The organism is Streptomyces sp. NBC_00433 (genome assembly GCA_036015235.1).
In the GTDB taxonomy this organism is placed as follows: domain Bacteria; phylum Actinomycetota; class Actinomycetes; order Streptomycetales; family Streptomycetaceae; genus Actinacidiphila.
Map to the genome: position 1 here is coordinate 4,412,844 of CP107926.1, position 230,686 is coordinate 4,643,529.

A 230,686-nucleotide genomic window follows, 5' to 3' on the forward strand; every position below is an offset into this window, starting at 1 on the left:
GACATCCTCCGCCATGCCGCCTAGCGATTCCGTGATCAGGGACCGCAGCGCCGTAATCGTCTCCTCGTCGCTGCGCCAGCCGTTCATCGGGCCCGAGGAACTGCCCTCGTAGAGAGCGGATACGTCAGCAACCACGTTAGGTAGATCCTCCACCACACTGTCATCGGGCGACGCCGATACCCCCGCATCCACGTCGATCTCCTGCGAAGCCGCTGCACAAAGATCGATGTCAGGCCGTGTACGTCCGATGCGCTCGGCAAGTGCCCGACGGATCACCTGCTCCTTTTCCGCGTCTGCCGAGCCGGGAACGATGAACAGGCAGGTTCGCTTGGTGTCGACCACGAGCGCAGCGCAGACTTTCTCGACAAGATCCTTCTCGATGACCTCCACCTTAAGTGCCCCCAGCAGAACATCCACCGGCAGCAGCCAGGCGTCGTACGTCCGCAGAGGCTCCACCCCAGGTACGGAGTTGCCGTCGATCGCGGGCTCACCATCATGAGAGTCGCCCACGCCTGCTCGACGGGAATTGTCCACCATGATCTTTCCTTTCGCCGTGTTTTGAGAGCAATCACCAGTCTTCACGTGGGGAAGACAGAGACGACGTAAAGTTCAAAAGCGTTAATCGCTCCCCGGTTCCACAGTCAGACTCGCGGCGACTAGAAGTAGCTGTCGCACCCAGGGCGCAGTTCTGCTGGGATGCATGGGCAGGTGCGCGACGGCCAACCCGTCCACCGTGCCGGAGCCGCTCACTGGGACTGACGATCCACCGACCAGCACAACCGGGACGGCAACACCACAGCCGCCCGCACACAGGCGCGTTCCGCCCAAGGCAGATAACGGACCGTGCGACGCTGATTCGGTAGGCCCACCCACTTCACAGAACATCAGTTCGACATGAAAGATGGGGCCATCGCGTGCCAGTTCGGCACGTCGCTCGTTGACAGCGCAGCGGAAGTAGACGGATCGGGCAGGCTGTTGGCCCTTGCCGATTCGCGCCGGGAGGGGCACCAATGGGCGATCGCAGCACAATCGAGTGGACTGAAGCAACGTGGAATCCCACCACAGGGTGCGACCGCACGTCCCCGGGCTGCGACAACTGCTACGCCATGGTGTTATCGCGGCGCCTGAAGGCAATGGGAGTGGCGAAGTACCAGGTCGACGGGGACCCCAGGACATCGGGCCCCGGCTTCGGCCTCACCTTGCACCAGGACGCGCTGGACGTCCCCCGGCAGTGGAAGGCGCCACGGACTGTGTTCGTGAACTCCATGAGCGACCTGTTCCACGCGAGGGTTCCGGTGGAATTCGTACGCCAGGTGTTCCAGGTGATCGCCGAGACGCCTCAGCACACCTACCAGTTGCTGACTAAGCGGGCACGACGGCTTCGACGAGTGGCGGATCAACTCGACTGGCCTTCCAACCTGTGGATGGGCGTCTCGGTCGAGAACGCTGATCACTTGGACCGGGTGGAGGACCTGCGGCAGGTACCCGCCGCGGTCCGCTTCTTGTCGTGCGAGCCGCTACTCGGGCCGCTAAGCGGATTGCGCCTCGACGGCATCGGCTGGGTCATCGCCGGCGGTGAGTCCGGACCCGGCCACCGACCTGTGCGCGAAGAGTGGCTCACCGAGATCCGCGACGTCTGCAACGACTCCGACGTGCCGTTCTTCTTCAAGCAATGGGGGGGCCGCACACCCAAGTCGGGTGGCCGCGAACTCGCCGGGACGATATGGGATGAGATGCCACCACGTCGGCCCGCCACAGTGCGGTAAGAGCCAATCTGTTCCAGATACCGTACGCACTCTGGTGACAAGCAGCTGCAGCGTGTGACCCTCTCTCCAGTGGGCTCTACGGGAGTGGGGGGACGAACATGGCCGTTCCGAAGGAGACCGTCTGGGAGCGCGATCCGCACACCGCAGCCAAGCATGACTTACTCAAGCGGTACCTCGAAGCGTGGGCGCCGATCCTGTTGTCCCGTCACGATGTGATCACATACGCCGAAGGCTTCGCGGGTGCAGGAGTCTACAAGGGGGGCGAGCCGGGGTCCCCCGTGATCGCTTACGACGTATTCGCCGGCGCCCTGGCCAGGTTTCCGAAGCGTATGCGCATGCTCCTCATGGAAGAAGACCCGCGGCGGGTCCGTGAACTGGAGCGTCAGATAGCTCTGGCTCAGGCAGGGCGTACAAGCGGCATAACGGGCCGCTTGACCGCCGACATACACCTGGGTGACTTCCACCCTGCCCTCCTGCAGGAGTTACGGAGCGCAGGGGCGCTCGGGAAACCCCTCTTCGTCCTCCTGGACAGTTTCGGGGGCCCTGACATCCCCTACTCACTGCTGCAAGAGCTGGGGCGCCTTCCGGGGACCGAGGTGATGGTGACCTTCGAGCCCGGCTTCCTGACCCGGTTCGCCGAGAAGCATGACGGTTACCGTAGGAGTGGCGACGACGCCTTCGGCAGCTCGGACTGGCAAGCCGTCTTCCGGCAGCCCCCCGCGGAGAAGTTCCCGTTCCTACGCGAGCAGTACCGGGACACCCTCCGCCAAGCTGGCTTCTCGCACACCCTGTACTTCGAGATGGTCGACGAAGGTGGTCGGAAGCTCTACCTGATCTTCGGCACCGGGCACGAGCTGGGCCTGGAGAAGATGAAGGACGCGATGTGGAAGGTCGACACCTCCTACGGCGTTCGCTACCGCGATCCGAGGGACACACAGCAGCAGGCCCTGGAGCTGGAATTCGAACCAGACACGGCCCCGCTCCGGCGGATTCTGCACGAATACATCGCGGCATCTCCCGAAGGGCGGACGGTGCCGGAACTCCAACGGTTCACCCTCTTGGAGACAGTCTATCGACCCGCCCAGGTGATCACGCTCCTGCGCCAGATGCGTGACGACGGAATATTGACGGCGGAGCCCCGAGCCATCAACACCAAGGCGCGGGTGGCCATCGCAACGGCCCCAATCCGCACCAAGCCAACCACGAATCAGGACGCTCTCTGGTAGAGGCCCACCCGCACCACAGCCGCACCAGGCGCGACGGTACGGGACGGTCAGCCACGGTCAGCACTGGCACCCTCATCTCGGCCTGAGCGTTCGCCGCCTGCCGCCGCATGACCGGCGGTCTGGAGCAGAACGCGCCGATCGGGGCGAGGATGGGCGGCCCGCATGGTGGCGCAAACCACGGTGAGCGCGGCAAGTCGCCCGGTGTCCAGGCCGAGGCCCGCCCCGTGCGCGCGCAGCCACCGCACCGCGCCCTTGAGGTCGTGCACCTGCTGCGGGAACGCCGCGTGCGGTGCGAGGCGGTAGTCGACGGAGACCACGCTCACGCCGTACGCCGCGAGCGGTGCCAGGCGTGTGGCGCCGTCGTCTCGAACCGCTGCCACTTGGACTCCCTGGGCAGGCCCTGCCGAGCGGCCCGCCGGATTCCAGCGTCGGCCGGCGGAGCGGTGGCCTGCCATTCAGTCCTCACTGACGACAGCGGGAGCGGAGCAGGCGGCTGCATATCCGGTTCCCACAGAAGCGAGGTGCCACCGATGCGCTCCAACCCGGGCCTCGCGGCCGTGTACAGGTCCGCCGCCGTCTCGCACAGCTGCACGAAGCGCTCGCGAAGGTCCTCTCGCCCCTTGCGGAAGGCCACTTGGGACTTCTCCACAGCGTCCTTGTCCAGTGCGCGCCACCCGAAGTAGACGCCGCCGACGCCCGTCACCGCTCCCAGGATGCCCAAGCCTGTCTCCGCACCCACGCGCGCACCCCCGGTCGGCGTTCTGACAGTCGCGTAGCCCTACCTTTCCTCGCGCCGCCGCACTCAGCCTCCGGTCACGGACCAGGCGCAGCAATCCGGTTGCCGCCGCGACGTACAGGCACGGCACTGTCTGCAGATACTCGTCCGTATTCGGCACAGCGGCTGCTCACTCTCGGCAGCATGCTGGTGCTGAAGTTCACCGCAAGTTCGACCGCTAAGAAGCCGTGGCAAGGACAGTACGGCCGTCACCCTGCGCGCCCGTGCGTGAAGTGCTCAGCTGCGCGTGGCCCGGTCCGCCAGGAAGAGGGCCAGAGGGCCGGCGGGGAGCAGGAACCGACCGTGCGTTGCGGCGTGCAGGGCGTCGGGCATGGGCCACCAGGTGAGTTTGAAGTCCTGCTCGGTGGGCGTGAGCTGTTGCGGTCCGCAGGTGAGGTCGCGGGCTTCGTAGAGGTGGACGCGGGCGGGTGAGGAGACGGTGAGGGCGTACGAGCCGAGTGGTCGCCACCTTGTGGCGGTGATTCCGGACTCCTCGCGCAACTCGCGCCGCGCGCATTCCTCGGGCGTCTCGCCGGCTTCCCTCCGGCCGCCGGGGAGGAAGAGGTAGTCGCCCCTGTGGGCTGGGAAGTGGGCGCTGAGAAGAGCTACGAGGCCGTCGTGGTCGCGGGCTACGACGACGGCCGCGTCGCGGACGGCTGGGGCATCGCTCATACCGGCCGAGGCTAGTGGGCATCAGCGGACCATCGCGGCGAACGGCACGTTCATGACGACTGGGTGGGCGATGCCGCGGCCGTGGTAGCCGTCTTCGCCGTAGGCGTCGCCGTGGTCGGCGCACAGGATGATCAGCCAGCGCTTCTTCGCGGTGAGGGTGGTGATCAGGCGGGCGAGGTGGGCGTCGGCGTAGGCGAGGGCGGCCTGCTGGGAGGCGGCGGTGTCGCGGCTGTCGCCGAGGTAGTGGCCGTGGGGGACGTGGGTGGCCGAGACGTTGACGAACAGGTAGACGGGGCGGCCGTCGTGGCTTTCGGCGATCTCCAGGGCGTGGTCGACCTGGTGGCGGGTGGAGTCGGGTTCGGGTGAACAGAACTCGGGACGCCAGTGGTCCTCGTCGAACAGGTCGGGCAGGACCGAGCCGAGCGGGGTCTCGCGGGAGAAGTAGGTGACGCCGCCGACGCAGATGCTGCGGTAGCCGTGCTGGGCGAGGCCGGCCACCCGCGGCAAAACCCACACCCAGGCCCTCCTCCGCCTCGCACGCCACCACACCAGCGTCATCTACGCCATGCTCCGCGACGGAACCTTTGACACACCACGCCAGCCCCAGACAGTCACCACATGACCACCTCGAACTTGGCGAAAGACACAGAGGCACCCCGCAACCGCATCCACTGCCTGTAGCGCGTCGGCATCTGGTTCCCAGGGGGCCACACTCGTCCCACCGCACCCAGATTGGTCACTCTCACAGGACAGGTGCTGGCGATCGGTCTATTATCCAACATGCGGATCGTAGAGCCTAGCAATTTTGCACCCTATGGCTCACGACCGAGGGGTCGTAGAGTTCTTGATCAATTCTGGCCAGTCGAAGGGAATGCCCCCTATGGACAAGGTAGAACAGGACGACACCGTGGCAGTCTCAGCACCCGTCGTCCCGTCGCCGGAGATGGACAGCGTCGCCCTACAGCGTTTGATCGCGGAGGTCCGGACGAGCGAACCGGTGATGTCTGGTAATTACAACCGGACCTACAACCGCCACAACCGCTAGAGGTCTGTCCTGAATCGGGACATTGATACCGTACTGGTCAAGACGGCTAGTCGGTGCAACCTGGACTGCGCCTACTGTTACGTCTACAACCTCGGTGATGAGAGCTGGAAGAGCCAGCCTCGCCGCATGACGGATGCGGTGATGAGTGCTGTCATTGATCAGTTGGGCGCACTCAGCCGGTCGCAATCGCGCCCGCTGAGCGTAGTACTGCACGGGGGCGAACCGCTCCTGCTCGGCATCGGCGCCACCGAGCGTCTCATCGAAGGTCTCAAGTCGACCTTGCGAGCAGATGCTGGTCTACACATCCAGACCAACGGCGTGCTGTTAACCGACGAATTTATCGACCTCTTCGATCGCTACGACGTGGGAATCTCGATCAGCCTGGATGGTCCGGCCGAATTGCATGATCGGAATCGCAGAGACCGACAGGGCGAAGGTTCGCACGAGCGGGTAGTGGCTGGGGTTGCTCGACTCGTCGCACACCCAGCGCATGAACGGTTGTTCAGTGGATTGCTCGCGGTTGTCGATCCGACGTCAGACCCCATCGAGGTGTATGAGTTCCTGAAGGCCACCAGGGCGCCATCTTTTGACTTCCTCTATCGGGACGGAAACCACGACGTCCTTCCTCCGGGGAAGAGTCAGACAGACTCGACCGAATACGGCGACTGGATGGTGCGCCTACTCGACCACTATCTCGCTGATCTGACCCCACCGCGAATCCGCGTGCTCGATGACCTCATCCGCCTCATCCTTGGTGGCCGTGGTCGCAAGGAGGGTATCGGGCAAGACGAGTACGGCATTCTTGTGATCGACACCGACGGTCGTATCACTCGCAATGATACGCTGAAGGTCGCTTATCCCGGCGCTGATCGCTTTCAGCTTGAGCGTTCAATCGTCAATCGAGACCTCCTTGACCAACTAGCTGGCACGGAAATCGACGAGTACTTTGCCCTTCAGATTCCGACATCCCCGACCTGCAGAGCCTGTCCGGAGTTGACGGTATGCGGCGGAGGAATGCCTGCGCATCGCTGGTCTGCAAAAAACGGTTACTCTAACCCGACCATCTTCTGTAGCGACCAACTAAGACTGATCTCATCTATTAAGGTCCGCCTCTTCACCGTCGCTAAGGGAAATAACTGACAGGAGGAGCCGCCGTGACAACCAATTCTCGGCCTGGACAAGACTCATTGCAGCAATCCAGTACGGCGGTGTGGCCGCGGCCCGATCTGCATCGCCGCGAGATGGCCGCAACTCCCTTTCGATACGCGACGTTGACTAAGTGTTTCACGCCACAGATCGGTGAGCGTGTGCTCGAATGGTTTGAGCGCGACGCGCCGTGGATCGCGAAGCGGACTGAGTTCTACGAGCAGTACGAGCTCAGCTGCTGGGATAATGCATCGCCAGCAGCTTCCTACCTGACGAGATACGACATCCTTGATGCCGTCGGCACCGCGATGACAGAAATGTTCGGATGTGATTTCGAGTCTGACGTCAACGTCGTATGCCATAAGCTCGTGCGCGGACATCGAATCGGCATACACAACGACTACCTCGTCGGAGAAGAGACGCACCGACTGACCGTCCAGCTCAACCGCGGTCTGGCTGACACTGATGGCGGCTTTCTGATGCTCTTCAACTCTGGCGACCCCGCTGACTTTCACCGTGTGCTGCGTCCGGAACACCTGAGCGCACTTGCTTTTGAAATCTCACCCCATTCTTTTCACGCAGTGTCCGAGATGCACGGTGGAGCGCGATACACGGTCATTTACTCGCTTAGGGCTCGACGTGGCTAACTCCCTCAGCCTGCGCCTTGACAAGGAGGAACCGCTTTGGTTCCCCGGACTGGCGGTGGAACTCGTTGCGGACTTCGTATCGCGCAATCAAGTTCAGCTGATTCTCGCCGAACAATATGGGACGTCTCGTTGGCTGGCGGGCGATGCGAAACCTCCCGCCCCTGATGGTGGTGACATTCGGTTTGGTCCCCACCTATCGCATATTGAATATTTACCCGCCGAGACAGCAGCAGGATTTGAGGGTCTGAATTTCGCTGACAGCCGTGATCCACAGATCCATAAGCTGATCCAAGCGGCAGCTGACGTGCTCAAGCATGTTCCGAGTATGACTGAAAATGTCGGCCGGGTCGTGAAGGCGATCCATCCACTTCAGTCTCTGAAGGACCACGACGTCAGCCACAGCACACCCGAGCTGCCATTCTCAATCTTTATCTCGATACCGAAAAAGGACGAGCGGGATGCATTACTCAGAGTGACCGAGTCGATCATCCATGAGTCAATGCACCTTCAACTTACCTTTATAGACTCCATCGAGCCTCTAGCCGTAGATGATCGCGTAAGTGGTTACTCGCCATGGAAGGATGAATTTCGGCCGGTCACCGGACTTCTGCATGGCCTCTACGTCTTTGCCGTCATCCACCAGGCGCTCGGCATTCTGGCGGGCGTACGCAGCGAATGGAGCCAATACTGCCACAAGCGCAGCGCCGCGATCGAACATGAAATCGCCTCTCTCTCGGAGACGCCGGAAGGACTTTCTGAAATAGGCATTGATTTGTGGCGGCGTTGTCTTGAAATTATTACAGCTTGAGAAAGGCATCTCGGCGGGGCCATTGGATAATTCCGCTGGCTGCCGAATCGGGGAAACTGGTAACCCCCATTTCGCCTACGGCGGTTCGTTCCGCGCTCGGAGTTCGCGGCCATCTCCCGCACCGCGTGCGGCTTCTCCTTGGAGGCGTCCGGGGTCGACCATGAGGCCTCCGCCGGGCACGAGACGGACGACCCCTACGCCCGCTGACTACGCGCAGGGCCTGCTCGACACCAACATCGTCATCCTGCGCAAAAAATGGATCGACCCCGCGGAACTCCCCGCCGAACTGGCGATCACCGCCGTCACCCTGGCCGAACTCTCAGCAGGGCCGCACGCGGTGCGTCGGAAGGAGGACCAGGACGACTACGACGAGCAAGCGGAACGCGGCCGACGCCTCGACATCCTGCAACGCGCCGAGAACGAGTTCGACCCCATCCCCTTTCGACACCGAAGCCGCCGCCATCTGCGGCAGAGTCTGCGCCGCCGTCATCGGCGCCGGACGCAAACCCCGCCACCGCGTCGCCGACCTCACGATCGCCGCCATCGCATTCGCCGAAGACTCTCTCCCCCTCTCCACCACCAACTCCGACGACTACAAGGGCCTCGAAGGCCTCCTCACCGTCGTACCGGTCACACGACCCATCGTCCTCCACGACCGGTAAGTCGTACTCGTCGCACCACGACCGCACCACACACAGCGGTAACCTGCGGACAATAGCGGCCAGACACGAGCGCGCGGACGTAAGGCACCTGGTGGTACAGGGGTCATCTGACCAGCAGATACGCCGACAGAGCCCCTGTGATTCCCAAGCTCAGAGCGCGGGTTCGATTCCCGTCATCCGCTCCATTGCACAGCCCCAGGTCGAAGACCTGGGGCCTTTTTGTCGTCCGGGCGGGCCGATTGAAGAACCCGCACGACTCGCGCACCGCATCTGGCGGTCAATTGGCGCCATTCGTTTCTGGGCGTTCCGGTGGATTCCGCGTCCGGCGGTGTACGTGAGGCCCTGAGCCGGAGGGACGGGCGGCGAACGGGCGTGCGCCGAGGGCATGTTCGGGCATCCGCGTCCCGAGCGGTGATGACTCCGCTACCGGTGGTTGCTAGGTTCGTGACTGTCGTACTGCCGTGGGGGTGGGGCGGATGGGGTTCAGCTGGAAGGGTGCCGTCAACAAGGTCGGGGACGGGATCGAGCACGGCGTCGACAAGGTCAAGAAGAAGGCCGGCGAGATCATCGACGACGGCGCCCACATCGTCGGCGACGGCCTGGACCACGTCGGACTCGACGACGCAGCGGACTGGGTCGAGGACAAGGGCGACCACATCGCCGACGACCTCGGCGCCCACGTCGCCGAGCAGCAACTCGGCCAGACCGACCAGCCCGAGGAGTTGCTGCACGGGGACCCGGCCAAGATCCGCGAAGCGGTCCTGCACCTGGCCAGGCTCTCCCTGGCCTTCGACACCGGCCACACCGGCCTGGCCCATCTCGACCCCGGGGACTGGGACGGCGCGGGCGCGGAAGCCTTCCGGGCCAAGTTCACGGCCCAGCCCGCCAAATGGGCCCACGCCGCCACCGCCTGCGCCGAAGCCGGACTCGCCCTGGAGACCTACGCCGAAACCGTCGACTGGGCCAAAGGCCAGGCCAAGGAAGCCGTGCGGCTCTGGAAGCAGGGCGTCGCCGCCCGCAAAACGGCCGCCGACGCGTACAACGCGGCCGTGGACACCTACCACGATGACGTGAAGGCCTACAACGACAAGGTCGACGACGGCACAGACCCCGGCGCCAAACCCGTCGCACCGGCGGCGTTCACCGACCCCGGCGCGAAGGACAGGCAGGCCGCCAAGGACACTCTGGACGCGGCCCGCAAGCAGCGCGACAGCGCCGCCGCCACCGCCGAGGCCAAGGTCCGCACGGCCACCGAACTGGCGCCGAAGAAACCGGACTTCACCGGCCGGATGGAGAACGACCTCGGCGACGTCGGCAGAGCCGCACCCATCGCCGTCGAGCACTTCGCCGGCGGCCTGGTCCGCTCGGTGACCGACCTGGAGAAGTTCGTCCGCGGCCTGAACCCCACCGACCCCTACAACCTCACCCACCCCGCCCAATACCTGACCCACCTCAACGCCACCGCCGCCGGCCTGGTCGACATGACCGCCCACCCCGAACGACTCCCCGGCATCATCCTCGGCACCGGATGGGGCTCCGACGGCTCCGAAGCAAGCGGCCGACTCGTCGGCAACATCCTGCTGGCCATCGCCACCGACGGCGGCAGCGCCGCCGGCAAAACCGTCGCAGAGGACGCCGCCAAGAACGCAGCAAAAGACGCAGCAGAACAAGCCGTCAAGAACGGGGCCCGCGCCGCAGCCGAAGACCCCGCAAAGAGCGCCATCGAACAAGCCGCGAAGAAGTGCCTCTCGGACCCGATCGACGTCGCCACCGGCGACATGATCCTCACCCAGACCGACCTCACCCTCCCCGGCACCCTCCCCCTGGTCCTGCAACGCACCCACCTGTCGTCCTACCGGATCGGCCGCTTCTACGGACCCTCCTGGGCCTCCGCCCTCGACCAACGCCTCGAACTCGACGACCAGGGAGTCGCCTTCGTCGCCGACGACGGCTCGATCCTGCTCTACCCCGTCCCGCAGCCCGGCGTCCCCGCCTTCCCCTCCCACGGCCCCCGCTGGCCGCTGGAATGGGACGGCACACCCGGCTCTCCACTCCGCATCACCAAAACAGAAGCCGGCCACACCCTCCACTTCACCACCGTCCCAGGAGCGACAGCCACGCCCGGCGGCCCGATGCCGCTACCGCTCACCGAAGTCACCGACCGCAACGGCAACTCCTACGCGATCACCCACGACGACGACGGCGTCCCCATCGAGATCCACCACAGTGGCGGCTACCACCTCACCCTCAGCAGCGGCAACGGCCGCGTGACCGCCCTGCGACTACTCGACCCCGCCGCACCCGACTCGCCCGGCACCTTCGTGCGGGCATACGCCTACGACGAGTCCGGCCACCTCACCGCTGTCACCGACTCCACCGCCGTCCCCTACCGCTTCACCTACGACACCGCCGGCCGGATCACCTCCTGGACCGACCGCAACGACACCTCGTACCACTACACCTACGACCACCGGGGCCGCTGCGTCGCGACACGTGGCACCGAAGGGTTCCTGAACAGCACTTTCAGCTACAACGGCGCCAGCCGCACAACCACTTACACCAACTCGCTCGGCCACAGCAGCACTTACCGACACAGCGCTGCTTATCGACTCGTCTGTGAAACGGATCCCCTCGGCAACACGACCACCCAGCAGTGGGACCCGGCCAACCGGCATCTCATCGCCACGACGGATCCGCTGGGGCACACGACCCGCTACGCCTACGACGAGGTAGGCAACCTCACGGAACTGCTCCTGGCGGACGGCTCGGTCGCGCATGCTTCCTACGATTCCCTTCACCGGCCCACCGCGGTCGTCGAACCGGGTGGGGCGACCTGGCGGCACTCGTTCGACGAGCGAGGCAATCTCCTCGTCGCAACGGATCCCTTGGGCGCGGAAACCCGACACGCCTACAACGCGTCGGGGCACCTGCTCTCCACTACCGACGCCGTCGGCCACACTCGGACATTCGCCACCGACTCCGCCGGGCTGGTGGTCGCGATCACCGACGAGGCCGGGCATAGGTCTGTCATCCGGCGTGATCCGTTCGGACACGTCGTGGAGGTCGTCGATCCTCTCGGGCTCACCACCCGCACGAGTTGGACGCCCGAGGGCATGGTGGAGCGGCGCGAGCATGCCGACGGTTCCAGGGAATCGTGGACCTGGGATGCGGAAGGCAACCTGACCAGCCATACCGACCCCGCCGGCAATGTCACCCGCCACACGACCACCCACTTCGACCTGCCCGCTACACGGACGGATCCGGACGGCGTGACATACGCCTTCGCCTACGACTCTGAACTCCAACTGGTCGGCGTGACGAACCCCCAGGGGCTCACGTGGTCCTACCAGTACGACGAGGCGGGGCGCCTGGTCACGGAGACGGACTTCAACGGCCGTCGTCTGGCGTATTCCTACGACGCCTCGGGCAACCTGACGTCCCGAACCAACGGCGTGGGCGACGTGCTGCGCTTCGCACGCGACGCACTCGGCCGTGTCACCGAGCAACGTACGGACCTGGACGGCACCACCTACCAGTACAGCGTTTCCGGTCATCTGACAGGCAGCGTGAACCGCGACGCGGTGGTCGCCGTCGAGCGCGACGCCCGCGGCCGCGTACTCGCGGAGACGGTCAACGGCCGGACGGTCACCTTCTCGCGGGACGCACTCGGGCGTGTCACCTGTCGAACCACGCCGTCCGGGCTGACATCGCTGTGGACCTACGATCCGACAGGCCGACCCTCGGCGATCGCCGCCGGCACGGACTCCTTGACGTTCGCCTACGACGCAGCCGGCCGGGAGCGCGAGCGGCGCTTCAGCGAGAGCATCGGGCTCACGCAGTCCTGGGACCCCGTTCACCGCCTCACCGAGCAGACAATCCGGAGGCGTGGCGACGGAGACGACCGGCTCATCCACCGCACGTTCGCCCACCGCGCCGACGGCTACCTCACCGAGGTGAGCGACCTCTCTTCACGCACACGTCGGTTCGGACTCGACACTATGGGCCGGGTGACCGAGGTGCGTGCCCATGGTTGGAGCGAGACGTACGCCTACGACGCGGCCGGCAACGTCACTCACGCGACGGCACCCGCCCATGAGGCGGCTGGCGAACGCGCCGTCAGCGGCACCCTCGTACGCCGGGCCGGGCATACGACGTACGTACACGACGCGCAGGGTCGCCTGATCCGAAAAACCCGCAAACTGCTCAGCGGGCAACGCCGCACCTGGACGTACTCGTGGAATGCCGAGGACCGCCTCACCGAAGCAGTGACGCCGGACGGACGGCGCTGGCGCTACGCCTATGACCCGCTGGGACGCCGGATATCCAAGCACCGCCTGACCGAGGGCGGCTCGGCCGCCGACCGTACGGACTTCACCTGGGACGAGACCCGCCTGATCGAGCAGCGGGCGGCCGACGGCCAGGTGACCACGTGGGATTTCACCCCCGGCACCCACACTCCGCTCGCGCAGAGGAACCGCGGACCGGTCGGTTGGAGTGACAACGAGCCCTTGCGCGCCGTCATCACGCACCACTCGTCCACCAGCCGCAGCACGCGTTTCCATGCCGTGGTCACGGACTCCGTCGGTACGCCGACCGAACTGGTGACACCCGAGGGAGAAGTAGTCTGGAAGCGAAACCCGACTCACTGGGGCACATCGCTTCCAGTCGAAGCGGAGGTCACTCTCGTTGACTGCCCGCTCCGTTTCCCCGGGCAGTATGCGGACTCCGAAACGGGCCTCAACTACAACTATGCCCGCTACTACGATCCTGAGATCGCCAAGTACATCAGCGCGGACCCGCTCGGCCTTGAGCCGGCGGACAACCACCACGCCTACGTGCTCAATGCGCTGAACTGGTCCGACCCGCTCGGCCTCAATCCGAAGTGCGGGATAGACCTCTCGAACGCGACTCCGCACCAGGGGAGATTCCCGAAGTCCGCCAATCCCGATGAAATTCTGGTGCGCCGCAAACAGGATGGAAGCGTAACCGCGTACGCGGTCTACGGCAGAGATGGACTCCCGGTGAAGCGGGTAGATGTGGACCCGGACTCCGCACCGCACGGCGGCGTTCCGGCGCCCCATGTGCTTGAGACGCACAAGAACGTCAACCCGAGGACAGGACAGACGTTCCTGACATGGGATAAGATGCCACGGCCCGCCAGGCCTGACGAACTTCCGCAATAAGGAATGCCGCATGAACCCGATGAGAGACCCTCAGATCAGGGAATGGACGGAATCGACGGGTCACCGCGCCGACTACATCGACTTCCTTTCCCAATCCACTGGAATAGCTGAATGGATTGCCCTGTCGCGCGTGTTCCTGCCGGAATTCGTCGAGGTGGACGGGTGCGTCCTATGGGATCGATCATACGATCCCGAGAATTTCGGCACCTGGCGCTCCACACTGGACGGCGACGTCACGGCAATCGAAGCCACCCTGAATCAGCTCAAGCTGTATCTGTACGTCGACATCGCCGACGACGCCACCTCGCGCGCCAACGCGCTGTCCCTGGCTGAGGACATCGCAACAGTGTGGCGGATCCGTCTGACGACGACTTTTCCAAGAAGAAGCTTTTCTGTCCAGGCGATGGACACCGAGGACGGTCCAGTCGTGTCCTTCGTCAGCGAACGCCCCGGCAGCGCCGTTTCGTGAGGCCTTCCGCCCTACCCGGGCGGGGAGCAGGACAACCTCGGCAAGCGGGTCGACCTCGCGGGGGCCATCCCCGCACGGGCCGGGGAGCAGCCCGACTGAACGACACCGAGCCACTCCCGCACCAGCTCCAGCGGTACACCACGGAGAACCACAGCCAGGCGCGGACATCGAACGTAGACCCACCACTGGGCACAAGCGCCAGCTGACCTGCAGAGACGCCACCAGAAGCCCCTGTGATTCCCAAGCTCAGAGCGCGGGTTCGATTCCCGTCATCCGCTCCAAAAAGTAAATGCCACAGGCCGATTGCCTGGGGCATTTCGTCATCCAGAATTAGGCTCACCGCTTAAATGCGATCGCGAGCGCTCTGCTACGGGTTGAAATCCCAGGGATTGGTCACCATAGCGCCGGTGCGCTCCAGATGCTTGATATTGCGACTGGCAACGGTCCAGCCGTTGGCCAGCGCGGTGGCGGCGATCAGGGCGTCCGGCGGGTCGATGCTCGTGCCGGCGGCCTTCAGCGCCTTGTGGACAGCAAGGTAGGCCGCGGCCTCCCGTTCGCCGATCGGCGCGATGCGGTCCCGGTACTCCAGCCGAGCTGTGGCGAGGACTTGGGCATACCTGGCTTGCCGAGCCGGGTCCGGGGTGGCCTCCACGCCAGCTTCGATCTCGGCCACGGTGATGACACTCAGACAGCGATTGGGCCGCGCGGTCGAACGGAGCCAGGCCACGACACGAGGGTCGGGCCGAAGACGCGTCGTGAGTTCCGCGACGACGTTGGTGTCGAGCAGGTAGATCACCGATCGCCCGCCTGGTCGTCGTCGTAGGACCGTCCGCCGAACTCCAGCCCTTCGAAGGGCTGGGACAGCAGGAACTCCTCGAAGCCGTCAGTGGCCAGCCGCACCCATCGGCTCAGCATCTCCGGCAGCGCCTCAAGCTCAGTGTCCGCAAGCTCCGCGTCGAAGTGCCGGGCCTGGTCATCCGGGAGGGACTCCCGGATGTCGCGGATGGTCCGCAACGGATGCGCCGTCGCCGCAGACCTGGACGAGCGCGGAACGCCGCCAGGTGCAGTGGTCATCTTCTTCCCCCTTCGCCCCACGTAGGCTGCCGTCTCATACCAGGTTAAGGGCACCGGTCACCTCCACGGGCAAGGAGTCGGCGCCGAAGCCTCCCGAGCCGCGAGTCGCCGCACCACTACCGCACCAGTAGCAGCGGTACACCAAGGCCAACCAGAGTCAGCGCGGACCTGCCCTGCCCTCCCCGCGGGAACGGCGGCAGCCACGTGAGCTGGACGGACGCGAACCAAGTACCCGTGATTCCCAAGCTCAGAGCGCGGGTTTGATTCCCGTCATCCGCTCCATTGGTAAGCCCCAGGTCGGAGACCTGGGGCTTAATTCATTGAGGCTCGATTACCTCCCCGCCAATTCCCGGTGAAAGAAATTCCAACGCCTCCTCCTGCCGGAGTGCAGCGGCCCCGCCACCCAGATGTCTCCACGCCGCCGGCTGGAACGTCCGAGCCGCACGGGCGTGCCGGGGTGGTCAGGTGGCTTTGGGTCGCGAGCGCCCCGGCATTGCCGGCGTTGACTGCGGGTCTTGGCGCGTTCGCGGACTTGGACAGTCGGCCTCCTCCTGGTCGTGGACCCAACTCCGGACCTCGATGACGGCAGCCACCCGGCGGTCACAGCGCTCGTTTGCCCACCGACACCGCCCCCACGGACTCGTAGCACCGTGAGACACGACGCGCTACACTCGGGTCATGAAGACCATCACTCAGCGCGAGTTCCGCAACAACTCCGCGGCCGTCATGGACGCCGTCGAAGCCGGCGAGACTTACCACATCACCCGTAACGGCACCGAGGTCGCAGAGCTGCGCCCCCTTCACCGCAGACGTCGCCTGAGTGCCGAAGAACTGGTGGAGCGGCACCGCAGACTGCCGCGCGTCGACGCCGCCCGCATGCGACAGGAAGCGGACGAGTTCTTCGGGACCGAAGACCGTGCCGGCGACGACGACCCCTGGCAGCGCAGCCATGGCTGAGCGCCACCCGGCCGGTGTGCTCGACACCTGCACGTACATCGATCTGGACGTGCTCGACCCGGCGGACCTACCAGCGGTACCCGAACTCACCGCCATCACGATGGCCGAGTTGCAGCAGGGGGTCGCCATGGCCAAGGACGCTGCCGTCCGAGCCGCTCGCATGGAAAAACTGGGCGCGGCAGTCGCCGATTTCGACCCCCTCCCGTTCAACGGGGACGCAGCCGCCCGCTACGGCACGCTCGTCGCGCTTGCCATCGCCGCAGGCCGCGATCCACGCCCTCGGAGGATGGATCTCATGATCGCCGCCATCGCCTCCGTCCAGGGCCTCCCCCTGTTCACCCGCAACGCCGACGACTTCAAGGGGCTGGACAGCTCCCTGACCGTCGTCGCCGTCTGACGGACCCGCCCGCACCACTCGCAGCGGTACACGACGGTCAACCTCGGCCAGCGCTGGAGGCTGCGGCGCACCCGCTGGTCAGCCCGAAATCGCGCTGACCAGCACCTACTTCACGACGGCCCACGTGATTCCCAAGCTCAGAGCGCGGGTTCGATTCCCGTCATCCGCTCCATTGCACAGCCCCAGGTCAGCAGCCTGGGGCTTATCTGTTGTCTAGCCCAATTCAAGGACCGCGCACCACTTGCGCACCACATCGGGCGGTCAACTGGCGCCACGCGGCGTTCGAAATCGGAGTCTCGTCGAATGCTCATACGAGACAGTTCTCGAATTGCGAGACGGACTTCATGTGACGTGCACCACCAGCCTAAGCGCTCAGCAAACACGGACAGTTGGCCCTCTCGATTCGGTGACCGCGCCCTTCCATCAGCAAATTCCCTTATATACGCGGACAGTTGACCTTCCGGAAGTGCACGCGGACACCGCGGCGCCAGCCACGCAGTGTCGCGACGGAGGACGTTCGGGGGCCGGCACGGCTGCGTGTCGGCCGGCAGCACCCCGAAGCGCGCTCTACCGCGACGCGCTCCGCCGCCGGCCACCGCGTCAGCTGCGCACCGGCACTGGCGAGTCGGCCCATCTCCAGGCCCGGTGTCCCACCGGAGTCGACCCCCGGACCCCCGGAACGCAGCGCACGAGGCAGAACGCGACGCCACAAAACGGCGTGCTGGTCCGCGTCCCCATGGTCAACGGCTTTGCGCATGAATTACCGGAGGAGTTCATTCGAAACGGCTGCGGAATCCCGGCCCAGAGCATGCAATTCCGATCCCGCAAAAACAGTGGGTACATCCGCCCACCGAACGATCCAACCGGGGAGGCGAGGCGAGAGCCCGGTCCACCTCAGCGAGCGTGTCAGGCAAGTACGCCCTCCGACCAACCGTGTCGAAGGCAGGGTAGCTGCTCCACCGAGGCTGCTACGGGTTGAGATCCCAGGGATTGATCACCGCGGCGCCTGTGCGCTCAAGGTGCTTGATGTTGCGGGCTGGCCACGGTCCAGCCGTTGGCCGGCGCGGTGGCGGCGATGAGGGCGTCCGGCGGGTCGATGCTCGCGCCGGCGGCCTTCATCGCCTTGTGGACAGAGAGATAAGCCGCCGCCTCGGGCTCGCCGATCGGAGCGATGCGGTCCCGGTATTCCAGCCGGGCAGCCGCGAGGATCTCGGCGTACCGGGCTTGCCGTGCGGGTCCGGGGTCGCCGCTACGCCGGCTTCGATTTCAGCGATGGTGACGACGCTCAGGAAGCGGTCGGGCCGCGCGGTCGAACGCAGCCAGGCCACGACGCGGGGATCGGGCCGAAGTCTCGTGGTGAGCTCCGCGACGACGTTCGTATCGAGCAGGTAGATCACCGATCGCCTGCCTGATCATCGTCATAGGAGCACGCCCCGAAATCCAGTCCTTCGAAGGGCCTCGACAACAGGAAATCCTCGAAGCCGTCGGTCGCCAACCGGAGACAACGCGCACCCCATGGCCCCTCACCTCCGGTCTTTATCGGAGTCCCTGCCTCGCATCAGGCGGTCGGCGGGCGACACAGCGCTACGTGCCCGACACCGTGACGGTGCTGGTCCTGCTGCCGCTGGCGAGTTCCTGGGAGCGGTAGCGGTCGTCGTCGCGAGGCAGGTGCTCGACTGCGGCGAGGAAGTCGTGGAAGGCCCGGTCGGTGCGGGTGGTGTCGGCGGTGGCGTCGAGGTCCATGAGGAGACCGCGGATGACGGCGAGGACAAGCGTCGCCAGCTCCGGCCGGCCGATGCTGCGCAGGCCGTCCTCGAGCGGCCCGAGCCAATCGGTCGTGGCGGTGCGCCGGAAGTCGGGCCACAACCGCTGCACTGCGCTCTCGCGCAGCTGACTGAACATCCGCAGGTACGGCCGCCCGTCCGAGCCGGTGATCGAGGTCCAGGCGCGCTCCAGGGTGACGGTGTAGGGCTCGTCGGGTCGCACTCGCAGGAGGTCGCCGAACGTGTCGAGCTGACGTTGGCGCGCGTGCCCGAGGACGGCCCGCAACAGTGCGTCGCGGGTGCCGAAGTGATAGATCAGCATTCGGGCCGACGTGCCGGTGGCGGTCGCCAGCGGCTCAAGCCGGTCGGGGAGGCCGTGCGCGAGGGCGTAATCGGCGCAGGCGTCGAGCAGCCTGTTCTTGATGTGTGGCTGCGGTCGTCTGCCCATGGCGACATCTTTTCCCGTAACGACGGCTACGTCTACCGTTGATCGAAAGGCGGTCAAGGCAGACGTGGAGGTAGCGATGAGGGTCGTGTTCGTGCATGGGGCGTGCGTGCGGGACGGGTCGTGGTGGTGGCACCGCACCGCCGAGCTGCTGCAGGAGCGGGGGGTACTGAGCGTGGCCCCGGCGCTGCCGAGCTGCGGCGAGGCGGGCCTGCCCGGAGGCGCCGACGGTTCGGGGCTGCCCGAGGACGTCGCGGCGGTGCGGCAGGCGCTGCTGGACAGCGCCGAGCCGACCGTTGTGGTCGCCCACAGCTACGGCGGCATCGTCACTGCGGAAGCCGCCGCGGGCATCGGGTCGGTACGCCACCTGGTGATGGTCTCCAGTTACCTGCCCGAGGTCGGGCAGAGCCTGTCGGAGTTCGGGGACGGCAGCCCCGCCCCATTCCTCGACGTCGACCCCGGCGCCGGCACCTTCGGGGTTCGCCCCGAGCTGCTCGTGGACACATTCCTGCAGGACTGCGCCCCCGAGGTCCGGACGCAGGCGGCGGACCACCTGGCCCGGCAGAGCGCGAAAGTGATCGGGCAGCCAGTCGGGGCGGCCGCATGGCAGCAGGTGCCCTCGACCTACCTCGTCTGCGCCCAGGACCGGGGCACCCCGCCGCGCCTACAGCGCGAGTTCGCCCGCCGGGCCGGCAACGTGGTCGAACTCGACGCCGGCCACCACCCATTCCTGTCCCGGCCCGCCGCCGTCCGGGACCTGCTGATGAGCGTGTGACGGCAGCAACCGTCCGCCGAGAATCCAGTGCCGCCCCTCCAGTGCGCGCTGAAGGGCGCGTTCGGATGCCGTGGGGTCCTCCGCTACTTGCGCAAAGCCTCCAGGCCGGCAGCTCTCACCCCGCGTGTCGGCGGCAAGAAGAGCGGTGGCTTCGGGTGAGGTGACGATCCGACGCGCGGTCTCTTCCGGGTCCTCGACGTCAGCTCGTTCCTGCAGTACGCGCCAGCCGCACGGCGATTGAGGTCGAGTGGGAGGATCCGTCCCCGGCGTAGCCCAAGGAGTCCTGGACGAGTCGGACAACCTGCCAGTCGCCGACACCCGCCGCACGGCTGCGAACCTCTTCCAGCATCTGAACAAGGGCCTGCCCGCCCCGGCGATGGGTGCCACCATGGCATGTCAGCGCAGCCCGAGATCACCCAGCGCGACCTGCGCAACCGGTCCAAAGAGATCATGGACGCCGTCCAGGGCGGCCAGTCCTTCACCGTCACCCGCGACGGGCACCAGATCGGGGAGCTGATCCCGCTACGCAGGCGCCGGCGGTTCGTCCCGCGCTCGGAGTTCGCCGCCATGTCCCGCACCGCTCGGCATGCCCCCCCCCACCGGCTCCGCGCACGGACCCGGCCGCGAATCCGGTGAACCGCCTCGGTTTCGCCGGAGACGTCGAAGACCGCACACCGACATCCGCAGCCGTGATGTCCGGTCCTTGCGTCTCCGTTCTCCTCGCCGTCGGTCGGTGCCTGTCCCTCCGCCCAGCGTGATTCTCCGGTCGCCGGCACACAGAGGATCTTGCCGAACCGGCATGCAGACGGGCGCCGCCGTACGGATCAAAGAAGCGGGAGGAATACCTGGACATCCACGGGGAGACGGCCTGGCACCTAGGTGGGAGAGGCAGTAGCGTCCCGCGAGGTACACGTAGTTCCGACAAAAGTACGGTCCCGCACTGCTCGTTCGCTTCCCGAACGGGTCCCCCCTCGCTGGAGCCGCAATGTTGAGACAGTTACGTCGCCGATGGATCGGCCTGCTGCTCGCACTCCCGGTGCTCGTGACCGGCCCCCTGTCCCTCCCCGCCTCGTCTGCCGAGGCCCCGCTCTCCACAGAGTCGCGGGCCGTCGCCTCGGCGGTACCGCTGGAGGAGATCACCGCGACCACCACCCAGGTCGCCTCCGGCCTGCAACGCCCGACGGCCCTGGCCGCACCCGACGACGGCACAGGGCGGCTGTTCATCACCGAGAAGTTCGGAAGGGTTCGCGTCTACGACCCGGCCACCGGGCTCGCCTCCACCCCGCTGCTGGACATCACGTCCCAGGTGGACTCGTCGGACAACGAGCGCGGACTGCTCGGCATCGCCCTCCCCCCGGACTTCGTCCAGAGCCAGCAGCTCTACCTCGCCTTCACCGCGCTGCCCGACGGCGCGGTCACCCTGGCCCGCTACAGCCTCGCCGACGCGCGCCTCGAGGTCCTGCTGCAGCAGCCGCACGCCGACTACACCAACCACAACGGTGGCCAGCTCGCCTTCGGCCCCGACGGCAAGCTGTACTGGGGCATCGGCGACGGCGGTGGTGCCGGTGACCCCTTCGACAGCGGGCAGCGGACCGACATCCTGCTCGGCAAGATCCTCCGCCTCGACGTGAGCCGCAGGTGCGGTGCGCTCCCGTACTGCATCCCCGCGGACAACCCGTTCGCCGGTGTCGCCGGCGCCCGCGGCGAGATCTGGGTGTGGGGCGCCCGCAACCCCTGGCGGTTCTCCTTCGACCCCGCGGACGGGTCGATGTGGGTGGCTGACGTCGGCCAGGGCCTGTGGGAGGAGATCGACCACCTGACGCGCGACGAGCAGCCCGGAACCAACCTGGGCTGGTCGTGCTACGAGGGGCCGCAGGTCTTCGACGCGTCCCAGTGCTCGTCAGGTGCCCGCTACCGCGCCCAGGACTTCTACTACTCGCACTACAACGGCAGCTGCGCGGTCATCGGCGGCCAGGTCTACCGCGGCCGGCAGTTCGCTGACCTGGCCGGCGGCACGTACATCGCCACCGACTACTGCACGTCCACCATCTGGGCGCTGCGCCCCGACAGCAACGGCGTCCTCCGCCAGGCCGCGATAGGCCAGATGCCCACCCAGGTGACGGCGTTCGGGTCCACCCCGCAGGGCGAGCTCTACGTGGTCAACGACCTCCCCGGCGGCCTGCACCGGGTTTCGTTCGCGCACAAGACGCCGACCTGCCAGGTCGCCGTCACGACGAACGTCTGGGGCACCGGCATGGCCGTCTATCTCACCGTCACGAACAGGGGCACAACCCCGATCAACGGCTGGGCGCTGGAGTTCCCGCTGCCCTATGGGCAGGCTGTCATCTCGGACTGGAACACCACCCTGACCAACATCGGCGACCTTTACACTGCGTCCGACTCCGGATACAACTCGGCGATCCCGCCGGGCGGATCCATCACCCTGGGCTATTTGGCCTCCCACACGGACGACCGGTCCGCACCGGGCCGCTTCCTTCTCAACAAGGCGACCTGCGCCCGTACCGGAAGCTGAGGAGACAGGGAACCGGCTGACGTCGGTACCACGGCAAGCTGCCGTGGTACCGACGGCCGTTCCCCGCCAGTGCCGCCGAGCGAAAGGGCTCACTGGTCGCCGCGTCGGCGAACGCACGCCTACGCTCTACCGCCGGCACCGGGTCCATCCCCGCGGGCGCGGAGAGGGGTCATCCTCGGCCTCGGCGCCGGGTCCGTCCCCCAGGCATGGATCAGCGCCGAGGCCGCCCTGGGCGGCGAGCCGCCGCACCACTGCCGCACCGGATAGAGCCTCGCCGGCCGCCTCGTGACACTCGGCGCACACGCGTTCGTCGAGCCCGGCCGCGACCCCCCTCTGGCGTTCCAGCGGTGAGTGCTGGTGGATCAGGGCGGCCTTCTCCGAGGACCGGTCGACGCGGACCATGGCGTCCTTCAGGGTGCCGCCCGATACGAGGACTGCCTTAACGTCGGGATGAACAGCAACATCCAGGACACGCTTCACCTGCAAATCCAGAGAAAAATCCGATCCCCGTCGCCTGCGACCGGCTCGCGGCACGCAGTGCTACAAGGTGCTACCGTGGAGGAATGGCAGCTCAGCCCGAGATCACCCAGCGCGACCTGCGCAGCCGGTCCAAAGAGATCATGGACGCCGTCCAGGGCGGGCAGTCCTTCACCGTCACCCGCGACGGGCACCAGATCGGGGAGCTGATCCCGCTGCGCAGGCGCCGGCGGTTCGTGCCGCGAAGCGAGTTCGCCGCCATGTCCCGCACCGCGTCGGACGTCTCACTGGAGGCGTTCAGGGCCGACCAGGACGCCACGGCCGAGCAGGAGACGGACGACCCCTATGCCCGCTGAGTACGCGCAGGGCCTGCTCGACACCAACATCGTCATCCTGCGCAAATGGCTCGACCCCGCCGAGCTCCCCGCCGAAGTGGCGATCACTGCCATCACTCTCGCCGAACTTTCCGCAGGACCCCACGAGGTGCGCAGGAACGAGGAGCAGAACGACTACGACGAGCACGCCGAGCGTGGCCGCCGCCTCGACATCCTGCAACGCGCCGAGAACGAGTTCGACCCCATCCCCTTCGACACCGAAGCCGCCCGCATATACGGCAGAGTCTGCGCAGCGGTGATCGGCGCCGGACGCAAACCCCGCCGCCGCGTCGCCGACCTCATGATCGCCGCCATCGCCATCGCCGAGGAACTCCCCCTCTTCACGACCAATCCCGACGACTACAAGGGCCTCGACGGCCTCCTCACCGTCGTCCCCGTCACCCGGCCCACCGTCCTCCACGACCGGTGAGGTTTGCCCGCCGCACCACACACAGCGGTACAGGGCGGTCGACCACAGCCACCAGCAGCAGCCGTGGAGCGGGCACGCCAGCACCGCGCACGCCACCGGCCGGCGCGGACACCGACAGGGCCCCTGTGGTTCCCATGCTCAGAGGGCGGGTTCGATTCCCGTCATCCGCTTCACAGAAAAGGCCCAGGTCAATGATCCGGGCCATTGTTCTTCCCGGACCTGTTCGGTTGTCGCGTGCCCACCGCGTACCCGGTTCACCGGGTGCGGACCGGTCGGCGACCGCTCGCTCGTCGTCGACGGCTGCAGCGGCGATGGGGCTTCGCCAAGGCGATCGTGGCGGCTCGGACCGACGTTTGTTCCGAGCCGCCGCAACGGCGTATGTCAGACGACGGTGTTGTAGTGCAGCTGTGTGAGGGCGAAGTTTCCCGCCTCGCGGGGCGCAAAGGGGGTCTTCGCGTTCCCGGTGCCGCGGTAGCGCCAAGGGCTGCCGTCCCGGTCGATGGCGAGAAGGTCCGGCTTGCCGTCGACGTTGCTGTCGCCGATGCCGATCAGCTGCGTGTAGGTGTTCCAGCCGCCGCCGAGCCGGACGCGGTTGACGAACCCGCCCTTGCCCGTCCCGAGGTACAGCCACAGCACACCGGCGGCGTCGCGGGCCACCAGGTCACCGGCGGGGGCGCCCCCGACGTTCCCGACCGCGGTGATCTGGTTGTAGATGTTCCAGCCGCCTCCGATTCTGGTCCGGGTGGCGTACGGCGTGTTCCGGTTGCCGGTTCCCTTGTAGAGCCACAGGACCCCGTCCCTGTCGCGGGCCACGAGATCGGCCTTGCCGTCGCCGGAGAAGTCGCCCGTGCCCGTCAGTTGGGTGTAAGCGTTCCAGCCCCCACCGATCCGGGTGCGGTTGATGAATCCGCCCGTGCCCGTCCCCAGGTACAGCCAGAGCACACCGGCGGCGTCGCGGGCCACCAGGTCGCCCGCCGGGGCGCCCGCGACGTTCCCGACCGCGACGATGCGGTTGTAGATGTTCCAGCCGCCGCAGACCTTCACCGGATCGGTGCTTTGCAACTGTGGGTTCCACGGATTGTGGTAAGTGTCCTCCCGCCACAGCACACCGGCACTGTCGCGGCCCAGCAGGTCCGGCGACCCGTTGTCCGTGTAGTCGTGGGGCGCCGGCCCGCGCGCGACCTTGAAGGTGCCGCTCGCCTTCAGGTCCGGCCCGAGACCGTTGAACGGCTTCGCGGTGATCTGCCAGGTGTAGTCGCCGTTGGGCGCTGAACCGGAGTCGGTCCACCCGGTCCAGTCCAATCGCACCCGTCCGTCGTAGCCCATCCCTACCGGCTCGGTGGTGTTGTCCGAGGGGGACAGGTACGACGTGTCGGAGACTCCCGTGGCGGCGTTGCGGAGCGTCAGGACCACCTCCGCGTTGGCGCGCGACAGCTGCCATCTCGCCTTCCACGGCGCGGTGTCGAGCGCGGCCACCGCCGGGACGGCGGAACTCACCAAGGTGATACCCAGCGGCTGGCCGGTTCCGGCGACGAGCTCCGCCACGGGCGCGCCGTCCGCTCCGGCGGACACCCGGTAGACGCCTTCGCCATGAGCGAGTGTGCCGCCCATGACCAGCAGCGCGCCGTCAGGAGCGGTCGCGAGCGAGGTCGCGTGGTCCAGGATTTTGCGGCTGGTGCCCCCAGCGATCGGGACCGCTCTGAAGGAGAAGTCGTCGCTGGGCAGTCCTCCCTCCACCGTGGTTTGCGGACCGAACAGTGCCCAGTCCCCGACCATGCCCACCAGGGGGCTGAGGTTGTGCTGGTGCGTGTCGATCTGCGTGACCGCTCCGGTTTCCCTGTTCTCCAGGTGCAACTGTCCGGTGGCCGGCGGCGTGGGGCTGGTCAGGGTGGCGAGGTATGCCGGAGACAGCGCAGGGCGGCCCCAGGCGGAAGGGGCAAGGTGTGACGGTGTCGCCACGGCGGAGGTGAGGTCCACCACCGCGTAGTGGAGCTCGGTCTCCGCGCCCGCGGGAGCCTTGTAGGACAGAACCACGGAGCCGGGGGCCGAGGACTCCACGCGCACGTCTCGCGCGTCGGCCGGGATGCCGGTGACCGTCCGGTCTGTCTGCGCACCGTCCACGATGCCCAGCAAGTGCATTTGGGTGCAGTCGTCGCCGCCCGGCGCCGGCGACCAGGGGCAGGCCAGCACCGTCGACCCGACGGCCCCCACGAAATCGCGGAATCTACCCACGGTGACGAAGGAAGTCGCTCCGGTCGACATGTCGCGCAGCTTGACCCCGTGGTCGACGTCCGAGCCGAGCTCACCCTGCTCGGTCGCCAGCACATCGGACACCGAGCCGTGGGACATGGACAACCGGGGGTGCCAGGGGTCAGCACCCAAGCTGGTCGTCGAACCGTCGGCGTACCGGGTCCACAGCAGGTCGAACTGGGGGGTCGACGAAAGGACGCCCGTCGCACCGGCCATGACGACCTCGGAATACGGAGGCAGCGCGGCAGCACCGGCGAGCGGGGCCCCGGTCGGCGACTGCGCCGCTCCGCTCCCGACCCCGGTCGCGGAGTCCGCGACCGCAGGCAGCGCGAGGGGGCCGGCAATGACGGCGACGACGACGGCCACCGTCCCGGCGAGGACCTTGCGAGACAGGTTGCGGTACAGCACATGTCCTCCTGATGGGGCCGACGTGCGTGCGGACACAACGACCGAGGAGGGCAAGGCGGAACGGGACGGCGCCAGGAGGGCGAATCCTCCGGCGGCCCCCCACGTTCGAATTCTCGCGGATCTTAACAGCACGCACCGTCGCCGGTGGCCGGCATTTCACCCGATCTGTGGCGCCCGCTCATGCCTCGGCAAGCCAGCCACGAGCCCAAGACAGCCACGGCCTTCTGACAATCCGGACGGCGGACCAGCCGTGATCGGTTCTGCTGCCTGGCACCGGACCGTCCCCACCGCCTCGGAGCGCTGCGGGACGAACTCGGTGGCGACTTCACCGGCGGCGGGGTCGACGACGGCCGCACGATGGTGGCGGGCACAGGCCGGGCCAGGCCCCGGCTCTCGCATACACATCCACGCGGGCGCCAACCCGTCACGAGCTTCTTCCACCGCTCGCCGATGAGTTCCGGTGGGCCGGACAGTCCAAGTCGGCACACCTACAAAGGGAGAAGCCGATGGGCAAGACGCGCTTGCAGACGAATGTCGCCCGGCGCATGTTCGAGCTCCTGGAGCCGATCTGCCTGGTCACCTTCTGCGCCGATGAGTCCAACGAGGAACTGGCCGCACTCGGTCACCGCACCTATTGGGACGGATACTTCGCCAGCCGCGCCGCACCACTGGGACGGGCGCCGGCCCGAGTCGTGCACGCGGCCTTCTACAACTTCGCCGACGGGGAAGCCGCACGGCACATCCCCAGCACCTGGGAGACGATCCCGCCCGAGGCGTCTGTCGCCGCGCGGGAGCGGGGCAGCGCGGCTTCCCTACGGCGCATCCTCGGCGAGGAGCTGGCCGGCTCCCCGGGCCTGGTGCGCGCCGCGGACCTGACCACCAAGGCCGCGACGAGCGCCCCCACCGAAGGCCGGGTGATGTACGCCGGCATGCGCGCCCTTGAGGTACCCAGCGACCCCGTCGCCCGGCTGTGGCATTCCGCGACCATGCTGCGCGAGCACCGTGGCGACGGACACACCGCCGCTCTCGTCGTCTCCCGCATCGGCGGCACGGAGGCCCACGTGCTCTCCGCCCTGGAACAGGGCATCCACCCCCCGGAGTCGTTCGGACGCATCCACCACCTGCCGAAGGAGCGCCTGGCCGCGGTCATGGACGGTATGCGCGCACGCGGACTCATCGACTTCGACGGCCACTTCACCGCCGCCGGCCGCGCGACCAAGCAGCGCATCGAAACCCTCACCGACGAACTCGCCGCCCCGCCCTACGACGCACTGTCCCCCGGGGAACTCGACGAACTGATCACCGAGCTCGCCCCCATCACCGCGACCCTGGTGGCAGCAGGCTCGCAGTGACGCGCAGACATCGCCTATCACGCGGGTCGCCCCGCACCCGCCCGATCCACCCCCGCGGGCGCGGGGAGTAGGTGTTGGAACCCTCAGCGACGACCGCCGCCTTGTCCTCGGCCCGCCGGCCGGTCACCGGACCCAGGGAGTGCGGGCCCGTCTGGCGCGAGGGCGGCCGCCGGCCCGTCATGTCGGCTCGTCGGTGCCGTCGAGGAGGTCACCGGCCCGCACGGTCCGCTGGTAGAGGACGTGGTGCCGGGCGCGGGTGCGGGTGATCAGGCCGGCGCGGTGCAGGATGCCCAGGTGGTACGAGACCGTGCCGACCGCGAGGAAGTGGCGTTCGCTCAGCTCGGCCGTGCTGCGAGGGGATCCCAGGTCTGCCAGCAGACGGGCGCGCGTGACGCCGAGCAGCTTCTGCGCGGGCGGCGTGGTCGGGGTCCAGAGCCGGTCCTCGGGTCCACGGCGGGCCGGATAGGCGAGCATGGGCTGCCGGCGGGCCGGACCCGGCACCGCGTCGAGGGTCATCTGCAGGTCCGTGATGAAGACCGAGGGCGTCAGGACCACGTGGGTGGTCCCCGGAACGCTGCCGCGGAACCGGGTCATCAGGCGGACGTGGTCGTCCTGCCAGACGATCCGGGAGTGCAGGCCGGTGAGCATCGCGGACATGCCGTGCCGGGCGAGGGCCTGGGACCGGTAGGCGATGTCCGACTCCATGCGGGCCCGCAGCACCGCCCAGTGGGGACGGATCGCCGCCTGCCAGACCCGCTGGAGTTCCGCCGCCAGCCGTTCGGGCAGCGCCCTCTCGCCGCGCTCCAGCAGCTCCTTGACGATTCGGGGAGACGGGCGGCCGTGCACATTGAGCTCGGTGTTGCCCCGGGCCATGCCCTCCAGCTCCCAGCGCAGCCGCGCCGGGTCGGTGCTGACGAGTGTGTGCAGTTCGTCCTGGAGACCGGGCTCGAACATCTCCGGCTGCGGCTTGATGAAGTCGGGCAGATAGTCCCACGAGTCGCCGAACAGCGCGGCCAGCAGCGTGAGCCGGTGGTCGCGGAGCGTCTGCCGTAACAGGGCCTTCCACGCGCCTGCCGGGCGCGCGTCAGGACGCAGCAGGAACAGCGCCTCCACGGTGGTGTGCAGCGGCGAGAGCGCGAACCGCGTGTTCGCCAACGCCGCAGCGCCCATGTCGATCCGCAGCATTCCGATCCCCCGCCCTGCCGACCGGCCCCGCACGGCGGCCACCCGTGGGGACATTCGAACGTCATCGAATCATTCGAGCACCTGTACGACATTCGGCTTTGCTGGATCTCGACCGAAAACCCGGCGCCACGGTCGGAACCCGGGCGGCCGGGACCCCTCCCGCCATCCGGGCCGCCATCCGGGCCGCCATCCGGGGGGGATCGCCTGCGAGCGCTTCCCCGTGCCGGGAAGGGGAGCGCGCTGTTCGCACCGACCGTCCGGCATCCACATCGATGCAGTCCACAAAAGGAGAAACGCCCATGCGTGTTCGCAGGAAGGTCGCAGCAGCGGCCCTGGCCGGGGGCATCCTGGCCGGCGGGGTGGCCCTGGCCGCGCCCGCCAGTGCCATCAGCAAGGTGACGTGCCCGACACCGCCCACCCGCGCCTACGGGGTCGAGGTCTCGACCGACTACGGCTTCAACGCCTGCTACGCGGGTTCCGTCGGGGCGGCGACACTCAACGTCAGCCGGGTCTACTTGGCCTCGTCGCAGTGGAACTACGCCACGGTCTGGTTCGTCGGCGGCTACACCAAACTCGCGACGTACTCGTCGGTCAACTACAACGTGGTACTCGGCCACACAGTGACTGTGTACGAGGTCGACATCACCTGATCCCCTGCGGTGGCGGACGCCGAATCCAGCGGCGTCCGCCACCTTCGGCAACTAGACCACGAGCGGGGCTCGAATTGAGAAAAGCCGTCATATCATCAGCGATCTTGGTGTTCCTGGCCGCCCCGATCGCGGGGTGCGGCAGCGGACGGCCGGAGTCAGCACGGCTTCCCGCGCTGGGACCTGTACCCGCGATCACAGCGCTCGAACAGATTGCCCGGCCGATTGACCCCTACCTGCCGGCGGCTTCACAGGTGAAGGAACTTCATCAGGCCATCGACGCCGTGACGGCACGGTGCGTGAAGACCTACGGCCTGCCGTCCATCCCGACGATGTCGGCCGACTTCGAAGATGTGGCGCTGCAGAACAGAGCGCGCAATCAGCTCTACGGGTTCTTCGACCCCGGTGTGACGGCGACCAAGGGATACGACGTCGAGACCGTGATGTCAGGCCACCCCGTGCAACCGACCGAAGCGGACATCGCCGTGCTCAGCGGCCACAGTGGGACGGGAGCGGTGGTCACCACCTATGACGGCAAGCCGATTCCCGCCGGGGGCTGCCACCAGGTGGGCGTGGATGCCGTGGACGGCGATCCCCCGACTCCCGGATCGGGTGTCTCGCTCCCTGACGGTGGTCCCCCGGTTCCGATCGGCGATCCGCGCGTCGTGCGCGCGGACACCCGGTGGAGTGCGTGCATGAAAGCCGAGGGCTACTCCTATGCGAACCCGGCAGACGCCTACGCGGACGCGAAATGGCGTCCCGTCGGGAACACTCTGTCGCGCCCGGACGCGACCCGGAAGCGCGAAGAAAGAGCGACGGCGACCGCTGACATGGCATGTAAGCAGGAAACCGATTTCATGGGTGTTGCGATCGCGGTGCAGTCCGCCTACGACAGGCAATACATCGCGTCGCACTCCGCCGCTCTCAAGGCCTTCACCGAGCACCTTGACGACCGCGTGGAAAAGGCGGCCCAGATCATGGCGACAGACGGCACGGAAACCGGCTGAGAACAGTCGTGCGACGCCCTCTGCCACCACCCGACGCGACGGCCCGGTCTCATGCCGGATGCCGGGTGAGGAGCCCGCCCGCGGCGTCCCCGCCGATACCCGAGGGGGTGGACACCGCGCAGGCGCGGTTCTGGGGTCGCGTACGCCGTACCGCTGCCAGCCCGGATAGCGGGCCGCGGAGACGCTACGGGTGGCTCACTGCCGCGATGTCGGCGTCGAGTTCCCCGGCCAGTACCTGGTCGTGAGCCTCGTCGGCGATCTGCCGGGCCTGCGCGAACCGCCGCAGCGCCGCAGCGGTGACGCCCTCGGCGGCGCCGACCCGGCCGAGTCCTTGCAGTGCCCTGGCCTCGCCCCGCCGGTCGCGCAGCTGCCGGGTCAGCTCCAGGCTTCTGTCGAACGACCGCGCCGCCGCGCCCAGTTCGCCGCCGTCGAGCTGGGCCTGCGCGAGGCCGCGCCAGGCGTAGGCCTCGGCCCGCCGATCCCCGAGCCGTCGGAACTCCTCCAGCGCCTCCTCGAACAACGGCACCGCCTCGGCGACGCGCCCCTGGCCGCAACGGACGACCGCAAGGCTGCGCACGGCCTGGGCGGCGAGTCGGCCGTCCCCGGCGACCCGCAGCCGCTGGGCCGCGTCGCCCAGACGCTGTGCGGCCGCCTCCCACGCGCCCCGGTTCCGGTGGATGATGCCCTGCACCAGCATGACGGCGCCCACGCCGTGCTCGTCACCGGACGCCTCGTACCCGGCCAGCGCCCCTTCGTAGGCGACCAGCGCCTCGTCGGCCCGGCCCAGATCGCGGTACAGCGCCCCGGTGTCGAACAGCGTGATCGACTCGGCCCAGCGGTTGTGCGAGCGCCGGGCCGCGTCCAGGGCCAGTTCCACGGCCACCCCCCAGCCGTCCCAGGAGGCCAGCATCTCGAAGAAGGGCGCGGCGATGTGGGCCAGTTCCCATGTCGCGTCCCACAACTCCCGCTCGTGCGCGACCCGTACGCACGCCACGACGTTCTCCCGCTCGGCGATGAACCAGGCGATCGGGTCGCGCAGCAGCTCGTCGCGGTGCCCGGCCTCGACTCCGTGGCGCGGGTGGGCACCGGTCTTGCGCAGCTCGCCGGGCTGGAACCGGTCCTCCGCGACGGCTGCGAGAGAGACGTACGCGCCCAGGAGCCTTCCGACCGCCGCCGCGGCGTCCGGTTCGGGCTGCTCACGAGCCAACGCACGCAGCAGATCGTGGAGGCGGTAGCGGGCGGAGCCCGTCTCGTCGGGGCCGATCGCGTCGAGCAGCTGCGCGGCCACCAGCGCGTCGAGGTGGCGCTCGGCCTCGCGCAGCGGAACGTCCATGAGAGCACCGAGCGGCCAGGCCGCGAAGTCGCCTCCGGGGAAGAGGCCGAGCAGCCGGAACGCCCGCTGCTGCGCTTCCGGCAGGCCCCGATAGCTGATCATGAAGGTGGAGCGGACATCGAGATCCCCGATCCCGAGATGGTCGAGCCGGTGGCGCTCATCGGCGAGGCGGCCGGCGAGGTCGGTCAGGCGCAGGTCGGGCCGCTCGGCCAGGCGCGCACCCGCGATGCGCACGGCCAGCGGCAGGTACCCGCACAGCGCCGCCAACTGCCGTGCGGTCGGCGGATCGTCCGCCACCCGGTCCCTACCCGCGACCCGGCCCAGTAACTCGACCGCCTCGCCGGGCTCCAGCAGATCGAGCACGACGGTGTGAGCCCCTTCGATGCTGCGCAGCTCGACGCGGCTGGTGACGATCACCCCGGCGCCCGGCCCGCCGGGCAGCAGCGGGCGCACCTGCCGGGGCCCGTTGGCATTGTCGAGGACGATGAGCAGCCGGCGTCCGGCCGTCAGCGTACGGAAGAGCTGCTCGCGGTCGTACGGCGCGTCCGGGATCGCGCGCGGGTCCGTGCCCAGCGACCGCAGGAAGGTGCCGAGTACCTCGGCGGGTTCGGCGGGCAGCGGGTCGTAGCCGCGTAAGTTCGCGAACAGCTGCCCGTCCGGGTAGTCGGCGGCGAGGCGTTGCGCGGCCCGCACCACGAGCGTCGTCTTGCCCAGGCCCCCCTTGCCCGCGACGGCGACAAGCGGCCCGGACGACTGCCCCTGTCGGCGCAGCAGCGCACACAGCTCGTCGAGTTCGGCGGCGCGGCCCGTGAAGTCGGAGATGTCCCGCGGCAGTTCGCGCGGTACCGCACCCCGCGGCGCGGTGGGCGTCACGGTGGCGTCGGCCTGATACCAGGCAAACGCTCCGCCGCACAGCGCGGTCACTCCTGCGAACGCGTACTGCGCCGCGCCCACTTCGCCGAACACCTGCCAACCGGCGGCGACCGCGGCGAACGCCCCTGCGGCGCCCGCCAGTCCCCAAAGCCTGCGTGCCCCGCGAGAGTTCACGCCGCGCATGCTACCGAAGCCGTATCCGGAAACGCACGGGCAAGTCACGTCAAAGCAGTTCCTGTCGATCCGACGGCCCGCGGCCGCCGATCAGGACGCCCACTGTCGACGACTACTTGTGAGCCAGGAAGACGACGAACACGACAATGACCACGGCGACCATGCCCAGGAGTCTTCCGAGCTGCTCCGGCGGCTTCCGGTAGAACCAGTTTCCCGTCGGCCGGAATCTGGCGGACGGCTCCGTGCTCGCCTCCCACCAGCCGATGATCTCCTGGCAGTTCGCGTCGAAATCGGGGGCGGGGTACAGGGAACTGCGCTGCAGAGCGGGCAGCGTGCGGGTGCGCCCGTTGTCGAAGGTGACCTGGAGCGTGGAGAATCCGCCGAACTGGCCGGCCCCCTGGTGGACACCGACCCATCGGACCTCGTGCCAGGGGTGGGTACGGCCCCGGCCGAAGCCCGAGCAGATGGTGACTCCGGCCGGCCCGACCCTTGTCCAGCACCCGCGGAGCCGGATGAGGTTCAGCCCGGCGAACGCGAGGGTTCCGCCCACCAGCCACCCCGCGGCCGCGGCACCGAGTTGCGAGAAGGAAACGGCCGCTTCGACGATCAGCCCCACAGCCAGCAGGAAGATCCTCGACCACTGCGCGTTGCGGTACCGCTCCCTCCCCCGGAAAGTCAGTTCCTGCTCAGCACTCACGGTAAATCCCCCCGACCTCGCACCCACGACGGACTTCTGCACCGCCCGCCGTCGTCCGGCCCTGCTCCCCCGCGGGCAGAACCGGTGATCTTGTCCCTGGGTGCAATCATGGCACCAGCCATCTGGACGTACCTGTGCGGTACACGGCAGCTTCAGGAGCCGCAACGTTGCCGACTGCTGGTGCAACCGATCGGTGTCCGTGTGCGTCCGGCGTCCACGCCGTAGTCGAGGACGCCGGACCGTCGACCGGCGCGACGCGGGCCGCTTCGGCGCCGCCGTTGAAGACCTTTGCCACATCGTTGGCGCCGTGGGTGAGCGGGGCGGCGGTGAGGAAGGCGCCCACGATCTTGTGCCGCCGGCGGAGGCCGGCGCGCGACTCGCGCTCTCCTCCTGCGTCCTCGCCGTCCACGACCTCGGGGAAACAGTCGGCTTCTACCGTGGCGTTCTCGGATTCGAGGGACGCGACGACGTCGAGCGTGACGGGACGCGGTGGATGAGTGCCGGCTCGCCGTCCGCAGGGACGAGCAGTGGCCCGGCGCGATCGCGCCCGGGTGGCTCCCGGCCGCGCAGGGTCAGGTGTGGGTGGCGGCGTGGGTCACGAAGAGGTGGTGGAGGTCGCGGGCGGCGCGGGGGACCGGGCCGGACAGGCGGCGCTGGACGACCATCAGGACCTCGGTCGTGGTGTCGGCCAGCGGGCGGTACGTCAGTGCGCCGCTGCGTTCCAGCGGGTCGCCGATCACGCTGAAGTCCGGCAGGACGGTGGCGCCCAGCCCTTCGGCCACCATCAGCTTGCCCATCTCGGCGCCGTCGGTGGAGTACGAGAAGGACGGCGTCCGGCCGGCCAGCAGCCGGTGGACGTAGCGGTGCATGACGTAGCCGGCCCGCATCACGACGAGCGGTTCGGTCAGCAGGTCGTCGACGCCGACGGTGCGCAGCGCGGCCAGCGGGCTGTCCGGGCGGACGCAGACCACGGGGCGGCCGCGCAGCAGCTCGGTGGTGTGCAGTTCCGGCGGCAGGTCGTCGCCCTGGAGGTAGTTGACGAGGCCGAGGTCGAACCGGCCTTCCAGCAGGGCCCGGTGGATCTCGGCCTCCTGCGCCGCGACCACCTCGACCTGGGTGACCGGGTGCGCGGCGCGGAAGGCGCGGATCGCCGGTACGAGCAGTGGCACGGTGGCCGCGTTGACCGTGCCCAGCCGCACCGTACGGCTGGTCCGGTGCTGGTGGTCGGCCGCCTGCCGGAGCCGGTCGACCGCGTCCAGGACGTCGATGATGTGCGGCAGCAGTTCGCGGCCGTCGTCGCTGATCGTCGCGCCGGAGCGCCTGCGGTCCAGCAGGTCGACGCCCAGCTCGCGTTCCAGGTTGCGTACGGTCTCGCTCAACGCGGGCTGCGACAGGTGGAGTTCGTCCGCCGCGCGGCGCAGCGACCCGAGCCGGGTGACCGCTTCGATGTATTCGAGCTGCTCGATCCGCATCCCAGCGTCACCGTCCTGGCACCGTGCGGCACCGCCGCGCCGTTTGGTGGAAGGGAAACCCTACCAACCGTTCGTCAACGCCGTCTCGACCGGCGACCGGGCGGACGCCTACTGTGGCGGTCGGACGGATACCCGCGTCACTCGGCATGCCGGGACCGGTCCGTGACGGCGAGAGCGAGAGGGTGATCGAAATGCGCGGCATCCTCACCAAGCGGCTCCACATCGACCTCGCACGCGTTGCCAGCGCCTTCTGTTGTCGCTGACCGCCGCCCGCCGCCGTTGAGCGCGGCCCGCGGCCGTCGCCGTACCGACCCCGCTTCCCGATCTGCCCGCTGACGGGCCCGTACTGACGTGCCGTCAGACGTGTCAGGCGTGCCCTCGCACCCCTTCCCCTTCCGGCGTGCGGCGCGGCCCTGGTTCCGCACGCCGAAACCACCCATCACGGGAGTCCCGCATGCCCTCTTCCCCGCAGCCGTCCGAACTGCCGCCCGACCCGGCCCGGTTCGCGTACTGGGTGCCCAACGTCAGTGGCGGGCTGGTCACCAGCCGGATCGAGCAGCGCACCGACTGGAGCTACGAGTACAACCGCGAACTGGCCGTCCTCGCCGAGAACAACGGCTTCGAGTACGCGCTCAGCCAGGTCCGCTACATGGCCAGCTACGGCGCCGAATTCCAGCACGAGTCGACCAGTTTCAGCCTCGCCCTGCTCCTGGCCACCGAGCGGCTCAAGGTGATCGCCGCCGTCCACCCCGGCCTGTGGCACCCCGGGGTGCTGGCCAAGCTGGGCGCCACGGCCGACCACCTGTCCGGCGGGCGGTTCGCGGTCAACGTGGTCAGCGGCTGGTTCAAGGGCGAGTTCACCGCGCTGGGCGAGCCCTGGCTGGAGCACGACGAGCGCTACCGCCGCTCGGAGGAGTTCATCCGGGCGCTGCGGGCGATCTGGACCGAGGACCACGTGGAGCTGGCCGGCGACTTCTACCGGATCCGCGACTTCTCCCTCAAGCCCAAGCCGCTCAACACCGCGGAGCGCCCGCACCCGGAGATATTCCAGGGCGGCAACTCCACCGCCGCCCGCGCCATGGCCGGGCGGGTGTCCGACTGGTACTTCTCCAACGGCAAGGACTTCGACGGGGTCACCGAGCAGATCGACGACGTCCGGGCCGGGGCGCTCGCGGCCGGCCGCCGGGCGCCGAAGTTCGGCCTGAACGGCTTCCTCATCGCCCGGGACACCGAGGCCGAGGCGCGGGACACGCTGCGCGAGATCGTCGCCAAGGCCGACACCGAGGCGGTGGAGGGGTTCGGCGCGGCGGTCAAGCAGGCCGGCCAGTCCGCGGCGGACGGCAAGGGCATGTGGCAGGACTCCACCTTCGAAGACCTGGTCCAGTACAACGACGGCTTCCGTACGGGCCTGATCGGCACCCCGGAGCAGATCGCCGAGCGGATCGTCGCCTACCGGCGGCTCGGCGTGGACCTTTTCCTGCTCGGCTTCCTGCACTACCTGGAGGAGGTCGAATACTTCGGCAAGCACGTGCTGCCGCTCGTCCGCGAGATGGAGGCGGCACAGGCACCCGGAGAACCGGCCTCCCGCCCGTAGCCGCATCCCGTAGCCGTACCCGCTCGCGCAGCCGCACCGGCACCCGCACCGGCACCCCCACACGTCACGTTCACAGAGAGCGAGATCCCATGAGCACCGTCGCCCCGACCGAATGGCAGGAGCTGCCCGCCCCGAAGGACCCGCAGGGCTGGATCGGCCGCGCCGCCGAGGTGGCCGCCTTACTGGCCGCCGACGCCGCCGCCCGCGACAAGGCAGGGGCCACCCCTTACGCCGAGGTCCAACTGCTCAAGGACTCAGGCCTGGTCACGCTGCTCGGGCCGATCGAGCACGGCGGCGGCGGGCAGGACTGGCCGACCGCTTACCACGTCGTCCGCGAGGTCTCCCGGGCCGACGGCTCCATCGGCCAGCTGCTCGGCTACCACTACCTGTGGAACTGGGCGGCCAGGCTGGTCGGCACCCGCGAGCAGTGGGAGTACGTCGAGGCGGAGGCCGCACGGCAGAAGTGGTTCTTCGGCGGCGCGGTCAACCCGCGCGACAACGACGTGGTGGTCACCGAGGACGGCGACGACCTGGTGTACACCGGCCGCAAGTCCTTCTCGACCGGCAGCAAGGTCTCCGACGTCACCGTGCTCGAAGGCGTCCTGGACGGCACCGACCAGCACGTCTTCGCCATCGTCCCGTCCGACAGCGCCGGCCTGGTCTTCCACGACGACTGGGACAACATCGGCCAGCGGCTCACCGAGAGCGGCGGTGTGACCCTGAACGGCGTCCGCACACCGTGGTCCTCGGCGGCCGGCTACGTCGACAGGGAATTCCAGCCGCGGGTCTACAACACCCTCAACGTGCCCACCATCCAGCTGGTGTTCGTCAACTTCTACCTCGGCATCGCGGCCGGCGCCCTGGAGACCGCCGCGACCTACACCCGTACCAAGTCCCGCTCCTGGCTGCACGGCGGGTACGAGCACGCGGTCGACGAGCCCTACGTCGTGGACATCTACGGGGACCTGACCGCGAAGTTGTGGGCCGTCGAGGCGCTGGCCGACGCGGTGGCGCTGGAGGGGCAGCGGCTGCACGACGACCCCGACGCCGTCACGGCCGAGACGCGCGGCGACTTCGAGGTCCGGGTCGCGGCGGTCAAGGCCCGTGCCACGGAGGTCTCGTTGGAGATCGCCGGCAAGGTCTTCGAGGTCACCGGCGCGCGGGCCACGGCCTCCGCCGAGGGACTTGACCGCTTCTGGCGCAACGTCCGCACCCACACGCTGCACGACCCGGTCGCGTACAAGCGGCGCGAGGTGGGGCGCTGGGTCCTGACCGGCGAACTGCCCGAACCCACCTGGTATTCCTGAGCCGGCCGCCGGCCCGCCCGCACCGAGCGGGTGCGGGCGGACCGGCCAAGGCCCCCTCGGACCGGCCCGGGTCCCTTCCGACCGGCCCGGGTCCCCTCGGACCGGCGGGTCCCCTCGTATCCGGAACGCCCCGCACACCGGCGCAGGCACCCGACCGCACCTCCAGGCACAGAACCGACGAATCGAGGCAGCATGGCAAACGTCCTGTCCGTCTCCGGAAGTCCTTCGGCCACCTCCCGCACCGGCCGGCTGCTGCGCGGGCTCGACGCCACGCTCACCGCCGAGGGCCACACCGTCGTGCCGCTGGACGTGCGGACGCTGCCCGCCGACGCGCTGCTCGGCGCCCGCTTCGGGCACCCGGCCATCGTCCGGGCCACCGAGCTCTTCGCGGCGGCCGACGGCGTCGTGGTCGGCACCCCCGTCTACAAGGCGGCGTACTCCGGGCTGCTCAAGTGCCTCTTCGACCTGCTGCCGCAGTACGCGCTGGCCGGCAAGACGGTCCTGCCGCTGGCCACCGGCGGCTCGACCGCGCACGTGCTGGCCATCGACTACGCGCTGCGGCCGGTGCTGTCCGCGATGGGCGCCGCGCACATCGTCCAGGGCTGGTTCGTCCTGGACCGGCACATCACGGTCGGCGAGGACGGGACCGTGACGCTCGACCCGGCCGCCGCCGTACCGCTGCGGCAGGTCGTCACCCAGTTCTCGGCCGCCCTCGACTCCCAGGAGGCATCTCGTGACCGCACCGCCCCGGTCCTCAACTGACGTCCAGGCCGCAGCTTCCGGCGAGGCCCAGCGGCCCCGCGCCGGCGTGATCGCCGATGACGCGGAAGCGCTCGCCGTCGCCGCCGCGCTCGCCGCCGACTTCCGGACCGGGGCCTCCCGGCGGGACGCCGAACGCGAGCTACCGCACGCCGAGTTGGACCGGCTCACCGCCACCGGACTGCTGGCGGTCTCGGTGCCGGCGGCCTACGGCGGCGCGGACGTCAGCCTGGCCACGCTCGCCGAGGTCTTCCGGCTGCTGGCGACCGCCGACGGCAGCCTCGCGCAGATCCCGCAGAGCCACTTCGTGTACGTCAACGTGCTGCGCGCCCAGGGCACGCCGGCCCAGCAGAGCTTCTTCTACGGGGAGTTGCTGGCCGGCAAGCGCTTCGGCAATGCCCAGTCCGAGGCCGGCACCAAGCACGTCCAGGACATCCGCACCCGGCTGGAACCAGCCCCCGACGGCGCCGGATACGTCCTGACCGGGGTCAAGCACTACTCCACCGGCGCGCTGTTCGCCGACTGGATCCCGGTGCTGGCCCGCGCCGGGGACGAGGGCGCGCTGCACGTCGCCTTCGTGCCCGCCGACGCACCCGGCGTCACCGTGGTGGACGACTGGGAGGGAATGGGCCAGCGCACCACCGCCAGCGGAACGGTCCGGCTGGAGGGCGTCGAAGTGCCCGCGGACCGGGTGCTCCCGCATCACCTGACCTTCACCGGGCCGCAACTGCACGGCGCCGTGGCCCAGCTGCTGCACGCCGCCATCGACGCGGGGATCGCCGGCGGCGCGCTCGCCGAGGCCGTGGAATTCGTCCGCACCAAGAGCCGCCCGTGGTTCGAGAGCGGCTTCGAGACCGCGGCGGAGGACCCGCTGCTGATCCAGCGCGTCGGCGAACTCGCCCTCCAGGTGCGGGCGTCGGACGCGCTGCTGACCGCGGCGGCCCGCGCGGTGGACGCCGCCCGCGCCGACCTGACCGACGACAGCGCCGCCGAGGCGTCCATCGCGGTGGCGGCGGCCAAGGCCTTCGCGGCGACCGCCGCGGTGGAGGTGTCGGGCGCGCTGTTCGAGCTGGCCGGCACCCGCTCGGCGGCCGGCTCGCTGAATCTGAACCGCTACTGGCGGGACGCGCGCACCCACACGCTGCACGACCCGGCGCGGTGGAAGGTGCAGCACCTCGGCCGGTACGTGCTCAGCGGGATCCGCCCGCCGCGGCACGGGCTGCTCTAGGCCCGCGAAGGCGGCCCGCAGTCCACCCGGCGTCCGCGCCACCAGATGCCGCGCCTCGCCGCGCCGCGTACCCGAAACGGAGACCTCTCGTGACCCTGACCTTCCACTGGTTCCTGCCCACCTACGGTGACAGCCGCCGGGTCGTCGGCGGTGGCCACGGCACCCCGGCGGGCGCCGCGGGCGGCGACCGGCCGGCGACGCTCGGCTACCTCACCCAGATCGCCCGCGCCGCGGAGGACCTGGGCTTCGTCGGCGCGCTCACCCCGACGGGGGCGTGGTGCGAGGACGCCTGGCTGACCACGGCCATGCTCGCCCAGACCACCGAGCGGCTGAAGTTCCTGGTCGCCTTCCGCCCCGGCTCGGTCTCGCCGACGCTCGGCGCGCAGATGGCCGCGACCTTCCAGCGGCACTCCGGCGGGCGGCTGCTGCTCAACGTGGTCACCGGCGGCGAGAGCCACGAGCAGCGTGCCTACGGCGACTTCCTCGACAAGGACGCGCGCTACGCCCGCACCGGTGAGTTCCTGCACATCGTGCGGGAGTTGTGGGCGGGCCGCACGGTCGACCTGGCCGGCGAGCACCTGCGGGTGGAGGGGGCCAGGCTCAGCCGGGTGCCGGACCCGGTGCCGGAGGTCTACTTCGGCGGTTCCTCGCCGGCCGCCGGCGACGTCGCGGCGCGGTACAGCGACGTGTACCTCACCTGGGGCGAGCCGCCGGCCGCCGTCGCGGAGAAGATCAGCTGGATCCGGGCGCTGGCCGACAAGGCGGGCCGGCAGGTCAGGTTCGGCATCCGGCTGCACGTCATCCCGCGCGACACCGCCGCGCAGGCGTGGGCCGAGGCGGAGCGGCTGCTGGCCGGTTTCGACCCCGCCGCCATCGCCGCCGTCCAGGCGGGGCTGGCCCGCAGCGAGTCCGAGGGCCAGCGGCGGATGCTGGCGCTGCACGGCGGCAGCACGGCCGATCTGGAAATCTCGCCGAACCTGTGGGCCGGCATCGGCCTGGTCCGAGGCGGCGCCGGCACCGCGCTGGTCGGCAGCCACACCGAGGTCGCCGACCGGATCGCGGACTACCACGCCCTGGGCATCGACGAGTTCGTGCTGTCCGGTCACCCGCACGTGGAGGAGGCGTACTGGTTCGGCGAGGGCGTGCTCCCCCTGCTGCGCGCCCGCGGCCTGTGGACCCACCCCCTCGACACCGTCCCCGGCGCGCGGGACACCGCCCCCGCCGAGATCCCCTTCGCCGGCCGCACCTGAACGGCCCGCGGCCCGCGGGCTCCCCGGCCGGGAAGCGGCGAGCCGGTCAGCCGGTCAGCTCCCGGGTGATGGCGTCTTGCAGCCAGTCGCAGCCGGCTGTTCTTCGCCGGGCCTTCCCCGCTCGCCGACGCCGGGGCCCGTGAGCGTGCCCTGGACCGGGCGCGGGGCGCGGGGCACACTCCGGGAGGCCTTCGCCGAACGCCTGCCGGCGGACCCGCCCCCCGTCCCGACACGGGGCACGCGACGAGTGCCCACCCCGGCCCAAGGGCTGATCCCGGGTCCGCGACCCTTCCGGCCTTCACACGCGCCGCTTTCTGCGTCGCCTCCGCCATTCGCGCATACGGTCTAACCGAATGCCACGCTCTTCACTCTTCTGCCGCGTCCTGGTCCAACCCCCGCACTCGTTGATGACGGTGTGAACACGCCCCCTGGCCAATCGACTTCCGAGGATGCGGACCGCCTGTTCCCGGGCTCCGCTCCATCTCCGCAGACGTTCACTCCCGTGGACGGCGTGGAGGACTCGATGAGCGCTCGCCCTCGGGACTCGCACCACGGACGGCCCCACCATGTATGAATACGACACTTACAGGGTGTTGGACCCCGACTGGGTCGCTCCCCGGCCGGTGCAGTTGCCGGAGCCCTTTCCCGAAGCGCAGCCCGACGACACCGGAACGCAATGGGACATCGATGCCGAGTTCGAGTACCTGTTCCAGTCGCCGGTCCCGGCGGCGGCCCCGCCGCCCCAGGCGGCCCGGCCCGCCATGCCACGGGTCAACCACCGCCGCAGACGTCCGCGCGTCGTGCGGGTGCGGCGGTCGGCCGTCCTCGGGATGGCCATCGCGGGGGTCACCGCCGCGGTCACCGGCACGGTGAGCGTGCTCGGCGCGATGGTCGCCTACGCTCCGCTGCGCCAGCTGGCCACCCCGACCACCGAGGGCCTGGCCTCCTCGTGGCCGCTGCTGGTGTACGGCCCGTGGCTCGTCGGCAGCCTGTCCATCCTGAACGCCGCCGCGAACCGGCGTTCAGAGCGGGCGGGGTGGGCCGCGATGATCCTCTTCTCCGTGATCGCCACGGCTCTGTGCGTCGTCCACGCCCCGAGAACGGTCACCGCGAGCGCCGTCGCCGGCCTGCCCCCCTTCTCCGCGCTGGCCAGCTTCCTGCTCCTCTCCCGCCAGATCACCCTTCTTCGCCCCCGCCGGACGAAGCTCCCGCACCAGCGCAAACACTGACCCCGGCGAAAGACGGAAAGGTCGGCGTGCGCCTCAAGGAGAACGACCGGACGATGATTGAAAACCCGCGGACAGAAGGCTGGTTCGTCTGGGGCATGCACTCCACCGACCTTCCCGACGCCCCGGGCGTCCCCCTTCTGGTGGTGGAGCTCCCCGCAGTCAAGGAAATGATCGAGATGCTCGCGCAGGGATACGTCACCGGGCACGAACTCCACGAGGCGCTGGACGCCTTCGCCCAGCGGATCAGCCCGCCGGACTCCCCGAGCTACTACACCGAGAGGGAGACCACCGGCTACGACTGCCCGCACGCCTGCCCCGTGTGCGCCGACGCGAGAGCGGAGTTCGACGCGATCGCGACCGAGTCGTTCATGCACAAGGTGCGGCTCGCCGATCCGGACCGCTACCCCTACGCGGCAGGCAAGAACACCCTGCACCGGAGCGACTGCCCCCGGGTCGCGCGGTATGTCGGCCGGGCGGAACTGGTGGGTTCGGCATGGTCCCTCGCCTGCCTGCCCGCCTTCGCCCACCACGGGGTGTGCAGCACCACGTGGGCGGCCGGGATGAAGGTCATGACGGCGGAGGAGGCCACGGAATGGGTGAGGTGGCAGACCGACCCCCGCCAGGGCACCGGCTACAAACTCTGCTGCCACTGCCTGTCCCCCGTCCCCGGGCCCGCGGCCGACGAGGAGAGCACGTTCGAGGTCAACTACTGGCCCGCGGACAGCACGGCCACGTGGGGCTGAGTCCTCCGCGGAACACCGGCACGTCGCCCCCGGTCGCGCTGCTCAGGAGTCGTAGGGATTCCGCATCGCGTGGCGGCGCCGGGCAGCTGCGAGGACGTCCTGCGGGAAGCGGTCGCCGGCTACGTAGTGGCGGCCCTTGGTCCGGCCGACGGCAGCGAGGATGCCCGACCTGACGAGGCCCTGCATGTCCCGAGTGGCCTGCTGAGAGTTCAGCCCTTCGCTCTTTTCGTAGCGCGAGCGGCGCACGCGTCCGGCTATGGCCACTTCGTGCAGGGCGGCCGACTTCACGGAGCACCTTGTAGTAGTCCCAGGTGTTCCCGGGCATCCCCAGCCATTCCTCGATGGAGGAGAACGCGGGCGCGAGAACGTGCTGCCGGGCGATGACGAGGGTTTGCAGGCTGCGGGACGACTCACCACGGACGACCCCGTGGTGGCGGGCCGCACCGGGACGGGTGCCGGGATGCCTTGGCCCGGGGCGATACCGCGTGGAAGGCTGGCGCGATGCGCAAGGACCTCCTGGACTGGACTGCTGTCGCCGCTGAGAACTTCGCCTTCCCCACCGGGGTCGCGCCGCGGCTGATCGGCGACGAGTTGGCGGCGATGCTCGTCTCCCCCGACCCGCGGGTGCGCGACGAGCACGCCTACACGGCAGCCGCCGGCTGGATCCGCGCCGGGCATCTCGACGATGTGCTGGTCGCCATGGGCGACACCGCCGCCGAGCGCTTCACCCATCCCGAGGTCCAGGCACGCGCGTTCGCGCCGCTGGTGCTCAAGTGCGTGCTGGCCAGGGGCCAGAGGCTGCCGGGCGCCGTGCCGGAAGCGGTCGCGCTCCGCTGGTACGCCGGCTTCGCCGCCTGGTATCCGTACGAGGCCGACACCCGCGGCTGGGACGACACGACGGGCTGGCTGCACGCCGTCGCCCACGGCGCCGACGCGGCCGCGGCCTTCGCCGCCGCGCTGCCCGACCGCCGCACCGCCCTGCTGGAGCTGTGCGCACACCGCATGACGGCCCGGCCCACCGGCTACCGCTACGTCCAGTTCGAGGACGCGCGGCTGGCCGCGGCGATCACCCGCACCCTCCTCGCGCCCGGACTCACCGCCGAGCAGGCGACGGGCTGGCTCGACGTGGTGGCGGCCGCCTTCGCGGACGGCGGCCCCGGCGCCGTCCCGGCATGGGCCTTCAACACCTTCGCCACCCTGCAGTCCCTGCACCTCCACCTGAACCGCGGCCTGGCCGAGGGCGGTGTCCCGCCGCACGCCGCCGAAGTGACCGCCCGCGTCACCGAGATCCTCCGCCTGCCCTACCACTGGCTGGGCTGAGGCGGCGCCGCGACGACCTGCTCCAAATCGCAGCGCCCCGCCGTGGTCAGTCCAGGAGGCCTGGCCCGCACGGCGAAAGGCCCCGGGCGTGAGGCTCGGGGCCGGACGGTGTGCGAGGAGCCGTCAGTTGCGCGGCGTCCCGTAGTACGTACCGACCTGCTCGCGGTAGCCGGCGTCGTCCTCGGTGGCCCTGCTCCTGTCGAACTCGGGGGCGTTCTTGATGTCGTCCTTGGAGCGGGCGACCAGGATCCGCCGCTTCAGGACGTCCACCGAGGTGACCGTGCCCGCCGGGAGCAGGACGTGCTTGCCGAGGATCCAGATCCCGGTGTCCACGACGAGGTAGGAGGAGTCGACGGTGTCGGAATACTTGGAGACCCTGCCGATCCCGCCGTCGGTCGCCTCGACCTTGAAGCCGCTCAGGTCCGATCCCGCGCGGTGGCCGGCCGTCGCCTGGTAGGCCCACATCTTGTCAGTCACTGGGTGACCTCTCATAGCTTGGGTGCGTTGCTGGGAATCCCGTCTCAGGGATCGGTGAACGCCCCTCCGCCCGTGTCTGCCCCGAAAGCGGGGGTTCACACCGGCATGCCGCCGTATGCCGCCGTATGCCGCCGCGCTTCGGCGGCGGATCGGGACCGATGGTGTTATGTGGTGACGTGAACGTACAGCGGCGCCGGTTCCAGGAGATCCCGGTCGACCGGTCGGAGGGATTCGGGGAGCGCCTGCTGGGGGTGCTGCTCGACCGCGCCCACGAGATGCCGCCGGACCTCATCGCCCCGCTGGTCGCGGAGGAGGTGGCCAGGTTCGGCGGCCGCGACGTGTCCGTACTGCTCCAGGACTACGAGCAGTTGATGCTCATGCCGCTGCCCGGCCGGGGGCTCACGGTCGGGGCGCCGCAGCCCATCGGCGAATCCCCCGCGGGGGCGGCCTTCCTGGGGGCGCGGACCGTCGAGGTGCCGCAGGACGGCGGGACGAGGATGTTCCTGCCGCTGCTGGACGGCAGCGACCAGGTGGGGGTCATGGCCCTCACCCTGGACACGGTGGGTGACGACGACCGGCGGCTGCTGCGCCGGCTGGCCGGGCTGGTCGCCGACATGGTGGTCACCAAGGACAGCTACACCGACCTCTTCACCCTGGCCCGGCGGCGGGCCCCGATGAGCGTGGCCGCCGAGATCCAGTGGTCGCTGCTCCCGCCGCTGCGCATGGCCGTTCCCCAGGTGGAGATCGCCGGGATTCTGGAGCCCGCCTACGACGTGGCGGGCGACAGCTTCGACTACGCCCTGAACGGCGACGTCCTGCACCTCGCCATGATCGACGCGATGGGGCACGGGCTGAGCGCCGCCGTCATGGCCACCGCCGCCATCGGTGCCTACCGGCACTCCAGGAGGAGCGACGTCGGCCTGTCCGGGATCTACGCCTACATGGACGAGGTCATCGCCGAGCAGTTCGGGCCGGAGCAGTTCGTCACGGCCCAGATGATGCGGCTGAACGTGGCCACCGGCCACCTCCAGTGGGTCAACGCCGGCCACCCGTGGCCCCTGCTCATCCGCGGCGACGAGGTCGTCGGGGAGCTGGAGGGCAGTACGACCCTCCCGGTCGGATTCGGCGGCCAGGAACCCCTCGTCAGCGAGCGGACCCTGCGGCCCGGCGACCGCGTGCTGTGCTTCACCGACGGCCTCGTCGAGGAGCACTCCAGCGGGGGCGAGGAGTTCGGCCTCCCCCAGCTCATCGAGGTCATCTGCGACGTCGCGCGACGCCGGCCCGGCACCCGGGCCATGGTGCGCGACCTCTCACGCGCGCTGAAACGGGCCCGCGGCGGCGTCACCAGCGACGACGCGACGATCCTGCTCGTGGAATGGCGCGGCGGCACCGCGGACCACCTGACGGTGCTCGACTGACACCTGTCGGCTCTCGGCGCCGGCCCTGACCGAAGGTGGTACGTCCGGGCGGTGGCCGGATCGGCGCCGACGACCGTGGTGCCGGGGCGGCCGGCGAACCGCCCGTCGCCGGCGATGTGGTCCAGCCCGGCCTCCCCGGGAGCCCGGCAGGCGAAATCGATCCGCCCCGCGTCACCACCCACGACGTCCCCTTCTCCGTGCGCCGTCCCGCCGGACGGGATCCGGCGCGCGTCCCCGCTCCGGGCGGACCCGTCGAGCACGCACCGCGACCTTACGGCCGGTGTAGCGCGGGTGATATGGCGTCAGGGCGGTGCTAATGTCGCGCTCACCATGCTTCCGGGGGGGAGACTCACATGAATTCGCGTGCCCGCGCCGCGTCCAGAGCCTTGTTGGCCGGATGTGTCGCCCTTGCCGTCGCCACCGCCTTGTCGTCCGCGCCGGCGACGGCCGACAGTCCTGCCGCGTCGGGGCCTTCCGAGGTCGCCGTGATCCCGCCGAACGACACGATGGTTCCGGCCACCGACCGCGTGCTGGCCGCCGGGGTCAGCGGCTTCCTGCACCAGCGGCAGGGGGTGGCCGGCGTGGTGTGGACGGGCTATGCCACCGGCGCCGACCGTACGCTGCCGGCCCTGGCCGGGCTTCCGGGCGCGAGTTTCGTGTCGGCGGGCGGCGACGCCCTCTTCTGGCTGGACGTCAACGCGGGTGTGCTCCGGGTCGCGGCGCCCGACCACGACTCGCCGACCACTTACCCGATCCCCGCCGGGTGGACCGTCGCGGATCTGGCGGAGAACGGGACCAGGGCGCTGGCGTTCAAGCCGGTGAGCTCGGCGGGTCCCGGGCAGCTGGAGGTGCTGGACCTGGGGGCGGACGGCGGCGTCACCCCTGTGCCGGTCACCGGCCTGCCCGACGGCGCGCTGATCTCGGCCACCCCGACGAACGGCACGACGGACGGCGATCGGCACGGGATCGTGCAGTACCAGGCCCGCACGGGGGCGGCGACGCAGTACGCCCTGGTGGACCTCGACACCGGCGCGGCCGTCCCCGTACCGGGGATGAGCGGCGCCACGCGGGTGCTCCTCACGCCCTCGGACGTCGCCTGGGTGCTGCGCGACACCACGCACGTCGCGACGGTGGTCAAGATGCTGCCGCAGAGCGCCGTCCTGGACGGCTCCGCCGCCTCCATGACGCCCGCCTCGGTGACCATCCCCGACCTGGCGTCGTACACCTTCCTGCCGGTCGGCGACCACCTGCTGACCGTCGAGACGCAGTCCCTCGCCGCGCCGGCCCCCAAGCCCCTGGTCGACCACCCCTTCGGCGGCGGCGACGCGACGACCGTGATGGGTGCCGACCTCGGGGCGCCGGCCGCGGCCTCCGACGGCTCGGTGCTCTCCGTCGGCGGGGCGGACGCCACCGTGTCGGGGGTGCACCGCTACCAGGCCGCGGCGGGCGGCGCGCTGGCCGACACCACCGTGCTCGACCTGCCGCCCCTGCCGTCGACCAACGCGGGGCTCTCGCTGGCCAACGGATTCCTGCGGCACATCGAGAACATCCCGGCCGCCGGCGCCCAGCAGGCGCACCTGGCCCTGCACAACTACCCGATCGCAGCGGGCACGGACACCGGCTCGGGCCGCTTCGGCGGGTCGTACCCCGCGACCCTGCCGGCCACCGCGCTGCCCTGCGAGGCCGGCAAGAGCTGCGTGCGCACCGTCGACGGCAACTGGTACGGGACGTCCTTCCTGATGGCCGACGGGCCCGGCCCCGACAGCCGGATCCACAGCGAGATCGACGGCGCCACCAGCACGATGACCGTCCCGCTGCCCTTCGAGGGCGGGCGGATCGTGGACGCCTCGCTCGACTACCAGGTGGTCGAGAGCGCGACGACGCAGTACGTGGTCCAGACCGGCCAGCGGGAGGTCAGCGCGCGGGGACCGGTCACCGGCGCCGCCCTGTGGGACAACACCTTCTGGCAGGCGTCGACGACCGGGGCCGCGGGTACGGTCAACGCCTTCGACCTGACCTCCTACCCGACCAAGGCCGTCCGCAGCATCGCGACCGGGGTCGCGTGCCGCCCGACCGAACTCCAGGTCTCCCAGCACTGGCTCTACTGGTCCTGCGGGACCACCGGCCACGCGGGCGTCTACGACCTCGCCTCCGGGCGGAAGATCGCCGTGCCCCCGGGGCGGGCGCTGCTCGGCGACGGCTACCTGGTGCAGCACGACGCCGCCGCGGGCCGGCTGGTCATGACCGACTTCCACTCGGGCACGGCGGCAGCTCCCGTCAGGCTCGCCGACCTGCCCGACTCCGGGCTCACCGACGACCGCGGCATCACCTTCGCCGTCGACCGCCACGGCTCGGACGTCGCCTACGTCGCGGCCGACCGCACCGTGCACGTGCTCGCGCCCGGCGTGCCGGCCTCCCCGCTGACCGCGACCGCGCCGACCGGCCAGCAGCAGGTCTACCCGAGGTCCAGCAGCACGGGCGTCTTCAACGCCTACATCACCCTCGACCGTCCGGTGGACGGCTGGCAGCTGACCATCAGCGACGCCGCCACCGGCAAGACCGCCGCCACCTTCAACGGCGGCCCGGCGCACGAGATCGTGAGCGTGCAGTGGGGCGGCCACCTCGCAAGCGGCGCCCTGGCGCTGAGCGGCCCGTACAAGTGGAAGCTCACCGCGACCGCCGGCGGCGCCGCCACCGCCGTCCAGGGCGCGTCCGGCACGCTCGTGGTCTTCTGCGGGGCGCTGCGCTTCCGCAGCTACGACTGCGACGGCCAGCAGGCCATGCTCGGCGTCAGGCACGGCCCCTACGGCGGCTACGAAGGCCACTGGTGGGGCGCCACCGCGACGGGCGGCCTGGTCGACGGCGGATACACCGACGACTGGATTCCCGGCACGGGCCCGGGTGACACCTCCGCGCTGGTCCCCTTCGGCGACATCAACGGCGACGGCACGGGCGACCTGCTGGCGCGCGACCCGTCCGGTGTCCTCACCGCCTACCTCGGCTTGGGCCAGGCGTACTTCAACACCGGGGAAGCCGACGTCAAGCGCGTCCGCATCGGCGGCGGCTGGAACATCTACAACACGCTGCTGTCCACCGGCGACCTCAACGGGGACGGGCACGACGACCTCGTCGCCCGCGACGCCGCGGGAGTGCTGTGGTTCTACGCCGGCACCGGGAAGTCGTCCCTCACGTCCCGGGTGCGGATCGGCGGCGGCTGGAACACGTACACCAAGCTGGTCGCGACGGGCGACCTCACCGGTGACGGCGCCGGGGACCTGGTCGCCGTGGACGGCTCGGGTGTGATGTGGCGCTACAGCGGCAACAAGCAGGGCGGCTTCACGACCCGGGTGAAGATCGGCGCGGGCTGGACGATGTACAACACGATCGTCGGCTTCGGCGACCTGAGCCACGACGGCAACAACGACCTCGTCGCCCGTGACTCCGCGGGCCGCCTGTGGCGCTACGACGGCACGGCGTCGGGCGTCTTCAGCGGTGCCCGGGTGCAGATCGGCTCGGGCTTCAACTCCTACGTCGGCCTCTACTGACCGCGCCCCTGCCCGCCGCGCTCACCGCGTCAGCCCCAGGCCGGACGCCTGGGGCTGACGGCTAGTCACGACGGGCGCGGGCGCGCTGGGCGCGGCGCCTCATCGTGCGGCGTTCGTCCTCGCTGAGTCCGCCCCAGACACCGGAGTCCTGCCCGGTCTCCAGCGCCCACTCGCGGCACTCGCCCATGACGGGGCACCTGCGGCAGACGGTCTTGGCTTCCTCGATCTTCAGAAGCGCGGGGCCGGAATTGCCGACGGGGAAGAACAGCTCGGGGTCCTCGTCACGGCACGCGGCGCGGTTCTGCCAGTCGGGGGTCATCGTTCCTCCATCGCTCGATCGGCCTTTCGTCTCGGGCCCCGGGGGGCACGTCCTCAGCCGAACACGACGACGAGCGCGGCGGCGAAGACGATCAGAACCGCCGCGGACAGCAGGACGATGCGCCCCAGGGACATCGAGGCCGCGGCATGGTGCCCGGGGCGCCCGTCTCGTGCGTGCTTGTGCGGGTGGCCGACAGACGCGCCGGCAGCCCACGGGTGACTGCTCTGTGTGGTCATCCTGAAATGCGTCATGGTGACCTCCTGACCGCTGAACGGAAATCAAAGCGAAAGAATCCGCACCAACTCTCCCGCCCACGACGGCCGCCCCCGCCCGGAGTGCGGCCGGGGGCCCTTCGCCGGCCGGTCCGGCGGCGCGAACGCCGTGCTCAAAGGGGGTGCCGGGACGCCGTCGCCGCCGGACCGCCCGGCAAGGCCCGGGTCCGTACGGAAGTGCATAACCGTTGGCTATGACGGGGGTTCTTGGACAGGGAGGCGCTCGGGGCCGCACCATCGGACGCGTAGCGGATGCGGCGTCGGTTCGCGGACGCGGTGCGGACGAAGGGGAGATCGACTGTGCGGTACCGGCTGCTGGGCCAGACCGGGTTGCGTGTCTCGGAGTTGTTCCTGGGTGCGATGACCTTCGGTGAGCAGGGCGGCGTGGGGGCGCCGCCGGAGGAGTGCGGGCGCATGCTCGACGCGTACGCCGACGCCGGCGGGAATGTGGTCGACACGGCGATCAACTACCGGGGCGGGGAGAGCGAGGCCATCCTGGGGGAGCTGCTCGAAGGCCGCCGCGACCGCTTCGTGCTGGCCACGAAATACACCGTCTCCCGGGACGGCAGCGACCCGAACGCCGCGGGCAACCACCGCAAGAACCTCACCCTGTCGCTGGAGACGAGCCTGCGGCGGCTCCGCACCGACTACATCGACCTCTACTGGGTGCACCTGTGGGACCGGCACACCCCGGTCGAGGAGACGATGCGGGCCCTGGACGACGCCGTGCGCACCGGGAAGATCCTCTACGTGGGCATCTCCGACGCCCCCGCATGGGTCGTCTCCCGCGCCAACACCCTTGCCGAGTGGCGCGGTTGGACGCCCTTCGCGGGCCTCCAGGTCCCCTACAGCCTGCTCAACCGCGACAGCGAGCGCGAACTGCTGCCCATGGCCGAGGCGTTCGGGATGAGCGTGGCCGCCTGGGGGCCGCTGGCCGGCGGGGTGCTCTCGGGCAAGTTCACCCGGCCCGGCGGACCCGGCGGGGCCACCCGGGTCGCGCCCGAGTCGCTCGGCGAGCGCGAACTGGCCGCGGCGCGGGCCGTGCAGGAGGTCGCGGGCGAGCTGGGGGTCACCGCGTCGCAGGTGGCCATCGCCTGGACCCGCGCCCGGTCCCGTGCCGTCCACCCGATCATCGGCGCCCGGAGCGTGGAGCAGCTCAAGGACAACCTCGGCGCCCTCGACGTCGCGCTGCCCGCGGAGGCGGTCGAACGCCTGGAGGCGGCGGTGGACTTCACCGCGGGCTTCCCCACCGACTTCATCGACCAGACCGGCCCGTGGGTCTTCGGCGACGCGTCGGCGAGGGTCGACGGGAGGGCCTGACCTGAACGGGCCTTCCGGGGCCCGCCCGGCCGGGCGGGCCCCGTAGGGCGTCAGCGGGTCAGGATGGCGCCCGAGGCGAAGGAGTCGCCGTTGTCGCTGGAGACGTAGTGCCAGCCGCCGACGGTGAGGTGGCTGCCCGAGGCGGCCACGGCGGAGACGCCCAGCGGGAGTCGGGGGTCGTTCTCGGGCAGGCCGAGGGACTTCCAGCCCGCGGCGGGGGTCCAGGCGAGGCCGACCGCCGCGTCGTCGTTGCCGCCGACGACGGCGAGGCCGCCGTGCGGGCGCAGGGTCAGCGCCTGCAGGGCGAAGGTGCCCGCGGGCAGGGGCACCTGGGCCCACGAGGTGCCGTTCCAGTGGAGGGCAAGACCCGCGGGCCGCTGCTTGTCGGTGTCGCGGGACCATCCCACCGCCCACACGTCGTCGGGCGTGCGCGCGGCGATGTCGAAGAGGACCGAGGAGTCGGGGAAGGCGGGGGTCGCGGTCCGCGTCCACTGCTGCCCGTCCCAGTGCACGACGAGGGACTGGCCGCTGTCGTAGTCCGCGCCGACCACCCAGACGTCGTCCGGTGCGACCTCGTCGACCTGGTAGAGGCCCCAGTTGTCCGACCCCGGAATCCGCACGTTCCGCCACTTCTGCCCGTCCCAGTGCTGGACGACGGGGACTTGGGCCCAGGTGTCCTGCGCGTAGCCCTCGCCCACCGCCCAGGCGTCCTGTCCTGAGAGCGAACTCACCGACAGCAGGCTGGCGCTGACCGTGCCGGCGGGCAGCGTCCTGTCGGCCGTCAGCTTCCACGAGCCGGCGGCGTAGCGGCCGACCAGGACTCCCTGGGTGTCCGCTCCCTGGTCGCCGACGAAGAAGGCCGAGCCGTCGGAATTCGTGGCGATGTCGTTGATCCTGCTGTCCCACGCGCCGGCACCCTTGAGCGGCAACTGCCGCCAGGTGTCGCCCTTCGCGAGGTCGCGCTCGTAGAGCGTGGGGGTGAATCCGGTGGTCGCGTCGTCCGGGTCCGTCAGGACCTGAGCGCCGGCGGCCCAGGTGACCGACGGCGTCGGCTGCGCCACGCTCATCACCGAGACGGGGCCGGTGGACGTCTCCGCCCACGTACCGCTGCCCGCCGCCGCTGCCACGGCCGGGCCGCTCACGGCCAGCGTCACGGCTCCCGTGGCGGCGAGGATCTGCGCTGCCCTGCGTTGGAACGACACGTTGGAATCTCCCTTCGCGGAGGAGCGGTCCTCCTCCCTTCTCATCGACGCGGCACGCCCCCGGAGGCGTTACTTCCGGTCCGCGGGCAGCCGTCCGCGCGACTGCCGTACGTTCACAGGCGGGAGAGGACCGCGCGGGCCGCGACGCCGACGGCCTCGCGGGCCTCCTCGGAGTCGTCCCGCGTCTCGAAGCCGTGCTCCGCCGACGGCACGTCGACGACCCTGACGTCCACCCCCGCGGTGTGCGCGGCCGCCAGGAAGTCCCCCACCGTCGCGGCGAACTCGGGGCGCTCGCGGCCCACCCGGGTCAGCACGACCGGCAGCCGCCCCGCGCCGCGCACCGCCTCCGCGGGCCGGAAGCGCGGCCCCACCCCCCACCCCGGCAGCGGCGCAAGCAGCGGATACGACAGCGCGAGGCACCGCAGCCAGGGCGGCGGCGCCGCGAGCCAGTCCGCCGCGATCAGCCCGCCCACCGACAGGAACCACAGCGCCACCCGCTCGGCGTCGACCCGCGGGTGCGCCCGCACCAGCGCGACCGCGTCCCGTACGTCCCGCGCCGCCCGCTCGAAGTCGGACAGGCCGTGCAGCCGGTGGTCCACCGTGGCGCCGACCGCGCCGAGGTCCGCCAGGAGGCGGGCGTAGCCGACCAGGGCCGGCCAGTCGCGCGGTGTGGGCCGCGCCCCCTCGGGGACGGGCCCGCCGTGCACGAGCACCACCGCGGGGCCGGGCCCGTCCCCGTCGGGCAGGTGGAGGTCCACCCGGCCCACCCGCTCGCGCGGGCGCTCCGGCACGTCGATGAGGAACGGCCGCAGGTGCGCGGGCGGTTCGGCCGCCGACGGCCCGCGCGCGGCGGCCCCCTCGCCCGCCGCGGCGCGCAGCAGGACCCGGGCCGTCGCGTCCGGTTCCGACAGCATCGGCCAGTGCCCGGTGGCCATTTCCAGGTAACTCACGTGCGGGGCGGCGAGGTAGGCGAGCCGGGGGTCGCCGAGGGCGAGCGCCCTCTCGACCATCGCGAGGCTCGACCCGTTCGCGGCGCACAGCACGCCGGTCACCGGCACCGTGCCGGACGCGCCCGCGGAGCCGTTCAACCGCAGCGGCTGCGCCAGCGTCGCCCACGGCTGCGGCACGGCCTGCCGCACCAGGCGTTCCGCCCCTGCCGGGCCGAGCCCCTCGAAACTGCCGCGCCCGCGCCACCCCTCCTCCGACGGCGGCGCCGACACCCCTTCGGCTCCCGGCCCCCCGATCCGCCGCAGCGCCTCCTCGCGCAGGGCCTGCTCCGGTACGAGCGCGGCCGGCGGGTCCCCGTCCTGCGGCATCGGGGTGTCGACCAGGACGATCCGCGCGACCCGGTCCGGCAGCCGGTCCGCCGCGCCGACCACCGGGTGGACGCCGTAGCAGTGGCCGACCAGCACGACCTCGCGCGCGCCGGTCTCCCGCACCGCCCGCAGCACGTCCGCGATGTGCGACTCAAGGTCCGCGCCCGCGCCCCCTTCCCGTTCGCCCATGCCGCTGAGCGTCAGGCAGTACGCCTCCGCGCCCGCCTCCCGCAGCCGCCCGGCCACCTCCTGCCAGATCCATCCGCCGGTGTGCAGCCCCGGCACCAGGACGAACGCCGTACCAGCCGCCATCTCCGCCTCCTCCCACGCCCCGTCCGCGCCTTGCGCGCGCACGCCCGGACGGCGGTCCGCCGCCCGGTCCGCCGGTAACGTAGGAACTCCCCCTGAGGGAGGTTCAAGCCATGCCACCCGACCACCTGTGGAGCATCGGCGAGCTGGCCGAGCGCGGCGGCGTCAGCGTCAAGACCGTGCGGTTCTACTCCGACCGCGGCCTGCTGCCCGAGGCCCACCGCAGCGCGGGCGGGCACCGCAGATACGGCCCCGGGGCGCTGGACCGGCTGGGCACCATCCGGTCGCTGCGCGCGCTCGGACTCGGCGTCCCCGCCATCGCGCGCGTCCTGCGCGAGGACGGGGCGGACGGCGGCGTGCTGGACGCGGTCCCGGCCGGCGGCGCGCTGGAGGACGCCGTCGCGGGCCGCCTGCGCGAGGTCGGCTCGCGGCTGGCCGCGCTGCGCTGGCAGGAGACGGCGCTGCGGCTGCTGCACGACTGCGGCCCCGGGGAGCGGGCCGAGCGCCTGCGGCTGCTCGGCGCGGTGTGCGCGACCGCGGCGCCGCCCAGCACCGTCGCGATGGCGCGCTTCTGGCGGCGCTGGCTGCCCCCGCGGATGCCGCAGCGGATCGTCGTACGCGTCGTCGAGCTGGCCGTCCCGCAGCCCCCCGACGACCCGACGCCCGAGCAGGCACTCGCTTTCGCCCGGCTGCACGCCTTCGTCTCCGCCGACTGCACGGGCCGCACCGGCAGCGGCCAGCCCGCCGCCCACGGCCCGGACACGGGGCACCGGCCCGGCGTGCTCTACGAGGGCCTGGAGGAGGCCTACGAACTGGCGGCGCCCCATCTGCGCGCCGGCCGCCCCCCGCACGCGGGTGAGGCGCTCGACTGCTTCGTCGCGGCATACGCGACCTCCCAGCGGGTCCCCGACACGGCCGCCTTCCGCCGCGGCCTGGGCTCCGTCCTGGCGGCCGACCCCCGCATCGACCACTACTGGGACCTCGTCGCCCGCATCACCGGCCCCGCCCAGCCCACCCCGGGAGCCGCCCACACCTGGCTCACCACCGCTCTCGCGCCGCACTGACCCGGCGGCCGACCCGCCGCCCCGCCCCGCCGTCCGGTCCGCGAGACCCGATCCCGCCTGCCGAGGCACGACCTGCCGGGCGCACGGGCCCGTGAGACGGTGGAAGGAAGGCCCCGAGCGGCCGCGCGGTGACGCGTGCAGCGAAGCCGCGCCCAGGAGAGGACGACCTGAGCATGAGAGCACTGGAGACGATCGGCTTCTCACTGCTGGTGATCGGCATCTGCGTCGCCACCTTCGTGGTCCTGATGGGCGGCCCGCATTACTGGCGCAAGTAGGAGCGGGCCGAATTCCCTTCCCGGCGGCCCGTGGTGACCACCGGGGCGACGGCCTGACGGGACGGCGGGCCGGCCCGCGGAACCGGTCCGGCGTCGGCATCAAGGAGAGCGGCCGGACGATCAACCCCGCGCGGGCCGGGCGGATGAGACTGGGCTCATGACCTCTGAGGGGTATGTGACCGGTCCGCAGTCCGTGGCGGCGGCCGGCGGTGGTGTCGAGGGCGGGCCGGCCGTGGAGAGCGGGGGTGCCGGGGCCGCGGCGTGGGCGCCTGTCGCGGCGCTCACGCTGGGGATCGCGGCGCTGGTGGCCGGTGAGTTCCTGCCGGCGAGCGTGCTGCCGGCCATGGCGTCGGACATCGGTGTCAGCGAGGGGACCGCGGGGCTGGCCGTCGCGGCGACCGCGGTCGCGGGCGCGGTGACCGCTCCGACGATCGCCGTGCTGCTGCCGCGTACGGACCGCAGGACCGTGCTGGTCGGTCTGCTCGCGGTGGCCGTGCTGTCCAACGCGGTGGTGGCGGTGACCCCGAACTTCCCGCTGCTGCTCGTGGGCCGGCTGCTGCTGGGCGCCGCCATCGCCGGATTCTGGTCGTTCGCGCTCGGGGCGGGGACGCACGCGGCGCCGGGGCGGGACCATGTCGTGTCCACGAGCCTGGCGCTGGGGGTCAGCGCGGCCACCATCATCGGCGTGCCGCTCTCCTCGGTCCTCGGTGACGCGGTGGGCTGGCGGCCGGTCTTCTGGGCGGCCGCCGGGCTGACCGCCCTGGCGCTGGTCGCGGTGGCGACGACCGTGCCGCCGGTGCCCGCCCAGCCCGGATCGGGGCTCGGCATGCTCCGGCAGGCGCTGGCCAACCGGCGGCTGATGGCCGGGGTGGGCTGCATCGCGCTGGTGGCCTTCGGCAATTTCGCCGCCTACCCGTACATCCGGCTCGCGATCGAGCGGGTCACCGCGGGCAGTACGGTCTGGCTGCTGCTCGGCTGGGGTGTGGGCGGCCTGGCGGGCAACCTCGCGGCCGGCGCGCTCGCCCGCCGCCTCGGGGTCGCCGTGGTCGCCGCGCCCGCCCTGCTGGGCGCGAGCCTGCTGGCGCTGGCGACGGCACCCGGCCTTCCCGCCGCGACCGCGGCCATCGTGGTCTGGGGCTTCGGCTTCAACATGGTGCCGGTCGCCACCCAGTTGTGGGTGACCCGCGCCGAGCCGGGGCGAGTCGAGTCGGCGCTGTCGTTGCAGGTGACGGCCTTCCAGGTGGCCATCACGGCCGGGTCGGCGATCGGCGGGGCCGTGGTCGACGGCGGCGGGGTGCGGGCGGCGCTAGTCGTCGGGACCGTCGCCGCGCTGGCCGGGAGCGTCGGCTTCGGGGTGCTGAGCGGCCGCAGGCCGTGAGCGCCAGGCCTGCGGGGAGCTGCCGTGGTGGGCGGAGAAGGCCCGGCTGAAGGCGGCCGCCGAGCCGTATCCCACGGTGAAGGCGATGCGCTCGACCGGCCGGTCCGTCCCGGCGAGGAGTTCGCGGGCGTGCCGCATGCGCACCTCGCGGAGCACCTGCGCGGGGCTGCGGCCGAAGTCGCGGCGGAAGCGCTCGCCCAGCGACGAGCGGGACAGGTGCGCGACCCGGGCCATGCTCTCCACCGTCCAGGGGCGCCCGGGGTGCGCGTCGAGCGCCGACACCAGTGCGGTGAGCCGCGGGTCGGCGTCCTGCCGGGCGCTGTCGGCGGCGGCCTGCACCATCGCGGCCTGGATCAGCCCGCCGTAACTTGCGGCGAAGAGCGGCCGGCTGTTGCGCGGGTCGAGCGGGCAGATCCGCACCAGCTCGACGATGCCGCGGTTGCTCTCCGCGAAGTCCCGCGCCACCAGCGGGCTCGGCAGCGGCGGGACGGCCCGCAGCCCGCTCACCGCGACCTCGGCCCCGGTCGGCGCGATAAGCCGGTAGGCGCTCGCGGCGCCCACGTGGAAGGCGTCCCCCGCGTGCAGCTCCTCGGCGCCCGCCGCGGTCTCCAGCCGCGCGTCGCCGTCCAGGACCAGCGCCCAGATCGCGCCGTCCGCCCCGTCCAGCTTCTCGCCGGGTGCCAGCCGGCGGACCGTCACGCCCACCATGTCCCACGTCGGCATGACGCCCGCGCCGCTGCCGGGCGCGGGCGTGCCTTCCGCCAGCTCCATGCAGCGGCAAGCGCTCGGGCCGCGCGCGCTATTCCGCGGCACGGGCGGAGGGGTGGGCGCGGCGGCCCCGCGGTGCTCGCGCCCGTACCCTTCCCGCGGCGAGACTGGCCTCATGGCTGACATCAAGCGCAGCGCGGGCCTGCTCCTCTTCCGCCGTACCGACTCCGGGGTGGAGGTGCTGCTCGGCCACATGGGCGGGCCCTTCTGGGCGCGCAAGGACGCCGGGGCGTGGACGGTGCCGAAGGGCGAGTACGAGGGCGGCGAGGAGCCCTGGGACGCGGCGCGGCGTGAATTCCGCGAGGAGTTGGGGCTGCCCGCGCCGGAGGGCGTGCCGCTGCCGCTCGGCGAGGTGGTGCAGTCCGGGGGCAAGCACGTGACCGTATGGGCGGTGGAGGGCGACCTCGATCCGGCGGACATGGTGCCGGGCACCTTCACCATGGAATGGCCGCGCGGCTCGGGCCGCACCGCCGAATTCCCCGAGCTGGACCGGGCGGCGTGGTTCGGGCTCGACGCGGCGCGCGGCGTCGTCGTCGAGGCGCAGGCGGCCTTCCTTGACCGCCTGGCGGCGCGGACCTGACGCCGTGTCGGACCGGCGATCAGCCCTGCGGGCCGGCCCCCGGTTGCGGGCGTCACGCACGCTCGCCTTCAGGTGCCGGGCCCACCGGGGTGAGCGCCGCCTACGACGCCCCGGACCGACGCGTGCCGAGGGGGGACGCGGGTAACGGGATATCGTCCGGGAGTGCGCTGACCGGGCGGCGAAGACCCGCGGAGAGGACTGTCATGGCCGATCGTCGGCAGGAGGACGCGTCCGGCGAGAGCCCGGTGCCGGGGGGCCGGGGAGCGGGCGGCGGCGCGTGGGAGGCGGCGCGGCCGGCGATGGTGATCGGGGCGCTCGGCGTGGTCTTCGGCGACCTCGGGACCGGCCCGCTCTACACCATGCAGACCGTGTTCAACCCGGACGACCCGCACCCCATCGCGGTCTCGGAGCGCAACGTCTACGGCATCGTGTCGCTCATCTTCTGGTCGGTCACGATCATCGTGTCGGTCACCTACGTGCTGCTGGCGATGCGCGCGGACAACGACGGCGAGGGCGGCATCATGGCCCTGATCACGCTGCTGCGGCCCGGCAAGTCGAAGCGGGGACGGCGGACCGCCGCCGCGCTGGCGGCGCTGGGGATCTTCGGCGCGTCGCTCTTCTTCGGCGACAGCATGATCACCCCGGCGATCTCGGTGCTGTCCGCGGTCGAGGGGATCAAGGTCGTCCAGCCGTCGCTGGACAGCGCCGTCGTGCCCATCACCGCGGTGATCATCGTGGTGCTCTTCCTGGTCCAGAGCAAGGGAACCGCCGCGGTGGGCCGGGTGTTCGGGCCGGTGATGATCCTGTGGTTCACGGTGATCGGCGCCTGCGGCATCTCCGGCGTCGCCGACCACCCGCGCATCCTCAGGGCGCTGTCGCCGACCTACGCCGTGGGCTTCCTGGCCGGCCACTTCGGTACGGCCTTCTTCGCGCTGGCCGCGGTCGTCCTGGCCGTCACGGGCGCCGAGGCGCTCTACGCCGACATGGGGCACTTCGGCCGCAAGTCGATCACCCGCGCGTGGCTCTTCCTGGTCTTCCCCGCCTGCATCCTGAGCTACTTCGGCCAGGGCGCGCTGGTCCTGGCCGACCAGGGCAATGTCGACAGCCCCTTCTTCCTGCTCGTGCCCCACTGGGGCCGGCTGCCGGTGGTCGTCCTGGCCACGGCGGCCACAGTGATCGCCTCCCAGGCGGTGATCACCGGCGCCTACTCGGTGACGTCGCAGGCCGCCCAGCTCGGCTATCTGCCGAGGCTGCGCATCGCACACACCTCCGAGTCCACCATCGGCCAGATCTACGTGCCCTGGATCAACTGGCTGCTGCTGGGCTCGGTCCTCACCCTGATCTTCGCCTTCCGCACCTCCACGGCACTGGCCTTCGCCTACGGCATGTCGGTCACCGGCACCATCACCATCACCACGCTGCTCTTCTTCTACGTCGCGCGGACGCGGTGGGGCACGTCGCTGTGGCTGGTGGTCTCGGGGGCGTCCGTACTGCTGCTGGTGGACCTGCTGTTCGTGGCCGCCAACCTGACCAAGCTCGTGCACGGCGCCTGGCTGCCGCTGCTGATCGGGCTCACCGCCTTCACCGTCATGACCACCTGGCAGCGCGGGCGCACGATGGTCACCGATGAGCGGTCACGGCGGGAGGGCTCGCTGCGCGAGTTCGTCGACGGGCTGCAGCACGACGACAGGGTGGTCCAGGTCCCGGGCACGGCCGTCTTCCTCAACCGGGACAAGCACACCACGCCGCTCGCCATGCGGGCCAACGTGGAGCACAACCACGTGCGGCACGACCAGGTGGTCATCCTGTCCATCGAGACCAGGCCGGTGCCCCGCGTGCCGCCCGCCGAGCGGATCCTCATCGACGACCTCGGCTACACGGACGACGGGATCATCCACGTGACGGCCCGCTACGGCTACATGGAGACGCCCGACGTGCCCGGCGCGCTGGCGATGCTGGACCCGGCGAGGACCGAGGGGCCGCTGGAGGTCGACCGGGCGTCGTACTTCCTGTCGAAGATCGAGCTGCGCCGGGGGAAGGCGACCGCGCTGCCGCCGTGGCGCAAACGCCTTTTCATCGCCACGTCCTACATCACGGCCGACGCCGCCGCGCACTTCGGCCTGCCGCGCGACCGCACGGTCGTCATGGGCTCGGACATCGAGGTCTGACGCCTCCGGGCGGCGCCGCTCAGAGCGGGAGCAGCGCCAGGGGGGCACCGCTCGGCGCCGCCGAACCGCCGCGGGGCTCCGCGGTGATGCCGACGCCGTCGGCCCCCGCGGGCGCTCCGTCCAGCAGGGCGGCGCCGGCGGTCCGGCCCCGGTCGAGCAGCCCGGCGGGCACCATCACCCCGCCGCGGCGGTACCACAGCTCGTACACCCGCGCATCGGGCAGGGCGGGCAGGCCGCGGTAGAGGACGGCGGCCTGCCGCAGCCGGGCCGAGGCCACCACCGTCGCGGTGCCGCCCGTGGTGAGGGCGGCGGTGCGGAAGGTGGCGTCGGGCACGGCGACCAGGGCGCCGACCGCGGCCGCCTGCCGCTCGACGCCCGCCGTACGGACCCGCTCGGCGCCGGCCTCCTGCCGGGCCTGGACGGCCACCGCGGTGGCGGCGACGGCGCCGGCCAGGCACGCGGCGGCGGCGAGCACCGGCAGCCGCTGCCGCCAGCCGCGCCGTGCGGGGGCGAGGACCACCGCGTCGGGGACGTCCGGGGGCAGTTGCCTGACCTCGGGGATGGCCGACATGACGCGCTCGCGGAGCCCCGCGGGAGGCTGTTCGGCCACCGCCATGGCCAACCTGGCGGCGGTCTCGCGCAGTTCGCGCACCTCCTGGGCGCACGCCTCGCAGTCCCGCAGGTGGCCGCGGAAGAGGTCCGCCTCGGGCCCGGTGACCGCCCCGACGGCGTAGGCGCCGGTCAGCGTGTGCAGGTCGCCGCCCGTCATGAACCCAACCCCATGCAGTCGCGCGGCCGGGTCCCGGCCGTACCGGTGTGCGGGTCGCCGCCCGTCATGAACCCACCCCCATGCAGTCGCGCAGCCGGATCAGCCCGTCGCGCAGCCGGGTCTTGGCCGTGCCCAGGGCCACGCCGAGCAGGTCGGCGGTCTCCTGGTAGGTGAAGCCGCGGTAGTAGGCCAGGGTGACCGACTCGTGCTGGAGGTCGGTCAGCTGTGCCATGCAGCGCCGCACCTGCTCGCGCTCAAGGCGGCGCTCCACCTGCTCGCTGACCTCGTCGAAGGCCGGGGTGTGCTCGCGCAGCCCGGCGCGGTGGTCGCGGTCGGCGGAGGCCTGCGAGGAGCGGACCCGGTCCACCGCGCGGCGGTGCGTCAGCGTCATGATCCAGGCCATGGCGCTGCCCTGCCGCGCGTCGAACCGCGCCGCGCACCGCCACACCTCGATCATCACCTCCTGGGCGACCTCCTCGGACTGCGCCGGGTCGCGCAGCACCCGCCGCGCCAGGCCGACCACGGAGCCGGCGACGGCGTTGTAGAGCCGCTCGAAGGCCTGCTGGTCGCCCCGGGAGACGCGGTCGAGCAAGGACTCCAGGGCCCCGGAACGGGGCTCGGGAAGCTGGTCGTCGCGTGCTGCGACGCGCATGGGCACCTCCTGACGGGCAGTCGCCCACAGCGGGAACGGCGGCACGGGCCCGCCGGTGACGGCCACCGGGCGGGCCGCCCCGGCCGGATCGCGGCGGCGCCCTGCAGCCCGCGCACGGACCGGGCCCGGGGCGCTGGACGGCGGTGCCGCGATTCGCTCACACCCGGTGTTCGGCGCCGCGCGGCCCGCGGATTGGTCCGTCGTCCCCCCGGGTTGACGGACCACGCCCCTCGTTACGTCGCCCGCCAGCCGCTCCACGCGGTGACGGTGACCTCGACGACCGGGCCGGACGGGGGCCGCCCGGCGTACTGGCGCGGGTATCTGGCGGTGAGCAGGGCGGCGTAGCGCGCGGCGTCCGCGGACTCGGCGGCGGGCGGGAGTACGCGGGCCCGGCCGTCGGCGCGGGACCACCACAGCCGGGACCAGTCCTCGTCGTAGTCGTCGGCGAGCAGGCAGACCGCCGGGTTGGCGCGGATGTTGGCCAGCCGCTTGAGGCGGGTCGACGTCTTCGGCTTGTGGTCGACGGCCATGACCAGCGACTCGCCGGTCACCGCGAACACCACGGGCACCAGGTGCGGCAGCCCCTCGGCGTCGGCGGTGGCCAGCCGCGCGACGCGGGCCGCGGCGAAGCGGTCGCGCGCCTCGGCCCCCGTCAGCGACGGCATCAGCGGAAGCGGGCCGCGACCCCGGCGAAGCGGTCGAGGTGCGCGAGCGCGGCGGCTTCCGGATCGGACGGCAGGTAGAAGAGCACGCGCTCCACGCCGAGCGCCGCGTAGGCCTCGATCATCGCGGGGTCGTCGGGAATGGCGTAGACCGTGACCGGGACCTCGCGGCCGGCCGTGGCGCGCATCTGCTCGATCATCGGGCCCAGCGCCTCGGGCGGCAGGCTGTTGGCCAGCCAGGCGTCGCCCAGTTCCGCCACCCGGGGGAAGGCGCCCTTGCCGCCGCCCACGTAGATCGGCGGGTGCGGCTTGCGCACCGGCTTGGGCCAGGCGTAGGCGGGGTCGAAGTCGACGAATTCGCCGTGGAATTCGGCCTTCTCCTGCGTCCACAGCTCGATGATCGCGCGCAGCCGCTCGTCGACGAGCCGCCCGCGGGTCGAGGCGTCCGTGCCGTGGTCGGCCATCTCCTCGCGGTTCCAGCCGACGCCGACGCCGAAGACGGCCCGGCCCTCGGAGATCAGGTCGAGCGAGGCGACCTCCTTCGCGGTGTGGATCGGGTCGCGCTGCGAGACCAGCGCGACGCCCGTGCCCACCAGCAGCCGCTCGGTGACCGTGGCCACCGCGGTCAGCGCCACGAACGGGTCCAGCGTGCGGTAGTACATGTCGGGCAGGTCGCCGCCGCCGGGGTAGGGCGAGCGGCGCTCGACCGGGATGTGGCTGTGCTCGGCGATGAAGAGCGAGTCGAACCCGCGCTCTTCCAGGGCCCGTCCGAGCGGGGCCGGCCGGATGCTCCGGTCGGTGATGAAGGTCGAGATCCCGAATTCCATACGGCTCCGTCGTCGCTGCTTCCCGCTTCCCGCTCCCCGCCGGCCCAACCACGCCGTCAGGGCACGTCGCGCGGCCTGCCCGCCATTGTCCGCGCCGCCGGTACGGCCCCGCCAGGGGGCACGCCGGTCACGGCCCGACCCGTCCGCCGGGGCCCGAAAGCCGGTTCCGCGGGCGGGCCCCGGGGCCCGCCGGACCGGGTCGGCGGTCAACTGCGGTCCGCCCTGCCGGCGCTGCGGCGCTGGTGGCGGGCCCGGGGCGGGCGCGGCGGGTGTGGTGGACGTGGTGCCGTGCCGGGGGCTGGGCCACAATCGGGGCGGCAACGGGGTTGTGGCGGGGCGCGGCGCCGACGGTACGGGCCGGATCCGGCGTCGCGGCGCGCGGCGCGATCGGCGGCGCCGCATGGCACCGCGCGGCCGGCAGCGGCCCCTACGGCAGGCCTCACGGGAGGATTTCCCCATGTCCGCAACAGCTCAGGTCCCGCCAGAGACGGGCAGTCGGGTGGCGCCCGCCACCGGGCGGCTGGCCCGGCTGGCCCGCTTGCTGGTCGGGCGGCGGCGGCTCGCGCTGCTGCTCGTCGGGCTGGTCGCGGTCGTGGCGGCCGTCGCCGGCGGCGGGGTCGAGGGGATGCTGTCGAGCGGCGGGTACACACCGCGGTCGGCCGAGTCGGTGTCCGCGGACCGGCTGCTGGCGCAGCGCTTCCACGCCGGGGCCCCCGACCTGATCCTGGTCGCCCGCGCACCGGGCGGCGTCTCGGACGGTGCGGCGCGGCGGGCCGGGCAGGCGCTCACCGAGCAGTCCGCCCGCGCCGAGGGCGTCGTCTACGCCCGGTCGTACTGGTCCACCGGGGACCCCACGCTGCGCTCCCGGGACGGCCGCACCGCGCTGGTCCTGGTCAAGCTGGCGGGGGACGAGGACGCCGCCTACCACCGGGCGCACGACCTCGCGCCCGCCCTGCAAGGCGCGCACGGGCCGCTCGACGTCAGGATCACCGGGCTCTCGCAGGTCAACTCCGAGGCGGAGGACCAGAGTTCCAAGGACCTCACCAGGGCCGAGCTGCTGGCGGCGCCGCTCACGCTGCTGATCCTGCTGGCCGCCTTCGGCTCGCTGCTCGCGGCGCTGCTGCCGGTGCTGGTCGGCGTCGCCGCCGTCCTCGTCACCTACGCGATGCTCGCCGGGCTCGCCCAGGTCACGTCGGTGTCGGTCTTCGCGCTCAACATCACGACCGCGCTCGGCTTCGGACTCGCCGTCGACTACAGCCTGTTCATCATCAGCCGCTACCGCGAGGAATTGGCGGCGGGCCGCGAGGTGACGGAGGCGATCGCGGCCGCGCTGCGCACCGCCGGGCGCACCGTGCTCTTCTCCGCGCTGACGGTGGCGCTGTCGATGGCGGCGCTGCTGGTCTTCCCGCTGTATTTCCTTCGGTCGCTCGCCTACGCGGGTGTGCTGGTCGTGGTCCTCGCCGCGCTGGCCGCGCTGGTCGTGCTGCCGCCGATGCTGGCCGTGATCGGGCACCGCATCGACCGGTGGGACGTCTTCGCGCCGATCCGCCGCCGGCTGCCCGGCGCGCGGGAGCCCGAGCAGGGCGTGTGGCACCGCACCGCGATGGTGGTGATGCGCCGCCCGGTGGCCGTCGGCGGTGCGGTGGCGGTGGTCCTGGTGGCGCTGGCGCTGCCCTTCCTGCAGGCCAGGTTCGCGCTGATGGACGACCGCGTCCTGCCCCGGCACAGCGACGCGCAGGTCGCCGCGAACGTGCTGCGCGACCAGTTCCGCGAGGCGCAGACGTCGCCCGACGTGGTGGTGCTGCCCGACCTGGACGCGGCCGCGCAGAGCGGCTCGCTGGCCGCCTACGCGCAGCGGCTGTCCCGGGTGCCGCACACCGTACGGGTGGACTCCGCCGCGGGCGGCTTCAGCGCCGGCCGCCAGGTCGCCCCCGCCGCCGCCGGCTACCTCGCCCCGCGGGGCGAGGGCACCTGGCTGTCGGTGCTCTCCGACACCGACCCGTCCTCGGCGGCCGGCGAGCGGCACGCGCGCGACGTCCGCGCGGTGCCCGCGCCCGCCCTCGGGCCGGTGCTGGTGGGCGGCTCCGCGGCCACCCAGGTGGACACCAAGGACGTGCTGGCGCGGCGGCTCCCGTGGGCGGGCGGCGTGATCGCCGCCAGCATGCTGATCCTGCTCTTCCTCTTCTCCGGCAGCGTCGTCATCCCGCTCAAGCAGCTGGTGCTGAACGTCCTGAGCCTCACCGCGTCCTTCGGCGCGATGGTCTACGTCTTCCAGGACGGCCACCTCAAGTGGCTCGTCGGCGACTTCGTGAGCACCGGGCGGCTCGAAGTGACCGTGCCGATACTGATGTTCTGCGTCGCCTTCGGCCTGTCCATGGACTACAGCGTCTTCCTGCTGTCCCGGATCCGGGAGGAATACCTGGCCACCGGCGACACCACCCGCGCCGTCGCCTTCGGCCTCGAACGCACCGGCCGGCTGATCACCGCCGCCGCGCTGGTCGTCGCGACCGTGCTCGGCGCGCTCGCCACCTCGCAGCTGAGCATCCTGAAACTGCTGGGCGCCGGCCTGGCGCTGGCGGTGGTCGTGGACGCCACGCTCGTCCGCGGTCTGCTGGTGCCGGCCCTGATGCGGCTGCTCGGGCGGCACAACTGGTGGGCTCCGGGGCCGCTCAGGCGGCTCCACCGCAAGGTCGGGCTGACCGAGTCCTGACCCTGGCCGCGCGGTCGGGGCGGTGGCTGCCCGTCTCCACACGACGCTGCGTCGTGGCTTGTCGCGCAGTTCCCCGCGCCCCTTTTGGCCTGCGTCTCCTACGCCCAGGCGTTCGCCCCTGGCAGGGGCTGGGCTCTGCGCTGGAGAGTGAGCGTTTTTCAGGGGCGCGTGGGGGTACCCCCAGGCGAAGCCCTGGGGGAGAACGGAGCGCCCCGCCGACGAGGCGGGAAAGGTGACCGCCAACCGCAAGTGGCACCCGCCCGGGGGCGCGCCTCCGGATTCCGCCCGCGCGAGCGCGTCCGCGCAGGTCCGGACGGGTCCGGGCCGGTCCCACCGATCGTGCAGAAGACGTACAGAACCTCTGCAGTCCGCGCAGGACATACTGCCCCGTTGGACAGCGAAGTCCGGGTGTCGATGAGCCGACGGAACACGCAAGAGGAGCTCGTCTTGAGCACGCAAGAGGACGCGGGGGGCCGGTCCGCACCTTTCCTGGTCGCGGCGGTGGGGAAGCGGCCGTCGTTCCATCAGACCGTCACGACCGCGCTGCGGGACCTGGTCAGGGACTCCGGCCGGCTCCTGCACGACGAGGGCCCCGACGAGGACCCCGGGGAGGCCGGGCCGCCCCTCGACGCACCGGCCTACGGGCAGGTGCTCGACCGGTCCCGCCGCTTCCTGGACGCGGTGCTGCCCGACGCCGGATTCCTGCTGGTCAAGGCCGATTCGCTGGCCGATCTCGGCCGCACGCTCCGGCAGCACCCGGGCGGCACACCGGTTGTGGCACTGCTGCTGATCGACGCCGCCGCGGCCGGCGTCAGCGCGGCCCCGATGGACCGCGAACTCCGCTCGGCCCTCGACCAGCTGGGCACCGACCTGGAGGGGGCGGCGGTCTTCGAGCCGTCCGGCTGCTCCGTGGTGGTCTACGAGGCGGCCGTGCCCGACACCGTGCACGTGGCCTCGCCCTTCACCCACCGCCTGCTGCCCGAGCAGGACTGGGTGCTGGCCGGCGACGTCGTGTGCTGCCTCACCGACGTGCTCCAGCTCAGGCAGAGCGCCGCGCTGCGCGCCGCCTCCCGGGCCACGACGTCGGCGCTGGCGGGCGCGCTGGCCGGCTTCCTGCACGGCGAGGCAGGCGGCGCCTGGGGGCTGCACTACTACACCGGCTCCGCCGTCAGCGGGCTGATCGGCGACCTGGAGGATCTCGTCGCCGGGCCCGGCAACCCGGTGCTGCGCGGCCCCAGCGAACACAGCCTGGCCTGCGGCGCGCTGGCCCGCTGGCAGCTGGACGCCGCGCCCGCGCTGATCGTGGCGACCAGCGGCATGGTGGACGAATTCCGCGGCACCCTGGCCAACCTCAGGGAGGCCGGGGCCCGCGGCTTCATCGTCCTCGCCGACTCCCCGGAGAGCGCCTGGTTTCCCTTCCAGGGCACCGTGCACGCCGCCGAGGACTCCCGCGAGGTGCTGCGGGCCCGCCGCCTGCCGTACTTCTACCTGGACGACCCCGACCGGCTGGACGAGGACCTGGCCGCGGCCTTCGAGGCGTACGGGCAGGGCCGCGGCCCGGTGGTGCTGCTGGCCACCCCCGAGGTGCTGCGGGTCCCGGCCGGATCGGCACCGCGGCCGCGGCCGGCCGCCGCGAGGCCGCGGGCGGCGGTCACCGAGGACGCGCTGGCGCCCGTCATGGACCTCGTCAACAACGGCCCCGCGCATGTGCTGTGGCAGTGCGGCGCCGTCGACGCGGAGCAGCGCGGCATGGTCCACGAGATAGCCGCCGCGGCCGGTATCGCCCTGGCCGACTCCCTCACCCGGCCCGGCACGGTCGCCGGCCACCACGAGGGCCGCCGCGTCGAGGAGTACCTGGGCACGCTGGGCATGTACGGCTACTCCGCCCGCGTGCACGACTTCCTGCACGAAGGCGGCCGGCTGCGCGGCCGCGACCGGCAGGCCCTCTTCTTCCTGGGCAGCCGGATCGCCGAGGCCGCCACGCCCTTCGCGGCCCGCACGCTGCACCGGATGCTGCGGATCGTGCAGGTCACCAGGGAGGCCGCGCACCTGGCCCCCTTCGCCGACCACCCCGTGCACGCCGAGAACGCGGACTTCCTGCGCGAGGTGCGGCGCCGGCTGGCGGTGCCCGAGCCGCTGCGGGCCGAGCGGCGGGCCGCCATCGCGCGCACCGCCGACAGCCCGTCGGACGTGCTGCACCTGCTGCCCGTCACGCCGATGAGCGCCAACTACTTCTTCCACCGCCTCGCGGCCGTCCTGGACGACCTGATCACCCGGCAGGGCTACACCTACACCGGGGTCTACGACGTGGGCCGCGGCGGCCTGTCCGCGATCCGCAACCTGCCGAGGACCGGCCCCGGCTTCTCCGGCTGGTACGGCAGGGCCCTGATGGGCGACGCCCTGTCCGCGGTGCCCGCGCTGGCGCTGACCCGCGAGGACAATGTGCTGGCCTTCGTCGGGGACGGCGCCGCCGCGCTGGTCCCCGACATGGTGCCGACCCTGGTCGAGCACATCTGCCTGGACGGCCGCCGCCCGGCCCGCAACATCAGCGTCTTCCGGCTGGTCGACGGCGGCCACTCCGTCATCCGCACCTACCGCGAGGGCCGGGCGGGCGCCGCCGCCGCCCGCCAGACCCGCATCCTGCACCTGCTCGACGAGGAGCGGGAGCAGTCCTTCGGCCCGGTGACCGTCAACCGCCGCCGCCTCACCGGCGTGGACCCCGACGCGCTGCGCGACCAGCTGACCCGCCCGGCGACCGTCAACCTCTACTCCGTCCTGCTCGCGCACAACAACGAGGGCGACGGCCTGAGCCTGCTGTCCTCCCTCGGCTGGCAGCGCGACCAGCTCTCCGATCTGGCCCTCGCCATGGGCGGCACGAACCGCCGGGCACCCCGTAGGAGCACACGGTGAAATTCGGATTCCTGGCCCACCCGACCAGTTCGGGCCACCGCAACCAGGTCCGCGGCATGGACCTGGTCAGCCGGCTGCTGGAGGACCAGCGCGGCACCGTGAGGGAGGACGCGCCGCGCCACCACCTGCGGCTGCCGCTGCTGTCGTCGGTGACGTCGGCGACCGGTGCGCGCTGCACCGGCGACGTGAGGTACCTGCCGTACACGGCCGGCGATCTGCTGCGGCTGCCCGGCACCGCCAAGGAGGTGGTCGCCGCCGAGGTGCTGGCGCTGCGCGAGGCCGGCGCGGACATCGTCGGCCTCGGGGGTGCCACGTCCATCGTCGGCGACCGCGGGCTGTGGACGGCCGAGCGGACCGGCACCCCCGTCACCAGCGGCAATTCGCTGACCACCTACGCGGCACACCACGCGGTGCGCACCTGCGTGACGCTGCTCGACCTGCCGGTGGACAGCACCCGGATCGTGGTGGTCGGCTACCCGGGCTCCATCGGCCTGGCGATGACCCGGCTGCTGCTCGCCGACGGCTTCCCGCTCGACCTGGTGGCCCGCCGCGGCAACCGCGCGCCCGAGGCGCTGCTGCGGCACCTCGAACCGGCGCAGCGCGCGAGGGTGGCGCTGCACGACGACATCGGCGACTGCTACGACGGGCCGCGGCTGTACGTGACCGCGTCCTCCACCGGCGGGGTGGTGGACACCGCCCGGCTGCACCCGGGGTCGATCGTCGTCGACGTGGCGCTGCCGCGCGACGTGCCCACCGCGCCGCGGGCCGGGCACGACGTGCTGGTCATCGACGGCGGCCTGGTCACGGCCACGGACGAGGTCACCTTCGGCGACGGCTCGCTTCCGGGCCCGAGCCAGCAGCTCAACGGCTGCCTCGCCGAGACCATGGTGCTGGCCCTCGAAGGGCGTGCCGCGTCCTGCTCGCTGGGCCGCGACCTCGACATCGGCACGGTCCGCGACATCGGCGAGATCGCCGGCCGGCACGGCTTCCGCCCCTCGCCGCTCGCGTCCTTCGGCCGGCCGCTCGCCGACGGCGACATCGCCCGGCTGGCGGTGCACCACACCGCTTCGCACACCGCACGGGCGGGCGCCGCGGACGTCACCGCCGCCACCAAGTGGCGCTTCCGCGCGCACGTCAACCCGCCGATGGCCAAGCTCTTCGCCGCCCACCACATGGACCGGGTCTTCACCGAGGCGAGCGGCTGCACCCTGACCACCGCGGACGGCGTCCCCTACCTCGACTTCGTGGCCGGCTACGGCTGCCTCAACCTCGGCCACAACCACCCGGCGGTGACCCGGGCGCTGCGCGGCTTCCTGGACGGCGGGGCCCCCACCTTCGTGCAGTACGTGTCGATGCCCGCCCAGACCGCCGAACTCGCCGAGCGCCTGTCGGCCGTCGCCCCGCCGGGCCTGGACCGGGCCTTCTTCAGCAACTCCGGCGCCGAGGCGGTGGAGGCCGCGCTGAAGCTGGCCCGCGCGGGCACCGGGCGGCAGCGGCTCATTTACACGCACAACAGCTACCACGGCAAGACGCTCGGGGCCCTGTCGGTCACCGGCCGCGACACGCACCGCGCCCCCTTCGGCCCGCTGCTGCCCGAATGCGTCGCGGTCCCCTACGGCGACACCGGGGCGCTGGCCGCGGCGATCGACGGGGCCGCCGCCTTCATCGTGGAGCCGGTGCAGGGCGAGGGCGGTGTCGTCCTGCCGCCGCCCGGCTATCTGAAGGCGGCGCAGGAGCTGTGCCGGCGGGCCGGGGCGGCCTTCGTGCTGGACGAGATCCAGACCGGGCTCGGCCGCACCGGCGCGATGTTCGCCGCCGAGCACGACGGGCTGGAGCCGGACGTGCTGTGCGTGGCCAAGTCGCTGTCCGGCGGCATGGTGCCGATCGCCGTCACGCTGTCGCGCTCCGAGCTGTGGGACGCGGCCTACGGCAGCAGCAACCGGGCGATGCTGCACTCCTCCACCTTCGGCGGCGGCAACTTCGCCGCCGCGGCGGGCCTTGCCACCCTCGACGCGCTGGAGGCGGAGAAGCTCCCGGCGCGCGCCGCCGAGCTGGGCGCCCACCTGCGCGCGGGGCTGCGGGAACTGGCCGGCCGCTACGACTTCATCCGCGAGGTGCGCGGGATCGGCCTGATGAACGCCATCGAATTCGACGGCGACTTCTCCGGCGCCGCCCGCGCGCTGGCCGACGAGCTGCTCACCAGGCTCCCGGGCGACCTGCACGCGCTCGCGGACTGGATGCCCGACGACGTGCGCGACGCGATCAGCGAGGCCGGCGGCGCCCTGGAGGCCACGCTCGGCGACCTGATGTGCCTGCGCTTCGTGCACGCGCTGGCCCGCGACCACCGGATCCTCACCTTCGTGACCGCCAACCACGGCCGGATGCTGCGTATCCAGCCCCCGCTGGTGCTGGACCGCGGCGAGGCCGACCGCTTCGTGGCCGCCGCCGACGCCGTATGCCGCGAACTGGGCCTGCACGCGGGCCTCGAAGCGCGCCGGGCCCCGGCCCGTACCACCACCCACCCGTGAGGAGATGAACTGTGACAACCGACGCAAGCCCCGCGGACCTGCTGCGGCACCGGATCGCCGACGTGCTCGTGGACCGCCTCGGCCTGCTCCCGGAGGAGGTCGTGCCCGACGCCAGGTTCCGGGAGGACCTCGGGATGGACTCGCTCGACATGGTGGAACTGCTCACCGTCGTCGAGGAGGAGCTGGGCGGCCCGCTGGACTCCCCCGACGACACCCTGTCGTCGCTGGCCACGATCGGCGACGTCGTCGCCTTCCTGCTGGAGCGCGGCGTCGGCCGCGAGGAGGTCAGCGCGTGAACGGATGCAGGGTCGTGGTCACCGGTCTGGGTCCGGTGACCTCGATCGGGGTCGGCGCGGCGGACTTCCACCAGGCGCAGGTCAAGGGCGTCAGCGGTATCGGCCCCCTGACCCGTTTCGACGCCTCCGGCCTGTCCGCGCGGATCGCCGGCGAGGTGGACCTGCCCGCCGAACTGGTGCCGAGCCGCCGCGAGGCGCTGGCCGCCGACCGCTGCACCCACCTGGCCCGCGCGGCCGCCACGCTGGCGCTCGCCGACAGCGGTCTCGACCTGGCGCGGGAGGAGCCGAGCCGGTGCGGGGTGGTCATCGGCACCGGCGCCGGGGGCCTGGAGACCTGGGAGTCCAACACCCGCACCCTCATCGAGTCGGGCCCCGGGCGGCTGGGGGCGCGCTTCATCCCGATGGCGATGAGCAATGCGCCGGCCGCCAAGATCGCCGTCGACCTCGGCCTGACCGGCCCGTGCAGCTCGGTGGCCACCGCGTGCGCCTCCGGCGCGGAGGCGCTGGTCGCCGCCTGCCAGATGATCGTGTGCGGCGAGGCGGACGTCGTCCTGGCCGGCGGTACGGACGCGGCGGTCAACCCCCTCACGGTCGCCGGGTTCGCCCGGATGGGGGCGCTGTCCCGCCGCAACGACGCTCCCGGGCTGGCGAGCCGGCCCTTCGCCGCCGACCGGGACGGCTTCGTCCTCGCCGAGGGCGCCGCCGTCCTCGTCCTGGAGTCGGCCGAGCACGCCGCCCGGCGCGGCGCCACGGTGCTGGCCGAGCTGCGCGGCTACGGGCGCTCCTGCGACGCCCACCACATCACCGCCCCGCACCCCGAGGGCGCCGGGGCGCGGCAGGCCGTCACCGCCGCGCTGCGCTCGGCCCGGCTCGCGCCGGACGACGTGTCGTACGTCAACGCGCACGGCACCGGCACCCAGTTCAACGACGCCGCCGAGGCCCTCGGGCTGCACGGCGCCCTGGGTCCCGCGGCGGCCACGGTGGCGGTGTCCGCCACCAAGTCGATGACCGGGCACGCGCTCGGCGCGTCCGGTGCCATCGAGGCGGTCGCCAGCGTCCAGGCGCTGGTCCACCAGCTGGTGCCGCCCACCGTGAACCTGGACGACCCCGACCCGGCGATCGGCCTCAACGTGATCGCCGGCGACCCCCGCGAACTGCCGCTGGCCGCCGTCCTCTCCAACTCCTTCGCCTTCGGCGGGCACAATGTGGTGCTCGCCTTCACGGCGGTGGGCGCCTGACCTGCTGAGGGGCCGTCACCTCGCTTGTGCGGCCGATGATCACGGGTTACGGTCCCCACCGGGGCACGTAGCGGGGGATCACCGGGGTGGGGGACATGGCGGACGGGATCGGCACGCCCAAAAAGGGCGAGGGCACATGGGGGCAGGCCATCACGGCCGTCGTCCTGGTCGGGGGTCTCGGCGTCGGCCTGTGGACCGTCGGGAAGGCGAATGCGCCGTCGAAGGACAGCGCGCCGCCGGCCGCCACGTGCTCGACGGCCGATCCCGAGAAGACCGCGTCCGCCGAGGTCTCCAGGGCGCGGCTGTGCGAGCTGCTCGACCGGCCCGACCTCGCCGCGCTGCTGGGCACACCGGGGGAGGTCGCGAAGTCCACCGGCACCAGCGGCGGGGGCGGCTCGAAGCTCTTCGGCCCCACGGCCCAGGTCGTCTTCGACACCTACACCGTGAGCCTGACGGTCCAGTACGACCACCTCCCGGTGTCCGAGGCCGCCACGCTGCTGGGCGACACCGTGCGCAAGCGCACGGTCCTCGGCCGCCCCGCGGTCTCCTACGCGGACCGCACCATCAGCTTCAGCCTCACGGCCGGCGGCAGCGGGAACCTCCCCGGCCACCGGGCCGTCGTGCTCTCGGTGGCCCGGGACGCGAAGGACACCGGGGGCTCCTTCGAGGTCGCCCTGTGGCGCATGGACGGCGGCGTGCCCGACGACGCGGCGCTGCTCCGCGTCGCCGAGACGGTGCTGCCCACCGTCCCGGGGTGGAATACCGCCGTGTGACGGCGGGCCCCGCCCCGGTCCGGCCGGAGCGGGCCCGCCTGCTGAGCGGCCGCTGCTACGGGCTCCAGGTGCAGGGCCTGGGGCCGGCGAGCGTCGACCACTTCGTGCCGTCGGACGAGCTGAGGACGGACAGCGTCCGGGTCCTGGTGGGGCCGGCCCGCCGGCAGGGCGATGCCGGGGCCCGGCCGCGCCGGTGGCGGCCGGGCCCCGGTCCGCTGTCAGGCGAGCGCGCTGTAGGTGTTCCAGCCGGCACCGATGTACGTACGCGCCAGGAAGGGCGCCGCCGCATCGCCGGTGCCGCGGTAGAGCCACAGGGCGCCGCCGCTCTCGCGCGCGAGGAGGTCGGCCTTGCCGTCGCCGGTCACGTCGTCGGCGCCGGCCAGGGAGTCGAAGGCGTTCCAGCCGGCGCCGACGAAGGTCCGGGCCAGGAGGGGCGCGGCCGCATTGCCGGTGCCGCGGTAGAGCCACAGGCCGCCGTCGGTGGCGCGGGCGACGAGGTCGGCCTTGCCGTCACCGCTCACATCGCCCACCCCCACCAGGGAGTCGAAGCCGCTCCAGCCGGCGCCGATGAACGTACGCGCCAGGAAGGGCGCCGCCGCATCGCCGGTGCCGCGGTAGAGCCACAGGCCGCCGTCGGTGGCGCGGGCGACGAGGTCGGCCTTGCCGTCACCGCTCACATCGCCCACCCCCACCAGGGAGTCGAAGGCGTTCCAGCCGGCGCCGACCCGGGTCCGGGCTGCGAAGGGCGCCTTCGGATTGCCGGTGCCCTGGTAGAACCACAGCGTGCCCGAGCTGTCGCGGCCGGCGAGCGTGCCGGTGCCGTCCGCCCGCTCGCCGCTGACGTCGGTGAGGAGGTTGTAGGTGTTCCAGCCGGAGCCGATGCCGACCCGGGCGCCCAGCGGTGCGGCGACCACACCGGTGCCGTGGTAATACCACAGGGTGCCCGACTTGTCCCGCGCCAGCAGGGTGCCGGTCTGCGCCGCCGGGGGCACACCGGTGCCGGTCAGCGGTTCCAGCTGCGCCCCCTGGCCCGCGTCGCCGCTGACCAGGTAGGTGGACGACTGGGCGCCGAAGTCGGTCGGGCTGAAGGTGACCGTCTGCCGCACGCTCTGCTCGGGACCGATGACCAGGCCCTCGGGGAGCGGGTCGGAGCTGGTGAAGACGCCTGCCGGGGCCTTCGCCTTGGTGATGGTGACCGGGATGTTCCCGGTGTTGGTGATGGTGAAGGCCCGGGTGCTCGACGCGCCGCGGACCACCTCGCCGAACTGGAGGGTCGCCGGGTGCAGCTCCAGGTGGCCCTGGCCGCTGATGGCGGTGCCCTCGATCGGGATGGTGAGCGGGCCGCTGGTGCTGCCCAGCGTGATCGACGACGAGCTGGGGCCGCTGCCGGTGGGCGCGTAGCCGACCTCCAGGACGATCGAGCCCTGGGCCGGGATCACCGTCCGGGCCGCCGGGTCGGCGCTGGGCAGGTTGCTCGCCGTGAAGGGGCCGCCGGGCGGGGTGACGGAGGTGATGGTCTCCGCTTCCGTGCCGGTGTTCGTCAGCTGGACGTTGGTGCTGCCCGTGGTCCCGGTCGGCTGGTTGTCGAAGGACACCGTGCCGGGGAAGGCGGCCAGGCCGGGCCTGGTGCCGACGCCGTGCAGGCTCAGCGCGAAGCTGCCGGCGTCGGTGGCCACGGTGAGCGTGCCGCTCGCGCCGAGGACCGTGCCGGGCGTGAAGGAGACCGGGACCGACAGCTGCCCGCCGGCCGGGATCGACGGCGGCAGCGCCGAGGTGTCCGCGGTGAAGGGGCCGTCGACGGTGACGCCCTTGACGGCGAGGGCCTTCGCGGGGTTCTGGTTCTCCGTCAGGACGACGTCGGTGTCGGCGGAGGCGCCCACCGGCACCAGCCCGAATTCGACCGGGCCGCCCTTGAGCGGGCTGCCCACCGGGTTGCCGAAGGCGTAGACCCTGCCGTCCCGGGTGCCGACGAAGACCTGGCCGCCGTCGGTGGCCGGGCCGGCGAACTTCGCCGAGTCGCCGATCGGCGCGGACCAGACCAGCGGCAGGACGCCGTTCCCGTCGGGGACCGGGGAGTAGGCGCGCAGTTGCGCGTTCTCGCCGGTCGGGCCGCCCGCCCGGACCACCCACACCAGGGCGCTGCCCGAGCGCGTCCCGTCGGAGGTCACCACCGGCGACCCGCTGGTGTACGGGAAGGAGTCCTGGCTGGCCCCGGCCACCGACAGCGCGGGACTGCCCGAGCCGGTCACACCGCGGTGCAGCGCCACCAGGGAGCCGCCGTTGCCGACGAGGTAGACGTAGCCGCCGTCGCCGCCCCAGACGCCGGGGTGGTCCCACTGGCCCTTGAGCGGCCCGGTGGTCCCCACCACGGCGTCGGTGCCGCCGGGGCCCTGCGAGCTGCCGCCGAGGTGGTCGCGGTCCAGCAGGAAGATCCGGCCGTCCTTGCCCTGCTGCACCATCAGGTGCGGGTGCGAGGCGGTGCCGAAGCTGTCCGGCAGGCCGGCGGGGCCGCCGGAGCCCAGGTCGGTGTCGCGCTGGTCGAGGGCCGGCGCGTTGGACGGGCTGAAGAAGTCGGCGGCCTTGAGGCTGAGGTCGGCCTGCACCTGGAGCCGGATCACCGACTCGGCGAGGGTGCCGGGCGGCGCGTCGCCGGGGCCGGGCGCGGGGCTGACGCCGTTGCCGGTGGTCAGGAAGATCCGCCCCGGCCCGTCGGAGGCGAGTCCGCCGCCTGACTGCCACACGCCGGCCCCGCTGTTGCTCGCGCCGGCCTCGGTCGCCCACATCGAGGTCACCGAGGGGTTGGTGGTGCTGACGCCGACCACGTAGCCGCGGTAGGGCGCGGCGTCGCAGTGGCCGCCGAAGCCCGCGTAGACCACCCCGTCGAGCAGCAGCAGGCCGGGCCGCTGCATCTCGTAGGCGGGCAGGAAGGACTGGGTGGGGTCGTTGGACGGCGTCCCCTGGATCGTGACGGGGAAGCCGGACTTCTCCGCGCCGGTGACCGGGTCGAGCGCGTGCATGTACCAGTGCGGGTTCATCGGGCCGGGCCCGTCGTCGACCTTGGTGGTCAGGTAGACCGCGCCGCTTGCCGGGTCGTAGACCGGCGTCGCGGTGCTGCCGACGGTCGGCGCGAGATCGCCGCAGTTGAGGGTGGCCGCGGGCCACGCGGCGCCGAAGCCGCGCTGCCACAGCACGGCTCCGGTGGCGCGGTCCAGGCCGTAGGCGTGGTTGGTCTCGGTGACCGCGATCACCGTGCCGCCGATGACGATCGGCTGGGCGTATATCTGCCCGTCGAGCTGCGCGGGGGCCTTCCAGAGCTGGCCGAAGGACGAGGAGCGCACGTCGGACGGGCTGAGGTTCGGCTCGCTCTGGTCCCAGCCGGTGCGCAGGGTGTCGGCGGAGACGGTCGTCTCGTTCGCCTGCGCCGGGGCCACGCCCAGCCCCGCCAGTCCCGCGGTCACCGCCGCGGCCACCGCGAGCGCGAGCCCGCGCGTGCGTCTGCGTCCGCGTCCGGAAACGCCCACCCCGAATGCCGCCCTGAGCATGCCGACCCCTTCGACGTCCACGCCGAAGTTCCCCCCTCGGCCCGGGAATCGAACCACACAATCCCGCCCGTCCCTACGGCGTTCTGCCTGCTCGGCGGGGTCTTGTCGGATACGGACCCGCGCCGCCGGATCGCCACCGCCGGGTGGTCATGCGCAGTTCACCGCGCGGACGCGCAAGGCGGTGTCAGGGCTGGAGGCGGGCGGCCCGCCAGCCGCCGGCGCCGTGCTCGTAGCGGAGCCTGCGGTGCAGCCGGTCCGGGTCCGCCGACCAGAACTCGACCGCGGCCGGGCGCAGGCGGTAGCCGACGTAGCGGGGCGGGCGGGGCAGGGCGGTGGGGGCGGCCGCGAGGCGGGCGGCCTCGGCGCGCAGTGCCGCCGCGTCGGGCAGCGGATCGCTCTGGCGGGAGGCCGTGGACATGGCGTGCAGCGGGGTCGGGCGGGCGGCCCACAGGGCGTCGGACTCGGCCTGCGGGCACGCGTCCACCGGGCCCGACAGGACGAGCTGCTGGCCCGTCTCGCGCCAGTAGAGCACGCCCGACGCCCAGCCGGTGGCGGCCATGTCGCGGCCCTTGCGGCTGGTGCTGTGGCTGGTGAAGAGCAGGCCGCGGTCGGTCACCTCGATGACGGCGACGATCCGGTTGGAGACCTCGCCCCGCGCGTCGGCGGTGGCCAGCGCCAGGGCCAGCGGCTCGCGGACGCCGCGCGCGACGGCCTGGTCGATCCACTCCCGGACGAGCCCCATGGGCTCCGGCGGCGGCGCCTCGTACTCCGGGAAGGCGAGGCCGACCTCGCCGGTGAGGCTCTCCAGCCTGCTGCTGCCCTCGCTCATGGGTGGCCGACCTCTCTCATACGTAGATGGTGCCGCGGGCCACGATGACGCCGTGCCCGCCGACCCGGACCTCGTCGACGCCGGCGGCCGAACCGTCGGCGGTGGCCAGCATGCGCGAAGGCCGGCCCATCTCGACGCCCTGGAGGATCTCCAGCTCCTGCCCGTAGGCGGCGAGCCCGTGCCGGGCCGCGTGGATGGCGAGCGGCCCCGCCGCCGAGCCGGTGGCGGCGTCCTCGACCACGCCGTAGGCCGGCGAGAACATCCGGGTACGCCACCGGGTGCCGCCGCCGGCGAAGCAGTTGGCGGCCATGTCGGGGAATCTGGCCAGCGCGCGGTGGTCGGGTTCGAGCGCCGACAGCTCGGCCACCCCGGGCAGCCCGACGAAGACGTGGCGGGGGCCGTTGCGGTAGATGTCCACCGGGGTGGTGGAGGACTCGACGCCCAGCGCGGCCAGCAGTTCCGCGGCGTGCTCGTAGGGCTCCCAGGTCGGCACCGGCTGCCGCATCCTGACCGCAGCGGCGCCCCCGCCGCTGCCGGCGTCCCCGGAGCCGCGCTCGGAAGAGTCGCGCTCGAAGTCCACCTCGCACGGGATGACGCCCATCGCGGTCTCCAGCCGCAGCCGGTCCTTGCGCAGCGCCCGGCCCACCGCGACGGCGGTCCCGAGCATCGGGTGGCCGGCGAAGGGCAGCTCGTTGACCGGGGTGAAGATGCGGATACGGGCGTCCCCGCCGCGCTCGGGCGGCAGGACGAAGGTGACCTCGGAGAGGTTCATCTCCCGGGCGATCCGCTGCATCAGGGCGGCGGTGAGGTCGGCCGCGTCGAAGAAGACGGCCACCGGGTTCCCGGTGAGCGGCTCCCGGGCGAAGGCGTCCACGACGGCGTAGTCGTGCATGGGATCTCCGTAGGGTCTGGGGCCACCTGGCCCTAGGGGATGAACACCGGGCCGAGTCCGTGCAGGGCCTGGACGGTGTAGGCGCCCTCGACCATGGCCTCGACCTCGAAGCCGAAGCGGTGGGTGGGCGGGTAGCCGATCAGGTCCGCCGCCCGGTTGGGCGGCATGTCGGCGGTCCTGTCGGCCTCCCACAGCATCACCGCACCCCAGCGGTCGCCGTCCCGGTCGGCCATCCAGAACTTCAGCCGCAGCCCCTCGACTTCCGCCCACTGCTCGGCGGTGCCGTCCCGCAGGTGCTCGCGCAGCGAGTCGACCGTCGCGTCCGACGCCGCCAGGTCCCACCACGCGATGTCAACGCGCATGGCGCAGCGCCCCCCTGACGGTCTCGGCCACGATGCGCGGACCGCCGACGGTGAGCACCGACTCGGCGTGGAATTGCAGGGACGCGAAGTGCGGGCCGCGCAGGGCGTGCACCTCGCGGGTGCGCGGGTCGCGGCTCACCTCCACGGTGCCGACGCCCTCGACGTGGCGCCGGTCCTCGGCGGCGCGGGCGGCGAAGGTGTTGTAGAAGCCGACCCTCTCGCGGCTGCCGAACAGCTCGATCTCCCGCTGCACCCCCTGGTTGGGGACGGTGCGGCGGGTCAGGTCCAGGCCCAGCCGCCGGCTGAGCACCTGGTGGCTCAGGCACACCGCGACGAAGGGGCGGCGCTCGGCGAGCAGGGTGTCGACCGCGGTGCGCAGGCCGCGGATCTTCCGGTCCTCGTCCGAGCGCGGATCGCCCGGCCCGGGGCCCATCACCACCAGGTCGTAGCCGTCGAAGGCCGCCTCGATCTCGTCGTAGCGGCGGATCATCACCTGCATCCCCAGGGTGGTCAGCTGCAGACCCAGCATCGCGGTGAAGGAGTCCTCGGCGTCGACCACCAGGGTCTTCAGCCCGGCCAGCTCCTCGGAAGGCCGGTCCGCGCGGCGGGAGTCGGGGTCCCTGAGCCAGAAGTCGCCGATGTCGGCGTTGCGGTGGCGCAGGGTCGACACCACGTCGGGGTGCCGGGCGAAGCGCGGCACCTCGTCGGCCTCCAGCGCGGCCAGCAGCCCGGCGACCTTGGTACGGGTCTCGGCCGCCTCGGCGTGCGGGTCCGAGTGCCGTACGAGGGTGGCGCCGGCGCCGATCCGCACCCGGCCCCCGGCGTCGATGTCGGCGGTGCGGATGAGGATGGCGGAGTCCAGGGTGCGCGCGCCGCCCGCGTCCGTGCCGATCAGCGCGGCCACCCCGCTGTAGTAGCCGCGGCCGCCCGGCTCGTAGCGGCTGATCACCCTCGCCGCGCTCTCCACCGGGCTGCCGGTCACGGTGGGGGCGAACATCGTCTCGCGCAGCACGTCCCGCACGTCGCGGTCGGAGCGGCCCTCGACGAAGTATTCGGTGTGGGCCAGCCGCGACATCTCCCGCAGGTGGGGCCCGGTGATGCGGCCGCCGTGCTCGCAGATCCTGGCCATCATCTTGAGTTCCTCGTCGAGCACCATGTACAGCTCGTCGGTCTCCTTGCGGTCGGCGAGGAAGTCCCTGACGCCCGCCAGGCTGGGGCCGTCGGGCGGGTAGCGGTAGGTGCCGCTGATCGGGTTCATCACCGCCGTGCCGCCGCTGAGCGAGACATGCCGCTCCGGGCTGGCGCCCACGAAGGTGCGCCCCCCGGTGTGGATGGCGAAGGTCCAGTAGGCGCCCTGCTCGCGGGTCAGCAGCTGGCGGAAGAAGGACAGCGCGTTGCGCGGCGAGTAGTCGGCGATGTCGACCAGCAGGGAGCGCTTGACGACGAAGTTGGCGCCCTCGCCGGTGCCGATCTCCTCCGCGACGATCCGGCGGACGACGTCGGCGTACTCCTCGTCCCCGACGTCGAAGCGGCGGTTGCCCAGTCGCGTGGGCGTCCGCGGGATCCTGGCGACCACCTCGGACAGCGGCACCCGCTGCTGCCCGGTGACGGTCATGGCCAGCAGCTCCTCCCCGTCGTCCGGTGCGGCGAAGCCCCTTTCCGCGAGCTGCCGGTAGGGCACGAGGACCAGCACCTCGTGCCGGGGCGGGGCGGGGTGTGCGGGCCCGTCGCCCAGCGGGATGCCGGCCAGCGTCGCGTAGGGGGAGACGTCGCCGACCAGGACGTCCACGACGCCGGCCGCGCCGGGCCGGTGGATGAGGGCGAAGGACTCCGGCTCCAGGGCCAGGATCCGGCCGAGCAGGTCGCCGTCGGGCGGGGTGGCCGGAGTGTTCATCAGGTGAGGACCTCTTCGGTGAGCACGACCACGGCGCAGTTGCGCGCGACGTAGTCGAGGGCGAGCCGGTGGTCGGACGCTGAGAAGTCGGCGACCGCGTCGGCGACGACGAAGGTCTCGATGTCGCGGGTGAAGGCCTCAAGGGCGGTGGCCTGGACGCCGATGTGGGCGTAGACGCCGCACAGGACGAGCTGGTCGCGCCCGGCGGCCCGCATGCGCGCCAGCAGGTCGGAGCGGAAGAAGGCGCTGTAGCGCCACTTGGTCAGCAGCCAGTCGCCGTCCTCGGGCGCCAGCTCGGGCACCACGGCGCGGTCGGCGGCTTCGGTGCGCATGCCCGGTCCCCAGAAGTCCGAGATCAGGCCGCGGTCCCGGGCGGACATCCGGCCGGGCTGCGCCGTGTACGCGATCGGCATTCCGGCGGCGGAGCAGCGCTTTCGCAGGCTCGCGGCATGCCGGACGACGTCGGAGCACAGGGGTTCCGGGATGCCGCGCAGGAAATAGCGCTGCATGTCGTGGATGAGCAGGACCGCGCGTTCGGGATCGGCGGTCCAGTGGGCGACGTTCTCGGGGAGATCCGCGGCCGTGGGCAGCGGATAGGCACTGATGGAGGGTAAGCCGGTCATCGGTGGGCTCTTTCGCCGTGAACAGGGAGAAGGACCTCGCCAGCCGCTCGCGCAGCCTAACGACGGCCCGTTCGCAGCGTCCAGGCGGCCATGCCGCAGCGGGCCGAGGAAATGGCGGGAAGCAGGCGTACTTGACATGTCGGCGTGCAGAGTATTCGGACCGTCACCTGCAAATTCATCGAGTGATGACACCGCATTTCCCGCAACGGTCGGCGACGCACTTTGGCCGAAAGTCAAAAGCGGCCTGATCGTGCCGGTGGCCGGTTCCCGCACGGTCTTGACACCGGGGACCCGCCTCGGCTCCACTGTGGGAAACCCGGATTGCGAGGCGTGATGGCTGAATTCGCCGAGGATATCGAGTTACGGCGCCGGCACCGTGCGGTGGTCGAGGACTATCTGAGCAGGCAGGGCGAGAATCGGCTCACCCGCTACCTGCTGTTCACCGAGGACGGCAGTGCCGGTTTGTATACGGGTGACACCGTCGAGCCGATCGTGTCGCGCGGGCACGAGAAGCTCAAGGCGCACGGCGAGTGGTCGCTGCGGATGTTTCCCGACTGGGTCTGGTACAACATTGAAGTATTCGAGACCCAGGATCCGAACCGATTCTGGGCGGAATGCGACGGCGAGGGCGGCATTCATTACCCGTCGTATCCGCCTGGGCTGTACAGGAATCACTTCATTCACTCGTTCGACCTCGCCGACGGCAGGATCGTGACGCAGCGCGAGTTCATGAACCCTTTCAATCAGCTGCGGGCGCTGGGCATCGAGATTCCGGTCATCAACCGGGGCGGCATCCCCACCTGAGGGAGAGCCGGTCCGCCAGGAGGCTCCGCAGTGAAGATCGACCTGAAAGCCGCGCAGGAGGCAGTCGAGCTGATCACCGGCGGCTGGCGCGCGCAATGCCTGCACACCGCGCTCAAGCTGGGGATACCCGACCACCTCGCGGCCGGCCTGACCACCGACGCCCAGCTCGCCGAGGCCACCGGGGCCCGCCAGGAGGGTGTGCACCGCCTGATGCGGCTGCTGGTCGCGATGGGCGTCTTCGACGGCGACGGGCAGGCCGGCTACCGCAACACGGCGGTGAGCGGCGTGCTGCTCGACGAGCCCGACTCGCTGCGGAACATGTGCCTCCTCTACGGCGAGGAGTTCTACACCGCGTGGGGCCACGCACACGAGGCCATCAGCACGGGCACCGCGGGATTCCAGCTCGCCTACGGCGAGCCGCTCTACCGCTACCTGAGCCACGAGGACGACGTGAACGAGCGGTTCCAGCTCGCCATGAAGGCCGGCAACCTCTTCTTCGACTACGTCCCCGAGGTCGTCGACTTCACCGGCAGGACCTTCGCCGACATCGGCGGCGGCATCGGCCAGCTCACCGCCGCGATCCTGGCCGCCGTGCCCGACGCCCGCGGCACCCTGCTCGACCGCGAGCACGTGGTGCCGGTCGCGGCGGAGAACCTCGCCGCCTCGGTGGGCCTGGACCGCGTCGAGCTGGTCGGCGGGGACATGTTCGAGGCGGTGCCGCAGGGCAAGGACGTCTACCTGCTGTGCCGGGTGCTCGCGGGGTGGAGCGACGACGCGGTCGTCGGCCTCTTCGAGAACTGCCGCAGGGCCATGGCCGGCTCCTCCTCGCGGCTGGTCATCCTGGAGCGGGTCGTCGTGGACGAGGACTCCACGGTGCTGCCCGCCCTGTGGGACCTGCACCTGCTGATGACCAACGGCGGGCGGCACCGCACCCTGGCGACCTTCACCGCGCTGCTCGACCGGGCCGGCCTCGACGTGGAGCGCGTCGCCGAACTGCCCGCGGAGACCACCGCGCTGATCGCCGCGGCCCGGTGAGTCTGGACGCCGTCGGCCGCACCGCCCTGGTCACCGCCGCGATGCGGGCCGCCGAGACCGCCAGGGCCGACGCGATCCACCGCGACCCCTACGCCGGCGCCCTCGCGGGCGACCTCGGTCCCGCGCTGCTGGCCGAGCTGCTGGCCGCGACGCCGGGCGGCTCCGGGGGGTCCGGCGGCTCCGGCAGGCGGGCCGTCAACGCCATCCGCACCCGCTTCTTCGACCACTGCCTGCGCGCCGCCGTGCGGGAGCCCGGCATGCGCCAGGTCGTGGTCGCCGGCGCGGGCATGGACTCCCGCGCCTACCGCATGGCCTGGCCCGACGGCGTCCGCTACTTCGAGGTCGACCGGCCGCCCGTCCTGGACTACAAGCGGCAGCGGCTGGCCGCCGAGCAGCCGAAGGCCGACCGCCGCACGGTCCCGGTGGACCTCGCCTCGCCGTCCTGGCCGGACGCCCTGACCGACGCCGGCTACCGGCCCGACCGGCCGTCGGCCTGGCTGCTCGAAGGCCTGCTCTTCTACCTCCCCGAGACCGGCGTGCACCGGGTGCTCGACCAGGTCGCCGGGTTGTCCGCCCCCGGCAGCCGGATCGCCGCCGACCTGGTGAACGCGGCCGCGCTGACCATGCCGCGGCAGCGCGCGCTGCTCGACGTCTTCGCGGGCTGGGGGTGCCCGTGGCTCTTCGGCTGCGACGAGCCCGAGGAGCTGTTCGAGCGGCACGGCTTCAAGGCCGCTGTGACGCAGCCCGGCGAGCCGGGCGCCGACTTCGGCCGCTGGCCCGACCCGGTCCCGCCGCGGGACCAGGCGGGCGACGTCTACCGGGTCTTCCTCGTCACGGGCCGGCGGCACGGCTGACCGCGGCCGCGGGCGGGCGCGGCCGCACGGTTCGGCCGAACGCGCCCGCGAGCCGGGGGCTCGGGCCGGGTGTCGCGCTGGATACTCGGGGCAACGAGGCGGCACGTGGGCAACCCGGCGGAAGACGTACGGAGAAGCACGATGACGGGGCGACAGCGGTCCGGGGGCGGCACCGGCGAACCTGACCGGGACCCCGACCGGACCGCGGCCGGGGAGCCCGGTGGCGGCGTGGTGGTCGACTGCGCCGTCTACGCGGACGGGCTGCGCCGGGGCACACTGCCGCCGCACGACGCCCTGGAGGCGGCCCGCGCGCGGGACGGCGGCTTCGTGTGGATCGGGCTGCACGAGCCGGGCCCCGAGGACCTGGAGGAGGTCGCCGACGTCTTCGGCCTGCACCCGCTGGCCGTCGAGGACGCCGTGCACGCGCACCAGCGGCCCAAGCTGGAGCAGTACGGCGACACCCTCTTCATGGTGCTCAAGACCATCGTCTTCGTGGAGCACCAGGAGCTGACCGCCACCAGCGAGGTGGTCGACACCGGGGAGATCATGATCTTCCTCGGGGCGGATTTCGTCGTCGTCGTCCGGCACGGCAGCGCCCCCGGCCTCACCCACGTGCGCCGCGCCCTGGAGGACCGGCCGGACATGCTCGCGCAAGGCCCCGCCGTGGTCCTGCACGCCATCGCCGACCGGGTCGTGGACGACTACCTCGACGTCGCCGACGCCGTCGAACTCGACGTGGAGCAGCTGGAGGCCGACATGTTCTCCGCCCGCCGCGCCGACGACGCGGGACGCATCTACCAGCTCAAACGCGAGCTGCTGGAATTCAAGCGGGCCGTGCTCCCCCTCACCCGGCCGCTGCAGCGGCTCGCCGAGCAGCAGCTGCCCGCCATCCCGGCGCCGGTGGGCAAATACTTCGCCGACGTCTCCGACCACCTCACCCAGGTCCGCGAGCGCCTCACCACGGCCGGCGAACTCATCGACGGCCTGCTCGCCGCCAACCTCGCCCGGGTCGGCGTGCAGCAGAACACCGACATGCGGCGGATCAGCGCCGTCGCCGCCATCCTGGCGATCCCCACCCTGATCGCCGCCATCTACGGCATGAACTTCGAGCACATGCCCGAGCTGCACTGGGTCTTCGGCTATCCGCTGATGCTCTCCGTCACCACGGCCATCTCCTACACCGTCTACCGCGCCTTCCGCCGCAACGGCTGGCTCTGAGGTCCCCTGGACGCCGAGGGCTCAGGGCGGGCGCGGTGAAGCCGCCCTGAAGCCGCGCTGAAACCGGCCGCCCGCACGCTCTGCGGCATGACGACACCGACCACACCGACCACACCGACGACACCCCCCGCCCGGGAACTCGCCATCGCGGCCACCGGGCTGCGCAAGGCCTACGGCGACAAGACCGTCCTCGACGGCATCGACCTGGCCGTGCCGGCCGGCACGGTCTTCTCGCTGCTCGGCCCCAACGGCGCAGGCAAGACCACCGCCGTCCAGATCCTCACCACCCTCATCGGCGCCGACGCGGGCGAGCTGCGCGTCGGCGGCCACGACCTGGCCACCGCGCCGGACGCCGTGCGGGCCACGATCGGCGTCACCGGGCAGTTCTCGGCGGTGGACAACCTGATCACCGGCGAGGAGAACATGCTCCTCATGGCGGACCTGCACCACCTGGGCCGCCGCGAGGGCCGCCGGGTCACCGCCGAGCTGCTGGAGCGCTTCGACCTCGCCGAGGCGGCGCGCAAGCCCGCCTCCACCTACTCCGGCGGCATGCGGCGGCGGCTCGACATCGCCATGACGCTGGTGGGCGAGCCGCGCGTGATCTTCCTCGACGAGCCGACCACCGGGCTCGACCCGCGCAGCCGCCACACCATGTGGGGCATCATCCGCGAGCTGGTGGCCGGCGGCGTCACCGTCTTCCTCACCACGCAGTACCTGGACGAGGCCGACGAGCTGGCCGACCGGATCGCGGTGCTGCACGGCGGCAGGATCGTCGCCCAGGGCACGGCCGAGGAGCTGAAGCGGCTCGTGCCCGGCGGCCACGTGCGGCTGCGGTTCACCGACCCGGCGGCCTACGAGTCCGCCGCCGCCGCGCTGCGCGACGCCGTACGCGACGACGGCGCCCTGTCCCTGCAGATCCCCAGCAACGGCAGCCAGCGCGAGCTGCGCGCCGTACTCGACTGGCTCGACGCGGCCGAGGTCGAGGCCGACGAGCTGACCGTGCACACCCCGGACCTGGACGACGTCTTCTTCGCCCTCACCGGCAGCGCCACCGCCGAGAGCACCGCCCCCGCCGCCCGTACCGCCGCCGACGACACCGCCGACAGCACCGCCGCCGCCAAGGAGACCGTCCGATGAGCCCGTCCCTGTCCCTCACCGTCCGCGACTCGTCCACGATGCTGCGGCGCAACCTGCTGCACGCCCGCCGCTACCCGTCGCTGACCCTCCAGCTGCTGCTCACCCCGGTCGTGCTGCTGCTGATCTTCGTCTTCGTCTTCGGCGACGTGATGAGCGCCGGCCTCGGCGGGCACGCCGACCGGTCGGCGTACATCGCCTACGTGGTGCCCGGGATCCTGATGATGACCATCGGCGGCGCCTCGCTCGGCACCGCGGTGTCGGTGTGCACCGACATGACGGAGGGCATCATCGCCCGCTTCCGCACCATGGCGATCTCGCGCGGCTCGGTGCTCTTCGGGCACGTCGCCGGCGGGGTGCTCCAGGTGATGATCAGCGTGGTGCTCGTCGTCGGCGTCGCGCTGGCCATCGGGTTCCGCACGGACGCCACCCCGCTGGAGTGGCTCGCGGCCGTCGGCCTGACGGCGCTGGTCGGCCTGGCGCTGACCTGGCTCGCGGTCGGCATCGGCCTGTCCTCGCCGAATGCCGAGGGCGCCAGCAACACCGGGCTGCCGCTGATGGTGCTGCCGCTGCTGGGCAGCGCCTTCGTCCCCGTCGACTCGATGCCGGGCTGGTTCCGCTGGTTCGCCGAATACCAGCCCTTCTCGCCCTTCATCGAGACCCTGCGCGGCCTGCTGCTCGGCGACGCGATCGGCGGGAACGGCTGGCTGGCGCTCGGTTGGGCCGTCGCGATCACCGTCCTCGGCTGGATGTGGTCGACGTCGCTCTTCAACCGCGACCCGTCGAGCCGATGAGGCCGAGCGCCACCGCGGGCAGCTCCGAACGTCTCAGGGCGGCATATTCCGACACCGCGTCGGCATATGCCGCCCTGTCGGCCTCCTCCGCGGCCTCCCGCGTATGGGCCGAGGACATCGTCGGCTGGAAGTCCCGCGCCACACCGAGGCGTTCGGACAGCGCCACCAGCCGTACGGCCGAGGTGTCGCCCGCGGCCAGCCGCGCCATGCCGAGCGCCAGCAATGCCGTGCCGCACGCCGGGAATTCGGCGGGCGGCGCGGGCACCTCTCCGCCCGGGGTCGCGGCGGTGAACAACTCCGGCAGCCGCCGCCGCAGTTGGTCGACCAGCTCCGCGACCGGCTCCAGCCGGCGGTGCTGCGCGTGGGCGATCACCGCCACCGCCCGGATCTGCAGCGCCCACGGCCCGATGTACGGATCGCCGTAGGGGTCTCCGTAGGGGTCGCTGTACGCGTCGGCGCCCGGCGGCAGCGGCCGCCCCGAGCCCAGCCGCTCGACCGCGTCGCGCCACAGCCGCAGCCCTGTCTCGGTGAGGCCGCGGGCCAGCGCGATCTCCGCCCGCGCTCCGCCGTCGGTGCTGAAGACGCCGGCCTGCTCCGCGGTCCTGTCGCTCTCGGCCAGCGCCAGCCAGTGCTCGGCCTCGCCGACCTCGCCGCGCTGCAGGCAGGCCAGGGCCAGGGCGCTGCGGATGCTCATCGAGTCCGAGCGGTCGCCGAGCAGTTCGAGCGCCGCCATGGCCGCCAGCAGGTGGCGGTAGGCGTCCTCACCCTGCGCGGTGCGCAGGCACAGCTCGCTGATCCGGGCGTGGCTGAGCATCCGCATCGACGGGTGCCGCAGCGGCTCCAGGCACACCAGCATCCGGCGGGCGGACTCCAGCGCCGCGTCGATGTCGTACTCGTACTCCCACACGTAGCTGGCGACGCACTCGGCGATGCCCGCGAGCAGCGGCTCGCGGCTCGCGCACAGCTCCCGCAGGGCCGCGTAGTGCGGCGGGCGGATCTCCGGGAAGGCGCACAGCACCAGCGACAGGGCCCTGACCATGGTGTCCGGCGGCGCGGGCGGCAGCCGCCGCAGGGTCACCAGCGCGCGCAGAGCCCGCGGCCCCAGGCCCATGAAGAGGCTCGCCGTACAGACGACGGAGACGGTCCTGGTCACCTCGACATAGGCGGGGCCCGGACGGTAGTGCGACAGCGGGTGGCCGGTGTCGGCGGCGAGGTTGACCAGCCGGGCGTAACTGGAGCCGGTGGACCAGATGGTGGCGAGCACCGCGGCCACCGCGGCGGTGGCGTCGTCGTCGCCGCGGGCCAGCGCGTGCCGCAGGGCCACGACGAGGTTGTCCTGCTCGGCGCGGACCCGGCCCCAGGAGGACAGCGGGTCGGTACGGAAGAGCACGTCGTGGTTGGCGCACCCGAAGTCCCGCGCCCAGTGGAGGAACCGGCCGGTGACCGCCTCCTGCTCGCCGGACGCGGCGAGTCTGGCCGCGCTGAATTCCCGCACGCTCTCCAGCATCCGGAAGCGCAGGCCCGCCTCGGTCTCCACGGCGGTGACCAGCGACTGGTCCGCGAGCTGTTCGAGCAGCGGCAGCCCGTCGAGCCCGTCGGCCAGCACGTGGTCCGCGGCGTCGGCGGTGAATCCGCCGGGGAAGACCGACAGCGTACGAAGGGCCGCCTGGCCGTCCGGCGCCAGCAGATTCCAGCTCCACTCCACCACGGCGTGCAGGGTGCGGTGCCGCTCCGGCACGTCGCGGACACCGCCGCTCAGCAGCGAGAAGCGGTCCTGGAGGCGGCGGGCGATCTCCGGCACGGACAGCACCCGCACCCGGGCCGCCGCCAGCTCCACCGCCAGCGGCAGCCCGTCCAGATGGCGGCACAGCTCCGCCACCGCCCGCTCGGGCAGCTCAAGTCCGGGCCGCGCGGCCCGCGCCCGCTGCACGAACAGCTCCACCGACGTCGCCTCGCTCAGCGCCGGAAGCTGGTGGACGGCCTCCGAGGTCAGGCCCAGCGGGGCCCTGCTGGTCGCCAGCACCCGCAGGTCCTTCGACAGCGACACCAGTTCCCGTACGAGCGCGGCGACGCCGCCGACGACCTGCTCGCAGTTGTCCAGCACCAGCAGCGCGGGACCCGGCCCGAGGCTCGCGGCGATGCCCGCGGCCGTGCCCGCGGCGCCCGCGCCGATGGCCGAGGCCACCTCGCCCACCACGTCCTCGTCGGCCAGGACGCCCGCGAGGGCCACGAAGTGCACCACCCGCTGGGTGGCCTCGCGGCTGACGGCATGCGCCAGCCGCGTCTTGCCGAGCCCGCCGGGCCCGACGACGGACACCACCCGGGAGGAGGCCAGCAGCCCCGCCACCGCGGCGACATCGGCGTCTCGCCCCACCAGCGGATTCGGATCGTGCAGCACCCCGTGCCGCACCACCGGCGCGGTGCCGCTCAGCAGTTCCCTGTGCACCGCCTTGAGCCCGGCCCCCGGGTCGGTCCCCAACTCGTCGCGCAGTGCCCGGCGGTAGGTGTCGTAGCGCGTCAACGCGGCCGCGGGGCCCGCCGTCCGCGCCTCGCAGCGCAGCAGCTCCGCCAGCACCTCCTCGTCCCTGGGGTGTTCGTCGGCGATCCCGGCCAGCAGCGCGGCGGCCTCGTCCCGCCGCCCCGTCCGCGCCAGCGCGAGCGCCCGCACCCGCCCGAGCGACCGGTGCGCCGCGGCCCGCTCCCTCCGCAGGGCCACCACCGGATCGTCCAGGTCCTCGTCGGCCGCGGCCCCCACCCCGCCGTCCCACAGGGCCAGCCCGGCCTCGGCCTCGGCCAGCGCCGCCGCGTGGTCCCCCGCCCGGTGCCGCTCCGCGGCCCCCGCCTCGCGCAGCAGCAGCGCGGAGCTGTCCACCTGCTCCTCGTCCAGCGCCAGCCGGTAGCCGGTCGGGGTCGTCACCACCAGGTCGGCCCCCAGCTGGGACCTGACCCTGGCGACCAGCACCTGGACGGCCTTCCCCGGCCGGTCCGGCAAGTCGTCGGCCCACAGCCCCTCGACGAGCCGCCCGGTGCTGCACCCGGTCCGCAAGTCCCCCGCGAGCAGCGCGAGCAGACCCCTCAGCCGCGGCGCGGTGATCTCCCGCCCGCGGTATCCCACGCCCGACAACAAGGTCAGCTCGGTGCTCATCCCCGCAGATTAGCGAGGGCGGCACCCGTCCCGACCGGCGCGGTGGCCTCGGGTTCCGGTTCCGCGGGCGCCGCCGCGCCGGGCGCCCCGGCGACGAGCGCGCAGGTGCGTACGGGCGGGAGGCGGCGCCCGGCCCCGCGCAAGCCGATCCGCGCCGACCGGCCCCGGGCGCGCGGCACTTCACCGCGCGTCCGGCTGCCCTGCGGGTGGGGGCGGACGCGGTCGCCGGGCGAGTCCCACCGGGCACAGGCGCACCTTGGCCCTTTTTTTCACGCGTCTTGTGCGAGACGAAAGTTTCCTTCACTCTGGGCGTGGACGACGACGCCCACACCCCACCCGCACCATTCTTCCCCTCCGGAGGATCTCGTGTTTGATTGGCATGTCCCGGCCAAGAAGTGGGGCCTGGTCGCCTGCGCGGCGCTCGCCTGCGCCGCCCTGGGCGCCACCGCCGTACCGGCCGCCGCCGCCACGCCCACCGCCGCCACGAACCACATCACGCACCCCGAACTGGACTGGGCCGGCTCGCAGATCGCCCTGCACCAGCCCGCGTCCGGCGGGCGGCTGACGGTGACGCCCAACGTCGCGGGCACACCGGGCCTCGACGTCAGCGGCTACCAGGGGAACGTCAACTGGGCCTCCGTCGCGGCCAACGGCGGCCGCTTCGCCTACGTCAAGGCCACCGAGTCCACGTCCTACGTGAACCCGTACTTCACCCAGCAGTACAACGGGTCGTACAACGCGGGCCTCATCCGCGGCGCCTACCACTTCGCGACGCCCGACACCTCCTCGGGCGCCGCCCAGGCCGACTACTTCCTCGCGCACGGCGGCGGCTGGTCGAAGGACGGCAGGACGCTGCCCGGGATGCTCGACATCGAGTGGAATCCTTACGGCGCCACCTGCTACGGCCTGTCCGCGTCCTCGATGGTCAACTGGATCCTGTCGTTCAGCAACGAATACCACGCCAGGACCACCCGCTGGGTGACCATCTACACCGCGACGAGCTGGTGGAGCCAGTGCACCGGCAATACCGGCGACTTCTCCTCCACCAACCCGCTGGCGCTGGCCAACTACAACGGCAGTCCGGGCACGATGCCCTACCACTGGCCCTACCAGACGATCTGGCAGTACGCCGACAGCGGCGTCTTCCCCGGCGACCAGGACGCCTTCAACGGCGACTTCAGCCGCGTCCAGGCGCTCGCCAACGGCTGAGCCGGCCGCACCCGGTGGGGGCGCGGCCCCGCGCCCCCACCGCGGTCCGCGCACCCCGCACTGCCCGCACACCCCGCACACTCCGCGCGCGAACCCCCAGGAGGCACCCATGGCCGGCTCCGGCCGCCACCGCCCTTCCCGCCGCAGCGTGCTCGCGGCCGGCACCGGAGCCGCCGCGGCCGCCGGGCTCACCCGCCTGAGCCCGCGGTCCGCGAGCGAGGCCGTGGCGCGGGCCGCGTACGCCGTGCCCGCCGCGCTGACCCCGCAGCAGCAGGCCGGGCAGCGGGTCGTCTTCTCCTACTCGGGGACGACCGTCCCGCAGAGCCTGCTCGACCAGATCGCGTCGGGCCAGGCGGCCGGCGTCATCTTCTTCGGCGGCAACATCAGCAGCCTTGCCCAGATCACCGCGGCCGTCCAGCAGCTGCGGCAGGCGAATCTGCGCAGCCCGAATCCCGCGCCGCTGCTGCTGATGACCGACCAGGAGGGCGGGCAGATACGGCGGCTGCCCGGCGCCCCGGTGCTGTCCGCGAAGCAGATCGGCGCCTCGGCCGACCCGGCGGGCGGCGCGGCCGACGCGGGGACGGGCGCGGGCAACCTGCTGCGCAGCGTGGGGATGAACGTCAACCTGGCCCCGGTGCTCGACGTCTACCGCACGGCCGGCGACTTCGAGGACCAGTACCAGCGCTCGTACAGCACCGACCCCGAGGTGGTGTCGCTCTGCGGCCGCTCCTTCATCACCGCCCAGCGGGCCACCGGCGTCGCCGCCACCGCCAAGCACTTCCCGGGCCTGGGACCCGCGACGGCCGCGCAGAACACCGACCTGCGGCCGGTCACCCTGAAGACGTCGCTCTCCCAGCTGCGCCACCTGGACGAGGTCCCCTACGTCGCCGCGCTCACCGCCGGGGTCGACCTGGTGATGGTGTCCTGGGCGATCTACTCCGAGCTGGACGCCGCGCACCCGGCGGGGCTCTCCCCGACCGTGGTGCAGAGCGAGCTGCGCGAGCGCTTCACCTTCACCGGTGTGACCATCACCGACGCGATCGGGGCGGGCGCGCTGAGCGCCCTGGGCACACCGGCGCAGAACGCGGTCACCGCCGCGGCGGCCGGCATGGACCTCGTCCTCGACGCCTCCGGCGACGTCGCCGCCGGCCAGGCGATCGTCTCCTCGCTGGCCGGCGCGCTGCAAGGCGGCGTCCTGGGCGCGACGGGCTTCACCGCGGCGCTCGGCAGGATCAACGCGCTGCGCAACCGGCTGTTCTGACCGAGCGCGCCCGTCGCGGCGCCGGCCCGGCCGCCCACCCCGACACCCGCGACCGGCGGTCCGCCCTCGGCGCCCTCCCGGCAGCACCCTGACTCCCGCCGAAGGGTTGTCCACAGCCTGTGGACAACCCTGAGGCCGGGAGGCCGGTCCATCGACACGCGGTCGGCGCGTTGGCAGACTCCGGCCATGGAGCTGATCGGGCGGGGGCGCGAGGCGGATGTGTACGCGGACGGTGCGGACCGGGTGCTGCGCAGATTCCGGGACGGGCGGCCCGCGGAGCAGGAGGCGCGGACCATCCGGTGGCTGGGCGAGCGCGGTTATCCGGTGCCGGCCGTCCACGCCGTGGACGGCGCCGACCTGGTCATGGAGCGGCTGCACGGGCCGACCATGACGGAGGCGCTGCGGCGCCGCCCGTGGCGGGGCGCGGCCTACGGGGCGATGCTGGGGCGGCTGCACCGCCGGCTGCACGCGCTGGCCGGGCCGCCCGACTGGCTGCCCCGGCTGCCGGACAGCGAGGGTGCGGCCCGCCTGCTGCACCTCGATCTGCACCCGGACAACGTCATGCTCACCTCGGACGGCCCGAGGGTCGTCGACTGGGCCAACGCCCGCGCCGGCGCGCCCGAGGTCGACGTGGCGATGACGTACGTGATCCTGCGCGGCATCGTGCTGCCGCCGCACGAGCGGCTGATGATCCGCGGCTTCCTGTGGAGCATGGCCCGCACCTGCGGGGCCGACCGGCGTACCGGCATGCGGGCCGCCGCCATGCGGCGGCTCGCGGACCCCAACCTCACCGGCGCCGAGGCGGACCTGGTCCGCCGGCTCGGCGCGTGACCGCCGGGAGGTCCGGGTCGGAGCCGCCGGGCGGGCCGCGGGCGGTTCAGCCGCGTTCGTAGGCGGTCAGCAGGAAGAGCCAGACCTCGCTGACCGTCGGGAAGCAGGCGACGGCGTGGCGGAGGCGCTTGAGGGGGACCTCGCCGGCCACGGCGATCGTGGCCGAGTGGAGGAGTTCGCTCACGCCGGGGCCGGCGAAGGTGACGCCGAGGAGGATGTCCCGGTCCAGGTCGACGACCATGCGGGCGCGGCCCTGGTAGTGGTCGGCGAAGAGGTTGGCGCCCTGGGCGGCGGCGAATTCGACGTCGACGGTTCTGATCCGGTGGCCGGCGCGGGCCGCCTCGTCGGCGGACAGGCCGACCGCGGCGGCCTCCGGGTCGGTGAAGAAGACCTGGGGGACGGCGTGCTGGTCGGCGGTGGTGGCGTGGTCGCCCCAGGGGGCGTCGTCCAGCGGCCGGCCCGCGGCGCGGGCGGCGATGGCGTCGCCCGCGGTGCGGCCCTGGTATTTGCCCTGGTGGGTGAGCAGGGCGCGGTGGTTGACGTCGCCGAGGGCGTACAGCCAGTCGCCTTCGACGCCGCGGACCAGACAGGTGGTGTCGACGTCGAGCCAGGAGCCGGGGGCGAGGCCGACGGTGTCCAGGCCGATGTCCCCGGTGCGGGGGGCCCGGCCGGTGGCGAACATGACCTCGTCGGCGACGACCTCGCCGCCGTCGTCCAGGGTGAGGGTGACCGGTCCCGCCGGGTCGGGGCGGCGGACCGCGGTGGCCTGCACGCCGATCCGCACATCCGCACCCGCCTGGGTGAGGCCGTCGGCGACCAGTTCGCCCGCGAAGGGCTCCATGCGCGGCAGCAGCGGGTGGCGGGCGATCAGGGTCACCTGGGAGCCGAGTCCCTGCCAGAGGGTGGCCATCTCGACGCCGACCCCGCCGCCGCCGACGATGGCCAGCCGGGCGGGCACGGTGCTGGAGTCGGTGCCCTGCCGGTTCGTCCAGGGGCGGGCCTCGCCGATGCCGGGGATGTCGGGGAGCACGGGGTCGCTGCCGGTGGCGACGGCCACGGCGTGCCGCGCGGTGAGCCTGCGGGGTGCTCCCCCGTCCGCGGCGACGGTGACGCGGCGCGGGCCGTCGAGCCTGCCCTGGCCGCGGAAGAGGTCGGCGCCGATGTCCTGGAGGAAGCCGGCCTGCCCGCCGTCGTCCCAGTTGGTGACGTAGCGGTCGCGGCGGGCGAACACCCGGTCGGTGTCGAGCCGTCCGGTGACGGCCTGCCGCGCGCCGTCCACACGGCGGGCGTCGGCGACGGCGATGACCGGCCGCAGCAGCGCCTTGCTGGGGACGCAGGCCCAGTAGGAGCACTCGCCGCCGACGAGTTCGCGCTCCACCACCGCCACCGTGAGGCCGGCGGCGCGGGCGTGGTCGGCGACGTTCTGGCCGACCGGACCGGCGCCGAGCACGATGACGTCGTAGGTGTCGCCTGCCTGGCTGCCGCTGTCGCGTACGTCGCTCATATGTCCCTCGCATGACGGTGTGGGCTGCCCGTCCACGTAACCACCGCGACGGGCCGACCGCCCGCGTGAGCCGCCCCGCGCGGGCAAGCCCCGCCGTAAGCCCACCCCGATGGCCCCCTCGGGAGCCGCCGCGGGGTCCTGGGGCCGCCGTAGGAGAGTGGCTCACGGGTGGCGAACGGCCAGGTCCAGGCGGGGTGGGCGGGGTCGGGCGGGCGTCCGAAGAGGCGGTTCTCTTTGTATCCGGTTCACCGGCGGTCGGCCCCGCGTTCACCACCGCCCGTCAGGTTCTGGGGTATGACTTCACGACCCTTCTCCCGCAAGCGCACCCGGATCGTCATCGCGCTCAGCGCCACCGTCGCCGTGGTGGGGGCGGGCACCGCCGCCGCTCACACCGCGGGCTGGCTGTCGGCGCCCTCGCACGACTTCGGGGCGGTCGCGGACACGTACTCCGGCCACGGCAAGGTGACCGGGAACGTGCTGCGGAACGACTCGGGCGCGACCGCCGTGGTGCGGCACACCGACCCGTCCGACGGCACGGTGACGGTCGGCGCGGACGGCACGTTCGCGTACACCCCGAAGGCCGGCTTCAAGGGCACGGACACCTTCACGTACACCACGACCGACGCGGTGCGGCTCTTCAAGGACACCCGTGCGAACGGCGAGCCGCTGCCGCCGCTCGGCAAGGTCGCGGGCCCCGGCGGCACCACCACCGAGCTGTCGGGCGAGGGCTACGGCTCCTCGCTCGCGCCGGCGCCGGGCAGGTCGGGCTACTTCTTCGGCCTGACCGACCGCGGCCCGAACGCCGACGCCCCCGACGGCAACAAGTCCGAGATGGTCACCGACTTCACGCCGGAGATCGGCGAGTTCAGGCTCGTCGGCGGCAAGGCCGAGCTGGTCAGGCAGGTCACCCTGAAGGGCCCGCGCAGCCTCGGCGGTGTGGACTACAGCGGCCGCCCGCCGCACGACACCAGCGAGGTCATCGACGACGTCAACGCGACCAACGCCAACGGCGGCACCCCGGTCCCGGTCGCCAAGGACGCCTACGGCTACGACTCCGAGGGCCTGGTCGTGCTGCCCGACGGCTCCTTCTGGGTCTCCGACGAGTACGGCCCGTACATCACGCACTTCGACGCGAACGGCTACGAGCTGGGCCGGCTGACGCCGTACCGCGACAGCCCGGACAACGCGCGGCACAAGATCATCGGCTACCTGCCCGCCGAACTGGCCTACCGCGCCAAGAACAAGGGCATGGAGGGCCTGACGGTCACCCCCGACGGCTCGACCCTGGTCGGCGTCATGCAGTCGGCGCTCCAGCAGCCCGACCTCGGCAGCACCAAGGCCGCCACCGTCGCCCCGACCCGCATCGTCACGGTCGACCTGCGCACCTACAAGTCCAAGCAGTACCTCTACCTGCTGGACAACCCGGCGGCCACCGGTGACGCGAACAGCGAGATCACCGCGCTGTCGGACACGAAATTCCTCGTCGACGAGCGGGACGGCAATTACGAGCCGTTCGCCCAGAAGACGCTCTACCAGGTCGACATCAACGGTGCGACCGACGTCAGCGGCCTGACGGTCGGCGGCAAGTCGCCCGAGGCCTTCGCCGGCTCGGCGGGCACCAACGCCGCGCTCGCCGCCCTCACGGGCGCCGGCGTCAACGTCGCGCAGAAGCAGCCGTACCTCAACCTCGGCACCCTGGTCAGCCAGCTCGACCCGAGCGGCTCCTTCTTCGCGCACGACAAGGTCGAGGGCGTCGCCACCGCGGACGCCGGCCGGACGCTCTACCTGTCCAACGACGACGACTTCGGCATCGACACCATCGCCGTCGACCCCGACGGCAGGTGGACCGTCCACCAGAAGGTCCTGCCGCCCACGGGACAGAGCGACAACGGCGAGATCCTGAAGGTCGACACCACCAAGCTGCCCGCGGTCCTCAAGACCGTGACGGTGACGGTCCACGTCCGCTGACGCCGGCCCGTACACGACCGGAGCACGCCGCCGGGACGGCCCGCCCACCGAGGTGGGCGGGCCGTCCCGCGTCAGGCGGGAGGACGGCCGGCCAGGTCCTGGAGGAGCCGGTAGGCCGCGCCGACGACCGCGGAGGTGCGGTCGTGGCGGGTGGCGAAGGCGGCGACCGCGGTACGGGTGGCCGGGTGGAATCCGAGGAAGCACTGCTGGCCGAAGGTGGCCCCGGCGTGGAAGAGCACGGGGCCGCCCGCCGCCTCGTGCTGATACCAGGTCAGGGTGTGCGTCTCGCGGCGGTGCGCCGATCCGCGCCGCAACTGCGGGACCTGGACGTCGCGCAGGGCCCCGGTCGGGCGCAGCAGGGCCTCGGCATAGGTGAGCAGGTCGCCCGGGGTGGACAGCAGGCCGCCCGCGGCGGCGAAGGCGGCCATGTGCGTGGGCGGCAGCGGGGTGCGGCCGTCGCCGCGGCGGCCGACCGCGGCGACGCGCGACGGGGGCAGGGTGTCCGCGCCCAGCGTGGTCGCGGTCAGGGCCAGCGGGCGCAGCACCCGGTCGGCCAGCAGGTCGGCGAAGGCGGCGCCCGCGGTGGTCTCCAGCAGCGGGCCCAGCAGCGCCAGGCCGAAGTTGGAGTAGTGCCAGCGGGTGCCGGGGGTGTGCCGGACGCGGGTGCGGGCGAGCGCGGAGAGCAGGCGGCCGCGGGTGTAGCCGGCGTATCCGTTGGCGTAGGGGTGCAGGACGGCGCCCGCGACCAGGTCCCGCGGCACCCGTGGCAGGCCCGAGGTGTGGGTGGCCAGGTGGCGCGGGGTGATCAGGCGGGCGGGGCCCGGCGGCAGCGGCAGGTGTGCGGCGACCGGCTCGTCCAGGCCGAGGACGCCGTCGCGGGCGAGGTCGGCGAGCAGCAGCACCGTGAAGGTCTTGCTCAGCGAGCCGAGCGCGAAGCCCAACTCCTCGCGCGGCACAGCGGGGACCGGGTCCGTACCTCCGGACGCGTACGTGCGGCGGCCGTCGCGGCTGACGGCCAGCACGACGTCGGGCGCCCGCACCCGGGCCAGGGCGGACTCCAGCAGCGGCGCCGGATCCTCGGTCGCGAACGGCGGGTCCGCCAGCACCACGCTCACGCGGCCACGTCCGCGGACAGCGACCGAGAGGTGGCCATCGCCGAGGCGAAGGCCGCCACCAGGGTGGGGTGGTGGAGCTGGTCGAAGAGCTCGTCGCGGTCGCCGACCGGCGCCGCGCCCCGCACCGGCATGGCGCCGTCGGGCCCCTGCGCGGCGGCGTAGCGCTCCCACATCCGCGCGTCGAGGGCCGGCCGGGGCAGGCAGGCGTCGACCACCAGGAGTTCGCCGAGCAGGTCCCAGTGCTCCAGCTCGGCCCAGTCCTCGGTCCAGGCGGGCAGGTAGCGGGCCAGGTAGCCGGCGATGTCCGGCGGGATGCGGTCGGGGGCGGCGCCCCAGTCGGTGAGGTGGAAGACCGTGTGGGTGATGTCGTAGGCGATGTGCAGCTGCACGGTCCAGGGCTCGGGCATGCGGCCGAGCCAGGTGGCCGCGAGTGCCTGGCCGGTGTCGCCGCTTGGTGCGAGGCCGATCTTGCGTTCGGCATTGAGCAGGCCGAGCCGCCGGGTCGGCATCATCTCCAGCGCCCGCCAGCTCGCCGTGCCGCGGGCCAGGTCGATCGCGCTCTCAAGGCCGGGGTGGCGGTGGCCCAGCTCGTGCAGGCTGGCGTAGATCTCCAGCGGCACGGGCGACATCGGTTCCTGGCGCTGGAGTTCGGCCAGCAGGTTGCCGCCGTCGAGCAGGTCGCGCCATACGTGGTCGAGCAGCCGCACCGAGATGTCGTGCTGCCGCGACCCGGCCACCCCCTCCCGGGCGAGCACCCGCATGTTGACGGCCAGCTCCCCCACGGGCTTGAGCCGTTCGACGATGCCGCGGCCGGTGGCCAGGTCGTCGTCGGTCAGCCGGAAGTGCTCGCGGTGGCCGTCGAGCCAGGCCAGCGCCCGGTCGCCGACGCGGTGCAGGAGTGCGGGGGATGCGGCGGTCACGGTGTCGCCTCGCTTTCCGGCGTCTCGGGGTGCCCGGCGGCGCGGGCCAGGGTGGCGGCGAAGGCGGCCACCAGCGTGGAGTGGTAGCACGCGGTGAAGGCCTCGCCCGGGGAGGCGTCCCGCGGCGGGTCGCCGGTCTCCGGCACCGCGCCGTCCGCGGTCCGCGCGGCGGCGAAGCGGCGCCAGGCCGCGGGGTCGTAGGGCGCTTCGGGCAGGCACGCGGACACGGCCAGGAATTCCCCGACCAGGTCCCACAGCCGCTCCTCCGCCCACGACTCCGTCCAGGCCGGCAGCCACAGCCGCAGGTAGCCGGCCAGCGGGGCGGGCAGCCGGCCCGGCGCGCGGCCCCAGTCGGTGGCGTGGAAGACGTCGTGCGTGATGCCGTACGCGGCCTTGCGGTCCAGCGCCCACGGTTCTGGGCGCAGGCCGAGGCCGGTGTGCGCGAGCACCGCGCCGAAGTCGGCGTGCGGCGGCAGGCCGATCCTGCGCTCGGCATTGAGCACGTTGAGGGTGCGGGTGTGGTCCTCGCGGGCCACCCGCCAGCGGCGCAGCGACGTCGTCGCCCCGACCAGGTCCTCGACCCCCGGATGGCGCAGGCCCGCCCGCGCGAAGACCCCGTAGAGCTCCACCGGGTAGGTGGCCACCGGTTCGCCGCGCACCAGCTCCACGAACAGCTCGCCGCCCCGGGTCTCCTTCCACGCGAAACCGAAGAGGTCGGCGGCGGCCTCCCGTACGTCCGCCACCGGGTGCAGCGCCTGGATCACCTGCGCCAGCTCGGCCAGTTCGCCGAGCGGTTTGAGCGTCAGGTTCGGGTCGGCGTCGGTGGTGACGTCCGCGGGCAGCCGGAAGGACCCGCGCATCGCGCCGAGCCAGCGCAGCGCGCCGGTGACGACGTCGTCGAGCAGGCCGGCGTCGGGGTGGGGGTGGGGGTGGGGGTCGAGGTGCGCGTGCGGGCGCGCGCGGGTGTCGGGCGGGGGCTGCCCGCTCACCGCGGCCCGCCGCCGGGGAAGCGCTGGGCTGCCGTGGCGTGCAGCACCACGCGCGGGTCGGCGCCGCTCATCCGGCGGACGAAGACCAGGCCCGCCTCCAGCCCGAGGGATGCGGGCACGTCCGGCGCGCGTACCAGCCAGCGGCCGACGCCGGCCGCCTGCAGCCAGTCGCGGCGGCGTACCGCACGGACGAAGCCCCTGGCCAGGTCGTCGGTGCGGGCGGCGAGCCCGACGGCCAGCGCCGGGGCCAGGCCGGGCAGCGAGAGCGCGGCCAGTTGCGACGCGCGGTGGGCAAGCCGCGGCCAGGGGTCGGCCTGCACCCAGGCGTCGCCCGCCCGCGCCTCGGGCGGCCAGTCCGCGCCGGGCTCGCCGCCCGTGCCGTTCGCGGCGTCCTCGCCGCTTCCCGGCAGGAAGGCCCGGGACGCCTCGGCCAGGCCCCGGTAGCTCCACAGCGACACGTCGGACGCGTCGGCGCCCGGCGGATACGCGGCCAGCGCCCTGTGGACGACCTGGCGGTCGGTGCCGCCGCGCGCCGGGTCGGCACGCAGCGCGTACGGCGCCAGGACGTCGGCGCCCAGCACCCGGACGGCGGCGAGTGCCACCGTGTCCTCCTGCGCGAGGAGGGCCGACAGCGCATAGGAGTCGCCCTCGCCGTCAAGGGCGAGCGCGACTCCGTTTGCGACATCGGCCACCGCAGCGCTCAGCGCGGAATTGTGCTGCGCCTGCTCGGCCAATGGGTCCCCCTGACCGTCAGCGGGCGTCCGTCTTGGGCGCGCGCGGGGTGGGGGGCGAGATCAGCAGGAGGCCGGCGAGCAGGAGGCCGCCTCCGCACTCGCGGGTGTCTCGGTAGATGCCTTCCGGTTCTGCGGAATCCAGCAGTCCTTCGACCTCAGCGGCAAGGGCAACCGTCTCGACCGGGGCTGTCAGCTCCGTAGCCATCGAACCATCTCCTTCTCTCGGGTGGATCTTCAGGCTGACATTCGACCTTTTTCGTCGCAAGTCGGGTGTGGCGTACGGGGACGGCCGCACCGGGGACGCCCCGAAAAGGGCGCAGAAAAGGGCGCCGGACGGGGCCCGGGGCCTCGGCGTGGGCTTGGCGCCGGCTTGGTGCGGGCTTGGCGGATCGCCGGCCGGGCCCGTACGGGACGGCGACGGGCCCGGCGGGGCTCCCGGGCCGCGGACGGGCGGAGATGGGCCGCCGGGGCAGGGGGCGCCGTGACCTGCGGGGCGGGGTGGCCCGCGAGCGGGCGCCAAGTGGGCGCCAGTCCGGCGCCAAGTCGGGTGGGCGATGCTCCTGCGTGTCACCCGGCTGGGAGTGACCCGGTGCGGGGTGCGGGAGTGGCCTGGGCGGCGGTGTCATGACCGGCCCTTCCGTGAGCCGGGTGCGTGGGCCCACGCCGACGGCGGGCGTCCGCGCGCCCCACAGGCTCACCCCATGGGGAGGAGACGAGGCGCTGATGCGACCTCTCACACCACGCCGGATGCTCGTGGCCGCCGCCGCGGCCGCCGCGCTCGCCGGTCTGAGCGCGGGACCGTCGGGGCCGGTGGCCGAGGCCGCCGCCCACCCGGCCGAACTCACCGGCAAGGCGCCCACGACCGTCGTGGCGAGCGGTCTGAACGGACCGCGCGGCCTGGTCTGGGGCCCGCACGGGCACCTCTTAGTCGGCGAGGCCGGCACCGTCCCCTCGCTGTGCGACACCAGCGACCCGGCGGCGGTGAACTGCTTCGGCCTGACCGGTTCGATCGCGGACGTCTCGTCCGGCAGGCCGGTGCGCGTCCGCACCGGGATCGCGTCGCTGCTCAACGGCGGCGAGATGGTCGGCCCCGACGACCTGGAATACGTGGGCGGCCACCTCTACACGGTGGAGCCGGCGTCACCGGAATTCGTCCCGGCCGACCTGCCCGGCCTCACCCCGGGGTTGAGCGCGACCCTGAAGACGCAGTACGGCGCGCTGCTCGACGTCACCGGCCGCTCCCCCAGGGCGCTGGCCAACCCCGGCGACGTGGACGACAAGGCCTACCACGACAGCAACCCCTACGCGCTGGTGGCGAACCCGCGCGGCGGCTTCTACGTGGTCGACGGCGGGTCGAACACGCTGGACTCGATCGACCGCCACGGCAACGTACGGGTGCTCGCGCTCGTCCCCAACACCCCGGGCGGCGCCAACTCCGTGCCCACCTGCGTCGACGTCGGCCCGGACGGGGCGGTCTACATCGGCGAGCTGACCGGGTTCGGCAGCTCGGCCACCGACGCGAACGTCTACCGGTACGCGCCCCGCACCGGCGCCCTGACGGTGTGGCAGTCCGGCTTCAGCGCCATCAACGGCTGCGGCTTCGGCGCCAACGGCGACTTCTACGTCACCGAGTTCGACGCCACCGGCTTCCCGTCCAACGACGTCCGCCCCGACGGCGTGGTCGTCCAGGTCGGCAGGGACGGCAGGCGGACCGTCCTCGGAGCGGGCAAGCTGTTCGCGCCGGCGGGCTTCCTCGCGGGCCGCGACGGCTCGATCTACGTGAGCAACTACTCCTCGATGTGGCCCTTCGGCGACCCGGCCCTGTCGACCTCGGGCCAGGTCGTCAGGATCGGCTGACCCCGGCGCGGGCGTCCGGGGCGCAACCGGCCCCGGGCGCCCGGCTCCAAGCCCGCCCGGCCATGGTTCCACGTGGAACAATGACCGCATTCCGGGTCACGCCGACCGCCGGAGCAGAGCGGAAGGGGCCGCCCCATGGCCGTGTTCGGACTGGGCCTTGCGGCCCTGGGACGGCCGGAGTACCTGACGGTCGGCCACGGTCAGTCCCTCGGCGCCGACCGCTCGGTCGACGGGCTGCGCGAGCGCTGCGAGGAGGTCTGCGACGCCGCCTGGGAAGGCGGGGTGCGGTGGTTCGACGCGGCCCGCTCCTACGGGCTGGCCGAGGACTTCCTCGCCGGTTGGCTGGACCGGCGCGGCATCGGGGCGGGGGAGGTGACGGTGTCCTCCAAGTGGGGCTACACCTACACCGCCGACTGGCGGCCGCACCCACCGGTGCAGGAGGTCAAGGACCACTCCGCCGCCGCCCTGGACCGCCAGTGGCCGCAGACCGAGGCACTGCTCGGGCCCTGGCTGCGGCTCTACGCCGTCCACTCCGCGACCCTGGAGTCCGGCATCCTCGACGACGCGGGGGTGCTGCGCGAGCTCGCCGGACTGCCCGTTCCCGTCGGGCTCAGCCTGAGCGGCCCGCGGCAGGCCGACACGCTGCGCAAGGCGCTGAAGGTCCGGGTCGACGGGCGGCCGGTCTTCTCGGCGGTGCAGGCCACCTGGAATCTGCTGGAGCCGTCGGCAGGCGCCGCGCTGGCGGAGGCCAAGGCCGCGGGCTGGACCGTCGTCGTCAAGGAGGCGCTGGCCAATGGCCGGCTGGCCGCGCCGGGTCCGGCGACCCGGCGTCTCGGGCCGCGGCCCGACGTGGCGGCGCTGGCCGCCGCCCTGTCCCAGCCGTGGGCCGACGTCGTCCTGTCGGGCGCCGTCACCGCCGGGCAGGTGCGGGCCAACCTCGCCGCGGTGACGGCCGAGCCGCCGGACCCCGACCGCTACGCGGCGCTCGCCGTCGACCCGCAGGCGTACTGGACCGGCCGGGCGGCTATGGAGTGGACGTGAGGGGCGGCCGGGCGGGGTCGCGGTGCGGCAGCGTCCGGCGGTGGACGACGCCGGTGGTGGTGCTGCCGAAGCCGGCGAGTTCGCCGACCAGGGCCTCCAGGTGCTCCATGGAGGTCGCGGCGACCTTCAAGGCGTAGCAGTCGTCGCCGGTGGTGCGCAGGCACTCCAGGATCTCGCGGCGCTCTTCGAGCAGGCGGTGCGGCGGCCCGCGAACTCGACGGCGACACGGCCCTGCTACACGCCGGAGGGGCTGACCCGCTGCCGGGCGGCGTGCGGGGCGGCCCTGGCGGGCGGGGGGCCGCAGACCGCGGTGTGGGCCAGGGCCGCGAGCGAGCGGCGGTCGTGGCCCGCGGGGTGCAGGGCGGGGTGTGCGGTGACCTCGACGGCGAGGCCGCGGGCGGCGGCGACCCGGCGCAGGGAGCCGGCGAAGGTGCCCTCGCCGACGAAGGCGGGCAGCGTGGTGGGCACGCCGTGGCTGGTGTAGGTGAGGGTGACCGGCCGCACGGGGGCGCCCGCGTCCAGCGCCGCCTGGAAGGTGGCACGGCGGAAGGGCCCGCCGGGCACCGAGCACCAGGTGGTGCCCTCGGGGAAGACGACGACCGACTCGCCCGAGCGCAGCAGTGCGGCCAGCTCCCGTACGGTGTCGGGCAGGCCGCGCAGGCCGTCGCGGTCGATGAAGCGGGTGCCCGCCCGGCGGACGAGCGTGCCGACCACCGGCCACCGGCCCACCTCGCGCTTGGCCAGCAGCCTGGCCGGCTGCACGGCGAGCAGGGCGAGGGCGTCGAGCCACGAGATGTGGTTGGCGACGACGAGGGTGCCGGTCGCGGCGCCCGGCACCGCGAGGCCGGCCGTCCCGCCGGTCAGCCCGACGCCGAGGTCGGCCAGCAGCCGGCGGGCCCGGCGGCGTACCTCTTCCGCGGACTCCAGCCGCCTGCCCGCGGCCACGGCCGCCGCCACCGTCGTGCCGAAGGCGGCGTAGCGGCGCAGCTCCTCGGCCCGGCCCGCGCCCTCCCCGGCGGTGACGCAGGCCGCCGAGCAGGGGGAGACGGCGGCCCAGGGGCTGCCCGTCACCGGTCCTCGCCCAGGTAGTAGCGCCGGTAGCGCTCGTTCATCCGCTCCAGGTCGAGCAGCACGAAGAAGTCGGCGTCGCCGAAGTCCCGGTCGTACGCGGGCGCCCCGCACATCCAGGCGCCGACCCGCAGGTAGCCGCGCAGCAGCGGGGGCAGCAGGTTGGGACTGGGCGTGGCGGGCGCGGCGGCCTGTCCGGGGTTCCAGGGGTCGCGGGGCCGGACCCGGAATTCCGGCGGGCAGGCGTATTTCGTGCTGCCCAGCGCGGCCGCGTTGGCGGCGGCCAGGCCGCCGTCGTCCAGCGGGACGGAGGCGCAGCCGGCGAGGTAGCGGTGGCCGGAGAGCAGGACGTAGCGGGCCAGGCCCGACCACATCAGGTTGATGACGGTGCCGTCCCGGTGGTCGGGGTGGACGCACGCCCGGCCGGTCTCGACCAGCGAGTCCCGCAGTCCGTCGAGCGGCGCGAGGTCGAACTCGCCGTCGGAGTACAGCCGCGCGGAGCGCCCGGGTGGCAGCAGCCGGTAGGTGCCCACGACCTCGCCGGTGGTGCGCTCGCTGACGATCAGGTGGTCGACGTGCGCGTCGAAGTCGTCGATGTCGTGCCCGGCGAGCGGGGTGTGCAGGACGGCGCCCTTCTCCTCGGCGAAGACCTGGTAGCGCAGACGCTGGGCGGCCCGGATCTCCTCCTGCGTGGCGGCGATGGAGGTGACGTACGAGCGAACAGAAAGTGGCGTGGTCATGACAGATCACAACTCCCGAGTGCCGGATCCGAGGGTGGCCGGAATGCGCATGTGGAACCCGCGGCCCATTGATGCCCGCACCCGGTGCCCGCCCGCCCCCCACCCGCCGTCCGCCCGGTGACCGTGCGATGAATCTCCAAGGTCGCCGCCTCGGGAGCCGCCCCGCGGGCGCCTCGGCACGAGGCAAACGGAATCCCTCCGTCACCCCGGACCCGCCGGAACCACAAGGGCCGCAGGCCCCCCGCGCGCCACGACGTGGCCGCCCGTACGCCGGGATTCGGCAGCCGGCGGAGACCGCCCGGGTGGCGGCGGACCGGACGCCGGGGCGGCCGGGCGTACAGTCGAAGCCGCGTGCCGCCCGCGCCCCGTCCGCGCCGCCCGCGGCGTACGTCGGGCGTATCAGCCGGCGGACTCCTCGCCGGTCTGGTGCCGTCCGCTCCAGGCGCGGAGCTTGTCGGGGTTGCGGACCACCCAGATGTTGCTGATCCGGTCGCCCAGCAGGTGGAAGGCGAAGACGGTGACGGTGACGCCGTCCTGCTGGGCGACCACGCCGAGCCGGCCGTTGACCGTGCGCTCCAGGAAGGTCATGCCGCTGCGGGCCGCACGCTCGGCGATGCCGGCCCAGGCGTGGGCGATCTGCTCGGCGCCCTCGATCGGGTGCACGAAGGTGGTGGCGAGGCCGCCGCCGTCGGCGATCGCCACCGCCGCGGGGTCGAGCAGGGCGATGAGCGCGTCGATGTCCTTGGCCTCCCAGGCCTGCCTGAAGTCCCTGACCACACCGGCCTGCCGGGCCGTCGGCGGCGCGGGGGCGTGCCCGGTGTCGACGCGGCGGCGGGCCGAGGCGGCCAGCTGGCGGCAGGCCGCCGGGGTGCGGCCGACGATCTCGGCCACCTCGGCGAAGGGATAGCTGAAGACGTCGTGCAGGACGAAGGCGACCCGCTCGGCCGGAGTCATCGACTCCAGGACGACGAGGAAGGCGAGGGTGACCGACTCGTCGAGCGTCACCCGGTCGGCGGGGTCCATGCCGGGGCCGCCGGGCCGGCCGGTCGTCCACTCCGCCGCGTCGGGCAGCGGCTCGGGGATCCACTCGCCGACGTAGGTCTCCCGGCGGGCCCGCGCCGAGTTGAGCTGGTTGAGGCAGATACGGCCGGCGACGGTCGTCAGCCAGGCACCGGGGGACGCGATGGCCTCCTGCCGCTGCCGGGACATGGCGTACCAGCGGGCGTACGTCTCCTGGACGGCGTCCTCCGCCTCGGCCAGCGAGCCGAGCAGCCGGTAGGCGAGGTTGGTCAGGTGCCGCCGCTCGCCGGCGACCGCGCTCACGAGCGGATCGGCCGCGCCGGGTCCTGGCTGGGTGGTCATGGTGGGCGCTGCTCCCTCGGTCGCGTCGGGCCTCACCTGTTCGACAAGACGGCCCGCCGGAATGTGAGGTCGGCGGCCCGCCTCACATTCCGGCGGGCTGCCTTGTCGAACAGGTCGCGGGCGATCCGCCCCGACGACGGCACCGACGACGACAACCCAGGAGACACCATGGCCACCTCGACGCCGGCCACCCCGTTCACGGACCCGGCGCCCGCCGACCGTCTGGAGCGGGCGGCCGCCGCGCTGGCCGCACGCGGCTTCACCGCCGAGATCCTCGACGGCACCGCCGCCGCGCGCGCCCGGGTCAAGGACCTGATCCCCGAGGGCGCCCGGGTCTTCACCGCGTCCAGCGAGACCCTGCGCCTGTCGGGCATCGACGAGGACATCAACACCGGCGGGCGGTACGAGGCCCTCAAGCCGCGGGTCCTGGCCATGGACCGCGCCACGGAAGGCGACGACATCCGCCTGCTGCTCGCCACGCCCGACGTCATCGTGGGCAGCGTCGCCGCGCTCACCGAGACCGGCTCCCTGGTGATCGCCTCGGGCAGCGGGAGCCAGCTGCCCGCCTACGCCGGCGGCGCCGCCCGCGCGATCTGGGTCGTCGGGGCGCAGAAGGTGGTGCCCGACCTGGCCACGGCGCTGCGCCGCGTCGAGGAGCACTCCCTCCCGCTGGAGAGCGCCCGCACCCAGGCGGCCTACGGCTGGCCGAGCAGCGTCAACCGGCTGCTGGTACTCAACGCGGAGCACCTGCCCGAGCGCGGCACCGTCCTGCTGCTCCGCGAGGCCGTCGGATTCTGAGAGCGCGGGCGGCTGGACGAACATTCGTTTTACGATGCCCGCATGCCCAAGGTCAGTGCGGAGCACCGCGAAGCCCGACGCCGGCAGATCCTGGACGCCGCCTGGGTCTGCTTCGAGCGCAACGGCTTCCACAAGACGTCCATGCCCGACGTCTTCGCCGAGGCCGGGCTGTCGGCCGGGGCGGTCTACCGCTACTTCCCCGGGAAGGAAGCGCTCATCACGGCGATCGCCGAGGTGTCGACGCGGCAGCTCGTCGACATCCTCGACGCGCACCTGGCGAAGTCGGAGCCGGCGCCGCCCGAGGAGCTGCTGCCGGCGATCGTGGAGGACCTCACGGCGCTGGGCGCCGGCACCGCACCCGCGCCCATGGCCTTGCAGGTGTGGTCGGAGATGATGCGCGACCGCCAGCTCGCCGGAGCCGTCGCCGACATGCTGGGCGCCGTCCAGGAGCGGCTGACCGAGCTGTGCCGGCGCTACCAGGCGGCGGGCGTCCTCGACCCGGGCCTCGATCCGGGGGACACGGCCCGCGTCCTGATCGCGCTGATCCAGGGGTGGATCATCCAGTGGAACACCATGGGCCTCGCGGCCCACCAGCAGATCAGAGCCGGCGTCCGCGCCCTTCTGACCCGGCGCCGCCCACCCACCGAAACCGGCTGAGCCCCTCGCCGCGGCCCTTCCCCGCCTCTTGACCGAGCAACCCGGCCCCACCGATCAGGGCCGGCGCCCACGCTCCTCCGACCCAGGAGCAGGCACCCGGCGACGGCGGCTGAGCGCCTCGTCCCGACCCCACAACACCAGGCTCAGCCCCTCGGCCCGGTCGATCAGGGCCGGCGCCCACGCTCCTCCGACCCAGGAGCAGGCATCTCCCGCACGAGGCTGAGCCGCTCGCCGCGGCCCTCCGCCGCCTCCTGGCCGAGGGCGGCCACCCGGCCCTCCGCCAGGAGGTTGTCGCCGGTGTCGGCGGGGGTCGGGCGGCCGGAGGCGACGGCGGCCAGGCCGAGGACGCTCCACAGGGCGAGGACGGTGAGCGGCCCCGCCGAGCCGCTGCCGCCGAAGTAGGCGGTGCCGCGTACCAGGGCGGCGCCCGCCCCCGGCGGCAGCAGGCGGCCGATGTCGCCCACCGCCGTGGGCAGCAGCTCCGGCGCGGAGGTGGCCCCGGAGAACGGGTTGCCCATGAAGACCATCAGCACGGCGCCCATGCCGAGCCCCGCGCGGCCGACGAGGGTGACCAGGCCCGCGGTCGGGGCGGCGATGGCGAGCATGGTGAGCGCCAGGGCCCCCCAGGTCGCCGCGTGCTCGTGCGGGAGCGCGCCGAGGAAGCCCTGCGCGACCAGGTAGACGGCGAAGGCGGCCGCGGCGCATCCGGTGAGCAGGCCCACCAGCCGGGGCCAGCCGGGCATCACGGTGCCCGACATCGTGACGACCAGGGCGATGAGGATGCTGCAGATGGTGAGCGGCAGCAGCGCGGAACTGAAGACCACGCCCCGCGCGTCGCCCGCGGACAGCGGCACCACGTCCACCGTCCGCAGGTGGGCCGGGGCGGCCGCCGCGGTCCCGGAAGCGGCCCCGGAAGCGGTCCCGGACACCGACCCGGACGCGGTCGGCGTACGGCCCTGCGGCGGTGCCGCGTGCGCGGCGAGCCGGCTTCCGGACGCGTCCAGCAGTTGCGCCACGCTCGGCCCGGCGGCGGTGGCCTCCAGCACGGTGACGCCGCCCGGCGCGACGACGAAGGCGCCGTAGACGTCGCGGTGCTCGATCGCGGACCGTGCGGCCGCCTGGTCGGGGTAGCGGTGGACGTCGAAGGCGCCCGGCGCGGCGCGGTCCAGCGCGTCGACCGCGCCACGGGCGGCCGCACCGGTGCTCACCACGCCCACCGGCAGGTCGCGCGGGGCGATACGTGCCGCCGGCCACGCGTAGGCGAGCACGGCGAGCGAGATCACCAGCGGCAGCGCCACGGTGGTGACCACTATCTGACGCCATGACAGGACGCCCAGCGGATTCTTCACGCATCCGAGCGTAAGTTCGCCGCGAACGACAGTCAAGACGAACGTTCGTTTTCTTATATCCGACCCCTCGCGACCCCTCCGCCCGACCCACATGCGACCGCGTCTATACGGAGCCCGGCGGGCAGTCCGTCCTACGGTAGTTTGATGGGATATGTGACCTGGTGGGCCGTCGTCTCGTCCGGATGTGCTCCGGTCCTGCTGATCAGCGGCTCGACGACCGCGGCGGTGCTCGAAGGGCCCGGCTACAACCCCGTCCGCCAGACGATCAGCGTCCTGGCGGCCGGCGGGCCGTCCCCGTACTGGGTGCTCACCGTGATGCTGATCGCGCTGGGCGTCTGCCACCTGGCGACCGCCTGCGGGCTGCGCGCGGCCCGGCTCGCCGGACGGCTGGCGCTCGGCGCGGGCGGGGTGTCGGCCATGGTGCTGGCGATCTTCCCGGCGCCGAAGACGGGGGGCTCCTTCTCGCACGGCTCGGTGGTCGCGGTCGGCTTCTCGCTGCTGGCGCTGTGGCCGGTGCTGGCCGCGTGGCCGGTGCTGACCCGCAAGCGGGGTCCGCTCGCGCCAGAACGCCGGGTCGCGGCCGGTCCGCGGTTCGCGGCCGGCTCCCGGCCCGCGACCGATCCCCAGGTCGCGACGGACGCGCCGCTCGCGACCGATCCCCCCCTCGCGTCCGGCCCGCAGATCCCCCCCGGCTCCCAGCGGGCGGCCGCCCCCCGGGGTGCCTCGGGCCCGGGGGCCGCCGCCGACCCGGAAACGGCGACCGACCCCGAGACCGCGACCGACCCCGAGACTGCGACCGGCCCCGGGACCGCGAAGGACCCGGAGCCCGCGACGGGCCCCCGGGGCGCCGCCGCGGCCGGCGCCGCCTCGAACCCCGACTCCGCGACCGGCTCCCCTGGCGCGACCGCGCCACCCGCCCTCCCGCCCTGGGGGCTGCGGCGCATGCCGTCGCTCGCGGCGACCACGCTGATGGTGATGGGAGCCGCCTGGTTCCTGGTGGAGATCCAGGTGAACGGCGCCGCCGGCGTGGCCGAGCGCGTGCTGACGATCGTGCAGTCGCTGTGGCCCGTGGTGGTCGTCCTGTCCTGCCTGCACCACGCGCGCCGCCAGCCGGCGTGACGCCCGCGCACCGGGCCCCCCGTACCGGCGCCGGAGCACCCGGCGCCGCGCCCGCACCGCACCGCACCGCACCGCACCGCACCGCACCGGTCAGGTTTGGAGAAGCGCGGGCCCCGCCCCCGCGCTTAGCGTCGTTCCATGACCTCCATCGCATCTGTCACCCTGGACGCCGCCGACCCCGCCGCCGCCACCGACTTCTACGCGAGCGCCTTCCGCCTGGACACCCAGGTGCGGGCGCGGGCCGCGGAGGCGCCGGGCACCGGCTTCCGCGGCTTCACGCTGTCGCTGACCGTGTCGCAGCCGGCCACCGTCAACAGCCTGTTCGAGGCCGCGGTGAAGGCCGGCGCCACGCCGGTGAAGCCGGTCGCGAAGTCCTTCTGGGGCTTCGGCGGCGTGGTGCGGGCCCCCGACGGGGCGCTGTGGAAGATCGCGACCTCGGCGAAGAAGGACACCGGCCCGGACACCGGGCAGATCGACCAGCTCGTGCTGCTGCTCGGGGTGGACAACATCGTCGTGAGCCGGAAGTTCTACGTCGAGCGCGGCCTGGCGGTGGGCCGCAGCTTCGCCCGCAAGTACGTCGAGTTCGACCTGCCGTCGAGCCCGGTGAAGCTGGCCCTCTACGGCCACCGCGCCCTGGCCAAGGACGCCGGTGTCACCCCTGAGGGCACCGGCTCGCACGGCCTCACGATCAACGGCGACGCCGGCACCTTCGCCGACCCCGACGGCTTCGCATGGGAGAAGCCGTCCCAGTGACGTGGTCATCGCCCGGCACGACAGCGCGCCTCGGACGGCGGAACCGCCGACATCGGGGTGCTGTCCGCGGGCGGTAACGCGAACGCCGCCGAGCTGTCGGTCACGGCCGGCGGGCACAAGGTCCACGGGATCCGGGTCTCGCCGGGCGTCGGCTACCGCTCGCACGGCGCCGCGTCGGGCACGGCGGTGGACGGGCAGCCCGAGGGCGCCTGCATGGTGGCCGACGGCACGCCCGTCGGCTCGGACTGCTGCTTCGACCACGGCAATGCCGAGAGCGCCCCCGCCGACACCGGCAGCAAGAGCGCGTTCGTCACGGCACCCCGGCGCGGACCTTCGCCCTGCACCGAGGCCGTACGCGGATGGAGGCCGGTTCCGCCGCGGCGGAACCGGCCCCACCCGTGGGGTCAGTTGTCCTCGTACTCGCGCCAGAGCCGCACGACGTCGGGCTGCGCCCGGTAGAAGGACAGCAGCTTGAAGTACTCGCCGGCCGGCGAGGAGGCCACGTAGCAGATGAAGGCGCGGTCGGCGCCCGGGTCGGCGGAGGGGGCGTTCCGCGCGAGCTGCTCGATCTTGGGTTCCAGGCGGCCGCCGGTCAGTGCCGCCGGGTCCTGGGTCATCGCGCTGAAGCAGATCCGCTGGACGCCGGGGGAGTCCCAGTTCAGGGTGACGTAGAAGCCGCCGGCCGACCGGGCGAGGGTCAGCAGGTGCTCGCTCGGCTCCGGCATGCCGATGTCGCCGAGGATCGCGGCGACGTTCTTGGGTTCGAGCAGGTAGCCGTCGGGCGTCTTGAAGTAGACGTTGAAGGTCTTGTGCTCGTAGTCCATCCCGGTGAGCGCGACCTGGTCGGCGACGCCGTGGCGCTCGAAGAAGGCGGTGTTCCCGGCCAGGGAGGGCGGCACCGCCGCGATGCCGGCCAGCGTGGAGACCGGCTGGAGGTCGTCCGGCGGGAAGAACTGGAAGGTCTTGGTGAAGCCGCCGACGACGCCGAAGTCGACACCGTAGTTGTCGATGGGGCAGGCGGCGGCGATGTCCGCGCTCAGCGAGCTGACGGGGTGGTCGGTGCGCGGGGTGAGCCCGCCGGACAGCGCGAGCGCGTAGGGGTCGACCTCCTTGGGGAGCATCGTGAAGCGGCAGCTGAAGTCGTCGCCGCGGCGCGCGCTGGTCTCCACCCGGAAGGCGATCGCGGACTGCGGTATCAGCTCCTGATACGTCGTCATGATCGGCCAGACCGTCTCGCGCGAGCTGGCCACACCCATCAGCCGAGCTGATTCCTCGATGACCGAGTAAAGGTCTTCCAGCTCCGTCGTCCCGGCCATTCGCCCTCCAAGTTCGGATGAGACAAGATCACCGACAGTCCAGTAACCCTCACTGTCCGTGCCCGCACCCTGCTGCTCTGTCACCCGAGCATTGGCCGCGGGCCTTGGCGCCGACTATCCCCCGACTTGGCGCCCACTTGGCGCCCACCTATTCTCCGCCCGCCCCCTCCCTCCCGGCCGGAAACCGGTGGTCCGGCGCCGGGCGCGGGCCGGTGCGAGGGGGGGCGGCCCTGAGCGGGGGGCGCTTACGCTGGCGGGTGTGGCTGCATCACGTCGTCTGCATCGCGTCGCCGTCCTTGTGCTCGAAGGGGCCAAGCCGATGGATGTCGGTATTCCGGCGCAGGTGTTCACGACCCGGGGGAGCATGCCGTACGAGGTGCGGGTGTGCGGGGCCGCGCGCGGGCTGGTGGCGGGCGGCGACGGGTTGTCCTACCACGTCGCCGACGGTCTGGACGCGCTCGCGTGGGCCGACATCGTCTTCATCCCCGGCTACCGCTTCCCCGACCGCGAGGACCCGCCGGGCGCCGTGCTGGACGCGCTGGTCGCGGCGCGGGACCGCGGGGCGCGGCTCGCGGCGATCTCGACCGGGGCCTTCGCGCTGGCCGCCACCGGGCTGCTCGACGGCAAGCGCGCCACCACCCACTGGCACTACACGCGCCGCCTCGCCGCGAAGCACCCGCTCGTCCAGGTGGACGAGAACGTGCTGTTCGTGGACGAGGGCGCCGTCCTGACCTCGGCAGGCGCCGCCTCCGGCATCGACCTGTGCCTGCACATCCTGCGCGGCGACCTCGGCGTGGCCGCCTCGAACCACGCGGCCAGGCGGCTGGTCGCGGCGCCCTACCGCAGCGGCGGCCAGGCGCAGTACGTGCCGCGCAGCGTGCCCGAGCCGCTCGGCGAGCGGTTCGCCGCCACCCGCGAGTGGGCGCTGCACCGGCTCGGCGAGCCGCTCACGCTCGGGGCGCTCGCCCGGCACGCGGCGGTGTCGCCGCGCACCTTCTCGCGGCGCTTCGCCGACGACACCGGCTACACCCCGATGCAGTGGGTCATGCGGGCCCGCGTCGACATGGCCCGCGAGCTGCTGGAGCGCTCCGAGCGCGGTGTCGAGCAGATCGCCGCCGACGTGGGCCTGGGCACGGGCGCGAACCTGCGGCAGCACTTCCAGCAGATCCTCGGGACGACGCCGAGCGAATACCGCCGCACCTTCGCGCAGGGCGAATAGCCAGGGCGAACAGCCAGGGCGAACGGCCAGGAACCGCCCCCTCCCCGCCCGCCGCCCGGGGCCTGGCGCGATCCTTTCGAACCATGGCGCTCCCGCCGCAGCCGCCCCCGGGCGCCACCGGCGAACCTGGACTCATGACTCGTATCGCCATCAACGGATTCGGCCGCATCGGCCGCAATGTGCTGCGCGCACTGCTCGAACGCGACAGCGACCTCGATGTCGTCGCCGTCAACGACCTCACCGAGCCGACGGCGCTGGCCCGCCTGCTCGCCTACGACTCGACGGCCGGCCGCCTCGGCCGCCCGGTCACGGTCGACGGCGACACCCTCGTGGTCGACGGCCGCCGTATCAAGGTGCTCGCCGAGCGCGACCCCGCGAACCTGCCGTGGGCGGAGCTCGGCGTCGACATCGCGCTGGAGTCGACCGGCCGCTTCACCTCCGCCGACGCCGCCCGCGCGCACATCACCGCGGGCGCGAAGAAGGTGCTGGTCAGCGCGCCCTCGGCGGGCGCGGACGCCACGCTCGCCTACGGGGTCAACACCGAGGCGTACGACCCGGCCACGCACACCGTCGTCTCGAACGCCTCCTGCACGACCAACGCGCTCGCGCCGCTCGCCGCGGTGCTCGACCGGCTCGCCGGCATCGAGCACGGCTTCATGACGACGGTGCACGCCTACACCCAGGAGCAGAACCTCCAGGACGGCCCGCACCGCGACGCCCGCAGGGCCCGCGCCGCCGCGGTCAACATCACGCCGACCACGACGGGCGCCGCCAAGGCGATCGGCCTGGTCCTGCCGAACCTCGACGGCAAGCTGTCGGGCGACTCGATCCGCGTCCCGGTCCCGGTCGGCTCGATCGTCGAGCTGAACACCACCGTCGCCCGCGACGTGACCCGCGACGAGGTGCTCGCGGCCTACCGCACCGCGGCCGAGGGCCCGCTGGCCGGCATCCTCGAATACTCCGAGGACCCGCTCGTCTCGTCCGACATCACCGGCAACCCGGCGTCGGCGATCTTCGACTCGGCCCTGACCCGCGTCGACGGCCGCCACATCAAGGTCGTCGCCTGGTACGACAACGAGTGGGGCTTCTCGAACCGGGTCATCGACACCCTCCAGCTCCTCGCCACCGCCTGACCTCCCCGCAAAGCAGCCCTGCCCCCGTATCACCGCGCGACGGCGGTACGGGGGCGGGGCTGTGCCGCGTGGTGCCGGGCAGTCGGTTCGGGGCGGGGGGTGCGTCAGGCGAACTGGCCGGGCTGGTAGTCGCCCGCGGGCTGCTTGATGAGGACGTTCATCCGGTTGAAGGCGTTGATGACGCAGATGAGGCCCACCAGCGCCGCGAGCTGGTCCTCGTCGAAGTGCTTGGCGGCGTTCGCCCACACCTCGTCGGGCACGCCGCCGGCCGCGTCGGCGATCCTGGTGCCCTCCTCGGTCAGCTCCAGGGCGGCGCGCTCGGCGTCGGTGAAGACGGTGGCCTCGCGCCAGGCGGCGACCAGGTGCATCCGCTGCGTGGTCTCGCCCGCCGCCTCGGCGTCCTTGGTGTGCATGTCGGTGCAGAAGCCGCAGCCGTTGATCTGGCTGGCGCGGAGCAGCGCGAGGTCCTGGACCTTCCGCGGCAGCGTCGAGTCGGCGAGCGCCTGCCCCGCGGCGTTGATGTGCTTGGTGAACTTCAGGGCGGTCGGGTTGGTGAAGAAATTCAAGCGCGCTTCCATGACGGGCTCCCTGATCTGCTGCTTCGCTCTGCCGTCGCCGGCCGGTACGCCCCTTTGACGTAACGGACCGGGGCGTTGTGACCGGGCCCGCTGTGACCTGGCTCTCAGCTCTCGGCTCGCGGCTCGCGGCGGCGCCGGCGCGGAGCGCGAAGCGGCGCGGCGCCCCAGAAGGGACGCCGCGCCGGTGCCGGTCCTCCTGGTGGGAGGGTCAGCTTGCGCTGCAGGAGACCGACGGCCAGGTGGTTGAGCCGTTCTTCTGGATGGTCATGCCCCAGTTGTTGCCGCTGCCGTTGGGCTTGGCGACCAGCTGCTGGGCGCTGGGGTAGCTCGCGGAGATGTTCCAGGTCGCCATGACCTTCTCGGGGGAGGGGACGTTGACCGTCACCGTCCAGGAGTTGGACCCGCTGACCGCGACGTTGAGGTTGTAGCGGTCGCTCCAGCTCTGGCCCGCGCTCAGGGTCGCGGTGCAGCTGCCGCCGCCACCACCGGTCGTACCACCGGTCGTACCACCGTTCGTACCGCCGCCGGAAGTGCTGCCACCGGAAGTGCTGCCACCGGAAGTGCTGCCACCGCCGTCGGGGGCCACCGCGCGGCCGGTCTGCGGGGAGATCATGCCGTAGCACAGGCCGCGGCTGGCCAGGCCCTGCGCGATGCGCGGGATCGCGGCCAGCGTGTTGGCGGGCCACTCGTGCATGAGGATGATCTGGCCGTTCTGGAGCCGGGCGTTGGCCGAGACGATCGCGTCCACGCTGGCGCCGTTCCAGTCCTGCGAGTCGATGTCCCAGATGACCTGCGTCAGGCCGTATTTGGACTCGACCGACTGGAGCGTGGAATTGGTCTCGCCGTACGGCGGACGGAAGAGCTTCGGGGTGCCGCCGCCGGCGCTGGAGATGGCCTGCTGGGTCCTGGAGACCTCCGAGTCGATCTGCGACTGGCTCTCCTGGATCAGGTGCGGGTGGGTGTAGCTGTGGTTTCCGACCCACATGCCGGCATTGACCTCGGCCTGCACCTGGGAGGGGTAGGAGGCCGCGTACTGGCCCTCGTTGAAGACGGTGGCCCGCAGCCCGTTCTGCTTGAGCGCGTTGAGCAGGGCGGGGGTGTGGTCGTTGGACGGTCCGTCGTCGAAGGTCAGCCCGACGTAGCCGTTACACGTGGCGGCGTGCGACGGGGTGGCGCCGGTGGTGAAGGTCATGGTGGTCGCGACCGCCAGCGCGGCGACGGCGAAACCGGTGAGCAGGGTGCGCGGCGACAGCTTTCGTGGAGTGCGCATACGGGGTGGATCCTCCTTGGTGGGAGCTGTGGGGGGTGGGGAGGTCAGACACCGGTGCACCTCGGCCTGGTAGCCGCCGTTCCAGCTGCTGGCGGTGGTTCCGCGTCCGCAGGCGTGCCGGATTCCGTGCCGTGGGGGGCTGGAAGTGCTGGGAGCGCTCCCATGTTAGGTACGCCCCTCAGGGGTGGCAATATGCGGAACGCGGGCTCCTCAGCTTGGCCGTTTTCACACCCGGATCAGGGCCCACGCGCCCTCCACAGGCGGGCGGAACGGCGGAAACCGGCCACATAGACCCGCCTGACCTGCACTTTCATCCGACGATCGGTTTCAGCCATCTTCCGGCAATTTTGCGAAACTTTCGGAAATCCACGCGGGGGGAATCGTCCGGCACACGCGAACGGGAATACCCCCTGGGGGTATATGGTTGCGCATACGAGAGCAAGGCGATCCGACGCTCACGAAGGGGACGGAGCCATGGAGCACAGCGGCCACGAGCACAGCGGGCACGACGGGCACGGAGGGCACCGCACCTCCCGCGCCGTCGGCTGGCGCACCGCGGCGCAGGCGACCCTGCACTGCCTGACCGGCTGCGCGATCGGCGAGGTCCTCGGCATGGTCATCGGCACCGCGGCCGGGCTGCACAACGGCCCGACCGTGGCGATCTCCATCGCCCTGGCCTTCGTCTTCGGCTACGCCCTGACGATGCGCGGCGTGCTGCGCGCCCAGGTGCCGCCGCGCCAGGCGCTGAAGATCGCGCTGGCCGCCGACACCGTGTCCATCGCGGTGATGGAGGTCATCGACAACACCGTGATGGTGGGGGTGCCCGGCGCGCTCGACGCGGGCCTGGCCGACGCGCTCTTCTGGGGCTCGCTCGCCTTCTCCCTCGCCGCGGCCTTCGTGATCACCACCCCGGTCAACCGCTGGATGATCGCCCGCGGCAAGGGCCACGCCGTCGTCCACGCCTTCCACTGACGGCCGCGGGGCCCGCGGCGGGTCAGCGGCCGGCGTCGTCCTTCTGCCACGGGCTGACGCCCAGCTTCCCCGTCGTCCCGAGGTCGAGTTCCGGTGTCACCGTCACCGCGTGCGTGCCGGGTTGCGCGACGACCCGGGCGTAGGGGGCGTTGATGTTCGTACCGTCGGTGACGGTGTTGCGCCACATCAGGCCCGACGTCGCGGCCTGCCCCGGCTGGAGGGTGAAGGGGTGCGGCGGGAGGTCGAAGCCGGTGCCGGTGGAGATGCCGCCGCTGCCGTGCAGGACGCGGACGCCGGTGACGGGCTTGTGGTCCAGGTCCTGGAGCTGGATCCGCGGGAAGCCGCTGACGCGGTAGGGGCGGGTCGAGCAGTTCCTCAGGTGGAGGCCCACCACCCGCAGCCCCATGGCCGCGTCGCCCTGGTCGGCCGTGACGAAGACGCCGGAGGGCGGGCAGGTGCCCGACGCGACGGGCACCTCGTCCGCGGGGACACTCCTGACCTTCTCGATCCCCACATGGCCGCCGTCGACACTGCGCAGCACCTCCGCGAAGGCCGCCGTTCCGCGGACGCTTCGGCCCGGCGCGACGTTCACCACCGTCTGGCCGCCGTTCGCCTCCGCGCCGCCCGAGGCGCCGAAGAGCGTGAACTCGACGGTGTAGGTGAGGGGTTCGGTCCCGTGGTTGGTGACCAGGAAGCCCACCTCCGGCAGGTCGGCGGGCATCCGCGTGCCGCAGCCGAGCGCGCCGCCGGTCACCCTGGTGATCTCGACGCCGCCGGACGCGCGGGCGGCGGGGTCGGAGGGAAAACCGCACCGGGCGCCGGAAGTCGGGCCGGTGTCCGCCGGCTGCCCCGCCACCTCCGTCCCGCAGGCCGTCAGGAGCAGGATGCCGGTCAATGCCGCGGCGGCGGCCGGGAGGGAGGTGCGCATCGCACCACCTCACCAGAGCCGCCGCCCGAACCCCTGTGGCGGGGGTCACACTTCCCGTCACAGGGGCGTCACAGCTGCTCACCGCCCTTACGCGGGCCCCACCTCCGGGGTGGTGATCCGCTGGGCGCCGTCCGCACTGTCGGGGCGTGCGCCGGGGTCGAGGCGGATGCGGTCGGTGTGCACCGCGGCGAAGGTGATCACCGTCGGCGTGTCGGACGCGGTCGCCCAGTCGACGGCCTGGTCGCGGGCGGGGACGAAGCGGTCCCCCGCCCCGGGCGGAGACGGTGACCGCGGCGGGCGGCGGGTGGGTGGCCGGGTGTGGGGCTGTGTGCGGGCCCGGAGGCGGCGGCCGCGGTGTGGGCGAGCCCGGGAAGGGCCGGCACCGCGGCTCCCGCGGCTCCGGTGACCAGGAACGACCTGCGATCGACCGGCGCTGCTACCACTCCTCGTCGAGGGCACACGCGGAGCACACGCGACAGGCCTCAGCACCACGCGGGCATCACAATAGATCAGCACCGAACAGAATCCACCAAGCCAGGCGGATTCTTGCAGGCGGCGGCCGGCGGGGGTCAAGAGCCGTGCCGCATTTCCGCGCGCCGGCCCTGCGGGGTCGCGGTCGGCGCGCGGGGCGCGCCCCGCCGTGCTCTGATGGAGGAGAAGTCCGTTCCCAGCTGGATTGGGGAGGTTTGGATGGCCACCTACCGCGTTGCGCAGATGCCCGCCGTCAACGGGTCGTTCGAGATCGTCGAGCGCGAACTCCAGGAACCCGGACCAGGCCACGCGCGTATCGCCGTCGAGGCCTGCGGGGTCTGCCACAGCGACGCCGTGTTCGTCCAGGGCGGCCTCCCTGGTTTGTCCTTCCCGCTGGTCCCGGGGCACGAGATCGCCGGGCGCCTCGACGCGCTGGGCGAGGGCGTCGCGGAACGCGGCTGGCAGGTCGGCGACCGGGTCGTCGTCGGCTGGTTCGGCGGCAGCTGCGGCTACTGCAAGCCCTGCCGGCAGGGCGACTTCATCACGTGCGAGAACCTGAAGGTCCCCGGCGGGGCCTACGAAGGCGGCTACGCCGAGTCCGTCGTCGCCCCCGCGGACGCCCTGGCCCGTGTCCCCGACGACCTCGGACCCGCCGACGCGGGCCCGCTCGGCTGCGCGGGCGTCACCACCTTCAACGGCCTGCGCCGCAGCCCCGCAGAGCCCGGCGACCTGGTCGCGATCCTCGGCGTCGGCGGCCTCGGCCACCTCGGCGTGCAGTATGCCGCCGCGATGGGCTTCGAGACCGTCGCCATCGCCCGCGGCGCCGGCAAGGCCGACCTCGCCAAGCAGCTCGGCGCCCACCACTACATCGACAGCACCGCGGACACCACGGTCGCCGACGCCCTCCAGGCCCTCGGCGGCGCCAAGGTCGTCCTGGCCACGGTCGGCAATTCCGAGGCCATCGCCTCGACCGCCGACGGCCTCGCACGCCGCGGCGAACTGGTCGTCATCGGCGCGAGCGGCGACCCGCTGGGCATCAGCCCCCTGCAACTGATCTTCCCGGCCAGGGTCATCCGCGGCCATCCGTCCGGCACCTCCCAGGACGTCGAGGACACCATGCGCTTCAGCGCGCTGCACGGCGTCCGCCCGATGACCGAGACGGCGCCGCTCGCCGACGCGGACCAGGCCTACCGCAGGATGATGTCCGGCGCCGCGCGCTTCCGCATGGTGCTCACCACCGGCTGACCCGAGGGCGCAGTCGGCGGCACGGGAGCGTGCCGCCGACGGCGCCCGAGCGGTGGCTCGGGACCCCCGGGTGCGGCAAGTGGATGGGCTGGGCTGCGACTTCGCCGTAGAGTCGGACATGTGTGCTGCCGGTCGCCCCGGCGCGCGGTTCCGGGACGGCAAGTCCCCCGGGGGAGGGCAACACCGCATGACTCGTCGCTCCAACAGCGGTCCGATCGGCGTCTGGGCCGAGATGCAGCGTCAGCAGCAGCGGCAGCAGGAGGCGCAGGTCCGGGCGCGGGCCCAGCAGCAGCGGGAGCGGGAGCGGCGACAGCGCGCCCACGAGCGGGACATGGCCCGGCAGACCCGCGAGCAGCAGGCCGCCTACCGGCAGCACCAGGAGGCCGACGCCCTGCGCCGCACCGAGGAGCTGGACGCCCGCGTCGAGGCGCTGAGCCGCCTGCTGGCCACCGGGAGCCGCGCCCCGGCCTTCCGTACGGCCGCGCTGCTGCGCTCCGAGCGGCTCGAACCCTTCGCCCCCGGTGCGCTCGCCCGGCCCGTGCCGATGCCCGACCCGCAGCGCTACCAGGCGCCGGCGCAGGGCGGTTGGGGCCGGGCGGCCCGGCGGGCGCAGGAGGAGGCGCAGGCGCACTACGCCCGCGACCTGGCCGCCGCACAGGCCGCCGAGGCGCAGCGGCAGCAGCAACTGGCCGCCTACCGGCAGCAGTACGACCAGTGGGCGGCGGCCCGGCTCGCCGAGATCCGCCGGCACAACACCGGGGTCGGGCAGCTGGCGGCCGCCCTGCGCACCGGGGACCGGGAGGCGGTCGCGCAGTACTCCTCCGCCGCCCTCTACTCCTCCACCGCGTGGCCCGAGGACATGCCGCGCCAGGTGGACGCCGCCTACGACCCGGGCGCGCGGCAACTGGTGCTGAACTGGGAGCTGCCCGGTTACGCCGTCGTCCCCGAGGTGAAGTCGGTGCGCTACATGCCGACCGCCGACCGTTTCAAGGAGACGGCCCGCCCCGTCACGCAGCGCCGGGCGCTCTACCGCGACCTGCTCGCCCAGTGCGTGCTGCTGGCGCTGCGCGACGTCTTCGCGGCGGACGAGTCCGGCGCCCTGGAGTCGGTCGCGCTGAACGGCTTCGTGGACGACCACGACCCCGCGACCGGCCGCGAGGCCCGTATCTTCCTGGCCGCCGTGACCGCCACCCGCAGCGCCTTCGACGCGCTCGACCTGGCGCGGCTGAGCGCGGTGGACTGCCTGGTCGACGGCTTCGGCGGCCGGCTCTCCGCCCGCCCCGAGAGCTGCGCCGCCGTACGCCCGGTCCGGCTCCCCGAGGACGTGGGCGCCGGAGCCGTGTCCGAGGCCGCCGCGCCGCAGGTCCCCGCCGCCCGGGAATCCGCCGCCCTGGATTCCGCGGACGGCGACGAGCCCAACCTCTACGCCATGGACCCGCTGGAATTCGAGCTGCTGGTCGCCGAGCTCTTCCGCGCCATGGGCATGGAGGCGGTCACCACCCAGCGCTCGGGCGACGGCGGGGTCGACGTGGACGCGGTCGACCCGACCCCGATACGCGGCGGCACGATCGTCGTGCAGGTCAAGCGCTACCGCCACACCGTCCAGCCCACCGCGGTCCGCGACCTCTACGGCACCGTCCAGCACACCGGCGCCAACAAGGGCGTCCTGGTCACGACCTCCCGCTTCGGCCCCGGCTCGCAGGCCTTCGCCCGCGGCAAGCCGCTGGAGCTGGTCTCCGGCGAGCAGCTGGTCGAGCTGCTGCACCAGCACGGCCTGCGCGGCCGCCTCGGCCCCACCGAGCGGCCGCCGGTGCCCGCGGCCCCGCCGACGCCCGACCACAACGTGCTGGGCGTGTCCTGGTCCGGCACGGTCGTCCTCGACGTCTGCGCCCTGGTCTGCCAGGGCGGCAACATCCTGAGCGACGACCACTTCGTCTTCTACAACAACCCCCGCACCCCCGACGGCACCGTCACCGCGATCCCGCCGACCGCCCCCGACAAGGCGGCCCTGCGGGTGGCCTTCGACGCCCTCCCCGACCGGGCCGACCGCCTCGTGCTGGCCACCGCGATCGACCCCACCGTCAATCCGGACGCCGACCTGTCCGGCTTCACCCGCGCGGGCATCCGGCTGCTCGACGGTTCGGCGGCCGAGCTGGGCCGGCTGGAGGTCTCCGACGGCCGCCCGGGTGAGACGGCCCTGGTCCTCGGCTCCTTCCGCCGCCGCGCGGGCGGTGACTGGGACTTCGTGGCCGGCGGCAAGGGCTACCCGGGCGGCCTGGAGGCCCTCATCCGCGACTACGGCGTCGACGTCGCCTGAGTCCGTACGGACTCAGGCCGGCGCGATGTTCTGGTTCGCGTGGAAGAAGTTGCCGGGGTCGTAGGTCCGCTTGACGTCCGCGAGCCGGTCGTAGTGCTCGCGGTAGGTGGCCTTCACGCGGCCCTGGCTCTCGTCGGTGCCCATGAAGTTGACGTAGCCGCCGCCCATCGACTGCGGGTGCAGCGCCTCCCAGTAGTCGACGCACCACTGCCTGATCGCCCCGGCGTTGGCCGGGTCGGGGTCGATGCCGGCGACGATGCCCGACCACACGGCGTCCCGGTAGGCCCACGCCGTGGCCGCCGGGTCCACCTGGTGGGCGGCGCCGTCGACCGGGTACATGTGCATGGTCGACAGGCCGGCCGGCATCCGCTCCGCGAAGGCGGCGTGCACCTCGACGGCGTCGTCCGTGACGCGGTCGAAGAAGTCCCCGCGCCAATACCACTGGAGCCCCGGCGGAAGCAGGCCGTCGAACATCGACTGCACAGCCGGGTAGGGCATCGGGGCCGTGAAGTGGAAGTCCGGCGGCGCGGGCTCGTCCACCACCGCGAGCGCCATCTCGGCGGCGGCCGGGTCCCCGGTCAGGCACCACACGACGCCGCACATCTTCCGGCCGTGGATCTCCTCGGGGAAGGGCGGGGCCGGCGGGACGGTCAGCTCCGCGAAGAAGCCGTTCAGGTCGTCCGGCGCCTGCGGCAGGAACTCGCGGTACCAGCGCAGCACGTCGCGGATGCGGTCCAGGCTCCACAGGGTGATCCCGAGGACGACGGTGTCCACGGGGTGCAGCCCGAAGGTGAAGGACGTGACGACGCCGAAATTCCCGCCGCCGCCGCGCAGCGCCCAGAAGAGGTCCGGGTGGTCCCGCTCGTTCGCGGTGACGAAGCCGCCGTCGGCGAGCACGACGTCGGCGGACAGCAGGCTGTCCACCGTCAGGCCGTACTTGCGGGTCAGGTGACCGTGGCCGCCGCCGAGGGTCAGGCCCGACACTCCGGTCGTCGACACGATCCCGGCCGGCACCCCGAGGCCGAAGGCGTGCGCCGCGTGGTCGAGGTCGCCGATCAGGCTGCCGCCCGCGACCTCGGCGGTCCGCGCCACCGGGTCGACGCGCACGCCCCGCATCGGCGACAGGTCCACGGTGACCGCGTCGTCCACCAGGCACAGGCCGGGGCCGCTGTGCGCGCCGCCGCGGACCGCGATCTCCAGCCCCTGGTCGCGGACCGCGGTGACCGCGTCCCGCACGTCGCCCGCGTCCCTGCACCGCACGAGGGCGGCCGGCCGGCGGTCGATCATCGCGTTGTAGGCCTGCCGGGCCTCGTCGTACGCGGCGTCCTCGGCGGTGATGACCGGGCCGCGCAGCGCGGTCCTTATCCCCTGCAGCGTCGCGGCGTCCATGACGGTCTCCTTGCCGGGGCGCGGTGGGGCCCTGCTTTCCCCGCGGGGCGGCCGGTGCGGCGGCACCCCTCGCGGGCCGCACGGCAACCGGAGCGGGGCTGCTCCTCCCTTCAAGCCTCTCGCCGTACCGCCCCGCCCGCATCCCCAGCGGCCGCCCGCGCCCCCCGGAAACGGACGAGGGCCCCCAGGTCGCCTGGGGGCCCTCGGTCCGCGGCTGCGGCAGCGGGGTCACCGACCCCCGTAGCCGCCGCCGGGCTCAAGGTCCCCGATCACGCCGATCCTGATGCCGAGCCAGGGGTAGATCCGGTCGAAGAAGGCGTTGTCCTGCGGCTGGAGGCCGACCGCGGACGGCCACATCTGGAAGGCGGGCGCGTTGGAGATGCCGCCGTGCAGGCGGCGCCAGACGCGGGCCGAGGACTGGCCGGCCGGCGGCGGGGCGATCGTGTCGGTCCACTCGACCGCGTTGCCGCCCTGGTCGAGGGTGCCCCAGGGCGAGGTGGTGCGCGCCTGGCCGACGGTGGACAGGCTGCCCTGGTAGATCCGCCCGTAGGTGGCCGGGTCCAGCCCGAGCGGGTTGACCGTCGAGCAGTCCGCGGGCGGCACCTCGGCCGGGCACCAGGTCGGGGCGGGCAGGTCCGAGGCGTGGTAGGAGGCCAGCGGCTGGGTCGCGGCGTTCGTGACGTCGCCGGTGGCCGGGTCGAGCACGGTCGGCGCCGGGGCGGTCGCGTCGCCGTCGCCGAAGGTGCCGGGGTTGGTCGGGTACTTCCAGTACGAGTACGTGCCGCCGCCGTTCGGATCGTAGTAGGCGGCCTTGATCCACTCGTCCTGGCTCGGCAGGACGAAGCCGGTGCTCCGCGTGCGGGTCGCGTCGGGGCGGGCGAGGTCGTACATCCCGCGCTCGGTCGAGGCCGACAGCCGTACGGTGTAGGCGACCTGGTCGAAGCCGCCGGCGGTGGTCGTCCGCTTGGAGAGCAGCCGGCCGTTGTAGAGGGAGTTGGCGAAGCGCGCCGCCCGCAGGAAGTTCGCGAAGCCGTACGGCTTGTCCGTCCACTCGGGATGGGCCACCGCGTAGTGGTGGCCGCGCGCGGCGCCGGCGTCGAGGTCGATCTGGCCGTATCTCGGCCAGGCCGTCCCGCTCTCCGTCTCGTCGTAGAGGTCGCGGCGGTCGGCGCCGGTCGGGTCGGCGGTGTTCAGGAACGCCACCCACTGCCCGACGGTGACTTCGAGCCGCCCGATCTCGTACGGCTTCGCGACACCCCCGACCGTCAGGCAGCCGGAGCCGGCGGGCGCTTCCGCGCACGTACGGTAGACGGCGTCGGTGAACGGGACGACGCCCACCGCCGGATTGCCGGGGTCGCCGACCCCGACCGTGGTGACGGTGACGACGGAGCCGGCCGCCGGCTCCGCCGCGGGCGCCGCGGCGACCCGGCCCGCGCCGGTCAGCGCCGACACGGCGAGCAGGGCGGCGACGGCGGCCGCGGCTTTGGCGGACCCGCGCCGGACGGATCCCGCCGACCCGCGCCGACCGGATACCGGCTGAACGGTTTTCACGTGCATCGTCCACTTCCTCTGTCGAGCCGGATGGGGCGGTCAGCGGCGGTGCCGGCCTGCGGCCCGCTGCTGGAGCAGGCCGAGACCCGCAGCGCGGGCCGCGCGCCGGCCGCGATCGTGCCCGACAGGCTGATCCGGGTCCCGTCCGGCGACGCCGACACCTCGATGTCGGTGGTCCCGCCCGCGGCGACCGTCCGCACGGTCGACGTGACCCGGTAGGGCGCGACCTGCGGGCGCCAGCCGAGCTTCGCGGGCTGCCCGGGGGCGGTCGGGGTGGTCAGCAGGTCGATGACGTTGTCGTTGACGACCAGCGGCGTCGGCGTCGGGTCGAGCCCGGAGAAGGAGGTGAACAGCCGCTGGTCGACGGCCAGGTCGCCGTTCACCCGGGTGATGCCGGAGCCGCGTACCTGGCGCGCGATCCGGTCGATCCCGGCGAGCGGGTCCTCCGGGGTGAGCGTCGCCCCGGGCACGTCGTCGGCGTAGGTGTGGTCGATCGGCGTGTACGACACCGTCCCGTCGGGCGCGGTCCTGCCGCCCATGGTGAGGTCGCCCTGCCCGACCAGCACGAGATTCCCGTTCAGCACCGACCCGTCGCGGCGGCCGACCGCCTGCACGGGCGTGGTGAACCGGTGGTCGCTGCCGAGCGTGTGCCAGGCGCCCGACACGGTGACCAGCTTGGCCGTCGAGCCGGGGATGAAGAACTGGTCGGGATACCGGGAGGAGACGACCCGTCCCTTGTCGTCGAGCTCCAGCCACCCCCACGGGGCGTGCTGGTAGGCCGGCTTGGACATGATCGCGGTGATGCCGGGTCCGAGGCCGCCGCCTTGCGGAGCCACCGGTGCTGCGGCCCCCGTGGTCAGCCCCGCGGCGACGGCGGCCGCGACGGCGCCGCCCCAGCCACGCCGGCGGCTGCGGCCGGTCTGCTGCCTCTGCTGCTTCTGGTCGTGCTGTTTGCGGAACACGGCCGCACATATACCGCGCAGCCGCGGCCGCGCTCCCGGCCCGAGCGCCGTTTCACCCGCCCGGCGGCTTCGGCGCCCGCGCACGCCGTGCCGCCGGGCCAGAACCGGTCGGTACGCCCCCCGGGCCGGGCGCGTCCCGGGTGGGCGGCTCGGCCTGGGCGGGCGCCGGCTCAGGCGCGGAGGTCGAAGCCGGGGTCCGCCGCGGTGGGCGCGGTCTCCTGCGGCTCGGTCGCGGCGGCGGCCCCCTGGGAGGGGGCGTCGAGGGCCGGGTCATCGGCGGTCGCCGCGGGATCGGCGACGCAGGTCGGGCCCGGGGCGAGCAGGCCGGACGCCCACCCTCCGTTGATGGACTCCTGGCCGATCATCGGGTGGTTCTGGTGCTGTCCCAGGGCGCAGTAGTACGCCACCGCGGGGCTGATCGGGGCCGCGTAGGCCTGTCCTGCCAGGCCGCCGCCGAGGCCGACCACCGCCGCCGTCGCCGCCGTCAGCGCCGCCAGGCGCCCGCGCATGCTGCTGTCCATTACGACCGCTCCCGTCCGTGAACCATTCATGACTACCGCGAGCAACGCTCAGATGATCGCGGTGACGGGGGGCAACCGTCCGTCCCGACACGGCGGCTTCCCGCGAGAGCACCCGATGGCGGTACGCCGGGCGACACTCGCGCACAACACTTTCGAACGATCCAGACCGTCGGGACGATGGGGACCATGGGGACCATCCGGCCCGTACGCGCCATCAGAACCGTGCATACCAACCGAACCAGGCGAACCATCAGAACCAGGCGAAAAAGCGTGCCGCCTACATCTGTTCACCCGGAGGTCCACTCCCGCGACGGCCGGAAGCCCTAGCGTCGTCGGTCATGGACATGGAGCGCAGCGGCACAGCGGGCATGACACGTCGGGGACTCATCGTGGGGGCGGTCGCCGCCGCGGGAGCGGCCGCGGGCGGGGGCACCGCCTTCGCCGCCGGCGGCAAGCACGACGGCGGCGGCCAGGGGCAGGGCCCGGGGCACGCGCCGGGGAAGGGCCCGGCGGCCTTCAAGCCGCCGGCCTACCGGCTGACCGTCGACGGGGAGTCGGTGATCAGCAGCCGGGTGGACCACCCGGTCGCGCCCGGCATCGCGCTGACCTCCTTCGACGTCTTCGGGCGTACGGGCTGGCTGCGGGCGCACGTGCTCAACGCCGACCTCGGCGAGGCGACGGTCGACCTGGTCGCGGACAAGGTCAGCGACCCTCGGGCGCTCAAGGGCGCCACGGACGGGCAGCACGCGGTGGCAGCGGTCAACGGGGACTACTTCGACATCACCGAGACCTTCGCCGCCGAGGGTCCGGAGATCCAGGGCGGGCGGCTGCGCAAGGGGACCAGCCGGTCCTCGACGGTCATGGCGGTCGGCGCCGACCGGGTGGCGCGGCTCGCCGACCTGATGATCGCCGGCACGGTCACGGTGGCCGGCGCCGCGAAGCCGCTGGCCGCGCTCAACTCGGCCTCGACGCCCGCCGACGGCGTCGCCGTCTTCACCCCGCTGTGGGGCCACGCGGACCGCACGCTGCTCCAGGACCCGGGGCCGTACACCGAACTCGTCGTCGCCGAAGGCCTGGTGACCGCCGTCAACGGGCGGATCACCGCGACGCCGGTGCCCGCCGACGGGCTGATCGTGCTGGGACGCGGCGCCGCCGCGGGCCAGTTGGCCGGGACGCGTATCGGCGACGCCGTCGGCGTGGACTTCGCGCCGCGGAGCGACGCGCCCGGCGCGCTGCGGATGGCGCTGGGCAGCGGCTCGGTGCTGGTCGAGGGCGGCACGCCGGTGGACTTCCCGCCGAGCACCGGCAATGACGCGCCCAAGCCGCGTACCGCGGTGGGCTGGCCGGCCGGCGGCCACCGGCTGCTGCTGGTGGCGGTCGACGGGTCCTCGAACTTCTCCGCGGGCCTCAGCTTCGACGACATGGCCGAGCTGATGGCCCGACTCGGCGCGGACGAGGCCTTCATGCTGGACGGCGGCGGCTCCACCGAGATCGTCGCCCGGCTCCCCGGCGACACCGCGGTCGGCGTCGTCAACACGCCCTCGGACGGCGCCGAGCGCCCGGTGCCCAACGGTGTCGGCCTGTTCGGCCGCCCCGGCTCCGGACAGCTCAAGGGCCTCGACGTCCGGCCGCGGGCCGACCGGGTCGTCCCCGGGCTCACCGTGGACGTCGCGGCCGCCGGCTACGACGAGGCGTGGGGTCCCGCCGCGACCGCCGGGCACCAGGTCGACTGGACGGCCGAGCCCGGTTCGCTCGGCAAGGTCAGCGGCGGCGTCTTCCGCGCCCGGCGCTCCGGCGCGGGCGTCCTGCGGGCACACGCGGGTGCCGCGGACGGCGAGCACGCGCTGCGGGTGCTCGGCGACCTGCACCGGCTGGCCTTCACCGACCGTACGGTCACCCTCGACCCGGGCGCCTCGGCGACCGTCATGCTGACCGGTTACGACGCGGACGGCTTCGACGCGCCCGTGGCGCCGCGCGATGTGGCGCTCGACTACGACACGTCCGTGATCACGGTGGTGGCCGGCGAGGACGGCCTGACGGTGACCGGCGCGGCCGACGGGGGCGGCACGTCGGCGACGCTCACCGCGACGGTGCAGGGCGTGACGGCGAAGCTGCCGGTGACGGTCGGCCTGATCGACGTGCCGCTGGCCGGCTTCGAGCCCGGCGACACATGGACGGCGCTGGCCGCGCGCGGTACGGCGTCGGTCGCGGTGGTCGCCGCCCCGGACCGCCCCGGCGCGGCCGCGGACAACCACGCGCTGCGGCTGACGTACGACTTCACCGGGCAGGGCAGCACCTCGGCGGCCTACGCGGTCAAGTCGCCCGGCCCGGTCACGCTGCCGGTCGGCACCAAGAAGCTCGCGCTGTGGGTCAACGGCGACGGCGGGAACCACTGGCTGCGCGCGATGCTCTCCTCGCAGGGCACCACCAACGTGCCGTTCACCTTCGCCACCACCGTCGACTGGACGGGCTGGCGCCGCGTTGTCGGCGACATACCGGCCGGCTTCTCCGACCCGGTGACGCTCCTGCGCCTCTACATCGCGGAGACCTCGCAGACCAACAAGAACGCCGGGCAGCTGGACTTCGACGGCCTCGCCGCCCAGGTCGGCCGGCAGCCGGACCTGGCGGAGCCGCCGCAGCCCGACCCCTACGTGGTCGAGCAGGGCGAACTGCCCGACCGCCGCTGGACCTTCGCCGTCCTGTCCGACCTGCACATCAGCGCGGCCGCGGGACTGGACTCCTTCTCCGGCCGGCAGGCGGTGGCGGCGCTCGGCCAAGTGGTCGCCGCCAAGCCGGACTTCATCCTCATCAACGGCGACTTCGTCGACAACAACACCCCCGCCGACTTCGACCTCGCCGACGGCCTGCTGCGCGACCACGTACCCGCCGGGCTGCCGGTCCACTGGACCCCCGGCAACCACGAGGCGGGCCTGTCCGCGACCGGCGGCCTCGACACCTTCCTGTCGGTGACAGGGCGGCCCAACAAGCAGGTCCTCGACCACAAGGGCACCCGCTTCATCCTGCTGGACTCGCACACCGGCGACATGCGCACCTCCGACTGGTCCCAGGTGCCGCTGCTCCAGGCCGAGTTGGCGAAGGCCGCCGACGACAGGTCGGTGACCGGGGTGGTGGTCTCCTTCCACCACCCGCTGCACGACCCGTCCGGCGCCGAAGCCTCCCAGTTGTCGGACCAGTTGGAGGCCGGGCTGCTCCAGCGCTGGCTCGCCGACTTCCGCGAGCGGTCGGGCAAGCCGGTCGCGCTCTTCACCGGCCACGCCCACACCGCGTCGGTCAGCCGCGCCGACGGCGTGCTCGACGTGACCACACCCGCGGTCGGCAAGACGCCCTACAGCTCCCCCGACCAGGGCGGCTTCTTCGGCTGGATGCACATCGCGGTCGACCCGCACCCCGCCAGGATCAGGGCGGGCCGCCCGAGCCCCGAGACCCGCGACTGGCTCCAGGCCGAGAGCCGCCCGCTGATCGACGGCATCGACCTGTCCGCCCCGGCGCGGCTCGCGGTGGGCGCGTCGGCCGCGGTCGCGGCGACCGGCATCACCAGCGAGTTCGGCCTGCGCTTCCCGCTGCGCTTCCCGGCCAGCGTGACATGGTCCGGCAGCCACGGCCTGGCGGTGGCCGCCACCCCCGCCGACGCCCGATCCGCCCGCCGCGAGCCGGCCACCCTGGCCGTACTCGACCTCCCCACGTCCACCCTGACCGCGCTCCGCCCCGGCCACATCACCCTCACGGTGACCGCGGGCGGCCTGTCCGCCTCATCCGACATCCCCCTCACCTGACCCCGGATCCCGCCGTCCCCGGCCGGTTGTGGCCGGCCGGGGCGGCGCACCCCCGTGTCGGTCGGTGGGCGTCGCCTCACCCGACGGGGTGCAGGTCACCGATCGCGGCCGCAACGCGGGTCGGACCGTACGTGGCCAGCGCCCACAAGGAGGTGATCTCCGCGGGTGCGGTCCACAGCCCCGCGGCGGCCACGGGCGTGCTGAACGGTCGGACTGTGAGGTGCCGCCTCACGAAGGGGTCGCGATCGAGGTAGCGCATGCCGCCCGTGCCGCAGACGTAGGTGCCGGCGCCGACGGCGACGGTGAGGTCGGCCGGCCGTGCGGAGCGGTCGGAGGACGCGGCGAGGTCGCTGCTGCGCACGATGCTGCCCTGCCAGCCCAGGAGGTCCAGCAGGGCCCGCGTGGTGGCCTCGGCGACAGCCGCGGTTCCTGCCGCCCGCTCGGCGGTACGGGCGACGGGGTCGAGCGCCGCGCGCAACAGCTGCCAGTGGGGGCCCGCGTGGTAATGCTGCGCGGGCAGCTGGCTCAGTCGGCGGGCGGCCGGCTGTCCGCGGTCCTCATGGACGCCACCGCGTCGGCGACGGTGGACCGGTAGAGGCCCAGCTTGGGCCGTAGGACCTGGGCGCCCTTGCCCAGGGGGAAGTTCTGGGTGGCCGCGTCGGGCATGTGGTCCCCGTCGGGGATCACGTTCAGCTCGTCGACGCCCTGGGCGGTGCCGGTGGTCGCGCCGCTCGGGTCGAGGTCGATGACGGCGTAGGCGGTCTGCCGGGAGTGCACGGTGTGGGCGGGCGGGCCGCCGAGGCCGCCAGGGACCAGCGGCTTGACGGCCCGGGTGCCGTCGGCGGACTTGGCATTGTCCAGGTCGACCCGCGGGTAGTAGCTCAGGCCGCAGGCCTGCCCGCCGTTGTTGCGTACGGCGATCACCCGCTGCGTCGGCGCCCCGGCCCGGACGGTGACGCGCACGGTCAGCTGCTGGATGGCGCAGGGGTGCTTGTACGCGTAGGCGTCGGTGTCGGTGCCCCCGCCCGTACTCCCGCCGGTGCCGCTCATCGGCTTGCTCTTGGGCGCGGAGGAGGACGCGGTGGGTGCGGAGGAGGACGGGGCGGTGGTCGCGGACGCGGTGGGTGCGGGCGCGTCGGTGGCCGAGGTGGGCGCGGAGGACGCGGTGGTCGAGGGGGAGGCGGGCGCCGGGCCGCCCGCCGCGTCGGTGGAGTCCGACTGGCACCCGGTCAGGGCGAGGGCGCCGAGCAGCAGCACGGCGGAGGAGGAGAGAGCGGTCGAGAGAGCGGACTTCACGGACACGGTGGCTTGCCTTCGCTGTAGTCGGTGGTGAGGGCGCCACCGTGCGCCACGTCCTGTCCCGCATGCCACAGTCTCGCGACAAAAGGGGACGCCAGAACGCTGCCACCGCCCTGACCTGCGATGATGATCCTTCCTGGAACGCCGGTCCGGGACGACGGGGAGGGTGGAATGACTACGGGCATCGGAGACTTCGCGACGCAACTGCACGAACTCAAGCACCGATCGGGCCTCAGCTACGGCACGCTCGCGACGCGCCTGCACGTCAGCACCTCGACGCTGCACCGCTACTGCAACGGCGGCGCCGTCCCCGGTGACTACGCCCCCGTCGAGCGTTTCGCGCGGCTGTGCGGCGCGAGCAACGAGGAACTGCTGACGCTGCACCGGCGCTGGCTGCTGGCGGACGCCGCCAGGCGCGAACGCCCCGCGCCGGCAACGGAAGCGGCAGAGGCGGCCGAAGGCACGGAGTCGGCGGCGCCCGTACCCCCTCCACCGGCCCGGAAGGCCGCGCACGTACCGCCCCTGAAGGCCGCGCCCGCGCGGATGTCCGGCCCGGCGCCCCGCAAGGAGCCGGTCCCCCGCCGCCGCACCGCGGCCGTCCTGGCCGCCGCCGCCGCGCTCGCCGTCGTCGCCGCGCTCGCGCTGCACAGCGCCCTCGCCGACGGAAAGGCACGAGCCGCCGCACCCCCGCCCTTCCAGGTGTCCGTCCTGGCGGACAACTGGAACACCCCGTGCGACCAGTGGTTCCTGCTGGCGCAGCGGCCGGGGAAGGTGCCGCCGCCTCCCCCGGTGCGGGAGGCGAACGGCTGGGCCGACGCGCTCGGCGGGACTCCGGCCGGGAATCTGCGGCTCGAACTGACCGCGCAGGGCGCGCAGGGCCGGCCGGTCGTCCTGCACGCCCTGTCCGTACGGGAGACGAGCAGCCGCCCGGCGCCCAAGGGCATCGGCTACACGACGGGTTCCGGCTGCGGCGGCGCGCTCACGCCCGCCTCCTTCGACGTCGACCTCGACGCCGCCGCGCCGCGTACGAAGGCCGTGCCCGGCTTCGCGGGGACGGACCAGCCGTCCGCCGTCGCCCGCTTCCCCTTCCAGGTGTCGGACTCCGACACGCAGGTGCTGGACGTGGCCGCGCACACCCGGGACCGGGACGTCAGCTGGTATCTGGAGATCCTTTGGAGCTGCGGCGACCGGCAGGGCACGCTGCGGGTCGACGACCACGGGAGGCCCTTCCGCACGGTCGGCCTCGCGGGCGACCCCGCGTATTTCTACAACGGCGACGCCTGGGAGGCGACGTCGGTGTCCGCCTTCTCCTGAGGCCTGTCCGCCCTACGCGGGACGGCCCTCAGGGCGCCCGGAAGAGGCCGGGGAAGCGGGGCGCGAGCCACGGCTTGCGGCCCCAGGCGAGGATCTTGCCGCGAGTGAGCGCGGAGACCGGGCCGCGGCGGCCGAGGGCGATCAGCAGGAAGGTGACCGGCTCGGCGACGATCGTGCAGTCGGGGCGCCGCGGGCGCCCGGCGCCGACCACGGCCGTGCCGTCGGTGAAGGTCACGGTGAGGCCGCCGCCGTCGCGCACCCGCAGGTCGTAGCAGGCGCTGTGCCCGGCGGCGGCGCGCGCGTCGACCACCCGGGGCATCGCCAGCGTCACGAACGGCATGGCCAGCGCGACCTTCGCCGCGTCGAGCATGTGCGGGCGGCGCAGGGCCCGCGCGATGTCGTAGCCGTGGCCGAGCATGTGGGTGAGCAGGTACGAGCCGAGGGTGCCGAGGTCCATCGGGCCCATGGGAGTGGTGACGCCTTCGCCGGGCGGGCGGCAGGCGGCGGCCGCGGTGAAGGCCTCCGCGTGCGAGACGATGCCGTCCGCCAGGACGGCGCCGCGGCGCTCGGTGAAGTCGGCGAGCCCCGCCGCGTTGACCGCGGCCAGGCTGCCGGGGGTGCCGTCGCCGTAGGGGCGCGGGCGGCCGTCCGCGAGGTCGGCCATCAGCCTGTTGGCCAGCACCAGGTGCGCCGCGGCCTCGCCGACGGTCCACTCGGCCCCGGGGATGCGCACCGCGGTGTCGGCCGCCGTACGCACCAGGTCGCCGATCCGCTCGGCGACCTCGGCTATGGCGGCGGTCAGCGCGGCCTCGGCGGAGAGGGAGGGGGAGACGTCCATGGCGGAGAAGACTGGCCGACCGCGGCCGGTCTGTCCAGGTCACCGCCCTCCCGTCCCGGCCGGAAAGCCCCGCGGGACGGCGCCCGCGGGGTGAGGCCGTGCGCTGCCCGCGGTACCGCCGCTTCCCGGCACGAAAGAGTCGGCACTTATCGGTGCGGGCGGGGTGCCTTGACGGGACAATGCTGCCGGGGCCGCCGACTCGTCATGGGCACGTCGGCCCGAGGACGCGGGGCCCCGGGGTGAGGGAGGGTCAGTGACCACCGATGTGACACCAGCGCTCGCCGTCGTGATCGCCCTGCTCTGCTGGGCGGTCTACGGACTTTTCACCTGGATCCGCGGGATCACGCACCGGTGGAGACTGCCGGCGCCGTCGATCGCCCCGGGCCGGCTGGAGAAATACCAGGGCCAGGCCTTCCGTGAGGTCTGCCGGCGGGCGAAATCCCCGGGCATGCACGTGGCGATGGCCGACTACTTCGCCGAGCGGGACTGGAATCGCGCGGACGCGATGCGCATCCTGGCCGAGCCGCTCAAGCACAGGCTGATCAAGGTCAAGGGCTGGCGTTTCGGCGGCTACGGCGTGACGCGCAAGGGTTGGACCGAATACGAGCGCAGGTTCATCTGGACAGGAGGCGAAGGGGTGCACATCTCGTCGAGCACGGGCGGCTTCGTCGTGGCGAACGTGAACAGCCCGCACGCGGTGGCGCACGGCGGCTACGGCAACCGGACGAACACACCGGACATCCCGCACCAGCAGCTCATCGACGCGCTGCGGGCGGACGCGGCCGCCGCGACGCCCGACGAGTCGGTGCGCGCCCAGGAATACGCCGACGACCTGGCCTCGGCCGTCGACGCGCAGGACACCGACAGGACGACGCGCGTCCTGGGCAGGATCAACGCGCTGCTGGCCACCGCCACGGCCGCCTTCAGCCTGACGCGCCAGCTCCTCCCCCCCAACCTGTAGGGCCGGCCGCCTGCTTCAGCCGACCGCCGCCGCCTCTTCGAGGTAGGGCGGCGGGACCGCGGCGGCGACCGGGACCGGGACGGCGGCCAGGCCGCCGTCGACGCTGGTGAGGGCAGGGGCGGGGGCGTCGACCTGGGTGGCGGACTCGGTGACCGCGATACGGGCGCCGAGGCGCGGCTCGGCCAGCGGGCCGGTCTCGCCGCGCAGCAGCAGGCGGACCGCCGCCCAGGGGAGGTTCACGCCGGTGAAGGCGGTCTGGAAGATGCCCGCGGAGGCCCGCGGGTTGGCTTCGAGCAGCACCGGTCTGCCTTCCAGGTGCCGCAGTTGGACGTTGGACAGGTAGGCGAGGCCGAAGTGCTCGACCAACCGGCGCGCTATAGCGGTGACTTCGGGGTCGTCGAGGAGCAGCCGGTAGCGGCCCGCCTTGGACCGCGCTATCGCCGCGAGCGGGCGGCCGCCGGGCGCCGAGAGGCAGTCGACGCTGATCTCAGGCCCGTCGAGATACGGCATCACCAGGAATTCCGGCACCGGATCGCCCTCGTCCACGGCCCGCTCGAACGCGTCGGCGACGGCGGCCACCGACGCCTGCGGCACCGGCGGTGCGAGCAGGTCGCGTATGCGCAGCGGGCCGTCGTCCAGGACGCGGAAGCCGAACGCCGAATACTCGCCCGCGGGTTTGAGGCACACCTTCTCGCCGCCGGACGACAGCTCCGCGACCGCCGCCCGGAATCCGGCCGCGTCGCGCACCGACCGCCACGGCGGCACCGGCACCCCGGCCGCCCGCGCGGCCTCGTACGTACGGGTCTTGCTCGTCAGCACCTCGACCGCGGCGAGCGGCGAGACCATCAACCGGGTGCCCACGGCGGCGAATTCGGCGACGCGCCCGGCGAGCGCGGCCAGCCGCCGGGGCGGTACGAGCACGTCGATGCGGTGCCGCAGGCAGAAGTCCAGGGCGAAGGCGGCGTATTCGTCGTCGCCGACATGGCGCGGCTCGACCTCTGCCACGTCGCACGCGGCCAGCGCGGGAGCGTCCCGGTCGACGTTCGTCCCGTAGATGTGGACGCCGACGGCGTCCGGGTTGTCGCGGAGCATCGACATCACCTGCGTGGAGGCGACTCCCGCACTGCTGAGCCATATCCGAAGCGCTATCGCGGAGCTCCTCGCCGCTTGGGCAGCACGCGACCGGTGCTGCGCCGATCATGGGTGAGCGGATCGTAACTCCGGTCGATGACGGTGACGTTTCGTAGCAGTGGCCGGCGCAGTACCGGCCGGCCGCGGGCGCAGGTCAGGCGGCCGCGTCCGGACTGCCGCCGGGTGCTCTCAACCCGTCTCGCAGCCGGGTCCGACCGGGCCGCGCGGGACGTAGCCGCGGCGCTCCCGCGGGGTGAGGTCGCGGGCCAGGGCGGCGCAGACGGCGGTGGCCGCGGCGGGGGCGTCCGGGAGCCGCAGGTGGAAGAGGTGGGTGGTGTCGCTGTCGGTGGTGGCGGCCAGGGTGCGGCCGTCCGGGGAGAAGGCGACCGAGTTGACGGGGGTGAAGCCGGCGGTGAGGGTGTTGCGGGTCTGCCGGGTCAGGATGTCGTGCAGCTTCACGGTGCCGTCGGCGGCGCCGGTGGCGACGGTGCGGCCGTCCGGGCTGTACGCCAGGGACGTCACCGGGCTCGCGCCGCCGGGCAGGTCCATCCGCAGCGCGCCGGTCGCCACGTCCCACAGGAAGGCGGTGCCGTTGCCCGCGGCGGTGGCCAGGGTGCGGCCGTCGGGGGCGAAGGCCACGAGTGAGCCGATGAACACCCGGTCGCGCGGCAGGTACGTGTCGACCGGGGTGAAGTGCCGCAGGGTCGCGCCGGTCGCGGCGTCCAGCAGGGTCGTGGTGCCCCACGGGTCGTCGACCGCCAGCTCGGTGCCGTTCGGGCTGAAGACCATCGCCGTCGGCGCGTCCGCCAGGCCCGTCCGCAGGAGGTGCGGCGTGGCGGGCGCGCCGGGCGCGGTGTCCCACCGCGCCAGGGTGCCGTCGAGGGCCGCGGTGACCAGGGTGCGGCCGTCCGGGCTGAGCGCGGCGGTGGTGGTGCCGGGACCGCCGACGACCCGCCCGGGGTCCTTGCCGCGCCAGACGCGCACCCTCCCGTCGTGCGCGAGGAGCGCGACCGTGCCGCCGTCGCGGTCGGTCAGCAGGTGCAGCTGGGTGTAGTGGTCGGGGTGGCCCAGGGGCGTCGGCGGGCCCGTACGGGTCGCCACCCACCGCCCGGACGGCACGTCCCACTGGTCGAGCGACCCGTCCGGCCGGCCGGTCAGCAGGGACGCGCCACCCGGGGTGAAGCCGAGTCCCGTGGCCTTGTCGCCGTTCGTTTCAGGGTCGGGGCTGCCGGCGACGGGCGGCTCGGGGTGGGAGCGGGTGAGGCGGCGGGGCAGCAGCGCGCCGGTCGTGTCGTAGAGCGCGACGCCCCCGTCCGCCAGGCCGACGGCCAGTTGCCGCCCGTCGGCGCTGAGCGCCAGCGTGGAGACGGCCGAGCCCAGGCCCTCCATGGCGGCGGTGCTGCGGCCGTGGGCGATGTCGAAGACCCGTACGGCCGCGTCGTCGTAGCCGATGACCAGGCTGCCGGCGTCGGGGCCGAAGGCGAGGGCGGTGACCTTCTCGGTGACGTCGGCGGTGACCTCCGCCCGCCACAGCCGCAGCGTGGCCAGGTCGCACACGGTGACGACCGGTTGCCTCTCGACGGCGACCCGCTTCCCGTCCGCGCTGAAGACCACGGTGCCGACGACGTAGGGCTCGGGCAGCACGGCGCGGCGGGTGCCGGTCGCGATGTCCCAGACGCTGAGCTCGGTGCCGTCGTGTGCGGCGAGCAGGCGGCCGTCGGGGCTCACGGCGAGCAGCGCGTAAGGGGCGGGCAGCAGGTCGCGGAGGCGGCCGGTCGCGGTCTCGCGCAGCACCACCCCGCCGCCCGGCGCGTTCGCGGCGGCCACCGTGCCGGCCGCGTCCAGCGCGGGTTCCGCGGTGGCGGCGGTCCGAGGGGCCGTCCCGCGCGGCACGTCCGGACCGGTGGTCCTGCCGCCGGGCAGGTCGGTGGTCCTGACGACAGCGCCGGGGTAACCGCTGACGACCCTGCGGTCGCCGGCCGCGAAGGCCAGCTCCGTGACGGGCCGCGCCCCGGCGGCTGTCAGCGGCGCCGTACGACCGCTCGCCACGTCCGCACGCAGCACGCTGCCGTCGCCGAGGCCCCACACCAGGCTGCGCCCGTCATGGCTGAACGCCAGCGCCCCGACCGGACCCGGGTGCGCGTCCCCGGGCAGGAGGTGGCGCCGCAGCGGCACGGCGGCGGCACGCAGGACGCTCGCGTAGGCGTCGGGCGTCCTGCTGGTGCGGTAGGCCCGGACCGCGAGCAGCATGCTCAACTCGATGTCGGTGGGGCCCAGATGATCCGCCTCGGAGGCCATCCGGCGGGACAGCGACTCCCGCTCCGCGGCCACCGCCTTCGTCCTGGCCGACCGCTCGGCCCGGCTCTGCTGCAGGCCGACGCCGACGGCCACCGACGCGAAGGCCAGCAGCAGCGCGAGCGCGGCCGTCAGTGCCCGCATCCGGCGGGCGGTGCGGGCGCTGGTCTGCGTCTCGTCGTCACGGGCCAGGATGCTGGCGTCCAGGAACGACGTCTCCAGCCGGGTCAGCGACGCGCGCTCCCAGTGCGGCCGGAAGGCCGCCTCCGTGCTGCTCAGCCGCACCCCGCGGTAGAGCGCGCCGGCGTCCCGGTCCAGGTCGTGCCAGGCGCGGGCCGCCTCGGTCAGCCTGCGGTGCAGGAACAGCCGCTCGCGGTCCTCCTCGATCCACCCGCGGTAGCGGGGCCAGGCGTGCAGCAGCGCCTCGTGCGCGAGCCGCAGGGTGTCGCCGTCGGCGGTCAGCAGCCGGGCGGCGACCAGCTGTTCGAGCACCTCGCCGGTGCCGCCGCCGACCGCGTCCAGCTCGGCCAGCTCCGCACGCCCGACGGGACGCAGCGTGTCGGCGGTGCCGTCGCCGGGGGCGACCAGCCGCAGCAGGATGCGCCGGGCGACCCGCGCCTGGGCCGGGGTCAGGCGGGCGTGGACCCTTTCCGCGGTCGCCGCTATGGCGCCGTGCAGGCCGCCCGCCGCCTCGTACATCTCCTCGGTGAGCACGCGGCCGCGGCGCCGCCGCCAGGTCTCCAGCAGCGCGTGCGACATCAGCGGCAGGCCGCCCGGCTGCTCGCCGGCCTCGCGGACGATCCGGGCGGTCAGCGAGCGCTCCACGATCAGGCCCGCGGCCGCCGCGGGGCCCACCACGGCCTCCCGCAGGGCTGCCGGGCCCATCGGGGCGACCAGCACGGTGGCGTCCCGCACCGCGTCGGCCAGGCCCTGGTGCTCGGCGACCCGGCCGAAGAAGTCGGCGCGCACGCCGATCACCACCCGAAGCCGGGCCGCGGGTACGGCGGCGGCCAGCAGCTGCCCGACGAAGGCGGCGCGCTCCCCCGCGTCGGCGCCCAGCGTGAACAGCTCCTCGAACTGGTCCACCACGACGACGGTGTCGCCGTGCGGCTCGCCGCCGCCGCGCACCGCGTCGAGCAGTCCGGTGTGCGCGGTCGCCGGGCGCGGCCCGGGGGTGAGCACGCGGATCGCCGCCGGGCGCGGGCCGGGGCCGGGCTCCGCGCGCAGCGCCGGGATCAGCCCGGCGCGCAGCAGCGAGGACTTGCCGCTGCCGGACGCGCCGACCACCGCGACCAGGCGGTGGGCGCGGACCCGTGCGGTGAGCTGCGCGACGAGTTCGTCGCGCCCGAAGTAGAGCTCCCGGTCGGCGGGTTCGTAGCGGGCGAGGCCGCGGTAGGGCGGGTCCGCCGGGCCGTCCTGCTCCTCCGGCCGGCCGGACGCGGCGAGCCAGCGCTCCTCCCACTCCGCGACGTCGCCGCCGCACGCCCCGACGTAGGCGCGCAGCGTCGGCAGCGACGGCAGCCGCTCGCCCGCGGCGGCCTGCGACAGCGTGCTGGCGCCGCAGCCGGAGCGGCGGGCCATCTCGCGGTAGGTCGGGCTGCCCGCCTCCGCCCGCAGCTGCCGCAGCCCGTACGCCAGCTCCCGCAGCGCGCCGCCGGCGGGATCCAGCGCGCGTTCGGGCCGTCCAGCCATGCCCCACCCCTCGTTCCGCCCCCGGGCCGTCCCCACGGCTCCGCGGGTGACGCTACGCAGCGGCGGTGCGCCGGGGCAAGCATGTTCGCCTTCTGCCTCCTTCGCCCCGTCTTTCCCGGGGTTCTCCCGCGTACCATTGATCCGCGCTGGGAGCGGGGCTGCTGAACAATTCCCGGCCTGATGAAGTCGTTCCTGCCAGGCCCGAACCCGGGGGGGGCGTACCGGTCCGTAGCAGTCGGTACACGGGCCTGGCCGGCCCGCCGCGGCCCCGTATCCGCGGCGGGCCCCGGCCTTTCCCCTACGCGGTCGGGGCGGGCGCCGGGGGCGTCGCCTGGGACGGGCGGGCGGTGCTGGCGCGGACGATGAGGGTGGTCGCCAGCTCGATGCGGCGCATCGTGGGCTGGACCTTGCGGCCGAGGTCGAGGACGAGGCGGGCGGCGGCCTCCGCCATGTCGACCAGCGGCTGGCGGACGGTGGTCAGCGGGGGGCCCATCCAGGCGGAGATCGGGAGGTCGTCGAAGCCGACGACGCTGACGTCCTCCGGGATGCGCAGGCCGAGTTCGCGGGCTGCCTGGTAGACGCCCATGGCCTGGACGTCGTTGCCGGCGAAGAGGGCGGTGGGGCGGTCGGGCACCGACAGCATCTCCAGGGCGATGCGGTGGCCCGCCTCGGTCTGGAAGGTGCCGTGTCGGACCAGGCTGTCGTCGCAGGCGACGCCCCCGGTCTCCAGGGCGGCCCGGTAGCCGTCGATACGGGCCCGGCTGCACAGCACGTCGGCGGGGCCGCAGATGACGCCGATACGGCGGTGGCCCAGCTCCAGCAGGTGCCGGGTCGCGGTGTAGCCGCCCTGCCAGTTGGTGGTGCCGATGGACGGCACGTCGTCCGCGGGATAGCCGGCCGGGTCCATGACCACGAAGGGCACGTCCCGGCTGGCCAGCAACTCCCGCTGTTCGGCGGTGAGATCGGACATGATGAGGATGACGCCCGCCGGGTCCCGGGTCAGCACACCGTCGACCCAGGACAGGCCCATCTCCTCGCGGCCCGACGACTCGGACAGCACGAGGGAGAGCCCTTCCCGCCTCGCCACGTTTTCCGCGCCGCGGATAATCTCCGTCGCCCACAGGCTGATCAGCTCGTGAAAGACGAGTTCCAGCAATCCGGAAGGGCGCGCTCTCGCGGCACCGCGCTTACGGCGGTAACCGTGGTCGCGCAGCAGCAGCTCGACCTTTTCCCTGGTGGCGGGTGCCACATGCGCCCGCCCGTTGAGGACTTTGGAAACGGTGGGGGCGGAAACCCCGGCCTGCCTGGCGATTTCCGCGAGCGTGGCTGTGCCGGTGGTCGTCAACCCGCCCCGTGAGCCGGCGGTTTGCGGCTTGCTCGTTTTCGGCACGGTCACTTTCCCATGTTAGCGGTCGTGCCGCACCGATTCCGTTACCGCAATCCCCGGCCGACAACCTTCCCCGGCGCGGGAATACGGGCTTCCGCCAGGTGTAGCACGCCAGGATTGCGTGCGTGTTTCAGCGCATTTCTCCCCGCGTGGCGAGCGACTCGGCCCCGGCGCGGGCGAGTTGCCCGCTGCCGTCCCGGCCGCGGTCGCCGTCGGCGATGACGACGGCATAGCGCCGGGTGAGGGTGGCGCCGTCCTCGACGGCCTCCCGCGGGGCCGAAAGTGTCGGTCCTCGTCCGGCGACGACGACCCGTCCGACGCTACGGTTGACCGCGGGACGGGGTCAACATCCGCAGGCCGGACCGGCCACGGGCTTTCAGAAACATTTCCGCACGATTCCGAGGGGGCGCGCATGACCGCCGACGCACCGCTGCTGCCGGGAGGGATCGGGCTTTCCCGGCTGCGGGTCTACCCCTGGCCGACCGAGGACGACCTGCACGGCGGCTCCCCGCACCTGCACCTGACCTGCACCGAGTGCTACTGCGTGCTCGGCGGCACGGGCGAGCTGCACACCCTCACCGCCGGCGGCCCGCACCGCACCCCGCTGGCCGCGGGCGACGTCGTCTGGTTCACGCCGGGCACGGTCCACCGGGCGGTCGACACCGGGGACCTCGACGTCATGGTGATCATGCAGAACGACGGCCTGCCCGAGGCCGGCGACGCCGTCATGACCTTCCCGCCCGAGCACCTGGCCGACCCGGCCGCCTACCACGCGGCCGCGTGGCTCGGCGACGGCGCCCCCGAGGAGCGCGCGGCTCGCGCCAGGGCCCGCCGCGACCTCGCCGTCACCGGCTTCCGGCTCCTCGTGGAGCAGATCGAGTCGGGGCACCCCGAGGCGCTCGGCGCCTTCCACGCCGCCGCCGCGGCCCTGGTCGCCCCGCGCCTCGACGCGTGGGAGGCCGCCTGGCGGGAGCGGGCCGCGGCCGCCGCGGAAAGCACCGGGCGGCAGATCGCCGCCCTGCGGCGCGGCGACCTGGGGCACCTGGCCGACGCGGCCGTCGCACGGCTCGCACCACCGCCGCAGGACACCCTGGGGATGTGCGGCCGGCTGGCGCCCTACCGGCGGGACGACGTCGGGGAGTCGCCGCCGGCCTGAAGCGGGCACGGAAGCGGCGCGGCAGTCAGGGAGGGCTGCCGCGCCGCAGATCATTCCTGTTGTGTGTCGGCTACTGCCCGCCCTCTCAGCTGGAGGTGCAGCTCACGGTGAGGGTGGGTGCGGATCCGCCGCTGACGGTGTATCCGAAGGTGGTGCTCGCCCCGGCGCCGAGCGCGCCGTTGTACGCGGCGTTCTTCGCCGTGGTCAGGCTGCCGGAGGAGCCCAGCACGCCGTTCCACAGGCTGGTGATCGTGTCACCCGAGGGCTGCGACCACGACGCCGTCCACCCCGAGATCGCCGAGGAGCCGGTGTTCTTGATCGTGACCTGCGACTGATACCCACCGGGCCACGCGTTCACCGTGCTGTACGTCGCCGAGCAGCCCGCACCCGTACCACCCGTCGAACCCGAACTCGAACCCGACGACGTACCGGTCGACGTACCCGTGCTCGTACCCGTGCTCGTACCCGAGGACGTACCGGTGCTCGTACCCGTCGAAGTCCCCGTGCTGGTACCGGTGCTGGTACCGGTGCTGGTGCCTGTCGACGTACCCGAGGACGTCCCCGTCGACGTGCCCGAGCTGGTGCCGCCCGACGTGCCGCCTCCGCTGGTGAGGGCGGCGAGCACGGCGTTGTAGGACGCCTTCTTCTGGTAGTTGCCGTCCAGCAGCAGCGGGGTGTCGCTGGAACGCCAGCTGTACTTGTCGGTGACGCCCCACACCGTGATGCCGGTGCAGCGGGACACCGCGAGGCAGCCCTTGACGATGGTGGTGTAGTTGTTGGCCTGCGCGGTGCCGGAGCCCGCGACGTCGACCTCCGTCATCTGGACGTCGACGCCGAGGTCGGCGAAGCGCTGGAGGTTGGACTGGAAGTCCGAGGGGACCGGCGACTGGCTGTTGAAGTGGCCCTGGAAGCCCACGCAGTCGATCGGGACGCCACGGGACTTGAAGTCCTTGACCATGTTGTAGACGGCGGTGCTCTTCGCGTTGACGCCGTCGGTGTTGTAGTCGTTGTAGCAGAGCTTGGCGTTCGGGTCGGCGGCCCGCGCGGTGCGGAAGGCCTCCTCGATGAAGCCGCTGCCCAGCTTGTCCTGGAAGGGGGAGCTGCGGCGGGCGCCGGACGAGCCGTCCTGGAAGGCCTCGTTGACGACGTCCCAGGCGTAGATCTTGCCCTTGTAGTGGGTCATCACCTGGGTGATGTGGTTGTTCATCGCCGATTCGAGCGCGGAGGCGCTCAACCCGGAGACCCAGCCGGGCAGCTGCTGGTACCAGACCAGCGTGTGGCCGCGGATCTTCATGTTCTGCGCCTGGGCGTGCGCGACGATCTGGTCGCCGGGACCGAAGTTGAACGAGTTCTGACTCGACTCGATCGTGTCCCACTTCATCTCGTTCTCCGGCGTCACCGCGCCGAACTCGGCGTCCAGGGCGGCGGAGTAGGCCGACTCGCCCAGGTGTGCCGTGCTGACCGCGGCGCCGAAGTAACGGCCCTGTGCCGCCGCCGCGTTGCCCAGGGTGCCGACCGCGTGGGCGGTGCCGGCGGTGGCCATCAGACCGATGGCCGCCACCGCGCCTGCCGTGCCCGCTGCGATCGCGATCCGCAGTCCTGAACGCCGGCGCCTGCCGGACTCGCCGCGGTCTCGGGGGGTGTGACTGATCACTTCCAACCTCTTCTTCCTCTTCTGCTGGCAGTCCGGATCAGCACGTGTCGCACCGGTCCGAACGGGTGGGGGTCCATTCGCGAGGGTGTCGCGGCCACGGGAGTGGTGCCGCTTTCGCGGCGTGGCCGGGAGGAGGTGAATCGGTGGCCAGTGTGGACCCTGGGCTTCGAAACGTCAACGATCCCTTTCCGAAACAACCGGACTACGGGCGCCGACTTCTGACGGAGCGTCCGCCAGCCATGTGACGCCTGCGTGCGGGCGGTTTTCCTGTGGCGCACCAGGGGTACCGGCCCAACCGCGCGGAACGGCCACCAGCCGTCGGACGGCGCCAAATGTATTGACTCCGCCACTTAGCGGCCCTAAGGTGCCCGAAACATTCGCGCAAGGGTCGAAAACTTTCGCAAAGTCCTGGGGCCCCCACGCCCTGACACCACCCTGGCCGGAGAGGGAGCCTCCACCAGGGCGGCAACACCTCGAAAGGACACCGCCATGCCCCCCACACGAGCGCCGCGCGGCGCCGGCCTCATCGCCGGCATCCGCCACGGCGGCGGGAAGAAGCGTCTCGGGACGCTGCTGACCGCCCTGCTCGCCGCGGTCGCCTCGATCCTGGCCGCGATCACCCTGTCCCCGCAGAGCGCCTCAGCGGCCTCGCTGACCGAAATCACCAACTTCGGCAGCAACCCGGGCAACCTGCGGATGTACGAGTACGTACCGAACTCCGTGAAGTCCAACCCCGCGATCCTGGTCGCCGTCCACTACTGCACCGGCACGGGACCCGGCTTCTACTCCGGCACCGACTACCACACCCTGGCCGACCAGTACGGCTTCATCGTGATCTACCCCGACGCCAACGTCAGCGGCCAGTGCTTCGACGTCTCGTCCCCGCAGGCCCTCACCCACAACGGCGGCAGCGACCCGACGAGCATCGCCTCCATGGTCGGCTACGTCGAGCAGCACAACGCCGCCGACGCGAACCGCGTCTACGTCTCCGGCGCCTCGTCCGGCGCGATGATGACCGACGTGCTGCTGGGCGACTACCCCGACATCTTCAAGGCCGGCGCCGCCTTCATGGGCGTCCCCTTCGGCTGCTTCGCCACCACCGACGGCTCCGGCTGGAACACCGCCTGCGCCAACGGCCAGATCAGCAGGACCGCTTCGGCCTGGGGCGACATCGCCCGCGCCGCCTACCCCGGCTACAGCGGCTCCCGCCCCCGCGTACAGCTCTGGCACGGCACCGCCGACACCACGCTGAACTACAACAACTTCGGCGAAGAGATCAAGCAGTGGACCAACGTCCTCGGCGTGAGCCAGACCCCGGTCCTGACCGACAGCCCGCAGTCCGGCTGGACCCGTACCCGCTACGGCTCCAACACCGCGCAGGCCCCGGTCGAGGCGATCAGCGTCCAAGGCGTCGGCCACTCCCTGCCCACCAGCGGCATGGTCGCCCGCGCCATCACCTTCTTCGGCCTCGACGGCACCGGCGGCACGACCGGCGGCACCAGCACGGGCACGTCTACGGGCACCAGCACCGGCACCAGCACCGGCACCAGCACGGGGACTTCGACGGGTACGAGCACCGGCACCAGCACGGGCACGTCCTCGGGTACGTCGACAGGCACCAGCACGGGTACCAGTACGGGGACTTCGACGGGTACGAGCACCGGTACGTCCTCGGGTACGTCGACGGGTACGAGCACGGGTACGTCGTCGGGTTCGAGTTCGGGTTCGACGGGTGGTACGGGTGCGGGCTGCTCGGCGACGTACAGCACGGTGAACGCGTGGCCCGGTGGGTATCAGTCGCAGGTCACGATCAAGAACACCGGCTCCTCGGCGATCTCGGGGTGGACGGCGTCGTGGTCGCAGCCCTCGGGTGACACGATCACCAGCCTGTGGAACGGCGTGCTGGGCTCCTCCGGCAGCCTGACCACGGCGAAGAACGCCGCGTACAACGGCGCGCTCGGCGCCGGGGCGAGCACCACCTTCGGATACACCGTCAGCGGCGGATCCGCACCCACCCTCACCGTGAGCTGCACATCCAGCTGACCTGAACCGCACGACAGGAGTACCGCCGTGACCACCACAGCAGAGGGACCGGCCGGCCGGCTGGGCCGGACCACCGGGTCCATTGTCGAGTGCACCCGCCAGGTCGGCTCGTACCTGGCGCTGACCTTCGACGACGGGCCGCACCCGGTCCACACCCCCCACCTGTTGTCCGTGCTCCGCGAGCACGGGGTCACGGCGGTCTTCTGCCTCTGGGGCGCCCACGCCCTGGCCCACCCGGAGATCGTCCGCGCGATCGTCGCGGACGGCCACCAACTGGGCAACCACGGCATGCACCACGACGACATGGCGGGGTGGCCGGCCGAGCGGGTCGAGGCCGACCTGGAGAGCACCACGGCGGCCATCCGCGCGGCCGTCCCCGGGGTGCCGATCCCATATTTCCGCGCCCCCTTCGGCAGCTGGGGCGGGACGCCCGAGGTGGCCCGCCGCCTCGGCATGATCCCGCTCGGCTGGCGCGTCGCCGCGGAGGACTGGGAGCCGCCGGGCAGCGCTGAGCTGGTGCGCCGGGTCGAGTCCCGCCTCACCCCCGGCGCGGTCGTCCTGCTGCACGACGGCGGCGGCGACCGCACGCAGACCGTCGAGGCCGTCGCCGGCCTGCTGCCCCGCCTCGCGGCCCGCGGCTGGCACTTCACCGGCCCCTCCCGCCGCACCTGAGCCGCCGGGCCCGCGCCCCGCCTGCGCACCCGCCCCGCCTGCGCACCCGCCCCGCCTGCGCACCCGCCCCGCGCCGCAAAATCGCAGGTCAGAATGGCGGCCTTCACCCGAATGGCCCCCGGCCGCTTTCGGCATGCCCGTGTCGGGCCGAGTGTGGAAGGTATGCGACCGCACAGGACCAAGCTGGTGTCGTCGCTTCTGGCGCTGGCCTTCCTGGGGGCCTGCTCGGCCCCAGAACATCCGGTGCAGAGGCAACGGCAGACCCGTGCCGTCCTGCACCCGGCGATGCTGCGGCCGGTGGTCGTCGGGCGTACGGCGTGGCATGCCGACGAGGCGGCGGTGCGCAAGGGGCTCGTCTACGACCACTCGGTCAAGGCGGTCTTCGTGCACCACACGGACAACCCCAACGACTACGACTGCAAGAAGGACGTGCCGGCGATGCTGGTCGCCCTCGAGCAGCAGCACATCGCGCTCGGCTGGGACGACCTCGGCTACAACTTCGTGGTCGACCGCTGCGGCGGCATCTACGAGGGCCGCAGCGGCAGCGTGCAGCGCGATGTGCGCGGGGCGCACACCGAGGGCTTCAACACCGACACCATCGGCATAGCGGCGCTGGGCAATTTCGGGGAGGGCCGCAAGGTGCCGCGCGCGATGCTCCGGGCCATCGCCGAGATAGCCGCCTGGCGGCTGGACCCGTCGGCCGACCCGACCGGCAAGGTGCGGCTGGTGTCCAGCAACGACGGCAGCCGCTATGCCAAGGGCACGGCCGCCACGGTCAACGTGATCTCCGGGCATCGCGACGTCTTCTCGACCACCTGCCCCGGCCAGGCGCTGTACGACTCCCTGCCGTGGATACGGAAGACCGCCGCGGCCCTGCGGCAGAAGGCGACGTGGGCGGGCTGAAGGCGGTGAGGGCACGGGCGGCCGCCCCGGGCGCGTCAGGGCTCGGCGGTGGCATACCGCGTCCAGATCGCCCCCGGGTAGGTGCTGCCGGTCTTCTCCCGCGAACGGCTGCCGGTGGTGCCGGTCAGCGGCTCGACCTGCTGCGACGTCGGGTCGATACGGAAGAGGGCGACGGCCGTCGACACCTTCGGGGTGTAGCCGACGTACCAGGCCGAGGTGTTGCCGGGGGCTGTGCCCGCGGTGCCGGCCCGGTCGGGGGCGGTGGTCAGCGCCTCGGTCACGTCGGCGGCGACCGCGGGCGTGAAGGGGTGTGTGACGGTGGGGGACCGGAGCGGGAGGCGCTGTCCGTCGCGGGTGATGCGCAGGACGGAGTAGGGGGCGGTGTGGGTGCCGTCCGCGGCGAAGGTGGCGTAGGCGCCGGCCATCCTGATCGGGCTCGGGGTGGCCGTGCCGAGCGAGAAGTCCGGGGTCTGGGAGCCGAATCCGCTGTCGGGCAGCAGCCCCGCGTCGACCGACGCCTGCCGCACCCGGTCCAGGCCGACGTCCATGCCGAGCTGCACGATCGGCCCGTTGACCGAGGACGCCACCGCCTGCCGCAGGGTGATCTGCCCGTAGGAGCGGTGCCCGTCGTTGGCCACCCGCACGATCTTGCCGTCCCGGCTCCAGTAGGGGCCCTCGGGGGTGTGGACGGCGGCCTTGTCGTCGCCGTCGTAGAGCGTGTCGGGTGTGACGGGCGTACGGGGGGCGTCGCGGGTGAGCAGCACACCGTCGCGCAGACCGGCCGCGTAGACCAGCGGGGCGAAGGCCGAACCCACGGGCACGATGCCGATGTTGGCGTCGTCGAAGCCCTGCTTGACGTAATCGGGGCCGCCGTAGAGGGCGAGGATGCGGCCGTCGGTGCCCACGGAGGCGGCGCCGACCCGCACCTCGCGGTCGGCGGCGCGCTGCGCCGGGCGCAGGGCGGCGAGTTGCCCGGTGACCGCGGTGGCCAGGGCGTCGACCCGGGGCCGCTCGAAGGTCGTGTAGACCTGGTAGCCGCCGCGGTCGAACTCCGCGTCGGAGATGCCGCTGTGCGCGGAGACGTACGCCCTCGCGGTGTCCACCAGGTAGCCGGTCTGGCCGCTGAGCCCCGCGGGCCGCGGCGGCGGCTTCGGCTCGGGGAAGACGGTGTAGGTGGCCCTTTCCGCGGGCGAGAGCCGGCCGATCTTCACCATCCGGTCCAGCACCCACTTCCAACGCGCCACCGCACGGCGGTGGTTGGCGGCACCGAGCGCCGGGTCGTAGAGCCCCGCGCCCTTGAGCAAGGTGGCGAGGAAGGCGCCCTCGCCGGCGTTCAACTGCGAGACGTCCTTGCCGTAGTAGGCCTTGGCGGCGCGCTGCACCCCGTAGGCGCCGCGCCCGAACCAGCTGGTGTTGAGGTAGCCGTCGAGTATCCGCTGCTTGCTCATCTTGCGGTCCAGCTTGACCGCGATGAACATCTCGGTGACCTTGCGCGACATGGTCTGGGTCTGGCTGAGGTAGACGTTCTTCACGTACTGCTGGGTGATCGTCGAGCCGCCCTGCGTCTCGCCGCCGGTCGCCATGTCGGTCACCGCGCGGGCGATGCCCTTGAGGGAGATGCCGGAGTCGGAGTAGAAGGACGCGTTCTCGGCGGCGAGCACCGCCCACTGGACGTCCGTCGGGATGCGGTCCAGCGGCATCGACTGCCGGTCGACCGGCCCGACCCTGGCCATCTCGGTGCCGTCGGCCCAGTAGTAGACGTTGTCCTGCTGGGTGGCGAAGGCGTTGAGGTCGGACGGTATCCGGGTGCGCTGGTAGCCGTAGCCGATCAGCCCGACGAGCAGCAGCATCACCCAGCACAAGGTCAGCAGCGTCCGCCGCACCCATCGCCTCGGGCGCCGCCGCCTCCGGCGCCCAAGCTCCGGGATGCCCGGGGCCCGCCACGGCGCGACGACCCACGCGACCAGGCGTCGCCAACCGTCGCGCGGCGACGACCGCCACCACCCCACTGGCGTGGAGCCGCGTCCGACCCGCGCCTCTCGCCGCGCGGCGCTGCTGCGTAGGTGGGTGCCACCCAGGGGCGCGGGGCTGCTTCTCATCTGCCGCTGGCGCCGCGGGGGCGCGACCGGTCGTCGGTGACCGTCGTGTGGCGACGGACCGCCACCACTCCAGGGGCGCGGGGCTGCGTCTGATCTGCGGCCGACGCCGCGTGGGCGCGACCAGCCCCCACCGGCGCGCGGGTCGTCACCGTCCGAAAGGGGCTGTTCGGTCTGTACCGGACCACCGGCGGGTGGAGGGCTGGTCGCGCCGTTCCCCGCGCCCCTGGGCGGCACCCCCTTGCCGAAGGGGAACCGCACAGGCACCGTGCCCCTGGTGGGCACCCACCTACGCAAGAGCGCCCCGCGGCGACGGCCGCGGATCAGACGCAGCCCCGCGCGCCTGAGGGGCATCGCCATACGCAGTAGTGCCCGGCGCAGAGCCGCGGCTCGGGTTGCTGCCTGCCGGCCAGGCACATCCTCACCCCCTGAGCGCTCCCGGCCAGGGCTTCGTGCCCGACCGCCGGGCCACCGTAGGAGCCGAAATACGGCGGGACGGGGATGGGAGTGCGACGGATCTGTAACAGCCGTGCTGGAAGGGGCAGTTGCGGTTCCGTGACAGTTCGGTCCTGGGACGGTCACCTGCGGATCGCAGGGTCGCCCCCATGAGCGCTGCCCGGATACGACGCCTTCTGCCCCGCGGCGGCGACGGCCGCAACCGTCGCAGGACCGCCCTGCTCTGCGGTGTGCTGTGCACCGGCCTGCTCGGTACGGCCGCGGCCGTGGGCGTCGGGCACGGCGGCGGGGGCGGCGGCGCGGCGCCCCCGCAGGAGCGGGTGGCCCTGGCGCCGCGGCAGAAGGCGCCGCAGAAGAAGCGGGAGCAGGAGTCCCCCACCCCCGTGTGGGACGGCAAGGTGCGGGTGATCGGCGACGGCTCGACGTCCGACACCGGGCCGCAGCCGCACCAGCCGACCCCGCACAAGCTCGAACCGGGGGAGAAGCCGCCGCAGTTCGTGGTCTTCTCCTGGGACGGCGCCCTGGAGAACGACGACCACCTCTTCTCCCGCTTCCGCAAGCTCGCCGAGCAGAACGACGCCCATATGACGTTCTTCCTCAGCGGCATCTACCTGCTGCCGAACGGCAAGCGCAGCCTGTACAAGCCGCCGCGGCACTCCCCCGGCGCCTCCGCCATCGACTTCCCCACCGACGAGCACATCAAGTGGACGCTGTCGGAGCTGCGGCAGGCCTGGGAGGACGGCGACGAGATCGGCACCCACTTCAACGGGCACTTCTGCGCGCCCGACCCGGGCGGCGGCGGGAACTGGAGCACCGCGGACTGGCAGAGCGAGATGTCGCAGGCCTACTCCTTCGTGGAGAACTGGAAGACCGACACCGGCTTCACCGACATCCCGCCGCTGCCCTTCGACTACTCCAAGGAGCTCGTCGGCGGCCGCGCCCCCTGCCTGGAGGGCCAGCAGAACCTGCTCCCCGCGGAGAAGGCGAACGGCTGGCGCTACGACGCCAGTTCGCCGGGGGACTTCCAGATATGGCCGGCGAAGAAGGACGGGGTGTGGAATTTCCCGCTCCAGCTGATGCCGTACCCGCAGAAGGACTTCCAGGTGCTGTCGATGGACTTCAACTTCCTCTACAACCAGTCCGGCGGCGACGTCACCGAGGGCGACCCGGCGCGCTACCCGGCCTGGGAGAGGCAGGCGCGGCAGGGCTACCTCAACGGTTTCGAGCGGGTCTACAACGGCAGCCGGGCGCCGCTCTTCATCGGCAACCACTTCGAGACCTGGAACGGCGGCATCTACATGCAGGCCGTCGAGGACGTCGTCAAGGACGTGTGCCACCGCAAGGGTGTCCGGTGCGTGTCCTTCAAGGAGCTGAGCGACTGGCTCGACGCCCAGGACCCGGCGGTCCTGGCGAAGCTGCGCACCCTGGACCCGGCCGAGTCGCCCGACTGGTCGGCCTTCCTCGAATGACCCCTGACCGGGTTATGTGATCGTCCCGTAACAATACTCGGGGGTAATACCCAGGTTGCGGATACTGAGGTCATGCCACGACTGCTGCTCATCGAGGACGACCGCGCTGTCCGCGAGGGCGTCGAGCTGGCGCTGCGCAGGCAGGGCCACGACGTCGCCGCGGTGGCCACCGGAGAGGACGGGATGGACCGGCTGCGGTCCTTCCGGCCGGACGTGGTGGTGCTCGACCTGATGCTGCCCGGGATGACCGGGCTGGAGGTGTGCCGGCGCATCCGGGCCGACAACCAGGTGCCGATCATCATGGCGACCGCCAGGGGCGACGACATCGACATCGTCGTCGGCCTGGAGGCCGGCGCCGACGACTACGTCGTCAAGCCGGTGCAGGCCCGGGTGCTCGACGCCCGGATACGGGCGGTGCTGCGCCGGGTCGGCGGCGGCCCCGACGGCGGCGACGGGCTGCCGCAGCCCGAGACGCACGACGACCTCAGCATCGACCGGGCCGGCCTGACCGTGGCCCGGCAGGGCGTGCCGGTGCCGCTCGCGCCCTCGGAACTGCGGCTGCTGCTGATCCTGTCCGCCGCGCCCGGCCGGGTCTTCAGCCGGCAGCAGCTGCTCGAAGCGGTCTGGGAACACAGCTACCACGGCGACTCGCGGCTGGTGGACGCCTGCGTCAAACGGCTGCGGACCAAGCTGGGCGAGCCGCCGGGGCAGCCGCGCTTCATCCGCACGGTGCGCGGCTTCGGCTACCAGTTCAGCAGATTCCCCGACCCGGCGCGGCCGGCGTCCCGATGAGGCGGCGCGTGCCGCTGCCGCGCGGCGGGCTGCGGATGCGGCTGGTGGTGGCCTTCGCGCTGGTCGCCGTCGTCGCCACCGTGACCACCGGCGCGCTGACCTTCCGCGCCGCCCGCACCGACCTGCTCCAGCAGGGCCAGGACACGGTGATCACCCAGTTCAGGGACGGCGTCGACAGCGTGGCTCCCGGTACGGCCTTCCCGCCGACCCGTGCCGACCTGGCGGCCTTCGCGACCGAGGTGGCCCACACCCAGCGCACCGCCGACTGGCGGGTCATGGCCACCTACGGCGGCCTGAGCGCGACCTCCCGCGCCGGCGACACCTTCGCCGAGCTGACCCCCGCGATGCGCGACTCGGTCGGCACCAGGGCCGCCACGGTCTTCCAGCGGGTGGCCACCGACCACGGCCCCGCCCTGGTCGTCGGCATCCCGGTGCGCTTCGGCAGCACGCTGGGCGGCGGGGCGGCGGACTCCTCGGGCCTGGCGGTCTTCCTGACCGTCTCGCAGGACAGCGAGCAGGGCTATGTCGACGCGCTGGTCGCCGCGGTCGAGCGGGCGACCGTGCCGGCGCTGGTGGTGGCGGTGCTGCTGGCGCTGCTCGCCGCCCGCGGGGTGCTGCGGCCGGTGCGCGCGCTGCGCAGCGCGACCCGGCGGATCGCCGAGGGCCACCTGGAGACCCGGCTGGCCGTGCACGGCTCCGACGAGCTGGCCGGCCTCTCGCACACCTTCAACGACACCGCCGCCGCGCTGGAGGAGTCCGTCGCGGAGCTGCGCCGGATGGAGGCGCGGGCCCGGCGCTTCGCCGCCGACGTCTCGCACGAGCTGCGCACCCCGCTGGCCGCGATGTCGGCGGTCACCGACGTGCTGGACGAGGACGCGGCGCACCTCGACCCCGACACGGCCACCGCGGTGCGGCTGATCAGCGAGGAGACCGTGAAGCTGGCCCGCCTCGTGGACGACCTGATGGAGATCTCCCGCTTCGACGCGGGCGCCGCCGCCCTGCACCTGGACGAGGTGGACCTGGCGGAGTCCGTACGCCGCTCGCTGGCCTCCCGCGGCTGGCAGTACGCCGTCGGCACCCTGCTGCCGCCGCCCGACACCGCCCGCGGCCGGGTCGACCCGCGGCGGCTCGACGTGATCGTGGCCAACCTGGCGGGCAACGCGCTGCGGCACGGCGAGCAGCCGGTGCGGCTCGCGATGACCGTACGCGAGCCGCGGGGCGAGCCGCCGACGGCCGTCATCGAGGTCATGGACAGCGGCCCCGGCATACCCGACGACGTGTTGCCGCACGTCTTCGACCGCTTCTACAAGTCGGACACCTCCCGCACCAGGACCGAGGGCAGCGGCCTGGGCCTGGCCATCACCGCGGAGAACGTCCACCTGCACGGCGGCACCATCACCGCCGCCAACCACCCCGGCGGCGGCGCCGTCTTCACCGTCGCCCTGCCGCTGCGGAGGGACGTGTGAAGGCCCGGGGCGCCGTCCTGGCGGCGGCCGGGCTGCTGCTCGGCGGGCTGCTCGGGGGCTGCGGCATCCCCACCACGGGTGTCGTCGAGGCCGGCGAGCCGGCCTCGGGGGTGCACCAGGACGTGGCCCTCTACTTCGTCAGCGCCAAGGACGGCGCGCTGTCCACCCTGCACCGCAGGGCGGACTCGCGGGTCGACGCGGCCCTGGTCGTCAGGATGCTGCTCGACGGCCTCGCCCCTTTCGAGCAGAAGGTCCTCGGCCTGACCACGGACCTGCCGCCCGCGACCGCGACCGTGCGCACGCACGGCGGCACCGTGACCGTGGACCTGTCGACCCTGGCGGAGAAGCTCGCCGGCCCGGCCGTCGACCAGCTCGTCTGCACGGTGCTCGCGGTGAACGCCGGTGCGGACGCCGGCGCGGTGACGGTCAGGGTCGGCGGCGTCCCGATGGCCGGGTCGGGCCGCGACGACCCGTGCGCCGTCGGCGAGGACCCCTGGCTGTCGGGCCGGCCGGAGGCGCCGGCCGCAGGGGGCTGAGTCAGCGGCCGGTGAAGAGCGAGATCATCAGCGCCCGCTCCTCATCGGTGAAGGGCGGGTCCTCCTGCGCGGCCGGGTGCACCGGGTAGAGCACCGTCGCCAGGACGTCGGGGCGCAGCAGCGCGGCCTGCCCGGCCGACAGGCTCAGCACGTCGAGCAGCGCGCGGGCCGCGCCCCGGCGGTGGGTGGCGGCGAGCATCAGGCGGTCGGTGTAGCCGTTCATGACGGCGCCGAAGGGCCCGGGGCTGCGGCCCTCGGCCCCCGGGTAGCGCAGGTCCTGCGTGCCGGCCAGCGCCCAGGCCGCGTCGGCGGTGCGGGACGCGGCCCGCTGCACCCGCTTGGCCAGGCCGGGACCGGGATTGCGGGCGACCTGCTCGCGCAGCAGCAGCGCGTGCTGGGCGGCCACCGACATGCCGTGCCCGTAGAGGGGGTTGTAGGTGGCCAGCGCGTCGCCCAGCACGACCAGGCCCTCGGGCCAGACCCGCATCCGCTCGTAGCGGCGGCGCCGGTTGGCGGTGCTGTGCGAGACGGTCACCTCGGTCAGCGGGGTGGCCCGGGACAGCAGGTCGCCGATGACCGGGTGGCGCAGGCCGCGCGCGAAGGCCTCGAAGCCTGCGGTGTCCGCGGTGGGCTGGCCGCCCCGGGTGCCGGACAGCGTGACCAGCCAGCGGCTGTCCTCGACCGGCAGGATCGTGCCGTTCAGCCCCGGTACGGGCTGCCGCGGGTCGGCCTGCACGTTGACCGCGGGGAAGCCGTCCGTGCCGGGCGGTGCGTGGAAGAGCCGGCTGGCGTAGCCGAGGCCGGAGTCCACGACGTCCGTGCGGACCGGGGGCAGTCCGAGCCGGTCCAGCCAGCGCGGCATGGCCGAGGCCCGGCCGCTCGCGTCGACCACGAGGTCCGCCTCCAGCGTCTCCTCGCGCCTGGCGCCCCGCACCACGACGCCGGTGACGCGGGTGGAGGTGCCGCGCAGCCCCAGCGCGGCGTGTCTGGGCAGTGTGCGGACCCGGGGCCTCCTGCCGGCCATGTCCCGGACGACCCAGTCCAGCAGGTCCCGGGTGCAGGCCAGGAAGTGCTGCTGCTCGGGGAAGCGGGTGATCCAGCCGCCCGAGGTCAGCACGACCAGGTCCTTCGGTACGGCGATGTGCCGGGCGCCGGCCTTGAGCAGCCGCTCGGTCGCGCCGGGCAGCAGCGCCTCGACCGCCCGCGCCCCGCCCGACCACAGCAGGTGCGCGTGCCGCGCCTGCGGTACGCCCTGGCGCGGCAGCGGGCCGTGCGGCATGTCGTGCCGTTCGACGACGGTCACTTCCATCGTCTCGGCCAGTGCGCTGGCCGCGAGCATTCCGGTGAGGCTCCCGCCGATCACCAGCGCCCGTCCTCGGGGCGCACGCTGGCCCCGCTCCCCCGGCATCCGCCCTCCCGCGCATCTCGCCCGCCCCAACGTTCGCACCCCCCGCCACGCTGCGGCAAGCCCGGCCCCGCACTTGCCGCCGGCCGGGCGGGCGGAAGGGGGGTCTGCCACTCCCAGGAACGGCGGGGTACTGCCCCCCGGGCGACGGGCAGGCGATGGTGGAGGAGTCCGTGCGTGAGGCACCGCGAGGCACGAGGAAAGGCAGCACCATGACAGGAACGATCGCAGGGGGCGTCTTCACGCCCACCGCCGCACCCGGCATGACCCTGAGCCGGATGGGTTACGGGGCCATGCAGCTGGCAGGGCCCGGCGTCTTCGGGCCGCCCAAGGACCGCGGCGAGGCGGTCGCGGTGCTGCGGACGGCCGTCGAGCTGGGGGTGACGCATATCGACACCAGCGACTTCTACGGGCCTGACGTCGTCAACGAGCTGATCAAGGAGGCGCTGCACCCGTATCCCGAGGACCTGCACATCGTGACCAAGGTGGGCGCCCGGCGCGACAGCGAGGGCGCGTGGCTGCCGGCGCTGGACCCGGAGTCGCTGCGGCAGCACGTGAAGGACAACCTCCAGCGGCTCGGCCTGGACGTGCTGGACGCGGTCAACCTGCGGGTCGGCGGCATCGAGGGCCCGGCGAGCGCGCCGCTGGCCGAGGAGTTCGGGGTGCTCGCCGAGCTGCGCGAGCAGGGGCTGATCCGGCACCTGGGGCTGAGCAATGTCACATCGGAGCAGCTCACCGAGGCGCAGGCGGTCGCCCCTGTGGTGACCGTGCAGAACCTCTACAACATCGCGAACCGCGCGGACGACGCGCTGCTCGACCGGTGCGCGGCCGAGGGCATCGCCTTCGCCGCCTTCTTCCCGCTGGGCGGCTTCAGCCCGCTGCAGTCGGCGGTCCTGGACTCGGTCGCCGCGAGGGTCGGCGCGTCGCCGCAGCAGACGGCGCTTGCCTGGCTGTTGCAGCGCTCGCCCGCGACGGTGCTGATCCCGGGCACGTCGTCGGTGGCGCACCTGCGGGAGAACATCGCGGCGGCCGACCTGGTGCTGCCGGCGGACGCCGTGGCGGAGCTGAACGCCGTCTGAACCCCTGCCGCAGCCCAGCTATACGCTATGTGTATAGTTCCTCGCGGTCCGCCCGAACGGGCGATCGGCCACGAGGAGAGGGAACACCCGCATGCGGAGCACCACCACCGCGCGCCGCGTCCGTACGCTGGCCGCGCTGCTGACCACGGGGGCCGTCGCCGTCGGCCTGAGCGGCTGCAACGGCTACGACGCGACGGCCCCGGCGAAGGCCAGGGGCCACGTCGCGGCGAGCGGCGCCGCCGCCTTCGCGCCGGCTCCCGGCGGCGGCTCGGTCGACTGCCGCAAGGCCAAGTGCGTGGCCCTGACCTTCGACGCGGGCCCGAGCGTCCGCACCCCGCAGATACTGGACCTGCTGGACAAATACCACATCCACGCGACCTTCTTCACGCTCGGCAAGAACCATGTGCGCAAGCACCCCGAGATGGTGAAGGCGATGGCCGCGCAGGGCGACGAGGTCGAGACGCTCACCTGGTCGCACCAGATCCTCACCAAGATCAGCAAGGACGAGGTGCGCAAGGAGATCACCGAGGGCGCGGACGCCGTCCAGAAGGTGATCGGCGTACGCCCGACGCTGCTGCGCCCGCCGCAGGGCCGCACCAGCAGCACCGTCACCGCGATCGCCAAGGACCTCGGCATGGCGGAGGTCGTCTGGAGCGCGGACGGCGCCGACTACCGGACGACCGACCCGAAGCTGATAGCCGATCGGATACTCGACCACACCAAGCGCGACGGCATCATCCTGCTGCACGACCTGGTCGACCCGACGAACAAGGGCTACAACGGCACGATCGCGGCCGTCCCCGCGATCATCTCCACCCTCCAGGCCCGCGGTTACACCTTCGTCACCGTCAAGCAGCTGCTGGCTCCCGGCACTCCGCAGCCCGGCAAGGTCTACAAGTAGCGGTCCGCGCCCGGCGGCCCGTGCGCGGGGGTCCGCAAGTAGCGGGACATTACACGAGATGTCACTGCCGGGTGGTTAAAGGTCCAGCTAAGGACCACCTTTCATGGTTCCCTCCGCCTTCGGGTGGCGTGCACACTACAGCCCGGCGGCCGTCAATTCCGGTCGCCGAACGCTGCAGTCCCGCTACCGAGCCACCCGTTGGAGTAGTCATCACCGACATACGCAAACCCCGTGCAGTGCGGGCCGCCGTGGTCGCGGCGGCCTCGCTCGCCCTGGCGTCCGGCACGCTGCTGGTCGCCGCCCCGTCGCAGGCGGCCGGCGACGCCGCACCCGCCGCGAAGACCATCGCGGGCAGCCACCCCGGGTGGGCGACACCGGCGGGCGACGCCGGGTCCGTACCGGCCGGGACCGAGATCACCGGCACCGTCTATCTCGCCGGCCAGGACCCCGCGGGCCTGACCGCGTACGCCACCGCGGTCTCCGACCCGGCGAACGCGGCCTACGGGCGCTTCCTCAGCCCCGCGCAATACCAGGCGCGGTTCGGCGCCACGCCCGCACAGGTCGAGGCGGTCACCAAGTGGGCGACCGGCGCGGGCCTGAAGGTGGTGGGCAGCACCCAGCACGCGGTCACCGTCAAGGGCACCGACACGGCGATCGCCAAGGCCTTCGGCACCGGCATCCGCCAATACCGCGTGGGCGGGCAGTTGCGGCACGCCCCGGCCCGCGACGTCACCGTCCCCGCGTCGGTGTCCTCCGCGATCCTCGGCGTCAGCGGCCTCAGCACGGCCGGCGCCAAGGCCAGGCCCGACTCGGTCCGGGTCGACGACGAGCCCGGCGTGGTCGCCAAGGGCCAGAAGGGTGTCACCCCGCAGAAGGGCAAGGGCACCCTGCCGACCACCGCGACCTGCTCCGACTACTGGGGCCAGAAGTCCACCACGGCGGGCCCCGCGGGCTACGCCAAGGGCGCGACGCCGTTCGACCAGTGCTCCTTCTACCCCTCGCAGCTGCGCAAGGCGTACGGCATCACCGCGTCGGGGCTGACCGGCAAGGGCGCGACGATCGCGATCGTGGACGCGTACGGCAGCTCCACGATGCTCGCCGACGCCGACCAGTACGCGGTCAACCACGGTGACAAGGCCTTCAAGAGCGGGCAGTACACCGAGCACGTCGACCCGGCGCAGTGGCAGGACCAGGACCTGTGCGGCGGGCCCGAGGGCTGGGCGCCCGAGGAGGCGCTCGACGTCGAGATGGCGCACGGGCTCGCACCCGACGCCAAGGTCGTCTACGTGGGGGCCAACTCCTGCAACGACGACGACCTGCTGGCCGCGATCACCACGATCGTGGACCAGCACCTGGCGGATGTCGTCTCCAACTCGTGGGGCGAGATCATGCACACCAGCGACAACCTCGACGTCTCGGCGTCCGAGATCGCCGCGTACGAGCAGGTCTTCAAGCAGGCCGCGGCCGAGGGCATCGGCATCGGCTTCTCCGCGGGCGACTGCGGTGACAGCAGCCCGCTGGCGGCCGCGACCGGCGCCAACTGCCAGAAGGACACCACCCGGGCGCAGGCCAACTGGCCGGACTCCGACCCGTGGGTGACCTCGGTCGGCGGCACCGCGCTGGGCATCAGCAACAAGTCGGGCGGCTACGGCTTCGAGACCGACATGGGCACCCTGCGCTCCAACCTGTCGGCGGACGGCACCAGTTGGGTCCCCGCGGTCCCGGCGCCCTTCTACTTCGGCGGTGGCGGCGGCACCAGCGAGGACTTCGCGCAGCCGGCCTACCAGCGCGGTGCCGTGCCCGGTTCGCTGTCGCACACCCTGATGACGGGCGCGCACAGCCGCGGCGCGATGCGGGTCACGCCCGACGTGTCGATGGTCGGCGACCTCTACACCTCGGTCCTGGTCGGCATCTCCGACGGCGCCGACTACAGCGAGGCCGGCTACGGCGGCACCAGCGTCTCGTCGCCCGAATTCGCCGCGGTGCAGGCGGACGCGCTCCAGGCCAGGCACCACGCCATCGGCTTCGCCAACCCGCTGCTCTACGCGCACCCCGGCCAGCTGCGCGACGTGGTCGACGAGAACGCCGCGCACCACGCCAAGACCCCGCTGAGCAGCATCGTGGACTTCGGCACGCTCAACGGCGTGCTGACCGCCCGCCTGGTCGCCTTCGGCCAGGACACCTCGCTCAACGCGGTCCGCGGCTACGACAACGCGACAGGCCTCGGCACCCCGACCCTGTCCTACCTCCGCTCCCACTGACCGACCCCGCCCCCCGGAGCCGGGCCCCGCGTCCGACGCGGGCCCCGGCTCCGGCCGTTCACGCACTCCGGCGACACCTGCCGTTGGCCTGGACGTGTCCGCCGTGTCACCGTTCCCTGGAAGGGTGAGGTTGTTACGACGGAGCGTTACGGGGGGCACCGGATGGCGGAACCGGGATTAGGGGGGACCGCCGAGCCCTCACTGGCGGTGGTGGCGGCGCCGGGGGCGGTGCGCAGGCGGGTCGGGCGGATCGCCCGGCTGACGCTCGCCATGGGAATGCTGGTCGGCGGGACCGCCGTGCTGGGCGCGAACGGGCGGCTGGGGGTGCCGTTCGAGCATGTCACCACACTCACCGGGCGGTTGGCGTCGGTCGGTGACCTCTTCGAGGACCCGCGGATGACACGGCTGCTGCGCAAGCACGGGTTGAAGGTCGACACCCTCACCGCGGGATCGCGGGAGGTGGCCAACGGCAGCCTTGAGGGGCTGGACTTCGTCTTCCCCTCCGGCGAGGACGCCGCGATGCAGATCAAGCAGACCCGGCAGCGGCAGGGGCGCTACGACAAGGACTGGCACCCCTTCGCCAGCCCACTGGTGCTGGCCAGCTACCGGCCCTACGCCGACGCGCTCGCCGCGGACGGGGACGCGCGGGCCACCGGGCCCCTCTACTACTCCCTGGACATGGCCCGCTTCCTGAAGCTCGGCACCCGCACCTGGCAGAGCATCGGCTTCCGCACCCCGGGCGCGACCAGCGGCAACCTCGTCCTGGCCCACACCTCGGACATCTGCCAGTCCAACTCCGCCGACAGCTACCTGGGGCTTATCGCCTTCACCTTCAACGGCCTCCGGGTGCCGACCGGTTACCCGGAGGCCGACCGGCTGGCCGCGCGGATGCGGGACCTGGTGCTCAGGCAGGGGGTGCCGGGCGCGGACCTGATGACGTCGTACGTCTCCCGCTCGGGGCCCGCCATCGACCCGGTCGTGGTGGTCTACGAGCACCAGTTCCTGGCCTACCAGGCCGCCTACCGGGCCGCGCACGGCGAACCGGACGACAGCCGGGTGCTGCTCTACCCGTCGTCGCAGCTGCTCAGCCGGCCGTCCTTCATCGCGCTGGACCACCGGGCCGACCGGCTCGGCGAGCTGCTCGCGAGCGACCCGGAGATCCGGCGCCGGGAGACCGAGCTGGGCTACCGGGTCACCGGCAGCGAGGCCCTCGACGGGACGCTGCGCAAGGAGCACGTCCCGGTCCCCGACCCCACCGCGGGCGGGCTGACCTCGGCGGAGATGCCGGACACCCCGGTGCTTGAGCGGATGATCGACGGGATCAAGGACTGCCCGTAGCGGCAGGGGAGGAGGTCCGCGTGCCCGTCTTCGACGACGGCCTGTGGTGGGACGTCAACTGGCCCTGGATGGTGCTGTGGCTGCTGACCGCGTCCAGTGCGGTCGCCCTGGTCGTGCTGATCGCCGGCCCCCGGCTGCGGCGCGGGGCCAGCCCGTCTGCCGGGCTGCTGGCCGGGCGGACCTGCCTGTATCTCGACAGCGGCCAGATCATGGACAACTACCAGATGAACGACTACACGGCGGCGCTGCGCCGGGAGGTCGAGCAGCGCACCAGCAGCGGCGGCGCCGTCCGGCTGGCCTGGCGGCTGCTGCCGGCGCTCAGCCCCGACGCGAGCTACGAGACCAGCCGCCAGGTCGTGACCAGCTACATCGAGGAGGCCACCCCGATCTCGGTGATCGGCGTCATCCTCGACGCCCTGGAGCGGAGCGGCGCCGTCGTCAGGGCCGACCTGCGGAGCGCCACGATCGAGCGCGGCCCGTCGCTGCGCACCTCCTCCGCGGTGCCCGGCGCGCGGCTCAGCGCAGCGACCGACGGCTTCGTCCTGCTGACCGCGGACCTCACCGGCGACGGCACCACAGGAACCGTCCTCACCTCGCTCTACGGCGGCAGCGCCCGGGTACGCCTGACCTGCGACCCGGACGGCTTCCGGGCCGCGGTGCCGGGGCCGGCCGCGAGATTGCGGGCGGCGCTGTGCCTGGTCAAGGCCGGCACCTGGCATCCGGAGAGCGACACCCTCGACGTCCGCGCGCTGGCGATCTTCACCTGAACCGCCCGGGGGGGCAGACCCGGTCGTCCAGCACGAAGCGCAGCGGGCCCCGGCTCCCGGGCGGGTCAGCGGCGGGCGGCGGGCAGCCGCTGCTCGGCCCAGATGATCTTCCCGGCCTGGGTGTAGCGGGTGCCCCACCGCTCGGCGATCTGCGCGACCAGGAAGAGGCCGCGCCCGCCCTCGTCGGTGGTCGCGGCGTACCGCAGGTGCGGGGAGGTGTTCGAGGAGTCGCCGACCTCGCAGATCAGGCTGCGGTCCAGCAGCAGGCGTACGTCGATCGGGCCGGTGGCGTAGCGGATCGCGTTGGTGACCAGCTCGCTGAGGATCAGCTCGGTGGTGAAGGCCAGCTCGTCGAGGCCCCACGCGGCCAGCTGGTCGGTGGCGCTGTTGCGCACCGCCCCCACCGCCGCCGGGTCGGTGGGCACCTCCCAGCAGGCGATGCGGTCCTCGGGCAGGGCGCGGGTCTCGGCGACCAGCAGCGCGATGTCGTCCGTGGGCACGGCCGGCATCATCGCGGCCATCACCGCGTCGCAGGTCTCCTCCGGCGTACGCCCCGGCGCCCCGGACAGTGCGGCCCGCAGCATGTCCAGGCCCACGTCGATGTCCCTGGCGCGGTCCTCGACCAGGCCGTCGGTGTAGAGCACCAGCCGGCTGCCCTCGGCCAACCGGTGCTCCACCGCCTCGAAGGGCAGCCCGCCCAGGCCCAGCGGCGGCCCGGCCGGCACGTCGAGCAGCTCCACCGAACCGTCGGGGAGGACCAGCGCGGGCGGCAGGTGCCCGGCCCTGGCCAGCTGGCAGCAGCGGGTGACCGGGTCGTAGATCGCGTACAGGCACGTCGCCCCGGCGATCGGCGCACCGGCGCCGGGCAGGCCGCCGCCGGTCGACTCGTCCTTGTCGATCCGGCCGACCAGGTCGTCCAGGTGCGCCAGCAGGTCGTCGGGCGGCAGGTCCAGCATCGAGAAGTTGAAGACCGCGGTCCGCAGCCGCCCCATGGTGGCCGCCGCGTGCATGCCGTGCCCGACGATGTCGCCGACGACCACCGCGACCCTCGCGCCCGCCAGCGGGATGACGTCGAACCAGTCGCCGCCGACGCCCGCCTGCGCGGGCAGGTAGCGGAAGGCGACATCGAGCGCGCTCTGGTCGGGCAGCCCGTGCGGCAGCAGGCTCTGCTGCAGATTCACCGCCATCGCCGTATTGCCGGTGATGGCCGCGTCGAGCTGCTCCTGGGTGGTGTATTTGGTGTCGAAGAAGCCGGTGTTGCGCCCGACCCGCAGCACCGCCGTCCGGTCGGCGACCGCCCGCACCTCTTCCAACTCCGGGCTGACCAGCAGCACCCCCAGGTGCTGGTCGCGCAGCCGCTGCACCAGTTCGAGCACCCGGGCGGCCTGCCGCGGCCCGAGCGCGGCCGTCGGCTCGTCGAGGATGATCAGCTCGGGCTCGCCGATCAGCGCCCTGGCGATGGCCACCCCCTGCCGCTGCGCGCCGGACAGCGACGCCACCGGCACCCGCAGGCTGTCGATGGGCACCGACAGCGCGTCCAGCAGGGTGCGGGCCCGCTTCTCCATCTTGATCTCGCTGAGCATGCCCAGGGTGCGCAACTCCCGGCCCAGGAAGAGGTTCTCGACGGTGTCGAGGTTGTCGCACAGCGACAGGTCCTGGTGGATCGTGGCGATCCCGAGCTTCAGGGCGTCCTGGGGTCTTCGCAGGTCGACGACCCGCCCGCGCCACTCCACGACCCCGACGTCCGCCTGCGTCACCCCCGCGATGACCTTGACCAGCGTCGACTTCCCCGCCCCGTTGCTGCCGACCAGGCCGACCGCTTCGCCCTCGTTGATCGTGAGGTCGACATCGCACAGCGCCTGCACCGCACCGAACCGCTTCGAGACTCCGCGCACGGAAAGCAGCGGGCTGTCGGTCACGTAAACCACCTCCCTGCCCCCGGGCGCACGCCGCCCCGTTACCCGAGTCTGCCCGGCGTACCGCCCCCGCGCACCGTGGCGGGCGGCAGATCGCAACCGCACCGTAATACAGGTGGGCGCCCGGTATTCCGGGCGCCGCGGGGTGTGTCCGGCCCGACCGCTCAGGCGGTGGGGTGCTGGTGGTTGTGCACGGCCGGCTGCCCGTACTGCGCCTGCGGCTGCTGGGCACTGGCCAGCAGCTGGTCGGCCTGCTCCTTCGAGAGCTGCTGCGCGGCACCGCAGAAGGTGCACTGCGTCACGTATTTCGTGCTGATCGGGAAGAGCGGGATGAAGAAGAGCGAGAACTTGGTGACGCGCTTCTTGAGCGAGTGCGCGGCCGGATTCCCGCAGCGCCCGCAGACCAGCGTGATCATCGCCAGGGTGTACAGATATCCCTTGGTCCCGAATATGATCATGCGAATTCCCCCTCGAATCGGTATGCCGTCTGGGGAGAGTGTGCCCCACCCGGAGGACCTCGCGATATGCGGGTCCCGCCACCGAATTGCCCCGCGTCCCGCCCCGCACCGGCGCCGGAGCCGCGCCGGGCCGCGGCCCGGTGCGGCTCCCCCCGCTCCCTGCCCCCTACTCCGTGCGTAGGCTCGACGCCGTCGAGGTGCGGGCCGACCAGGTGGCCGGCATGAGGGCGCCCGCCACCGCGATGCCCAGTCCTGACAGGGCGAGCAGGAGGACCGGGAGGGCGTGGTAGACGTGCAGGTCGGCCCCGGGGATGTGGGTGCCGGCCGCCGTGCCCATGGCGGGGACGACATAGCCGTGCAGCGCGATGCCGAGGGGCACGCCGGCCACGCCCGCCAGGGCGCCGACGCCGGCCACGGACGTGACGACCATGGCGACGGTCTGGCGGGGTGCCATGCCCAGGGCCTTCATGACGCCCAGGTCGTGGACGCGTTCCCGGGTGTCGAGGACCACCGTGTTGAGGACGCCGAGGCCGGCGACGGCCACCAGCATCACGGTGAGCATCGCGATCATCGTGTCCATCGCGACGACCGTGGAGCTGGTCTGGTCGCTCTGCGCCACGGCCGCCACCCCGACGGGCCGCAGCGCGGTGTTCAGGTCGCGGAGGTAGGCGGCCCGGTCGGTGCCGTGCACCAGGTGGACCTCGAAGGTGTCGGGCCGGACGTCGGCGCCCAGCGCCGCGAAGGCGCCGGTGTCGGCCACCACGTGCATGCCGCTCCCGTCGACGGTCAGCGCCTCGCCGACGATGCGCACCGACACGCTGCGGCCGTCGCCTTCGAGGGTGACGCTGTCGCCGACGTGCTTGCCCGCGGCTTCCAGGAAGCGGCGGCCGACGACGATCTGGCGCGGGCCGTCCAGCCAGTGGCCCGAGACCATCTGGAGGGCGCCCCACGACGAGTCGCCCTGGTAGGTGGTGACGTCAACGGCGCCCGGGACACCGGTGAAGGTCGCCTGCTGGTGGCCGGTGCCGAAGTATCCGGCGGTGCCGGGCTGCGCCGCGATCGTACGGGCGACGGCCGCCGCGTCGGCGGGGGCGGGCCTTCCCGGCGGGCCGCTGCGGGGGCCGCTGCCGGCGGCGGGGCCGGAGGGCGGCGCGAAGGTGTCGACGGCGACCTCGCCGGGCGAGTCCCGGTTGAGGCCGTCCTGGATCGCGGACAGCGACGAGCCGAGCCCGAAGGCGAAGGTCACGCCGATCGCGCCGAAGGCGACCGCCGCCCAGATCGTCGCCGAGCGCGCGGGCCGGGCGAAGGGCCCCGCCAGGCCGAGGGTCAGGGCCCGGGACAGCGGCAGCCGGGACGCCAGCCGGGCGGCGACGCGGCCCCTGCCGACCCGCGGGGTGCGGCCGACCGCGAGCGCCTCGACCGTACGCAGCCGGGCCGCCCGCAGCGCCGGGGCCAGCGCGCTCGCCACCACCAGCGCGAGCACCGCCGCGGGCACCGCGAGGTCCAGCCACCAGGCGACGGTCAGCGCCGCGGCACCGTAGGCGTCCGAGGCCTGCGCCAGCAGCGGTACGGACGCCAGGTTGCCGGCCGCCACCCCCAGCGCCGTGCCGACCGCCGCGGGGATCAGCGCCTGGGCGACGTAGGCCCTGCCGACCTGGCCCGGCGTCAGGCCGAGCGACTTGAGCACCCCGATCCGCCGGGTGCCCGCGCTGACCGCGCCGCTGACCACGATGCCGATGATGAGCACCGACATCACCAGGCCGAGCACCCCGAAGGCGACGATGAAAGGCACGAAGGTCGCCGTCTCCTGGTCGGCGGTGTGCTTGGTGACCAGATACGACGCCGCCCCAGTGAGCGCCCCCGGCGGCACCGCGGCCGCCAGCGCGTCCCGGCCGCGGGAGAGGTCGGCGCCGGTCCTGGCGTGCGCGAGGCGGTAGAGCATCTCGTACGAGGGCGTGGCGCCCGGCCTGGTCAGCGCCGGGATCTCGGCGGGCGCGACCCACGCGTCCGCGGTCCTGCTGACCGAGCGCGCGTAGCCGACGATCGTCAGCGACGGCTTCCCCGGCAACCCGGGAAAGCTGACGGTGCCGCCCACCCGGCCCATGACGGGGGCGTCCTCCGGCCTGGTCAGCACGATCTGGCCGGGCCCGGTGACCCAGTGGCCCCGGTCGAGCGTGACGGCGTCGACCGGGCCGCCGCCGTCCGCGCGGCCCGCGATCGTCAGCGGCGGCATGCCGTCCATGACCACCCCGTCCGACTCGAACCGCGGGGCCGCCGAGACCACGGCGAAGGGCCCGGCCGCGGCGGTCACCCCCGCGGTGTGCGCGGTCGCGGCGACCTGGGCCGCGGTCGCCTTGCGGCCGTCGAAACGGCCCGTCAGATGCGCGCCGTGCTGCTCGGCGAAGGCGTGGTCGAAGGGCGCCTGCGAGGCGACCACCAGGCCGCCCGCCATGACCGAGGCGGTGACCGCCGTCATCGTGGTCAGCACCATGACGACGGTCTGCACCCGCCGCCGCCCGACCCCGGCCCTGACGACCTTCCCGATCGCGCTCACCGCGCCACCGCCGCGGAGCCGCCGGCCGCACCGTCCGCGTGCCCGGGGCGGGCGGACCGCCGGCCGCCGCCCACGTCGCGCACGATGTGCCCGTCGACCAGCTCGATCGTGCGGCTCGCGCACCCCTCCGCCAGCGCCAGGTCGTGCGTGACCAGCAGGATCGTCTGCCCGTCGTCGTTCAGCTCGCTGAGCAGCTCGCGCACCTCCGCGCCCGACGCGGTGTCCAGCGCGCCGGTCGGCTCGTCGGCGAGCAGCAGCGCGGGGCGGTTCATCAGGGCGCGCGCGACCGCGACCCGCTGCCTCTCGCCGCCGGACAGCCGGCCCGGGTAGGCGCGGGCGTGCCGCGCGATGCCGAGGTGGTCGAGCAGCTCCGCCGCCCGCGCCCTGGCCTGCGCGCGGCCCGCGCCGACCAGTTGCGAGGGCAGCAGCACGTTGTCGGTGACCGTCAGGTCGTCCAGCAGGTTGAAGAACTGGAAGACCATGCCGATCCGCTCCCGCCGGAAACGGGCCGAGCCGGTCTCGCCGAGCTGGTCCACCCGGACCCCGTCGACGGTGACGCTGCCGCCGGTCGGCCGGTCCAGGCCCGCGATCAGGTTCAGCAGCGTCGACTTGCCGCTGCCCGAGGGGCCGAGCACCGCCAGCGCCTCGCCGGCCCGTACGGTCAGCGAGAGGCCGTCGAGCGCGGCGGGGCCGTCGTCGTAGGTCTTCCGCACCTCGCGGATGTCGATGATGGGCGTGCTGCTGATCACGTGGGTCCTCCCCGTGCGGGCCGTCGCGGGCCGCCTGTGCGGGCCACCCCGGGCCGGTTGTGCGGGCCGCCTGTGCGGTACGGCCCGACGCTAGGGTCGGCGCGTCGGGCGCCGCGTCGCCCGGCCTGTGGATCCCCGCTACCGCGGTGGGCGGACGGCGGCCGGCGTCATCCCGGAGGTGTACGCCGAAGTCGTACGCCGCCAGGGCCCGCACCGGTCGGCCGGGGGATGTACCAGGTCACGCGGGTTGGGCACACTGGGCCGGTGACGACAACCCCGCCTGCCGCCGCCCGGATCAGGGCCGCGCTGGCACCGCTGTGGCGCCCGGCGCCGCCCGCGCCCGACGGGCCGCAGCGGCTGTCGCGCTGGGCGTGGGTCGCCGACGTGATGCTCGCGGTCTTCCTCGCCGCCACCACCGTCTACGCCACCGCGAACGCCGCCACCGACGACACGGCGGGGCCCGCCGTCCCCGCCTTCTTCCTCGGCCCCGACGGCAGGCCGCAGCCGCCCGCACCGCCGATACCTCCCGTGCCGCGCCCCGACCCGCTGGGATACCCCTACCTCGCCGGAGCGCACCACACCGAGCTGGCCTCGGCCCCCGGCTGGCTGCTGGTGCTCGCCGCACTGACCGCGCTGCCGCTCGCACTGCGCCGCCGCTACCCCGTCGCGGCCTTCACCGCGGTGCTGACCGGCACCCTGGTCTTCCACTGGGCCGAGCAGGAGTCCGGGGCGCCTCTCCGGGCCGACGCCCCGACCGTCTTCACCTTCGTCGCGTGCCTCATCGCCGCCTACAGCGCCGCCCTCTACAGCCCCTACCGGCGGCTCACCGGGGTCGCGCTGCTCGTCGGCGGTGTGCTCATGGGGGCGCTCCACGAGTCGAACGTCCCCGACATCACACCCGGCTTCGTGCCCTTCGTGGTGCTGGTGCCGCTCGGGCTCGCCGCCAACACCATGCACACCTGGCGGCAGCGGCTGCGCACCATGGAGGCCGACAAGGAGGCCGCGACCCGGCTCGCGGTGGACCTGGAGCGCGCCAGGATCGCCCGCGAGCTGCACGACGTCGTCACCCACAACGTCAGCATGATGACCGTGCAGGCCGGCGCCGCCCGCACCGTGATGGCCGCCAGGCCCGACCTGGCCAGGGAGGCGCTGCTCGCCGTGGAGTCCGCGGGCCGGGCCGCGATGTCCGAGCTGCGCCATGTGATGGGCCTGCTCGCCATGACCTCGGAGACCTCCGGCGCCCCCACCGCCGAGCTCGCCCCGCAGCCGGGCCTCGGCCAGGTCGGCGTGCTGGCCGAGCGCGTACGCGGCACCGGCGTCCCGGTCGACCTCACCGTCACCGGCGCACCCGTCCCGCTGCCCGCGGGCGTCGACCTGGCCGCCTACCGGGTCGCGCAGGAAGCCCTCACCAACACCGTCAAGCACGCCTCGGGCGCCAGCGTCAGCATCACCGTCGACTACCTGCCCGGCGAGGTCCGCGTCGAGGTCGCCGACACCGGCGGCACCCCCTCCCCGGCCGCGGGCAGCGGCAACGGCCGCGGCCTCATGGGCCTGCGCGAACGCCTCGCCGTCTACGGCGGCACCCTCGACGCGGGACGCCGCATCACCGGCGGCTACCGGGTCCGGGCCGTCATCCCGGTAGGAGACGCATGAGCACGCAGCCGCCCCTGCGGGTCGTCATCGCCGACGACCAGGGCCTCGTCCGCACCGGCTTCCGCATGATCCTCACCGCCGCGGGCATCGAGGTCGTCGCCGAAGCCGCCGACGGCGAGCAGGCCGTCGACGCGGTCCGCCGCACCCGGCCCGACCTCGTCCTGATGGACATCCGCATGCCGGGGCTCGACGGCCTCGAAGCGACCCGCCGCATCCTCACCGGCCGCACCGCCGACGAGCCGCGCGTCGTCATCCTCACCACCTTCGACCTCGACCAGTACGTCTACGCGGCGCTGGCGGCCGGGGCGAGCGGCTTCCTGCTCAAGGACGTCACGCCCGAATACCTCGTCGCCGCGGTCCGCCTGGTCCGCGCCGGCGACGCGCTCCTCGCCCCGGCGATCACCCGGCGGCTCGTCGAGCGCTTCGCCGCCGCCGGCGGCCGCGGCGCCTCCACCGTCCACCGCGACCTCGCGGCCCTGACACCGCGCGAACTGGAGGTCCTCCGCATGCTGGCGGGCGGCCTCAGCAATGCGGAGCTGGCGCGGGCCCTGGGGGTGAGCGAGGCGACCGTCAAGACCCACGTCACCCGCATCCTGTCCAAACTGGCCCTGCGCGACCGCGCGCAGGCGGTGGTGGCCGCCTACGAGTCCGGCCTCATCACCCCGGGCGCCGCCCCCCGCCCCTGACCCCGCTCAGCGGGCGGCGTCCTCCAGCGCCTGGAATTCCGCGTCGGTCAGGACGAGGCCCGCGGCCGCGGTGTTCTCCTCCAGGTGCGCCACCGACGAGGTGCCCGGGATCGGCAGGATGACCGGGGACCGGCGCAGCAGCCACGCGAGGGCCAGCTGCGAAGGGGCCACGCCGCGGTCGGCGGCGATCCGGGTCAGCGGGCTGTCGGCGCCGGCCAGGGCGCCGGTGGCCAGCGGGAACCACGGGATGAAGGCGATGCCCTGCGCCTCGGCGTAGTCGAGTACGTCCTCGGCGGCGCGGTCGGCCAGGTTGAAGCGGTTCTGGACCGAGACGATCGTCGCTGTCGCGCCCGCCTCCTTGATCTCCGCGACGGTCACCTCGCTCAGCCCGATGTGCCGGATCTTGCCCTCGCCCTGCAACGCGGCCAGCTCGCCGACCTGCTCGGCGATCGGCACCTTCGGGTCCACGCGGTGCAGCTGGAGCAGGTCGATACGCTCCACGCCGAGATGGCGCAGGCTCAGCTCGACCTGCTGCCGCAGATACTCCGGGCGCCCGATCGGCACCCACGTGCCAGGGGCCGGGCGCGAGAAGCCGGCCTTGGTCGCGATGACCAGGTCGTCGGCGTAGGGGTGCAAGGCCTTGCGGAGCAGCAGGTCGGCGGTGAAGGGCCCGTAGGCGTCGGCGGTGTCGATGAAGTTGATCCCCAGCTCGCCGGTGCGCTCCAGCACCCGCACGGCCTCCTCAGGATCCCTGGGGTCCCCCCAGACCCCCGGCCCGGTCAACTGCATCGTCCCGTACCCGAGCCTGTTCACCGGCAGATCCCCGCCGAGCAGGAAGCTCCCCGCTGCCGCGGCGGGGAGGGCGGTGGTTTCTGGCATTTCGAGCTCCCTAGCGGAGGTGTGACTGGCGTGACGCCCTACCCAACGCCACCCGGGTCCCCCGGTATTTCCCCTGCCGCAGGGGTGCCCCCCGGGCCGCCGCATGCAGCGGAGGGTGCCCCTCAGGGGCGCGGCCTGCCGCTGAGGGCAACCACCCAGGGGCGCGGGGCTGCATCTGATCTGCGGCTGGCGCCGCGTGGGCGCGCTCAGCCACCCACCCGCCGGTGGTCCGGATGCGACAGCAACAGCCCCTCACGGCCGGTGGCGACGCGCAGCTTGTCGACGGCTGGTCGCGCCGTTCCCCGCGCCCCTGGGGGGCACCCCCCTACGCGGAGGGCAACGTCACCGCAGGGACGCGTGGGGGTCGCCCCGGGGATGCCCGGGGGAAGGGTTGGCGGGGGAAGGTGGGGGCGTGGGGAAGACGTGGCGGGTCGCCGCGGCCGTCGGGCCGCTCGCGTCGGTGGCCGTATGGGCCGCATGGCATCGCGGCCTGCTGACGGCCGGCGGCCGGGACCTGGTCGCCGCCGACCGGACCTGGCTGGCCGCCGCGTTCGCGGCAACCGCGCTCGGGTGGGTCGCGATCGCCGTCGCACGGCAGGGCACGGTGCTGGAGCCGCTGCCGGCCGGGCGCCTCCTGGCGACCCAGTTCGCGGCGACAGCCGCCAACCAGCTGACCCCGGCGGGCATCGGCGCCGGCGCCGTGAATCTGCGCTTCCTGCGCGCCTGCGGCCTGCCGCTGGCGCGCACGTCCGCCGCGCTCGCGCTGTATTCGCTCGCCGAGTCCGTCGGCCGGGTGGCCTTGCTGACGACGATGCTGCTGGTCTTCCCGCACGCGCTGCGCGTGCGGGGCCTGGTGCCGGACCGCGGCACGGTCGAGGTGGCCGCCGCCGCGCTCGCGGTCGCCGCCGCGGCAGCGGTGACGCTGGTCGTGGCGATACGCCCGGCCCGCCGCCTGGTGGGCGGCTTCCTGGTGACGGCCCTGGCCGACGCCAGGTCCCTGCACATGCGGCCCGCGAGAGCGCTGGCCCTGTGGGGCGGGTCGCTGGCCTTCCCCGCCTTGCAGGCCGCGGGCCTCGTGGCGGTGGCGCACGCCCTCGCCCTCCCGGTGCCCGCGGCGAACGTGGCGGTCGCGTATCTGGCCGCGACCTGCCTGGCCGCGGGCATACCGACGCCCGGCGGCGTCGGTTCTGTGGACGCCGCGCTCGGCCTGGCGCTGGTCGCGGCGGGGTCGCCCGCGACGGCGGCGACCAGCGCGGTGCTGGGCTACCGGATCATCACCGCGTGGCTGCCGCTGCTGCCCGCGGCCCTGACGCTCGGCGCGCTGGTGCGCCGCAAGGTCGTCTGAGTGCCGCTCCGGTGAACCCCCGGGGCGGGGGCGACTGTTGACAGCACAGGTTTATCGGCCATACTGCCCGCCGTGGAGCAGCGCACAGGTTCGATCACACCGGCGATACACCCCGCAGGGACCGATCCGGCATTCGTGCCAGGTCTCCTGCCCCCGCGTCCTGCCGCGGACGAGGTGAAAGCCTCAGATCCGGCCGAGGCCGCCCCGCCCGAGGAGGACGTGGCCGAGGTCGCGGAAGAAGCGGCGGAAGCGGAAGAAGAGGTCACTCCGGGCCCCGTGGCAGAGGGTGGCGAGGAGGACGAGGACGAGGACCGCGGCGAGCCGCTCTTCGAGGTCTCGGACCGCCGCGCGACGATCCTGGCCGACCGGGTCGGCATCGTCTTCCGGTTGGACGGCGAGGAGGCCGACTTCACCTGGGACGAGATCGGCGCGGTCGAGATCGAGACGCCGCGTTTCAGCAAGCGCTTCGAGGTGACCGTCTACACGGGCCCGCGCCGCTGGTTCGAGGCGCATGTCGAGGCGAGGTCCCGCGGTCTGCTGAAGACCTGGACGGCCGAGCTGGACGCCGTACTCGACGAGCACTTCGAGGACCCGGAGGAGAAGGCGGCCGCGGCGGAGGAGGAAGCCGGGTCCGTGGCCGAGGCCACCGAGAGCACCGAGAGCACCGAGGCCACCGAGACCGCCGCCAAGGAAACCGAGGCCACCGAGGACGGGAAGACCGCCGCCGAGGCATGACCTCGGCCGTAGCGGAAGACCCGACGGCGTCAAGGAACGCCCGTCGGCGTTAAGAACACGTATGGAAAAGTCCTGCGGCGCCCCGCTGACAGCCGGGGCGCCGCACTCTGACCGAGGCTCCCGCACCTGTTCTCCCGCGGCCGGACCATGCCGTGGGGGTGCGGTGGCGCGCACGGTCGACGGCGACCAGTTTGCGTAACGCTGACCAGGCCATCTCCGCCTTCCGATGGCCTGCATCACCACGCCTTGTCGTCGGCCTGTCGCCCGGCGGCGGCACCGCACGACAGGAGCACGGTCGATGGCCACCACCGCCGGGACGGAACGCGGCCGGCTCCGTTCGTGGTTGCTGGAGGGCCTGTCCGACATGGCCAGGCACCAGCACCAGGAGCCGGGCAGCGAGGGCAGGCAGCAGGCGGTGCACCAGGGGCAGCGCTGGTGGCGGGTGATGTGCCTGACCGGTGTCGACTACTTCTCCACCCTCGGCTACCAGCCGGGCATCGCGGCGCTCGCCGCCGGGCTGCTGTCGCCGATCGCGACGATCGTGCTGGTGGTCGTGACGCTCGCGGGCGCGCTGCCCGTCTACCGCAGGGTGGCGGAGGAGAGCCCGCACGGCGCGGGCTCGGTGGCGATGCTGGAGCGGCTGCTGTCGTTCTGGCAGGGCAAGCTGTTCGTGCTGGCCCTGCTGGGCTTCGCGGCCACCGACTTCCTGATCACCATCACCTTGTCGGCGGCGGACGCCTCCACCCACCTGGTGGAGAACCCGCACTTCAGCTCCAGCCTCGGCGGCCACCAGATGGTGATCACGCTGGGCCTGATCGCGCTGCTGGGCGCGGTCTTCCTGAAGGGCTTCCTGGAGGCCATCGGGGTGGCCGTGGTCCTGGTCGGGATCTATCTGGCGCTGAATGTGGTCGTGGTGGTGGACGGCCTGTGGCATGTGCTGACCGCCGCGCACCTGGTGACGGACTGGACGCACGGGCTGACCGTGGAGCGCGGCAATGTCTTCGTGATGATCGGCGTGTCCCTGCTGATCTTCCCCAGGCTGGCGCTGGGCATGTCCGGCTTCGAGACCGGTGTCGCGGTGATGCCGCACGTCAAGGGCGGTCCCGACGACACCGAGGAGCATCCGGCCGGGCGGATCCGCGACACGAAGAAGCTGCTGACGACCGCCGCGCTGATCATGAGCGTCTTCCTGATCGCGACCAGCTTCCTGACGACCGTGCTGATCCCCAAGGAGGAATTCGAGGCGGGCGGCCCGGCCAACGGCCGCGCGCTGGCCTTCCTGGCGCACCAGTACCTGGGTTCGGGCTTCGGGACGGTCTACGACTTCTCCACCATCGCGATCCTCTGGTTCGCCGGCGCTTCGGCGATGGCGGGCCTGCTCAACCTGATGCCGCGCTATCTGCCGCGCTACGGCATGGCGCCGCACTGGGCGGGGGCGGTGCGGCCGATGGTGCTGGTCTTCACGCTGGTCGCCTTCCTGGTGACGTGGATCTTCGACGCCAGCGTGGACAAGCAGGGCGGCGCGTACGCGACGGGTGTGCTGGTGCTGATGAGTTCCGCGGCCATCGCGGTGACCATCGCGGCCCGCAAGGCGCGGCAGCGGCGGTGGACGGTCGGCTTCGGTGTGATCGCGGTGGTCTTCCTCTACACGACCGTGGTCAACGTGCTGGAGCGGCCGGACGGTGTGAAGATCGGCGCCTGCTTCATCGCGGGCATCATGCTGGTGTCGTTCCTGTCCCGGCTGGCCCGCGCCTTCGAGCTGCGGGTGACCAGCGTGCGCCTCGACCCGATGGCGGAGCGCTTCGTGCGGGACATCGCCAAGCGCAGGGTCCGCTTCGTCGCCAACGAGCCGGGGCTGCGGGACCCCGCCGAATACCGCGAGAAGCTCGCCCAGATCCGGCTGGACAACGACATCCCGGCCGAGGACGACCTGGTCCTGGTGGAGGTCACCATCATGGACGCGTCGGAGTTCGAGTCGGCGCTGACCGTACGCGGCCAGGTGCTGCACGGGCGCTACCGGGTGCTGTCGCTGGAGAGCTCGTCGGTGCCCAACGCGCTGGCCGCGCTGCTGCTGCACGTACGGGACGCGACCGGGTGCAAGCCGCACATCTACTTCGAGTGGACCGAGGGCAGCCCGTACGCGAACTTCCTGCGCTTCTTCCTCTTCGGCCACGGCGAGGTCGCCCCGGTCACCCGCGAGGTGCTGCGGGAGGCGGAACCCGACCGCTCCCGCCGCCCGAAGGTGCACGTCGGCTGACGCCCGGCGGGACCGGCGGGCGGCGTCCGCGTCAGGGACGCGTATGGACCGCGGGCGGCGCCGTCAGGGCGGCGTCAACAGGCGTCCGCGGGGCCGGCCCGGTGCCTAGCGTCGGCGGTGTGCAGCGCGGATACCCCTCCCCACCGGTCCGCCGTCCCTCCTCCCCAGGACGCGGTGCCGGGCCGGTCTGCGGCTCCGACCGCGACCGGCCCGCCCGGCTGCGTATCGCCTTCGCCCTGCCGGGCGCCCTGCTGGCCGCCGCCATGGCGGTGGACGCCGTCGCGGGCACCCTGACCTGGCCGCGCGCCCTGCTGTGGGCGGGGCTCGCGGCGGCGCTGCTCGCGGTGCTCGTCCCGCCGCGCATCACGGCGGGCGGCGGGCAGCTGACGGTCCGCGCGCTGCTGCGTACGCGCCGGGTGCGCACCGACCTGCTGGTCGCCGCCAGGATCGACGGCGGCACCGCGCGGCGCCTGGTGCTGCGGGACGCGTTCGGGTCGCGGGTCGAGGTCGACGCGCGGGCGGTGGCGGAGAGCCCCTTCCTGCGGCACGAGCTGGACCTCGGCGCCCGCCGTTCCCATGCGGCGGGCCTGCTCGCCGACACCTCGGCCGTACGCGACCTGGCCGGCGCGGCGGACGAGGACGAGGCCCGCGCCCTCTTCCGCGCGTCGAACCCGCACTGACGGGCCCGGCGGCCCCGCGGGGTCAGTGCCAGCCGTACAGCTCCTTGAGGCGGTTGACCACCAGGTTGAAGCGGCCGCGGTCCAGGGCGCAGGCCTCGCGGCGCATGCCCTGCTCGTGCAGGCGCAGCACCCGGTCGACGTCGACCCAGGAGTCGCGGCCCTCGCGGTCCCAGGGGCCCGCGCCTATCGCGACCCACTCGCGGTCGTGGTCGTGGCGCTTGCTGGAGAGCTGGACGGCCAGCAGGGTGCCGGCCGCCTCGCGGGCCACGACCAGCACCGGGCGGTCCTTGCCGCGGCCGTCGTTCTCCTCGAAGGGCACCCAGGTCCAGACGATCTCGCCCGGGTCGGGGTCGCCGTCGTGGGCCGGGGCGTATGCGGTACGCACCCGGCCCACTCCGTGCGGGTCGGCCTCGGTGGTGGCGTAAGGGCCCGCGGCGCCGGGGAATTCGGGGTGGTGGCTGTCGGTGAAAGTCGTCACGGCCCGACGCTATCGGGCCGCGCCGGGCCCTTCACCAGCGGTGGTGCACCTGGGCCCGGATCCGCCGGTCGTACAGGTCGCGTACGCCGTCGAGCACGGCGGGCGGCAGTTCCGGCAGGGCGGCGGCCGCCGCGTTGGCCCTGGCCTGCTCGACCGAGCGGGCGCCGGGGATCACCGAGGTCACACCGGGCTGCTGGATGATCCAGCGCAGCGCGGTCTGCGCGGGGGTGGCGCCTTCCGGGGCGAGGCCGGCGAATTCCACCGCGGCCTCAAGGCCGGTCTCGTAGTCGACGCCGGAGAAGGTCTCGCCCTGGTCGAAGGCCTCGCCGTGCCGGTTGTACGCGCGGTGGTCGTCGGCGGCGAAGACGGTCTCCCGGGTGTATTTGCCGCTGAGCAGCCCGGACGCCAGCGGCACCCGGGCGATGATACCGACACCGGCTCGCGCCGCCGCGGGCAGCACCCGCTCCAGCGGCTTGAGCCGGAAGGGGTTGAGGATGATCTGCACGCTCGCCACACCGGGGCGGGCTATGGCCGCGAGCGCCTCGTCGCAGGTTTCGACGCTGACCGCGTAGGCGGCGACGCGCTGCTCGGCCACCATCGTGTCGAGGGCGTCGTAGAGCGCGTCGGAGTCGTAGACGGCGGTGGGCGGGCAGTGCAGCTGGACCAGGTCGAGGGTGTCGACGCCCAGGTTCGCGCGGGAGCGGTCGTTCCAGGCGCGGAAGTTGTCGAGGCTGTAGTTCTCGGGCCGCTGCTCGGCGCGGCGGCCCATCTTGGTGGCGACGAGGATGCCCGCGTCCGGCCGGTCCTTGAGATAGCGGCCGATCAGCTGCTCGCTGCGGCCGTCGCCGTAGACGTCGGCGGTGTCGAAGAAGGTCACACCCGACTCGACGGCGGCGTCCAGCACCGCGATCGCGTCGGCTTCCTTGACATCGCCCCAGTCGGCGCCGAGCTGCCAAGTGCCGAGGCCGACGACGGACACCGGCTTGCCGGTCCTGCCCAGTACACGCTGTTCCATGAGCCCGATGCTACGACGCTCCCGGTCCCACCCCGTGCCGGGTGGGACCGGGAGCATGCCGGCTGTCCGGTGCTCAGCCGGACAGGCCGTCCAACGCCCGGTTCAGGTCCAGGACGTTGACCCGGGGTTCACCGAGGAAGCCCAGGTCGCGGCCGTGGACGTGGTCCGCGACCAGCTTGTGGACGTCGTCGGCGGACAGGCCGCGGGCCTTGGCGACCCGGTTGACCTGCTCGTAGGCGTAGGCGGTGGAGATGTCCGGGTCGAGGCCGGAGCCGGAGGCCGTCAGGGCGTCCGCGGGGACGTCCCCGGGGCTGACGCCGTCGAAGGCGGCGACGTCGTGGCGGCGCTGCGCGATCGCCTTGATCAGGTCGGGGTTGTTCGGCCCGAGGTTGGACGCGCCCGAGGCCAGCGGGTCGTAGGAGCCCGCCGAGGGGCGCGGCTGGAAGAACTTCGGGTCCGGCCGCGCCGCCTCGTCGGCGTCGTCGGGGTTCTTCTTCGGCAGGTCGAAGTTCTGGCCCAGCAGGCTGGAGCCGACGGTCCTGCCGTTCTCGCTCACCACCGAGCCGTTGGCCTGGTGGTGGAAGGCCGCCTGGGCGACACCGGTGACGGCCAGCGGGTAGAGCACACCGGTGATCACGGTGAGCACCAGCAGCATCCGCAGCGCCGACAGATGACGGCGGACGGCCGGGGGGAAGTAGTTGGCCATGTCGAACACCTTCTTTCGTGGATCGGGTCCGCCGGGTCAGCGCAGTCCGGGTATGAACTGGATGATCAGGTCGATGAGTTTGATGCCGACGAAGGGCAGGATCAGCCCGCCGATGCCGTAGACGCGGATGTTGCGGCCCAGCAGCTTCGAGGCCGACGAGGGCCGGTAGCGCACCCCGCGCAGCGCCAGCGGGATCAGCCCGACGATGATCAGCGCGTTGAAGATGATCGCCGACGCGATCGCGGAGGTCGGGCTGTGCAGGCCCATGATGTTGAGCTTGTCCAGGCCCGGGTAGGCCACCGCGAACATCGCGGGGATGATCGCGAAGTATTTCGCGACGTCGTTGGCGATCGAGAAGGTCGTCAGCGCGCCCCGGGTGATGAGCAGCTGCTTGCCGATCTCGACGATCTCGATCAGCTTGGTGGGGTTGGAGTCCAGGTCCACCATGTTCCCGGCCTCCTTGGCGGCCGAGGTGCCGGTGTTCATGGCCACGCCGACGTCCGCCTGGGCCAGCGCGGGCGCGTCGTTCGTACCGTCGCCGGTCATCGCGACCAGCTTGCCGCCGGCCTGCTCCCGCTTGATCAGCGCCATCTTGTCCTCGGGGGTGGCCTCGGCGAGGAAGTCGTCCACGCCCGCCTCCTCCGCGATGGCCTTGGCCGTCAGCGGGTTGTCGCCGGTGATCATCACCGTGCGGATGCCCATCCGGCGCAGTTCCTCGAACCGCTCCCGCATCCCGGCCTTGACGACGTCCTTGAGGTGGATGACGCCCAGCACGGTCGCGGTGGTCGTCCCGCCGCGGTGCACGACCTCGCCGACGACGAGCGGCGTGCCGCCGCTGGCCGCGATGGCGTCGGTCATCGGACCGACGTCGGCGGTGGGGTGGCCGCCGTTCTCCCTGATCCAGTGCATGACCGCGGAGGCCGCGCCCTTGCGCAGCTCACGCCGCCCGCCGTCCTCGGTGAGGTCGACGCCGCTCATCCGGCTCTGGGCGGTGAAGGGCACGAACTCGGCGTGCCCGCCCAGCTCGCGGCCCCGCAGGGCGTACTTCTCCTTGGCCAGCACCACGATGGAGCGGCCCTCGGGGGTCTCGTCGGACAGCGACGAGAGCTGTGCGGCGTCGGCGAGTTCGGCGATGCCGACATCGGCTACCGGCAGGAATTCGGCGGCCTGGCGGTTGCCGAGGGTGATGGTGCCGGTCTTGTCCAGCAGCAGCGTGTTGACGTCGCCCGCGGCCTCGACAGCGCGCCCGCTCATCGCGAGGACGTTGCGCTGCACCAGCCGGTCCATGCCGGCGATGCCGATCGCGGACAGCAGCGCGCCGATCGTGGTGGGGATCAGCGCGACCACCAGGGCGACCAGGACGACGAGCGACTGCTCGGCCCCGGCGTAGATCGCCATCGGCTGGAGGGTGACGACGGCCAGCAGGAAGACCACGGTCAGCGAGGCGAGCAGGATGTTCAGCGCGATCTCGTTGGGCGTCTTCTGCCGGGAGGCGCCCTCGACCAGGGCGATCATGCGGTCGATGAAGGTCTCGCCCGGCTTGGACGTGATCTTGACGACGACCCGGTCGGACAGCACCCTCGTGCCGCCGGTGACCGCGGAGCGGTCGCCGCCGGACTCGCGGATGACGGGCGCGGACTCGCCGGTGATCGCCGACTCGTCCACCGACGCGATGCCCTCGACGACGTCGCCGTCGCCGGGGATGATCTGGCCGGCCTCGACCACCACGTGGTCGCCGAGCCGCAGCCCCGCCGCGGGCACCGACTCCTCGGCGGGCGCGCTGTCGCCGTGCCGCCAGTCGACCAGGCGGCGGGCGACGGTCTCGGTCCTGGTCTTGCGCAGCGTCTCGGCCTGCGCCTTGCCGCGCCCTTCGGCGACGGCTTCGGCCAGGTTGGCGAAGACGACGGTGAGCCACAGCCACACGGTGATCACCCAGGGGAAGATCCCCGGGTCCTTGACGGCCGAGGCCGTGGTCAGCACGGCGCCGACCTCGACCACGAACATCACCGGGTTCTTGACCATGATCCGCGGGTCGAGCTTGCTGAAGGCGCCGGGAATGGAGCTGAGCAGCTGCTTCGGGTCGAGCAGCCCCCCGGAGACGCGATGCGGCTCCTGCTGCTGGGCGGCCTGGCCGCCGGACGGGACCGGCTGCGGCCGGTCGGTGGTCAGGGACATCAGTGGAGGCCTTCCGCGAGCGGACCCAGCGCGAGCGCGGGGAAATAGGTGAGGCCGACGACGATCACGATCACGCCGGTCAACAGGCCGACGAACTGCGGCCGGTGGGTGGGCAGCGTCCCCGCGGTGACCGGGACGGGCTGCTGTCTGGCCAGCGAACCCGCCAGTGCCAGCACGAAGATGATCGGCAGGAAGCGGCCGAAGAGCATCGCGAGGCCCAACGCGGTGTTGTACCAGTGGGTGTTGACGCCGATGCCGGCGAAGGCGGAGCCGTTGTTGTTGGCCGCGGAGGTGAAGGCGTAGAGGACCTCGGAGAAGCCGTGCGGCCCGGAGTTGAGCATCGAGGCCCGCTCGCCCTTGAGCGACATCGCGGTGCCCGTGCCGATGAGGACGACCGCGGGGGTGGCCAGGATGTAGAGGGAGGCGAACTTCATCTCCCGCGCGCCGAGCTTCTTGCCCAGGTATTCCGGGGTGCGGCCGACCATCAGACCGGCCACGAAGACCGCGATGATCGCCAGGATCAAGATGCCGTAGAGACCCGAGCCCGTACCACCGGGGGCGATCTCGCCGAGCATCATGTTGAAGATCGTCATCCCGCCGCCGCCGGGCGAGAACGAGTCGTGGAAGGAGTTCACCGCACCGGTGGAGGTCAGTGTCGTGGAGGCGGCGAAGAGGGCCGAGGCCCAGATGCCGAACCGCTGCTCCTTGCCCTCCAGCATCCCGCCCGCCGCGTGGCCGGCGCTGCTGCTCACGCTGTGCAGCTCGTTGACGGTGATCAGCGTGACCGAGGCCGCCCAGATCAGGCCCATCACGGCCAGGATCGCGTAGCCCTGGCGGTGGTCGCCGACCATCTTGCCGAAGGTCCGCGGCAGCGAGAACGAGATCACCAGCAGGAGGTATATCTCCAGGATGTTGGTGAAGCCGTTGGGGTTCTCGAAGGGGTGGGCGGAGTTGGCGTTGTAGAAGCCGCCGCCGTTGGTGCCCAGCTCCTTGATCGCCTCCTGCGAGGCCACCGGCCCGCCGGTCAGCGACTGCTTGTCGCCGATCAGGGTGCCGATCTCGTGGATGCCGTGGAAGTTCTGCACCGCGCCCATCGCGACCAGCACGATCGCGAAGACGAACGCCAGCGGCACCAGCAGCCGCACCACGATCCGGGTCAGGTCGACCCAGAAGTTGCCCAGCCGGTCGGTGCGCTTGCGCGTGAACCCGCGGATCAGCGCCGCGACCACCGCGATACCCACCGCGGCCGACACGAAGTTCTGCACCGCGAGCCCGGCCATCTGGACCAGATGGCCCATCGTGACCTCACCGCTGTACGACTGCCAGTTGGTGTTCGTCACGAACGAAGCGGCGGTGTTGAAGGCCTGGTCGGCCTTGACCGGCGCGAAGCCCAGCGACATCAGCAGATGGTTCTGCAGCCGCTGGAAGCCGTAGAGGAAGAGGACGGAGACCGCCGAGAAGGCCAGCACGCTGCGCAGATACGCGCCCCACTGCTGGTCGGCCTCGGCGTCGACGCCGCCGAGCCGGTAGAGGACCTTCTCCACCGCCAGGTGCTTGCCCGCGGTGAGGATACGGGCCATGTAGTCGCCCAGCGGGCGGTAGGTCAGCGCCAGCGCCGCGATCAGTACGGTGATCTGGAGCCAGCCCGCGAGAGTGTCGTTCATCTAGAACTTCTCCGGGAAGATCAGGGCCAGCACGAGATAGCCGAGCAGGCAGCAGGCCACGACGAGGCCGACGGCATTTTCCACGCTCACAGCCGCCCGACCCCCTTGGCGACGAGTGCGAGCACGGCGAAGACCGCGATCGTCACAGCGATGAACACGAGATCGGACATTTTCGGTGGCACCCCAGTGGTGACGTACGGATACGGCGAGGGGGCCGCTCCGGCCCCGTCCCATACAGTCACCCCGCACAAGCGTGCGGCCGCGTTCGTTAACGCTTCCCTTGCGCGGGAGGCGGTCCCATTGACGTGGTCTTGACGGTTTGCGGCCGCGCGGCGCCGGCGTAGGCTCGAACGTGGTAACAAAGTGGCGCAAAACGGGCGGAGGTGCGACGATGACGCGGTTCGAAACACGGCGCCCACCGGTGCGGGACCCGGTCGGCACACGGGACGCCGACCCCGTGGGTACGCCGGCTGTCGACCCGGCGCAGGAACCGACGGGCACGCGGGACGCCGATCCCGAGGTCGGCCACCGGCGCGCCCTGGTGCTCAGCGAGGTGGCGGCCGAGGGTCCGACCGGCCTCTACCGCGTGCTGCGCCGGGCGGTCTCCGGCGACGCGGATGCCGCAGGCCTACGCGTCTCGGCCCTGATCCGGGCGCTCCCCGGCGTCACCTTCATGGACTCGCACGACCTGCTGCTCCAGGCCCACATCCCCGACGCCGCCCTCGCCGGGAGCCTCGACCCGGGCCAGCGGGTGGCCCTGTGCTCCGTGATCGACCGAACCGAACACCTGTACGACCACCCGCGTACGTGAGGGTGCGCCCGGCCGGGCGCACGCGTGAGGGGTGCGCCCGGCCGGGCGCACCCCTCGAAGCAGACCGCCTACCAGGCGAAAGCCTCCGGTGACGGGCCGGGGCCCGGGAAGATGCCGTCGAGCTCGGCCAGCAGTTCGCCGGACAGGTCGAGGTCGAGGGCGCGCAGCGCCGACGCCAGGTGGGCCGGGGTGCGGGGGCCGACGATCGGACCCGTCACACCCGGGCGGGTGAGCAGCCAGGCCAGGGCGACGTCGCCGGGCTCCAGCCCGCGCTTGTCGCACAGGTCCTCGTACGCCTGGACCTTCGCGCGGACCACCGGGTCCGCGAGCCCCGCCGCCGAGCGCCCCACCGACGTGCGAGAGCCGCCGCCCTCACGCTCCTTGCGCAGCGCGCCGCCCAACAGCCCCTGGTTCAGGGGCGACCAGGGGATGACCCCGAGGCCGTACGCCTGCGCCGCCGGGATGACGTCCATCTCGGCGGTGCGCTGCGCGAGGTTGTAGAAGCACTGCTCGCTGACCAGCCCGAGCGAATTGCGCCTGCGCGCCGCCTCGTTGGCCTGGGCGATGTGCCAGCCGGCGAAGTTGCTCGACCCGGCGTAGAGGATCTTGCCCTGGGCGACCAGGACGTCGACGGCCTGCCATATCTCGTCCCAGGGCGTGGCCCGGTCGATGTGGTGGAACTGGTAGACGTCGATGTGGTCGGTGCCCAGCCGGCGCAGGCTCGCCTCGACCTCGCGCCGGATGTTCAGCGCCGACAGGTGGTCGTGGTTGGGCCAGGACTGTTCGCGCCACGAGGTGCCGTCGTTGGTCATGTTGCCGTAGAGCTTGGTGGCCAGCACGACCTTGTCCCGCCGCCCGCCGCCCTGGGCGAACCAGCCGCCGAGCACCTCCTCGGTGAGCCCCTTGCGGTTCTCGTCGCCGTAGATGTTGGCGGTGTCGAAGAAGTTCACGCCCGCGTCCAGGGCGCTGTCCATGATCCCGTGCGCGGTGGCCTCGTCGGTCTCCGAGCCGAAATTCATCGTCCCGAGCACAACACGGCCGACCTTGAGGCCGGTGCGGCCCAGCTGGGTGTATTTCATAGCGGCCAGGCAACACCCTGGAGTGCGCTCGAAGGCAAGGGCTACGGCGCGGGTGGTGCCTGCGCCCCGGCGCCGGCTGCTCGGAGCTGCGCGATCCCCCCGTCCAGCGCGGCCTTCAGGTGCGTCGTCTCCCCGGTGGCCAGCAGGATCGACACCCCGCCCTGCACCCCGGCGAGCAGGGCGGCGGCCGACGTGTCCACGTCGAAGGAGTCGGGCAGCAGACCGCCCTTCTGCAGCGCCCGCATGCCGCCGGCGAGGCTCTCCTGCCATTGGCGCAGCAGGCGGACGACGATGGCACCGGCCCCCGGCGACGTACGCCCGACCTGCTGCAGCAGCGACCCGAGCGGGCAGGAGTCGCCCTGCTCCTCGTAGCGCGCGACGACCGCGTCCCGCCACGCGCCCCAGGCCTGCCAGCTGTCCAGGCAGCCCAGATACGGCTGCTGGTCGTCGAGGACCCGGTCCGCCTCGTGCTGGGCGACGGCCAGCAGCAGCTGGTCCCTGCCCTCGGGGAAGTAGTGGAAGAGCTGGCTCTTGCTGGTGCGGGTGCGCTCCCTGACGTCGTCCAGGGTGGCCGTGAGGCCGCGCTCCCGCAGGACCTCGGCGGCCCCGAGCACGATCCGCTCGCGGGTGAGCCGCCCCTTGGGCGTCAGCTTCTTCGGCTTCTTCGACGTGGGTGCGACTGCCACGACCCGCCTCCCCTGCACCAGGAACAGTCGGTCCATTTTACGCCCGTGGGCCGCCGGCCCCGGGCAGATTCTGGACTTGCCCGTCCATTTTTTTCCGCGCACCGTGGAGGGCGCCCGGCGGATCGGCCGCGAGGCGCGGACCACCGCGAGATGCGGTCGGCCGCACGAGAAGAGGGAGCAGCGGGATGAACCTGGAGCTGGAAGGCAAGCGCGCGATCGTCACCGGATCGACCAGCGGCCTCGGCGAGGAGATCGCCAGGCAGCTGGCGGCCGAAGGGGCGGCGGTCGTCGTGCACGGACGGGACTCGGCACGGGCCGAAGCCGTCGCCAAGACGATCAGGGAGGCCGGCGGCCGGGCCGACGTCGCCCTCGGCGACCTCAGCACGGACGAGGGCGCCGAGGCGGCCGTCACCGAGGCCCTGGCCTGCGGCCCGATCGACATCCTGGTCAACAACGTGGGCGTCTACGACCTCTCCGTCAGCTGGTCGACCGCCTCGCCGCAGGCGTGGGCCGACATCTACAACACCAACGTCATCTCCGGCGTGCGCATGATCCAGCGCCTGGTGCCGGCCATGCGCGAGCGGGGCTGGGGACGGGTGATCCAGATCAGCAGCGTCACCGGCCGCCTGCCCCAGGCGAGCCAGCCCCACTACGCCGCCACCAACGCGGCACGCAGCAATCTGGCCGCGTCCCTGGCCCGCGAGCTGCGGCAGACCGGCGTCACGTCCAACGCCATCGCGGCGGGCGGCATCCTCGTACCGTCCGTGCGGGACTCCCTGATCGCGCTGGGCCAGGAGAAGGGCTGGGGCACCACCTGGGACGAGATCGAGCCCGAACTCGTCAGGACCCTCGCCCCCAACGACGTCGGCCGCATCGGCAGGCCCGCCGACTACGCCGCCCTGGTGACCTTCCTGGCAAGCCCGGCGGGAAGCTTCGTGAACGGGGCGAACCTGCACGTGGACGGGGGGTGGCGGGCCGCCTGAGGCTCCGCGCCAGGCGGGCGGGGCCGCGGCGCCGGCTTCCCGGGCCGGCCCGTCACCGGAGTCCGTCGCGCGGTACGGACCGCCGCTACACCTCCAGGTGCGCGTTGACAGCGCGGGCGGACGGCGCCAGGTCGGGCATCTCCACGACCTCGGCTCCCGCTGCGGTCAGCAGCTCGACGCCCTGGCAGTCGGCGACGAAGAGGTCGGGTTCGCGCCAGGCGATCACCACGCGGGGGATACGGGCGGCGATGATCAGGCGAGCGCAGGGGAGCGGGCGGGAGCGGCGCTCCGAGCACGGTTCGAGGGTGCTGTAGAGGGTCGCGGTGGTCAGCCGGGGGTCGTCGGGCGGGAGTTTGGCGAGGGCCGACTCCTCGGCGTGGACGTGCGGGTCGCTCTCGCGGCTGTAACCATTGCTGATCTCCGTACCGTCGGCGCCGACGATGATCGCACCGACGTTGAAGGCACCCGCCGCGGGTGGGCACTTGCGGGACAGCTCGATCGCGCGGGTCATCCACGCGTGGTCGATGGCCGGGTCCTGCGTCACGGATGCGTCTCCTCGGGTGCGGATTCGGTGCGCGGCTTGGGCGCGTATCGCAGCAGCACCACGTCGCCGATCGTGCGGGTGCCGAGCAGCCTCAGCCGGTTGGTGGAGCCGCCGGGGTAGTCGGCGGCGCCCAGGAAGCGGGGCGCGGCGGGCTGGCCGACCAGCAACGGCGCCATGGCCAGGTGCACTTCGTCGGCCAGACCCGCTGCGAGGAACTGCGTGTGGATCGTGCCGCCGCCCTCGACCATGAGCTGCCGCACGCCCCGCCCGGCCAGGTCGTCGAGAACGGCGGCGAAGTCGACGGCGGGGCCGGTGCTGACGACGTCGGCGAGTCCGTCAAGGGTCTCCCGCACCTTCGGCGCGGCGGCGTCGGTGGTGTAGACGACCTTCCGGTCGCCGTGGTGCCAGAACTTGAGGTCGCGGCCGATGTCGCCGCTCGCGGTCACGGTGACCTTGAGCGGATACGCCGGCTTGCCCGCGGCGACCCGCGCGGCCCGCCGCTCCGGGCTGTTCACCAGCAGCCGGGGATTGTCCCGGCGCAACGTGTTGCCGCCGATCAGGATGGCGTCGGATTCCGCCCGCACCTGGTCGACACGGTCGAAGTCGTCCGCGTTCGACAGCAGCAGACGGTCGGCGGACGTGTCATCGATGTATCCGTCAATGGACGTCGCGACACTCAGCACTACGTACGGGCGCTCGGCCATCTATCCATCCGTTCGATGGGGCTGGGGCTCAGACTTCATGGGCCACGATGCCGTCGAGGGCAGCGCGGAAGTCCGTCACTGCTGGGACGTTATGCCATCGGCTCAACCCCGCGTCGAGCGCCGACAATTCCCCGAAGATCCGCGCGGACCGGGTCTCGGCGGCGATGGGAAGGGCCTGGCTGCCGGTGACCGCGGCGAGTTCGGGCTCGCCGGAGTGGACCTGTGCCACCGCTGCTCGCGCCAGGTAGACGCCACGATCCCGCCGGTAGGTGGGCGGCAGGGTGTGGATCGCCTGGGTGAACCCCTCGGCCGCAGCCTTGTGGTCGCCCAGTACAGACAGCGAGTGGGCACGCTGGGCGTGGACGTAGGCGGAGTCCAGCCACCCGCCACGGCGGCGCGGTGAATCCTCGTGGAGGTCGGACACAAGGTCCAGCGCGGTGTCGTACGCGCGGGCGCATGCCGTGCGGTCGCCGCTCAGCGCGTGGCCGTGGGCGCCGTACATGGCCCCCATCGCCGACAGCCGGCTGCGCGGCGGCGCGAGAACGCGCGCGGCGGCGGCGAGGTCGACGGCCTCTGCGGGATCGCGCATGTCACCCGCCAGTTGTGCCTTGCGGACCATGACGTACGCCACCAGTTCCGGATTGTCTGCCACGTGGGACCAGGTCAGCGCCCGGTCGGTCCAGTATTCGGCCGCCCGGTGGTCACCGGCGTCCTGGCAGAGCCACCCGCAGAATTCGGCGTATTCGGCCTGCACTTGCAGAAGTGCCAGCCGATCAGCCCCGGTTGCTTCCGCGCGCAGCCGCTGGATCAACCGGATGTGGTCGCGGACCGTGGGGATGACGTCAATCGGACCGAGCACGTTGTCGCAGTCGACGAGTGCCCGCCGCAGTTGCTGGAGATGCGTCACCGGATGGACGTCCGGTACGAACGCCGAACCCCGCGTGGCCAGCGCGGCAGGCAGCCCGGACGCGGCCAGGGCGGCCCCGGCGGCACCGCCGCGCAGGAGTGCGCGTCGCGGCATCGTCACGAAGATGATCCTTCCCTCGGCGGTACGGCACGGCACCCGGACGGCGTCCGGGCCGGGTGGCGCGTCCGCGGGCGGGGCGGTGGAGGCGTCCGCCGTCAGCATGCCGCCCGGGGCGGCCGGCCGCGGGCCGGGAAGCGGCCCCGCGGGGGAGTTGTCCGCATCGGCGGGGTCGTTGTCCGCTTCGGGCGCCCCCCGGACCAAGGCGCGGGTGAGGACTCCGCCGGTGTCCATGGCCTGGTCGAGTGCGGTGGCCAGTCCGGGCGTACACGTACGGACCGCTTTCTCGATCTTGCCGATCAGATCGCCGCTGACGTGGACCTTCGCACCCAGCTCGGCCTGCGACAGGCGGCGCCGCGTCCGCCAGTGGCGCAATTCCGCGCCGAACCAGTCGCGGCCGGACCTGCCCGGGTCCAACTGCTTGGGCGGCTGCGGCACATGACCTCCCCCCGCGAGCGGAGCGGATGAAGCGGACGACGCGGACACGTGCGGCTGTCCGCTTGGCGGACTACCGGCGACGTATCAGCGAAGGGCTGAATGGTTGCACGACGTTCCGCACCCAGTACACACCGCAACGGCCGGTGACCGTCTGGATTTCCTCGCAGGAGACTTCCTATGCCGACCCGAGACACCGACCTCCGGGCGCCGACCCGGACCTGGCGCGGGGAATTCGCACCGTACGAGCGGTGCGTGCCGCTCGCCCGCAGGCACGTGGAGCAGGCCATGACCCGGTGGGGATGCGTACCGGACGACGTGGCCGGCGCGGCGCTGGTGACCGGCGAACTCGCCGCCAACGCCGTACGACACGCGCACGTGCCCGGTCGGCCGTTCACCGTCGCGGTGACGCTGGGCGACGGCTGGTACGTGATCGAGGTGACCGACCCGCTGACCACCCCGCCGCGCACCGGGACCCCGGAGCCGGACGACGAACGCGGCCGGGGCCTGCTGCTCGTCGAGTCGCTGAGCGAGGCCTTCGGGCACCGCCCGCGCCCGGACGGCGGCAAGACCGTATGGGCCGTGCTGGCCGCGACCGTACGCCCGGTGTGCGGCGAGCGCACCTACCTGCCCGCGCACCTCGTGGCCGCCGCCCTCGGCCCCGGCACACGTGATGCGGAAGCGGCCGACGTGGAGCGGCAGTTGCGCTGCGCCCTCGAAGCCCACACCACCGGCGACCACCACGCCTTCGTACGCGAACTCGCCGGTGCCGCCACCGGAGCGGTCTGGACCCGCTGGATCCGCGGCCACCTCCCGACGGACGTGTTCGTCCTCGCCGACTGCCCCGCCGTCGACGGCCACGAGCCGTGCGCCGACTTCGCCGGACACCCGGGCGCCCACAGCTGGCAGCTCGCCGCCGCCGGGCACCGACACACCCTCCGGGCAGCCTGCGCGGAGGACGGCACCGCGGCGGTGCCCCGATGACCACCGCCCGGACCAGGACCCGCCCGCGCACACTGCACCACGAGCCCGACGCGGTCACCTGGGCGCGGGAGAGGGCGGGGCTGACGAAGCGGGCCCTCGCCGAACGCGTCGGCATCTCGGAGCAGTTGATGGGCGAGATCGAATCCGGCTGGCGCAACGCCACCCCCGTCAACCTGGCGAAGATCGCCCAGGCGCTGAACTGCCCCCGCGTTGCGCTGGAGCGCAAGCGCCGGCCATGAGCGGGGGGATGAGCCGTTGACCACGACAGAGGAGAGGTCTCCATGCAGAACATGACGATGCGGCCCTGGGGCGTCGGGCGGATGCGACCGTACCCGACGACCTACGCGCAGCCGTACGCCAGCGTCACCGTCGACCCGGTCACGCAGACCGGGGTGTTCCGCGACGGCAGAGGACAGGTGGTGGAGATGGGCAAGCACGGCACCAGCAGGGGCACCGAGACCAGTCCGCAGAGCACCAACCTGGACAGCCGCAACGATTCCGACCACGACCAGGACAGCACCCAGGACTGATGACCGTGACGACAACAGGACCCGTGATGGTGGTCACCGAGGCGGACGACCCGACCGCCGACATGGTCATCACCGAACTCAATCGGCGGGCTGTGCCGGTGGTCAGGTTCAACCCGGCCGACATCGGCGGGGATCTGGCGGTCTCGGCCCGGTTCGGCACCGGCCCCGCTCTCCTGTCAGGGCAGGTGCGCACCCCGTCGAGAACCGCCGACCTGAGCGGCATCCGCTCGCTCTACTGGCGCCGACCGACCTGGCCGGCCTTCGAGCACCTGGGCGAGGCGGACGCCCGCTTCGCCGCCGCCCAGGTGCGGCACGGGCTCGGCGGGGTGCTCTACGGGCTGCCCGGCTGCCGTTACGTCAACCACCCGCTGCGGAATGCCGAAGCCGAGCACAAGCCGCTCCAACTCGCGGTCGCCCGCCGCCTGGGGCTCACCGTGCCGCCCACCCTGGTGACCAACGACCTGGGCGAGGCACGTCGGTTCATAGGATCCCACCGGGACGCCATCCACAAAGTGCTGCGCTGGACGCCGTACAGGCAGGGTGGCACGGGGCTGACGACCTGGACCGAGCCGGTCACCGCCGACGAACTCGACGCATCGGTCACGGTGGTGCCGCACCTCTTCCAGGCTCGGGTGGACAAGGTCGCCGACCTGCGGGTCGTGGTGGTCGGCGATCAGGTGTTCGCGGTACGGATCGACTCCGACCTGCTGGACTGGCGGAAGGACTACAGCGCCCTCGGCTACGTCGTCGTCGATCTACCGGACAGCTTGGAGAAGGCGCTGGTCGCGTATCTGGAGCAGTTCGGGCTGAGCAGCGGCAGCTTCGATCTCGCCGTCGACCGCGCGGGGGACTTCCACTGGCTTGAGCTGAACCCGAACGGCCAGTGGGGTTGGCTGGAGGACGAGACGGGGCTGCCGCTGACCGTCGCCTTCGCCGACCTGCTCGAAGGAGGGGGAGCATGACCCCGTCCGACACCGCGGCCGAGCGCCGTGCCCTCGCCGACCGGCTTGAGGCGGGCGGCGGACTGTCCGATCCCGCGTGGCGGGCTGCCGTCGAGGCCGTGCCCCGCGAACTGTTCCTGCGGCCGGGGGTGTTCCTGCCCACCGGGGACGGCTGGTGGCGGCCGATCACCGCCCCGGATTCCGGGTCGAGCGAGTGGGTGGGAATCGCCTACAGCGACCAGTCGCTCGTCACCCAACTCGACGGGCACCTGACCGCCGATCAGGTCGACGCACCCGTCCGGGGCTTTCCGACCTCTTCCTCCACCGTTCCGGCCACGGTCCTGCGCATGGTCGAGGCCCTGGAAGTCCGGGACGGCGACCGCGTGCTCGAAGTCGGCACCGGGACCGGGTATTCGACCGCGCTGATGTGCCACCGGCTCGGCGAGGACAACGTCACGAGCGTGGAGGTGGACCCGGGCGTCGCCCGCCGGGCGGACGCCGCGCTGGAGGCGGCCGGCTACTCGACCTGGACGGTCACCGGGGACGGCCTGCTCGGCCACCCGTACCGCGCCCCGTACGACAAGGTGATCGCGACCTGCGCGGTCCGCCGCATCCCCTATGCCTGGGTCCGGCAGACCAGACCCGGCGGGACCATCCTCGCCACGGTGGGCTCCTGGCCGTACGGCACCGGTCTGGCCAGGCTCACGGTCATGGACGACGGGACGGCCGAGGGCCGGATCATCGGGCGTTCCTCCTTCATGCCTGCCCGTTCGCAGGCCGTGGTGCCGCTCGCCGGGGATCTCTCCGGCCGGGCCGCCTACGCGGACACCGAGCGCCGCACGCCGATCGCGCCCCGGCTGCTGGAGGAGTGGACGCCTGCCTTCCTCGCCCAGCTCGCCGCTCCAGGCGCCCAGCCGCTCCAGGCGGTGAGTGACGGCAACGGGCAGACGGTTCACTACCTGTTCGACCCCGGGCGGGAGTCCTTCGCCGAGCTGACGGAGGACGCCACCGGTCGGACCGTCCGCCAGGGCGGCCCCGTGGCCCTCTGGGACGCCGTCGAGCAGGCCCTCACCGCCTGGCAGGACTCCGGCCGCCCGGACATCGCCACAGTGCGGCTCCGGGTCACCGCCGAGGCGCACTCCTACTGGATCGGCGAGCAGCCCGCTCTGCGGTGGGAGCACCGTCTGGCGTGACGACCGCCGCGTCGCCGTACGCCCACGTGCACGTCACTCGCTGCGGGCCGCGGGCCGTCCGGCGGCCGGTTGTCCGGGGGCGCGGCCGCCGGGCCGACCCGTACCGTGTGCGCATGCTGCGCACCCTCCTCCCCTTCCTCGGCGCCTGCACGCTGATCGCCGCGTCGCCCGGGCCGAGCACGATGCTGATCGTGCGGCAGTCGCTGCGCAGCCGGCGGGCCGGCTTCCTCACCGTGCTGGGGAACGAGACGGGGGTCTTCGTGTGGGGTACGGTCGCCGCGCTCGGGCTCACCGCGCTGCTCGCGGCCTCGGAAGTGGCGTATGACGTCATGCGGGTCGTGGGCGCGGTGACGCTGATCGGCTTCGGGGTCAGGACGCTGCTGGACGCCCGGCGCGGGCCGCGCGAGGAGGAGGCGGGGCCGGCGGCCGTGCGGACGGGGCCGGCCTCCTACCGCTCCGGGCTGCTGCTCAACCTGGCCAACCCCAAGGCAGCGGTCTTCGCCATGTCGTTCCTGCCGCAGTTCGTGCCGGCGGGCGCGCCGCGGCTGCCCGCGATGATCGGCCTCGCCGCGCTGTGGGCGGTCTTCGAGGTCGGCTACTACGGGCTGTACGTGTGGTTCGTCGGCCGCCTGCAGCACGTCATCTCGCGGGCGGCCGTACGCAGGCGTCTTGAGCAGGTCTCCGGGGGAGTCCTGCTGCTGCTCGGCATACGGATGGCCGTCGAGGGCTGAGGGTGCCCCCCGCGGTCACTTCGCCGCCGGGGCGCCGCGGACGGTGAGGTCGGCCAGCAGGGACTCGGTGGCGGCCGCCACCGCTTCCACCGCCGCGTCGAAGGCCTCCTGGTTGTGGGCCGCGGGGGCGCGGAAGCCGGAAATCTTGCGTACGTACTGCAGCGCGGCCGCGCGGATGTCCTCGTCGTGGACCTCGGGGGTCATCGGGGGGCGCAGGGTCTTGATGCTTCGGCACATGCCTCCAGTGTGCCGCGCGGGTCCGACAGCCCGGCGCTCCCGGCCGAGCGGGGCCGGCCCGCGGAAGGCGCTCGGTCGGGCCGGAAGCTCAACAACCCGACCGCTCCTGCCTCTTGGCTCACAGCCAGCACCGGTGCTTCAATGCCTTCCATTGGTTAGGAACCTTTCCTAACCGCACCGCCACGCACCGCAGGTGGCCGCCCCGCCACGGGCGCGGCCGGAAACGGAGACGCACGTGCACCAGGCCCCCCACGATGCCACCACCAGCACCACGGAAAACCCCACCGGCACCCCCCGCACCCGGCGCCCCAGCCGCCGCATCGCCCTGATCGCCGCGGCCGGCGTACTGGCCGGCGGCGGCGCCTCCCTCGCGCTCGCCGGCACCGGACAGGCGGCGACCCCCGCGGCGCAGCACCGTACGAGCGCGGCGGCGCCCGCGGCCACCGGCACGGGCCTGGCCGACTCGCACAAGAAGGAGATCGCGATGGAGCTGGTCTCCTCCGCCGAGAACTCCTCGCTGGACTGGAAGGCCCAGTACAAATACATCGAGGACATCGGCGACGGCCGCGGCTACACCGCCGGCATCATCGGCTTCTGCTCCGGCACCGGCGACATGCTGGAGCTGGTCCAGCACTACACCGACCTCAAACCCGGCAATGTGCTGGCGAAGTACCTCCCCGCGCTGGAGCAGGTGAACGGCACCGACTCGCACTCCGGCCTCGGCTCGGCCTTCGTCAGCGCCTGGAAGACCGCCGCGAAGGACACCGTCTTCCAGCAGGCGCAGAACGACGAGCGCGACGACGTCTACTTCAACCCGTCGGTGAACCAGGCCAAGTCCGACGGCCTCGGCACCCTCGGGCAGTTCATCTACTACGACGCCATCGTCATGCACGGCCCCGGCAACGACTCGGTCAGCTTCGGCGGCATCCGCAAGACCGCGATGAAGAAGGCCAAGACCCCGGCGCAGGGCGGCAACGAGACCACCTACCTCAACGCCTTCCTCGACGCCCGCAAGGCCGCGATGAAGACCGAGGACGCGCACGACGACACCAGCCGCGTCGACACCGAGCAGCGCCCCTTCCTCCAGGCGGGCAACCTCAACCTCGACCCGCCGCTGCACTGGAAGACCTACGGGGACTCGTACCAGATCCTCACCCTGCCCTAGCGGTGGGCAGCGGCCCGGACGCGCCCGCCATCCCGCGTCCGGGCCGCTGCTAGGCTCCGCCGTACCCCCGCAGAGGTCCGATGTCTGCGGGCCCGTACGAGGGAGGAACCACCGCCCATGCTGCGCTACCAGCTGACCCACCCGACGATTCTGGCCGCGCTGGCCTCCGCTGGCCACGGCTCCCGGGTACTGATCAGCGACGGCCACTACCCGCACACCACCGGCGCCAACCCGGCCGCCCAGCGCGTCTACCTCAACCTCGCCCCCGACCGCCTGCTGGTCACCGAGGTGCTCGCCACCCTGACCGACGCGGCCCCCATCGAGTCCGCCACCGTCATGTCCCCGCCCCCCGCCCAGCCGGAACCCCCCGTCTTCGCCGACTTCCGCACCGCCCTCCCCCACCTCCCGTCCCTCGACACCCTGGACCGCTTCGCCTTCTACGACGCGGCCCGCGCCCCTGACACGGCCCTGGTCATCGCCACGGGCGACCGGCGTACGTACGCCAACCTGCTCCTGACCCTCGGCGTCCGCCAGGACTGATCGCCCGCCCGCCGCAAGTGGCCCAGGGCACGGCAGGTCGGGCGCAAGAAGGCGCTGCTGGGCGCCGGGGCGTGAGGGCCGGGCGGGGTGTGAGACTGGTCGGGTGATCACCCCCGGCACCTCGACCGATCTCGTACGGCGGCTGCTCCGCGCCCAGTTCCCGCAGTGGGCCGGGCTGGCCGTCGAGGCGGTCGGGGTGGTGGGGACCGCCAACGCGGTCTATCGGGTCGGGGGCGGGCTCTCCGTGCGGCTGCCGTTGGGGGAGGGCGCCGCGGGGGATGTGGGCAAGGAGCGGCGGTGGCTGCCGCGGCTCGCGGCCGCGGTGCCGCTGGAGGTGCCGCGGCCGGTGGGTGTCGGGGAGCCGGGGGAAGGGTTTCCGTGGCCGTGGGCGGTGCACACGTGGCTGGACGGAGTGCCGCCGGTGCCGGGGGAGTTGGCCGATCCGGCGGGGGTGGCGCGGGACTTGGCCGCCTTCGTCGGCGCACTGCGGCGGGTCGACACGGCGGGGGCGCCGGCCGCGCACCGCAGTGAGCCGCTGGCCGCCAGGGACGCGGAGACCCGGGAGGCGGCCGCGGAACTGCGGGACCACCTCGCGCCCGCGGTGGCCGACGCGGTGTGGTCGGCGGCCCTGGCCGCGGACACCGCGGACACGGCGCCGGTGTGGCTGCACTCCGACCTCCAGCCGGGCAACCTGCTGCTCACCGGCGACCGGCTGACCGGCGTCATCGACTTCGGCTGCCTGGGCGCGGGCGACCCGGCCGTCGACCTGATCCCCGCCTGGTACGTGCTGCCCGCCGCCGCCCGCCCGGTCTTCAGGGACGCGGTCGGCGCCGACGACGAGGCCTGGGCGCGGGGCCGCGGCTGGGCGCTGTCCATCGCCCTCATGGAGCTGCGCGCCTACCGCACCGCGAACCCGCGGATGGCCGCGATCGCCGAGCACGTACTCCGTGAGATCGGCGCGGACGCCGGCCGGGGCCCGGCGGTCGGTTCGGGCGAAGTGCCGGGCGGTCCGCCGTCCGCGGGAGGATAATCCCGCTGTATGGCCATCGACTACCGCAAGCCTCCCAAGGCGCCCTCCACCGGAGCGATCAGTCTGGAGAAGGTCGCGCGCAGCGCCCCCGAACTGGTCGGCCGCTACCAGTCCGCCGCGGTCTCGCTGGCCAAGCACCAGGTCAGCGGCCAACGGGCCGCCGTCTACCTGGTGTTGGATCGCTCAGGGAGCATGCGGCCGTACTACAAGGACGGGTCCGTACAGCATCTGGCGGAGCAGACCCTCGCGTTGGCGGCCAATCTGGACGACGACGGGGTGGTGCCGGTCGTCTTCTTCTCGACGGCGGTCGACGGGATCGCCGAGATCGGCCTCGACGCCTTCCGGGACCGCATCAACCCGCTGCACAGATCCATGGGGCATCTCGGGCTGACGAACTACCACCTGGCCATGCAGGCCGTCATCGACCACTACCAGGCGTGCGGGGCGGACGACCCGGCCTTCGTGGTCTTCCAGACGGACGGTTCGCCGACCTCCAGGAACGCGGCGGAGCATCTGATCTGCACGGCGGCGCAGTTGCCGATCTTCTGGCAGTTCGTCGGCTTCGGCGACAGCGATTTCCGCTTCCTCCGCAAGCTCGACGAGCTTCCGGTGCCGGAGCGGCGCGTCGTCGACAATGCCGGCTTCTTCGCCGCGGGCAAGGCGCCGAAGGACATCTCGGACGGGGATCTCTACGATGCCCTGCTCGGGGAGTTCCCGACCTGGCTGACCGCCGCGCGCGACGCCGGGGTCATCGGCGGCCGAGGTCAGGAGCAGGGCCGAGATCAGGAGCGGGGCCGAGGTCAGGAGCGGGGCTGGCTCAAGGGCAGAGGTCGCCGCTGGGCGGGCCTACGTAGGCGTGGCTGAGCTGCCACCATGCCAGGCCCATGACGGCCACGGCCGTCACCGCGAGTGCGGCGCGCGGAAGGCGGTTCCCGGGCGGGCCGGCCGTTCCGTAGCCGAGTACGGCGCCGTCGGAGCGCCAGCTCAGCCCTGAGCCGTTGGACTGGGCGGACAGCCACGAGCCGGACGACTGGAACGAGCCGACCGACAGGGCGGACATCGCCGAGCCGAGCGAACCGAAGGACCCGAAGGACGCCACCGACCCCACGGACAGGGCCGAGCCGGCCGAGCCGATGGACAGCACGGACTCCGTCGAGCCGATGGACAGCAGCGAGTTGCGCGAACCGATCGACCAGCGTGAGGACATGGCGCCCATTGTGTCGCCCCGCCGGGCGGGAGGCCGCCTTCCACGCGCGGGGGCTTCCGGCTCCCCGGTCAGGCCCCGGGACCGGTCCGGCTCACGCCGGGTGGCGCTGGCGCAGTTCTTCGAGCACCCGGGTGGTGTGCCCCAGGTCGCGCATCAGGGCGGGCGGCGGCACCGCGAGGACGGGGCAGCGCGCGTGGGCCAGGCAGTAGCGGGCGACGCCGCCGTGGAAGAGGCGCTGGAAGCCGCCCCGCCTGCCGGTGCTGACCACCAGCAGGTCGTCGGGCCGGTCGGCGAGTGCGACCAAGGCGGTCGCGGGTTCGCCCCTGGCCGTGACGAGCCGCACCCGCACGCCGTACGGGAAACCTCCGAAGGCGTCGCGGAAGGCCTGCTCCAGGCGCGCGGCGGCCGCGTTCTCCAACGCGGCCGGCGGGGAGGGCCAGGGGTTCGTGCGGTGGCCGTGCTCACCGGCGGGCGGCGCCCACGCGAGCACCGCGGTCAGCTCGGCGTCGCGGCGCCTGGCCTCGTCCACGGCGCGGTGCAGCGCCGCCAGGCTCAGCAGCGATCCGCTGACTCCGACGACGACCCGTCCGCCTTGTGCCATCGCGCGCCGCCTCCTTTCCAGTCCTGTCCGTACGCCCTCGGCCCGGTCCCGCACCGCAGGTGCGGTGGAGGCCGCGCACACGGGCGACGCTAGCCCCGCGGGCCCGCGGTTCCCCGCGTACCGGCGGCGTCCTGACGCGTGCTTGACGTCATCGGGCGCGGCCCTGACGCGCCGCTGACGTTGCCGCCGCCGGCTCGCGACATGCGCGCCTCACAACCGGCGCCGGCTCGCGACGTACGCGCCTCACAACCGGCGCCAGCGGGCCGAGGCGAAGGAGAACAGGCCGAACAGGATCAGCCCGGCCGCCACCACGACCAGCAGCCAGGGCCCGGCCGGGGTGTGCGCGAAGGACCGCAGCGTGTCGTCCATGCCCTTGGCCTTGCCCGGGTCGAAGCGGACGGCGGCCACGACCGCGAAGGCGCCCGCGCCCGCGTAGACGCCGCCGCGGGCCGCCCCGCCGCCGGTGCCGGTGACCGTCACGGCGGTCCCGACACGCCGGCCCATGCGCCCGGTCTCCAGCTTCTCGAGGAATTTGCGCCGCACCGCCCGCACCCCGATCACCACGCCCGCCGCGCACAGGCCCAGGCCCAGGGCGCCGACCATCCACCGGCCGCCGGGCAGTTTGAGCAGCGAGGCCGTCACGTCCTTGGACTTCTGGTCACTGCCGGAGCTGCCGCCCGAGCCGGCGGCATAGGTGGCGGTACCCCAGCTCACCACGGCGTAGAAGACCGCGCGGGCGCCGGCGGCGAGCCGCTTGCCGGTGCTCTCGTCGCCGAGGACGGCGCTCGCGCCGCGCCACAGGGCCATGCAGGCGAGGCCCGCGGCCAGCAGCCACAGCAGCCCGGTGCCGAACGGCTGCCGGGCGATCTGCCGCAGGGCGCCCTGGCGGTCCGCCTCGTTGCCGCTCTCGCCGAAGGCGACGCGCAGGGCGAGGTAGCCGACGAGGAGGTAGATCACCCCGCGCGCGGTGAAGCCGGCCCGCCCGGCGGGCCTGAGTACGGCCCGCATCGGCGGCCGTCCGGCCGCCCGGGGCGTTTGGCGCCGTCCATGGATCTGTGCCGACATCGCCGTCTGCCTCTCTGTCTGTGTTGCTGCGGGGCCGTCAGGCCTGTCCGCGTGGATACGGGCCCGTCAGGCGTTCTGGACCGCGACGGAGCCGGAGGTCACCGTGAGGGCGACCCGGTGCGCGGCCGCGGGGTCGCGCGGGACCAGGACCTGGACGTCGGCGGAGGCCGCGGCCGTCGTGACGGCGTAACCGTCGTCGGTGTGCGGCAGGCGTACGGCGACGGACGCGGAGGACGCGTGCACGTCGAGTTCGGTGGGCGCGGCGCCGAAGCCGAGGTCGGCGCTGCCCGACACGACGGTGATGTCGGCGTGCGAGGGCCGCAGGTCCCGGGTGGTGAGCTGGAGCGAGGAGCCGTCGAGGCTGAGGTCGCCGCCGAGCCCTTCGAGCACGGCCACGCCGGAGGTCTGCCGCAGCCGCAGCCCGGTGTGCTGGGGCAGCACCAGGAAAAGGGTGCCCGCACAGGGCTGCAAGGCGCCGTCGCCGTCCGCGCAGCCCACGGTCAGGGTGCCGCCCGAGGTGCTGCCGTGCAGGACGGCGGGCCTGCCGTCGGCGCGGTGGTAGCTGCCGGTGACCGCGTGCGCGTCGGGGTCCGCGGTCACCTGGACGGTGCCTGACACCGCGTCGACCACGACCGTGCCGGCGTCGGCGGCCCGGAAGCCGTACGTGCTGTGCGCGGGCCAGTCCCGGCCGCCGTCACCGCTGCCGTCGCCGTCGCCGTCGTGCGCGGCCACGACCAGGCCGACGGTGACGGCGAGCACCACGGCGAGCCCGGCCGCGAGCACACCGGTGTGTAGCCGGCGGGGAGGCCGCGGCGGCCTTGTCGGTCTCGGCGGCACATCTGCTGTGTCCATGGCGGGCGCCTTCCCCGGCCCTGCGATGGCACGCCTGGGCAGCACCCGGGGCCGGGGAAGGCGCGCCGGCTCCTCACGACCCGGCACCTACGACTCCCTGACCGCCTTCGACTGCACAGCCCTCAACGCCCCCTCACCGCCAGGCGTTGGCCCCGCTCCCGCCCCGGTGAAGAGCCGGGTGGGCTCCTCGAAGCCGTGGACCCGGTGGTGCGGGTCGTGGGTAGGGTCGTCGTCCTGGCCGGGGAGGCTCGGGAGTGCGACGCCGTCGCATTCCGCCGATCACCGCGGCTCTGGAGGACCAGTCATGAACGACCAGCCGATCGGGGAGCGTCCGGGGATCGCGGCCGCGGTCATCGTCCATGAAGGGCGGGTCCTCATGGTTCGGCGGCGGGTGGCCGAGGGGCGGTTGTCCTGGCAGTTCCCGGCGGGGGAGATCGAGCCCGGGGAGACACCGCGGGCGGCGGCCGTGCGGGAGACGCGGGAGGAGACCGGGCTTCAGGTCGCCGCGGGTGAGGTGCTCGGGAAGCGGGTGCATCCGCAGACGAAGCGGCTCATGTCGTACACCGCCTGCCATGTCACCGACGGCTCCGCCTATGTGGCGGACACCGAGGAGCTGGCGGAGCTGGCCTGGTGCGCGCACGGCGAGCTGGCCGCGTATGTGCCCTACGGGCTCTTCGCGCCGGTGCGGGACTATCTCGACGCGGCCCTGGGCGGTGGCTGACGGCGGGGGGTCAGGCCGAGGGGAGGCGGATGCGGAAGGTGGCTCCGTGGCCCGGGGAGGTGTCCAGTTCGACGTGGCCGCCGTGGGCGGTGATCAGGGCCGCGGCTATGGACAGGCCGAGGCCCGCGCCGCCGCCGGTGGCGCGGGTGCGGGAGGCGTCGGTGCGGTAGAAGCGCTCGAAGACGCGGGCGGCCTGGGCGGGGGTGAGGCCGGGGCCGGTGTCGGCGACTTCGAGGACGCCGTGGCCGTCGGCGGTGCCGACGCCGATGCGGACGGGGGTGCCGGGCGGGGTGTGGGCGACGGCATTGCCGACGAGGTTGGCGACGACCTGGCGCAGCCGGGCCTCGTCGCCCAGGACGGGGGCGGGGGCGGGGGGCCCTGAGCCGGGTCCGGTGAGGGTGACCTCGCGGGTCGGGTCGAGCGCGGTGGTGTCGTGGAGGGCGTCGACCGCGAGGGTGCGCAGGTCCATCGGGGCGAGCTGGACCGGGCGCAGCTCCTCGGTGCGGACCAGCGTCAGCAGGTCCTCGACCAGGCCGCCGAGGCGTACGGCCTCGCTCTCGATACGGGCCATGGTCCGCTTGACGTCGGCGTCGTCGGGCAGCGCGCCCATCCGGTGGAGCTCGGCGAATCCGCGGATGCCGGCCAGCGGGGTGCGCAGCTCGTGGCTGGCGTCGGCGACGAAGCGCCGCATCTGGTCCTCGGACTCGGCGCGGGCGGCGAAGGCCGACTCGATCTGGGCGAGCATGCCGTTGAGCGCGTAGGACAGCCGGCCGGCCTCGGTACGCGGTGAGGCGGCGGGCATGCGGTGGGACAGCGGGCGGCCCGCGGCGATCTCGGCGGCGGTCGCCTCGATCCGCCGCAGCGGCCGCAGCCCGGCCCGTACCGCGAACCAGCCCGCCACCCCGAGCAGCGCCACGACGACCGCGCCGATCAGCACGAAGGCGGTGCTGAGCCGGTCGGTGGTGGAGGACACCTCGTCCAGCGAGGCCGCGACGACGACGCCGGCCGGCAGCGTACGGCTCGGGGAGGCGGCGGTGACCGGCACGATCAGCACCCGCCAGCGGCCGCCGCCGTGGTCGCTGGCCACGCTGAAGGGCGTGCCCGTGTGCGCGGCGAGCGCGGCCGCGTCCATGGCGGGCCACAGCGGGCGCGGGTCGCCGGCCGCCACCGGCAGCCGGAACTGGTCGGAGACCTTCCCGTCGGCCGCGGCGAAGGCCACCACGAACTGGCTGGGCAGCCACGGCCGGTTGCCGTTGCCCGGCCGGATGTTGCGCGGCGCCGGGATGCCCTCGGTGCCGAGCCGCTGCGCGAGCGGGCCGCCGTAGCGCTCCAGCTGCTGGTCGACCCGCTGCACGAGCTGGCTGCGCACCGAGCCGAGCACCACCGTGTCGCTGACCGCGAGGCCCAGCAGCACCAGCACCAGCGACAGCAGCACGAGGCGGGAGCGCAGCGACAGCGCGGAGGGCCGCAAGGACCTGAGCGCGATCGGGAGGCGGCCCATGGCAGGCGCGCTCACGCCTGCGCGGGGCGGCGCAGCACGTAGCCGACGCCCCGGACGGTGTGGATGAGCTTGGCGGCGCCGTCCCCGCCCGAGTCGACCTTGCGCCGCACGTAGGAGATGTACGACTCGACGATGCTCAGGTCGCCGCCGAAGTCGTACGCCCACACGTGGTCGAGTATCTGCGGCTTGGAGACGACCCGGTCGGCGTTGGCCATCAGGTAGGCGAGCAGCTTGAACTCGGTGGGGGACAGCGACACCGGGCGGCCGGCCCGCAGCACCTGGTGGCCGACCGTGTCCAGCTCCAGGTCGCCGGCGACCAGCCGCCCGTCGTCGGTGCCGCCGCCGGTGCGGCGCAGGATCGCCCGGATGCGGGCGATCAGCTCCTCCAGGCTGAAGGGCTTGGTGACGTAGTCGTCGCCGCCGGCCGTCAGGCCGCTGATCTTGTCCTCGACGCCGTCCTTGGCGGTGAGGAAGAGCACCGGCAGCCGGTCGTCGGCCCCGGCGCGCGGGTGCGGGCCGGCCTCCTCGCGCAGCCGCCTGACGACGGCGAAGCCGTTCATGTCGGGCAGCATCACGTCGAGCACGACCAGGTCGGGCCGCTCACGGGCGACGGCGGCCAGCGCGTCGGCGCCGGTCGCGGCGGAGACGACCTTGAAGCCGACGAAGCGCAGGGACGCCGACAGCAGCTCCCTGATGTTCGGTTCGTCGTCCACCACCAGCAGGCTGGCCTCGGGCGTGTCCATCGAGCGACCTCCCGGCCCTGGGTGTGCGGCCGTACGGTGCCGCGACGTGCTGTCGCCGGGCACCGTACGCCTCGGAGCTGTGAGCGGACATGGAGCGGCGGGGTCAGTTCCCGCCGCCCGCGGTGCCGCCCGCGCCGCCGCCGAAGCCGCCGAAGCCGCCGAAGCCGGTCGGCTGCGTGGCGCCCTCGGTGACGGTGGTGGCGGCGACGTCGCCGGACGCGCCCTTGCTGCCGCGTACGGTCACCGTCTGGCCGGGCTTGAGGTCGGTGACCTTGCCGTCCTTGGACTCGGTGACCTTGGTGGACGCGCCGGTGGTGACCTTGACGATGTCGCCCTGCGCGTCGGTGACGTAGATGGTGCTGCCGTCGACCAGCTTGACGGTGCCGAAGGTCAGCCCGGCGGCGCCGCCGCCCGCGCCCGCCGTCGTACCCGTGCCGGCGGTGGCGCCGCCGCCGAAGCGTCCCGTGCCCGTACCGGCCGTGGTGCCGCCGCCGAAGCGGCTCGCGCCCGCACCGGCGGCCGCGGCGCCGCGGCCGCCGGTGAGCCCGGCGAAGGGATTGCCGGCGGACGCGGTGTCGTTCAGGTGGTGCTTCTCGACCAGCGCGCCGCCCGCGAAGGCGGCCGCCGCGACGACCCCGGCCGACAGCAGCAGCGTCAGCCACGGCAGCTTGCGGCGCGGCGGGGCGGCCAGCTCGGCGGAGATGTCCCGGGCGTCCGGCGGCTGCGCCAGTACGTCCTCGGGCCGCTCGCCCGGCAGCCCGCCGCGGCCCTCCACGATGTCGGAACCGCGCAGGATCTCGATCCCGCCTGCGCCCTGCTCAGGGACGAGCGGCAGCAGGTCCGTGCCGGAGTCGTCCGCCTTGACCAGCTCGGAACGGCGTCGCGCCATCTCGGCTTCTCCCTTGTGTCTGAAAACTGTGGTCACTCGTGCCGCAGGGCCTCGATGGGCCGCAGGCTCGCCGCCCGGTTGGCCGGGTAGCTGCCGAAGAACAGCCCGATGGCCACCGCGATGGCGAAGGCGCCCCACACCGAGGCCGGTATGACGACCGGTCTGATGCCGACGATCCTGAAGTGCGAGCCGATCAGCCCGGCCACCACCCCGAGCCCGCCGCCGATCAGCGACAGCAGTGTCGACTCGGCGAGGAACTGCCCGAGGATGACGCCCTTGGGGGCGCCGATCGCCTTGCGGATGCCGATCTCCCGGGTCCGCTCGGTCACCGTGACCAGCATGATGTTGGTGATGCCGATCCCGCCGACCAGCAGCGAGATCGCGGCGACCGCCCCGAGCAGCACCGTGAAGGTCCTGTCGGTGTCGGACTGGGTGCTCAGCAGGGACTCCTGGCTGCTGACCCGGAAGTCCAGCGAGTTGGCGTCCTTGATGCCGTGCGTGCCCATCAGCACGGTGGTGATCTCGTTCTGCGCGGGCGTGGTGGCGTCCGCGGACTTCGCCTCGACCAGGATCTGGCTGACCGGGCCGAAGCCGGTGAAGGCGTTCTGCACGGTCGGCAGCGGTGCGACCACCGTGTCGTCCGGGTCCTGGAAGCCGGTGCCGCCCTTGGTGGCCAGCACACCGACCACGGTGAAGGGGGTGCCGCCGATGACGACCTTCTTGCCGACCGGGCTCGCCGTCCCGAAGAGGTCGGTGGCGGTGGTCGAGCCGATCACCGCGACCTTGCGGGAGTTGAGCACGTCGTCGGCGGAGAAGTAGTCGCCCTTGTCCACCTTGCTGTTGGACGCCTCGAAATACGCCGGGTAGGTGCCGACGACCTGGCCGACGGTGTGCGAGGTGCCCTGGTAGATCGCCGTCTGGGACGTGGTGACCTCGGGCGCCACCGACTTGACGTGGGGCGCGGAGGCCGGGTCGGCGAGCGCGCGGGCGTCGTCCACGGTCAGCGGCTTGGTGCCGCTGCTGCTCGTGGAGCGCCCGCCGCCGCCGAAGGCTCCGCCCGAACCCGAGGAGATGGTCAGCGAGTTGGTGCCCAGCTTCTCGATGGAGTCCTTGACCGACTGCGACGAGCCGTTGCCGACCGCCAGCAGGATGATCACGGCGGCGACGCCGATCAGGACGCCCAGCATGGTCAGCGCCGACCGCACCTTGTTGGCGGCCAGGCCGCCGACGGCGAAGCGCAGTGTCTCGAAGGGGTTCACCGCGACGCACCCCCCGCCTCGGTGAGCGCGTGCGGGGCGAGCGCGGCGAAGACCGCGGGGTCGCGCAGCGCGGGCGGCGGCCCGTCGGCCGGTGCCTGCCGCACGTCGGCGACCACCTGCCCGTCGACCAGGCGCACCACGCGCTTGGCGTGCCGGGCGACCTCGTCCTCGTGGGTGATCAGGACGACGGTGCGCCCCGACGCGTTGAGCCGGTCCACGATCGAGAGCACTTCCTCCGTGCTGTGGCTGTCCAGATTGCCGGTCGGCTCGTCGGCGAGCAGCATCGCGGGCGCGGTGACCAGCGCCCTGGCCACCGCTACGCGCTGCTGCTGGCCGCCGGACAGCTCGTTGGGCCGGTGGTCGACCCGGTCGGCGAGGCCGACCAGGGCGAGCGCGGCCAGCGCGCGCCGCCGGCGCTCCGCGGTCTTCACGCCCGCGTAGGCCAGCGGCAGTTCGACCTGGGCCAGCGCAGGGGTTCGCGGCACCAGGTTGAACGACTGGAAGACGAAGCCGATCTTGCGGTTGCGCACCAGCGACAGCTGGTGCTCGTCGAGGCCGCCGACGTCGATGCCGTCCAGCAGGTAGCGGCCCGAGGTCGGCACGTCGAGGCAGCCGAGGATGTTCATCAGGGTCGACTTGCCCGACCCCGAGCTGCCCATCACCGCGACCATGTCGCCCTGTTCGACCAGCAGGTCGACGCCGGGCGACTCGCCGGTCGCCGGGTCGGGCGGGCCGCCGAGCGCCCGTACCGTCGCGTCGCCGTGGCCGTACGTCTTGAGCAGCGACCGCACCTCGATGACCGGCGGCGGACCCCAGGGGCCCTCCTCCACCGGCGCCTCGGGCGCGCTTCCTCCGCGGTGGGCGCCGGCCCTGCCGCCCAGGCCGAGCCTCATCCGCGTGCCCCGCCGCCGCCTGCGCCGCGGAAGCCGCCCGCGCCGCCGGCCGCGCCGCCGAAGCGGCCCGTGCCGCCACCGCCGAAGCCGCCGGGGAAGGCGCCGCTCGGGAAGCCGTTGCCGCCGGCCGAGGCGACCGTCGGGATCTGCACCTGCTGGCCCTCGGCCAGACCGCTGGTGATCTGGTCGGTGGAGTCGCCCTCGATGCCGACCGTCACGGGGGTACGGGTCGTGGACCCGTCCGCATTGACCAGCAGGACCGTACGGTTGGCGCCCGTGCCGGACACCGCGGCGGTTGGCACGCTCAGCGCGTCACTGGCCGAACCCGTCGTGACCTGGATGCTGGCGCTCAGGCCCGTGCGCAGATTCGATGTGTCGCCGGTGATCTGGAGCGTGGCCGCGTATTGCACCGCGCTGCCCGACGAACCCGACCCGGACCCGGAGCCGCTGCTGACCGGGAGCGAACTCACCGACAGCACCTTGGCGTCGAGGACCGTGCCGGACTCGGCATTGAGCGTGACCGTGGCGGACTGCCCCGCCTTGACCTTCAGCGAGTCGGCCTCCGAGAAGTCCGCGGTGACCTGCATGCCGGCGGGGTTGGTCAGCACGATGAAGCCGCTGAGCGAGGTCGAGGAGGAGGACGAGGAGCCGGCGGCGGAGCCGCTGCCGCTGCTGCCAGAACCCGAACCCGAGCCGCTGCCGCCGGTGCCGGACACCGTGTCGCCCTTGGCCGAGGCCACCGAGGCCACCGTGCCGGCCACCGGGGCCTTCAGCGTGGTGCCGTCGACCGCGCGCCGGGCGGCGTCGACGGCATTCTGCGCCTGCGTCAACTGAGCCTGCGCCTGGGCGAGTTGGGCGGGGTCCACGGTGGGCGTGGGAGACGGGGTGGGGCTGGCGGGAACGTCGCCGTCACGGCCCGAACTCCCGCTGCTGCCCGCGTTGCCGGCGGACGCGGGCAGCTCGCCCGCCTCGACCTTCGTCAGATTCGCCTCCGCCGCGGTCAGCGAGGCCTCGTCCTGCTGGAGCGTCGCCTTCGCGTCCGTGGCGTCGACCCTGGCCAGCACCTGGCCCTTCTTGACCTTGTCACCCGGCTTGACGTCCACCTCGGTGAGCGTGCCGCCGGTGGTGAAGTTCAGCCCCGCGTCGCTGGGCGAGGCGAGCGAGCCGGAGCCGGACACCGTGGCGAGCACCGTGCTCTTGGCGACGGTCGCCACCCGCGCGGTGCCGCTGCCGGCGGACTTGCCGCCGTCGTCGTGCACGGCGGCGTAGGCGCCGCCGACGCCCGCGAGGACGACCACGCCGAGCACCGAGTTGATCAGGGCGGCCCTGCGCCGCCGTGGGAGCACCTTCATGGCGCGCATCCTCGCCGCCCACGCCTTTGAAGGCCTGGGAGGAAACTGGGAGTTCACTGGGAGCGCGAAGCGCTTTTTTACGGGCCGAGGCCGCATTTCGGGCACCGCTGTGCCGGGTCCGGGTGCCGATGGGCGTTCTGTTCCCCGGGAACTCACAGGCGGCGCCCGGGGGGCGCCTACCTCCGTGCGGTTCAGTCATGGGCTGCCGCCCTGTGTTGGCCCCCGCTCATCCCCGCGCGCACGCGCAGGGCGGCCCACCGCTTTTCGCCTCTGCCTTCGCCACCGCCCGAGGAGACCCGGCCATGACCTGGACCCCCACCACCGCACAGCGGGCCGGCGCGTCCGTCGCCGTCCTCGCCTCGGCGGCGCTTCTGCTCGCGGCGTGCTCGTCGGGTACGTCCGGCTCGCCGGCCGCCGACGCGAAGCCGTCGGGCTCGGCCACCACGTCGACCGCGTCGGGCTCGGGGGCGATGACGGCGTATCGCGACTGCCTGTCGCAGCACGGCGTGCAGCTGCCCAGCTTCGCCCCGCGCACCGGGCGGCCGTCCGGGCGACCGTCAGGGCGCCCCAGCGGACGCCCCAGCGGGGGCGGGGGCTTCGGTGGCTTCGGCGGTGGCTTCGGCGGGGCGTCCGCCGATCCCAAGACGCAGGCGGCGATGCAGGCCTGCGAGGCGCTGCGGCCGCAGTTCTCCGGCCGCAGCGGGGGCGCCGACTCCAGTGCCTTCCAGGCCTTCACGAGCTGCCTCAAGGACCACGGGGTCACCCTCCCGACCGCGTCCCCCGGCACCAACCGCTCCCGCGGCGGGATGTTCGGAGCGGGCCTCAACACGTCCGACCCGAAAATCGCCAAGGCCTACACGACCTGCAAGCCCCTCCTCCCCCAACGCCCTTCGCCTGCGGCGAGCTGATCCACCCCCCGTGCGGGGTGCTGTTCACGTCCCTACCCGCGGCCCGGTGGATGGCTGAGCGCGCGGTTCCCCGCGCCCCTGGGTGATTGCCACTTGCGGTAGCCGTTCGCCTATCCCGCCTCGCCGGCGGGGCGCTCCGTTCTCCCCCAGAGCTTCGCCTGGGGGCACCCCCACGCACCCCTGAAAAACGCTCACCCTCCAGCGCAGAGCCCAGCCCCTGCCAGGGGCAAACGCTGGGCGCAGGAAGGCGCAGGCCAAAAGGGGCGCGGGGAACTGCGCGACAAGCCACGGCGGACCGCAACTGTGAACGCAACAGGACGAGGCACCCACCCAGGGGCGCGGGGAACTGCGCGCTCAGCCACCCACACAGCGCAAGTGTGGTGTCCGTAACAGCACCCCGCAGGGAGCGGCGCGCGCAGCTACGGCGCCGGCACCGCGGGGTGCGTCATGGCGACCCCGCAGGGGGTGTTCAGCCGTAGCTGAGCTTGGAGCACGGGTCCGCGTCAGCGCTCCGCGCCTGCTTGCTGAGGTCCGTGGACGGCTTCGGCGTCGTGGACGCCGGCGTACCCGCCTTCGCGGCGGCAGCCGCGTAATCCGTGCCGAGCACGACATTCACCCCGCTCGTGTCGAGCTGCACGAGCTGCGCCCCGGGAAAGAGCTTCGCGACCGTGTCCGCGTGCGCCTTCGCCTCCGCGCCGGCGCCGTATTCGATGCGCGTGACCGTGTGGTCCTTGGTCTTCGCGTTCGTGGCGTTCATGACGGTGAAGCCGTCCGCCTTGAGCAGGGTGGCCGCCTTGCCGGCGAGGCCGCCCGTGTAGGTGCCGTTGTAGACGGAGACCATGATCCCGGTGCCGTCGACCGTGGCGCTGGGGGTCGGGGTGGGGGTGGTCTTGCCGGAGGCGTTGACGCCTTCGAGGGTGCGGTCGGCGCGCAGCTCGGCGAAGAGGTCGTCCACGGCGGGGTGGACGAGGTCTATGCGGGAGCCGGAGTATTTCCAGGGCGCGGTGATGAACTGGATGTTCTTCAGGTCGATGTTCTTGAGCGACAGCCCGAAGGACATCAGTTTGGCGGCGCTGCCGAGCCCGGGGTCGACGGTGAGCGACTTGGTGGCCGCGTTGGCCAGCGGCAGCAGCGTCGTCGGGTTCATGCCCTGGCCCTTGATCTTGCTGATCAGGGCGGACAGGAAGGCCTGCTGCCGCAGCATGCGGCCGACGTCGGAGTTGTCGCCGACTCCGTGCCTGACCCGGACGTAGTCGAGGGCCTGCTGGCCCTGGAGGTTCTGCATCCCGGCCTTGAGGACGACCTTGCCCTTGTGGCCGAGGTTGGGGTTCATGTCGCCCTGGTAGATGTTGTTCGGGACGCAGACCTCGACGCCGTGGACGGCGGAGGTCATGGCGGCGAATCCGGCGAAGTCGACGACCATCGTGTGGTCGACCCGCAGTCCCGACAGCTTCTCGATGGTGTTCTGGGTGCAGGCCGGGTTGCCCTTGACCGTGTCGCCCACCGAGAAGGCGGAGTTGAACATCGCGGAGGGCTGGTCCTTGGACCACTTGCCGTCGGGGAGCAGGCAGGGGGGTATGTCGACGAGCGAGTCGCGGGGTATGGATATGCCCACCGCGTGTTTGTGGTCGGGGTAGACGTGCAGCAGGATCGTGGTGTCCGAGCGGCCTATGGGGCCGGACTTGGATCCGCCGAGCTTGCCGTTCTCGCCGGCGCGGGTGTCGGAGCCTATGAGCAGGACGTTGACGGCCTTGTCGCCGTTGGCGTCGGCCTGGGCCGCCGAGGGGCGGTTCTTGCTGAGGCCCGCGGAGTCGAAGGTCGCGATGTTGGCGTTCAGCTTGAGGTAGATCGCTCCCGCACCACCGACGAGCAGCACCACGAACGAGACCACGACCGCGATGATCCAGCGTTTGCGGTTGTGCTTACGTTCCGGCTTGCGCCCACGAACGCCCATTCCCTTACACCTTCGGTTCGGTGGCACCCGCACACATCACGACGAAGCCCCAACGTTTATCAGTTCACCCGGCCCTGACGTATGACGCCGGTCACATTGGCGCCGGGAAGGACGTCTGTCCAGCCAGACACTGTACGGCGTCAACATTTGGGTGACGCAAAGACAGCGTGGAGTGACGGATTCCGGCCTGGGGGCGGACCCGGGAAGGGTGGCGGGCGGCCTCAGTCCCGCAGCGCCTCGTCCAGGGTGAGCACCGGGAGGAAGACCGTGTCGAGGCCGGTCATGGCCAGGAGTTTGCGGGTCGGCCGGTGGGCGCAGACCATCGCGGTCCTGCCGCCGCGCTCGATCACCCGGCGGCGGGCGCGCACCAGCAGCGCGAGGCCGAAGCAGTCGATGAATTCGAGCGGCCCGAGGTCGAAGACCACCAGCAGCGGCAGCGGCCACAGGGCGGCCGCGTCGAGGTGCGGGTGGACGCCGTGCGCGCTGCCGAGGTCGATCTCGCCGGCCAGCTCCACGACGGTGGCCTGCCGGAGCCGGTAGGTGCGGGCGTACGGCGTCGGCGCCGGCAGTACGTCGCCGAGCCGGCGGCTGAATTCCGGCCGGTCCTCGCGGTTCGCGCCCGCGCGGTCGCCGTTGACCCCCTCGTGCACCCGTCCCCCCGTCCCCCTGGCATGACGTGCGTAACCGTAGCGGCGACGCGGTGCCGTCGGGGAGGGCGCCAGGGGGAAACCATGCCGTTATTCACCCGGAGGGGTGAAGATCGGCCAAAAAAGACCGAAAGGTCACAACTCCCGCTGGAATGTGTTCAGCCAGTCGAGCGAGTCGGCGGGGCTCAGCGCGAGCCGCCCCAGCGCGGTCATGGCCTTGTCGTATTCGACGACCTCGTCGTGCTTGTCGATGTAGAGCGCGCCGGTCAGCTGCTCCAGATAGACCAGGTCGGGCAGGTCGGACTCGGGGAAGCTGAGCAGGGTGAAGGCACCGCCGCCGGCCGCGTGGCCGCCGATGGCGAAGGGCAGGACGCGTACGTCCACGTTGGGCGCCTCCGCGGCCTCCAGCACGTGCTGGATCTGGTCCCGCATCACCTGCCGGGTGCCGAACGGTCGGCGCAGCGCACCCTCGTCCATCACGGCGACGAAGTGCGGTGCCCGCTCGGAGACGAGCAGCTTCTGCCGCTCCAGGCGTAGGCCGACTCGTCTTTCCACCCAGGAGTCGGCTCCTTCAGGATGACCGAGCCGGATCACCTGCCGTATGTAGTCCTCGGTCTGCAACAGGCCGTGCACGAACTGCACCTCGAAGGTGCGGATGAGCGCCGCCGACTCCTCCAGACCGACATAGGTCTGGAACCAGGTGGGCATCACCTCGCCGTATCCGTGCCACCAGCCGGCCGCGTTGGCCTCTCTCACGAGTCCGAGCATGGCGAGCCGCTCACCCTCCTCGGTGACGCCGTACAGCGTCAGCAGATCGGCGACATCCCGCTCCTTGAAGCTGACTCTGCCCAGCTCCATGCGGCTGATCTTCGACTCCGACGCCCGGATGGAATACCCGGCGTCCTCCCGGCTGATCCCCCGCGACTCACGCAGCCGCCGCAGCTGCGCTCCGAGCAGCATTCGTCGCACGATGGACCCGCCTCCCGGCTGCCCTGCGCTCATAGGTCACGCTCCGCCCTTGGTTCATCAGCAGTCTGCCACTAATGGCTTGCGCGCAGTACCCGTCCCGTCACTCTGGATCGTCACGTGCATCAATTCCTTGCAGATGCACGTGCAGACGCTCTTGCATCCCCAGGGTGGAATCCCTGAGCATGGAACCGTGCAGATACTCCGGGGGCACGCATGAAGGCAGAGGCCGCACCTGTGCTCGACCCGTTATGGCAAGGCGTGCTCGCGCCCGAGCGACTTGCCGCGGGTCACGGCGCCACGTGCGAGCTGCCCGCCGCCCTGGAGTCGGTGCGTGAGGCCCGTCACTTCACCCGCTCGACACTCCAGCACTGGGACCTGGCCGCGCTGCTCGACTCCATGGAGCTGGTGGCGTCGGAGCTGGTCACCAACGCGCTGCGCTACGCGGTTCCGGTCGGCACGCCCGGCGCGCCGGTGCGGCTGAGCCTGGTGCGCTGGACCAGCCGGGTGGTCTGTGCCGTACGCGACCCGAGCGGTGTGGCACCGGTCACGAAAGACCCTGACTTCGTGGCCGAGACCGGTCGCGGACTGCACCTGGTGGACTCCTTCAGCGAGAACTGGGGATGGCACCCGCTGAGCGGTACGGGGAAGGTCGTCTGGGCGCTGTTCCTGGTCTCGCCGACCGGCCAGCGCGGGTAGGGGCGTGACGCGTCAGGGCGTCACGGCCCGGCCACCAGCGGCATCAGATGGTCGAACTCGCCCGCCTTCACCCCGATGATCATCGACTCGATCTCCGCCCGGGTGTAAATCAGCGCGGGACCGTCCGGAAAGCGTGAATTGCGTACGGCAACGTCGCCGTCGGGCAGTGCCGCGAACTCCACACATGTGCCATTGGCATTGCTGTGTCTGCTCTTCTGCCAGACCACGCCCGCGAGATCTTCTGCGGCCATTCCATTGTGTGTCCGGCGCATCAGCCACTCCCCAAAAGTGCCGTGTGGTACAGGAGATGATAACTCGTGGGGCGAGCACGTGCATGTGCACGTGCAAGTGCACGTGCAGTCACAGCGCGTCATCTTGGAGAGCGCTCTGACCTGAACCTGACCGGAATGTGAATGCGGCGACGGTTACCCGGCTACGGTCCGATACGATTGACGGTCCGTAGATGAATTCCTCACTCCGCGCTACGAATTGGGAGCAGCCTGCAATGGCTCGTCACCTCATCACCTCAGCCCTGCCCTATATCAACGGGATCAAGCACCTGGGCAACATGGTGGGGTCCATGCTCCCCGCGGACGTCTACGCCAGGTATCTGAGGCAGCGTGGACACGATGTGCTCTACATCTGCGCCACCGACGAACACGGCACTCCGGCGGAACTCGGCGCGAAGGAGGCCGGCCTTCCTGTCGATGTCTTCTGCGCCCGCGCGCACGACGCCCAAAAGGCCGTCTACGACGGCTTCGCACTGTCCTTCGACTACTTCGGCCGCAGCTCCTCCGCGCAGAACGTGGACATCACCCAGCGCTTCGCACGCCGGCTGAACGAGAACGGCTTCATCGAGGAGCGGGCGATCCGCCAGGTCTACTCGCTGACCGACGAGCGCTTCCTGCCCGACCGCTACATCGTCGGCACCTGCCCGCACTGCGGCTACGACAAGGCCCGCGGCGACCAGTGCGAGAACTGCACCCGGGTGCTCGACCCCACCGACCTGATCGAGCCGCGCTCGGCCATCAGCGGCAGCAGCGCGCTGGAGATCAGGGAGACCAAGCACCTCTTCCTCCTCCAGTCCAAGCTGGCCGCCGAGGTCGAGGCCTGGCTCGACGCGAACAGCGACGACTGGCCGACCCTGGCGTCCTCGATCGCCCGCAAATGGCTCACGGAGGGCCTGCGCGACCGGGCTATCACCCGCGATCTCGACTGGGGTGTGCCCGTGCCCGCCGACACCTGGCCTGAGCTTGCCGCCGAGGGCAAAGTCTTCTACGTCTGGTTCGACGCCCCGATCGAGTACATCGGTTCCACCAAGGAATGGTCCGACGCGGCCCCCGAAGGCGAAACGCGCGACTGGCAGTCGTGGTGGTACGAAGCCGACGAGAGCGTCCGCTACACGCAGTTCATGGGCAAGGACAACGTGCCCTTCCACACCGTGATGTTCCCCGCCACCCAACTGGGCACCAGGGAGCCGTGGAAGAAGGTCGACTTCGTCAAGGCCTTCAACTGGCTGAACTACTACGGGGGGAAGTTCTCCACCTCCCAGCGCCGCGGCGTCTTCACCGAGGCCGCGCTCGAACTGCTGCCCGCCGACTACTGGCGCTACTTCCTGATGGCCAATGCGCCCGAGTCCGACGACACCTCCTTCACCTGGGAGCTGTTCGCGGCCGGCGTCAACAAGGATCTCGCCGACACCCTCGGCAATTTCGTCAACCGGGTGCTCTCCTTCTCCCGCAAGCGCTTCGGCGACGAGGTGCCTGCCGGTGCGCCGGCCGGCGAGGCGGAGGCGAAGCTCGGCGAGCAGATCGCCGGGCTGCTCGCCGAATACGAGGGCCACATGGAGGCCATGCAGTTCCGCAAGGCGGCCCAGTCGCTGCGGGCGCTGTGGAGCGCGGGCAACTCCTATCTGGAGGAGAAGGCCCCCTGGATGGAGATCAAGACCGACCAGGACGGCGCCGCGCTGACCCTGCGCACCGCGATGAACCTGATCCACCTCTACGCCGTCGTCTCCGAACCCTTCATCCCGGCCTCGGCCGCCGCGATGCGGGCCGCCTTCGCACTGCCCGAGGACGACGCGCGCTGGGTCACCGCGGCCGAGGCCCGCACCCTGGCCTCGGTCCCGGCCGGTACGCCCTTCACCGTGCCGCCGGTGCTCTTCGCGAAGATCACCGACGACGAGCTGGCCTCGTACGTCGACCGCTTCGGCGGCGACCCGGACGCCGCCGCGTAGGGTCGGGCACCGCCGCGCGCCCGTGTGCCGCCGATTCGTCGAACGGCACCGGGCGCAGCGGCCCCTCCTCCGGCAGCCGCGACCGCCGGGCGCCCGTGGCCGGGGTGCACGCGGCGGCCAGCGCCGCGGCCAGCCCGAGCACCGCGCCCCGCCGGCCGATCGCCGCCGGACCGCTCATCCGAAGTCCGCGGACGCCAGCAGGTCGGTGACCCGCGCCAGTTGGGCGGCCGAGGGGTGCGCCAGGCAGGCCGTCGCCCACACCAGCGTGCCCGTCGCCGCCGAGCCGGTCATCGTCCGCCCCATCTGCCGGGTGCCGTTGACCGTACGGCAGGACGTGTACGGCGCCACGTCGGCGAGCGGCAGGTCCAAGCTGTGGAAATCATCCACCTGGACCTTGTTCTGCCGGAGGTTGAACATCACCAGCACCCCGTCCTTGGCCAATACGCGGGCCAGCGGGGTGCAGAAGCCGTCCAGGGCGTGCGCGCAACCGCCCTGGGGCAGCACCAGTGTCTGCGACGAGAGGAAAACGCTGCTCGTGGCCGGGTCCTGGAGTATCCGCCAGCCCGGCGGCGGCCGCAGCCGCAGCCCGTCCATGCCGGAGGGCCGGTAGCCGTCGTCCGATGGTGACGTCGTGCCCGGACCGTACGTCGTCGGGCCGTGCGCGGCCGGCGTCGTCCGCACCACGGCGGGGCCGCTGGTCGCCACCACCGCGGGAGCCGCCCCGCCGCCGTCCGGACGCAGCAGTCCGGGCGCGGTCAGCAGGCCCGCCGCCACCGCGAGCACCGCGCCCCCGGTGACCGCGGCCGTACGCCGCCGGCGCCGCCTGACCCGCTCGCGGATCCGCTCAAGCCGCTGCGCGGGGGCGGGCGGCTGGGGCACCGCCCGCTCCAGCAGCACCCGCAGCTCGTCCTCCTCAGTCACGCGACTCACCGCCGTCCGCCGTCACCGCGGCCGGCAGCCGCCCGCGCAGCGTCCGCAACGCCTTGGCCGCCTGGCTCTTCACCGTGCCCTCCGAACACCCCAGCGCCTCCGCGGTCTCGGTCACGCTCAGATCCTCGAAGTACCGCAGCACCACCACGGCCCGCTGCCGCAGCGGCAACGCCCGCACCGCGGCGGCGAGCGCCTGCTCCAGGTCCACCCCGGCGTACGCGTCCTCCGCGAGCGCCCGGTCCGGCACATCCCCGTGCGGCACCTCCCCCCGCCACCGCCGCCGCCACCACGAGGCATGCGTGTGCACCAACGCTCGGCGTACGTACGCCTCCGGGTTCTCCTCGGCGATCCGGTGCCACTTCGGCCACACCTTGGCCAGCACGGTCTGCAACAGGTCCTCTGCGAGGTGCGCGTCCCCCGTGAGCAGCCACGCCACACGCAGCAGCCGTTGCCCCCGCGCCGCAACGAACTGCTCGAACCCGCCCTCGCCCACGGAATATCCTCCCCACACCACATAAACGCCCTGGGCCTCCGGCCCGGTTGCCTGGAAGACGTCCCCTCTGCGCAGGGGGGTGCCCTTCAGGGGCGCGGGGCTGCATCTGATCTGCGGCTGGCGCCGCGTGGGCGCGTCACGTGGCGACGGACCGCCACCACCCCAGGGGCGCGGGGCTGCATCTGATCTGCGGCTGGCGCCGCGTGGGCGCGTCACGTGGCGACGGACCGCCACCACCCCAGGGGCGCGGGGAACTGCGCGCTCAGCCCACCACCGGCCGGTGGTCCGGGGCGGACCGATCAGCCCCTCACGGCCGGTGGCGACGTGCAGCCCGTCGACGGCCGACCGCGCCGTTCCCCGCGCCCCTAGGGGGCGCCCCCTGGCGCAAAGGGGCCCGGGGGCGCCGGGGGTTACTTCCGGCGGAGCTGGATGTGCAGCTCGCGGAGGCGGGTCTCCGTGACCTCCGACGGCGCACCCATCAGAAGGTCCTGCGCGTGCTGGTTGAGCGGGAACGCAATGGTCTCGCGGATGTTCGGCTCGTCCGCGAGCAGCATGACCATGCGGTCGACGCCCGGCGCGATGCCGCCGTGGGGGGGCGCGCCGAAGTGGAAGGCGCGCAGCATGCCGCCGAACTCCGCCTCGACGGTCTCGCGGGAGTAGCCCGCGATCTCGAACGCCTTGTACATCACGGCCGGCTCGTGGTTGCGGATCGCGCCGGAGGACAGCTCGATGCCGTTGCAGACGATGTCGTACTGCCAGGCGAGGATGTCCAGTGGGTCCTTCGTCTCCAGCGCTTCGAGGCCGCCCTGCGGCATCGAGAACGGGTTGTGCGAGAACTCGACCGCCCCGGTGTCCTCGTTGCGCTCGAACATCGGGAAGTCGACGATCCAGCAGAAGCGGAAGACGCCCTCGTCGTAGTGCCCGGCACGCTTGGCGGCCTCGACGCGGACGGGGCCCATGATCTTCGAGACGTCGTCGAAGTCGCCGGCGCCGAAGAAGATCGCGGTGCCGGGCTCGGCGCCGACCGCGGTGACGAGCGCGGCCACGTCGTCCTCGGTGAGGAATTTGGCGATCGGCCCGGTCAGCGCGTTCTCCTCGCCGACCCGGACCCAGGCCAGGCCCTGCGCGCCGAGCGAGACGGCGTATTCGCCGAGCTGGTCGAAGAACTTGCGCGGCTGCTCGGCGGTGCCGGGCACCGCGAGGGCGCGTACGTGCTTGCCGGCGAAGGCCTTGAAGCCGGAGCCGGCGAAGATGTCGGAGACGTCGACCAGTTCGAGCGCGGTGCGCAGGTCCGGCTTGTCGTTGCCGTACTTGAGCATCGACGTGCGGAAGGGGATGCGCGGGAAGGGCGAGGTGACGGTGCGGCCGCCGCCCAGCTCGGTGAACAGGTCGGTCATCACCTTCTCGATGACGCCGAAGACGTCCTCCTGCTCGACGAAGCTCATCTCGACGTCGAGCTGGTAGAACTCGCCGGGCGAGCGGTCGGCGCGCGAGTCCTCGTCGCGGAAGCAGGGCGCGATCTGGAAGTAGCGGTCGAAGCCGGAGATCATCAGCAGCTGCTTGAACTGCTGCGGGGCCTGCGGGAGCGCGTAGAAGCGGCCGGCGTGCACCCGGGAGGGCACCAGGAAGTCGCGGGCGCCCTCGGGGGAGGTGGCCGACAGGATCGGGGTGGCCATCTCGTTGAAGCCCAGCGCGGTCATCTCGCGGCGCAGGAAGGAGATGACCTGGGTGCGCAGCATGATGTTGCGGTGCATGCGCTGGCGGCGCAGGTCCAGGAAGCGGTTGGTGAGCCGCATCTCCTCGTTGGCGCTGTCCTCGGGGAAGACCGGGAAGGGCAGCGGGTCGGCGGCGCCGAGCACCTCCAGCGAGGTCACGTCGACCTCGATGCCGCCGGTCGGCAGTTCGGGGTTGACGTTCTCCGCCGAACGGGCCAGGACCCGGCCGTCGACACGGACCACGGACTCCTTGGACTGGCTGCTCAGCTCGTCGTAGACGGGCGATCCCGGGCGCACCACCAGCTGGGTGAAGCCGTAGTGGTCGCGCAGGTCGACGAAGAGGATGCCGCCCAGGTCACGGCGATTGTGCAGCCAGCCGGACAGGCGGACGTCGGTGTCGACGTCGGTGGCGCGCAGCTCTCCGCAGGTGTGTGACCGGTACCGGTGCATCGTGGTCTCGTCCAAGTCGTCAGGTCGTCGCGAGGGTGGGGTCCCGCACAGCCTACCGGCGCCGGGGGCGCCTCCTCATCCGCGTATACGCGGCATGCACGGGGTGGGCACATGAGCCCATAGCATCCAAGACCCCATAAACTGGGGCAATGCACTCCGAGGACGTCCTCGCCGCGCTGGGCTCAGGCCTCTGGCAGCGGAGGGCGCGGTCGCGGAGTCCCTGGTCAGGGTGGTCGGCGACGACGGTGCGGTGCTGCGTACGCTGCGGGTCCGGGTGGCGCCGCGCGGGCGGTTGATCAGCGGCGCCCTGCACGAGGTGCGCGGTGGTGGCCCGCACCGGCCGCGCGGTCTACGTGACCTCGCCGGAGGAGTACGCCCAGCGCTTCCCGGCGGCCTGGCCGGTGGTCAAGCCCTACGGGCGGGTGTCGTGGGCGTATCTGCCGCTGACCGTGGCCGGGACCACGATCGGCGCCTGGCTGGCGGCCTTCCGTGAGCCCGTCGCCTCCACCCCCGACGAGCGCTCGGTGCTCACCACGGTGGCCCGGCTGCTCGGCCAGGCCCTGTCCCGGGCGGGTCTGCACGAGTCGGAGCGGGAGCTGACCGACGGCATCCAGCGCAGGATACTGCCGGCGCGCAAGCCCGGCGTCAGCGGGATGGCGGTGGCCGCCCGCGCGGCGACGGCAAGTCGGCGTGGTTCGAGCTGTACGAGACGTCACGGGCGCCCTCGGGGCCCGGACCTGTCAGCCCGTGACCTTCTTCCAGGGGCCGCCCGGACCGCACTCGTAGCGGGGCCGGCCGACACTGGCGCTGGTCCGGAAGGAGCTGCCGTCGTCGTCGATGCGGATGGTGCCGTGGCGGCTGCCACTGGACCACTCCAGGGTGAGGTTCCAGCGGACGTCGTGCGCGGCGGTGTGGGCGGTGACGTAGAAGACCTCGGGGTCGGACTCGCTCACCTTGTAGGGGAAGGCGCGCTGGCCGTTCTTGACGGTGACCGCGGGGCTGCCGCTGTCCAGGTCGACGTCGAAGGACTTGGTGTCGACATTGCCGCCGCAGCCGGACATCGAGTAGTCGTTCCAGGCGAGCGGGGCGCCCTTGGTGACGACGTCGGCGTGCAGCGCCTCCAGGACGACGGTGTCCGCACCCGTGCCCTGGACGGTGAGGGCGACCCGCTGGTCGCGCGAGGCGACGGCGCCGTATGTGGCGGCCCACTGCGCGGCGTCCTGCGGCTCCGGCGCGACGCCCACGTGCGCGGGTGCCTTGTCGACGAGGAAGTGCGTGCACGGGTCGTCGTAGGTGTAGGGGCGGACGCTCACGGTGAGCGGGGCGGGAAGGGTCCCGCTGGAGGTGGCGGACCCGGCTGGCGCGTGGTGCGCGGGTCCGCTGCTCCGCGAGGCGGACGCTGACGCCGGCGCGGACGGAGGCGCTGACGAAGGCGCGGACGCGGATTCGGTGGAAGCGGAGGCGGTCGGCTCCTTGGCGCCGGTCGGGCCGCTGCTCGCGACGCCCGCGGCCGCCTTCAGGCTCCGGGCGTCCTTCCCGCCGCCACCCCACAACGGGTGTGCGACGAGCACCGCGGTGACCAGGACGGCGGCCGCCGCGGCGGAGGCCGTCAGCGCGGTGCGCCTGCGGCGCGGCGGCGCCGGCCGCCGCGGCACGTGGACGACGACCGGCTCGTCCGGGTCGTCTTCCTCGTCCTCGCCGCGTCCGGGTGATGGCGCGGCGCTCCGCGCCGATACGGACTCGGCCGGGCCTTCCGCCTCCCGGGGCGTCTCCTCCGCCACGGCCGCTTCCGCGGGAGCCTCGTCCGGGTCGGCCGTCCCGGCACGTACCGCCGCCGCGTGGTCCGCCTTGAGCCGGCGCTCCTCGTCCGCGAGGACCCAGCGCCGGTGCAATTCGACGAGTTCCCGCGGTGTCGCCCTGCACAACCGAGCCAGGCGCTCCACCGGCGCGTACTCGCCCGGAATCGAGGCGCCCTGGCCGTAGCGGTGCAGCGTCGACGTGCTCATGTGCAGCCGCTTGGCCAGTGCCCCGTAGCTCAGGCCCGAGCGGTCCTTGAGCTCGCGCAGCAGCCGCGCGAATTCCTCGGCCGCCGCGCCCTCCCCTGTACCCGACACTCGCTCCCCCATCCCCATCCCCCGGCGTCCCGTTCCGCGTCCCAGGGGAATCGTATCCCCCCTGGTCAGGGGCGATTTCGCCATCCCATCGTCCCAAACCGGCGGCCATGCCTGGCCGTTGGGACGGATCCCCCCACAAGCTCCAGTCATTCAAGCACCACGGCCCACCGGAACAGCGAAAGAGGCACACCACATGTCCAGTACCCGTAACAGCGGCAAGCGGATCTCCCGTCTCCTCGGCATCGCCACCACCGTGGCTCTGGGCGGGGCGCTCCTCGCTCCCGCCGCCCACGCCGACAGCCCGGGGGCGCCGCTGACGGTCGCGGTCAGCGACGTCACGCACCACGCCATGAACCGCGGAAGCGGCACGAACAGCTTCGTCCTGACCGTCACCAACACCACCGGCACCACGCAGCCGTTCGCCGGCAACGCCCTCGTGTGGCCGAACGGCAGCGGGCCGAGCCCGATAGAGGTCGGCCAGATCCACACCGAGGTCACCCCCGTCAGCGCACCCGCCACCGACCTGGCCGTGGAGGGTCAGATGCCGGGCCTGATCGCCGCGTTCTTCCCCCACGGCGGGAACCGGTTGACCAGCAGCTTCCAGATCCCCGCCGGCGCCGACTACAGCTGGAAGATCACCGTCGGCGCCGCAGCGGACTTCCCCGGCAACGACGACGGCCTCGACGTCGAGATCAGCTCGGCCCAGGTCCACTTCGACATCGGGCCCGCGCTCCCCGACGGCCACGTCACCGAGAAGTTCGACCACGCGGCCACCGTCACGCCCCGCAAGCCCGGGGAGACGACCCTGACGCTCAGCAACGGAGCGGGCGGCAAGTTCACCAGCCCGCTGAGGACCAGGATCTACCTGGACTCGGCCGTGCCCGGCCTGAAGCTGCAGTACCGCAGCGGCGGAAAGTGGGTCCCGGCCACGACTGTCGAAGACGGCTCCCTCTGGATGCTCCCCGAGATCCCCGCGGGCTTCGCCTACCGGCAGACGCACAGCTTCCCGCTGCGCTTCACGCTCGAAGGGCAGCCGGCCGGCCCGCGCGATGTGAGCGTCTACGCGCAGCTGATCCTGGGCGACGCGCTCTCCGGCACGAACGCCCAGACCACCCTCCACCTCACGTCGGCGGCGAAGCCGACTTCCACGCCCACGTCGGCGCCCTCCTCGGCACCCGCGTCCGCGCCCGCGCCGGCGCCCTCCGCCGCCGTGAAGACGTCCGGCTCCCAGGGCGCCACGTCCGGCAGCTCCACGCCGGACACCCAGCTCGCGCACACCGGCTCGTCGCACACCGGCCTGCTCGCCGGACTCGCGGGACTGCTCGCCGCGACAGGCGCCTTCCTGGTCTTCACGGTCAACCGCCGCCGCCGCAGCGCCTGACGGGGAACCCGTTACTGCCGCCGACAGGCCTGGCGCTAGGTTGACCTGGCGCAAGTGCGCTCATGAAGCTCGTATTTGGGGGGGCTTTTCATGCGGATGTCCATCCGCGTCGGCCTGGTCGCGTCCGCGGCACTGGGCTTGATCACCACATTCATGGCTCCGGCCCAGGCCGCGACCGGCTACGACCGCTGCCCGAAGGGGAAGCTGTGCTTCTTCGACGGCACAGGGGGCTCCGGCACGATGACGACGTATTCGGGCAGCACCCCGGCCCTGGGGGGCATGGACCGGCACGCGTCCTCGATGGCCGACAACACGTCTTTCCCGTACGTCTGCCTGTTCACCGACCCGGACTACCAGGGCGCCGACATGGTGGGGGTGGGGCCTCTCACCCCCTTCAACCTGAGCTTTCTCGACGGCCCGACCAAGTGGAACAACAACGTGCGGTCGGTGAGGCTGTCCAACAGCCAGGCCGACTGCATCAACGGCCCCGCGTACACGCCGTGGAAGAACTGGGGCACGATCCCGGCCCGGCCCGCGCAGGCGTTCGGCGACCTCGACGGCAACGGGCAGGCCGACGTCCTGCAGGTCGCCCCCGGCGGGACGATGTTCCTGCTGCGGGGGGACGGCACGGGCACGCGCATCGGTGGCGGCTGGAACGCGATGACCGCCCTGACCCGGCACGGCGACTTCACCGGCGACGGTATGGAGGACCTGCTGGCCCGGGACAGCGCCGGGGTGCTGTGGCTCTACCCCGGGAATCCGGAGGGCCACTACGACAACGACGGGTGGGACGGGTTCGGCAAGCGCGTCCAGGTCGGCGGCGGCTGGAACGTGATGCGGCAGATCGTCGCGACCGGTGACCTCAACGGCGACGGCAAGGACGACCTCGTCGCCACCGACACCGCCGGCGCGGAGTGGTTCTACGCCGGCAAGGGGAACGGCACCTTCGTCGGCCGGGTGAAGACCGGCGCGGGGTGGACGGCGATGAACACCCTGCTCGCGCCCGGCGACCTCAACGGCGACGGCAAGGCCGACCTGGCGGCGCGCGACACCGCCGGGCACCTGTGGTTCTACCCGGGCACCGGCAAGGGCGGCATCGTCGGCGCCCGCTCCATGATCGGCTCCGGCGGCTGGAACAAGTTCAAGCAGCTGGTGGCACTGGGCGACTTCTCCGGCGACGGCAAGAACGACCTGCTGGGCGCCGCGACGGGCGAACTCGACCTGTACAAGGGCCTCGGCAACAGCCAGGTGGCCAACGCGGTGCGGCACACCGCGCAGAACGTGACCAGCACGTTCGCCTGACGGCGGGTGGCGGCGGCGGTCCCGGCACGTCACGCCGGGCCCGCCGCCAGGCCCGCCGCCGGGAGCGCCAGCCCGGCCACGACCGACTTCCCGCGCCAGGACCGCGGTACGACCGCCCAGGCGTCGGCGAGCGCGTCCACGAGCAGCAGCCCGCGTCCCGACTCCGCGTCGGGCCGCGGGCCGCGGTGCGCCACGGGCTCGCCCGTCCCCGGGTCGGAGACCGCCAGCCAGTAGTGCCCGTCGGTGGGCCACAGCACGAGCTCGACCACCTCGTCCGCGTCGGCGCACGCGCCGTGCCGGATGGCGTTGGTGACCAGCTCGCTGGTGATCAGCCCCAGCTCTGCGTGCAGTTGGGCCGGCAGCCCGTACGGCAACGCCTCCACGACCGCGTGCCGCGCCCGCCTCACGGACTCGGGGTGCGCGGGAAACCGCCAGAGGGCGGGCACGACGGGGATCTCGGGCATGGCGGAACTCCCTTACGGAGGTGGTGGTTTCATACGCCCCGCCGGTGGCATGCCGCCCTGGTCGCGAGCCCACCCTTCCCAGGACAGAAGGGCAGGCTCACGCGGTGCGCTTCCGGCGTCGCGGTGCGTAGTGCGCTGGTACTACCGTAGAGGGGTGGTGCCATATTTGCCATCCGTATCGTCAGAATGGCCTCGCGCGAGTGCCTATGCTCGTAGCGGCACGCCAGCGAAACGCAGCGGGAAGGAGCGGCATGGCCGCGAGAACAGTCCTCACCGAGCGACAGAAGCGCCTGGCAAGCGAGCTGCGCAAAATCCGTACCGCTGCGGGGATGTCCGCGGAGTACGCGGCCGGGCTGCTGGGTGTCGACCGGAGCCGCATCTCCAACATGGAGTCGGGCGTGCGAGCGATCAGCGCCGAGCGGCTGCGCACGTTGGCCTTCAACTGCGACTGCACGGACGAGGCTTACGTCAACGCCCTGGCGGAGATGGCCGAGCCAAAGGAACCTGGTTGGTGGGAGCGGTACAGGGGCAGCCTGCCCCAGGGGTTCCTCGACATCTCGGAGGCGGAGGCAAGCGCCGTACGGTTGCGCGGTGCCAACACCGTCCACGTGCCGGGCGTGCTCCAGACACCGGAGAACGCCATGGCCATCTTCCGAGCCGTCGTCCCCCGACTCCCCGAGCACGAGGTCGCCCTCCGCCTGGCCCACAGGTCGGAACGCCAGCAGGTGGTCACCGGCGACGAGGCGGTCCCGTACCTCGCCGTGATCCACGAAGCGGCGCTGCGTATGCAGTTCGGCGGACCCGAGGTGGCCCGCGCCCAACTGGACTACCTGCTCGCGGTCTCCGAGCGCGCCAACGTCACGGTGCTCGTCCTCCCCTTCTCCCAGGGGGCCTTCCCCGGCGCGGGGCATACCGTCGTCTACGCGGAAGGCCCCGTCCCCCAGCTCGATACAGTGCAGGTGGACAGCTCCCACGGTCCGGTCTTCTTGCACGCCGAGGCGCAACTCGCGAAATACCGAGCCCAACTCGACCTGTTGGAAGAGTTGTCCTTGTCGCCGGAGCGTTCCCGCGACGCCATCCGCGAGATCACGCGCGAACTCTGAGGAGCCCCGATGTCCGACATCACGTGGGAAGCCCCCTTCTGCGGGGAAGGCAGCTCATGCTTCCGCATCGGTACAGACGCGGACGGCAACGCGTACATAGCCGTCGCGGGCCAGGAGGACCACTACCTCACCGACTCCCGCGAAGCGCTCCGCACCCTGATCACCGAGATCAAGTCCGGCAAGGCCGACCACCTGCTCTAGCCCGCGGCGCGCGAAGTGCGTCCCACACCGCGGCCGCGCCGCTCCCGCGACCTCATGCACGAGATCGCGCACCAACCCTGAGGAGCCCCGATGTCCGACATCACCTGGGAAGCCCCCTTCTGCGCGGAAGGCAGCTCATGCTTCCGCATCGGCACGGACGCGGACGGCAACGCCTACATCGCCGTCGCAGGCCAAGAAGACCACTACCTCACCGACTCCCGCGAAGCGCTCCGCACGTTGATCACCGACATCAAGTCCGGCAAGGCCGACCACCTGCTCTAGGCCGCCGCCGCGAGATCGCGGAAGCATGCCCTCCCCGCTACCGGGTGATCGGTGAGCCTCTCCCCGCGCTCCGGTCACGGGCAGGCACATCGCGCCGGCCTGGGTCGGCGGCTTCGCAGCCCCCGGGTCGAGACGCGCTGCGCTGAGCCCCGCGCACGCCCCCGCCCGGCCGGGAGAGGGCGGTTTGCGGGAGTTCGCGCGAAGGGTGGGCCGGGGGGCTTAGCGTGGGGCTTCGCGGGATCGGGGCAGGGGGTGGCCAGGTGGGCGAGGGCCGGCTGGGTGTGGTGCTGGTGCACGGGATCAGGTCCGGGCCGAAGGTGTGGGATCCGCTGCGGAAGCTGATCGCCGCCGACAAGGAGCTGGGCTTCGCCCGGACGCTGGCCTTCTCGTACGCGACCGGGCTGAAGCGGGTGCATCCGCTGCGGGTCTTCCCCGGCATCGACACCGCCGCGGACAGCCTCAGGGAATACCTGGCCACCGAGGCGGGCGGGTACGAGCACCTGGTGCTGGTGTCGCACAGCCAGGGCGGGCTGGTCGTGCAGCGCTGCCTCGCGCGGATGCTCGGCGACGGGCGGGGGCGCGAACTGGCCCGCGTCCGGCGGGTGGTCATGCTGGCCTGCCCCAACAACGGCTCGGAGCTGTTCCTTTCGCTGCGCCGCACCGTGCTCGGGTCCGGCCATCCGCAGGAGATCCAGCTGCGGCCGCTGAACGAGCAGGTGACGCACACCCTGCGCACGGTGCTGCGGGACGCGGTGAACGCCACCTCGGTCACCGACCGCACCTGCCCGATCCCCTTCTCGGTCTACGCCGGGGAGAGCGACGGCGTCGTACGCCCCGCGTCCGCGCAGAGCGTCTTCCCGGACGCGGCCGCGCTGCCCGGCGACCACTCGACCATCCTCAAGGCGACGACGGCCGAGCACCGGACCTTCACCACGCTGCGCCGCCTCCTGCTGGCCGCCAAGGGCGAGGACCGCTCGTTATCCGACGAGCCCGCCGAGGCTCTGGCAGGCCTGCCGCCGCGGTCGCGTACCTTCACCGGCCGCGAGGAGGACGTACGGGCGCTGCTCGGGCTGCTCGCCCCCGGCAGCGGCGGGCAGCGGCCCGTGCTGTTGCAGGCCGTGGCGGGGATGGGCGGGGTCGGCAAGACCGAACTGGCCCTCCAGACCGCCGAGCGCGCGCTGCTGGAACCGGACTGGTTCCCGGGCGGCGCGCTCTTCACCGACCTCAACGGCTACGACCCCGACCCCGCCCGGCGGGTCAGCGCCGCCGACGCGCTCGACGGTTTCCTCCGCACCCTGGGCACACCCGCCGGCGACATCCCGCCGGGGGTCCACGCCCGGTCCGCGCTGCTGCGCTCGGCCCTGAACGCCCGCACCAGCCGGGGCGAGCGGACGCTGCTGGTCATCGACAACGCGGGCAGCGAGGAGCAGGTGCTGCCGCTGCTGCCGGGCGACGGCGTCACGCCCGCCCTGGTCACCTCGCGCAACACCCTCGCGCTGGGCGCCCGGGTCCACAGCCTCGACGTGCTCGACCCCGAGGCCTCGGCCGACCTCATCCGCCAGGAGCTGCACCAGGCACTCGGCCCGGCCGACACCCGCACCGCCGACGACCCGGGCGCCACCCTGGACCTGGCCCGCCTGTGCGGGGGGCTGCCGCTGGCCCTGCGGATCACCGCCGCGCTGCTGGTCGACACCCCGCGCCGCCCGGTCGCCTCGCTCGCCGACGCGCTGCGCGCCGGGCACTCCCGGCTCGACCACCTCAGCCGCGCCGACCGGGCGGTCCGCGGCGCGTTCGACCTGTCCTACCACCACCTGACGCCCGCCCAGCAGCGCCTCTTCCGCCTGCTGCCGCTCAATTCCGGCCCCGACATCTCCACCACCGCCGCCCACCACCTGGCGGGCGACGGCGACGAGGCCACCACGGAGCACCTGCTCTCCGACCTGGCGGCCGCCCACCTCATCGAGCCCGCCCCCGTCTGGGGCCGCTGGCGCATGCACGACCTGCTGCGGCTGCACGCCGACGAGCACGGCCGGCGCCGTGCCGCCGACGACGACCGGGAGGCGGCGGTCGGCCGCCTGCTGGACTACTACCTGGCGACGGCGCGGTCCGCCAACCGGCACCTGGCCCTTTCGAGCAGCGAGGCCGCCTCCGAGGTCTTCGCCGACCGCCGACAGGCCCTTGCCTGGTTCGACGCCGAGCGGACCAACCTCACCGCGGCGGCCACCTCCGCACCCGCCGGCCATGCCGCGTACACCGATCTGATCTTCGCCCTGGCCAGATACTTCGACTTCCGCCGGCACTTCGACGACTGGGCCGTCCTTTCCGCCCAAGCGGCGGAGTTCTTCCACCAGACCGGCGACCGCCCCAACGAGGGTCGCGCGCTGAACAGCCTCGGCCTCGCGCTGGAAGAGCTGCACAGATACGACGAAGCCATCGCCGCCCACAACCAGAACCTGGAAATCTGCCGCCAAACCGGCAACCGCCGCAGCGAGGGCGGCACGCTGAACAACCTCGGCTTGGCCCTGCGCCGTGCCGAGCGTTACGACGAGGCCATCACCGCCCTCGACGCGGCCGCCGAGATCCACCGGGAGACGGGCGACCGCCAAGGAGAAGGCCAGGCCCTCAACAACCTCGGCCTCGTCCTGCGCGCCGTCGGCCGCTACGACGAAGCCATCGCCGCCCACGACCAGGACCTGGAAATCTGCCGCCAAACCGGCGACCGCTACGGCGAGGGCCAGGCCCTCAACAACCTCGGCCTCGTCCTGCGCGCCGTCGGCCGCTACGACGAAGCCGTCGCCGCCCACAGCGAGGACCTGGAAATCTCCCGTCAGGCCGACGACCGCTACGGCGAGGCCCAAGCCATGGGCAATCTCGCCTACTCCCTGTGGAGGCTGCACCGGTACGACGAGACCGCCGCGGCCTTCGCCGCCGCCGCCGAACTCTTCCGCGAGAGCGGCGACCCCGACAAGGCGGCCGAGGTCCTCGCAGCGATCGAAGAGGTGCGGCGGCAGCAGCGGAACGGCCAGGCGTAGGAGCCGCCTGGCCGTCGTACCGCGAAAAGCTCACCCCGAGCTCGGGAAGCTCAGCCGGGAAGGCCGAGCCCTCGGAGACTCACCGCCCGTAGGGCGAGTCCGCCGGGATCGTGCCGAGGCGGCCGGCCTGGAAGTCGTCGAAGGCCTGCGCCAGCTCGGCGTGGGTGTTCATCACGAACGGGCCGTACTGCATCATCGGCTCGCGGATGGGGAGCCCGCCGAGCAGGACGAACTCGAAGTTCGCCGAGCGGGAGTCCTGGGTCTCGGCGGCGCGCACGGTCAGCGTGTCGCCGGGGCCGAAGACGACCGACTGGCCCATGGCGAAGGGGCGCGACTGGGGGCCGGCGAAGCCGGTGCCGGCCAGGCCGTAGGCGAGGGCGTTGAAGTCGGGGCGCCAGGGGAGGGTGACCGAGGCGCCGGCGTTGAGGGACACGTGGGTCATGGTGATCGGCGTGTGGGTGGAGCCGGGGCCCGTGTGGCCGCCGATGTCGCCGGCGATGAGCCGGATGAGGGCGCCGCCGTCCGCGGAGGTGAGCAGCTTCAGGCCGCCCGCCCTGATGTCCTGGTACTTCGGGGCCATCATCTTGTCGGCCTTCGGGAGGTTCACCCACAGCTGGAGGCCGTGGAAGAGGCCGCCGCTGAGGACGAGCGACTCCGGCGGGGTCTCGATGTGCAGCAGACCGGACCCGGCGGTCATCCACTGGGTGTCGCCGTTGGTGATGGTGCCGCCACCGCCGTGCGAGTCCTGGTGGATGAAGGTGCCGTCCATGATGTAGGTGACGGTCTCGAAGCCGCGGTGCGGGTGCCAGGGGGTGCCCTTGGGCTCGCCGGCGGCGTAGTCCACCTCGCCCATCTGGTCCATCATGATGAACGGGTCGAGCTGGCGGTAGTCGATGCCGGCGAAGGCGCGGCGGACCGGGAAGCCCTCCCCTTCGAGCCCGCTGGGCGCGGTG

200 protein-coding genes and 6 pseudogenes (2 of these 206 only partly in view) are annotated in these 230,686 nt (G+C 72.6%); 107 read left to right on the top strand and 99 right to left on the bottom strand.

The window, feature by feature from the left end:
- Positions 1 to 537, bottom strand: the 5' portion of a protein-coding gene (locus tag OG900_18670) for a hypothetical protein (protein ID WUH91930.1). 357 nt of this gene lie to the left of the window's left edge; only the first 537 of its 894 coding nucleotides appear in the window; it begins with the start codon at positions 535 to 537; its stop codon lies off the left edge, out of view.
- Positions 538 to 1,010: 473 nt separating this feature from the next.
- On the opposite strand from OG900_18670, the gene OG900_18675 reads away from it, so the two are divergent.
- Both OG900_18675 and OG900_18680 read left to right on the top strand, forming a co-directional pair.
- Entirely contained in the window at positions 1,011 to 1,766 is a 756-nt protein-coding gene (locus tag OG900_18675) for a phage Gp37/Gp68 family protein (protein ID WUH91931.1), read from the top strand.
- A 98-nt stretch (positions 1,767 to 1,864) separates the two neighbouring features.
- Positions 1,865 to 2,992 (top strand): three-Cys-motif partner protein TcmP, encoded by a 1,128-nt coding sequence (locus OG900_18680; GenBank protein ID WUH91932.1) that lies wholly within the window; start codon positions 1,865 to 1,867, stop codon positions 2,990 to 2,992.
- A gap of 47 nt (positions 2,993 to 3,039) precedes the next feature.
- Here the strand turns inward: OG900_18680 and OG900_18685 are convergent, their stop codons facing one another.
- The 4 genes from OG900_18685 to OG900_18700 all read right to left on the bottom strand — a co-directional run bounded on the left by OG900_18685 (position 3,040) and on the right by OG900_18700 (position 4,997).
- Positions 3,040 to 3,309: an alpha/beta hydrolase fold domain-containing protein gene (locus tag OG900_18685; protein WUH91933.1), complete on the bottom strand. Its 270-nt coding sequence runs from the start codon at positions 3,307 to 3,309 to the stop codon at positions 3,040 to 3,042.
- Between the two features lie 2 nt (positions 3,310 to 3,311).
- Positions 3,312 to 3,713, bottom strand: a complete 402-nt coding sequence (locus OG900_18690) for a hypothetical protein (GenBank protein ID WUH91934.1) — start codon at positions 3,711 to 3,713, stop codon at positions 3,312 to 3,314.
- Between the two features lie 291 nt (positions 3,714 to 4,004).
- A complete protein-coding gene (locus OG900_18695; GenBank protein WUH91935.1) occupies positions 4,005 to 4,439 on the bottom strand; it encodes an NUDIX hydrolase in 435 nt (144 codons plus the stop codon).
- A 21-nt stretch (positions 4,440 to 4,460) separates the two neighbouring features.
- The gene (locus tag OG900_18700; GenBank protein WUH91936.1) at positions 4,461 to 4,997 is read right to left on the bottom strand and encodes a sulfatase-like hydrolase/transferase; all 537 of its coding nucleotides are present in this window, start codon (positions 4,995 to 4,997) and stop codon (positions 4,461 to 4,463) included.
- Positions 4,998 to 5,319: 322 nt separating this feature from the next.
- On the opposite strand from OG900_18700, the gene OG900_18705 reads away from it, so the two are divergent.
- The 7 genes and pseudogenes from OG900_18705 to OG900_18735 all read left to right on the top strand — a co-directional run bounded on the left by OG900_18705 (position 5,320) and on the right by OG900_18735 (position 14,399).
- Positions 5,320 to 5,484, top strand: a complete 165-nt coding sequence (locus OG900_18705) for a hypothetical protein (protein ID WUH91937.1) — start codon at positions 5,320 to 5,322, stop codon at positions 5,482 to 5,484.
- 33 nt (positions 5,485 to 5,517) lie between these two features.
- Positions 5,518 to 6,624, top strand: coding sequence for a radical SAM protein (locus OG900_18710; protein WUH95825.1), 1,107 nt, complete (start codon positions 5,518 to 5,520; stop codon positions 6,622 to 6,624).
- A 14-nt stretch (positions 6,625 to 6,638) separates the two neighbouring features.
- Positions 6,639 to 7,277, top strand: coding sequence for a 2OG-Fe(II) oxygenase (locus OG900_18715; GenBank protein WUH91938.1), 639 nt, complete (start codon positions 6,639 to 6,641; stop codon positions 7,275 to 7,277).
- Complete coding sequence (locus OG900_18720) at positions 7,270 to 8,085, top strand: HEXXH motif-containing putative peptide modification protein (protein WUH91939.1); 816 nt, start codon at positions 7,270 to 7,272, stop codon at positions 8,083 to 8,085. The genes OG900_18715 and OG900_18720 overlap by 8 nt, the downstream gene beginning before the upstream one ends.
- A 160-nt stretch (positions 8,086 to 8,245) precedes the next feature.
- Positions 8,246 to 8,747, top strand: a pseudogene (locus OG900_18725) (type II toxin-antitoxin system VapC family toxin).
- A 476-nt stretch (positions 8,748 to 9,223) separates the two neighbouring features.
- Positions 9,224 to 13,930: a polymorphic toxin type 24 domain-containing protein gene (locus tag OG900_18730; protein ID WUH91940.1), complete on the top strand. Its 4,707-nt coding sequence runs from the start codon at positions 9,224 to 9,226 to the stop codon at positions 13,928 to 13,930.
- Positions 13,931 to 13,940: 10 nt separating this feature from the next.
- A complete protein-coding gene (locus OG900_18735) occupies positions 13,941 to 14,399 on the top strand; it encodes a hypothetical protein (GenBank protein ID WUH91941.1) in 459 nt (152 codons plus the stop codon).
- Positions 14,400 to 14,766: 367 nt separating this feature from the next.
- On the opposite strand, the gene OG900_18740 is transcribed toward OG900_18735, so the two are convergent.
- Together OG900_18740 and OG900_18745 are read right to left on the bottom strand one after the other, a co-directional pair.
- Positions 14,767 to 15,195, bottom strand: a complete 429-nt coding sequence (locus tag OG900_18740; GenBank protein ID WUH91942.1) for a type II toxin-antitoxin system VapC family toxin — start codon at positions 15,193 to 15,195, stop codon at positions 14,767 to 14,769.
- Complete coding sequence (locus OG900_18745) at positions 15,192 to 15,473, bottom strand: hypothetical protein (protein ID WUH91943.1); 282 nt, start codon at positions 15,471 to 15,473, stop codon at positions 15,192 to 15,194. The genes OG900_18740 and OG900_18745 overlap by 4 nt, the downstream gene beginning before the upstream one ends.
- A 678-nt stretch (positions 15,474 to 16,151) precedes the next feature.
- On the opposite strand from OG900_18745, the gene OG900_18750 reads away from it, so the two are divergent.
- Positions 16,152 to 16,430 (top strand): type II toxin-antitoxin system Phd/YefM family antitoxin, encoded by a 279-nt coding sequence (locus OG900_18750; GenBank protein WUH91944.1) that lies wholly within the window; start codon positions 16,152 to 16,154, stop codon positions 16,428 to 16,430.
- Complete coding sequence (locus OG900_18755) at positions 16,423 to 16,827, top strand: type II toxin-antitoxin system VapC family toxin (GenBank protein ID WUH91945.1); 405 nt, start codon at positions 16,423 to 16,425, stop codon at positions 16,825 to 16,827. Before OG900_18750 ends, OG900_18755 begins: the two co-directional genes overlap by 8 nt.
- Positions 16,828 to 17,942: 1,115 nt before the next feature.
- On the opposite strand, the gene OG900_18760 is transcribed toward OG900_18755, so the two are convergent.
- Both OG900_18760 and OG900_18765 read right to left on the bottom strand, forming a co-directional pair.
- On the bottom strand, positions 17,943 to 18,224 hold the full coding sequence (locus OG900_18760; protein ID WUH91946.1) for a hypothetical protein: 282 nt from the start codon (positions 18,222 to 18,224) through the stop codon (positions 17,943 to 17,945).
- Positions 18,225 to 18,411: 187 nt separating this feature from the next.
- Positions 18,412 to 19,038, bottom strand: coding sequence for a TetR/AcrR family transcriptional regulator (locus OG900_18765; GenBank protein ID WUH91947.1), 627 nt, complete (start codon positions 19,036 to 19,038; stop codon positions 18,412 to 18,414).
- A 76-nt stretch (positions 19,039 to 19,114) separates the two neighbouring features.
- Here OG900_18765 and OG900_18770 point away from each other — a divergent pair, with 76 nt between their 5' ends.
- The 5 genes from OG900_18770 to OG900_18790 all read left to right on the top strand — a co-directional run bounded on the left by OG900_18770 (position 19,115) and on the right by OG900_18790 (position 23,624).
- Positions 19,115 to 19,810 (top strand): alpha/beta hydrolase, encoded by a 696-nt coding sequence (locus OG900_18770; protein WUH91948.1) that lies wholly within the window; start codon positions 19,115 to 19,117, stop codon positions 19,808 to 19,810.
- A 393-nt stretch (positions 19,811 to 20,203) separates the two neighbouring features.
- Complete coding sequence (locus OG900_18775) at positions 20,204 to 20,446, top strand: type II toxin-antitoxin system prevent-host-death family antitoxin (protein ID WUH91949.1); 243 nt, start codon at positions 20,204 to 20,206, stop codon at positions 20,444 to 20,446.
- Positions 20,447 to 20,795: 349 nt separating this feature from the next.
- Positions 20,796 to 22,343 carry a PQQ-dependent sugar dehydrogenase gene (locus tag OG900_18780; GenBank protein WUH91950.1) on the top strand — a complete coding sequence of 516 codons (1,548 nt, stop codon included), beginning with the start codon at positions 20,796 to 20,798 and terminating at the stop codon, positions 22,341 to 22,343.
- A 563-nt stretch (positions 22,344 to 22,906) separates the two neighbouring features.
- Positions 22,907 to 23,176 (top strand): prevent-host-death protein, encoded by a 270-nt coding sequence (locus OG900_18785; GenBank protein ID WUH91951.1) that lies wholly within the window; start codon positions 22,907 to 22,909, stop codon positions 23,174 to 23,176.
- The gene (locus OG900_18790) at positions 23,166 to 23,624 is read left to right on the top strand and encodes a type II toxin-antitoxin system VapC family toxin (GenBank protein ID WUH91952.1); all 459 of its coding nucleotides are present in this window, start codon (positions 23,166 to 23,168) and stop codon (positions 23,622 to 23,624) included. The genes OG900_18785 and OG900_18790 overlap by 11 nt, the downstream gene beginning before the upstream one ends.
- 381 nt (positions 23,625 to 24,005) lie before the next feature.
- Here the strand turns inward: OG900_18790 and OG900_18795 are convergent, their stop codons facing one another.
- Positions 24,006 to 26,282: a VCBS repeat-containing protein gene (locus OG900_18795; GenBank protein ID WUH91953.1), complete on the bottom strand. Its 2,277-nt coding sequence runs from the start codon at positions 26,280 to 26,282 to the stop codon at positions 24,006 to 24,008.
- A gap of 506 nt (positions 26,283 to 26,788) precedes the next feature.
- On the opposite strand from OG900_18795, the gene OG900_18800 reads away from it, so the two are divergent.
- On the top strand, positions 26,789 to 27,634 hold the full coding sequence (locus OG900_18800) for a MarR family transcriptional regulator (protein WUH91954.1): 846 nt from the start codon (positions 26,789 to 26,791) through the stop codon (positions 27,632 to 27,634).
- A 177-nt stretch (positions 27,635 to 27,811) separates the two neighbouring features.
- Here the strand turns inward: OG900_18800 and OG900_18805 are convergent, their stop codons facing one another.
- Entirely contained in the window at positions 27,812 to 28,819 is a 1,008-nt protein-coding gene (locus OG900_18805; GenBank protein ID WUH91955.1) for a winged helix-turn-helix domain-containing protein, read from the bottom strand.
- 299 nt (positions 28,820 to 29,118) lie between these two features.
- Here OG900_18805 and OG900_18810 point away from each other — a divergent pair, with 299 nt between their 5' ends.
- Positions 29,119 to 29,469, top strand: a complete 351-nt coding sequence (locus tag OG900_18810; protein WUH91956.1) for a hypothetical protein — start codon at positions 29,119 to 29,121, stop codon at positions 29,467 to 29,469.
- A 104-nt stretch (positions 29,470 to 29,573) separates the two neighbouring features.
- Positions 29,574 to 30,473: a hypothetical protein gene (locus OG900_18815; protein ID WUH91957.1), complete on the top strand. Its 900-nt coding sequence runs from the start codon at positions 29,574 to 29,576 to the stop codon at positions 30,471 to 30,473.
- Positions 30,474 to 30,657: 184 nt separating this feature from the next.
- Here the strand turns inward: OG900_18815 and OG900_18820 are convergent, their stop codons facing one another.
- From OG900_18820 to OG900_18830, 3 genes are all read right to left on the bottom strand, one after another.
- On the bottom strand, positions 30,658 to 32,853 hold the full coding sequence (locus tag OG900_18820; GenBank protein WUH91958.1) for a tetratricopeptide repeat protein: 2,196 nt from the start codon (positions 32,851 to 32,853) through the stop codon (positions 30,658 to 30,660).
- Between the two features lie 112 nt (positions 32,854 to 32,965).
- A complete protein-coding gene (locus OG900_18825; protein WUH91959.1) occupies positions 32,966 to 33,550 on the bottom strand; it encodes a PH domain-containing protein in 585 nt (194 codons plus the stop codon).
- A 572-nt stretch (positions 33,551 to 34,122) separates the two neighbouring features.
- Positions 34,123 to 35,022, bottom strand: coding sequence for a LysR family transcriptional regulator (locus tag OG900_18830; protein WUH91960.1), 900 nt, complete (start codon positions 35,020 to 35,022; stop codon positions 34,123 to 34,125).
- Positions 35,023 to 35,476: 454 nt separating this feature from the next.
- Between OG900_18830 and sfnG the strand changes: the two genes are divergently transcribed.
- The 7 genes from sfnG to OG900_18865 all read left to right on the top strand — a co-directional run bounded on the left by sfnG (position 35,477) and on the right by OG900_18865 (position 43,132).
- Positions 35,477 to 36,616 carry a dimethyl sulfone monooxygenase SfnG gene (gene sfnG / locus OG900_18835; GenBank protein ID WUH91961.1) on the top strand — a complete coding sequence of 380 codons (1,140 nt, stop codon included), beginning with the start codon at positions 35,477 to 35,479 and terminating at the stop codon, positions 36,614 to 36,616.
- Between the two features lie 89 nt (positions 36,617 to 36,705).
- On the top strand, positions 36,706 to 37,923 hold the full coding sequence (locus tag OG900_18840) for an acyl-CoA dehydrogenase family protein (GenBank protein WUH91962.1): 1,218 nt from the start codon (positions 36,706 to 36,708) through the stop codon (positions 37,921 to 37,923).
- A 192-nt stretch (positions 37,924 to 38,115) separates the two neighbouring features.
- A complete protein-coding gene (gene ssuE, locus OG900_18845; GenBank protein ID WUH91963.1) occupies positions 38,116 to 38,685 on the top strand; it encodes an NADPH-dependent FMN reductase in 570 nt (189 codons plus the stop codon).
- Positions 38,686 to 38,731: 46 nt separating this feature from the next.
- On the top strand, positions 38,732 to 39,910 hold the full coding sequence (locus OG900_18850) for an SfnB family sulfur acquisition oxidoreductase (protein ID WUH95826.1): 1,179 nt from the start codon (positions 38,732 to 38,734) through the stop codon (positions 39,908 to 39,910).
- An 89-nt stretch (positions 39,911 to 39,999) separates the two neighbouring features.
- Positions 40,000 to 41,160 (top strand): LLM class flavin-dependent oxidoreductase, encoded by a 1,161-nt coding sequence (locus tag OG900_18855; GenBank protein WUH91964.1) that lies wholly within the window; start codon positions 40,000 to 40,002, stop codon positions 41,158 to 41,160.
- A 590-nt stretch (positions 41,161 to 41,750) separates the two neighbouring features.
- Complete coding sequence (locus OG900_18860) at positions 41,751 to 42,389, top strand: DUF2637 domain-containing protein (protein ID WUH91965.1); 639 nt, start codon at positions 41,751 to 41,753, stop codon at positions 42,387 to 42,389.
- Between the two features lie 53 nt (positions 42,390 to 42,442).
- On the top strand, positions 42,443 to 43,132 hold the full coding sequence (locus OG900_18865) for a DUF3103 domain-containing protein (GenBank protein WUH91966.1): 690 nt from the start codon (positions 42,443 to 42,445) through the stop codon (positions 43,130 to 43,132).
- A 42-nt stretch (positions 43,133 to 43,174) separates the two neighbouring features.
- On the opposite strand, the gene OG900_18870 is transcribed toward OG900_18865, so the two are convergent.
- The gene (locus tag OG900_18870; GenBank protein ID WUH91967.1) at positions 43,175 to 43,420 is read right to left on the bottom strand and encodes a hypothetical protein; all 246 of its coding nucleotides are present in this window, start codon (positions 43,418 to 43,420) and stop codon (positions 43,175 to 43,177) included.
- 213 nt (positions 43,421 to 43,633) lie between these two features.
- Here OG900_18870 and OG900_18875 point away from each other — a divergent pair, with 213 nt between their 5' ends.
- Positions 43,634 to 44,452: a DUF2785 domain-containing protein gene (locus OG900_18875; GenBank protein ID WUH91968.1), complete on the top strand. Its 819-nt coding sequence runs from the start codon at positions 43,634 to 43,636 to the stop codon at positions 44,450 to 44,452.
- Between the two features lie 123 nt (positions 44,453 to 44,575).
- On the opposite strand, the gene OG900_18880 is transcribed toward OG900_18875, so the two are convergent.
- Complete coding sequence (locus tag OG900_18880) at positions 44,576 to 44,929, bottom strand: PRC-barrel domain containing protein (GenBank protein ID WUH91969.1); 354 nt, start codon at positions 44,927 to 44,929, stop codon at positions 44,576 to 44,578.
- A gap of 176 nt (positions 44,930 to 45,105) precedes the next feature.
- On the opposite strand from OG900_18880, the gene OG900_18885 reads away from it, so the two are divergent.
- On the top strand, positions 45,106 to 46,347 hold the full coding sequence (locus OG900_18885; GenBank protein ID WUH91970.1) for a serine/threonine-protein phosphatase: 1,242 nt from the start codon (positions 45,106 to 45,108) through the stop codon (positions 46,345 to 46,347).
- Between the two features lie 349 nt (positions 46,348 to 46,696).
- Here OG900_18885 and OG900_18890 read toward each other — a convergent pair whose 3' ends face one another.
- Complete coding sequence (locus OG900_18890; protein ID WUH91971.1) at positions 46,697 to 46,867, bottom strand: hypothetical protein; 171 nt, start codon at positions 46,865 to 46,867, stop codon at positions 46,697 to 46,699.
- Between OG900_18890 and OG900_18895 the strand changes: the two genes are divergently transcribed.
- Positions 46,854 to 49,892 (top strand): VCBS repeat-containing protein, encoded by a 3,039-nt coding sequence (locus tag OG900_18895; GenBank protein WUH91972.1) that lies wholly within the window; start codon positions 46,854 to 46,856, stop codon positions 49,890 to 49,892. The genes OG900_18890 and OG900_18895 overlap by 14 nt on opposite strands.
- Before the next feature lie 61 nt (positions 49,893 to 49,953).
- Here OG900_18895 and OG900_18900 read toward each other — a convergent pair whose 3' ends face one another.
- Positions 49,954 to 50,211: a WhiB family transcriptional regulator gene (locus tag OG900_18900; GenBank protein ID WUH91973.1), complete on the bottom strand. Its 258-nt coding sequence runs from the start codon at positions 50,209 to 50,211 to the stop codon at positions 49,954 to 49,956.
- 53 nt (positions 50,212 to 50,264) lie between these two features.
- Positions 50,265 to 50,462, bottom strand: coding sequence for a hypothetical protein (locus OG900_18905; GenBank protein WUH91974.1), 198 nt, complete (start codon positions 50,460 to 50,462; stop codon positions 50,265 to 50,267).
- Positions 50,463 to 50,783: 321 nt separating this feature from the next.
- Here OG900_18905 and OG900_18910 point away from each other — a divergent pair, with 321 nt between their 5' ends.
- Complete coding sequence (locus OG900_18910; protein WUH91975.1) at positions 50,784 to 51,803, top strand: aldo/keto reductase; 1,020 nt, start codon at positions 50,784 to 50,786, stop codon at positions 51,801 to 51,803.
- A 50-nt stretch (positions 51,804 to 51,853) separates the two neighbouring features.
- Here OG900_18910 and OG900_18915 read toward each other — a convergent pair whose 3' ends face one another.
- Together OG900_18915 and OG900_18920 are read right to left on the bottom strand one after the other, a co-directional pair.
- A complete protein-coding gene (locus OG900_18915; GenBank protein WUH91976.1) occupies positions 51,854 to 53,005 on the bottom strand; it encodes a hypothetical protein in 1,152 nt (383 codons plus the stop codon).
- Positions 53,006 to 53,118: 113 nt separating this feature from the next.
- Positions 53,119 to 54,633, bottom strand: a complete 1,515-nt coding sequence (locus tag OG900_18920; GenBank protein ID WUH91977.1) for an alpha/beta fold hydrolase — start codon at positions 54,631 to 54,633, stop codon at positions 53,119 to 53,121.
- A gap of 110 nt (positions 54,634 to 54,743) precedes the next feature.
- Here OG900_18920 and OG900_18925 point away from each other — a divergent pair, with 110 nt between their 5' ends.
- On the top strand, positions 54,744 to 55,694 hold the full coding sequence (locus OG900_18925; GenBank protein WUH91978.1) for a MerR family DNA-binding transcriptional regulator: 951 nt from the start codon (positions 54,744 to 54,746) through the stop codon (positions 55,692 to 55,694).
- Between the two features lie 432 nt (positions 55,695 to 56,126).
- Entirely contained in the window at positions 56,127 to 57,347 is a 1,221-nt protein-coding gene (locus tag OG900_18930; GenBank protein WUH91979.1) for an MFS transporter, read from the top strand.
- Here OG900_18930 and OG900_18935 read toward each other — a convergent pair.
- A complete protein-coding gene (locus tag OG900_18935) occupies positions 57,276 to 58,118 on the bottom strand; it encodes an AraC family transcriptional regulator (GenBank protein ID WUH91980.1) in 843 nt (280 codons plus the stop codon). The genes OG900_18930 and OG900_18935 overlap by 72 nt on opposite strands.
- A 112-nt stretch (positions 58,119 to 58,230) precedes the next feature.
- Between OG900_18935 and OG900_18940 the strand changes: the two genes are divergently transcribed.
- Positions 58,231 to 58,695, top strand: coding sequence for an NUDIX domain-containing protein (locus OG900_18940; protein WUH91981.1), 465 nt, complete (start codon positions 58,231 to 58,233; stop codon positions 58,693 to 58,695).
- A gap of 203 nt (positions 58,696 to 58,898) precedes the next feature.
- On the top strand, positions 58,899 to 60,863 hold the full coding sequence (locus tag OG900_18945) for a potassium transporter Kup (GenBank protein WUH91982.1): 1,965 nt from the start codon (positions 58,899 to 58,901) through the stop codon (positions 60,861 to 60,863).
- A 19-nt stretch (positions 60,864 to 60,882) separates the two neighbouring features.
- Here the strand turns inward: OG900_18945 and OG900_18950 are convergent, their stop codons facing one another.
- From OG900_18950 to OG900_18965, 4 genes are all read right to left on the bottom strand, one after another.
- Entirely contained in the window at positions 60,883 to 61,632 is a 750-nt protein-coding gene (locus OG900_18950) for an anti-sigma factor (GenBank protein ID WUH91983.1), read from the bottom strand.
- Between the two features lie 64 nt (positions 61,633 to 61,696).
- Positions 61,697 to 62,284: an ECF RNA polymerase sigma factor SigK gene (gene sigK, locus OG900_18955; GenBank protein WUH91984.1), complete on the bottom strand. Its 588-nt coding sequence runs from the start codon at positions 62,282 to 62,284 to the stop codon at positions 61,697 to 61,699.
- A 233-nt stretch (positions 62,285 to 62,517) separates the two neighbouring features.
- Positions 62,518 to 62,949, bottom strand: coding sequence for a TIGR03668 family PPOX class F420-dependent oxidoreductase (locus tag OG900_18960; protein WUH91985.1), 432 nt, complete (start codon positions 62,947 to 62,949; stop codon positions 62,518 to 62,520).
- On the bottom strand, positions 62,949 to 63,773 hold the full coding sequence (locus OG900_18965) for an LLM class F420-dependent oxidoreductase (protein WUH91986.1): 825 nt from the start codon (positions 63,771 to 63,773) through the stop codon (positions 62,949 to 62,951). The genes OG900_18960 and OG900_18965 overlap by 1 nt, the downstream gene beginning before the upstream one ends.
- A gap of 457 nt (positions 63,774 to 64,230) precedes the next feature.
- On the opposite strand from OG900_18965, the gene OG900_18970 reads away from it, so the two are divergent.
- From OG900_18970 to OG900_18995, 6 genes are all read left to right on the top strand, one after another.
- Complete coding sequence (locus tag OG900_18970; GenBank protein WUH91987.1) at positions 64,231 to 66,483, top strand: MMPL family transporter; 2,253 nt, start codon at positions 64,231 to 64,233, stop codon at positions 66,481 to 66,483.
- A gap of 447 nt (positions 66,484 to 66,930) precedes the next feature.
- Positions 66,931 to 69,393: a hypothetical protein gene (locus OG900_18975; GenBank protein ID WUH91988.1), complete on the top strand. Its 2,463-nt coding sequence runs from the start codon at positions 66,931 to 66,933 to the stop codon at positions 69,391 to 69,393.
- Positions 69,390 to 71,921: an aminotransferase class III-fold pyridoxal phosphate-dependent enzyme gene (locus tag OG900_18980; protein ID WUH91989.1), complete on the top strand. Its 2,532-nt coding sequence runs from the start codon at positions 69,390 to 69,392 to the stop codon at positions 71,919 to 71,921. Before OG900_18975 ends, OG900_18980 begins: the two co-directional genes overlap by 4 nt.
- Before the next feature lie 11 nt (positions 71,922 to 71,932).
- A complete protein-coding gene (locus tag OG900_18985) occupies positions 71,933 to 72,217 on the top strand; it encodes an acyl carrier protein (protein ID WUH91990.1) in 285 nt (94 codons plus the stop codon).
- Positions 72,214 to 73,455 carry a beta-ketoacyl-ACP synthase II gene (gene fabF, locus OG900_18990; GenBank protein WUH91991.1) on the top strand — a complete coding sequence of 414 codons (1,242 nt, stop codon included), beginning with the start codon at positions 72,214 to 72,216 and terminating at the stop codon, positions 73,453 to 73,455. Before OG900_18985 ends, fabF begins: the two co-directional genes overlap by 4 nt.
- 95 nt (positions 73,456 to 73,550) lie before the next feature.
- Positions 73,551 to 74,228 carry a DUF6215 domain-containing protein gene (locus OG900_18995; GenBank protein ID WUH91992.1) on the top strand — a complete coding sequence of 226 codons (678 nt, stop codon included), beginning with the start codon at positions 73,551 to 73,553 and terminating at the stop codon, positions 74,226 to 74,228.
- Positions 74,229 to 74,446: 218 nt separating this feature from the next.
- Here the strand turns inward: OG900_18995 and OG900_19000 are convergent, their stop codons facing one another.
- The 6 genes from OG900_19000 to OG900_19025 form a co-directional block, all read right to left on the bottom strand.
- Positions 74,447 to 77,791 (bottom strand): choice-of-anchor D domain-containing protein, encoded by a 3,345-nt coding sequence (locus OG900_19000; protein ID WUH91993.1) that lies wholly within the window; start codon positions 77,789 to 77,791, stop codon positions 74,447 to 74,449.
- A gap of 163 nt (positions 77,792 to 77,954) precedes the next feature.
- The gene (phzG, locus tag OG900_19005; protein WUH91994.1) at positions 77,955 to 78,599 is read right to left on the bottom strand and encodes a phenazine biosynthesis FMN-dependent oxidase PhzG; all 645 of its coding nucleotides are present in this window, start codon (positions 78,597 to 78,599) and stop codon (positions 77,955 to 77,957) included.
- A gap of 16 nt (positions 78,600 to 78,615) precedes the next feature.
- Positions 78,616 to 79,491: a PhzF family phenazine biosynthesis protein gene (locus tag OG900_19010; protein ID WUH91995.1), complete on the bottom strand. Its 876-nt coding sequence runs from the start codon at positions 79,489 to 79,491 to the stop codon at positions 78,616 to 78,618.
- Between the two features lie 32 nt (positions 79,492 to 79,523).
- A complete protein-coding gene (locus tag OG900_19015; protein ID WUH91996.1) occupies positions 79,524 to 79,853 on the bottom strand; it encodes a hypothetical protein in 330 nt (109 codons plus the stop codon).
- Positions 79,843 to 81,747, bottom strand: a complete 1,905-nt coding sequence (locus OG900_19020; GenBank protein WUH91997.1) for an anthranilate synthase family protein — start codon at positions 81,745 to 81,747, stop codon at positions 79,843 to 79,845. The genes OG900_19015 and OG900_19020 overlap by 11 nt, the downstream gene beginning before the upstream one ends.
- Entirely contained in the window at positions 81,747 to 82,370 is a 624-nt protein-coding gene (locus OG900_19025) for an isochorismatase family protein (GenBank protein ID WUH91998.1), read from the bottom strand. Before OG900_19025 ends, OG900_19020 begins: the two co-directional genes overlap by 1 nt.
- A 333-nt stretch (positions 82,371 to 82,703) precedes the next feature.
- Here OG900_19025 and OG900_19030 point away from each other — a divergent pair, with 333 nt between their 5' ends.
- The 6 genes from OG900_19030 (at position 82,704) to OG900_19055 (ending at position 88,209) form a co-directional block, all read left to right on the top strand.
- Positions 82,704 to 83,174 carry a phenazine biosynthesis protein gene (locus OG900_19030; GenBank protein ID WUH91999.1) on the top strand — a complete coding sequence of 157 codons (471 nt, stop codon included), beginning with the start codon at positions 82,704 to 82,706 and terminating at the stop codon, positions 83,172 to 83,174.
- Positions 83,175 to 83,204: 30 nt separating this feature from the next.
- The gene (locus OG900_19035; protein WUH92000.1) at positions 83,205 to 84,209 is read left to right on the top strand and encodes an acetylserotonin O-methyltransferase; all 1,005 of its coding nucleotides are present in this window, start codon (positions 83,205 to 83,207) and stop codon (positions 84,207 to 84,209) included.
- Entirely contained in the window at positions 84,206 to 85,063 is an 858-nt protein-coding gene (locus tag OG900_19040; protein WUH92001.1) for an SAM-dependent methyltransferase, read from the top strand. Before OG900_19035 ends, OG900_19040 begins: the two co-directional genes overlap by 4 nt.
- Before the next feature lie 141 nt (positions 85,064 to 85,204).
- Complete coding sequence (corA, locus tag OG900_19045; GenBank protein ID WUH92002.1) at positions 85,205 to 86,281, top strand: magnesium/cobalt transporter CorA; 1,077 nt, start codon at positions 85,205 to 85,207, stop codon at positions 86,279 to 86,281.
- Between the two features lie 87 nt (positions 86,282 to 86,368).
- Positions 86,369 to 87,418: an ATP-binding cassette domain-containing protein gene (locus OG900_19050; GenBank protein WUH92003.1), complete on the top strand. Its 1,050-nt coding sequence runs from the start codon at positions 86,369 to 86,371 to the stop codon at positions 87,416 to 87,418.
- On the top strand, positions 87,415 to 88,209 hold the full coding sequence (locus OG900_19055) for an ABC transporter permease (GenBank protein WUH92004.1): 795 nt from the start codon (positions 87,415 to 87,417) through the stop codon (positions 88,207 to 88,209). Before OG900_19050 ends, OG900_19055 begins: the two co-directional genes overlap by 4 nt.
- Here OG900_19055 and OG900_19060 read toward each other — a convergent pair.
- Complete coding sequence (locus OG900_19060) at positions 88,184 to 91,354, bottom strand: AfsR/SARP family transcriptional regulator (protein ID WUH92005.1); 3,171 nt, start codon at positions 91,352 to 91,354, stop codon at positions 88,184 to 88,186. The genes OG900_19055 and OG900_19060 overlap by 26 nt on opposite strands.
- Before the next feature lie 435 nt (positions 91,355 to 91,789).
- Here OG900_19060 and OG900_19065 point away from each other — a divergent pair, with 435 nt between their 5' ends.
- From OG900_19065 to OG900_19075, 3 genes are all read left to right on the top strand, one after another.
- On the top strand, positions 91,790 to 92,563 hold the full coding sequence (locus OG900_19065; GenBank protein ID WUH95827.1) for a lysozyme: 774 nt from the start codon (positions 91,790 to 91,792) through the stop codon (positions 92,561 to 92,563).
- A 109-nt stretch (positions 92,564 to 92,672) separates the two neighbouring features.
- Entirely contained in the window at positions 92,673 to 93,824 is a 1,152-nt protein-coding gene (locus OG900_19070) for a beta-N-acetylhexosaminidase (GenBank protein WUH92006.1), read from the top strand.
- Between the two features lie 186 nt (positions 93,825 to 94,010).
- The gene (locus tag OG900_19075) at positions 94,011 to 94,655 is read left to right on the top strand and encodes an aminoglycoside phosphotransferase family protein (protein WUH92007.1); all 645 of its coding nucleotides are present in this window, start codon (positions 94,011 to 94,013) and stop codon (positions 94,653 to 94,655) included.
- Positions 94,656 to 94,701: 46 nt separating this feature from the next.
- Here the strand turns inward: OG900_19075 and OG900_19080 are convergent, their stop codons facing one another.
- Positions 94,702 to 96,159 carry an NAD(P)/FAD-dependent oxidoreductase gene (locus OG900_19080; protein ID WUH92008.1) on the bottom strand — a complete coding sequence of 486 codons (1,458 nt, stop codon included), beginning with the start codon at positions 96,157 to 96,159 and terminating at the stop codon, positions 94,702 to 94,704.
- Between the two features lie 294 nt (positions 96,160 to 96,453).
- Here OG900_19080 and OG900_19085 point away from each other — a divergent pair, with 294 nt between their 5' ends.
- Complete coding sequence (locus tag OG900_19085) at positions 96,454 to 98,127, top strand: esterase-like activity of phytase family protein (GenBank protein ID WUH92009.1); 1,674 nt, start codon at positions 96,454 to 96,456, stop codon at positions 98,125 to 98,127.
- 71 nt (positions 98,128 to 98,198) lie between these two features.
- Here OG900_19085 and OG900_19090 read toward each other — a convergent pair whose 3' ends face one another.
- From OG900_19090 to OG900_19110, 5 genes are all read right to left on the bottom strand, one after another.
- Entirely contained in the window at positions 98,199 to 99,233 is a 1,035-nt protein-coding gene (locus tag OG900_19090) for a beta-lactamase family protein (protein ID WUH95828.1), read from the bottom strand.
- 5 nt (positions 99,234 to 99,238) lie between these two features.
- A complete protein-coding gene (locus tag OG900_19095; GenBank protein WUH92010.1) occupies positions 99,239 to 100,162 on the bottom strand; it encodes a hypothetical protein in 924 nt (307 codons plus the stop codon).
- Complete coding sequence (locus OG900_19100) at positions 100,159 to 101,022, bottom strand: hypothetical protein (GenBank protein ID WUH95829.1); 864 nt, start codon at positions 101,020 to 101,022, stop codon at positions 100,159 to 100,161. The genes OG900_19095 and OG900_19100 overlap by 4 nt, the downstream gene beginning before the upstream one ends.
- 125 nt (positions 101,023 to 101,147) lie before the next feature.
- Complete coding sequence (locus OG900_19105; protein ID WUH92011.1) at positions 101,148 to 101,885, bottom strand: hypothetical protein; 738 nt, start codon at positions 101,883 to 101,885, stop codon at positions 101,148 to 101,150.
- A gap of 16 nt (positions 101,886 to 101,901) precedes the next feature.
- Positions 101,902 to 102,090 carry a hypothetical protein gene (locus tag OG900_19110; GenBank protein ID WUH92012.1) on the bottom strand — a complete coding sequence of 63 codons (189 nt, stop codon included), beginning with the start codon at positions 102,088 to 102,090 and terminating at the stop codon, positions 101,902 to 101,904.
- A gap of 518 nt (positions 102,091 to 102,608) precedes the next feature.
- Between OG900_19110 and OG900_19115 the strand changes: the two genes are divergently transcribed.
- Together OG900_19115 and OG900_19120 are read left to right on the top strand one after the other, a co-directional pair.
- Positions 102,609 to 103,742 carry a ScyD/ScyE family protein gene (locus OG900_19115; GenBank protein WUH92013.1) on the top strand — a complete coding sequence of 378 codons (1,134 nt, stop codon included), beginning with the start codon at positions 102,609 to 102,611 and terminating at the stop codon, positions 103,740 to 103,742.
- A gap of 135 nt (positions 103,743 to 103,877) precedes the next feature.
- Positions 103,878 to 104,783 (top strand): aldo/keto reductase, encoded by a 906-nt coding sequence (locus OG900_19120; GenBank protein ID WUH92014.1) that lies wholly within the window; start codon positions 103,878 to 103,880, stop codon positions 104,781 to 104,783.
- On the opposite strand, the pseudogene OG900_19125 reads toward OG900_19120, so the two are convergent.
- From OG900_19125 to sigJ, 4 genes and pseudogenes are all read right to left on the bottom strand, one after another.
- Positions 104,767 to 104,979, bottom strand: a pseudogene (locus OG900_19125) (Lrp/AsnC ligand binding domain-containing protein). The gene OG900_19120 and the pseudogene OG900_19125 overlap by 17 nt on opposite strands.
- Before the next feature lie 38 nt (positions 104,980 to 105,017).
- The gene (locus OG900_19130; protein WUH92015.1) at positions 105,018 to 105,854 is read right to left on the bottom strand and encodes a 1-acyl-sn-glycerol-3-phosphate acyltransferase; all 837 of its coding nucleotides are present in this window, start codon (positions 105,852 to 105,854) and stop codon (positions 105,018 to 105,020) included.
- A complete protein-coding gene (locus OG900_19135; GenBank protein ID WUH92016.1) occupies positions 105,851 to 106,591 on the bottom strand; it encodes a GNAT family N-acetyltransferase in 741 nt (246 codons plus the stop codon). The genes OG900_19130 and OG900_19135 overlap by 4 nt, the downstream gene beginning before the upstream one ends.
- Before the next feature lie 399 nt (positions 106,592 to 106,990).
- Complete coding sequence (gene sigJ, locus OG900_19140; GenBank protein WUH92017.1) at positions 106,991 to 107,953, bottom strand: RNA polymerase sigma factor SigJ; 963 nt, start codon at positions 107,951 to 107,953, stop codon at positions 106,991 to 106,993.
- A 102-nt stretch (positions 107,954 to 108,055) separates the two neighbouring features.
- Here sigJ and OG900_19145 point away from each other — a divergent pair, with 102 nt between their 5' ends.
- Complete coding sequence (locus tag OG900_19145; protein ID WUH92018.1) at positions 108,056 to 108,751, top strand: lactate utilization protein; 696 nt, start codon at positions 108,056 to 108,058, stop codon at positions 108,749 to 108,751.
- A gap of 42 nt (positions 108,752 to 108,793) precedes the next feature.
- Entirely contained in the window at positions 108,794 to 109,408 is a 615-nt protein-coding gene (locus OG900_19150; protein ID WUH92019.1) for a TetR/AcrR family transcriptional regulator, read from the top strand.
- Positions 109,409 to 109,572: 164 nt separating this feature from the next.
- Here OG900_19150 and OG900_19155 read toward each other — a convergent pair whose 3' ends face one another.
- Entirely contained in the window at positions 109,573 to 110,757 is a 1,185-nt protein-coding gene (locus OG900_19155) for an ABC transporter permease (protein WUH92020.1), read from the bottom strand.
- Between the two features lie 144 nt (positions 110,758 to 110,901).
- Here OG900_19155 and OG900_19160 point away from each other — a divergent pair, with 144 nt between their 5' ends.
- The 3 genes from OG900_19160 to OG900_19170 all read left to right on the top strand — a co-directional run bounded on the left by OG900_19160 (position 110,902) and on the right by OG900_19170 (position 113,088).
- On the top strand, positions 110,902 to 111,876 hold the full coding sequence (locus tag OG900_19160; GenBank protein WUH92021.1) for a DUF998 domain-containing protein: 975 nt from the start codon (positions 110,902 to 110,904) through the stop codon (positions 111,874 to 111,876).
- Between the two features lie 138 nt (positions 111,877 to 112,014).
- On the top strand, positions 112,015 to 112,629 hold the full coding sequence (locus OG900_19165) for a glyoxalase (GenBank protein WUH92022.1): 615 nt from the start codon (positions 112,015 to 112,017) through the stop codon (positions 112,627 to 112,629).
- 57 nt (positions 112,630 to 112,686) lie between these two features.
- Positions 112,687 to 113,088 carry a hypothetical protein gene (locus OG900_19170; protein ID WUH92023.1) on the top strand — a complete coding sequence of 134 codons (402 nt, stop codon included), beginning with the start codon at positions 112,687 to 112,689 and terminating at the stop codon, positions 113,086 to 113,088.
- Here the strand turns inward: OG900_19170 and OG900_19175 are convergent.
- Complete coding sequence (locus OG900_19175; protein ID WUH92024.1) at positions 113,034 to 113,945, bottom strand: aromatic prenyltransferase; 912 nt, start codon at positions 113,943 to 113,945, stop codon at positions 113,034 to 113,036. The two genes, OG900_19170 and OG900_19175, sit on opposite strands and share 55 nt — an antisense overlap.
- Before the next feature lie 259 nt (positions 113,946 to 114,204).
- Here OG900_19175 and OG900_19180 point away from each other — a divergent pair, with 259 nt between their 5' ends.
- Together OG900_19180 and gap are read left to right on the top strand one after the other, a co-directional pair.
- The gene (locus tag OG900_19180) at positions 114,205 to 115,164 is read left to right on the top strand and encodes a helix-turn-helix domain-containing protein (GenBank protein ID WUH92025.1); all 960 of its coding nucleotides are present in this window, start codon (positions 114,205 to 114,207) and stop codon (positions 115,162 to 115,164) included.
- 134 nt (positions 115,165 to 115,298) lie between these two features.
- The gene (gene gap / locus OG900_19185; GenBank protein ID WUH92026.1) at positions 115,299 to 116,297 is read left to right on the top strand and encodes a type I glyceraldehyde-3-phosphate dehydrogenase; all 999 of its coding nucleotides are present in this window, start codon (positions 115,299 to 115,301) and stop codon (positions 116,295 to 116,297) included.
- 104 nt (positions 116,298 to 116,401) lie between these two features.
- On the opposite strand, the gene OG900_19190 is transcribed toward gap, so the two are convergent.
- Both OG900_19190 and OG900_19195 read right to left on the bottom strand, forming a co-directional pair.
- Positions 116,402 to 116,875, bottom strand: coding sequence for a carboxymuconolactone decarboxylase family protein (locus OG900_19190; protein WUH92027.1), 474 nt, complete (start codon positions 116,873 to 116,875; stop codon positions 116,402 to 116,404).
- 208 nt (positions 116,876 to 117,083) lie between these two features.
- Entirely contained in the window at positions 117,084 to 118,145 is a 1,062-nt protein-coding gene (locus tag OG900_19195) for a polysaccharide deacetylase family protein (protein WUH92028.1), read from the bottom strand.
- 474 nt (positions 118,146 to 118,619) lie between these two features.
- On the opposite strand from OG900_19195, the gene OG900_19200 reads away from it, so the two are divergent.
- On the top strand, positions 118,620 to 119,117 hold the full coding sequence (locus tag OG900_19200) for a DUF4396 domain-containing protein (protein WUH92029.1): 498 nt from the start codon (positions 118,620 to 118,622) through the stop codon (positions 119,115 to 119,117).
- A 22-nt stretch (positions 119,118 to 119,139) separates the two neighbouring features.
- On the opposite strand, the gene OG900_19205 is transcribed toward OG900_19200, so the two are convergent.
- Positions 119,140 to 120,045 (bottom strand): DUF4232 domain-containing protein, encoded by a 906-nt coding sequence (locus OG900_19205; GenBank protein ID WUH92030.1) that lies wholly within the window; start codon positions 120,043 to 120,045, stop codon positions 119,140 to 119,142.
- 690 nt (positions 120,046 to 120,735) lie between these two features.
- Here OG900_19205 and OG900_19210 point away from each other — a divergent pair.
- Together OG900_19210 and OG900_19215 are read left to right on the top strand one after the other, a co-directional pair.
- Positions 120,736 to 121,761, top strand: coding sequence for an alcohol dehydrogenase (locus tag OG900_19210; GenBank protein ID WUH92031.1), 1,026 nt, complete (start codon positions 120,736 to 120,738; stop codon positions 121,759 to 121,761).
- Between the two features lie 187 nt (positions 121,762 to 121,948).
- Positions 121,949 to 124,078, top strand: coding sequence for a restriction endonuclease (locus tag OG900_19215; GenBank protein WUH92032.1), 2,130 nt, complete (start codon positions 121,949 to 121,951; stop codon positions 124,076 to 124,078).
- A 12-nt stretch (positions 124,079 to 124,090) separates the two neighbouring features.
- On the opposite strand, the gene OG900_19220 is transcribed toward OG900_19215, so the two are convergent.
- The 4 genes from OG900_19220 to OG900_19235 all read right to left on the bottom strand — a co-directional run bounded on the left by OG900_19220 (position 124,091) and on the right by OG900_19235 (position 128,501).
- A complete protein-coding gene (locus OG900_19220; GenBank protein ID WUH92033.1) occupies positions 124,091 to 125,467 on the bottom strand; it encodes an FAD-binding oxidoreductase in 1,377 nt (458 codons plus the stop codon).
- Between the two features lie 228 nt (positions 125,468 to 125,695).
- The gene (locus OG900_19225; GenBank protein ID WUH92034.1) at positions 125,696 to 127,024 is read right to left on the bottom strand and encodes a hypothetical protein; all 1,329 of its coding nucleotides are present in this window, start codon (positions 127,022 to 127,024) and stop codon (positions 125,696 to 125,698) included.
- Complete coding sequence (locus OG900_19230; protein WUH92035.1) at positions 127,015 to 127,980, bottom strand: D-alanyl-D-alanine carboxypeptidase; 966 nt, start codon at positions 127,978 to 127,980, stop codon at positions 127,015 to 127,017. The genes OG900_19225 and OG900_19230 overlap by 10 nt, the downstream gene beginning before the upstream one ends.
- A 170-nt stretch (positions 127,981 to 128,150) precedes the next feature.
- On the bottom strand, positions 128,151 to 128,501 hold the full coding sequence (locus tag OG900_19235; GenBank protein WUH92036.1) for a hypothetical protein: 351 nt from the start codon (positions 128,499 to 128,501) through the stop codon (positions 128,151 to 128,153).
- Between the two features lie 338 nt (positions 128,502 to 128,839).
- Between OG900_19235 and OG900_19240 the strand changes: the two genes are divergently transcribed.
- Complete coding sequence (locus tag OG900_19240) at positions 128,840 to 132,295, top strand: phosphodiester glycosidase family protein (GenBank protein WUH92037.1); 3,456 nt, start codon at positions 128,840 to 128,842, stop codon at positions 132,293 to 132,295.
- A 76-nt stretch (positions 132,296 to 132,371) separates the two neighbouring features.
- Here OG900_19240 and OG900_19245 read toward each other — a convergent pair whose 3' ends face one another.
- Together OG900_19245 and OG900_19250 are read right to left on the bottom strand one after the other, a co-directional pair.
- Positions 132,372 to 132,824, bottom strand: coding sequence for a WbqC family protein (locus tag OG900_19245; protein WUH95830.1), 453 nt, complete (start codon positions 132,822 to 132,824; stop codon positions 132,372 to 132,374).
- Complete coding sequence (locus OG900_19250) at positions 132,821 to 133,591, bottom strand: DUF4232 domain-containing protein (protein WUH92038.1); 771 nt, start codon at positions 133,589 to 133,591, stop codon at positions 132,821 to 132,823. Before OG900_19250 ends, OG900_19245 begins: the two co-directional genes overlap by 4 nt.
- A gap of 174 nt (positions 133,592 to 133,765) precedes the next feature.
- On the opposite strand from OG900_19250, the gene OG900_19255 reads away from it, so the two are divergent.
- The gene (locus tag OG900_19255; protein ID WUH92039.1) at positions 133,766 to 134,908 is read left to right on the top strand and encodes a helix-turn-helix domain-containing protein; all 1,143 of its coding nucleotides are present in this window, start codon (positions 133,766 to 133,768) and stop codon (positions 134,906 to 134,908) included.
- Positions 134,909 to 134,936: 28 nt separating this feature from the next.
- Here the strand turns inward: OG900_19255 and OG900_19260 are convergent, their stop codons facing one another.
- Positions 134,937 to 135,746, bottom strand: a complete 810-nt coding sequence (locus OG900_19260; protein WUH92040.1) for a maleylpyruvate isomerase family mycothiol-dependent enzyme — start codon at positions 135,744 to 135,746, stop codon at positions 134,937 to 134,939.
- Positions 135,747 to 135,999: 253 nt separating this feature from the next.
- Between OG900_19260 and OG900_19265 the strand changes: the two genes are divergently transcribed.
- Complete coding sequence (locus OG900_19265; protein WUH92041.1) at positions 136,000 to 136,707, top strand: hypothetical protein; 708 nt, start codon at positions 136,000 to 136,002, stop codon at positions 136,705 to 136,707.
- Between the two features lie 15 nt (positions 136,708 to 136,722).
- Here the strand turns inward: OG900_19265 and OG900_19270 are convergent, their stop codons facing one another.
- The 3 genes from OG900_19270 to OG900_19280 all read right to left on the bottom strand — a co-directional run bounded on the left by OG900_19270 (position 136,723) and on the right by OG900_19280 (position 143,215).
- Positions 136,723 to 137,799, bottom strand: coding sequence for an ATP-grasp domain-containing protein (locus OG900_19270; GenBank protein ID WUH92042.1), 1,077 nt, complete (start codon positions 137,797 to 137,799; stop codon positions 136,723 to 136,725).
- Between the two features lie 228 nt (positions 137,800 to 138,027).
- Complete coding sequence (locus OG900_19275; GenBank protein WUH92043.1) at positions 138,028 to 141,825, bottom strand: hypothetical protein; 3,798 nt, start codon at positions 141,823 to 141,825, stop codon at positions 138,028 to 138,030.
- A 298-nt stretch (positions 141,826 to 142,123) separates the two neighbouring features.
- On the bottom strand, positions 142,124 to 143,215 hold the full coding sequence (locus OG900_19280; GenBank protein WUH95831.1) for a LacI family DNA-binding transcriptional regulator: 1,092 nt from the start codon (positions 143,213 to 143,215) through the stop codon (positions 142,124 to 142,126).
- Positions 143,216 to 143,624: 409 nt separating this feature from the next.
- Here OG900_19280 and OG900_19285 point away from each other — a divergent pair, with 409 nt between their 5' ends.
- Positions 143,625 to 144,368: a cupin domain-containing protein gene (locus tag OG900_19285; GenBank protein ID WUH92044.1), complete on the top strand. Its 744-nt coding sequence runs from the start codon at positions 143,625 to 143,627 to the stop codon at positions 144,366 to 144,368.
- Positions 144,369 to 144,453: 85 nt separating this feature from the next.
- Here OG900_19285 and OG900_19290 read toward each other — a convergent pair whose 3' ends face one another.
- Positions 144,454 to 145,911, bottom strand: a complete 1,458-nt coding sequence (locus OG900_19290) for an endo-1,4-beta-xylanase (protein ID WUH95832.1) — start codon at positions 145,909 to 145,911, stop codon at positions 144,454 to 144,456.
- 600 nt (positions 145,912 to 146,511) lie between these two features.
- Between OG900_19290 and OG900_19295 the strand changes: the two genes are divergently transcribed.
- From OG900_19295 to OG900_19305, 3 genes are all read left to right on the top strand, one after another.
- Complete coding sequence (locus OG900_19295) at positions 146,512 to 148,065, top strand: PHB depolymerase family esterase (GenBank protein WUH92045.1); 1,554 nt, start codon at positions 146,512 to 146,514, stop codon at positions 148,063 to 148,065.
- Positions 148,066 to 148,092: 27 nt separating this feature from the next.
- Positions 148,093 to 148,737, top strand: coding sequence for a polysaccharide deacetylase family protein (locus OG900_19300; GenBank protein ID WUH92046.1), 645 nt, complete (start codon positions 148,093 to 148,095; stop codon positions 148,735 to 148,737).
- A 162-nt stretch (positions 148,738 to 148,899) separates the two neighbouring features.
- Positions 148,900 to 149,640: an N-acetylmuramoyl-L-alanine amidase gene (locus OG900_19305; GenBank protein ID WUH92047.1), complete on the top strand. Its 741-nt coding sequence runs from the start codon at positions 148,900 to 148,902 to the stop codon at positions 149,638 to 149,640.
- Positions 149,641 to 149,675: 35 nt separating this feature from the next.
- On the opposite strand, the gene OG900_19310 is transcribed toward OG900_19305, so the two are convergent.
- Positions 149,676 to 151,490: a penicillin-binding protein gene (locus OG900_19310; GenBank protein ID WUH95833.1), complete on the bottom strand. Its 1,815-nt coding sequence runs from the start codon at positions 151,488 to 151,490 to the stop codon at positions 149,676 to 149,678.
- Between the two features lie 851 nt (positions 151,491 to 152,341).
- Between OG900_19310 and OG900_19315 the strand changes: the two genes are divergently transcribed.
- The 4 genes from OG900_19315 (at position 152,342) to OG900_19330 (ending at position 156,455) form a co-directional block, all read left to right on the top strand.
- Positions 152,342 to 153,661, top strand: a complete 1,320-nt coding sequence (locus OG900_19315) for a hypothetical protein (GenBank protein ID WUH92048.1) — start codon at positions 152,342 to 152,344, stop codon at positions 153,659 to 153,661.
- Positions 153,662 to 153,733: 72 nt separating this feature from the next.
- Complete coding sequence (locus OG900_19320) at positions 153,734 to 154,453, top strand: response regulator transcription factor (protein ID WUH92049.1); 720 nt, start codon at positions 153,734 to 153,736, stop codon at positions 154,451 to 154,453.
- Between the two features lie 35 nt (positions 154,454 to 154,488).
- Positions 154,489 to 155,919, top strand: a complete 1,431-nt coding sequence (locus OG900_19325; protein WUH95834.1) for a HAMP domain-containing histidine kinase — start codon at positions 154,489 to 154,491, stop codon at positions 155,917 to 155,919.
- Positions 155,916 to 156,455 carry a GerMN domain-containing protein gene (locus OG900_19330; protein ID WUH92050.1) on the top strand — a complete coding sequence of 180 codons (540 nt, stop codon included), beginning with the start codon at positions 155,916 to 155,918 and terminating at the stop codon, positions 156,453 to 156,455. Before OG900_19325 ends, OG900_19330 begins: the two co-directional genes overlap by 4 nt.
- A 1-nt stretch (position 156,456) precedes the next feature.
- Here OG900_19330 and OG900_19335 read toward each other — a convergent pair whose 3' ends face one another.
- Entirely contained in the window at positions 156,457 to 157,818 is a 1,362-nt protein-coding gene (locus OG900_19335; protein WUH92051.1) for an FAD-dependent monooxygenase, read from the bottom strand.
- Positions 157,819 to 158,072: 254 nt separating this feature from the next.
- Here OG900_19335 and OG900_19340 point away from each other — a divergent pair, with 254 nt between their 5' ends.
- From OG900_19340 to OG900_19360, 5 genes are all read left to right on the top strand, one after another.
- A complete protein-coding gene (locus OG900_19340; protein ID WUH92052.1) occupies positions 158,073 to 158,939 on the top strand; it encodes an oxidoreductase in 867 nt (288 codons plus the stop codon).
- Between the two features lie 91 nt (positions 158,940 to 159,030).
- Positions 159,031 to 159,840 (top strand): polysaccharide deacetylase family protein, encoded by an 810-nt coding sequence (locus tag OG900_19345; GenBank protein WUH92053.1) that lies wholly within the window; start codon positions 159,031 to 159,033, stop codon positions 159,838 to 159,840.
- A gap of 236 nt (positions 159,841 to 160,076) precedes the next feature.
- Positions 160,077 to 162,101 carry a S53 family peptidase gene (locus OG900_19350; GenBank protein ID WUH92054.1) on the top strand — a complete coding sequence of 675 codons (2,025 nt, stop codon included), beginning with the start codon at positions 160,077 to 160,079 and terminating at the stop codon, positions 162,099 to 162,101.
- A gap of 162 nt (positions 162,102 to 162,263) precedes the next feature.
- Positions 162,264 to 163,439 carry a hypothetical protein gene (locus OG900_19355; protein ID WUH92055.1) on the top strand — a complete coding sequence of 392 codons (1,176 nt, stop codon included), beginning with the start codon at positions 162,264 to 162,266 and terminating at the stop codon, positions 163,437 to 163,439.
- A gap of 20 nt (positions 163,440 to 163,459) precedes the next feature.
- Entirely contained in the window at positions 163,460 to 164,206 is a 747-nt protein-coding gene (locus OG900_19360) for a hypothetical protein (GenBank protein ID WUH92056.1), read from the top strand.
- 65 nt (positions 164,207 to 164,271) lie between these two features.
- Here the strand turns inward: OG900_19360 and OG900_19365 are convergent.
- The 5 genes and pseudogenes from OG900_19365 to OG900_19385 all read right to left on the bottom strand — a co-directional run bounded on the left by OG900_19365 (position 164,272) and on the right by OG900_19385 (position 169,880).
- Positions 164,272 to 165,396: pseudogene (locus OG900_19365) on the bottom strand (serine/threonine-protein phosphatase).
- Between the two features lie 225 nt (positions 165,397 to 165,621).
- Positions 165,622 to 166,071, bottom strand: a pseudogene (locus OG900_19370) (ATP-binding cassette domain-containing protein).
- Positions 166,072 to 166,286: 215 nt separating this feature from the next.
- A complete protein-coding gene (locus tag OG900_19375) occupies positions 166,287 to 166,580 on the bottom strand; it encodes a zinc ribbon domain-containing protein (GenBank protein WUH92057.1) in 294 nt (97 codons plus the stop codon).
- A gap of 166 nt (positions 166,581 to 166,746) precedes the next feature.
- Positions 166,747 to 169,134, bottom strand: coding sequence for an FtsX-like permease family protein (locus OG900_19380; protein WUH92058.1), 2,388 nt, complete (start codon positions 169,132 to 169,134; stop codon positions 166,747 to 166,749).
- On the bottom strand, positions 169,131 to 169,880 hold the full coding sequence (locus tag OG900_19385; GenBank protein WUH95835.1) for an ABC transporter ATP-binding protein: 750 nt from the start codon (positions 169,878 to 169,880) through the stop codon (positions 169,131 to 169,133). Before OG900_19385 ends, OG900_19380 begins: the two co-directional genes overlap by 4 nt.
- A gap of 390 nt (positions 169,881 to 170,270) precedes the next feature.
- Here OG900_19385 and OG900_19390 point away from each other — a divergent pair, with 390 nt between their 5' ends.
- Together OG900_19390 and OG900_19395 are read left to right on the top strand one after the other, a co-directional pair.
- Positions 170,271 to 171,536, top strand: coding sequence for a histidine kinase (locus OG900_19390; protein ID WUH95836.1), 1,266 nt, complete (start codon positions 170,271 to 170,273; stop codon positions 171,534 to 171,536).
- Positions 171,533 to 172,222, top strand: coding sequence for a response regulator transcription factor (locus OG900_19395; protein ID WUH92059.1), 690 nt, complete (start codon positions 171,533 to 171,535; stop codon positions 172,220 to 172,222). The genes OG900_19390 and OG900_19395 overlap by 4 nt, the downstream gene beginning before the upstream one ends.
- 6 nt (positions 172,223 to 172,228) lie before the next feature.
- On the opposite strand, the gene OG900_19400 is transcribed toward OG900_19395, so the two are convergent.
- Positions 172,229 to 173,101, bottom strand: coding sequence for an aldo/keto reductase (locus tag OG900_19400; GenBank protein WUH92060.1), 873 nt, complete (start codon positions 173,099 to 173,101; stop codon positions 172,229 to 172,231).
- Between the two features lie 412 nt (positions 173,102 to 173,513).
- Here OG900_19400 and OG900_19405 point away from each other — a divergent pair, with 412 nt between their 5' ends.
- The 4 genes from OG900_19405 (at position 173,514) to OG900_19420 (ending at position 178,118) form a co-directional block, all read left to right on the top strand.
- Positions 173,514 to 174,446 (top strand): flippase-like domain-containing protein, encoded by a 933-nt coding sequence (locus OG900_19405; GenBank protein ID WUH92061.1) that lies wholly within the window; start codon positions 173,514 to 173,516, stop codon positions 174,444 to 174,446.
- 174 nt (positions 174,447 to 174,620) lie between these two features.
- Positions 174,621 to 175,181 carry a hypothetical protein gene (locus tag OG900_19410; protein WUH92062.1) on the top strand — a complete coding sequence of 187 codons (561 nt, stop codon included), beginning with the start codon at positions 174,621 to 174,623 and terminating at the stop codon, positions 175,179 to 175,181.
- Between the two features lie 298 nt (positions 175,182 to 175,479).
- Positions 175,480 to 177,438 carry an amino acid transporter gene (locus OG900_19415; protein WUH92063.1) on the top strand — a complete coding sequence of 653 codons (1,959 nt, stop codon included), beginning with the start codon at positions 175,480 to 175,482 and terminating at the stop codon, positions 177,436 to 177,438.
- Positions 177,439 to 177,557: 119 nt separating this feature from the next.
- Complete coding sequence (locus tag OG900_19420; protein ID WUH92064.1) at positions 177,558 to 178,118, top strand: hypothetical protein; 561 nt, start codon at positions 177,558 to 177,560, stop codon at positions 178,116 to 178,118.
- A gap of 22 nt (positions 178,119 to 178,140) precedes the next feature.
- On the opposite strand, the gene OG900_19425 is transcribed toward OG900_19420, so the two are convergent.
- The 7 genes from OG900_19425 to OG900_19455 all read right to left on the bottom strand — a co-directional run bounded on the left by OG900_19425 (position 178,141) and on the right by OG900_19455 (position 184,398).
- Positions 178,141 to 178,596: a type II toxin-antitoxin system PemK/MazF family toxin gene (locus OG900_19425; protein ID WUH92065.1), complete on the bottom strand. Its 456-nt coding sequence runs from the start codon at positions 178,594 to 178,596 to the stop codon at positions 178,141 to 178,143.
- Between the two features lie 31 nt (positions 178,597 to 178,627).
- Complete coding sequence (locus OG900_19430) at positions 178,628 to 179,611, bottom strand: aldo/keto reductase (GenBank protein ID WUH92066.1); 984 nt, start codon at positions 179,609 to 179,611, stop codon at positions 178,628 to 178,630.
- A gap of 73 nt (positions 179,612 to 179,684) precedes the next feature.
- The gene (kdpC, locus tag OG900_19435) at positions 179,685 to 180,317 is read right to left on the bottom strand and encodes a potassium-transporting ATPase subunit KdpC (protein ID WUH92067.1); all 633 of its coding nucleotides are present in this window, start codon (positions 180,315 to 180,317) and stop codon (positions 179,685 to 179,687) included.
- 36 nt (positions 180,318 to 180,353) lie between these two features.
- Positions 180,354 to 182,492 carry a potassium-transporting ATPase subunit KdpB gene (gene kdpB, locus OG900_19440; GenBank protein WUH92068.1) on the bottom strand — a complete coding sequence of 713 codons (2,139 nt, stop codon included), beginning with the start codon at positions 182,490 to 182,492 and terminating at the stop codon, positions 180,354 to 180,356.
- Positions 182,492 to 184,156 carry a potassium-transporting ATPase subunit KdpA gene (kdpA, locus tag OG900_19445; GenBank protein WUH92069.1) on the bottom strand — a complete coding sequence of 555 codons (1,665 nt, stop codon included), beginning with the start codon at positions 184,154 to 184,156 and terminating at the stop codon, positions 182,492 to 182,494. Before kdpA ends, kdpB begins: the two co-directional genes overlap by 1 nt.
- Complete coding sequence (kdpF, locus tag OG900_19450) at positions 184,157 to 184,246, bottom strand: K(+)-transporting ATPase subunit F (protein ID WUH92070.1); 90 nt, start codon at positions 184,244 to 184,246, stop codon at positions 184,157 to 184,159.
- Positions 184,243 to 184,398: a hypothetical protein gene (locus tag OG900_19455; protein ID WUH92071.1), complete on the bottom strand. Its 156-nt coding sequence runs from the start codon at positions 184,396 to 184,398 to the stop codon at positions 184,243 to 184,245. The genes kdpF and OG900_19455 overlap by 4 nt, the downstream gene beginning before the upstream one ends.
- A 149-nt stretch (positions 184,399 to 184,547) precedes the next feature.
- Between OG900_19455 and OG900_19460 the strand changes: the two genes are divergently transcribed.
- Positions 184,548 to 184,967 carry a hypothetical protein gene (locus OG900_19460; protein WUH92072.1) on the top strand — a complete coding sequence of 140 codons (420 nt, stop codon included), beginning with the start codon at positions 184,548 to 184,550 and terminating at the stop codon, positions 184,965 to 184,967.
- A gap of 68 nt (positions 184,968 to 185,035) precedes the next feature.
- Here OG900_19460 and OG900_19465 read toward each other — a convergent pair whose 3' ends face one another.
- Positions 185,036 to 186,046: an aldo/keto reductase gene (locus OG900_19465; GenBank protein WUH92073.1), complete on the bottom strand. Its 1,011-nt coding sequence runs from the start codon at positions 186,044 to 186,046 to the stop codon at positions 185,036 to 185,038.
- Positions 186,047 to 186,087: 41 nt separating this feature from the next.
- Positions 186,088 to 186,732, bottom strand: a complete 645-nt coding sequence (locus tag OG900_19470; protein ID WUH92074.1) for a TetR/AcrR family transcriptional regulator — start codon at positions 186,730 to 186,732, stop codon at positions 186,088 to 186,090.
- Between the two features lie 185 nt (positions 186,733 to 186,917).
- Here OG900_19470 and OG900_19475 point away from each other — a divergent pair, with 185 nt between their 5' ends.
- On the top strand, positions 186,918 to 187,715 hold the full coding sequence (locus OG900_19475) for an SDR family NAD(P)-dependent oxidoreductase (protein ID WUH92075.1): 798 nt from the start codon (positions 186,918 to 186,920) through the stop codon (positions 187,713 to 187,715).
- Positions 187,716 to 187,800: 85 nt separating this feature from the next.
- On the opposite strand, the pseudogene OG900_19480 reads toward OG900_19475, so the two are convergent.
- Positions 187,801 to 188,963 (bottom strand): annotated as a pseudogene (locus OG900_19480) (dihydrofolate reductase family protein).
- A gap of 28 nt (positions 188,964 to 188,991) precedes the next feature.
- Positions 188,992 to 190,425 (bottom strand): helix-turn-helix domain-containing protein, encoded by a 1,434-nt coding sequence (locus OG900_19485; protein WUH92076.1) that lies wholly within the window; start codon positions 190,423 to 190,425, stop codon positions 188,992 to 188,994.
- A 177-nt stretch (positions 190,426 to 190,602) separates the two neighbouring features.
- On the opposite strand from OG900_19485, the gene OG900_19490 reads away from it, so the two are divergent.
- From OG900_19490 to OG900_19515, 6 genes are all read left to right on the top strand, one after another.
- A complete protein-coding gene (locus OG900_19490) occupies positions 190,603 to 191,406 on the top strand; it encodes an ATP-binding protein (protein WUH92077.1) in 804 nt (267 codons plus the stop codon).
- The gene (locus OG900_19495) at positions 191,403 to 191,645 is read left to right on the top strand and encodes a helix-turn-helix transcriptional regulator (protein ID WUH92078.1); all 243 of its coding nucleotides are present in this window, start codon (positions 191,403 to 191,405) and stop codon (positions 191,643 to 191,645) included. Before OG900_19490 ends, OG900_19495 begins: the two co-directional genes overlap by 4 nt.
- Before the next feature lie 51 nt (positions 191,646 to 191,696).
- Complete coding sequence (tgmA, locus tag OG900_19500; GenBank protein WUH95837.1) at positions 191,697 to 191,936, top strand: putative ATP-grasp-modified RiPP; 240 nt, start codon at positions 191,697 to 191,699, stop codon at positions 191,934 to 191,936.
- Between the two features lie 5 nt (positions 191,937 to 191,941).
- Complete coding sequence (gene tgmB, locus OG900_19505; protein WUH95838.1) at positions 191,942 to 192,898, top strand: ATP-grasp ribosomal peptide maturase; 957 nt, start codon at positions 191,942 to 191,944, stop codon at positions 192,896 to 192,898.
- Positions 192,895 to 194,070, top strand: coding sequence for an ATP-grasp peptide maturase system methyltransferase (tgmC, locus tag OG900_19510; GenBank protein WUH92079.1), 1,176 nt, complete (start codon positions 192,895 to 192,897; stop codon positions 194,068 to 194,070). Before tgmB ends, tgmC begins: the two co-directional genes overlap by 4 nt.
- 113 nt (positions 194,071 to 194,183) lie before the next feature.
- Positions 194,184 to 194,801 carry a LysE family translocator gene (locus OG900_19515; protein ID WUH92080.1) on the top strand — a complete coding sequence of 206 codons (618 nt, stop codon included), beginning with the start codon at positions 194,184 to 194,186 and terminating at the stop codon, positions 194,799 to 194,801.
- A 15-nt stretch (positions 194,802 to 194,816) separates the two neighbouring features.
- On the opposite strand, the gene OG900_19520 is transcribed toward OG900_19515, so the two are convergent.
- Positions 194,817 to 195,038, bottom strand: coding sequence for a DUF2277 domain-containing protein (locus OG900_19520; protein WUH92081.1), 222 nt, complete (start codon positions 195,036 to 195,038; stop codon positions 194,817 to 194,819).
- Positions 195,039 to 195,357: 319 nt separating this feature from the next.
- On the opposite strand from OG900_19520, the gene OG900_19525 reads away from it, so the two are divergent.
- The 4 genes from OG900_19525 (at position 195,358) to OG900_19540 (ending at position 198,637) form a co-directional block, all read left to right on the top strand.
- Positions 195,358 to 196,203, top strand: a complete 846-nt coding sequence (locus OG900_19525; protein WUH95839.1) for a chitosanase — start codon at positions 195,358 to 195,360, stop codon at positions 196,201 to 196,203.
- A gap of 117 nt (positions 196,204 to 196,320) precedes the next feature.
- A complete protein-coding gene (locus OG900_19530; protein WUH92082.1) occupies positions 196,321 to 196,743 on the top strand; it encodes an RbsD or FucU transport in 423 nt (140 codons plus the stop codon).
- A 103-nt stretch (positions 196,744 to 196,846) separates the two neighbouring features.
- Positions 196,847 to 197,773: an aminoglycoside phosphotransferase family protein gene (locus OG900_19535; GenBank protein WUH92083.1), complete on the top strand. Its 927-nt coding sequence runs from the start codon at positions 196,847 to 196,849 to the stop codon at positions 197,771 to 197,773.
- Between the two features lie 9 nt (positions 197,774 to 197,782).
- On the top strand, positions 197,783 to 198,637 hold the full coding sequence (locus tag OG900_19540) for a VWA domain-containing protein (protein WUH92084.1): 855 nt from the start codon (positions 197,783 to 197,785) through the stop codon (positions 198,635 to 198,637).
- Here OG900_19540 and OG900_19545 read toward each other — a convergent pair.
- The 4 genes from OG900_19545 to OG900_19560 all read right to left on the bottom strand — a co-directional run bounded on the left by OG900_19545 (position 198,591) and on the right by OG900_19560 (position 201,498).
- On the bottom strand, positions 198,591 to 198,980 hold the full coding sequence (locus OG900_19545) for a hypothetical protein (protein WUH92085.1): 390 nt from the start codon (positions 198,978 to 198,980) through the stop codon (positions 198,591 to 198,593). The two genes, OG900_19540 and OG900_19545, sit on opposite strands and share 47 nt — an antisense overlap.
- A 91-nt stretch (positions 198,981 to 199,071) precedes the next feature.
- The gene (locus OG900_19550) at positions 199,072 to 199,581 is read right to left on the bottom strand and encodes a universal stress protein (protein WUH92086.1); all 510 of its coding nucleotides are present in this window, start codon (positions 199,579 to 199,581) and stop codon (positions 199,072 to 199,074) included.
- 243 nt (positions 199,582 to 199,824) lie between these two features.
- Entirely contained in the window at positions 199,825 to 200,589 is a 765-nt protein-coding gene (locus tag OG900_19555; GenBank protein WUH92087.1) for a DUF1206 domain-containing protein, read from the bottom strand.
- A 123-nt stretch (positions 200,590 to 200,712) separates the two neighbouring features.
- Positions 200,713 to 201,498: a hypothetical protein gene (locus OG900_19560; GenBank protein WUH92088.1), complete on the bottom strand. Its 786-nt coding sequence runs from the start codon at positions 201,496 to 201,498 to the stop codon at positions 200,713 to 200,715.
- Between the two features lie 304 nt (positions 201,499 to 201,802).
- Here OG900_19560 and OG900_19565 point away from each other — a divergent pair, with 304 nt between their 5' ends.
- Positions 201,803 to 202,219: an NUDIX hydrolase gene (locus tag OG900_19565; GenBank protein WUH92089.1), complete on the top strand. Its 417-nt coding sequence runs from the start codon at positions 201,803 to 201,805 to the stop codon at positions 202,217 to 202,219.
- 10 nt (positions 202,220 to 202,229) lie between these two features.
- Here the strand turns inward: OG900_19565 and OG900_19570 are convergent, their stop codons facing one another.
- The 6 genes from OG900_19570 to OG900_19595 form a co-directional block, all read right to left on the bottom strand.
- Complete coding sequence (locus OG900_19570; protein ID WUH92090.1) at positions 202,230 to 203,720, bottom strand: HAMP domain-containing histidine kinase; 1,491 nt, start codon at positions 203,718 to 203,720, stop codon at positions 202,230 to 202,232.
- Between the two features lie 11 nt (positions 203,721 to 203,731).
- A complete protein-coding gene (locus tag OG900_19575) occupies positions 203,732 to 204,463 on the bottom strand; it encodes a response regulator transcription factor (protein ID WUH92091.1) in 732 nt (243 codons plus the stop codon).
- A gap of 103 nt (positions 204,464 to 204,566) precedes the next feature.
- Positions 204,567 to 205,352, bottom strand: a complete 786-nt coding sequence (locus tag OG900_19580; GenBank protein WUH92092.1) for a hypothetical protein — start codon at positions 205,350 to 205,352, stop codon at positions 204,567 to 204,569.
- Between the two features lie 32 nt (positions 205,353 to 205,384).
- Positions 205,385 to 206,611 carry an ABC transporter permease gene (locus OG900_19585; GenBank protein WUH92093.1) on the bottom strand — a complete coding sequence of 409 codons (1,227 nt, stop codon included), beginning with the start codon at positions 206,609 to 206,611 and terminating at the stop codon, positions 205,385 to 205,387.
- Positions 206,608 to 207,504 (bottom strand): ABC transporter ATP-binding protein, encoded by an 897-nt coding sequence (locus tag OG900_19590; GenBank protein ID WUH92094.1) that lies wholly within the window; start codon positions 207,502 to 207,504, stop codon positions 206,608 to 206,610. The genes OG900_19585 and OG900_19590 overlap by 4 nt, the downstream gene beginning before the upstream one ends.
- Positions 207,501 to 208,856 (bottom strand): biotin/lipoyl-binding protein, encoded by a 1,356-nt coding sequence (locus OG900_19595; protein ID WUH92095.1) that lies wholly within the window; start codon positions 208,854 to 208,856, stop codon positions 207,501 to 207,503. Before OG900_19595 ends, OG900_19590 begins: the two co-directional genes overlap by 4 nt.
- 302 nt (positions 208,857 to 209,158) lie before the next feature.
- Between OG900_19595 and OG900_19600 the strand changes: the two genes are divergently transcribed.
- Positions 209,159 to 209,764, top strand: coding sequence for a hypothetical protein (locus OG900_19600; GenBank protein WUH92096.1), 606 nt, complete (start codon positions 209,159 to 209,161; stop codon positions 209,762 to 209,764).
- Between the two features lie 469 nt (positions 209,765 to 210,233).
- Here OG900_19600 and OG900_19605 read toward each other — a convergent pair whose 3' ends face one another.
- The 3 genes from OG900_19605 to OG900_19615 all read right to left on the bottom strand — a co-directional run bounded on the left by OG900_19605 (position 210,234) and on the right by OG900_19615 (position 213,367).
- The gene (locus tag OG900_19605; protein WUH92097.1) at positions 210,234 to 211,718 is read right to left on the bottom strand and encodes an LCP family protein; all 1,485 of its coding nucleotides are present in this window, start codon (positions 211,716 to 211,718) and stop codon (positions 210,234 to 210,236) included.
- Positions 211,719 to 211,939: 221 nt separating this feature from the next.
- Positions 211,940 to 212,368, bottom strand: a complete 429-nt coding sequence (locus OG900_19610) for an anti-sigma factor antagonist (GenBank protein WUH92098.1) — start codon at positions 212,366 to 212,368, stop codon at positions 211,940 to 211,942.
- A 132-nt stretch (positions 212,369 to 212,500) separates the two neighbouring features.
- Positions 212,501 to 213,367: a helix-turn-helix domain-containing protein gene (locus OG900_19615; GenBank protein WUH92099.1), complete on the bottom strand. Its 867-nt coding sequence runs from the start codon at positions 213,365 to 213,367 to the stop codon at positions 212,501 to 212,503.
- A 180-nt stretch (positions 213,368 to 213,547) separates the two neighbouring features.
- Between OG900_19615 and OG900_19620 the strand changes: the two genes are divergently transcribed.
- Entirely contained in the window at positions 213,548 to 214,030 is a 483-nt protein-coding gene (locus tag OG900_19620; GenBank protein WUH92100.1) for an ATP-binding protein, read from the top strand.
- 20 nt (positions 214,031 to 214,050) lie between these two features.
- On the opposite strand, the gene OG900_19625 is transcribed toward OG900_19620, so the two are convergent.
- The gene (locus OG900_19625) at positions 214,051 to 214,302 is read right to left on the bottom strand and encodes a DUF397 domain-containing protein (GenBank protein WUH92101.1); all 252 of its coding nucleotides are present in this window, start codon (positions 214,300 to 214,302) and stop codon (positions 214,051 to 214,053) included.
- A 233-nt stretch (positions 214,303 to 214,535) separates the two neighbouring features.
- Between OG900_19625 and metG the strand changes: the two genes are divergently transcribed.
- Entirely contained in the window at positions 214,536 to 216,266 is a 1,731-nt protein-coding gene (gene metG / locus OG900_19630; GenBank protein ID WUH92102.1) for a methionine--tRNA ligase, read from the top strand.
- 174 nt (positions 216,267 to 216,440) lie between these two features.
- Here metG and OG900_19635 read toward each other — a convergent pair whose 3' ends face one another.
- The 3 genes from OG900_19635 to aspS all read right to left on the bottom strand — a co-directional run bounded on the left by OG900_19635 (position 216,441) and on the right by aspS (position 219,854).
- Entirely contained in the window at positions 216,441 to 217,187 is a 747-nt protein-coding gene (locus tag OG900_19635) for a hypothetical protein (protein WUH92103.1), read from the bottom strand.
- Positions 217,180 to 217,689, bottom strand: coding sequence for a SigE family RNA polymerase sigma factor (locus OG900_19640; GenBank protein WUH92104.1), 510 nt, complete (start codon positions 217,687 to 217,689; stop codon positions 217,180 to 217,182). The genes OG900_19635 and OG900_19640 overlap by 8 nt, the downstream gene beginning before the upstream one ends.
- A gap of 410 nt (positions 217,690 to 218,099) precedes the next feature.
- Entirely contained in the window at positions 218,100 to 219,854 is a 1,755-nt protein-coding gene (gene aspS, locus OG900_19645) for an aspartate--tRNA ligase (GenBank protein ID WUH95840.1), read from the bottom strand.
- A 320-nt stretch (positions 219,855 to 220,174) separates the two neighbouring features.
- Here aspS and OG900_19650 point away from each other — a divergent pair.
- A pseudogene (locus OG900_19650) lies at positions 220,175 to 220,525 on the top strand (GAF domain-containing protein).
- Between the two features lie 69 nt (positions 220,526 to 220,594).
- Here the strand turns inward: OG900_19650 and OG900_19655 are convergent.
- Complete coding sequence (locus OG900_19655) at positions 220,595 to 221,980, bottom strand: helix-turn-helix domain-containing protein (GenBank protein ID WUH92105.1); 1,386 nt, start codon at positions 221,978 to 221,980, stop codon at positions 220,595 to 220,597.
- A 181-nt stretch (positions 221,981 to 222,161) separates the two neighbouring features.
- Between OG900_19655 and OG900_19660 the strand changes: the two genes are divergently transcribed.
- Together OG900_19660 and OG900_19665 are read left to right on the top strand one after the other, a co-directional pair.
- The gene (locus OG900_19660; GenBank protein ID WUH92106.1) at positions 222,162 to 223,349 is read left to right on the top strand and encodes a hypothetical protein; all 1,188 of its coding nucleotides are present in this window, start codon (positions 222,162 to 222,164) and stop codon (positions 223,347 to 223,349) included.
- A gap of 90 nt (positions 223,350 to 223,439) precedes the next feature.
- Positions 223,440 to 224,651 carry an FG-GAP-like repeat-containing protein gene (locus tag OG900_19665; GenBank protein WUH92107.1) on the top strand — a complete coding sequence of 404 codons (1,212 nt, stop codon included), beginning with the start codon at positions 223,440 to 223,442 and terminating at the stop codon, positions 224,649 to 224,651.
- 29 nt (positions 224,652 to 224,680) lie between these two features.
- On the opposite strand, the gene OG900_19670 is transcribed toward OG900_19665, so the two are convergent.
- A complete protein-coding gene (locus OG900_19670; GenBank protein ID WUH92108.1) occupies positions 224,681 to 225,115 on the bottom strand; it encodes an ATP-binding protein in 435 nt (144 codons plus the stop codon).
- Between the two features lie 251 nt (positions 225,116 to 225,366).
- On the opposite strand from OG900_19670, the gene OG900_19675 reads away from it, so the two are divergent.
- From OG900_19675 to OG900_19690, 4 genes are all read left to right on the top strand, one after another.
- Entirely contained in the window at positions 225,367 to 226,218 is an 852-nt protein-coding gene (locus tag OG900_19675; protein WUH92109.1) for a helix-turn-helix transcriptional regulator, read from the top strand.
- Positions 226,219 to 226,227: 9 nt separating this feature from the next.
- Positions 226,228 to 226,419: a hypothetical protein gene (locus OG900_19680; protein WUH92110.1), complete on the top strand. Its 192-nt coding sequence runs from the start codon at positions 226,228 to 226,230 to the stop codon at positions 226,417 to 226,419.
- Positions 226,420 to 226,509: 90 nt separating this feature from the next.
- Positions 226,510 to 226,701 (top strand): hypothetical protein, encoded by a 192-nt coding sequence (locus OG900_19685; GenBank protein WUH92111.1) that lies wholly within the window; start codon positions 226,510 to 226,512, stop codon positions 226,699 to 226,701.
- A 260-nt stretch (positions 226,702 to 226,961) separates the two neighbouring features.
- The gene (locus tag OG900_19690) at positions 226,962 to 229,733 is read left to right on the top strand and encodes a tetratricopeptide repeat protein (GenBank protein ID WUH92112.1); all 2,772 of its coding nucleotides are present in this window, start codon (positions 226,962 to 226,964) and stop codon (positions 229,731 to 229,733) included.
- Positions 229,734 to 229,812: 79 nt separating this feature from the next.
- Here the strand turns inward: OG900_19690 and OG900_19695 are convergent, their stop codons facing one another.
- Positions 229,813 to 230,686, bottom strand: partial view of a pirin family protein gene (locus OG900_19695; protein ID WUH92113.1) — the 3' portion only. Its footprint extends 89 nt past the window's final position; the window shows 874 of its 963 coding nt (coding positions 90-963); its start codon lies off the right edge, out of view — the gene reads right to left on this strand; its stop codon occupies positions 229,813 to 229,815.

Bases quoted from the DNA above. Each gene is read 5' to 3' on its own strand.
- OG900_19660 (WUH92106.1), top strand. From the start codon at position 222,162: ATGTCCAGTACCCGTAACAGCGGCAAGCGGATCTCCCGTCTCCTCGGC.
- OG900_19110 (WUH92012.1), bottom strand. From the start codon at position 102,090: ATGGCTACGGAGCTGACAGCCCCGGTCGAGACGGTTGCCCTTGCCGCT.
- OG900_19270 (WUH92042.1), bottom strand. From the start codon at position 137,799: ATGCTCCGCGACAACCCGGACGCCGTCGGCGTCCACATCTACGGGACG.
- OG900_19520 (WUH92081.1), bottom strand. From the start codon at position 195,038: ATGTGCCGAAGCATCAAGACCCTGCGCCCCCCGATGACCCCCGAGGTC.
- OG900_19560 (WUH92088.1), bottom strand. From the start codon at position 201,498: ATGGACACAGCAGATGTGCCGCCGAGACCGACAAGGCCGCCGCGGCCT.
- OG900_18680 (WUH91932.1), top strand. From the start codon at position 1,865: ATGGCCGTTCCGAAGGAGACCGTCTGGGAGCGCGATCCGCACACCGCA.
- OG900_19190 (WUH92027.1), bottom strand. From the start codon at position 116,875: ATGGAAGCGCGCTTGAATTTCTTCACCAACCCGACCGCCCTGAAGTTC.
- corA (WUH92002.1), top strand. From the start codon at position 85,205: ATGACGGGGCGACAGCGGTCCGGGGGCGGCACCGGCGAACCTGACCGG.
- OG900_19325 (WUH95834.1), top strand. From the start codon at position 154,489: ATGCGGCTGGTGGTGGCCTTCGCGCTGGTCGCCGTCGTCGCCACCGTG.
- OG900_19285 (WUH92044.1), top strand. From the start codon at position 143,625: ATGACCGCCGACGCACCGCTGCTGCCGGGAGGGATCGGGCTTTCCCGG.
- OG900_19175 (WUH92024.1), bottom strand. From the start codon at position 113,945: ATGGCCGGGACGACGGAGCTGGAAGACCTTTACTCGGTCATCGAGGAA.
- OG900_19430 (WUH92066.1), bottom strand. From the start codon at position 179,611: ATGGAACAGCGTGTACTGGGCAGGACCGGCAAGCCGGTGTCCGTCGTC.
- OG900_18970 (WUH91987.1), top strand. From the start codon at position 64,231: ATGTCCGCAACAGCTCAGGTCCCGCCAGAGACGGGCAGTCGGGTGGCG.
- OG900_18790 (WUH91952.1), top strand. From the start codon at position 23,166: ATGCCCGCTGAGTACGCGCAGGGCCTGCTCGACACCAACATCGTCATC.
- sigJ (WUH92017.1), bottom strand. From the start codon at position 107,953: ATGACCACCCAGCCAGGACCCGGCGCGGCCGATCCGCTCGTGAGCGCG.
- OG900_19205 (WUH92030.1), bottom strand. From the start codon at position 120,045: ATGCGCACCTCCCTCCCGGCCGCCGCCGCGGCATTGACCGGCATCCTG.
- OG900_19355 (WUH92055.1), top strand. From the start codon at position 162,264: ATGGCGGAACCGGGATTAGGGGGGACCGCCGAGCCCTCACTGGCGGTG.
- OG900_18875 (WUH91968.1), top strand. From the start codon at position 43,634: ATGCGCAAGGACCTCCTGGACTGGACTGCTGTCGCCGCTGAGAACTTC.
- OG900_19030 (WUH91999.1), top strand. From the start codon at position 82,704: ATGGCTGAATTCGCCGAGGATATCGAGTTACGGCGCCGGCACCGTGCG.
- OG900_18935 (WUH91980.1), bottom strand. From the start codon at position 58,118: ATGGAGCTGGCGGAAGGCACGCCCGCGCCCGGCAGCGGCGCGGGCGTC.
- sfnG (WUH91961.1), top strand. From the start codon at position 35,477: ATGCCCTCTTCCCCGCAGCCGTCCGAACTGCCGCCCGACCCGGCCCGG.
- OG900_19550 (WUH92086.1), bottom strand. From the start codon at position 199,581: ATGGCACAAGGCGGACGGGTCGTCGTCGGAGTCAGCGGATCGCTGCTG.
- ssuE (WUH91963.1), top strand. From the start codon at position 38,116: ATGGCAAACGTCCTGTCCGTCTCCGGAAGTCCTTCGGCCACCTCCCGC.
- tgmC (WUH92079.1), top strand. From the start codon at position 192,895: ATGACCCCGTCCGACACCGCGGCCGAGCGCCGTGCCCTCGCCGACCGG.
- OG900_19315 (WUH92048.1), top strand. From the start codon at position 152,342: ATGAGCGCTGCCCGGATACGACGCCTTCTGCCCCGCGGCGGCGACGGC.
- OG900_19655 (WUH92105.1), bottom strand. From the start codon at position 221,980: ATGGGGGAGCGAGTGTCGGGTACAGGGGAGGGCGCGGCGGCCGAGGAA.
- OG900_19070 (WUH92006.1), top strand. From the start codon at position 92,673: ATGGCCGGCTCCGGCCGCCACCGCCCTTCCCGCCGCAGCGTGCTCGCG.
- OG900_18750 (WUH91944.1), top strand. From the start codon at position 16,152: ATGAAGACCATCACTCAGCGCGAGTTCCGCAACAACTCCGCGGCCGTC.
- tgmA (WUH95837.1), top strand. From the start codon at position 191,697: ATGACGATGCGGCCCTGGGGCGTCGGGCGGATGCGACCGTACCCGACG.
- OG900_18895 (WUH91972.1), top strand. From the start codon at position 46,854: ATGGTTCCGGCCACCGACCGCGTGCTGGCCGCCGGGGTCAGCGGCTTC.
- OG900_18995 (WUH91992.1), top strand. From the start codon at position 73,551: ATGGCGGACGGGATCGGCACGCCCAAAAAGGGCGAGGGCACATGGGGG.
- OG900_19400 (WUH92060.1), bottom strand. From the start codon at position 173,101: ATGCCAGAAACCACCGCCCTCCCCGCCGCGGCAGCGGGGAGCTTCCTG.
- OG900_18840 (WUH91962.1), top strand. From the start codon at position 36,706: ATGAGCACCGTCGCCCCGACCGAATGGCAGGAGCTGCCCGCCCCGAAG.
- OG900_18705 (WUH91937.1), top strand. From the start codon at position 5,320: ATGGACAAGGTAGAACAGGACGACACCGTGGCAGTCTCAGCACCCGTC.
- OG900_19235 (WUH92036.1), bottom strand. From the start codon at position 128,501: ATGGACAGCAGCATGCGCGGGCGCCTGGCGGCGCTGACGGCGGCGACG.
- OG900_18905 (WUH91974.1), bottom strand. From the start codon at position 50,462: ATGACGCATTTCAGGATGACCACACAGAGCAGTCACCCGTGGGCTGCC.
- OG900_19305 (WUH92047.1), top strand. From the start codon at position 148,900: ATGCGACCGCACAGGACCAAGCTGGTGTCGTCGCTTCTGGCGCTGGCC.
- OG900_19015 (WUH91996.1), bottom strand. From the start codon at position 79,853: ATGCGCGTTGACATCGCGTGGTGGGACCTGGCGGCGTCGGACGCGACG.
- OG900_18800 (WUH91954.1), top strand. From the start codon at position 26,789: ATGGGCAAGACGCGCTTGCAGACGAATGTCGCCCGGCGCATGTTCGAG.
- OG900_19685 (WUH92111.1), top strand. From the start codon at position 226,510: ATGTCCGACATCACCTGGGAAGCCCCCTTCTGCGCGGAAGGCAGCTCA.
- OG900_19620 (WUH92100.1), top strand. From the start codon at position 213,548: ATGAAGGCAGAGGCCGCACCTGTGCTCGACCCGTTATGGCAAGGCGTG.
- OG900_18810 (WUH91956.1), top strand. From the start codon at position 29,119: ATGCGTGTTCGCAGGAAGGTCGCAGCAGCGGCCCTGGCCGGGGGCATC.
- OG900_18770 (WUH91948.1), top strand. From the start codon at position 19,115: ATGAGGGTCGTGTTCGTGCATGGGGCGTGCGTGCGGGACGGGTCGTGG.
- OG900_19670 (WUH92108.1), bottom strand. From the start codon at position 225,115: ATGCCCGAGATCCCCGTCGTGCCCGCCCTCTGGCGGTTTCCCGCGCAC.
- OG900_19530 (WUH92082.1), top strand. From the start codon at position 196,321: ATGCTGCGCTACCAGCTGACCCACCCGACGATTCTGGCCGCGCTGGCC.
- OG900_19615 (WUH92099.1), bottom strand. From the start codon at position 213,367: ATGAGCGCAGGGCAGCCGGGAGGCGGGTCCATCGTGCGACGAATGCTG.
- OG900_19395 (WUH92059.1), top strand. From the start codon at position 171,533: ATGAGCACGCAGCCGCCCCTGCGGGTCGTCATCGCCGACGACCAGGGC.
- OG900_19100 (WUH95829.1), bottom strand. From the start codon at position 101,022: ATGCGCGGGTCCTTCCGGCTGCCCGCGGACGTCACCACCGACGCCGAC.
- OG900_19545 (WUH92085.1), bottom strand. From the start codon at position 198,980: ATGTCCTCACGCTGGTCGATCGGTTCGCGCAACTCGCTGCTGTCCATC.
- phzG (WUH91994.1), bottom strand. From the start codon at position 78,599: ATGAGCGAGGGCAGCAGCAGGCTGGAGAGCCTCACCGGCGAGGTCGGC.
- OG900_19215 (WUH92032.1), top strand. From the start codon at position 121,949: ATGACTCGTCGCTCCAACAGCGGTCCGATCGGCGTCTGGGCCGAGATG.
- OG900_18960 (WUH91985.1), bottom strand. From the start codon at position 62,949: ATGCCGTCGCTGACGGGGGCCGAGGCGCGCGACCGCTTCGCCGCGGCC.
- OG900_18785 (WUH91951.1), top strand. From the start codon at position 22,907: ATGGCAGCTCAGCCCGAGATCACCCAGCGCGACCTGCGCAGCCGGTCC.
- OG900_18830 (WUH91960.1), bottom strand. From the start codon at position 35,022: ATGCGGATCGAGCAGCTCGAATACATCGAAGCGGTCACCCGGCTCGGG.
- OG900_19475 (WUH92075.1), top strand. From the start codon at position 186,918: ATGAACCTGGAGCTGGAAGGCAAGCGCGCGATCGTCACCGGATCGACC.
- OG900_19255 (WUH92039.1), top strand. From the start codon at position 133,766: ATGACTACGGGCATCGGAGACTTCGCGACGCAACTGCACGAACTCAAG.
- OG900_19165 (WUH92022.1), top strand. From the start codon at position 112,015: ATGACCTCCATCGCATCTGTCACCCTGGACGCCGCCGACCCCGCCGCC.
- OG900_19675 (WUH92109.1), top strand. From the start codon at position 225,367: ATGGCCGCGAGAACAGTCCTCACCGAGCGACAGAAGCGCCTGGCAAGC.
- OG900_18805 (WUH91955.1), bottom strand. From the start codon at position 28,819: ATGCTGCGGATCGACATGGGCGCTGCGGCGTTGGCGAACACGCGGTTC.
- gap (WUH92026.1), top strand. From the start codon at position 115,299: ATGACTCGTATCGCCATCAACGGATTCGGCCGCATCGGCCGCAATGTG.
- OG900_18695 (WUH91935.1), bottom strand. From the start codon at position 4,439: ATGAGCGATGCCCCAGCCGTCCGCGACGCGGCCGTCGTCGTAGCCCGC.
- OG900_19515 (WUH92080.1), top strand. From the start codon at position 194,184: ATGCTGCGCACCCTCCTCCCCTTCCTCGGCGCCTGCACGCTGATCGCC.
- OG900_19260 (WUH92040.1), bottom strand. From the start codon at position 135,746: ATGGACGTCTCCCCCTCCCTCTCCGCCGAGGCCGCGCTGACCGCCGCC.
- kdpC (WUH92067.1), bottom strand. From the start codon at position 180,317: ATGGCCAACTACTTCCCCCCGGCCGTCCGCCGTCATCTGTCGGCGCTG.
- OG900_19240 (WUH92037.1), top strand. From the start codon at position 128,840: ATGGACATGGAGCGCAGCGGCACAGCGGGCATGACACGTCGGGGACTC.
- OG900_19135 (WUH92016.1), bottom strand. From the start codon at position 106,591: ATGACCACGCCACTTTCTGTTCGCTCGTACGTCACCTCCATCGCCGCC.
- OG900_19605 (WUH92097.1), bottom strand. From the start codon at position 211,718: ATGGGCGTTCGTGGGCGCAAGCCGGAACGTAAGCACAACCGCAAACGC.
- OG900_19225 (WUH92034.1), bottom strand. From the start codon at position 127,024: ATGCACGTGAAAACCGTTCAGCCGGTATCCGGTCGGCGCGGGTCGGCG.
- OG900_18925 (WUH91978.1), top strand. From the start codon at position 54,744: ATGCCACCCGACCACCTGTGGAGCATCGGCGAGCTGGCCGAGCGCGGC.
- OG900_19565 (WUH92089.1), top strand. From the start codon at position 201,803: ATGAACGACCAGCCGATCGGGGAGCGTCCGGGGATCGCGGCCGCGGTC.
- OG900_18735 (WUH91941.1), top strand. From the start codon at position 13,941: ATGAACCCGATGAGAGACCCTCAGATCAGGGAATGGACGGAATCGACG.
- OG900_19115 (WUH92013.1), top strand. From the start codon at position 102,609: ATGCGACCTCTCACACCACGCCGGATGCTCGTGGCCGCCGCCGCGGCC.
- OG900_19150 (WUH92019.1), top strand. From the start codon at position 108,794: ATGCCCAAGGTCAGTGCGGAGCACCGCGAAGCCCGACGCCGGCAGATC.
- OG900_18930 (WUH91979.1), top strand. From the start codon at position 56,127: ATGACCTCTGAGGGGTATGTGACCGGTCCGCAGTCCGTGGCGGCGGCC.
- OG900_19590 (WUH92094.1), bottom strand. From the start codon at position 207,504: ATGAGGCTCGGCCTGGGCGGCAGGGCCGGCGCCCACCGCGGAGGAAGC.
- OG900_18900 (WUH91973.1), bottom strand. From the start codon at position 50,211: ATGACCCCCGACTGGCAGAACCGCGCCGCGTGCCGTGACGAGGACCCC.
- OG900_19390 (WUH95836.1), top strand. From the start codon at position 170,271: ATGCTCGCGGTCTTCCTCGCCGCCACCACCGTCTACGCCACCGCGAAC.
- OG900_19085 (WUH92009.1), top strand. From the start codon at position 96,454: ATGACTTCACGACCCTTCTCCCGCAAGCGCACCCGGATCGTCATCGCG.
- OG900_19220 (WUH92033.1), bottom strand. From the start codon at position 125,467: ATGGACGCCGCGACGCTGCAGGGGATAAGGACCGCGCTGCGCGGCCCG.
- aspS (WUH95840.1), bottom strand. From the start codon at position 219,854: ATGCACCGGTACCGGTCACACACCTGCGGAGAGCTGCGCGCCACCGAC.
- OG900_19600 (WUH92096.1), top strand. From the start codon at position 209,159: ATGACCTGGACCCCCACCACCGCACAGCGGGCCGGCGCGTCCGTCGCC.
- OG900_19060 (WUH92005.1), bottom strand. From the start codon at position 91,354: ATGAGCACCGAGCTGACCTTGTTGTCGGGCGTGGGATACCGCGGGCGG.
- OG900_19210 (WUH92031.1), top strand. From the start codon at position 120,736: ATGGCCACCTACCGCGTTGCGCAGATGCCCGCCGTCAACGGGTCGTTC.
- kdpB (WUH92068.1), bottom strand. From the start codon at position 182,492: ATGTCCCTGACCACCGACCGGCCGCAGCCGGTCCCGTCCGGCGGCCAG.
- OG900_19160 (WUH92021.1), top strand. From the start codon at position 110,902: ATGGGATATGTGACCTGGTGGGCCGTCGTCTCGTCCGGATGTGCTCCG.
- OG900_19275 (WUH92043.1), bottom strand. From the start codon at position 141,825: ATGGCTGGACGGCCCGAACGCGCGCTGGATCCCGCCGGCGGCGCGCTG.
- OG900_18775 (WUH91949.1), top strand. From the start codon at position 20,204: ATGTCAGCGCAGCCCGAGATCACCCAGCGCGACCTGCGCAACCGGTCC.
- OG900_19595 (WUH92095.1), bottom strand. From the start codon at position 208,856: ATGAAGGTGCTCCCACGGCGGCGCAGGGCCGCCCTGATCAACTCGGTG.
- OG900_19665 (WUH92107.1), top strand. From the start codon at position 223,440: ATGCGGATGTCCATCCGCGTCGGCCTGGTCGCGTCCGCGGCACTGGGC.
- OG900_19575 (WUH92091.1), bottom strand. From the start codon at position 204,463: ATGGACACGCCCGAGGCCAGCCTGCTGGTGGTGGACGACGAACCGAAC.
- OG900_19555 (WUH92087.1), bottom strand. From the start codon at position 200,589: ATGCGGGCCGTACTCAGGCCCGCCGGGCGGGCCGGCTTCACCGCGCGC.
- OG900_19580 (WUH92092.1), bottom strand. From the start codon at position 205,352: ATGGCGCGACGCCGTTCCGAGCTGGTCAAGGCGGACGACTCCGGCACG.
- OG900_19320 (WUH92049.1), top strand. From the start codon at position 153,734: ATGCCACGACTGCTGCTCATCGAGGACGACCGCGCTGTCCGCGAGGGC.
- OG900_19465 (WUH92073.1), bottom strand. From the start codon at position 186,046: ATGAAATACACCCAGCTGGGCCGCACCGGCCTCAAGGTCGGCCGTGTT.
- OG900_19680 (WUH92110.1), top strand. From the start codon at position 226,228: ATGTCCGACATCACGTGGGAAGCCCCCTTCTGCGGGGAAGGCAGCTCA.
- OG900_18755 (WUH91945.1), top strand. From the start codon at position 16,423: ATGGCTGAGCGCCACCCGGCCGGTGTGCTCGACACCTGCACGTACATC.
- OG900_19195 (WUH92028.1), bottom strand. From the start codon at position 118,145: ATGCGCACTCCACGAAAGCTGTCGCCGCGCACCCTGCTCACCGGTTTC.
- OG900_18945 (WUH91982.1), top strand. From the start codon at position 58,899: ATGGCCGATCGTCGGCAGGAGGACGCGTCCGGCGAGAGCCCGGTGCCG.
- OG900_19625 (WUH92101.1), bottom strand. From the start codon at position 214,302: ATGCGCCGGACACACAATGGAATGGCCGCAGAAGATCTCGCGGGCGTG.
- OG900_19200 (WUH92029.1), top strand. From the start codon at position 118,620: ATGGAGCACAGCGGCCACGAGCACAGCGGGCACGACGGGCACGGAGGG.
- OG900_18730 (WUH91940.1), top strand. From the start codon at position 9,224: ATGGGGTTCAGCTGGAAGGGTGCCGTCAACAAGGTCGGGGACGGGATC.
- OG900_19075 (WUH92007.1), top strand. From the start codon at position 94,011: ATGGAGCTGATCGGGCGGGGGCGCGAGGCGGATGTGTACGCGGACGGT.
- OG900_19495 (WUH92078.1), top strand. From the start codon at position 191,403: ATGACCACCGCCCGGACCAGGACCCGCCCGCGCACACTGCACCACGAG.
- OG900_18920 (WUH91977.1), bottom strand. From the start codon at position 54,633: ATGGCGGCTGGTACGGCGTTCGTCCTGGTGCCGGGGCTGCACACCGGC.
- OG900_19055 (WUH92004.1), top strand. From the start codon at position 87,415: ATGAGCCCGTCCCTGTCCCTCACCGTCCGCGACTCGTCCACGATGCTG.
- OG900_18745 (WUH91943.1), bottom strand. From the start codon at position 15,473: ATGACCACTGCACCTGGCGGCGTTCCGCGCTCGTCCAGGTCTGCGGCG.
- metG (WUH92102.1), top strand. From the start codon at position 214,536: ATGGCTCGTCACCTCATCACCTCAGCCCTGCCCTATATCAACGGGATC.
- OG900_19415 (WUH92063.1), top strand. From the start codon at position 175,480: ATGGCCACCACCGCCGGGACGGAACGCGGCCGGCTCCGTTCGTGGTTG.
- OG900_18765 (WUH91947.1), bottom strand. From the start codon at position 19,038: ATGGGCAGACGACCGCAGCCACACATCAAGAACAGGCTGCTCGACGCC.
- OG900_19310 (WUH95833.1), bottom strand. From the start codon at position 151,490: ATGCTGCTGCTCGTCGGGCTGATCGGCTACGGCTACCAGCGCACCCGG.
- OG900_19010 (WUH91995.1), bottom strand. From the start codon at position 79,491: ATGCACGACTACGCCGTCGTGGACGCCTTCGCCCGGGAGCCGCTCACC.
- OG900_19295 (WUH92045.1), top strand. From the start codon at position 146,512: ATGCCCCCCACACGAGCGCCGCGCGGCGCCGGCCTCATCGCCGGCATC.
- OG900_19080 (WUH92008.1), bottom strand. From the start codon at position 96,159: ATGAGCGACGTACGCGACAGCGGCAGCCAGGCAGGCGACACCTACGAC.
- OG900_18965 (WUH91986.1), bottom strand. From the start codon at position 63,773: ATGGAATTCGGGATCTCGACCTTCATCACCGACCGGAGCATCCGGCCG.
- OG900_18950 (WUH91983.1), bottom strand. From the start codon at position 61,632: ATGACGGGCGGCGACCTGCACACGCTGACCGGCGCCTACGCCGTCGGG.
- OG900_19345 (WUH92053.1), top strand. From the start codon at position 159,031: ATGCGGAGCACCACCACCGCGCGCCGCGTCCGTACGCTGGCCGCGCTG.
- OG900_19375 (WUH92057.1), bottom strand. From the start codon at position 166,580: ATGATCATATTCGGGACCAAGGGATATCTGTACACCCTGGCGATGATC.
- OG900_19025 (WUH91998.1), bottom strand. From the start codon at position 82,370: ATGACCGGCTTACCCTCCATCAGTGCCTATCCGCTGCCCACGGCCGCG.
- sigK (WUH91984.1), bottom strand. From the start codon at position 62,284: ATGCGCGTCGCAGCACGCGACGACCAGCTTCCCGAGCCCCGTTCCGGG.
- OG900_18700 (WUH91936.1), bottom strand. From the start codon at position 4,997: ATGACGCTGGTGTGGTGGCGTGCGAGGCGGAGGAGGGCCTGGGTGTGG.
- OG900_18780 (WUH91950.1), top strand. From the start codon at position 20,796: ATGTTGAGACAGTTACGTCGCCGATGGATCGGCCTGCTGCTCGCACTC.
- OG900_19290 (WUH95832.1), bottom strand. From the start codon at position 145,911: ATGGCCACCGCCGGCACCGCCCACGCGGTCGGCACCCTGGGCAACGCG.
- OG900_19540 (WUH92084.1), top strand. From the start codon at position 197,783: ATGGCCATCGACTACCGCAAGCCTCCCAAGGCGCCCTCCACCGGAGCG.
- OG900_18865 (WUH91966.1), top strand. From the start codon at position 42,443: ATGATTGAAAACCCGCGGACAGAAGGCTGGTTCGTCTGGGGCATGCAC.
- OG900_19050 (WUH92003.1), top strand. From the start codon at position 86,369: ATGACGACACCGACCACACCGACCACACCGACGACACCCCCCGCCCGG.
- OG900_19340 (WUH92052.1), top strand. From the start codon at position 158,073: ATGACAGGAACGATCGCAGGGGGCGTCTTCACGCCCACCGCCGCACCC.
- OG900_19460 (WUH92072.1), top strand. From the start codon at position 184,548: ATGACGCGGTTCGAAACACGGCGCCCACCGGTGCGGGACCCGGTCGGC.
- OG900_19570 (WUH92090.1), bottom strand. From the start codon at position 203,720: ATGGGCCGCCTCCCGATCGCGCTCAGGTCCTTGCGGCCCTCCGCGCTG.
- OG900_18675 (WUH91931.1), top strand. From the start codon at position 1,011: ATGGGCGATCGCAGCACAATCGAGTGGACTGAAGCAACGTGGAATCCC.
- OG900_19020 (WUH91997.1), bottom strand. From the start codon at position 81,747: ATGAACACTCCGGCCACCCCGCCCGACGGCGACCTGCTCGGCCGGATC.
- OG900_19120 (WUH92014.1), top strand. From the start codon at position 103,878: ATGGCCGTGTTCGGACTGGGCCTTGCGGCCCTGGGACGGCCGGAGTAC.
- OG900_19490 (WUH92077.1), top strand. From the start codon at position 190,603: ATGCCGACCCGAGACACCGACCTCCGGGCGCCGACCCGGACCTGGCGC.
- kdpA (WUH92069.1), bottom strand. From the start codon at position 184,156: ATGAACGACACTCTCGCGGGCTGGCTCCAGATCACCGTACTGATCGCG.
- OG900_18940 (WUH91981.1), top strand. From the start codon at position 58,231: ATGGCTGACATCAAGCGCAGCGCGGGCCTGCTCCTCTTCCGCCGTACC.